Source organism: Streptomyces sp. NPDC058279 (assembly GCF_042881255.1).
GTDB lineage: Bacteria > Actinomycetota > Actinomycetes > Streptomycetales > Streptomycetaceae > Streptomyces.
In genome coordinates, this window is sequence record NZ_JBHVYA010000008.1 from 1 (window position 1) to 224,094 (window position 224,094).

The 224,094-nt window shown below is 72.4% G+C and carries 197 protein-coding genes, 6 tRNA genes, 1 other RNA gene, 3 pseudogenes and 1 riboswitch (1 of these 208 only partly in view); of the genes and pseudogenes, 120 read left to right on the forward strand and 87 right to left on the reverse strand.

The window, feature by feature from the left end; genetic code table 11:
* Positions 1-314: 314 nt before the first annotated feature.
* The 5 genes from ACFVXJ_RS17105 to ACFVXJ_RS17125 are packed head-to-tail and all read right to left on the reverse strand — an operon-like array spanning position 315 to position 5,814.
* Entirely contained in the window at positions 315-1,625 is a 1,311-nt protein-coding gene (locus tag ACFVXJ_RS17105; RefSeq protein WP_389662471.1) for a DUF58 domain-containing protein, read from the reverse strand.
* On the reverse strand, positions 1,625-2,587 hold the full coding sequence (locus tag ACFVXJ_RS17110) for a MoxR family ATPase (RefSeq protein WP_361315502.1): 963 nt from the start codon (positions 2,585-2,587) through the stop codon (positions 1,625-1,627). The genes ACFVXJ_RS17105 and ACFVXJ_RS17110 overlap by 1 nt, the downstream gene beginning before the upstream one ends.
* Complete coding sequence (locus ACFVXJ_RS17115; RefSeq protein ID WP_389662472.1) at positions 2,584-3,831, reverse strand: DUF4350 domain-containing protein; 1,248 nt, start codon at positions 3,829-3,831, stop codon at positions 2,584-2,586. Before ACFVXJ_RS17115 ends, ACFVXJ_RS17110 begins: the two co-directional genes overlap by 4 nt.
* Positions 3,828-4,484 carry a DUF4129 domain-containing protein gene (locus ACFVXJ_RS17120; RefSeq protein WP_389662473.1) on the reverse strand — a complete coding sequence of 219 codons (657 nt, stop codon included), beginning with the start codon at positions 4,482-4,484 and terminating at the stop codon, positions 3,828-3,830. The genes ACFVXJ_RS17115 and ACFVXJ_RS17120 overlap by 4 nt, the downstream gene beginning before the upstream one ends.
* Positions 4,485-4,491: 7 nt before the next feature.
* Positions 4,492-5,814 (reverse strand): glycerophosphoryl diester phosphodiesterase membrane domain-containing protein, encoded by a 1,323-nt coding sequence (locus ACFVXJ_RS17125; protein ID WP_389662474.1) that lies wholly within the window; start codon positions 5,812-5,814, stop codon positions 4,492-4,494.
* Between the two features lie 232 nt (positions 5,815-6,046).
* Between ACFVXJ_RS17125 and mtrA the strand changes: the two genes are divergently transcribed.
* The 6 genes from mtrA to ACFVXJ_RS17155 all read left to right on the forward strand — a co-directional run bounded on the left by mtrA (position 6,047) and on the right by ACFVXJ_RS17155 (position 13,548).
* A complete protein-coding gene (mtrA, locus tag ACFVXJ_RS17130) occupies positions 6,047-6,736 on the forward strand; it encodes a two-component system response regulator MtrA (protein ID WP_189747360.1) in 690 nt (229 codons plus the stop codon).
* Between the two features lies 1 nt (position 6,737).
* Positions 6,738-8,774, forward strand: a complete 2,037-nt coding sequence (mtrB, locus tag ACFVXJ_RS17135) for an MtrAB system histidine kinase MtrB (RefSeq protein WP_389662475.1) — start codon at positions 6,738-6,740, stop codon at positions 8,772-8,774.
* Positions 8,764-10,626, forward strand: a complete 1,863-nt coding sequence (locus ACFVXJ_RS17140) for an LpqB family beta-propeller domain-containing protein (RefSeq protein WP_389662476.1) — start codon at positions 8,764-8,766, stop codon at positions 10,624-10,626. Before mtrB ends, ACFVXJ_RS17140 begins: the two co-directional genes overlap by 11 nt.
* A gap of 89 nt (positions 10,627-10,715) precedes the next feature.
* The gene (locus ACFVXJ_RS17145; protein ID WP_389662477.1) at positions 10,716-11,474 is read left to right on the forward strand and encodes a ComF family protein; all 759 of its coding nucleotides are present in this window, start codon (positions 10,716-10,718) and stop codon (positions 11,472-11,474) included.
* Between the two features lie 384 nt (positions 11,475-11,858).
* Entirely contained in the window at positions 11,859-12,554 is a 696-nt protein-coding gene (gene hpf, locus ACFVXJ_RS17150) for a ribosome hibernation-promoting factor, HPF/YfiA family (RefSeq protein WP_389662846.1), read from the forward strand.
* A gap of 226 nt (positions 12,555-12,780) precedes the next feature.
* Complete coding sequence (locus tag ACFVXJ_RS17155) at positions 12,781-13,548, forward strand: response regulator (RefSeq protein ID WP_389662847.1); 768 nt, start codon at positions 12,781-12,783, stop codon at positions 13,546-13,548.
* A gap of 13 nt (positions 13,549-13,561) precedes the next feature.
* Here the strand turns inward: ACFVXJ_RS17155 and ACFVXJ_RS17160 are convergent, their stop codons facing one another.
* Both ACFVXJ_RS17160 and ACFVXJ_RS17165 read right to left on the reverse strand, forming a co-directional pair.
* The gene (locus ACFVXJ_RS17160; protein WP_389662478.1) at positions 13,562-14,755 is read right to left on the reverse strand and encodes a winged helix-turn-helix domain-containing protein; all 1,194 of its coding nucleotides are present in this window, start codon (positions 14,753-14,755) and stop codon (positions 13,562-13,564) included.
* Between the two features lie 9 nt (positions 14,756-14,764).
* Positions 14,765-15,346: a GNAT family N-acetyltransferase gene (locus tag ACFVXJ_RS17165; protein WP_389662479.1), complete on the reverse strand. Its 582-nt coding sequence runs from the start codon at positions 15,344-15,346 to the stop codon at positions 14,765-14,767.
* A gap of 226 nt (positions 15,347-15,572) precedes the next feature.
* On the opposite strand from ACFVXJ_RS17165, the gene secA reads away from it, so the two are divergent.
* Positions 15,573-18,362 (forward strand): preprotein translocase subunit SecA, encoded by a 2,790-nt coding sequence (secA, locus tag ACFVXJ_RS17170; protein WP_389662480.1) that lies wholly within the window; start codon positions 15,573-15,575, stop codon positions 18,360-18,362.
* A 336-nt stretch (positions 18,363-18,698) separates the two neighbouring features.
* Here secA and ACFVXJ_RS17175 read toward each other — a convergent pair whose 3' ends face one another.
* A complete protein-coding gene (locus ACFVXJ_RS17175) occupies positions 18,699-19,094 on the reverse strand; it encodes an Rv3235 family protein (RefSeq protein ID WP_389662481.1) in 396 nt (131 codons plus the stop codon).
* 316 nt (positions 19,095-19,410) lie between these two features.
* Here ACFVXJ_RS17175 and ACFVXJ_RS17180 point away from each other — a divergent pair, with 316 nt between their 5' ends.
* The 3 genes from ACFVXJ_RS17180 (at position 19,411) to ACFVXJ_RS17190 (ending at position 25,939) form a co-directional block, all read left to right on the forward strand.
* Positions 19,411-19,911: a DUF6912 family protein gene (locus ACFVXJ_RS17180; protein WP_389662482.1), complete on the forward strand. Its 501-nt coding sequence runs from the start codon at positions 19,411-19,413 to the stop codon at positions 19,909-19,911.
* Entirely contained in the window at positions 19,908-20,591 is a 684-nt protein-coding gene (locus tag ACFVXJ_RS17185; protein WP_389662483.1) for an HAD family hydrolase, read from the forward strand. Before ACFVXJ_RS17180 ends, ACFVXJ_RS17185 begins: the two co-directional genes overlap by 4 nt.
* A gap of 380 nt (positions 20,592-20,971) precedes the next feature.
* Positions 20,972-25,939 (forward strand): NAD-glutamate dehydrogenase, encoded by a 4,968-nt coding sequence (locus tag ACFVXJ_RS17190; RefSeq protein WP_389662484.1) that lies wholly within the window; start codon positions 20,972-20,974, stop codon positions 25,937-25,939.
* 79 nt (positions 25,940-26,018) lie between these two features.
* On the opposite strand, the gene ACFVXJ_RS17195 is transcribed toward ACFVXJ_RS17190, so the two are convergent.
* Both ACFVXJ_RS17195 and ACFVXJ_RS17200 read right to left on the reverse strand, forming a co-directional pair.
* Complete coding sequence (locus ACFVXJ_RS17195) at positions 26,019-26,801, reverse strand: ABC transporter ATP-binding protein (RefSeq protein ID WP_389662485.1); 783 nt, start codon at positions 26,799-26,801, stop codon at positions 26,019-26,021.
* Complete coding sequence (locus tag ACFVXJ_RS17200; RefSeq protein ID WP_361315546.1) at positions 26,794-27,660, reverse strand: ABC transporter permease; 867 nt, start codon at positions 27,658-27,660, stop codon at positions 26,794-26,796. The genes ACFVXJ_RS17195 and ACFVXJ_RS17200 overlap by 8 nt, the downstream gene beginning before the upstream one ends.
* Before the next feature lie 200 nt (positions 27,661-27,860).
* Here ACFVXJ_RS17200 and ACFVXJ_RS17205 point away from each other — a divergent pair, with 200 nt between their 5' ends.
* Entirely contained in the window at positions 27,861-28,496 is a 636-nt protein-coding gene (locus ACFVXJ_RS17205) for a TetR/AcrR family transcriptional regulator (protein ID WP_389662486.1), read from the forward strand.
* Between the two features lie 80 nt (positions 28,497-28,576).
* Here the strand turns inward: ACFVXJ_RS17205 and ACFVXJ_RS17210 are convergent, their stop codons facing one another.
* The 4 genes from ACFVXJ_RS17210 to ACFVXJ_RS17225 form a co-directional block, all read right to left on the reverse strand.
* On the reverse strand, positions 28,577-29,443 hold the full coding sequence (locus tag ACFVXJ_RS17210; RefSeq protein WP_389662487.1) for a carbohydrate ABC transporter permease: 867 nt from the start codon (positions 29,441-29,443) through the stop codon (positions 28,577-28,579).
* Positions 29,440-30,753, reverse strand: a complete 1,314-nt coding sequence (locus tag ACFVXJ_RS17215; protein ID WP_389662488.1) for a carbohydrate ABC transporter permease — start codon at positions 30,751-30,753, stop codon at positions 29,440-29,442. Before ACFVXJ_RS17215 ends, ACFVXJ_RS17210 begins: the two co-directional genes overlap by 4 nt.
* A 4-nt stretch (positions 30,754-30,757) precedes the next feature.
* On the reverse strand, positions 30,758-32,164 hold the full coding sequence (locus tag ACFVXJ_RS17220) for an ABC transporter substrate-binding protein (RefSeq protein ID WP_389662489.1): 1,407 nt from the start codon (positions 32,162-32,164) through the stop codon (positions 30,758-30,760).
* Positions 32,165-32,301: 137 nt separating this feature from the next.
* Complete coding sequence (locus ACFVXJ_RS17225) at positions 32,302-36,204, reverse strand: FHA domain-containing protein (protein WP_389662490.1); 3,903 nt, start codon at positions 36,202-36,204, stop codon at positions 32,302-32,304.
* A gap of 445 nt (positions 36,205-36,649) precedes the next feature.
* On the opposite strand from ACFVXJ_RS17225, the gene ACFVXJ_RS17230 reads away from it, so the two are divergent.
* Together ACFVXJ_RS17230 and ACFVXJ_RS17235 are read left to right on the forward strand one after the other, a co-directional pair.
* Positions 36,650-38,383 carry a protein kinase gene (locus ACFVXJ_RS17230; RefSeq protein WP_389662491.1) on the forward strand — a complete coding sequence of 578 codons (1,734 nt, stop codon included), beginning with the start codon at positions 36,650-36,652 and terminating at the stop codon, positions 38,381-38,383.
* A 178-nt stretch (positions 38,384-38,561) separates the two neighbouring features.
* A complete protein-coding gene (locus ACFVXJ_RS17235) occupies positions 38,562-39,818 on the forward strand; it encodes a serine/threonine-protein kinase (protein ID WP_389662492.1) in 1,257 nt (418 codons plus the stop codon).
* 57 nt (positions 39,819-39,875) lie between these two features.
* Here the strand turns inward: ACFVXJ_RS17235 and ACFVXJ_RS17240 are convergent, their stop codons facing one another.
* The gene (locus ACFVXJ_RS17240; protein ID WP_389662493.1) at positions 39,876-40,922 is read right to left on the reverse strand and encodes an isopenicillin N synthase family dioxygenase; all 1,047 of its coding nucleotides are present in this window, start codon (positions 40,920-40,922) and stop codon (positions 39,876-39,878) included.
* 317 nt (positions 40,923-41,239) lie between these two features.
* Here ACFVXJ_RS17240 and prfB point away from each other — a divergent pair, with 317 nt between their 5' ends.
* Complete coding sequence (gene prfB, locus ACFVXJ_RS17245; RefSeq protein ID WP_389662494.1) at positions 41,240-42,349, forward strand: peptide chain release factor 2; 1,110 nt, start codon at positions 41,240-41,242, stop codon at positions 42,347-42,349.
* A 131-nt stretch (positions 42,350-42,480) separates the two neighbouring features.
* On the opposite strand, the gene ACFVXJ_RS17250 is transcribed toward prfB, so the two are convergent.
* Positions 42,481-42,669, reverse strand: coding sequence for a hypothetical protein (locus tag ACFVXJ_RS17250; RefSeq protein WP_389662495.1), 189 nt, complete (start codon positions 42,667-42,669; stop codon positions 42,481-42,483).
* A gap of 274 nt (positions 42,670-42,943) precedes the next feature.
* On the opposite strand from ACFVXJ_RS17250, the gene ftsE reads away from it, so the two are divergent.
* The 5 genes from ftsE (at position 42,944) to ssrA (ending at position 46,955) form a co-directional block, all read left to right on the forward strand.
* Entirely contained in the window at positions 42,944-43,633 is a 690-nt protein-coding gene (gene ftsE / locus ACFVXJ_RS17255) for a cell division ATP-binding protein FtsE (protein WP_136214444.1), read from the forward strand.
* 9 nt (positions 43,634-43,642) lie between these two features.
* Positions 43,643-44,638 (forward strand): permease-like cell division protein FtsX, encoded by a 996-nt coding sequence (ftsX, locus tag ACFVXJ_RS17260; protein WP_389662496.1) that lies wholly within the window; start codon positions 43,643-43,645, stop codon positions 44,636-44,638.
* Positions 44,639-44,739: 101 nt separating this feature from the next.
* On the forward strand, positions 44,740-45,930 hold the full coding sequence (locus ACFVXJ_RS17265) for a S41 family peptidase (protein WP_389662498.1): 1,191 nt from the start codon (positions 44,740-44,742) through the stop codon (positions 45,928-45,930).
* A gap of 18 nt (positions 45,931-45,948) precedes the next feature.
* A complete protein-coding gene (gene smpB / locus ACFVXJ_RS17270; protein ID WP_136214441.1) occupies positions 45,949-46,434 on the forward strand; it encodes an SsrA-binding protein SmpB in 486 nt (161 codons plus the stop codon).
* Positions 46,435-46,566: 132 nt separating this feature from the next.
* Positions 46,567-46,955: a transfer-messenger RNA gene (gene ssrA, locus ACFVXJ_RS17275) on the forward strand.
* Between the two features lie 71 nt (positions 46,956-47,026).
* Here ssrA and ACFVXJ_RS17280 read toward each other — a convergent pair.
* The 3 genes from ACFVXJ_RS17280 to ACFVXJ_RS17290 all read right to left on the reverse strand — a co-directional run bounded on the left by ACFVXJ_RS17280 (position 47,027) and on the right by ACFVXJ_RS17290 (position 48,881).
* Positions 47,027-47,284, reverse strand: a complete 258-nt coding sequence (locus ACFVXJ_RS17280; RefSeq protein ID WP_389662499.1) for a Txe/YoeB family addiction module toxin — start codon at positions 47,282-47,284, stop codon at positions 47,027-47,029.
* Positions 47,281-47,556, reverse strand: a complete 276-nt coding sequence (locus ACFVXJ_RS17285; protein ID WP_389662502.1) for a type II toxin-antitoxin system Phd/YefM family antitoxin — start codon at positions 47,554-47,556, stop codon at positions 47,281-47,283. Before ACFVXJ_RS17285 ends, ACFVXJ_RS17280 begins: the two co-directional genes overlap by 4 nt.
* 65 nt (positions 47,557-47,621) lie before the next feature.
* A complete protein-coding gene (locus ACFVXJ_RS17290) occupies positions 47,622-48,881 on the reverse strand; it encodes an MFS transporter (protein WP_389662504.1) in 1,260 nt (419 codons plus the stop codon).
* An 84-nt stretch (positions 48,882-48,965) separates the two neighbouring features.
* Here ACFVXJ_RS17290 and ACFVXJ_RS17295 point away from each other — a divergent pair, with 84 nt between their 5' ends.
* From ACFVXJ_RS17295 to ACFVXJ_RS17330, 8 genes are all read left to right on the forward strand, one after another.
* Positions 48,966-49,931 carry a LysR family transcriptional regulator gene (locus tag ACFVXJ_RS17295; protein WP_389662505.1) on the forward strand — a complete coding sequence of 322 codons (966 nt, stop codon included), beginning with the start codon at positions 48,966-48,968 and terminating at the stop codon, positions 49,929-49,931.
* A gap of 97 nt (positions 49,932-50,028) precedes the next feature.
* On the forward strand, positions 50,029-51,402 hold the full coding sequence (locus tag ACFVXJ_RS17300; RefSeq protein ID WP_389662507.1) for an MFS transporter: 1,374 nt from the start codon (positions 50,029-50,031) through the stop codon (positions 51,400-51,402).
* Positions 51,403-51,517: 115 nt separating this feature from the next.
* Entirely contained in the window at positions 51,518-52,678 is a 1,161-nt protein-coding gene (locus ACFVXJ_RS17305; RefSeq protein ID WP_389662508.1) for a uroporphyrinogen-III synthase, read from the forward strand.
* An 81-nt stretch (positions 52,679-52,759) separates the two neighbouring features.
* A complete protein-coding gene (locus tag ACFVXJ_RS17310; protein ID WP_389662848.1) occupies positions 52,760-53,314 on the forward strand; it encodes a GNAT family N-acetyltransferase in 555 nt (184 codons plus the stop codon).
* Positions 53,315-53,377: 63 nt separating this feature from the next.
* Positions 53,378-53,947, forward strand: coding sequence for a CGNR zinc finger domain-containing protein (locus ACFVXJ_RS17315; protein WP_389662510.1), 570 nt, complete (start codon positions 53,378-53,380; stop codon positions 53,945-53,947).
* A gap of 135 nt (positions 53,948-54,082) precedes the next feature.
* Complete coding sequence (locus tag ACFVXJ_RS17320) at positions 54,083-56,410, forward strand: HelD family protein (protein ID WP_389662512.1); 2,328 nt, start codon at positions 54,083-54,085, stop codon at positions 56,408-56,410.
* 485 nt (positions 56,411-56,895) lie between these two features.
* On the forward strand, positions 56,896-58,320 hold the full coding sequence (locus tag ACFVXJ_RS17325; RefSeq protein ID WP_389662514.1) for an NAD-dependent malic enzyme: 1,425 nt from the start codon (positions 56,896-56,898) through the stop codon (positions 58,318-58,320).
* A 307-nt stretch (positions 58,321-58,627) separates the two neighbouring features.
* Positions 58,628-58,909 (forward strand): HU family DNA-binding protein, encoded by a 282-nt coding sequence (locus ACFVXJ_RS17330; protein ID WP_007264399.1) that lies wholly within the window; start codon positions 58,628-58,630, stop codon positions 58,907-58,909.
* Between the two features lie 139 nt (positions 58,910-59,048).
* Here the strand turns inward: ACFVXJ_RS17330 and murA are convergent, their stop codons facing one another.
* The gene (murA, locus tag ACFVXJ_RS17335; protein WP_389662515.1) at positions 59,049-60,389 is read right to left on the reverse strand and encodes a UDP-N-acetylglucosamine 1-carboxyvinyltransferase; all 1,341 of its coding nucleotides are present in this window, start codon (positions 60,387-60,389) and stop codon (positions 59,049-59,051) included.
* A 391-nt stretch (positions 60,390-60,780) separates the two neighbouring features.
* On the opposite strand from murA, the gene ACFVXJ_RS17340 reads away from it, so the two are divergent.
* The 12 genes from ACFVXJ_RS17340 to ACFVXJ_RS17395 all read left to right on the forward strand — a co-directional run bounded on the left by ACFVXJ_RS17340 (position 60,781) and on the right by ACFVXJ_RS17395 (position 75,727).
* Positions 60,781-61,341, forward strand: a complete 561-nt coding sequence (locus ACFVXJ_RS17340; protein ID WP_136214432.1) for a YqgE/AlgH family protein — start codon at positions 60,781-60,783, stop codon at positions 61,339-61,341.
* A 29-nt stretch (positions 61,342-61,370) separates the two neighbouring features.
* Positions 61,371-61,655, forward strand: a complete 285-nt coding sequence (locus ACFVXJ_RS17345; protein ID WP_361315410.1) for a DUF3039 domain-containing protein — start codon at positions 61,371-61,373, stop codon at positions 61,653-61,655.
* A 197-nt stretch (positions 61,656-61,852) separates the two neighbouring features.
* Positions 61,853-63,478 (forward strand): beta-N-acetylhexosaminidase, encoded by a 1,626-nt coding sequence (locus tag ACFVXJ_RS17350; protein ID WP_389662517.1) that lies wholly within the window; start codon positions 61,853-61,855, stop codon positions 63,476-63,478.
* Positions 63,479-63,783: 305 nt separating this feature from the next.
* Positions 63,784-64,722 (forward strand): FAD binding domain-containing protein, encoded by a 939-nt coding sequence (locus ACFVXJ_RS17355; protein WP_389662519.1) that lies wholly within the window; start codon positions 63,784-63,786, stop codon positions 64,720-64,722.
* Entirely contained in the window at positions 64,719-66,536 is a 1,818-nt protein-coding gene (locus ACFVXJ_RS17360) for a 2Fe-2S iron-sulfur cluster-binding protein (protein WP_389662520.1), read from the forward strand. The genes ACFVXJ_RS17355 and ACFVXJ_RS17360 overlap by 4 nt, the downstream gene beginning before the upstream one ends.
* A gap of 41 nt (positions 66,537-66,577) precedes the next feature.
* A complete protein-coding gene (locus ACFVXJ_RS17365; RefSeq protein ID WP_389662850.1) occupies positions 66,578-68,869 on the forward strand; it encodes a xanthine dehydrogenase family protein molybdopterin-binding subunit in 2,292 nt (763 codons plus the stop codon).
* 185 nt (positions 68,870-69,054) lie between these two features.
* Positions 69,055-69,573 (forward strand): DUF2563 family protein, encoded by a 519-nt coding sequence (locus ACFVXJ_RS17370; RefSeq protein ID WP_389662522.1) that lies wholly within the window; start codon positions 69,055-69,057, stop codon positions 69,571-69,573.
* A complete protein-coding gene (locus tag ACFVXJ_RS17375) occupies positions 69,573-70,994 on the forward strand; it encodes a hypothetical protein (RefSeq protein ID WP_389662524.1) in 1,422 nt (473 codons plus the stop codon). The genes ACFVXJ_RS17370 and ACFVXJ_RS17375 overlap by 1 nt, the downstream gene beginning before the upstream one ends.
* 21 nt (positions 70,995-71,015) lie before the next feature.
* Positions 71,016-72,182, forward strand: coding sequence for a type VII secretion-associated serine protease mycosin (mycP, locus tag ACFVXJ_RS17380; RefSeq protein WP_389662526.1), 1,167 nt, complete (start codon positions 71,016-71,018; stop codon positions 72,180-72,182).
* A gap of 33 nt (positions 72,183-72,215) precedes the next feature.
* Positions 72,216-72,662 carry a hypothetical protein gene (locus tag ACFVXJ_RS17385; protein WP_389662528.1) on the forward strand — a complete coding sequence of 149 codons (447 nt, stop codon included), beginning with the start codon at positions 72,216-72,218 and terminating at the stop codon, positions 72,660-72,662.
* 33 nt (positions 72,663-72,695) lie between these two features.
* Entirely contained in the window at positions 72,696-75,038 is a 2,343-nt protein-coding gene (locus tag ACFVXJ_RS17390) for a hypothetical protein (protein ID WP_389662530.1), read from the forward strand.
* On the forward strand, positions 75,035-75,727 hold the full coding sequence (locus tag ACFVXJ_RS17395) for a hypothetical protein (RefSeq protein ID WP_389662532.1): 693 nt from the start codon (positions 75,035-75,037) through the stop codon (positions 75,725-75,727). The genes ACFVXJ_RS17390 and ACFVXJ_RS17395 overlap by 4 nt, the downstream gene beginning before the upstream one ends.
* A 59-nt stretch (positions 75,728-75,786) precedes the next feature.
* Here the strand turns inward: ACFVXJ_RS17395 and ACFVXJ_RS17400 are convergent.
* A tRNA-Cys gene (locus ACFVXJ_RS17400) sits at positions 75,787-75,858 on the reverse strand.
* Positions 75,859-76,037: 179 nt separating this feature from the next.
* Here ACFVXJ_RS17400 and ACFVXJ_RS17405 point away from each other — a divergent pair.
* The 4 genes from ACFVXJ_RS17405 (at position 76,038) to ACFVXJ_RS17420 (ending at position 81,492) form a co-directional block, all read left to right on the forward strand.
* Complete coding sequence (locus tag ACFVXJ_RS17405; protein ID WP_389662533.1) at positions 76,038-77,570, forward strand: MFS transporter; 1,533 nt, start codon at positions 76,038-76,040, stop codon at positions 77,568-77,570.
* A gap of 188 nt (positions 77,571-77,758) precedes the next feature.
* Entirely contained in the window at positions 77,759-79,543 is a 1,785-nt protein-coding gene (locus ACFVXJ_RS17410; RefSeq protein ID WP_389662535.1) for a DEAD/DEAH box helicase, read from the forward strand.
* A 400-nt stretch (positions 79,544-79,943) separates the two neighbouring features.
* Positions 79,944-80,585, forward strand: a complete 642-nt coding sequence (locus ACFVXJ_RS17415) for an IclR family transcriptional regulator (RefSeq protein ID WP_136214423.1) — start codon at positions 79,944-79,946, stop codon at positions 80,583-80,585.
* 109 nt (positions 80,586-80,694) lie between these two features.
* Positions 80,695-81,492, forward strand: coding sequence for a S16 family serine protease (locus ACFVXJ_RS17420; RefSeq protein ID WP_389662537.1), 798 nt, complete (start codon positions 80,695-80,697; stop codon positions 81,490-81,492).
* Here ACFVXJ_RS17420 and ACFVXJ_RS17425 read toward each other — a convergent pair.
* The 3 genes from ACFVXJ_RS17425 to ACFVXJ_RS17435 all read right to left on the reverse strand — a co-directional run bounded on the left by ACFVXJ_RS17425 (position 81,422) and on the right by ACFVXJ_RS17435 (position 83,993).
* Positions 81,422-82,792, reverse strand: a complete 1,371-nt coding sequence (locus ACFVXJ_RS17425) for an MFS transporter (RefSeq protein WP_389662539.1) — start codon at positions 82,790-82,792, stop codon at positions 81,422-81,424. The genes ACFVXJ_RS17420 and ACFVXJ_RS17425 overlap by 71 nt on opposite strands.
* The gene (locus ACFVXJ_RS17430; RefSeq protein WP_389662541.1) at positions 82,789-83,442 is read right to left on the reverse strand and encodes an ArsR/SmtB family transcription factor; all 654 of its coding nucleotides are present in this window, start codon (positions 83,440-83,442) and stop codon (positions 82,789-82,791) included. The genes ACFVXJ_RS17425 and ACFVXJ_RS17430 overlap by 4 nt, the downstream gene beginning before the upstream one ends.
* Before the next feature lie 80 nt (positions 83,443-83,522).
* Positions 83,523-83,993: an Lrp/AsnC family transcriptional regulator gene (locus tag ACFVXJ_RS17435; protein WP_389662543.1), complete on the reverse strand. Its 471-nt coding sequence runs from the start codon at positions 83,991-83,993 to the stop codon at positions 83,523-83,525.
* Positions 83,994-84,126: 133 nt separating this feature from the next.
* Here ACFVXJ_RS17435 and hppD point away from each other — a divergent pair, with 133 nt between their 5' ends.
* Positions 84,127-85,281 carry a 4-hydroxyphenylpyruvate dioxygenase gene (gene hppD, locus ACFVXJ_RS17440; protein WP_389662544.1) on the forward strand — a complete coding sequence of 385 codons (1,155 nt, stop codon included), beginning with the start codon at positions 84,127-84,129 and terminating at the stop codon, positions 85,279-85,281.
* A gap of 306 nt (positions 85,282-85,587) precedes the next feature.
* Here the strand turns inward: hppD and ACFVXJ_RS17445 are convergent, their stop codons facing one another.
* Complete coding sequence (locus ACFVXJ_RS17445) at positions 85,588-87,111, reverse strand: tetratricopeptide repeat protein (protein WP_389662546.1); 1,524 nt, start codon at positions 87,109-87,111, stop codon at positions 85,588-85,590.
* 96 nt (positions 87,112-87,207) lie between these two features.
* Here ACFVXJ_RS17445 and ACFVXJ_RS17450 point away from each other — a divergent pair, with 96 nt between their 5' ends.
* The gene (locus ACFVXJ_RS17450) at positions 87,208-88,677 is read left to right on the forward strand and encodes an FAD-binding oxidoreductase (protein ID WP_389662548.1); all 1,470 of its coding nucleotides are present in this window, start codon (positions 87,208-87,210) and stop codon (positions 88,675-88,677) included.
* Positions 88,678-88,770: 93 nt separating this feature from the next.
* On the opposite strand, the gene ACFVXJ_RS17455 is transcribed toward ACFVXJ_RS17450, so the two are convergent.
* The gene (locus ACFVXJ_RS17455) at positions 88,771-89,250 is read right to left on the reverse strand and encodes an SsgA family sporulation/cell division regulator (RefSeq protein ID WP_389662550.1); all 480 of its coding nucleotides are present in this window, start codon (positions 89,248-89,250) and stop codon (positions 88,771-88,773) included.
* 272 nt (positions 89,251-89,522) lie between these two features.
* Between ACFVXJ_RS17455 and ACFVXJ_RS17460 the strand changes: the two genes are divergently transcribed.
* Positions 89,523-90,902, forward strand: a complete 1,380-nt coding sequence (locus ACFVXJ_RS17460) for an RDD family protein (RefSeq protein ID WP_389662552.1) — start codon at positions 89,523-89,525, stop codon at positions 90,900-90,902.
* Between the two features lie 78 nt (positions 90,903-90,980).
* Positions 90,981-91,709 (forward strand): RDD family protein, encoded by a 729-nt coding sequence (locus ACFVXJ_RS17465; RefSeq protein ID WP_389662553.1) that lies wholly within the window; start codon positions 90,981-90,983, stop codon positions 91,707-91,709.
* Positions 91,710-91,857: 148 nt separating this feature from the next.
* Here ACFVXJ_RS17465 and ACFVXJ_RS17470 read toward each other — a convergent pair whose 3' ends face one another.
* Positions 91,858-92,160 carry a hypothetical protein gene (locus ACFVXJ_RS17470; RefSeq protein ID WP_389662555.1) on the reverse strand — a complete coding sequence of 101 codons (303 nt, stop codon included), beginning with the start codon at positions 92,158-92,160 and terminating at the stop codon, positions 91,858-91,860.
* Positions 92,161-92,631: 471 nt separating this feature from the next.
* On the opposite strand from ACFVXJ_RS17470, the gene ACFVXJ_RS17475 reads away from it, so the two are divergent.
* Together ACFVXJ_RS17475 and ACFVXJ_RS17480 are read left to right on the forward strand one after the other, a co-directional pair.
* Positions 92,632-95,043, forward strand: coding sequence for an immune inhibitor A domain-containing protein (locus ACFVXJ_RS17475; protein ID WP_389662557.1), 2,412 nt, complete (start codon positions 92,632-92,634; stop codon positions 95,041-95,043).
* Positions 95,044-95,156: 113 nt separating this feature from the next.
* A complete protein-coding gene (locus ACFVXJ_RS17480; protein ID WP_389662559.1) occupies positions 95,157-95,471 on the forward strand; it encodes a hypothetical protein in 315 nt (104 codons plus the stop codon).
* A 48-nt stretch (positions 95,472-95,519) separates the two neighbouring features.
* Here ACFVXJ_RS17480 and ACFVXJ_RS17485 read toward each other — a convergent pair whose 3' ends face one another.
* The gene (locus tag ACFVXJ_RS17485; RefSeq protein WP_389662561.1) at positions 95,520-96,122 is read right to left on the reverse strand and encodes an isochorismatase family protein; all 603 of its coding nucleotides are present in this window, start codon (positions 96,120-96,122) and stop codon (positions 95,520-95,522) included.
* Between the two features lie 162 nt (positions 96,123-96,284).
* A complete protein-coding gene (locus tag ACFVXJ_RS17490) occupies positions 96,285-97,613 on the reverse strand; it encodes a nicotinate phosphoribosyltransferase (protein WP_389662563.1) in 1,329 nt (442 codons plus the stop codon).
* 80 nt (positions 97,614-97,693) lie between these two features.
* Between ACFVXJ_RS17490 and clpS the strand changes: the two genes are divergently transcribed.
* From clpS to ACFVXJ_RS17525, 7 genes are all read left to right on the forward strand, one after another.
* Complete coding sequence (gene clpS / locus ACFVXJ_RS17495; RefSeq protein ID WP_329195563.1) at positions 97,694-98,008, forward strand: ATP-dependent Clp protease adapter ClpS; 315 nt, start codon at positions 97,694-97,696, stop codon at positions 98,006-98,008.
* A complete protein-coding gene (locus tag ACFVXJ_RS17500) occupies positions 98,005-98,616 on the forward strand; it encodes a DUF2017 domain-containing protein (RefSeq protein WP_389662852.1) in 612 nt (203 codons plus the stop codon). The genes clpS and ACFVXJ_RS17500 overlap by 4 nt, the downstream gene beginning before the upstream one ends.
* Before the next feature lie 325 nt (positions 98,617-98,941).
* Entirely contained in the window at positions 98,942-100,384 is a 1,443-nt protein-coding gene (locus ACFVXJ_RS17505) for an amino acid permease (protein ID WP_389662565.1), read from the forward strand.
* A 122-nt stretch (positions 100,385-100,506) separates the two neighbouring features.
* Positions 100,507-100,929, forward strand: coding sequence for a Mov34/MPN/PAD-1 family protein (locus ACFVXJ_RS17510; protein ID WP_389662566.1), 423 nt, complete (start codon positions 100,507-100,509; stop codon positions 100,927-100,929).
* Positions 100,930-101,006: 77 nt separating this feature from the next.
* Complete coding sequence (locus ACFVXJ_RS17515) at positions 101,007-101,117, forward strand: putative leader peptide (protein WP_329195557.1); 111 nt, start codon at positions 101,007-101,009, stop codon at positions 101,115-101,117.
* 100 nt (positions 101,118-101,217) lie between these two features.
* Positions 101,218-101,496 carry a MoaD/ThiS family protein gene (locus ACFVXJ_RS17520; protein ID WP_389662568.1) on the forward strand — a complete coding sequence of 93 codons (279 nt, stop codon included), beginning with the start codon at positions 101,218-101,220 and terminating at the stop codon, positions 101,494-101,496.
* A complete protein-coding gene (locus ACFVXJ_RS17525; protein ID WP_389662570.1) occupies positions 101,496-102,446 on the forward strand; it encodes a PLP-dependent cysteine synthase family protein in 951 nt (316 codons plus the stop codon). Before ACFVXJ_RS17520 ends, ACFVXJ_RS17525 begins: the two co-directional genes overlap by 1 nt.
* A gap of 163 nt (positions 102,447-102,609) precedes the next feature.
* Here ACFVXJ_RS17525 and ACFVXJ_RS17530 read toward each other — a convergent pair.
* Together ACFVXJ_RS17530 and ACFVXJ_RS17535 are read right to left on the reverse strand one after the other, a co-directional pair.
* Positions 102,610-102,994: pseudogene (locus tag ACFVXJ_RS17530) on the reverse strand (DUF488 domain-containing protein).
* 7 nt (positions 102,995-103,001) lie between these two features.
* Positions 103,002-103,409, reverse strand: coding sequence for a hypothetical protein (locus ACFVXJ_RS17535; RefSeq protein WP_389662571.1), 408 nt, complete (start codon positions 103,407-103,409; stop codon positions 103,002-103,004).
* A gap of 195 nt (positions 103,410-103,604) precedes the next feature.
* Between ACFVXJ_RS17535 and ACFVXJ_RS17540 the strand changes: the two genes are divergently transcribed.
* Complete coding sequence (locus tag ACFVXJ_RS17540; RefSeq protein ID WP_389662573.1) at positions 103,605-104,357, forward strand: MBL fold metallo-hydrolase; 753 nt, start codon at positions 103,605-103,607, stop codon at positions 104,355-104,357.
* 124 nt (positions 104,358-104,481) lie between these two features.
* On the opposite strand, the gene ACFVXJ_RS17545 is transcribed toward ACFVXJ_RS17540, so the two are convergent.
* Together ACFVXJ_RS17545 and ACFVXJ_RS17550 are read right to left on the reverse strand one after the other, a co-directional pair.
* The gene (locus ACFVXJ_RS17545) at positions 104,482-105,738 is read right to left on the reverse strand and encodes a PTS transporter subunit EIIC (RefSeq protein WP_389662575.1); all 1,257 of its coding nucleotides are present in this window, start codon (positions 105,736-105,738) and stop codon (positions 104,482-104,484) included.
* Between the two features lie 277 nt (positions 105,739-106,015).
* A complete protein-coding gene (locus ACFVXJ_RS17550; protein ID WP_389662577.1) occupies positions 106,016-107,317 on the reverse strand; it encodes a PTS transporter subunit EIIC in 1,302 nt (433 codons plus the stop codon).
* Between the two features lie 255 nt (positions 107,318-107,572).
* On the opposite strand from ACFVXJ_RS17550, the gene ACFVXJ_RS17555 reads away from it, so the two are divergent.
* The 4 genes from ACFVXJ_RS17555 to rdgB all read left to right on the forward strand — a co-directional run bounded on the left by ACFVXJ_RS17555 (position 107,573) and on the right by rdgB (position 109,880).
* Positions 107,573-107,806, forward strand: a complete 234-nt coding sequence (locus tag ACFVXJ_RS17555; protein WP_361315307.1) for a PTS glucose/sucrose transporter subunit IIB — start codon at positions 107,573-107,575, stop codon at positions 107,804-107,806.
* A gap of 122 nt (positions 107,807-107,928) precedes the next feature.
* Complete coding sequence (gene rph / locus ACFVXJ_RS17560) at positions 107,929-108,666, forward strand: ribonuclease PH (protein ID WP_389662580.1); 738 nt, start codon at positions 107,929-107,931, stop codon at positions 108,664-108,666.
* Between the two features lie 148 nt (positions 108,667-108,814).
* Positions 108,815-109,207 (forward strand): hypothetical protein, encoded by a 393-nt coding sequence (locus ACFVXJ_RS17565; RefSeq protein ID WP_389662582.1) that lies wholly within the window; start codon positions 108,815-108,817, stop codon positions 109,205-109,207.
* Positions 109,208-109,277: 70 nt separating this feature from the next.
* On the forward strand, positions 109,278-109,880 hold the full coding sequence (rdgB, locus tag ACFVXJ_RS17570) for an RdgB/HAM1 family non-canonical purine NTP pyrophosphatase (protein ID WP_389662584.1): 603 nt from the start codon (positions 109,278-109,280) through the stop codon (positions 109,878-109,880).
* A 68-nt stretch (positions 109,881-109,948) separates the two neighbouring features.
* Here the strand turns inward: rdgB and ACFVXJ_RS17575 are convergent.
* The 4 genes from ACFVXJ_RS17575 to bcp form a co-directional block, all read right to left on the reverse strand.
* A tRNA-Leu gene (locus tag ACFVXJ_RS17575) sits at positions 109,949-110,023 on the reverse strand.
* Positions 110,024-110,036: 13 nt separating this feature from the next.
* Positions 110,037-110,627, reverse strand: a complete 591-nt coding sequence (locus ACFVXJ_RS17580) for an HNH endonuclease (RefSeq protein WP_389662586.1) — start codon at positions 110,625-110,627, stop codon at positions 110,037-110,039.
* Between the two features lie 262 nt (positions 110,628-110,889).
* Positions 110,890-111,390: an HNH endonuclease gene (locus tag ACFVXJ_RS17585; RefSeq protein ID WP_389662588.1), complete on the reverse strand. Its 501-nt coding sequence runs from the start codon at positions 111,388-111,390 to the stop codon at positions 110,890-110,892.
* 271 nt (positions 111,391-111,661) lie between these two features.
* On the reverse strand, positions 111,662-112,129 hold the full coding sequence (bcp, locus tag ACFVXJ_RS17590) for a thioredoxin-dependent thiol peroxidase (protein ID WP_136214397.1): 468 nt from the start codon (positions 112,127-112,129) through the stop codon (positions 111,662-111,664).
* 136 nt (positions 112,130-112,265) lie between these two features.
* On the opposite strand from bcp, the gene ACFVXJ_RS17595 reads away from it, so the two are divergent.
* The 3 genes from ACFVXJ_RS17595 (at position 112,266) to ACFVXJ_RS17605 (ending at position 113,472) form a co-directional block, all read left to right on the forward strand.
* On the forward strand, positions 112,266-112,586 hold the full coding sequence (locus tag ACFVXJ_RS17595) for a DUF3618 domain-containing protein (RefSeq protein ID WP_389662853.1): 321 nt from the start codon (positions 112,266-112,268) through the stop codon (positions 112,584-112,586).
* A gap of 65 nt (positions 112,587-112,651) precedes the next feature.
* Positions 112,652-112,996, forward strand: coding sequence for a co-chaperone GroES (locus ACFVXJ_RS17600; RefSeq protein ID WP_361315292.1), 345 nt, complete (start codon positions 112,652-112,654; stop codon positions 112,994-112,996).
* Positions 112,997-113,045: 49 nt separating this feature from the next.
* A riboswitch (guanidine-III (ykkC-III) riboswitch) is annotated at positions 113,046-113,118 on the forward strand.
* A 33-nt stretch (positions 113,119-113,151) separates the two neighbouring features.
* Positions 113,152-113,472 (forward strand): multidrug efflux SMR transporter, encoded by a 321-nt coding sequence (locus ACFVXJ_RS17605; RefSeq protein ID WP_030158619.1) that lies wholly within the window; start codon positions 113,152-113,154, stop codon positions 113,470-113,472.
* Positions 113,473-113,508: 36 nt separating this feature from the next.
* Here the strand turns inward: ACFVXJ_RS17605 and ACFVXJ_RS17610 are convergent, their stop codons facing one another.
* Positions 113,509-116,007, reverse strand: a complete 2,499-nt coding sequence (locus ACFVXJ_RS17610; RefSeq protein ID WP_389662590.1) for a transglycosylase domain-containing protein — start codon at positions 116,005-116,007, stop codon at positions 113,509-113,511.
* Positions 116,008-116,303: 296 nt separating this feature from the next.
* Between ACFVXJ_RS17610 and ACFVXJ_RS17615 the strand changes: the two genes are divergently transcribed.
* From ACFVXJ_RS17615 to ACFVXJ_RS17635, 5 genes are all read left to right on the forward strand, one after another.
* Complete coding sequence (locus tag ACFVXJ_RS17615) at positions 116,304-117,119, forward strand: ABC transporter permease (protein WP_389662854.1); 816 nt, start codon at positions 116,304-116,306, stop codon at positions 117,117-117,119.
* Complete coding sequence (locus tag ACFVXJ_RS17620) at positions 117,112-117,987, forward strand: ABC transporter permease (protein WP_389662592.1); 876 nt, start codon at positions 117,112-117,114, stop codon at positions 117,985-117,987. The genes ACFVXJ_RS17615 and ACFVXJ_RS17620 overlap by 8 nt, the downstream gene beginning before the upstream one ends.
* Positions 117,988-117,996: 9 nt before the next feature.
* Entirely contained in the window at positions 117,997-118,980 is a 984-nt protein-coding gene (locus ACFVXJ_RS17625; protein WP_389662594.1) for an ATP-binding cassette domain-containing protein, read from the forward strand.
* A 116-nt stretch (positions 118,981-119,096) separates the two neighbouring features.
* Positions 119,097-119,912 (forward strand): DUF1707 domain-containing protein, encoded by an 816-nt coding sequence (locus ACFVXJ_RS17630; protein ID WP_389662595.1) that lies wholly within the window; start codon positions 119,097-119,099, stop codon positions 119,910-119,912.
* Positions 119,913-120,130: 218 nt separating this feature from the next.
* A complete protein-coding gene (locus ACFVXJ_RS17635; RefSeq protein WP_389662856.1) occupies positions 120,131-121,405 on the forward strand; it encodes a DUF445 domain-containing protein in 1,275 nt (424 codons plus the stop codon).
* 41 nt (positions 121,406-121,446) lie between these two features.
* On the opposite strand, the gene ACFVXJ_RS17640 is transcribed toward ACFVXJ_RS17635, so the two are convergent.
* A complete protein-coding gene (locus tag ACFVXJ_RS17640; protein WP_389662597.1) occupies positions 121,447-121,749 on the reverse strand; it encodes a hypothetical protein in 303 nt (100 codons plus the stop codon).
* A 48-nt stretch (positions 121,750-121,797) separates the two neighbouring features.
* Positions 121,798-121,974, reverse strand: a complete 177-nt coding sequence (locus ACFVXJ_RS17645; protein ID WP_361315278.1) for a hypothetical protein — start codon at positions 121,972-121,974, stop codon at positions 121,798-121,800.
* A 171-nt stretch (positions 121,975-122,145) separates the two neighbouring features.
* Between ACFVXJ_RS17645 and ACFVXJ_RS17650 the strand changes: the two genes are divergently transcribed.
* Both ACFVXJ_RS17650 and ACFVXJ_RS17655 read left to right on the forward strand, forming a co-directional pair.
* Positions 122,146-122,682: a GNAT family N-acetyltransferase gene (locus tag ACFVXJ_RS17650; protein WP_389662599.1), complete on the forward strand. Its 537-nt coding sequence runs from the start codon at positions 122,146-122,148 to the stop codon at positions 122,680-122,682.
* A gap of 50 nt (positions 122,683-122,732) precedes the next feature.
* Complete coding sequence (locus ACFVXJ_RS17655; RefSeq protein ID WP_389662601.1) at positions 122,733-123,596, forward strand: very short patch repair endonuclease; 864 nt, start codon at positions 122,733-122,735, stop codon at positions 123,594-123,596.
* Here ACFVXJ_RS17655 and ACFVXJ_RS17660 read toward each other — a convergent pair.
* Complete coding sequence (locus ACFVXJ_RS17660; RefSeq protein ID WP_389662603.1) at positions 123,569-124,579, reverse strand: hypothetical protein; 1,011 nt, start codon at positions 124,577-124,579, stop codon at positions 123,569-123,571. The genes ACFVXJ_RS17655 and ACFVXJ_RS17660 overlap by 28 nt on opposite strands.
* A 56-nt stretch (positions 124,580-124,635) precedes the next feature.
* On the opposite strand from ACFVXJ_RS17660, the gene ACFVXJ_RS17665 reads away from it, so the two are divergent.
* The 4 genes from ACFVXJ_RS17665 to ACFVXJ_RS17680 all read left to right on the forward strand — a co-directional run bounded on the left by ACFVXJ_RS17665 (position 124,636) and on the right by ACFVXJ_RS17680 (position 127,816).
* Complete coding sequence (locus tag ACFVXJ_RS17665; protein ID WP_389662604.1) at positions 124,636-125,466, forward strand: class E sortase; 831 nt, start codon at positions 124,636-124,638, stop codon at positions 125,464-125,466.
* A gap of 125 nt (positions 125,467-125,591) precedes the next feature.
* Positions 125,592-125,885, forward strand: a complete 294-nt coding sequence (locus tag ACFVXJ_RS17670; RefSeq protein ID WP_389662605.1) for a DUF6412 domain-containing protein — start codon at positions 125,592-125,594, stop codon at positions 125,883-125,885.
* Positions 125,886-126,030: 145 nt separating this feature from the next.
* Positions 126,031-126,729: a YidC/Oxa1 family membrane protein insertase gene (locus tag ACFVXJ_RS17675; protein WP_389662607.1), complete on the forward strand. Its 699-nt coding sequence runs from the start codon at positions 126,031-126,033 to the stop codon at positions 126,727-126,729.
* A gap of 226 nt (positions 126,730-126,955) precedes the next feature.
* Complete coding sequence (locus tag ACFVXJ_RS17680) at positions 126,956-127,816, forward strand: fumarylacetoacetate hydrolase family protein (protein ID WP_389662609.1); 861 nt, start codon at positions 126,956-126,958, stop codon at positions 127,814-127,816.
* Positions 127,817-128,011: 195 nt separating this feature from the next.
* Here ACFVXJ_RS17680 and ACFVXJ_RS17685 read toward each other — a convergent pair whose 3' ends face one another.
* The gene (locus ACFVXJ_RS17685) at positions 128,012-129,127 is read right to left on the reverse strand and encodes a Gfo/Idh/MocA family oxidoreductase (protein WP_389662610.1); all 1,116 of its coding nucleotides are present in this window, start codon (positions 129,125-129,127) and stop codon (positions 128,012-128,014) included.
* A 50-nt stretch (positions 129,128-129,177) separates the two neighbouring features.
* On the opposite strand from ACFVXJ_RS17685, the gene ACFVXJ_RS17690 reads away from it, so the two are divergent.
* The 10 genes and pseudogenes from ACFVXJ_RS17690 (at position 129,178) to ACFVXJ_RS17735 (ending at position 138,473) form a co-directional block, all read left to right on the forward strand.
* Positions 129,178-130,335, forward strand: a complete 1,158-nt coding sequence (locus ACFVXJ_RS17690; RefSeq protein WP_389662612.1) for an ROK family protein — start codon at positions 129,178-129,180, stop codon at positions 130,333-130,335.
* Positions 130,336-130,622: 287 nt separating this feature from the next.
* Positions 130,623-131,399 (forward strand): hypothetical protein, encoded by a 777-nt coding sequence (locus ACFVXJ_RS17695; RefSeq protein WP_389662614.1) that lies wholly within the window; start codon positions 130,623-130,625, stop codon positions 131,397-131,399.
* Between the two features lie 29 nt (positions 131,400-131,428).
* Positions 131,429-132,199: a GntR family transcriptional regulator gene (locus ACFVXJ_RS17700; protein ID WP_389662616.1), complete on the forward strand. Its 771-nt coding sequence runs from the start codon at positions 131,429-131,431 to the stop codon at positions 132,197-132,199.
* Positions 132,200-132,347: 148 nt separating this feature from the next.
* The gene (locus ACFVXJ_RS17705; RefSeq protein ID WP_389662617.1) at positions 132,348-133,469 is read left to right on the forward strand and encodes a TIGR03364 family FAD-dependent oxidoreductase; all 1,122 of its coding nucleotides are present in this window, start codon (positions 132,348-132,350) and stop codon (positions 133,467-133,469) included.
* A gap of 5 nt (positions 133,470-133,474) precedes the next feature.
* Entirely contained in the window at positions 133,475-134,200 is a 726-nt protein-coding gene (locus ACFVXJ_RS17710; RefSeq protein ID WP_389662618.1) for a phosphonatase-like hydrolase, read from the forward strand.
* A pseudogene (locus ACFVXJ_RS17715) lies at positions 134,197-134,667 on the forward strand (ABC transporter ATP-binding protein); the annotation flags it as partial. The gene ACFVXJ_RS17710 and the pseudogene ACFVXJ_RS17715, both read left to right, overlap by 4 nt.
* Before the next feature lie 361 nt (positions 134,668-135,028).
* Positions 135,029-135,997 (forward strand): annotated as a pseudogene (locus ACFVXJ_RS17720) (2-aminoethylphosphonate ABC transporter substrate-binding protein); the annotation flags it as partial.
* A 287-nt stretch (positions 135,998-136,284) separates the two neighbouring features.
* Positions 136,285-137,064, forward strand: a complete 780-nt coding sequence (locus ACFVXJ_RS17725) for an HAD-IIA family hydrolase (RefSeq protein WP_389662857.1) — start codon at positions 136,285-136,287, stop codon at positions 137,062-137,064.
* A 127-nt stretch (positions 137,065-137,191) separates the two neighbouring features.
* Entirely contained in the window at positions 137,192-137,794 is a 603-nt protein-coding gene (locus ACFVXJ_RS17730; RefSeq protein ID WP_389662620.1) for a hypothetical protein, read from the forward strand.
* A 10-nt stretch (positions 137,795-137,804) separates the two neighbouring features.
* Positions 137,805-138,473, forward strand: a complete 669-nt coding sequence (locus tag ACFVXJ_RS17735) for a class F sortase (RefSeq protein ID WP_389662621.1) — start codon at positions 137,805-137,807, stop codon at positions 138,471-138,473.
* A 55-nt stretch (positions 138,474-138,528) separates the two neighbouring features.
* Here ACFVXJ_RS17735 and ACFVXJ_RS17740 read toward each other — a convergent pair.
* Positions 138,529-138,602 (reverse strand) — tRNA-Lys (locus ACFVXJ_RS17740).
* A 188-nt stretch (positions 138,603-138,790) separates the two neighbouring features.
* Here ACFVXJ_RS17740 and ACFVXJ_RS17745 point away from each other — a divergent pair.
* A complete protein-coding gene (locus tag ACFVXJ_RS17745) occupies positions 138,791-140,365 on the forward strand; it encodes a peptidoglycan-binding protein (RefSeq protein WP_389662623.1) in 1,575 nt (524 codons plus the stop codon).
* 400 nt (positions 140,366-140,765) lie between these two features.
* Here ACFVXJ_RS17745 and ACFVXJ_RS17750 read toward each other — a convergent pair whose 3' ends face one another.
* A complete protein-coding gene (locus ACFVXJ_RS17750; protein WP_389662624.1) occupies positions 140,766-141,086 on the reverse strand; it encodes a hypothetical protein in 321 nt (106 codons plus the stop codon).
* 583 nt (positions 141,087-141,669) lie between these two features.
* Between ACFVXJ_RS17750 and ACFVXJ_RS17755 the strand changes: the two genes are divergently transcribed.
* The 5 genes from ACFVXJ_RS17755 (at position 141,670) to ACFVXJ_RS17775 (ending at position 146,421) form a co-directional block, all read left to right on the forward strand.
* Positions 141,670-143,019 carry an SPFH domain-containing protein gene (locus ACFVXJ_RS17755; RefSeq protein WP_389662625.1) on the forward strand — a complete coding sequence of 450 codons (1,350 nt, stop codon included), beginning with the start codon at positions 141,670-141,672 and terminating at the stop codon, positions 143,017-143,019.
* Between the two features lie 242 nt (positions 143,020-143,261).
* Entirely contained in the window at positions 143,262-143,867 is a 606-nt protein-coding gene (locus ACFVXJ_RS17760; protein WP_389662627.1) for a lytic polysaccharide monooxygenase, read from the forward strand.
* A gap of 26 nt (positions 143,868-143,893) precedes the next feature.
* Complete coding sequence (locus tag ACFVXJ_RS17765; RefSeq protein ID WP_389662628.1) at positions 143,894-145,564, forward strand: AMP-binding protein; 1,671 nt, start codon at positions 143,894-143,896, stop codon at positions 145,562-145,564.
* Positions 145,565-145,610: 46 nt separating this feature from the next.
* Positions 145,611-146,273, forward strand: coding sequence for a hypothetical protein (locus ACFVXJ_RS17770; RefSeq protein ID WP_389662629.1), 663 nt, complete (start codon positions 145,611-145,613; stop codon positions 146,271-146,273).
* A gap of 74 nt (positions 146,274-146,347) precedes the next feature.
* A tRNA-Lys gene (locus ACFVXJ_RS17775) sits at positions 146,348-146,421 on the forward strand.
* A gap of 87 nt (positions 146,422-146,508) precedes the next feature.
* Here the strand turns inward: ACFVXJ_RS17775 and ACFVXJ_RS17780 are convergent.
* On the reverse strand, positions 146,509-147,267 hold the full coding sequence (locus tag ACFVXJ_RS17780) for an IclR family transcriptional regulator (RefSeq protein ID WP_389662630.1): 759 nt from the start codon (positions 147,265-147,267) through the stop codon (positions 146,509-146,511).
* Between the two features lie 238 nt (positions 147,268-147,505).
* Between ACFVXJ_RS17780 and ACFVXJ_RS17785 the strand changes: the two genes are divergently transcribed.
* The gene (locus tag ACFVXJ_RS17785; RefSeq protein ID WP_389662632.1) at positions 147,506-148,708 is read left to right on the forward strand and encodes an LLM class flavin-dependent oxidoreductase; all 1,203 of its coding nucleotides are present in this window, start codon (positions 147,506-147,508) and stop codon (positions 148,706-148,708) included.
* Positions 148,709-148,962: 254 nt separating this feature from the next.
* The gene (locus tag ACFVXJ_RS17790) at positions 148,963-150,690 is read left to right on the forward strand and encodes a glycosyl hydrolase family 18 protein (protein WP_389662634.1); all 1,728 of its coding nucleotides are present in this window, start codon (positions 148,963-148,965) and stop codon (positions 150,688-150,690) included.
* Positions 150,691-150,764: 74 nt separating this feature from the next.
* On the opposite strand, the gene ACFVXJ_RS17795 is transcribed toward ACFVXJ_RS17790, so the two are convergent.
* Positions 150,765-152,546, reverse strand: a complete 1,782-nt coding sequence (locus ACFVXJ_RS17795; protein WP_389662636.1) for a putative bifunctional diguanylate cyclase/phosphodiesterase — start codon at positions 152,544-152,546, stop codon at positions 150,765-150,767.
* A 450-nt stretch (positions 152,547-152,996) separates the two neighbouring features.
* Between ACFVXJ_RS17795 and ACFVXJ_RS17800 the strand changes: the two genes are divergently transcribed.
* On the forward strand, positions 152,997-154,235 hold the full coding sequence (locus tag ACFVXJ_RS17800; protein WP_389662637.1) for a M6 family metalloprotease domain-containing protein: 1,239 nt from the start codon (positions 152,997-152,999) through the stop codon (positions 154,233-154,235).
* Between the two features lie 68 nt (positions 154,236-154,303).
* Here ACFVXJ_RS17800 and ACFVXJ_RS17805 read toward each other — a convergent pair.
* The 4 genes from ACFVXJ_RS17805 to ACFVXJ_RS17820 form a co-directional block, all read right to left on the reverse strand.
* A tRNA-Lys gene (locus ACFVXJ_RS17805) sits at positions 154,304-154,377 on the reverse strand.
* Positions 154,368-154,943: a bifunctional DNA primase/polymerase gene (locus ACFVXJ_RS17810; RefSeq protein ID WP_389662638.1), complete on the reverse strand. Its 576-nt coding sequence runs from the start codon at positions 154,941-154,943 to the stop codon at positions 154,368-154,370. Before ACFVXJ_RS17810 ends, ACFVXJ_RS17805 begins: the two co-directional genes overlap by 10 nt.
* A 142-nt stretch (positions 154,944-155,085) precedes the next feature.
* Positions 155,086-155,433 carry a hypothetical protein gene (locus ACFVXJ_RS17815; RefSeq protein ID WP_361311316.1) on the reverse strand — a complete coding sequence of 116 codons (348 nt, stop codon included), beginning with the start codon at positions 155,431-155,433 and terminating at the stop codon, positions 155,086-155,088.
* A 101-nt stretch (positions 155,434-155,534) separates the two neighbouring features.
* The gene (locus tag ACFVXJ_RS17820; RefSeq protein ID WP_389662639.1) at positions 155,535-156,104 is read right to left on the reverse strand and encodes an NADPH-dependent FMN reductase; all 570 of its coding nucleotides are present in this window, start codon (positions 156,102-156,104) and stop codon (positions 155,535-155,537) included.
* A 138-nt stretch (positions 156,105-156,242) separates the two neighbouring features.
* Here ACFVXJ_RS17820 and ACFVXJ_RS17825 point away from each other — a divergent pair, with 138 nt between their 5' ends.
* On the forward strand, positions 156,243-156,743 hold the full coding sequence (locus ACFVXJ_RS17825) for a MarR family winged helix-turn-helix transcriptional regulator (RefSeq protein WP_389662641.1): 501 nt from the start codon (positions 156,243-156,245) through the stop codon (positions 156,741-156,743).
* Positions 156,744-156,766: 23 nt separating this feature from the next.
* Here the strand turns inward: ACFVXJ_RS17825 and ACFVXJ_RS17830 are convergent, their stop codons facing one another.
* From ACFVXJ_RS17830 to ACFVXJ_RS17840, 3 genes are read right to left on the reverse strand one after another with little or no spacing between them, the layout of a single operon-like run.
* The gene (locus ACFVXJ_RS17830) at positions 156,767-158,098 is read right to left on the reverse strand and encodes an AAA domain-containing protein (protein ID WP_389662642.1); all 1,332 of its coding nucleotides are present in this window, start codon (positions 158,096-158,098) and stop codon (positions 156,767-156,769) included.
* A complete protein-coding gene (locus ACFVXJ_RS17835; RefSeq protein ID WP_389662643.1) occupies positions 158,095-159,690 on the reverse strand; it encodes a hypothetical protein in 1,596 nt (531 codons plus the stop codon). The genes ACFVXJ_RS17830 and ACFVXJ_RS17835 overlap by 4 nt, the downstream gene beginning before the upstream one ends.
* A complete protein-coding gene (locus tag ACFVXJ_RS17840; RefSeq protein WP_389662645.1) occupies positions 159,678-160,868 on the reverse strand; it encodes a hypothetical protein in 1,191 nt (396 codons plus the stop codon). Before ACFVXJ_RS17840 ends, ACFVXJ_RS17835 begins: the two co-directional genes overlap by 13 nt.
* A 204-nt stretch (positions 160,869-161,072) precedes the next feature.
* Here ACFVXJ_RS17840 and ACFVXJ_RS17845 point away from each other — a divergent pair, with 204 nt between their 5' ends.
* Together ACFVXJ_RS17845 and ACFVXJ_RS17850 are read left to right on the forward strand one after the other, a co-directional pair.
* Positions 161,073-161,669, forward strand: a complete 597-nt coding sequence (locus ACFVXJ_RS17845; RefSeq protein ID WP_361311306.1) for a histidine phosphatase family protein — start codon at positions 161,073-161,075, stop codon at positions 161,667-161,669.
* A gap of 60 nt (positions 161,670-161,729) precedes the next feature.
* A complete protein-coding gene (locus ACFVXJ_RS17850) occupies positions 161,730-162,071 on the forward strand; it encodes a VOC family protein (RefSeq protein ID WP_389662647.1) in 342 nt (113 codons plus the stop codon).
* Between the two features lie 22 nt (positions 162,072-162,093).
* On the opposite strand, the gene ACFVXJ_RS17855 is transcribed toward ACFVXJ_RS17850, so the two are convergent.
* Positions 162,094-163,422 carry a tetratricopeptide repeat protein gene (locus ACFVXJ_RS17855; protein ID WP_389662649.1) on the reverse strand — a complete coding sequence of 443 codons (1,329 nt, stop codon included), beginning with the start codon at positions 163,420-163,422 and terminating at the stop codon, positions 162,094-162,096.
* 244 nt (positions 163,423-163,666) lie between these two features.
* Between ACFVXJ_RS17855 and ACFVXJ_RS17860 the strand changes: the two genes are divergently transcribed.
* Together ACFVXJ_RS17860 and ACFVXJ_RS17865 are read left to right on the forward strand one after the other, a co-directional pair.
* The gene (locus ACFVXJ_RS17860) at positions 163,667-164,110 is read left to right on the forward strand and encodes a hypothetical protein (protein ID WP_389662650.1); all 444 of its coding nucleotides are present in this window, start codon (positions 163,667-163,669) and stop codon (positions 164,108-164,110) included.
* Between the two features lie 58 nt (positions 164,111-164,168).
* Positions 164,169-165,035: a spermidine synthase gene (locus ACFVXJ_RS17865; RefSeq protein ID WP_389662652.1), complete on the forward strand. Its 867-nt coding sequence runs from the start codon at positions 164,169-164,171 to the stop codon at positions 165,033-165,035.
* Here ACFVXJ_RS17865 and ACFVXJ_RS17870 read toward each other — a convergent pair.
* Both ACFVXJ_RS17870 and ACFVXJ_RS17875 read right to left on the reverse strand, forming a co-directional pair.
* The gene (locus ACFVXJ_RS17870) at positions 165,032-166,567 is read right to left on the reverse strand and encodes a class I adenylate-forming enzyme family protein (protein ID WP_389662654.1); all 1,536 of its coding nucleotides are present in this window, start codon (positions 166,565-166,567) and stop codon (positions 165,032-165,034) included. The two genes, ACFVXJ_RS17865 and ACFVXJ_RS17870, sit on opposite strands and share 4 nt — an antisense overlap.
* A 76-nt stretch (positions 166,568-166,643) precedes the next feature.
* On the reverse strand, positions 166,644-167,207 hold the full coding sequence (locus ACFVXJ_RS17875; RefSeq protein ID WP_389662656.1) for a hypothetical protein: 564 nt from the start codon (positions 167,205-167,207) through the stop codon (positions 166,644-166,646).
* A gap of 78 nt (positions 167,208-167,285) precedes the next feature.
* On the opposite strand from ACFVXJ_RS17875, the gene ACFVXJ_RS17880 reads away from it, so the two are divergent.
* The 3 genes from ACFVXJ_RS17880 to ACFVXJ_RS17890 all read left to right on the forward strand — a co-directional run bounded on the left by ACFVXJ_RS17880 (position 167,286) and on the right by ACFVXJ_RS17890 (position 169,757).
* A complete protein-coding gene (locus ACFVXJ_RS17880; RefSeq protein ID WP_389662658.1) occupies positions 167,286-167,972 on the forward strand; it encodes a response regulator transcription factor in 687 nt (228 codons plus the stop codon).
* 10 nt (positions 167,973-167,982) lie between these two features.
* Complete coding sequence (locus tag ACFVXJ_RS17885) at positions 167,983-169,359, forward strand: sensor histidine kinase (protein ID WP_389662659.1); 1,377 nt, start codon at positions 167,983-167,985, stop codon at positions 169,357-169,359.
* A gap of 65 nt (positions 169,360-169,424) precedes the next feature.
* Complete coding sequence (locus ACFVXJ_RS17890; RefSeq protein WP_389662661.1) at positions 169,425-169,757, forward strand: hypothetical protein; 333 nt, start codon at positions 169,425-169,427, stop codon at positions 169,755-169,757.
* An 85-nt stretch (positions 169,758-169,842) separates the two neighbouring features.
* Here the strand turns inward: ACFVXJ_RS17890 and ACFVXJ_RS17895 are convergent, their stop codons facing one another.
* Genes ACFVXJ_RS17895 through ACFVXJ_RS17910 form a run of 4 tightly spaced genes read right to left on the reverse strand, consistent with a single transcriptional unit; the run spans position 169,843 to position 174,311 of the window.
* Positions 169,843-171,171 carry a GH1 family beta-glucosidase gene (locus tag ACFVXJ_RS17895; RefSeq protein WP_389662663.1) on the reverse strand — a complete coding sequence of 443 codons (1,329 nt, stop codon included), beginning with the start codon at positions 171,169-171,171 and terminating at the stop codon, positions 169,843-169,845.
* A gap of 5 nt (positions 171,172-171,176) precedes the next feature.
* A complete protein-coding gene (locus ACFVXJ_RS17900; RefSeq protein ID WP_389662859.1) occupies positions 171,177-171,992 on the reverse strand; it encodes a carbohydrate ABC transporter permease in 816 nt (271 codons plus the stop codon).
* A gap of 5 nt (positions 171,993-171,997) precedes the next feature.
* Positions 171,998-172,951 (reverse strand): carbohydrate ABC transporter permease, encoded by a 954-nt coding sequence (locus ACFVXJ_RS17905; RefSeq protein ID WP_389662861.1) that lies wholly within the window; start codon positions 172,949-172,951, stop codon positions 171,998-172,000.
* 28 nt (positions 172,952-172,979) lie between these two features.
* On the reverse strand, positions 172,980-174,311 hold the full coding sequence (locus tag ACFVXJ_RS17910; RefSeq protein ID WP_389662665.1) for an ABC transporter substrate-binding protein: 1,332 nt from the start codon (positions 174,309-174,311) through the stop codon (positions 172,980-172,982).
* 114 nt (positions 174,312-174,425) lie between these two features.
* Between ACFVXJ_RS17910 and ACFVXJ_RS17915 the strand changes: the two genes are divergently transcribed.
* The gene (locus ACFVXJ_RS17915) at positions 174,426-175,451 is read left to right on the forward strand and encodes a LacI family DNA-binding transcriptional regulator (RefSeq protein WP_389662667.1); all 1,026 of its coding nucleotides are present in this window, start codon (positions 174,426-174,428) and stop codon (positions 175,449-175,451) included.
* A 147-nt stretch (positions 175,452-175,598) separates the two neighbouring features.
* Here ACFVXJ_RS17915 and ACFVXJ_RS17920 read toward each other — a convergent pair.
* From ACFVXJ_RS17920 to ACFVXJ_RS17935, 4 genes are all read right to left on the reverse strand, one after another.
* Positions 175,599-175,671, reverse strand: a tRNA-His gene (locus ACFVXJ_RS17920).
* A gap of 96 nt (positions 175,672-175,767) precedes the next feature.
* On the reverse strand, positions 175,768-176,370 hold the full coding sequence (gene orn / locus ACFVXJ_RS17925; RefSeq protein WP_190182571.1) for an oligoribonuclease: 603 nt from the start codon (positions 176,368-176,370) through the stop codon (positions 175,768-175,770).
* Between the two features lie 138 nt (positions 176,371-176,508).
* Positions 176,509-177,675, reverse strand: coding sequence for a helix-turn-helix domain-containing protein (locus tag ACFVXJ_RS17930; RefSeq protein ID WP_136214349.1), 1,167 nt, complete (start codon positions 177,673-177,675; stop codon positions 176,509-176,511).
* Positions 177,676-178,051: 376 nt separating this feature from the next.
* Positions 178,052-178,372, reverse strand: a complete 321-nt coding sequence (locus ACFVXJ_RS17935; RefSeq protein ID WP_389662669.1) for a hypothetical protein — start codon at positions 178,370-178,372, stop codon at positions 178,052-178,054.
* Between the two features lie 425 nt (positions 178,373-178,797).
* Here ACFVXJ_RS17935 and ACFVXJ_RS17940 point away from each other — a divergent pair, with 425 nt between their 5' ends.
* Positions 178,798-179,328 carry a universal stress protein gene (locus ACFVXJ_RS17940; protein ID WP_361311267.1) on the forward strand — a complete coding sequence of 177 codons (531 nt, stop codon included), beginning with the start codon at positions 178,798-178,800 and terminating at the stop codon, positions 179,326-179,328.
* A gap of 99 nt (positions 179,329-179,427) precedes the next feature.
* A complete protein-coding gene (locus ACFVXJ_RS17945; RefSeq protein WP_389662671.1) occupies positions 179,428-179,994 on the forward strand; it encodes a GPR1/FUN34/YaaH family transporter in 567 nt (188 codons plus the stop codon).
* Between the two features lie 103 nt (positions 179,995-180,097).
* Here ACFVXJ_RS17945 and glmS read toward each other — a convergent pair whose 3' ends face one another.
* The 3 genes from glmS to ACFVXJ_RS17960 form a co-directional block, all read right to left on the reverse strand.
* Complete coding sequence (gene glmS, locus ACFVXJ_RS17950; protein ID WP_361311262.1) at positions 180,098-181,915, reverse strand: glutamine--fructose-6-phosphate transaminase (isomerizing); 1,818 nt, start codon at positions 181,913-181,915, stop codon at positions 180,098-180,100.
* Between the two features lie 85 nt (positions 181,916-182,000).
* A complete protein-coding gene (locus tag ACFVXJ_RS17955; RefSeq protein WP_389662673.1) occupies positions 182,001-182,276 on the reverse strand; it encodes a hypothetical protein in 276 nt (91 codons plus the stop codon).
* Positions 182,277-182,383: 107 nt separating this feature from the next.
* On the reverse strand, positions 182,384-183,298 hold the full coding sequence (locus ACFVXJ_RS17960; RefSeq protein ID WP_389662675.1) for a DUF4429 domain-containing protein: 915 nt from the start codon (positions 183,296-183,298) through the stop codon (positions 182,384-182,386).
* A 53-nt stretch (positions 183,299-183,351) separates the two neighbouring features.
* Between ACFVXJ_RS17960 and ACFVXJ_RS17965 the strand changes: the two genes are divergently transcribed.
* The 5 genes from ACFVXJ_RS17965 (at position 183,352) to ACFVXJ_RS17985 (ending at position 189,451) form a co-directional block, all read left to right on the forward strand.
* A complete protein-coding gene (locus ACFVXJ_RS17965) occupies positions 183,352-184,947 on the forward strand; it encodes a beta-N-acetylhexosaminidase (RefSeq protein WP_389662677.1) in 1,596 nt (531 codons plus the stop codon).
* Between the two features lie 121 nt (positions 184,948-185,068).
* Positions 185,069-185,551 carry a hypothetical protein gene (locus tag ACFVXJ_RS17970; RefSeq protein WP_389662678.1) on the forward strand — a complete coding sequence of 161 codons (483 nt, stop codon included), beginning with the start codon at positions 185,069-185,071 and terminating at the stop codon, positions 185,549-185,551.
* Complete coding sequence (locus ACFVXJ_RS17975; RefSeq protein WP_389662680.1) at positions 185,548-186,183, forward strand: hypothetical protein; 636 nt, start codon at positions 185,548-185,550, stop codon at positions 186,181-186,183. The genes ACFVXJ_RS17970 and ACFVXJ_RS17975 overlap by 4 nt, the downstream gene beginning before the upstream one ends.
* Positions 186,180-187,877 carry a putative T7SS-secreted protein gene (locus ACFVXJ_RS17980; protein ID WP_389662682.1) on the forward strand — a complete coding sequence of 566 codons (1,698 nt, stop codon included), beginning with the start codon at positions 186,180-186,182 and terminating at the stop codon, positions 187,875-187,877. The genes ACFVXJ_RS17975 and ACFVXJ_RS17980 overlap by 4 nt, the downstream gene beginning before the upstream one ends.
* Positions 187,878-188,341: 464 nt before the next feature.
* The gene (locus ACFVXJ_RS17985) at positions 188,342-189,451 is read left to right on the forward strand and encodes a YrhB domain-containing protein (protein WP_389662683.1); all 1,110 of its coding nucleotides are present in this window, start codon (positions 188,342-188,344) and stop codon (positions 189,449-189,451) included.
* Positions 189,452-189,585: 134 nt separating this feature from the next.
* Here the strand turns inward: ACFVXJ_RS17985 and ACFVXJ_RS17990 are convergent, their stop codons facing one another.
* Positions 189,586-190,200 (reverse strand): DUF2867 domain-containing protein, encoded by a 615-nt coding sequence (locus ACFVXJ_RS17990; protein ID WP_389662684.1) that lies wholly within the window; start codon positions 190,198-190,200, stop codon positions 189,586-189,588.
* A 403-nt stretch (positions 190,201-190,603) separates the two neighbouring features.
* Here ACFVXJ_RS17990 and ACFVXJ_RS17995 point away from each other — a divergent pair, with 403 nt between their 5' ends.
* Entirely contained in the window at positions 190,604-191,338 is a 735-nt protein-coding gene (locus ACFVXJ_RS17995) for a hypothetical protein (protein ID WP_389662686.1), read from the forward strand.
* A 14-nt stretch (positions 191,339-191,352) separates the two neighbouring features.
* On the opposite strand, the gene ACFVXJ_RS18000 is transcribed toward ACFVXJ_RS17995, so the two are convergent.
* From ACFVXJ_RS18000 to ACFVXJ_RS18050, 11 genes are all read right to left on the reverse strand, one after another.
* Positions 191,353-191,982 carry a class I SAM-dependent methyltransferase gene (locus tag ACFVXJ_RS18000; protein ID WP_389662688.1) on the reverse strand — a complete coding sequence of 210 codons (630 nt, stop codon included), beginning with the start codon at positions 191,980-191,982 and terminating at the stop codon, positions 191,353-191,355.
* A gap of 88 nt (positions 191,983-192,070) precedes the next feature.
* Complete coding sequence (locus ACFVXJ_RS18005) at positions 192,071-193,852, reverse strand: IucA/IucC family protein (protein ID WP_389662690.1); 1,782 nt, start codon at positions 193,850-193,852, stop codon at positions 192,071-192,073.
* Positions 193,849-194,427, reverse strand: a complete 579-nt coding sequence (locus tag ACFVXJ_RS18010) for a GNAT family N-acetyltransferase (protein ID WP_389662691.1) — start codon at positions 194,425-194,427, stop codon at positions 193,849-193,851. Before ACFVXJ_RS18010 ends, ACFVXJ_RS18005 begins: the two co-directional genes overlap by 4 nt.
* The gene (locus ACFVXJ_RS18015) at positions 194,424-195,725 is read right to left on the reverse strand and encodes a lysine N(6)-hydroxylase/L-ornithine N(5)-oxygenase family protein (RefSeq protein ID WP_389662693.1); all 1,302 of its coding nucleotides are present in this window, start codon (positions 195,723-195,725) and stop codon (positions 194,424-194,426) included. The genes ACFVXJ_RS18010 and ACFVXJ_RS18015 overlap by 4 nt, the downstream gene beginning before the upstream one ends.
* Entirely contained in the window at positions 195,709-197,235 is a 1,527-nt protein-coding gene (locus tag ACFVXJ_RS18020) for a pyridoxal phosphate-dependent decarboxylase family protein (RefSeq protein ID WP_389662695.1), read from the reverse strand. Before ACFVXJ_RS18020 ends, ACFVXJ_RS18015 begins: the two co-directional genes overlap by 17 nt.
* A 143-nt stretch (positions 197,236-197,378) precedes the next feature.
* The gene (locus ACFVXJ_RS18025) at positions 197,379-198,284 is read right to left on the reverse strand and encodes a siderophore-interacting protein (RefSeq protein ID WP_389662697.1); all 906 of its coding nucleotides are present in this window, start codon (positions 198,282-198,284) and stop codon (positions 197,379-197,381) included.
* 48 nt (positions 198,285-198,332) lie between these two features.
* Positions 198,333-199,373, reverse strand: coding sequence for an ABC transporter substrate-binding protein (locus ACFVXJ_RS18030; protein WP_389662699.1), 1,041 nt, complete (start codon positions 199,371-199,373; stop codon positions 198,333-198,335).
* 150 nt (positions 199,374-199,523) lie between these two features.
* Entirely contained in the window at positions 199,524-200,684 is a 1,161-nt protein-coding gene (locus ACFVXJ_RS18035) for an acyl-CoA dehydrogenase family protein (protein WP_361311211.1), read from the reverse strand.
* Positions 200,685-200,692: 8 nt separating this feature from the next.
* On the reverse strand, positions 200,693-201,610 hold the full coding sequence (locus ACFVXJ_RS18040) for a hydroxymethylglutaryl-CoA lyase (RefSeq protein ID WP_389662862.1): 918 nt from the start codon (positions 201,608-201,610) through the stop codon (positions 200,693-200,695).
* Positions 201,611-201,621: 11 nt separating this feature from the next.
* Positions 201,622-203,667, reverse strand: coding sequence for a biotin carboxylase N-terminal domain-containing protein (locus tag ACFVXJ_RS18045; protein WP_389662700.1), 2,046 nt, complete (start codon positions 203,665-203,667; stop codon positions 201,622-201,624).
* A 16-nt stretch (positions 203,668-203,683) separates the two neighbouring features.
* On the reverse strand, positions 203,684-205,300 hold the full coding sequence (locus tag ACFVXJ_RS18050) for a carboxyl transferase domain-containing protein (RefSeq protein WP_389662702.1): 1,617 nt from the start codon (positions 205,298-205,300) through the stop codon (positions 203,684-203,686).
* A gap of 112 nt (positions 205,301-205,412) precedes the next feature.
* On the opposite strand from ACFVXJ_RS18050, the gene ACFVXJ_RS18055 reads away from it, so the two are divergent.
* Together ACFVXJ_RS18055 and ACFVXJ_RS18060 are read left to right on the forward strand one after the other, a co-directional pair.
* Positions 205,413-205,991 (forward strand): TetR/AcrR family transcriptional regulator, encoded by a 579-nt coding sequence (locus ACFVXJ_RS18055; protein ID WP_361311203.1) that lies wholly within the window; start codon positions 205,413-205,415, stop codon positions 205,989-205,991.
* A 56-nt stretch (positions 205,992-206,047) separates the two neighbouring features.
* On the forward strand, positions 206,048-206,869 hold the full coding sequence (locus ACFVXJ_RS18060) for a phosphatase (protein WP_389662704.1): 822 nt from the start codon (positions 206,048-206,050) through the stop codon (positions 206,867-206,869).
* Between the two features lie 39 nt (positions 206,870-206,908).
* On the opposite strand, the gene ACFVXJ_RS18065 is transcribed toward ACFVXJ_RS18060, so the two are convergent.
* Complete coding sequence (locus ACFVXJ_RS18065) at positions 206,909-207,757, reverse strand: SDR family NAD(P)-dependent oxidoreductase (protein WP_389662706.1); 849 nt, start codon at positions 207,755-207,757, stop codon at positions 206,909-206,911.
* Between the two features lie 92 nt (positions 207,758-207,849).
* Between ACFVXJ_RS18065 and ACFVXJ_RS18070 the strand changes: the two genes are divergently transcribed.
* Positions 207,850-208,320, forward strand: a complete 471-nt coding sequence (locus ACFVXJ_RS18070; protein WP_389662707.1) for a MarR family winged helix-turn-helix transcriptional regulator — start codon at positions 207,850-207,852, stop codon at positions 208,318-208,320.
* On the opposite strand, the gene ACFVXJ_RS18075 is transcribed toward ACFVXJ_RS18070, so the two are convergent.
* The 4 genes from ACFVXJ_RS18075 to ACFVXJ_RS18090 are packed head-to-tail and all read right to left on the reverse strand — an operon-like array spanning position 208,289 to position 212,975.
* On the reverse strand, positions 208,289-209,308 hold the full coding sequence (locus ACFVXJ_RS18075) for a cation diffusion facilitator family transporter (protein WP_389662709.1): 1,020 nt from the start codon (positions 209,306-209,308) through the stop codon (positions 208,289-208,291). The genes ACFVXJ_RS18070 and ACFVXJ_RS18075 overlap by 32 nt on opposite strands.
* Before the next feature lie 19 nt (positions 209,309-209,327).
* Positions 209,328-210,206, reverse strand: a complete 879-nt coding sequence (locus ACFVXJ_RS18080; RefSeq protein WP_389662711.1) for an acyl-CoA thioesterase — start codon at positions 210,204-210,206, stop codon at positions 209,328-209,330.
* Between the two features lie 19 nt (positions 210,207-210,225).
* Positions 210,226-211,383: an acyl-CoA dehydrogenase family protein gene (locus ACFVXJ_RS18085; protein ID WP_389662712.1), complete on the reverse strand. Its 1,158-nt coding sequence runs from the start codon at positions 211,381-211,383 to the stop codon at positions 210,226-210,228.
* Between the two features lie 56 nt (positions 211,384-211,439).
* Positions 211,440-212,975 carry a helix-turn-helix domain-containing protein gene (locus ACFVXJ_RS18090; RefSeq protein ID WP_389662714.1) on the reverse strand — a complete coding sequence of 512 codons (1,536 nt, stop codon included), beginning with the start codon at positions 212,973-212,975 and terminating at the stop codon, positions 211,440-211,442.
* A gap of 111 nt (positions 212,976-213,086) precedes the next feature.
* Here ACFVXJ_RS18090 and speB point away from each other — a divergent pair, with 111 nt between their 5' ends.
* A complete protein-coding gene (speB, locus tag ACFVXJ_RS18095) occupies positions 213,087-214,049 on the forward strand; it encodes an agmatinase (RefSeq protein ID WP_136216469.1) in 963 nt (320 codons plus the stop codon).
* A gap of 26 nt (positions 214,050-214,075) precedes the next feature.
* Positions 214,076-215,743 (forward strand): thiamine pyrophosphate-binding protein, encoded by a 1,668-nt coding sequence (locus tag ACFVXJ_RS18100; protein WP_389662716.1) that lies wholly within the window; start codon positions 214,076-214,078, stop codon positions 215,741-215,743.
* Positions 215,744-215,746: 3 nt separating this feature from the next.
* On the opposite strand, the gene ACFVXJ_RS18105 is transcribed toward ACFVXJ_RS18100, so the two are convergent.
* Positions 215,747-216,091: a helix-turn-helix domain-containing protein gene (locus tag ACFVXJ_RS18105; protein ID WP_389662718.1), complete on the reverse strand. Its 345-nt coding sequence runs from the start codon at positions 216,089-216,091 to the stop codon at positions 215,747-215,749.
* A gap of 133 nt (positions 216,092-216,224) precedes the next feature.
* Positions 216,225-216,383, reverse strand: a complete 159-nt coding sequence (locus ACFVXJ_RS18110; protein ID WP_389662719.1) for a hypothetical protein — start codon at positions 216,381-216,383, stop codon at positions 216,225-216,227.
* A 59-nt stretch (positions 216,384-216,442) separates the two neighbouring features.
* On the opposite strand from ACFVXJ_RS18110, the gene ACFVXJ_RS18115 reads away from it, so the two are divergent.
* The 4 genes from ACFVXJ_RS18115 (at position 216,443) to ACFVXJ_RS18130 (ending at position 223,296) form a co-directional block, all read left to right on the forward strand.
* Positions 216,443-217,225: a GntR family transcriptional regulator gene (locus ACFVXJ_RS18115; RefSeq protein ID WP_389662721.1), complete on the forward strand. Its 783-nt coding sequence runs from the start codon at positions 216,443-216,445 to the stop codon at positions 217,223-217,225.
* 123 nt (positions 217,226-217,348) lie between these two features.
* Entirely contained in the window at positions 217,349-221,230 is a 3,882-nt protein-coding gene (locus ACFVXJ_RS18120) for an ABC transporter ATP-binding protein (RefSeq protein ID WP_389662723.1), read from the forward strand.
* A 101-nt stretch (positions 221,231-221,331) separates the two neighbouring features.
* Complete coding sequence (locus tag ACFVXJ_RS18125) at positions 221,332-221,772, forward strand: hypothetical protein (protein WP_389662725.1); 441 nt, start codon at positions 221,332-221,334, stop codon at positions 221,770-221,772.
* Between the two features lie 90 nt (positions 221,773-221,862).
* A complete protein-coding gene (locus ACFVXJ_RS18130; RefSeq protein ID WP_389662727.1) occupies positions 221,863-223,296 on the forward strand; it encodes a S28 family serine protease in 1,434 nt (477 codons plus the stop codon).
* 67 nt (positions 223,297-223,363) lie between these two features.
* Here the strand turns inward: ACFVXJ_RS18130 and ACFVXJ_RS18135 are convergent, their stop codons facing one another.
* On the reverse strand, positions 223,364-224,094 hold the end of the coding sequence (locus ACFVXJ_RS18135; protein ID WP_389662729.1) for a glycoside hydrolase family 3 protein. It continues 1,129 nt past the right edge of the window; only the last 731 of its 1,860 coding nucleotides appear in the window; the start codon falls outside the window, past its right edge; its stop codon occupies positions 223,364-223,366.

Below are 224,094 nucleotides of genomic sequence, written 5' to 3' on the forward strand. Positions count from 1 at the left end.
GGACCCTGTGGGAGAGTAGGACGCCGCCGAACAATCATTGTGGGAAAGCCCCGCACCAGCCCGTTATCGGGTTCGGTGCGGGGCTTTTCTGCGTTTACCGGCCGGATATGGGGAGCAAGCCGCTATGCCGGGTGGCGGGGTAGCTCTTGAGGCTGCGCGTGTCGAGCGGCCGGCGAGGACGGTGTCGCCGAAGGCGTAGGGAACCTATTCACCGGTCATGCTGCTGCTCGGCCAGCTCCGCGAGCTACTCGGCGAAAGCGCTCATGCGGCGCACCTGTTCGTGGGGTGAACTCGGCCATGGTGTCCCCGGGAGGTCAGAGGCGGCCGGCCGCCTTGAGGGTGAGGTAGGCGTCGGCCAGGGCGGGGGCCAGGGTGTCCGGGGTGGCGTCGACCACGTGGACGCCGAGGCGGGTGAGGTGGTCCGCGGTGCGGCGGCGTTGGGACTGGGACTGGGTGGCGGCAGCGGCGTCGTAGACGGAGTCGAGCGTGCCGCGGGACCGGGCCATGTCGGCGATGTGCGGGTCCGCGACGGAGGCGAGGACGACCGTGTGGCGCTGGGTGAGGCGCGGCAGGACCGGGAGGAGGCCCTCCTCGACGGGGGCGGCGTCCAGACTCGTCACGAGGACGACCAGGGAACGGCGCGGGGCGCTGCGCAGGATGGTGGAGACGAGGGCGCGGGAGTCGGTTTCGACGAGCTCGGGTTCCAGGGTGGCCATGGCGTTGACGAAGGCCGGCAGGGTGTCGGCGGCGGAGCGGCCTTGGACCTGGGTGCGGGCGCGGCGGTCGTGGGCCAAGAGGTCCACGCGGTCGCCGGCGCGGGTGGCCAGGGCGGTCAGGAGCAGGGCCGCGTCCATGGCGGAGTCCAGGCGGGGTGCGTCACCGACGCGGCCGGCCGAGGTGCGGCCGGTGTCGAGGCAGATGAGGATGTGGCGGTCGCGTTCGGGACGCCAGGTGCGGACGGCGACCCGCCGGCCGCGGGCGGTGGCGCGCCAGTCGATGGAGCGGGTGTCGTCGCCGGGGAGGTAGTCGCGGAGGCTGTCGAACTCGGTGCCCTCACCGCGCGTCAGGAGGCTGGTGCGGCCGTCGAGTTCGCGGAGGCGGGCCAGGCGTGACGGGAGGTGCTTGCGGCTGGTGAACGGGGGCAGGACCCGGACCGTCCACGGCACGGTGTGGGTGCCCTGGCGGGAGAGGAGCCCGAGGGGGCCGTAGGAGCGGATCGTGACGCGGTCGGCCCGGCGGTCGCCGCGGCGGGTGGGCCGCAGGCGGGTGGTGAGGCGGCGGCGTTCACCGGCCGGGACGACCAGGTCGTGGCGCGACGCGGCGGGTTCGGTGCCGGGGAGCCAGCTGCTCGGGGGCCAGGCGTCGCGGACGCGGGCCCGCAGGGTCCGGCCGGCGGGGTTGGTGACGGTGAGGTGGACCTCGGCCGGCTCGCCCAGGCGGACCGACGTGTCCCCGGAACGGGCCAGGCGCAGCGTGCGGACGGGCGCCGCCAGGGCGTAGTCGACGGCGCAGGCCAGGCCGAGGGCGCCGTTGACCGCGAGGAGGCCCGTCCAGCTCGGTTCGAGGAGGCCGACGGGGAGGCTGCCGAGGGCCGCCAGCAGGGCGGCGCGTCCGGTGAGGGCCATCAGCGGGGGACGTGGACGTGAGACAGGATCGCGGAGATGACCGCGTCGGCGGAGACGCCTTCCATCTCGGCTTCCGGGCGCAGTTGGACGCGGTGGCGCAGCGTCGGCAGGGCGAGGGCCTTCACGTCGTCGGGGGTGACGTAGTCGCGGCCGGTGAGCCAGGCCCAGGCGCGGGCGGTGGCGAGCAGGGCGGTCGCGCCGCGCGGGGAGACGCCGAGGGTCAGGGACGGCGATTCGCGGGTGGCGCGGCAGATGTCGACGACATACGCGGCGATCTCGGGGGAGACGGTGGTGCTCTCGACGGCCTTGCGGGCGGCTTCGAGTTCGGCGGGCCCGGCCACCGGGCGGATGCCGGCGGCGTGCAGGTCGCGCGGGTTGAAGCCGGCGGCGTGCCGGGTCAGGACGCCGATCTCGTCCTCGCGGGACGGCAGCGGGACCGTCAGTTTGAGGAGGAAACGGTCCAGTTGGGCTTCGGGGAGGGGGTAGGTGCCCTCGTACTCGACCGGGTTCATGGTGGCGGCGACGAGGAACGGCTCGGGGAGCTTGCGGGGGACGCCGTCGACGGTGACCTGGCGTTCCTCCATGGCCTCCAGGAGGGAGGACTGGGTCTTGGGCGGCGTGCGGTTGATCTCGTCGGCGAGCAGGAGGTTGGTGAAGACCGGACCGTTCTGGAAGGAGAACTCGGCGGTGCGGGCGTCGTAGACCAGGGAGCCGGTGACGTCACCGGGCATCAGGTCGGGGGTGAACTGGACGCGCTTGGTGTCGAGTTCGAGGGACGCGGCGAGGGCCCGGACGAGGAGGGTCTTGGCGACGCCGGGGACGCCTTCGAGGAGGACGTGGCCCCGGCACAGGAGGGCGACGACGAGACCGGTGACGGCGGAGTCCTGGCCGACCACGGCCTTCGCGATCTCGGTGCGGAGCGCTTCCAGGGAGGAACGGGCGCTGTCCGTGGTGGCCGTCATGAGGTGCGGACCTCTCTTTCGAGGGCGTCGAGGTGGTCGGCGAGCGCGACGAGTGCCGCGTCGTCGGAGGGGGTGGGGCCGAAGAGCAGGGTGGTGAGGTCCGTGGCGCGGTCGGCGGTGAGCCGGGCGGACACGGCGGGGAGCAGGGCGGCCGGTTCGTGGGCCTGGATGGCGGGGACGCCGACGAGCGCGGCGAGGCGTTCGCGGGTGGCGGTGCGCAGTACGGTCGCCGCCCGGTCGCGGGCTCCGGCCTTGCGGTAGAGGCGGGCGCGGCCTTCGGTGGCCTCGGAGGCGCGGACGGCGACGGGGAGGTTCTCGGTGACGAGCGGGCCGAGGCGGCGGCCGCGCCAGAGGGCGGCGAGGGCGGCGGCCACGAAGAGTTGGAGCAGGGCCCAGGTCCAGCCGGACGGTACGAGGTCGAGGAGGCTCTTCTCCTCGGGGGCGTCCCGGCCGGTCTGTTCGGCCGGTTCGGGCAGGTACCAGACGAGTTCGGGGCGGGTGCCGAGGAGTTGGAGGGCGAGGGAGGCGTTGCCCTCCTTGGCCAGGCTCCGGTTGTGCAGGATGCTCGCGGAGCCGAGGACGACGGTGTCGCCGCCCTTGGCGATGGCGGGCAGGACGAGCAGGGTGGGGTGGCCGCCGTCGGGGTAGCAGGCGGTGGCTCCGGGGAGGTCGGTGGTGTAGCGGGGGCCGTCTCCGGTGGTGGCGCGGCCGGCGGCGCGGGCGGCGGGCAGCGCGCAGTCGGGGGTGAGGGCGCTGCGGTCGGCGTAGCCGGGGGCGGTCGAGGCGGGGGCCAGGTCGGTGAGGCCGGTGCCGGTCGGCGCGAGGAGCACGGTCCGGCCGCCGGAGGTGTTGGCGGCGGCGCGCAGGGTGTGCCGCCGGGACGAGTCGAGCGCGTCGGGGTCGGTGACCAGCACGGTGGTGCGGGGGCCGGCGGCGGCGGCCGCCTCGTCGGCGGTGGTGACGACGCGGCTGGTGACGCCGCGGGCCTTGAGGAGCTCGGCGACGGCGCGGCTGCCGTATGGATCGGCGGAGCGGGGGTCGAGGTCGCCGTGGTGTGCGTCGGAGTGGAGGGCGGCCACGGTGACACCGCCCACCAGGAGGACGCCCAGGGCGGCCAGGAAGCCCCGGGAGCGGGCCCAGAGGGTGGTGGCCCGGGGCGCGGCCGGGGGCGCGGGAGGCGCCGTCGTGGCGGGGTCCTGGGGGGTCGCGGCGGTGGGCGCGGCGATGTGCGTGGGGCCGGTCATGCCGTGGGTCCCGTCAGGAGCGGCGTGGCGCGTTCCAGGGTCAGGTCGAGGGTGCGCAGGCGGCCGTAGATGTCGGGGTCGCCGGTGCGACCGCCGTAGGTGACGTCGTCGAAGGCGTGGGCCGCGGCGCGCAGCTCGTCGGCGTGGTGCGGGAGGCTGTGGGCCGCTTCGGCCGCCGCCTCGTCGGCGGTGCGGCCGGGGCGGGGGTCGAGGAGCGTGCGCTCCTCCAGGGAACGGACGACGGCGCGCATGCGTTCCTGGACGGCTTCGGTCCAGCGGCCGGCGGCGGCGTGCGCGTCGGCGGCGGCCCGGTGGTCGGCGGCGGTGCGCGCGCCCGCCTCGAAGAGGGTCCCGGCGCCGGTGACGGCGCGGCGGGGGGTGCCGAGCCGCCACCACAGGGCGCCGATGGCCGCGATGGCCAGCAGCACGACGGCGACCAGGCCGACCGTGCCGCCCGGGGTCGACCCGGCGGCACGGTCGAAGAAGTCGCCCAACCAGTCCCAGAGCCGGTCCAGGACGCGCTGGAGCGGGCTCGGATCGTTCTGGTGGTACAGCGGCTTGGACAGTTCCCGTTCGGCCGCCTCGCGGGCGGCGTCGCGCGGAGTCGTCACCGGCGGTGTGGCGGCGGTGATGATGAGTCCCCCCGTGCTCATCGGTGTGTCAGCCTCCGTACCCTGCGCCGGCGGGGCTTCCGTAGTCCTGCAGGCCGGCGGCCCGGGCGAGTTCCAGGTCGAGGGCCTCGCGGCGGATGCGCTGGTCGATGTAGAGCAGGACGGTGATGCCCGCCGAGATCGGCAGGACGACCGTGAGGCTGATGATCGAGCCGATGCCGCTGATCAGCAGGAACGACCACGACATGGCGAAGGAGCCGTCGGTGAGGCCGCTGAGATCGCCCACGCCGCTGAGCACCGCGAGGAGGGTGAACGGCACGGCGATCACCATGGACACGAGGCCGGTGATGAGCCCCGTCAGCAGGGTGATGCCGAAGACGCGCCACCAGGAGCCCTTGACGAGCTTGTCGGACCGCTTGAGCGCCGTGAAGATCCCGGCCCGCTCCAGCATCAGGGCCGGTGAGGCCAGCAGGAAGCGGAACCAGAGCCAGATGAAGAGCGGCACGGACACGAGGAAACCGAGGAGGGCGACGCCGATGCTCTTCATGAGCACCCCCGGCAGGATCAGCGCGACGAAGAGGACGACCGCGCCGGCCGCCAGGAGCACGGTCAGTCCGGCCAGCGGGAGCAGGCGGGGGCGCGCTTCGCGCCATGCCTCGCCGAGCGTGATCCGCCGGCCGATCACGGCGCGGCTGTAGATGACGGTGAGCAGCGCGCTGGCGAGGATGCCGAGGACGAGCTGGAGGAATCCGTTGGCGAGGACGGGGACGACGGCGTCGCGGATGCCGCGCAGTATCTGCTCGGGGTCCTCGCCGGTGGCGGAGGCGGTGCTGAGGTCCGCCAACGCGAACTTGTTGATGAGTACGTTGCCGACCTCGATGAGGACGCCGACGACGAGGCTGACGGAGAGCACCGAGCGCCAGTGGGTGCGCATGGTGGAGACCGCGCCGTCGAGCAGTTCGCCCAGGCCGAGGGGGCGCAGCGGGATCACGCCGGGCTTGGCGGCCGGGGGCGGGCCCCAGGGGCCGGCGGGGCCGCCGGGGTAGCCGTACTGGCCGCCGTAGGGCGATCCGTACTGTGGTGCCTGGCCGGGCTGCCCGGGCTGACCCGGCTGGGGGCCGTACGATCCCCAGCCGCCCTGCGGCTGCTGCTGCGGGGCCGCGTCGGCCGGAGCGGGGGCCTGGGCGCCGGGGCTGGACCACTGGCCGGGCGGCGGCTGGGCGTCGGACCACTTGGAGTCCGCGGCGGGCTGCGCGGGGGGCTGTATGCCCTCCGGCGTGCCCTGGCCGCCCGTGCCGCCCTGACCGGTGTGGCCGCCCGCGCCTTCCGACGGGGAGGACCCGGGCGAAGCCCAGCCCGGAGAGTCGTTCATCTCGCTCCTTGACGTGCGTCTACTGCGGCGGGGCGCTGGTCGGCTGCCATCGTGCCACGTGGGACCGCGGAGCGGGCGGGGTGCTCCCCGAGATCCGGTGCCTTCGCGCCTTCAATTGTCGCCCGGATACGGGGCAGACTGGTCGGCCTGATCGCCACGCAGGTCCGGGGGGCGATTTCCAGCCCTTTTGGCTGTGGGACAGCTCACCGCCAGGTAACGATTAGCTAATGGGATGATGTCAACCATGAAGGGACGAGTCCTTGTCGTCGACGACGACACCGCGCTGGCCGAGATGCTCGGCATTGTGCTGCGTGGAGAAGGTTTTGAGCCGTCGTTCGTAGCGGACGGTGACAAGGCGCTGGCTGCCTTTCGGGAGGCGAAGCCGGATCTGGTACTGCTCGACCTCATGCTGCCCGGACGGGACGGCATAGAGGTCTGCAGGCTGATCCGGGCCGAGTCGGGGGTGCCGATCGTCATGCTCACGGCGAAGAGCGACACGGTCGACGTCGTCGTGGGCCTGGAGTCCGGGGCCGACGACTACATCGTCAAGCCGTTCAAGCCGAAGGAGCTGGTGGCCCGCATCCGGGCCCGCCTGCGCCGCTCGGAGGAGCCGGCACCCGAGCAGCTGGCCATCGGTGACCTGGTCATCGACGTGGCCGGGCACTCCGTCAAGCGCGACGGTGCCTCCATCGCCCTGACCCCGCTCGAGTTCGACCTGCTGGTCGCCCTCGCGCGCAAGCCCTGGCAGGTGTTCACCCGCGAGGTGCTGCTGGAGCAGGTCTGGGGATACCGGCACGCGGCGGACACCCGCCTGGTCAACGTGCACGTGCAGCGGTTGCGCTCCAAGGTCGAGAAGGACCCCGAGCGCCCCGAGATCGTCGTGACGGTCCGCGGTGTCGGCTACAAGGCCGGACCGAGCTGACGTGCCGCCCGGCACGTCCCGGGGCGGCTCCCGTCGGGGAGTGCTGCGGGGCGGCCGGCTGCTCAAGGACCGAGTGGCCGGCAGCCCCGTGCTGCGGCTGTGCGTACGCCTCGTACGCCGGCCGCTGCTTCCGGCTGTCCGGCTCTGGCGGCGCAACATCCAGCTCCGGGTCGTCGCGGCGACCCTGCTGCTCTCGCTCACCGTCGTCCTCGCCCTGGGCTTCGTCGTCATCGCCCAGGTCAGCAAGGGCCTCCTCGACGCCAAGGAGGAGGCCGCCCAGAGCCAGGCCGCGGGCGGGTTCGCCGTCGCGCAGGAGAAGGCCAACACCCCCCTCGCCGCCGATGGCTCCGACGCCACCGACAACAAGATCGGCCGCGACGCCAGCACCTGGATGAACTCCCTCGTCAAGCAGCTCGCCAGCGGCGGCCAGACCGCCTTCGAGGTCGCCGCGCTCGGCGCGGGGGCCGGCGAACCGGCCGCGCCCGGCGCCCAAGGCGTCAAGGGCGCCCGCGCCTCCGGCAACGTCGATCCGACCGCCAGCGTCCCCATCACCCTGCGCCGGGCGGTCAACCACGCCACCGGCACCTTCAAGACCTTCTCGGAGATCCGCTACACGGCCGGCTCCGGGGAGAAGGCCCCCGCGCCCGCGCTGGTCATCGGCAAACGGCTCGCCGACATCAACGGCGACCCCTACGACCTGTACTACCTCTTCCCGCTGACCCAGGAAGAGGAGTCCCTCAACCTCATCAAGGCCACCATCGCCACCGCCGGCCTGTTCGTCGTCGTCCTGCTCGGCGCGATCGCCTGGCTCGTCGTACGCCAGGTCGTCACCCCCGTCCGGATGGCCGCCGGGATCGCCGAACGGCTCTCCGCCGGACGGCTCCAGGAGCGGATGAAGGTCACCGGCGAGGACGACATCGCCCGGCTGGGCGAAGCCTTCAACAAGATGGCCCAGAACCTCCAGCACAAGATCCAGCAGTTGGAGGACCTGTCGCGGATGCAGCGCCGGTTCGTCTCCGACGTCTCCCACGAGCTGCGGACCCCGCTGACCACCGTCCGCATGGCCGCCGACGTCATCCACGACGCCCGCGTCGACTTCGATCCCGTCACCGCCCGCTCCGCCGAACTCCTCGCCGGACAGCTCGACCGCTTCGAGTCGCTGCTGTCCGACCTGCTGGAGATCAGCCGCTTCGACGCGGGCGCCGCCGCCCTGGAGGCCGAACCCATCGACCTGCGGGACGTCGTACGCCGCGTCATCGACGGCGCCGAACCGCTGGCCGAACACAAGGGCACCCGCATCCGGGTCCTCGGCGACACCCAGCCCGTCATCGCCGAAGCCGACTCGCGGCGCGTCGAGCGGGTGCTGCGCAACCTCGTCGTCAACGCCGTCGAACACGGGGAGGGCCGCGACGTGGTGGTCCGGCTCGCGTCCGCGGGCGGCGCCGTGGCCGTGGCCGTACGGGACTACGGGGTCGGCCTCAAGCCCGGCGAGGCCACCCGCGTCTTCAACCGGTTCTGGCGCGCCGACCCCGCCCGCGCCCGCACCACCGGCGGGACCGGCCTCGGCCTGTCCATCGCCGTCGAGGACGCGCGGCTGCACGGAGGCTGGCTCCAGGCGTGGGGCGAGCCCGGCGGCGGCTCCCAGTTCCGGCTCACCCTGCCGCGCACCGCCGACGAACCGCTGCGCGGCTCCCCGATCCCGCTGGAACCCGAGGACTCCCGCGCCAACCGGGCCAGGGCCGCCGCCGAGGCGGCGGCGCGCGCCGGCTCCGGCAACGGCGCGGGCGGACCCGGCGGTGACCGGCCCCGACCGGCCGACCGTTCCCCGATACCGCCGCGCCCGGCGGTGACCACCGCGATGCCGGTTCCCGCCGATCCGACGGCGCTGCCCGGGAACGGGTCCCGGGTCGTGGCGCGCCCCGCGGACCAGTCGGCGGCCGACCAGTCGGCGGCCGACCAGCCGGTGGCCGGTCAGTCCGGGGCCGACCGGGCAGCGGCCGATCAGTCAGCACAGGAGGATGGACCCGGTGGACGCTGAGCGCGGGCCGGCACACGTACAGGCCCGGCGGACGGGTGGCCGGCGGTCGGCGACCCTGCGGGCGCACGCCGTGCTCGGCGCGCTCGCACTGCTGCTCGCCGGCTGCGCCTCGATGCCCGACAGCGGCGAGATCCGGCAGGTCCAGGCATCACAGGGCGTCGACTCGCAGGTACGGGTGTTCGGCGTGCCGCCCGCGGACAAGGCCAGCGCCGCCGACATCGTCGACGGCTTCCTGGAGGCCATGACCAGCGACGACCCCCAGCTGGAGACGGCCCGCAAGTACCTCACCGAGGACGCCGCGAAGAACTGGAAGCCCGGCTCGGCCGTCACCGTGCTCTCCGGGGGCCTCGACCGCTTCCCCGTCCAGGGTTCCAAGGAGCCCGACGACACGCGGTGGAAGGTCACCGGCAAGAAGCTGGCGACGGTGGACGAACGCAGCGCCTACCAGCCGGAGACCGGCGGGGTGCGCTACGAGGAGTACCTGCAACTGGTGCGGGAGAAGGACCAGTGGCGGATCGCGACGCCGCCGAGCAGCCTCGTCCTCAGCGAGTCCGACTTCCAGCGCATCTACAAGCCCGTCAACAAGTACTACTTCGCGGGCGGCACGCTCGTCGCCGATCCGGTGTACGTGCGCCAGCGCAGCGACCCCGACTCGCGGATGGACCCCACCACCCAGACCGTGCAGTCGCTGCTCGCCGGACCCTCCAAATGGCTGGCCCCGGTCGTCACTTCCAGTTTCCCCACCGGGACGGAACTGCGCGCGGGCACCAAGTCCCTCTCGTACGACGGTCAGAACACGCTGCGCGTGCCGCTGAACGACAAGGCGAAGAACGTCGCGCAGCCGCAGTGCCAGAAGATGGCGACCCAACTCCTCTACACGATCAGGGACCTGACGGCCTCCCGGCTGGAGCGCGTGGAACTGCTGCGCCCCGACGGGAAGACGTCGCTGTGCTGGGTCACGCGCAATGCCGCCGTGGCGATCGCCAACCCGGCGCAGAGTCCCGAGCACCAGTACTACGTCGACAAGGACTTCCGGCTGGTGCGGATGTCCCTCAACGTCAACGCCGAGGACCAGCAGCAGGACAAGCCGGAACTCGCGCCCGGGCCGTTGTCCGGCGCCACCGGGTTCCGGGTGGGGTCCGCGGCCGTCACCTACGACGAGAAGCGGGCCGCGGTCGTCTCCGAGGACGGGCACGGGCTGTACGTGGTGACGCTGACGACGGCCGGGCCCATGCCGCAGCCGCTGCCGCTGCCGGCGGGCAGGACCGGCAAGCTGACCGCGCCGAGCTGGGACACCCGCGGCGACCTGTGGGTCGCGGACCTCGACCCGCAGAACCCGGGGCTGTGGCGGGTGCCGGGCGGCACCGGGACACCGCAGAAGGTGGACGTGGCCGGGCTGGACGGCGGTCGCGTCACCGCCCTCAAGGCCTCCCCCGACGGGGTGCGGATCGCGCTGCTCGTCGAGAAGGACGGCCGCAAGAACCTCTACACCGGGCGGATCGAGCGGCCCGACGGCAAGGCGGACACCTCGCCGGTGTCGGTGCGCGAGCTGCGCCCGGCGGCCCCGCAGATGGCGGACGTGATGGCGATGAGCTGGGGGCCGCGGGGCCGGCTGCTCGTGGTGGGCCGGGAGAGCGGCGGGATCCAGCAGGCCCGCTACATGCTGTCCGACGGGTCCACGGCGGCCGCGAGCCTGCCCGGTGCGTCCGGGCTGGCCGGGGTCGCGACGACCGAGGACGAGGAGAAGCCGGTGGTGGCGTTCTCCGACGAGGACGGCATCGTGTGGCTGCCGCCGGGGGCGCAGTGGCGCACGGTGGCGGCGGGTGGCCGGGCCCCGGTCTATCCGGGCTAACGGACGCCGCGCGTTCCCCGGCGGGGGGCCGTCGCGGCGGGTTTTCCACAGGGGTGGCGGGCGCGTTCCGGCCGGGGCAGAGTCCTTCCATGCGGGGGTGGTGGCAGGAACTGACCGGGCTGGTGCTGCCGGTCGACTGCGCCGGGTGCGGGGCGCCGCGGGTGGTGCTGTGCGCGCGGTGCCGGGCCGCCCTGGCCGGCGGCGGTGCCGGACGGGCCCGGCCCGCGGCGGCGCCGGCCGGCCTGCCGGTGGTGCACGCGGGCGCCGCGTACGGGGACGCGGTACGGGCCGTGGTGCTGGCCCACAAGGAGCGCGGCGCGCTTCCCCTGGCGGGCCCCCTCGGCGCCGCCCTGGCGGCGGCCGTGCTGGCGGGCGGTGCGGGTGGGCGGGGCGGGGTGGGGGAGGCGGGGGGACTGGTCCTCGTACCGGTGCCTTCGACCCGTCGCCAGACCCGCGCGCGGGGCCATGACCCGGCGCGCAGGATCGCGCTGGCCGCGTCGGCGCGGCTGCGCCGGGCGGGTGTGCCCGCGCGGGTGGTTCCCGTGCTGCGGTTGCGTCGGCGGGTCGCGGACCAGGCGGGTCTGGGGGCCCGGGAGCGGTGGGAGAACCTGGCCGGGGCCTTGGCGGCGCGGGCCGCCGGGGTGCGGTCGGCGGGTGGGGCGCGGATCGTGGTGGTGGACGACGTGATGACGACCGGGGCCACGCTCGCGGAGGCGGCGCGGGCGCTGCGGGCGGGCGGGCTGCGCGTGACGGGGGCTGCGGTGGTGGCGGCGCCCGCGGACTCCTTCGGGGCCGGTCCGGGCGACGGATTCCCGCGTGGGCGGGGAAAACGGCGACGGATCGCATAGATGTGGAACCCGGGGGGAAGGCGCATCGTTACTGGTGACAAGAGATGCCCACGAGGCGCACAAGAGGAAGAATTCGGCTGAACGGAAACGAACGGAGGTATGTTCCGGTAGCGGGTGCCGGCAACCGGCATTGAGAGATATGTTCGGTTGTGAGGACTGGCGATCCTTGGGCCCCACGTCATCGGAGCACCGACCCGCCCGTTTTTGGAATCTTCGTGTCAGAGGGTGTCTCTCTGCTCCGAAGTCGGTGGGATGTGGATCTTGCCGATGGGGGAGGAGGAGGTGAAAGTCGCCAAGTCCGAGGCTCTGGTGCTCACCGGAGCCTGGTGCGAAAGGGAGACGCTTCGCCCCAAGAGGCGGAGCTATCCGGGAACGGAGTTCTGCGTGGACATCGTCGTCAAGGGCCGCAAGACCGAAGTGCCCGAGCGGTTCCGCAAGCACGTGGCAGCGAAGCTGAATCCCGAGCGGATCCAGAAGCTCGACGCCAAGGTGATCAGCTTGGACGTCGAGGTGTCCAAGGAGCACAACCCGCGCCAGGCCGACCGTTCCGACCGCGTGGAGATCACCCTGCACTCGCGGGGCCCGGTGATCCGGGCCGAGGCCGCGGCAGCAGACCCGTACGCGGCGCTGGACCTGGCTCAGGACAAGCTGGAGGCCCGGCTGCGCAAGCAGCACGACAAGCGTTACACCCGCCGCGGCAACGGAAGGCTCTCGGCGGCCGAGGTCGCCGACGTCGTGCCGGGCGTCGCGCAGCTCAACAGCAACGGGGAGCCGGTCTCCGAGGAGAAGACGGACGGGGTCCCGACCACCCGGATCGGGTCCCTTGAGGTGCAGGGCGAAGGCCCCCTCATCGTCCGCGAGAAGACCCACTCCGCCGCACCCATGTCGCTCGACCAGGCTCTGTACGAGATGGAGCTGGTCGGCCACGACTTCTACCTGTTCGTCGACGCCGACACCAAGCTGCCGAGCGTCGTCTACCGCCGGCACGCTTACGACTACGGCGTCATCCACGTCAACCCCGACGGTGCCTCCAGCACGGAGGAACCGCGCGGCGGCGCGGGCGGCTCGCTCGGCGGCTGAGTGTTCGAACCCTGCCCCCGCGGAGCGCCGTCCGGCCTCCGCGGGGGCACTCGTATGACACGTATGAGCCAGTCGGCCCCCCGATGGGGCCCCTCCCCGAGCCCCGGGCATGGAATCATGGCGGGCAGTCAAGCGGCGGCCCAGGCCGTCCGGTTGACCCGACAGGCAGCACGAGCGGTCGGCAGATGAGCAGGTCAGCAGCTCGGCACATGCAGGGGGAGGAATGATGGCGGACAGCTTCGGGCCGGTACGCGGTGACGACGGCGCGGGCTGTCGTGAGGCGGGGCGCGTGGCGGCCGGCCACGCGGACGCCCCGCAGGACGGATCGGCCGGGGAGCCGATCCGGGTGCTCGTGGTCGACGACCACGCCCTCTTCCGGCGCGGGCTGGAGATCGTCCTCGCCCAGGAGGAGGACATCCAGGTCGTCGGCGAGGCGGGGGACGGGGCGGAAGCGGTGGACAAGGCCGCCGATCTGCTGCCGGACATCATCCTCATGGACGTGCGGATGCCCCGGCGCGGCGGTATCGAGGCATGCACCTCGATCAAGGAGGTGGCACCCTCCGCGAAGATCATCATGCTGACGATCAGCGACGAGGAGGCGGACCTCTACGACGCGATCAAGGCGGGCGCGACGGGATACCTGTTGAAGGAGATCTCGACGGACGAGGTCGCGACGGCCATCCGGGCGGTGGCGGACGGCCAGTCGCAGATCAGCCCTTCGATGGCGTCCAAGCTGCTGACCGAGTTCAAGTCGATGATCCAGCGGACGGACGAGCGCCGGCTGGTGCCGGCGCCCCGGCTCACCGACCGCGAGCTGGAGGTCCTCAAACTGGTGGCCACGGGGATGAACAACCGTGACATCGCCAAGGAGTTGTTCATCTCCGAGAACACCGTGAAGAACCACGTGCGCAACATCCTGGAGAAGCTGCAACTGCACTCCAGGATGGAGGCCGTGGTGTACGCGATGCGCGAGAAGATCCTCGAAATCAGGTAGCCGGGGGGCGGTGTCAGGTCAACGCGGCCAGTTCCGCCGTGACCGCCGCCGCCTCCGCCGGGGCGCCCGCGCGTTCCACGCGGACCCCGTCGCAGCCGACCCACGACGCCGCCTCCAGCAGGGCCTCGGCCATGGGGCGGGCGGCCTTGGGCGTGGTCAGGGAGAGCTGTCGGGCCACCAGGGTGGAGCCCTCGCGGGCCGGGTCGACCCGGCCCTGGAGCCGGCCGCCGGCCAGCAGGGGCATGGCGAAGTAGCCGTGTATCCGCTTCGGCTTGGGAACGTACGCCTCCAGCCGGTGTGTGAAGTCGAAGATCCGCTCGGTACGGGGCCGGTCCCACACCAGGGAGTCGAACGGGGACAGCAGCGTCGTGCGGTGCCGGCCGCGCGGGGTGCTCGCGAGCGCCGCCGGGTCGGCCCAGGCGGCCCCCGCCCCACGGTCGCGGCCCCACCCCTCGACGGTGACCGGAACCAGGCCCGAGTCCGCGATCACCGCGTCGACCTGGTCACCCTTGAGGCGGTGGTAGTCGGCGATGTCCGCGCGGGTGCCGACGCCCAGGCTGTGTCCGGCGAGGGCGACGAGACGGCGCAGGCACTCGTGGTCGTCCAGGTCGTCGTGGAGCAGCGCGTCGGGGACCGCCCGCCCGGGGAGGTCGTAGACCCGCTTCCAGCCGCGCCGCTCGGAGCAGACCACCTCGCCGGTGTCCAACAGCCACTCCACCGCGATCTTGGTCTCGGACCACTCGAACCACTCGCCGCCGTTCTTGGCGCCGCCGAGTTGGGTCGAGGTCAGCGGGCCGTCGGCCTTGAGGCGGTCCAGGACGGCCCGCGTCGAGCGTTCCTTGTCCCGCAGGACGTGCCAGCGGTGGCCGCGCGCCCGGCGGGCCCGGCGGCGGAAGGCGAAGTGCGGCCACTCCTCGATGGGCAGGACGCAGGCCGCGTGGGACCAGTACTCGAAGGCGTGGCGGTCGGACCAGTAGGCCCGCTCGACGGTGTCGCGGCCCACCGCGCCCAGGCGCGCGTACGGGATCAGCTCGTGCGAGCGGGCCAGCACCGAGATCGTGTCCAGTTGTACGGCACCCAGGTGGCGCAGCACCCCGCGGACACCGCCCCGGCGGTCGGGCGCCCCCAGGAAGCCCTGCGCGCGCAGGGCGATCCGGCGCGCCTCGTCGGCGGACAGGGACACGGTCGGCCGCGGTGTGCTCGTCATGGCCGCACCCTAGGGCGTGCCACTGACAGCGGGCAGGTAGGGGAGCGCGGAAGGCAGGCCCAGGTCCGAGGGGAGCAGCGCGCCGACCCAGCAGTCGCGGGCGGTGCCGCGGTGCAGGTGGGCGGCGCGCAGGAGTCCCTCGACGCGGAAGCCGGCCTTTTCCGCGACGGCCCGGGAGCCGTGGTTGCCGACCTCGGCGCGCCATTCGAGCCGGACCGCGCCGACCTCCGTGAAGGCCCAGTGGGCGACGGCGCGCACGGCCTCCGTCATGTAGCCGTGGCCGCGGTGCTCCTTGGTGGCCCAGTAGCCGATCTCGTACGCGTCCGGGCCGCGTACGTGGACACCGACGGCCGCGACCAGCGGTCCCTCGGCGCCCAGCCGCACGGCGAAGCTGTAGCCGGTGTCCTCGCGCCAGCCGGCCGGGACGATCTCGCCGACGAAGCTGCGGGCGTGGTCGCGCTCGTACGGGGAGGGGACCATGGTCCAGCGCTGGATGTCCGGGTCCTGCGCGGCGGCGTGGACCTCGTCCTCGTCGGCCGGGACGAAGGGCCGCAGGCTCAGGCGCTCCGTGCTCAAGGTGGTGGGGTCCATGAACGGATTCTGCCGCCGGCGCGGGGCACGGGCGAACAGTTTTCGCTCACACCGGCACCTTCCGTGCCCCCCGTACGTTCTCATTCCGGGCACCCGTGCCCTGCGGATAGTGCGGACCTCCCGACGCGACCGCGTCCTCGCTTACGATGGCCGTTGCGGTGGGGCCCACCCTCCGTGCCCGTGTACGAACCAGTGCCAGGCCCGACCGGCAAGGAGACAAACCTCGGTGTCCGTCTTCAACAAGCTCATGCGTGCAGGCGAAGGCAAGATCCTGCGCAAACTGCACCGCATCGCGGACCAGGTCAACTCCATCGAAGAGGACTTCGTCAACCTCTCCGACGCCGAGTTGCGGGCGCTCACGGACGAGTACAAGCAGCGGTACCAGGACGGCGAGAGCCTGGACGACCTGCTGCCCGAGGCGTTCGCGACCGTTCGCGAGGCCGCGAAGCGCGTCCTGGGCCAGCGGCACTACGACGTACAGATCATGGGCGGCGCGGCGCTGCACCTCGGCTACGTCGCCGAGATGAAGACCGGTGAGGGCAAGACCCTCGTCGGCACGCTGCCCGCGTACCTGAACGCGCTGTCCGGCAAGGGCGTCCACCTGATCACGGTGAACGACTACCTCGCCGAGCGCGACTCCGAGCTGATGGGCCGGGTGCACAAGTTCCTCGGCCTCGAAGTCGGCTGCATCCTGGCGAACATGTCGCCGGCCCAGCGCCGCGAGCAGTACAACTGCGACATCACGTACGGCACGAACAACGAGTTCGGCTTCGACTACCTGCGCGACAACATGGCGTGGTCGAAGGACGAGCTGGTGCAGCGCGGCCACAACTTCGCCGTGGTCGACGAGGTCGACTCGATCCTGGTCGACGAGGCCCGTACGCCGCTGATCATCTCCGGCCCGGCCGACCAGGCGACGAAGTGGTACGCCGACTTCGCCAAGCTCGTCACCCGCCTGACCAAGGGCGAGCCGGGCAACCCGCTCAAGGGCATCGAGGAGACCGGCGACTACGAGGTCGACGAGAAGAAGCGCACCGTCGCCATCCACGAGACGGGCGTGGCGAAGGTCGAGGACTGGCTGGGCATCGACAACCTGTACGAGTCGGTGAACACCCCGCTCGTCGGTTACCTGAACAACGCCATCAAGGCCAAGGAACTGTTCAAGATCGACAAGGACTACGTCGTCATCGACGGCGAAGTCATGATCGTCGACGAGCACACCGGCCGTATCCTCGCCGGCCGCCGCTACAACGAGGGCATGCACCAGGCGATCGAGGCGAAGGAAGGGGTGGACATCAAGGACGAGAACCAGACCCTCGCCACGATCACCCTCCAGAACTTCTTCCGCCTCTACACCAAGCTGTCGGGCATGACCGGTACGGCCATGACCGAGGCCGCCGAGTTCCACCAGATCTACAAGCTCGGTGTCGTCCCGATCCCGACCAACCGCGCGATGGTCCGCAAGGACCAGCCCGACCTCATCTACCGGACCGAGGTCGCCAAGTTCGCCGCCGTCGTCGACGACATTGCGGAGAAGCACGAGAAGGGCCAGCCGATCCTCGTCGGTACGACGTCGGTCGAGAAGTCCGAGTACCTCTCCCAGCAGCTGTCCAAGCGCGGCGTCCCGCACGAGGTGCTGAACGCGAAGCAGCACGAGCGCGAGGCGTCGATCGTCGCCCAGGCCGGTCGCCGCGGCGCGGTCACGGTCGCCACGAACATGGCCGGTCGTGGTACCGACATCAAGCTCGGCGGCAACCCCGACGACCTCGCCGAGGCGGAGCTGCGCCAGCGCGGCCTGGACCCGGAGGAGCACATCGAGGAGTGGGCGCACGCCCTTCCCGAGGCGCTCAAGCGGGCCGAGGCGGCGGTGAAGGCGGAGTTCGAGGAGGTCAAGGAGCTCGGCGGGCTGTACGTGCTGGGCACCGAGCGGCACGAGTCGCGCCGTATCGACAACCAGCTGCGCGGTCGCTCCGGCCGCCAGGGCGACCCGGGCGAGTCCCGGTTCTACCTCTCGCTGGGCGACGACCTGATGCGCCTGTTCAAGGCGCAGATGGTCGAACGGGTCATGGCGATGGCGAACGTGCCGGACGACGTCCCGATCGAGAACAAGATGGTGACGCGCGCGATCGCGTCGGCCCAGTCGCAGGTCGAGACGCAGAACTTCGAGACGCGCAAGAACGTCCTCAAGTACGACGAGGTCCTCAACAACCAGCGCGAGGTCATCTACCGCGAGCGCCGGCGCGTCCTGGAGGGCGAGGACCTCCAGGAGCAGGTCCGCCACATGATGGACGACACCATCGACGCCTACATCGCGGCGGAGACGGTGGAGGGCTTCGCCGAGGAGTGGGACCTGGACCGGCTGTGGGGCGCCTTCCGGCAGCTGTACCCGGTGAAGGTCACCGTGGAGGAGCTGGAGGAGGCCGCGGGCGACCGGGCGGGCATCACCGCCGAGTTCATCGCGGAGTCCGTCAAGGACGACATCCACGAGCAGTACGCGGAGCGCGAGAAGGCGCTCGGCTCCGACATCATGCGCGAGCTGGAGCGGCGCGTGGTGCTGTCGGTGCTGGACCGCAAGTGGCGTGAGCACCTGTACGAGATGGACTACCTCCAGGAGGGCATCGGCCTGCGGGCGATGGCCCAGAAGGACCCGCTGGTCGAGTACCAGCGCGAGGGCTTCGACATGTTCAACGCCATGCAGGAGGGCATCAAGGAGGAGTCCGTCGGCTACCTGTTCAACCTGGAGGTCCAGGTGGAGCAGCACGTCGAGGAGCTTCCGGTGCAGGACACCGTGCCGGCGCCGGCCAAGCCGGAGATCCGGGCGAAGGGGCTGGACGCCCCGCAGCGGCCGGACCGGCTGCACTTCTCGGCTCCGACGGTGGACGGGGAGGGCGGGGTCGTCGAGGGCGACTTCGACGCCGACGCCGACGGGGACGGCGAGGAGGCCGGGGTCGGGATGACGCGGGCGGAGCGGCGCAAGGCGCAGAAGGCGTCGGGTGGGCGGCGTCGGAAGAAGTAGCCGCCGCCGTTGATGTTGCTTGCCGCCGGGGTCGGACACCGTTGAACGGGTGTCCGGCCCCGGCGGCGTTTGCGTGGGGCGGGTGCGGGGGCCGGGGGCGCGGTGGCCGGGCTTCGCGGGGCTCGGCCCCCCGGCCCCCGCGCCTCAAACGCCGGCGGGGCTGAATGTGGCGTGGGGTGTCGGCCGGGTGCGGCGCCGCTGGGGGCCCCGGCTGCGCCGGGCTTTCCGGGGCTCCGCCCCAGGCCCCCGCGCCTCAAACGCCGGCGAGGCTGATTTTGCCCCGCGCCTCAAACGCCGGCGGGGCTATTTTGCTGCGTGCCTCAAACGCCGGCGGGGTCAGAGGCGCGGGCCGTGGATTTCGATGGCGGCGCAGCGCCAGCGGAGGTCGGGGCCCTGTTCGAGGCGGAAGGCCATCGCCGAGACGCGGTCGCCCGTGGCGATGCGGGCGAAGGCTTCGATGACGCCCGGGCCCGGGTAGAAGCGGCCGCAGTGGCGCAGGACCGGGGTGAGGCGGTCGCGACGGGGGTCCGCGGGGGCCAGGGTGATCAGCTGGTCGTACGCGGGGCCGACCGTGTGGCCCAGGAGCGAGTGGACCGGGCGGCGGCCGCTGAGGACGGCCAGGAGGCGTTCCGCGAACCAGTCGTGCGGGCCGCGCGGGCGGCGCCCTGCGCCGGGGGCCCGTTGGTCGCGGCGGCCCGGAGGGCGGGTGGTGGTCCTGGTCCTGGTGGTCATGGCGGTCGTCCCCGAGAAGGCCGGGCCCGGTCCGTGCGGATGCCGGGCGGTCACTAGGTACGGGGAACTTGTACGGGCACCTCGTCACGCTCCGCAATCGCCCCGGCGCGCGTCGGCGTCGACCGGGGCGTTCACCTATCAGGGGGGCGACCCGCGCCGGCCGGGGTGGCGCGGTCGGTGTGCGCGGGTCCGGGGTGGACGCGGCGCCGCCGGCGGATCGTGCCCGAAGGGGGACAGGAGCCTCCCCCGGTCGGACGCGCAGGGCGACGGTCGCCGTATCCTGAGGGGGTTTTCCGACTAACGAAAGCGGCCGGCCATGCGCGTGTACGTCCCCCTGACCCTCTCCGGGCTCGCCGAGGTGCACAAGGCCGGCGAGCTGGGCCCCGCGCCGCTGCGCGCGTACGCCGTCACGCCCGGACTGCGGGAATGGTACGTCTCGGACGACATCGAGGAGTTGGAGTACGCGGCCCTCAGCCGGGCCGCCGAAGCCTCGCTGCGGCTGCTCGCCGCCGACCCGGCCGCCCCGCGCAAGCGCGTCGTCGTGGCCGTCGACGTCGACGACAAGGCCGCCGCCGCCGTTCCGGGTGTGGACGAGGCCACCCTCGGGCAGGTCAGCCTGGCCCGGACCGTACGGCTGACCGTCGCCGCGGCCGTGCACGTCGACGCCGATGACGCGTCGGCCGACGTGGAGGCCGCCGCCGGAGCCGTCGAGGCCGCCGACGGAGGGGACGACGACGCCCGCTTCGTCGTGGACGGCGCCGAGGACCACGAGCTCCTGTGGTTCGGCGTCCAGGAGATCCCGGGGCTGCTCCCGTGAGCCCGCGACCGCCGCACGCCCCCCACCCCCACCTGGTCTGGGACTGGAACGGGACCCTGCTCCACGACGTCGACGCCGTCCTGGCCGCCACCAACGCCTCCTTCGCCGAGTTCGGGTTCGACCCGATCACCCTGGAGACGTACCGCGAGCTGTACGTCGTACCGGTGCCGAAGTTCTACGAGCGGCTGATGGGCCGGATGCCCACGGACGCGGAGTGGCTCGTCATGGACGAGACCTTCCACCGGCACTACTGGTCCGCGGCGGACGCCGTCGGGCTCGCCGCGGGCGCCCTGGAGTTGCTGCGGGACTGGGAGGGCGCCGGGGCCACCCAGTCCCTGCTGTCGCTGGCGCCGCACGAGAGGCTGATGCCGCTGGTGCGCACCCTCGGCATAGAGCGGCACTTCCTGCGCGTCGACGGGCGCACCGGGCCCTCGCACACCACCAAGGCGGGGCACCTCGTACGCCACCTGACCGCCCTGGAATCCGCCGGGGTGACCGCGGACCGGTGCGTGTTGATCGGCGACGCCCTGGACGACGCGCTCGCGGCCGCCCACGTGGGCGCGCGGGCGGTCCTTTACACCGGTGGATCGCACAGTCGCCGCAGTCTGGAATCGGCCGGTGTGCCCGTGGTCGACACGCTCGCCGAGGCCGTGGCCATAGCCCGGGAGATGGCCGGATAACGCCTTGATCCGGACGGTGGTCGTGGGCCTGCACGTACGGGGCCGTCCGTCGCTGTCCGGAGCGGCAAAATTCGACCCCCCGATTTGTACAGAAGCCGCTCGTGACGAGTCGGGGGTCAAGGGGGATAGCCTGGTACCCGTGATCAGCGCGATAACCATCGGGGGTACTGACGCCCCCGGCACGCGCCCGGCGCACGACCGTGCCCGGGCCTTCGCTGATCCCCGCTGCCGGGACGTGCCGCCGATCATGGCCGATTCCCTCCCGGTCGCCTCTCTCGACGACATAGCGTCGATCCCGAACGGACACCCCGCCTCGCGGCGCTATGTCATTCCTTCCTTCACCTACGTCACGCAATGGCGCGCGACAGGAGCCAGAGGACATGCAGACCAAGCTGGACGAAGCAAAGGCCGAGCTGCTCGCGCGGGCGGCACGGGTAGCTGAGAACAGCCCGGCCGGGGGGCTACTTCCGACTGGGTCCGAACGAGGGGAGCGTCCCGACCCGGGCACGACGCTCGCCTACCTCCAGCGGTACTACCTGCACACCGCCCCCGAGGACCTGCTGGACCGGGATCCGGTCGACGTGTTCGGGGCCGCACTCTCCCACTACCGGCTCGCCGAGCAGCGCCCGCAGGGCAAGGCGATGGTGCGCGTGCACACCCCCACGGTCGAGGAGAACGGCTGGACCTCCAGCCACTCGGTCGTCGAGGTCGTGACCGACGACATGCCCTTCCTCGTGGACAGCGTCACCAACGAGCTGTCGCGCCAGGGCCGCGGGATCCACGTCGTGATCCACCCCCAGGTCGTCGTCCGCCGTGACCTGACCGGCAAGCTCATCGAGATCCTCGGCCCGGACTGCGACGCCCACGGCCCCCGCACCGCGCGCCCCCACGACTCCCTCGTCGAGTCCTGGATCCACGTCGAGATCGACCGCGAGACCGACCGCGCCGACCTCAAGCAGATCACCGCCGACCTCCAGCGCGTCCTGTCCGACGTGCGCGAGGCCGTCGAGGACTGGGAGAAGATGCGCGACGCGGCGCTGCGCCTCGCCGACGAACTGCCGAACGAGCCGACCGCGCCCGACCTGCGCGAGTACGAGTCGGAAGAGGCCCGTGAGCTGCTGCGCTGGCTCGCCGACGACCACTTCACCTTCCTCGGCTTCCGCGAGTACAACCTCGTCGACGGCGACGCGCTGACCGCCGTGCCCGGCACCGGTCTCGGCATCCTGCGCTCCGACCCGCTGCACCACGGCCAGGAGGACGCGCACCCCGTCTCGCCGTCCTTCAACCGGCTGCCGGCCGACGCCCGCGCCAAGGCCCGCGAGCACCGGCTGCTGGTGCTGACCAAGGCCAACAGCCGCGCCACCGTGCACCGTCCCTCGTACCTGGACTACGTCGGCGTCAAGAAGTTCGACGCCGAGGGCAACGTCGTCGGCGAGCGCCGCTTCCTCGGGCTGTTCTCCTCCGCCGCGTACACCGAGTCGGTGCGCCGCGTGCCCGTGATCCGCCGCAAGGTCGCCGAGGTCCTCGAAGGCGCCGGGTTCTCGCCCAACAGCCACGACGGCCGCGACCTGCTCCAGATCCTGGAGACCTACCCGCGCGACGAGCTGTTCCAGACCCCGGTCGACAAGCTCCGCGAGATCGTCACCTCCGTCCTGTACCTCCAGGAGCGCCGCCGGCTGCGGCTGTACCTGCGCCAGGACGAGTACGGGCGCTACTACTCCGCGCTGGTCTACCTGCCGCGCGACCGGTACACCACCGGCGTCCGGCTGCGCCTGATCTCCATCCTCCAGGAGGAGCTGAACGGCACCAGCGTCGACTTCACCGCCTGGAACACCGAGTCGATCCTCTCCCGCATCCACTTCGTCGTCCGCGTCCCGCAGGGCACCGAGCTGCCCGCGCTGACCGACGCCGACGTGGAGCGCATCGAGGCCCGGCTGGTGGAGGCCGCCCGCTCCTGGGCCGACGGCTTCGGCGAGGCGCTGATCGCGGAGACCGGTGAGGAGCGCGCCGCCGAGCTGCTGCGCCGCTACGGGAACTCCTTCCCCGAGGGTTACAAGGCCGACCACTCCCCGCGCGCCGCCGTCGCCGACCTGGTCCGCCTGGAGCGGCTGTCCGAGAGCGACCGGGAGTTCGACCTCTCGCTGTACGAGCCGGTCGGCGCAGGCCCCGGCGAGCGCCGCTTCAAGATCTACCGGCAGGGCGAGCAGGTCTCCCTGTCCGCCGTGCTGCCGGTGCTCCAGCGGCTGGGCGTCGAGGTCACCGACGAGCGGCCGTACGAGCTGCGGTGCAGCGACCGCACCCACGCGTGGATCTACGACTTCGGTCTGCGGATGCCGGTGTCCTCGGGCAGTGGCGACGGCCACCTCGGCGACGACGCCCGCGAGCGCTTCCAGGACGCCTTCTCGGCGGTCTGGCAGGGGCAGGCGGAGAACGACAACTTCAACACCCTGGTGCTGAGCGCCGGGCTCACCTGGCGACAGGCCGTGGTGCTGCGCGCGTACGCCAAGTACCTGCGTCAGGCCGGGTCCACCTTCAGCCAGGACTACATGGAGGACACCCTCCGCAACAACGTCCACACCACCCGGCTGCTGGTCTCGCTCTTCGAGGCGCGGATGTCCCCGGCCCGGCAGACCGCCGGCACCGAGCTGGTCGACGCGATGCTGGAGGAGCTGGACGGGGCCCTGGACCAGGTCGCCTCGCTGGACGAGGACCGCATCCTGCGCTCCTTCCTGACGCTCATCAAGGCGACGCTGCGCACCAACTTCTTCCAGATGAACGACGCGGGCGAGCCGCACGCGTACGTGTCGATGAAGTTCGACCCGCAGGCCATCCCGGACCTGCCGGCCCCGCGCCCCGCCTTCGAGATCTGGGTGTACTCGCCGCGCGTCGAGGGCGTCCACCTGCGCTTCGGCAAGGTCGCCCGAGGCGGCCTGCGCTGGTCCGACCGGCGTGAGGACTTCCGAACGGAGGTCCTCGGCCTGGTCAAGGCGCAGATGGTCAAGAACACCGTGATCGTGCCGGTCGGCGCGAAGGGCGGCTTCGTCGCGAAGAACCTGCCGGACCCGTCGGTGGACCGCGACGCCTGGCTCGCCGAGGGCATCGCCTCGTACAAGATCTTCATCTCGGCGCTGCTCGACATCACCGACAACATGGTCGCCGGTGAGGTCGTGCCGCCGAAGGGCGTCGTCCGGCACGACGAGGACGACACGTACCTCGTCGTCGCCGCCGACAAGGGCACCGCGACCTTCTCCGACATCGCCAACGGGGTCGCGGAGGCGTACGGCTTCTGGCTGGGCGACGCCTTCGCCTCCGGCGGCAGCGCGGGCTACGACCACAAGGGCATGGGCATCACCGCCCGCGGCGCCTGGGAGTCCGTGAAGCGGCACTTCCGCGAGCTGGGCCACGACACGCAGACCGAGGACTTCACGGTCGTCGGCGTCGGCGACATGTCGGGTGACGTGTTCGGCAACGGCATGCTGCTCTCCGAGCACATCCGCCTGGTGGCGGCCTTCGACCACCGGCACATCTTCATCGACCCGCACCCGGACGCGGCGACCTCCTACGCCGAACGCCGGCGCCTGTTCGACCTGCCGCGTTCCTCGTGGGCCGACTACGACACCGCGCTGCTCTCGGCGGGCGGCGGCGTCCACCCGCGTACGGCGAAGGCCATCCCGGTCAACGCGCACATGCGGGAGGCCCTCGGCATCGAGGCGGGCGTCTCGAAGCTGACGCCGGCCGAGCTGATGCAGGCCATCCTCAAGGCCCCCGTGGACCTGCTGTGGAACGGCGGCATCGGTACGTACGTCAAGGCGACGGCCGAGACGCACGCCGACGTCGGCGACAAGGCCAACGACGCGATCCGCGTCAACGGTGCCGACGTGCGCGCCCAGGTCATCGGCGAGGGCGGCAACCTGGGTCTGACCCAGCTCGGCCGCATCGAGTTCGCCCGGGTCGGGGCCGGCGGCGAGGGCGGCAAGGTCAACACCGACGCCATCGACAACAGCGCCGGCGTGGACACCTCCGACCACGAGGTGAACATCAAGATCCTGCTCAACTCGGTGGTCGCGGACGGCGACATGACCGTCAAGCAGCGCAACGCGCTGCTCGCCGAGATGACCGACGAGGTCGGCACCCTGGTGCTGCGCAACAACTACGCGCAGAACGTGGCCCTGGCCAACGGCTCGGCGCAGGCCCCCAGCCTGCTCCACGCCCAGCAGCGCTTCATGCGCCGGCTGGGTCGTGAGGGCCGGCTGGACCGGGCGCTGGAGTTCCTGCCCACCGACCGGCAGATCCGCGAGCTGCTCAACAACGGCAAGGGTCTGACCCAGCCGGAACTGGCCGTCCTGTTCGCCTACACCAAGATCACGGTGGCGGACGAGCTGATCCACACGGTGCTGCCGGACGACCCGTACCTGCGCCGCCTGCTGCACGCCTACTTCCCGGCCCCGCTGCGGGAGAAGTTCGGCGAGCAGATCGACGCGCACGCGCTGCGCCGGGAGATCATCACCACCCTGCTGGTCAACGACACCGTCAACACGGGTGGTTCGACGTTCCTGCACCGCCTGCGCGAGGAGACCGGAGCGGCCACGGAGGAGATCGTCCGGGCGCAGCTCGCGGCCCGCGAGATCTTCGGCCTGGCCGAGGTCTGGGACGCGGTCGAGGCGCTGGACAACCAGGTCGCGGCCAGTGTCCAGACCCGGGTGCGGCTGCACTCGCGGCGCCTGGTCGAGCGCGGCACCCGCTGGCTGCTCAACAACCGGCCGCAGCCGTTGGAGATCACCGAGACCATCGAGCTCTTCGGTGACCGGGTGAGCCAGGTCTGGGCGGAACTGCCCAAGCTGGTGCGCGGCGCGGACCTGGAGTGGTACCAGTCGATCATGGACGAGCTGACCGGCGAGGGCGTGCCGCAGGAGCTGGCGGCCAAGGTGGCCGGCTTCTCGTCCGCGTTCCCGACGCTCGACATCGTCGCGATCGCCGACCGCACGGGTGTCGACCCGCTGGACGTCGCGGAGGTCTACTACGACCTGGCCGACCGCCTGGACATCACCCAGCTGATGGACCGGATCATCGAGCTGCCGCGGGCCGACCGCTGGCAGTCCATGGCCCGCGCCTCCATCCGCGAGGACCTGTTCGCGGCGCACGCGGCGCTGACCGCCGACGTGCTGGCGGCCGGCAACGGCGACGCGACTCCCGAGGAGCGCTTCAAGGCGTGGGAGGAGCGCAACGCGGCGATCATCGGCCGGGCGCGGACGACCCTGGACGAGATCCGCGGGTCGGACGACTTCGACCTGGCGAACCTGTCCGTCGCGATGCGGACGATGCGGTCGCTGCTGCGCTCGCACGGCTGAGCGGTGCGCTTCGCCGAACGGTGAAGCGGGCGGCCCCGGGACCGAAAGGTCCCGGGGCCGCCCGCTTTTTGCGTGGGTCTCAGCCGGATCGGGTGAAGGCCTCGTAGGCGTCGCAGACCTCGTCGGCGGGGCCGTCCATGCGCAGGACCCCCGATTCCAGCCAGATCGCCCGGTCGCAGGTCTCGCGGACGGTGCCGATGGAATGGCTGACGAGGAAGACGGTGCCGGCGCTCTTGCGCAGCTCCGCGATGCGGTCCTGGCTGCGGCGCTGGAAGGCGGCGTCGCCGGTGGCCAACGCCTCGTCGATCATCAGGACGTCGTGGTCCTTGGCCGCGGCGATGGAGAAGCGCAGCCGGGCGCCCATGCCGGAGGAGTAGGTGCGCATGGGCAGGGAGATGAAGTCGCCCTTCTCGTTGATGCCGGAGAAGTCGACGATGTCCTGGTAGCGCTCGTGGATCTGCTGCTTGGACATGCCCATCGCGAGGCCGCCGAGTATGACGTTGCGCTCGCCCGTCAGGTCGTTCATCAGGGCGGCGTTCACCCCGAGGAGCGAGGGCTGGCCGTGGGAGTAGACCCGGCCGCGGGCCACGGGCTGGAGGCCGGCGATCGCCGCGAGCAGGGTGGACTTGCCCGAGCCGTTGGAGCCGATGAGGCCGATGGCCTCGCCCTTGTAGGCGGTGAAGCTGACGCCCTTGACGGCGTGGACCTCGCGGACGCCCGGGGCGGGCTTGCGGGAGATGATCCGGCTCAGGGCGGCGGTCGCGCCGCCCTTGCGGGTGCCGGTGCCGTACACCTTGTAGACGACGTGGACCTCGTCCGCGATGACGGTGGGGATGGCGCCGGGGATGGTGGTGTCAGCCACGTCCGTACTCCTCTTCTGCCTTCCAGAAGAAGACGAAACCGCCGAGACCCGCGATCAGGGCCCAGCCGATGGCGATCGGCCACACGTGGTGCGGGAGCGATCCCGCCTTGAAGCTGTCGATCAGCGCGAAGCGCATCAGGTCGATGTAGACGGCCGCCGGGTTGATCTGGAGGGCCGTGGTCACCCAGTGCGGCAGGTGGTCCGACTTGAGCGTCTGCTCGATGGACCACATCACGCCCGAGGAGTACATCCAGGTGCGCAGGATGAACGGCATCAACTGGCTGACGTCGGGGTTCTTGCTGCCGATGCGCGCCATGGCCAGGGCGCAGCCGGCGCAGAAGACGGCGCACAGCAGCAGGGCCGGCGCCGCGAGGAGCCAGGACGGGCCGGGTGTCTGGCCGAGCGCGAGCAGCAGGATGACCAGGGCGCCCACGGTGACGAGCAGCTGCTGGAAGAGCTGGATGACCGTGGAGAGGGGCAGGGCCGCGCGGGGGAAGTGCAGGGCGCGGACCAGGCCGAGGTTGCTGTGGACGGCGCGGGTGCCGGCGTTGACGGAGCTTCCGATGAAGTCCCACACGAACACGCCGGTGATCAGGAAGGGGATGTAGTCCGCCACCTGGTGCCCGGCGTTCATGATCACGCCGAAGATGAAGTAGTAGACGGCCGCGTTGAGCAGCGGGGTGGCCAGGTGCCAGACCTGGCCGAGGCGGGCCGCGCTGTACGTGGCGTGCATGCGGGCGGTGGCGTACGCCGTCACGAAGTGGCGGCGCTCCCACAGTTGCGCGACGTAGCGGGGGAGGGAGGGGCGGGCGCCGCTGAGGGTCAGGCCGTGGGCGGCGGCCAGCTCTGCCGGTGTCATCGGCTTCGCCGTCAGCGGCGGCGGTGCGGTCACGGGGGGCACGGTCACGGTCACGGGGTCGCTTTCGACGGGAGACACGTCGGACGTCCGACGGAACGGTTACGTATCGTCGTGACGCCGAGAGTAGGTGTCTACGCGTCGAGACGCAACCGTATCGTCGCGACGGGGTGGGAGCGGCCCGCGCCGTTATGCTCTGTTCCATGACCTCCGACCCCGCCGCCACCGTCTCCGAGCCCGCCGCCCCCCGCCGCGCACCGGCGGGGGCCGCCGTCCTGCGCGAGGACGTGACCCGGGCGATCCGGGCGGCGGTCCTGGAGGAACTGGCGACGGTCGGCTTCGCCCGGATGTCGATCGAGGGCATCGCGCGCCGCGCGGGCGTCGGCAAGACGGCCGTCTACCGGCGCTGGAAGTCCAAGCTGCACCTTGTGCTGGACCTGGTCGGAGCCTTCGCGACCGACGGGCTCCCGGTACCGGCGACGGGCTCGCTGTACGGGGACGTACGGGCCCTGCTGGAGGTCATGTCCCATGTCCTGCGCCACCCCGTGGCGTCGGCGGTCATCCCCGACCTGCTGGTGGAGGCGGCCCGCCAGCCCGAGATCGCCGACGCGGTGCGCGGTGCGCTGCTGGCCGGCGAGCGGGGCATGGCGGAGGGGATCGTCTCCGAGGCCGTCGCCCGCGGCGAGCTGGCGCCGGGCACGGACCCGGGCCGGGCGCTGGACCTGGCGATCGGCCCGCTGTACTGGCGGCAGGTCGTGGTCCGCGACGAGGTCCCCGCCTCGTACCTCGACGAACTGGCGCGGTCGGTGGTCGCGGGCCTGAAGGCCGCCGCCGGGTAAGGCGCTACGCCCGGAGGGCCGAACTCGGCGTGAGCTCCGGCGACGGCGACGGCGACGGGGCCGGGGCCGGGGCCGGTGGTTCATTTGATCGCCCCGGCCGTCACCCCCGACACGAACTGCCGCTGGAACGCGAAGAAGACGACCAGCGGCACCACCATCGACACGAACGCGCCCGGCGCCAGCACGTCGATGTTGTTGCCGAACTGCCGTACCTGCTGCTGGAGCGCCACCGTGATCGGCGGGTGCGTGGAATCCGCGAAGACGAGCGCCACCAGCATGTCGTTCCACACCCACAGGAACTGGAAGATGCCGAGCGAGGCGATCGCCGGACCGCCCAGCGGCAGCACCACCTGCGTGAACAGCCGCAGTTCGCCCGCGCCGTCCAGCCGCGCCGCCTCCAGCAACTCGCGCGGGATCTCCGCGAAGAAGTTCCGCAGCAGGAACACCGCGAACGGCAGCCCGAAGGCCGTGTGGAACAGCACCACCCCGGCCGTCGTCTCGAACAGTCCGATCGCGCCGAACAGTTTCGACACCGGGATCAACGCCACCTGCACGGGAACCACCAGCAGCCCGACGACGATCAGGAACAGCCAGTCGCGGCCCGGGAACTCCAGCCACGCGAACGCGTACCCGGCGAACGCGCCCAGGGTGACCACGAGCAGGGTCGCCGGAACGGTGATCGCGACGGTGCTCAGCAACGAGCCGGTGATCGTCTCGTTGGACAGCAGGTGCGCGTAGTTGTCCGCCGTCAACCGCGCGGGCGCGCTCAGCGCCTGCCACCAGCCGCCCTTGTTCAGGTCGGTGGGCGAGAGGAACGACGAGATCAGCAGGCCCAGCGTGGGCAGCAGCCAGAACAGGCCCGCGAGGACCAGGAAGACACGCAGTGCTCCGCCGGCCAGCCGGGCGGCCAAGCCCTGCGGGGACCAGGACCACGGTGCGGCGCTCATCGGCGGGCCTCCCGGCGCATCCGGCGGATGTTGTAGAGCATGACCGGCACCACCAGCACCAGCAGCAGCACGGCGATCGCGCTGCCCAGCCCCTGATCGGCGTCCGTCCCGAAGGAGGTGCGGTACAACTGCAGCGCCAGCACGTTCGCGTCGTCCTGCACCGCGCCCGGCGCGATCACGAACACCAGGTCGAAGATCTTCATCACGTTGATGACGAGGGTGACGAGGACGACCGCGAGTACGGGCGCCAGCAGCGGCACGGTGATCCGCCGGAACACCTGCCACTCGTTCGCCCCGTCCACCCGCGCCGCCTCCAGCAGCTCCCGCGGTACGGAGGCCAGCCCGGCCCCGATCAGCACCATCGCGAACCCGGCCCACATCCACACGTACGCCCCGATCACCGCCGGGGTCACCAGCGTCGGACCGAGCCACGCCACCCCCGCGTACGCCTCGCGGAAGTTCGACGCGGGCAGCCGCAGCCGCGCCCCGTCGGCCTTCCCGGACAGGGTGAAGGTGCCGTCGGAGCGGGCGGTGGTCCGCTCCACCACCCGGCCGTCCTTGACCGCCTCGATCCGCATCCCCGCGAGCGCCGACTCCGTGGGGTCGACCGTGTTCGTCCGGCCGCCGCCGCCCCGGGTGAAGTCCTGCCAGACCGTGCCGGTCACCTTGCCGGGCTCGGCGGCCGGGGCCCTGGCCGTACGGGTCTTCTTGGGCAGGGCGTCGGGGGCCACACCGACCAGCGGGACGGGTACCGGCGTGCCCGCGCGCACCGGGTCACGGGTCTCGAACGCCCCGCCCGCGACCGCCACCAGCGGGGAGTCCCGGCCCGGACGGGCCTTCGGGAAGGCCGAGGACTCGGCGAAGGTGTCGTGCACCCCGACCCACACGGCGTTCGCCACACCGCGGTGCGGGTCCTGGTCGTAGACCAGCCGGAAGATGATGCCCGCCGCCAGCATCGAGATCGCCATCGGCATGAACACCAGCAGCTTGAACGCCGTGCCCCAGCGCACCCGTTCGGTGAGCACCGCGAAGATCAGCCCGAGGGCCGTGGCGGTGGTCGGGGCCAGCACCACCCACAGCGCGGTGTTCCGCAGCGCCGTGCGGATCGTGTCGTCCCGCAGGATCTCCACGTAGTTGTCGCCGCCGACGAAGGTGTCGCCCGAACGGTCGAAGAAGCTGCGGTAGAGCGAGTAGCCGATGGGGTGCACGACGAGCGCACCCAGCAGGACCAGCGCGGGGAGCAGGAACGCCGCCGCTATGAGCCGGCGGCGCCTGACCTCCCCCGCCCGTGAGACGTCGGGGGGCGCCACCGGGTCAGTTCCCGAACGCCTTGGCCGCGTCCGCCTCCAGCTTCGCCTGCGCGCCCGCCACGTCCGACGGGTTCGCCAGGAAGTCCTGGAGGTCCTTCCACTCACCCGCGCCCGGCGTCCCGCCGAAGGCCGCCGGAGCCTGGTCCGACATGTCGAAGCGGAAGTCGTCGCCCGCCGCGATCAGCGCCTTCGCGATGCCCCGCTGGATGTCGTTCGGGTACGCGGCGGGATCGACCGACTTGTTCGGCGAGATGAAACCGCCCTCGCGGGCCTGGATCTCCGCCGCGTCCGGCGAGGCCAGGAACGTCAGCAGTGCCTGCGCGCCCTTGGACGGCTTGAGCGCGACCGCCACGTCACCGCCGGAGACGACCGGCGCCTTGCCGCCGCCGACCGCGGGGAACGGGAAGACGAGCGCCTCCTTGCCGACCTTCGCCTCCGTCTGCGCGATGTTCACCGCCACGAAGTCGCCCTCGAAGACCATCGCGGCCGCCGGCCGGTCACCGCCGGTGAAGGTCTGCGTCACGGACTTCGGGAACTCGGTCGCCAGGGCGCCGCTCTGCCCGCCCGCCAGGTAGTCCTTGCGGCCGAACAGCTCGCCGAGCGTCGTCAGCGCCTGCTTGACGCTGTCGTCCGTCCACTTGATCTCGTGCTTCGCCAGCTTGTCGTACTTCTCCGGGCCGGCCTGGGAGAGGTAGACGTTCTCGAACCAGTCCGTCAGGGTCCAGCCGTCCGCACCGGCCACCGACACCGCCGGGGTGCCGGACGCGGAGAGCGTGTCCGCCGCCGTGATCAGGTCCTTCCACGTCTTCGGCGGCTGCACGCCCGCCGCCTCGAACGCCTTCGCGTTGTACCAGACCAGCGACTTGTTGGCCGCCTTGTAGTACACGCCGTACTGGGTGCCGTCGACCGCGCCCAGCGTCTTCCAACCCTGCGAGTAGTTCTTCTCCAGCTCGGCCTTGGCCTCCGGACCCACCGGCTGCACCCACTTGTTCCGCACCGCCGAGACCAGCGCCCCGACCTGCGGCAGCAGCGCCACGTCCGGCGGCTGCCCGCCCGCGATCTTCGAACCGAGGAAGGTGACGATCGGGTCCTGGGCCGGGACGAAGGTGACGGTGGCGCCCGTGCGCTTCTCGAACTCCTTCAACACCTTCGTGAAGTTGGCCTGCTCCGGGCCCGTCCAGACCGCCGCGACCTCCAGCTTCTCGCCGGTCAGCTGCGGCAGCGCCACCCGCGGACCGGCCGAGGGCCCGGAGCCCGCCGGCGGGTCCGCCTTGTCGCCGCCCCCGCCGCACGCGGTGAGCGCCAGCGCGCCCGTCGCCACCAGGGCCGCCCAGGCGTGTGCCCTCGTACGGCGGCTGCCCCGACGCCCCCCGCTGGCTTCCGTGTGGCCGGTTCCGTGCTCCCTGCGCATGGCTCTGCCCCCGATGCCGGTGTGCTCGTGGTGTGTTCCGTGCCACAAGGTCTACGCCGAGCGGCGCACCCCCGCAATAGCGCCTCGCGGGGCGGCGGGGACCGGTTCGGGGCGCTCCCGGCGGGGCGCGCCCGGTCTCAGGGGGCCGCCGGGAACAGCACGGGTATCGCGGAGACCAGGTGCGAGGCCCGGTCCAGGGCACTGGCCAGCAGCGCCAGGTCGGTCGGACCGTTGCCCAACTCGCGGACCGGCCGGCGGGCCGGTGGATCACCCATCCGCCGCCACTCCAGCGGGACCACGGTCGGCCTCGACGTGGCGGTCCGGGGAATGCGCCCGGTGACCCGGCCGCCCTGGAAGGGGACCGTTCGGCCGTCGGCGTAGTGGAGCAGGCCCCGGCCGGGGCCGGGCTGGTCGGGGGCGTCCAGTTCGACCCGCAGCGTGGCGAGGCGGGCCGGTTCCGTGCCGGCCGTCCGGTCCGGGCGGGCGCTGGTGGCCACCAGGTGCACCCCGAGCCGGGCGCCCTCGCGGGCCAGGCCCTCCAGGATGCGGACCACCGAACCGGCCGCGGGCCGGCCCGTACTGCCCAGGCCGGGCGCGACCAGCGCGTCGAAGTCGTCCACGAGGACCACCAGGCGCGGCAGCGGACCGGGCCCGGCGGCCGCTCCGGTCCGGGGGGCGGAGGCGCGCAGTCGCAGGGTGCCGGTGCGCTGGGAGTCCTCGTCGCCGATGGCGCCCGAGGACCGGGCCGCGCTCCGGCCCTCCTCCGGGGCGGGCCTGCGGGGCGAGACCATCCGGTCCGAGACCTCGCGCCGGGCGTGCCACTCGGTGAACGTCACGCCGTCCAGCAGCTCGTGCCGGCGCTTGAGCTCGGCGCCCAGCGCCTGCGCGAACTCGCGCATGCGCAGCGGGTCGGAGGCGACCAGGTGCGCCGAGACGTGCGGCAGCTCGGTGCAGGGCAGCAACCCCTCACCGCGCTCGCCGCCGGCCCCGTCGATCAGCAGCAGGCCGAGCCGGTCGGGACGGGCCCCGGCGGACAGGGAGGCGGCGATCGAGCGGAGCAACTCCGTACGCCCGCTCCCCGGCGGTCCCTCGATGAGCAGGTGCGGGCCGTCGTGGACCAGCTCCACCCCGACGGGGCCGCGCCGGCCGGCGCCTAGCACGGCCTCCGCGAGCCCGCCGACGGTCTGGCCCTGCCCGGTGGCGGCGGCCCAGCGGGCCATCAGCGACGCCGGGGTGGCCCGGGCCAGGCCGAGTTCGTCGAGCAGCCGGGAGGTCTGGGGCAGGCTGACGGCGGCCGGCCGGTAGCCGCCGGCGGCGACCGGCTCGGCGCGCAGCGGCGCCAGGGCGCGGGCGAACCGCTCCGCCCAGGCGGCGGAGACGGCGTCGGCGACGGCCGTCGTGCCGGGGCGGACGGGCGCGCCGCCGCTGACCGGGAAGGTCCGTACGGCGGTGGCGACCTCGCCGCTGAGCACGGCGACCGCCCCGCAGGCCCGGAAGGCGGGGGTGCTCGCGCAGGCCGCCTCGTACGTCTCGGCGAGCGGGCTCGCGGGGGTGGCGGCCGGGGCCTCGGCGAGTGCCAGGAGGTGGACGCCGGCGGCCGGGCCGTGCGAGGCGAGCCGCGCGGTCACCTCGCGGAGGGCGCCGGTGCCGGGGTCGCCGTCGAGGACGACGAGGGTGTACGGGCCCTCGTACGCGGACGCGGCCCGGCGGACCGCCTCGGGGCCGGCCGTGGCCCAGCCGGTGCCGAGGGGGCTGTCGTCGAGGCGCCGGGTCAGCTCGCCGGTGCGGGCAGCGGCCTGCTCGCGGTCGTGGGCGAGCAGCAGACGGCAGTGCTGGCCGTGGGCGGGGCGGACGTGCGGGAGCCAGCCGACCCAGTTCCAGTCGGTGGCCGGGTCCATCGCGAGCAGCACGATCTCCAACTGCGCGGGGGAGTGGAGGGCGGCGAGCTGGGCGATCACGGAGCGGGCCACCCCGGTGAGGCGGGGGCGCGGCCCCGCGATGCCGAGGGCGCCGGCCTCGCGCAGGTCGACGCGGCTGCCGGCGCCGAGGCCGACATCGAGGGCGCCGGGCGGGCGCGACCAGAGCCGGCCGGTGGGCCCGAGCGCGGCGAGCAGCAGCGCGGCGGGGTCGTCGGCGGCGGGCGGGGCGACGGGCGGCGCCTCGGCCTCGACGGCCGGCTCGGCGATGTCCTCCCCGCGCACCCACTTGCGCGCCCAGGCCCCGATCCCGCGCCGCCGACCGGCTCCGGCGGGCACGGCCGACCCGCCGGGCGTGGGCCAGACCGCGGCGGGAGCGCCCACCCGAGGCGTCCCGCCGCCGACGGACAGGGGGTCGGGCCGTCCACCGGCGCCCGGGGCCCCCGGCCGTGGCCCTTGCGGGGCGGGGGAACCGTGAGCGGGAGTGGGCCACGCCGTACGGGCGGCCTCGCCGTGAGGGACGTGCGCGGCGCCGGACCGGGCCTCGGGCCCGGCCGGGGCGGATCGGACAGCCCCACCGTCCGGGCGGCGCCCGGGGTCCGGCGCGGGGACGCCGTGGGCGTCATGGCGCGGGGTGCCGGCGGGCTGCGCTCCCGGCCCGTCCGCGGAGCTCGGCGCCGCGGGGCCGTGGGGCCCCGGGTAGGAGGTCCCACCGGGCCGGCCGGGCCCGGGGTCCGACGCCGGGCCGCCGTGGGCGCCGGGGTAAGGGGTCCCGCCGGGCCGGGCTTCCGGGCCGGCGGCGGCAACGGCCGACCAACCCGCGCGGGGGGCGCCGGGGTGGTGCGCGGCGGAGGGGTGCGGTGCGCGGGAGGCATCCGGCCGGTCCGGCTCGGGCCGGCCCGTACCGGGCCCGCCGGGGTGGCTCGCGCCGGAAGCGGCAGGGGCGGGGGCGGGCCGGCCCGAACCGGAGGCTCCGGGGTACCCGCCGACGGGAGGGCGCGGTGCTCCGCCGGACCCCGGCCCGTCGGGGGCGTCGGCCGCCCAGCCCGTAGCGGGCTGCGCCGGAGCGGCGCGGTACGGGGTCGCGGTGTCCGGCCCGGCGGTGGGCCACGCCGTGCCGGCGGCGCCGGGGCGAACGCCACCGTCTTGGCCGCTCCCGGCGTGCGGAACCTCGGGGTCGGGGGCGGAGCCCCCGTTCCGGGAAGGGGCGGGGTGGGGGATCAGCCCCGCGGGGCCACCCCGCCCCGCGCTCACGTCCGCCTCGCCATGGGCGCCCGCGCCCGGCCCGTCGTGCCGGCCGGCGCCGCTCGTGGACCCCGTCCCGGAGTCGCCGTGACCCGAGTATCCGGCGTGTCCGGTCGTCCCGGCGGCGGACGCCTCGTACCGCCCGTCCGCCTCCGCGCCCGGGGCGGCGTGACCGCCCGCGGCCGGCCGCCCCGCGTCCGGCTCCCGCACACCGTCGGAGACCCCGGGCAGGGCCAGGTGTCCCTCCGTGTCCGGCGTCAACGGCAGGACGGGCTCCGTGTTCCCCGCGGCCAGTCGGAGGGTCGATTCGCCGACGCGCAGCAGCGAGCCGGGCGCCAGCGACACCGCCCGCGCGCCCACCGAGGCCCCGTCCAGCGTCGTGCCGTTCGTCGAGCCGAGGTCCGCCACCGTCACCCGCCCGTCCGGCAGGACCGTCACCGTGCAGTGCAGCCGGGACACGTCCGGGTCGTCGAGCGGTACGTCCGCGTCCGAGGACCGTCCGATCCGGACCGCCCCCGGGTGCAGCAGGTGCACCCCGCCCGCGTCCGGTCCGGCCACGACCCGTAGTTGCGGGGCGTCCAGACCCTCCTCGGGCAGCGCCGGCACGACGTCCGGCACCGGCATGTGCAGCGCCAGCACGGCCCCGTCCACCAGCGGCGGCTCGCCCAGCATCCGGCGCTGGGGGTCGAGCCGTTCGGCGCCCGCGTACAGGACCACGGTGCCGCCCGTGTCGGGACCGCCCACGGTCGCCGCGAGCGCCGAGGCGACCGCGGCCAGCGCGGTACCCGCGGGCGCGGTGACGAGCACGTCACAGCCGGCGGGCGCGGTCGCGGTCTGGTGGCCGCTGCGCGACCCGAGGACGGTCAGCCGGATCTGCATCGCCGTCAGCGGTCCCTTCTGCGCGGAGCGCAGTGCACGGTGCGCGCGCCCGGGAAAGGGGACGGCCGGGCGAGCCCGCCCGATCACCCCCCGCCCGGCACGGACGCGTCGTCCGGTCAGGTCTGCCGGAAGGCAGGGCTCCCGTCCCGGCCGTTCCGTACGGGTGCATCCTCGCACCTGTCACGGACAACACGCCCGGACCCCGGCAATAAATGATCTTGATTGATCATCGCCCCGCGCGCTCATCGCACACATACGGTCAACGGCCTGCCGAAAATCGCCTCCGGCATACCCCGCAAACCTCACCCTTCGCACATATGTGCGGCAACCAACCTCCGCCGCTCGGCGTCTTCCCTCGGTACACCCCCTAGAGTGGGCCGGAAAACACAGCTCGGAATCATCCGAAACCAGACGACAGAAACACGACAGCAGGGGAGCGCGAGACGTGCGGCCAGTGGGCAGCAAGTACCTGCTTGAGGAGCCCCTCGGGCGCGGCGCCACCGGTACCGTCTGGCGGGCCCGCCAGCGGGAGGCCGCCGGCGCCGAGGCAGCCGTCGCCGGACAGCCCGGCGAGACCGTGGCCATCAAGGTCCTCAAGGAGGAGCTGGCCCAGGACCCGGACATCGTCATGCGCTTCCTGCGCGAGCGTTCGGTCCTGCTGCGCCTGACGCACCCCAACATCGTCCGCACGCGCGACCTCGTCGTCGAGGGCGACCTGCTGGCCCTGGTCATGGACCTGATCGACGGTCCCGACCTGCACCGCTACCTCCGCGAGAACGGCCCGTTCAGCCCCGTCGCCGCGAGCCTGCTGACCGCCCAGATCGCGGACGCGCTCGCCGCCAGCCACGCCGACGGCGTCGTGCACCGGGACCTGAAGCCCGCCAACGTCCTCCTCGACGAGCGCCACGGCCAGATGAAGCCGATGCTCACGGACTTCGGCATCGCCCGCCTCGCCGACTCCCCGGGCCTGACGCGCACGCACGAGTTCGTCGGCACCCCCGCCTACGTCGCGCCCGAGTCCGCCGAGGGCCGCCCGCAGACCTCCGCGGTCGACATCTACGGCGCCGGCATCCTGCTCTACGAACTGGTCACCGGCCGCCCGCCGTTCGCCGGCGGCACCGCGCTCGAAGTGCTCCACCGCCACCTCAGCGAGGAGCCGCAGCGCCCGCCGAGCCTTCCCGAGCCGGTCTGGACGGTGATCCGGCACTGCCTGAGCAAGGAGCCGGACGAGCGGCCCAGCGCCGAAAGCCTGGCCCGCGGCCTGCGCGTGGTCGCCTCGGGCATCGGCGTGCACTCCTCGCCCGCCGAGGTGGAGGCCGCGCTGGGCGTGGGCGCGCTGCTGGCGCCCGACCCCTCGCCCGCGCCGGTACCGACGGCGCCGGGCGCCGCCGACCCGACCCAGGTGCTGCCCGCGGGCGCGTCGTCCCCGATGGGCGGCGCCTACGACCCCAACGCCATGACCAGCGTGATGCCCCCCGTCGGCGGGGCCGACGCGACGACCGTGCTGCCGAGCACCGGGGCGCCGGCCGCCGACGCGACGTCCGTCATGCCGCCGGTGGAGCGGCCGGACCAACCGCACCCGTGGCAGTCGCAGATGCGCGCGGCCCGCGACCGCAACGAGCAGACGCAGATGCAGTACCTCAGCCCCGACGACGACCCGCTGCGCCGCCGCCCGCAGCGGCAGGCTCCCCCGCCGCCCCAGCAGCCCCCGTACCGGCAGCCGCAGCAGTACCAGCAGCCACAGCAGTACCAGTCCCAGCCGCCGCAGTACCAGCAGCCTCCCCAATACCAGCAGCAACCCCAGTACCAGCCCCAGCAGCAGCAACCCCAGTACCGGCAGCCGCAGCAGCAGCCCCAGGCTCCGCAGCAGCCCCAGTACCGGCAGCAGCCGACCCGGCCGCAGGCCCCGCCGCCGCAGCAGCCGGCCCCCCGGGAGCCGCGCGAGCCGCGCCGGCGCAGCGCCAACCCGGTCCGCATCCCCGGGCTCGGCTGCCTCAAGGGCTGCCTGGTGATGATCCTGCTGTTCTTCGTCGCCGGCTGGTTGGTGTGGGAGCTGACCCCGCTCCAGGAGTGGATCGGCACCGGCAAGGGGTGGTGGGACCAACTGTGGACCTGGGGCCGGGACGCCGCCGACTGGGTCTCCACCCTCGGCGACTCCGCCGGTGGCCAAGGCTCCTGATCCACCGTCACGACGCCGTCCCGACCGACTCGGCGCCGACTTCGTGGATTTGTCGACTTCCGGGACGTGATTTCGCCCGCAGAAGTGAAGGTCGCCGCGAATCGGACCCCCTACTGGCCTAAAACCCGCACCCGGCCGCGTAGCTTTGGTGCGTACGCCAGCCGCTGAGGGAGCAGTCGTGGCACGGAAGATCGGCAGCCGGTACACCGCGCACCAGATCCTTGGGCGCGGCAGCGCGGGCACGGTGTGGCTGGGCGAGGGGCCGGACGGGCCCGTCGCCGTCAAACTGCTGCGCGAGGACCTCGCGTCCGACCAGGAGCTGGTCGGACGCTTCGTCCAGGAGCGCAGTGCGCTGCTCGGCCTGGACCACCCGCACGTCGTCTCCGTCCGCGACCTCGTCGTGGACGGAGACGACCTCGCCCTCGTCATGGACCTGGTCCGGGGTACGGACCTGCGCACGCGCCTCGACCGGGAGCGGCGGCTGGCCCCCGAGGCGGCCGTGGCCATCGTCGCGGACGTCGCCGACGCGCTGGCCGCCGCCCACGCGGCGGGCGTCGTGCACCGCGACGTCAAGCCGGAGAACGTCCTGCTGGACATGCAGGGCCCGCTCGGCCCCGGTGGCGCCCACCCCGCGCTGCTGACCGACTTCGGCGTCGCCAAGCTGATCGACTCGCCGCGCCGGACCGCGGCGGGCCGGGCGTCGGCGCCCAGCACCCGGATCATCGGCACACCGGACTACCTGGCCCCGGAGATCGTCGAGGGGCTGCCCCCGCGCGCGGCGGTCGACATATACGCCCTGGCCACGGTGCTCTACGAGCTGCTCGCCGGGTTCACCCCCTTCGGCGGCGGTCACCCCGGCGCGGTGTTGCGCCGGCACGTCACCGAGACCGTCGTCCCGCTGCCCGGCATCCCGGACGAGCTGTGGCAGCTGATGGTGCAGTGCCTGGCCAAGGCGCCGGCGTCACGGCTGCGGGCGTCCGAGCTGTCGGCCCGGCTACGGGACCTGCTGCCGCTGCTGGCGGGGATGCCCCCGCTGGACGTGGACGAGCCGGACGACGCGGAGCAGGAGCCCGCGGAGGCCGAGGAGACCGTCCCCGCCGACCTGACGCGGCGGCGGGGCGTGGTGCCGCTCGTCCCCGGCTCGGCCACCGACTCCAACCGGGACACGCACACCTCGATGCGGGTGCCGGGCCCGGACGAGCTGGCGGGCGGCGCGCTGGGCACGGCCCGGGTGCCGCGCCCGGCCGGCGGTCACCGGCCGGGCTCCGCGCGGCACCGGGCCGAGGCGGTGCGCAGGCGCCGGCTGGTGCTGTCGGTGTCGGCGGTGACGCTGGCCGCGGCGGTCGGCGTCGGCACCTGGCTCGCGGTGTCGGGCGACTCCGACGGCGCCCCCGCCCCCCGGGACGCCAAGCACTCCGCCCCGGCCCGCCCGTAGCTTCGGGCCGGGGCCCCGGCCCGGCCGCAGGTCCCGGCCGTGGCCGTGGGATCGGCCCTACGCCGAGACCAGCTCCGGGTGCCAGCGACGCGCCACCCCGGGGTGGGCGCGGACCCAGCCCTTCAGCTCGTTGCGGCCGTACTCCGCGTGCAGCGGGTTCGACGCGTCGTGCGCCACGCCCGGCGCCGCCCGCAGGTAGTCGCCCGGCACCGTCTCCACCACCGCGTCCAACCGCGGGTTGTAGAAGAACGGCACCGAGAACCGCTCCACCGCCCCCGGCGGGCTCACCACCCGGTGGTCGGTGGCCGTGAAGTAGCCCTCCGTCGCGATCTCCAGCAGCTCGCCGAGGTTGACGACGAACGCCCCCGGCCGCGGCGGGATGTCGACGTAGCCGCCGTCCCGCACCACCTGGAGTCCGCCCACCGAGTCCTGGAGCAGCAGCGTCAGGAACCCGTAGTCCTTGTGCGCGCCGACGCCCTGGTCCGCGCCGGAAGGGTCCGAACCCGGGTAGCGGATCAGCTTCGTGTGCAGGTGCGGCCGGTCGGCGAAGGCCGTGTCGAAGAAGTCCGGCGGGGCGCCGATCGAGGCCAGCAGCTCCCGGAGCAGTCGGTGGGCGACGGAGGCGAGCCGCGCCTGCCAGTCCAGCACCACCTCGCGCAGCTCCGGCAGCGCCTCGGGCCACTGGTTGGGCCCCTCCAGCCACAGGTACGCCGGGTCGTCCGGCCCCAGCTCCGGCGCGGGCCGCTCCGCGCCGACGTCCAGTTGGTCCCGCCAGTCCGAGGCCCCGCCGGTCAGTTCGTGCCCGATCCGGGTGTAGCCGCGGAAGTGGGGCGAGTTCAGGTTGCTGACGGCCAGCCGGTCCGCCTCGGGAAGCTCGAAGAAGGCCCTGGTCAGCTCCAGGATGCGGGCTGTTTCGGCCTCGGTTATGCCGTGCCCGGTCAGGTACAGGAACCCGGTGTCGCGGGCGGCGGCGTGCAACTGCTTGAGGAAGTCGGCGCGCTCGGCGGGATCGTCCGCCCGGGACAGGTCGATGACCGCGAGCGAGGGGACGGCGGAGGCCGGGGAAGCGGAGGAGGACGAAGGAGAGGGGTGCGCGGACGGCATGACGGCTCCGTTTCGGATGTCACGGGGTCCTGTTCCCCGGAGGTGGCGGGGGCAGCGGGTGGGGAAGGCCGTCGGCAAGGGTGGCGCCGGGGGGCCGCGTAGCCGCGTACAGGACCGAAGTCGGATCGGGTTTGATCAGGCTTGTGCGAGGTCCGGCGGCAGACAGCTCGTGGTGGTGACACGCATGTGATCCACATGGCGGCGCTTCACGAGTAGAACGGTCATACGGTGAGCGTACGCCCGTACCCACCGTGATCTGTACGGGCCGATCCGGCCTGGCCGGAGAGTGCCGCCGGCGGACCGGCTACGCTGGACCCGTGGCAGTCGTCGATGTTTCCGAAGAGCTGAAGTCCCTCTCCTCGACCATGGGGTCGATCGAGGCCGTCCTGGACCTCGACAAGCTGAGGGCAGATATCGCCGTGCTCGAGGAGCAGGCGGCCGCGCCGTCCCTGTGGGACGACCCGGAGGCCGCCCAGAAGATCACGAGCAAGCTTTCGCACCTCCAGGCCGAGGTGCGCAAGACCGAGACACTGCGCGGGCGCATCGACGACCTCGCCGTGCTGTTCGAGCTCGCCCAGGAGATGGACGACGCGGACACCCTCGCGGAGGCGGAGGCCGAGCTGGTCTCCGTGCGCAAGGCGCTGGACGAGATGGAGGTCCGGACCCTGCTCTCCGGCGAGTACGCCGAGCGCGAGGCCCTGGTCAACATCCGCGCCGAGGCCGGCGGCGTCGACGCCTCCGACTTCGCCGAGCGCCTCCAGCGCATGTACCTGCGCTGGGCGGAGCGGCACGGCTACGCCACCGAGGTGTACGAGACCTCGTACGCCGAAGAGGCCGGCATCAAGTCGACCACCTTCGTGGTCAAGGCCCCGTACGCCTACGGCACCCTCTCCGTCGAGCAGGGCACGCACCGCCTCGTGCGGATCTCGCCCTTCGACAACCAGGGCCGCCGCCAGACGTCCTTCGCGGGCGTCGAGGTGCTGCCGGTCGTCGAGTCCAGCGACCACGTCGAGATCGACGAGGGCGAGCTGCGCATCGACGTGTACCGCGCCTCCGGCCCCGGCGGCCAGGGCGTCAACACCACGGACTCGGCGGTGCGCATCACGCACCTGCCGACCGGCATCGTCGTCTCCTGCCAGAACGAGCGCTCGCAGATCCAGAACAAGGCCAGCGCGATGAACGTGCTCCAGGCCAAGCTGCTGGAGCGGCGCCGCCAGGAGGAGCAGGCCAGGATGGACGCCCTCAAGGACGGCGGCAGCTCCTGGGGCAACCAGATGCGGTCCTACGTGCTGCACCCGTACCAGATGGTCAAGGACCTGCGGACGGAGTTCGAGGTCGGCAACCCGCAGGCGGTCCTCGACGGCGAGATCGACGGCTTCCTGGAGGCCGGCATCCGCTGGCGCAAGCAGCAGGAGCAGACCGCGTAACCCACCGGGACGCGATACCCACCGGGACGCGATACCCACCCGGACGTGGCGAGGGCCCGGACACCCCACGGTGTCCGGGCCCTCGCCGTTCGTACGGTGCGGTGACGTCCGATCGGGACGCGGGCGCGGTACTACGCGGCCCTGGCCACCACCGCGAGGGCGGCGACCAGCACCACCAGCAGCGCGATGAGCGCCATCGGGTTCATGCCTGCGAAGGGGCTCTCCTGCTGGAGGCGCTCCCGGTTCGCCCGGCACACAGGGCAGCGGCCCTGGCTCACGGGTGCGGCGCAGTTCGCGCACACGAGCCGGTCATATGTCATGCGCTCCTCCTCTCGTCCCCTGGTACAGCCGGTACGACCACCGGTACGACGCTCACCGGTGTGACGGCTACCGGTACAACGGCGCGGGGAACGAGTCCGTTCCCCCTACCACTGTGCCGGCTCCGGCGACATTCGGCGCGGCCCGTCCGGGCAATCACCGTCCCGCCCGCCCGCGACCCGTGGACATATCGGGCAACTGTGGTGGCCGGGCCCACACCCCGCGCCCGTTCGCGTATGGTCACGCACACCTACTCCCGGCGACCGTGGTGCACCCGTGATCCGATTCGACAACGTCTCCAAGTCCTACCCGAAGCAGAGCCGCCCCGCACTCAGAGATGTCTCGCTGGAGATCGCGAAGGGTGAGTTCGTCTTCCTCGTCGGCTCCTCCGGCTCCGGCAAGTCCACGTTCCTGCGGCTGGTGCTGCGCGAGGAGCGGGCCAGCCACGGACAGGTCCACGTGCTGGGCAAGGACCTCGCGAAGCTCTCCAACTGGAAGGTCCCGCACATGCGGCGCCAGCTGGGGACCGTGTTCCAGGACTTCCGCCTCCTGCCCAACAAGACGGTGGCCGAGAACGTCGCCTTCGCGCAGGAGGTCATCGGCAAGCCGCGCGGCGAGATCCGCAAGGCCGTCCCCCAGGTCCTGGAGCTGGTGGGCCTGGGCGGCAAGGAGGGCCGGATGCCCGGCGAGCTGTCCGGCGGTGAACAGCAGCGCGTCGCCATCGCCCGGGCCTTCGTCAACCGCCCGGCCCTGCTGATCGCGGACGAGCCGACCGGCAACCTCGACCCGCAGACCTCCGTCGGCATCATGAAGCTGCTCGACCGGATCAACCGGACCGGCACCACGGTGATCATGGCGACGCACGACCAGCAGATCGTGGACCAGATGCGCAAGCGCGTCATCGAACTCGAACAGGGCCGTCTCGTGCGCGACCAGTCGCGCGGCGTCTACGGCTACCAGCACTGAAAGGACGCCATGCGCGCCCAGTTCGTCATGTCGGAGATCGGCGTCGGTCTCCGTCGCAATCTCACCATGACCTTCGCGGTCATCATCTCCGTGGCCCTGTCGCTGGCCCTGTTCGGTGGCTCCCTGCTCATGCGCGACCAGGTCAGCGCGATGAAGGGGTACTGGTACGACAAGGTCAACGTCACCGTCTACCTCTGCAACAAGAGCGACGCGGAGAACGCCGCCGAAGCGCAGAAGGACGCGGAGGCGCAGAAGAACGACCCGGGGAAGTCGGGGAGCGGCGGGACCGCCGGTGGGAGCACCACGTGCGCCAAGGGGGCGGTGACCCCCGAGCAGCGGCAGCAGATCGGGGCCGACCTCAAGAAGCTGGACGTCGTGCAGAGCGTCACGTACGAGTCCTCGGACGAGGCGTACAAGCATTACAAGGAGCGGTACGGGCAGACCGCGCTGGCCTCGGTCGTCACCCCCGACCAGATGCCGGACTCCTTTCGGGTCAAGCTGAAGAACCCGGAGAAGTACCAGGTCATCACCTCCGCGTTCGCCGGCCGGGACGGCGTCCAGTCGGTGGCCGACCAGAGCTCCGAGGTGGACAACCTGTTCAGCCTCCTCGGCACCCTCAACATCGCGGCGCTCGGCATCATGCTGATCATGCTGATCGTGGCGTTGCTGCTGATCGTCAACACGGTGCGCGTCTCGGCGTTCAGTCGTCGGCGGGAGACCGGGATCATGCGGCTCGTGGGCGCCTCCGGCTTCTACATCCAGGTTCCCTTCATCATGGAGGCGGCCGTCGCCGGCGTGATCGGCGCGGGTCTCGCGTGCGTGATGCTGGGCCTGGTGCAGTACTTCGTGATCGACCACGGGGTGGACCTGCGGCACAAGCTGGAACTGATCAACTTCATCGGCTGGGACTCCGTCCTGACGAAGCTGCCGCTGGTGCTGGTCGTGGGCCTGCTCATGCCGTCGCTGGCGGCCTTCGTCGCGCTGCGCAAATATCTCAAGGTGTGACGAGCCCCAAGGTGTGACGAGCCCCGACGTGTGACGAGCGCCGCGTGTGAGGTGCGCCCAACGCGGCGTGCGCGCCCGGGCCTTGTCCTAGACTCGGCGCCATGCCGGGTCCCCCCGTCCACTGTCTCCGGCCCCGCGACCTGCGTCGCGGGGCCGCTTTGACGTTGGCCTTCCTCGCGGCGGTCACCGTGGGCGCCGGCACCGGGTGTTGGGGCGCGGACGAGGCCGCCCCGCGGTTGCCGGCCGACACCCGCCCCGCGGCCGCCGCCGCCGAAGTCCCCCGGGACGGGCCACCGACCGCCGACCGGGACGCGGTGGCCCGGGCCGTCGCCGAGGCGGTGGCCGAGGGCAGGTCGGGCAAGCGGGCCGCCGAGGAGGAGGTCAGCCGTAGCGGTGACCGCTGGGCCGCCGTCTACGACCCGAAGGAGTACGCCGCCTTCACCGAGGACCTCGACGGCCACTGGACCGGCGTCGGGGTGTGGGCCGGGCGCCGCCGCGACGGCCGCGTCGAGGTCGACAGGATCCAGCCCGGCAGCCCCGCCGCCCGGGCCGGCCTGCGCGCCGGGGACCTGCTGCTCGACGTGGACGGCCGGGCCGTCACCGGGTGCTCCGTCGCCGAGGTGGTGGCGATGCTGCGCGGCGCGGCCGGGACCCCGGTCGTGCTGCGCCTGGGCCGGGACGGCGTCGAGCGCACCGAGACGGTCCGCCGCGAGCGACTGAGCGCCGACCCCGTGACCGTACGGCGTCTCACCGACGGCACCACCGTCATCAAGGTCGCCTCCTTCACCCGGGGCTCGGGGGAGCGCGTCCGGGACGCCGTCCGCGCGGCCCCGCCCGGCGCGGGCGTCCTGCTGGACCTGCGCGGCAACCCGGGCGGCCTGGTCGCCGAGGCCGTCACGGCCGCCTCCGCCTTCCTGGACGGGGGGCTCGTGGCGACGTACGACGTACGGGGCTCCGAGCGCGCGCTGTACGCCGAGCCGGGCGGCGACACCGCGCGGCCCTTGGTGGCGCTGGTCGACGGGGGCACGATGAGCGCGGCCGAGCTCGTCACCGGCGCCCTCCAGGACCGCGGCCGGGCGGTCACGGTCGGCACCCACACCTTCGGCAAGGGCGCGGTGCAGATGCCGACGCGGCTGCCGGACGGCTCGGTCGCCGAGCTGACCGTGGGCACGTACCGCACCCCGCAGGGCCGCGGCATCGACGGGACCGGCATCGCGCCCGACCTGACGGCGGGCGACGGCGTCGAAGACCGGGCCCGGCGGGTATTGGGTGGCCTCGGGGTGGGTCGGTAGTGCGAAAATGACCGCACTATGGCAAAGGAAAAAGGGCGGAAGCTGATCGCCCAGAACAAGAAGGCGCGGCACGACTACACGATCATCGACACCTACGAGTGCGGTCTCGTGCTCACGGGCACCGAGGTCAAGTCCCTGCGCCAGGGCCGGGCCTCGCTCGTGGACGGCTTCGTGTCGGTGGAGGGCAACGAGGCGTGGCTCTACAACGTGCACGTGCCGGAGTACAGCCAGGGGACGTGGACCAACCACAGCGCCCGGCGCAAGCGCAAGCTCCTGATGCACCGGGAGGAGATCGACAAGCTGGAGCGCAAGGCGGACGAGTCCGGCCACACGATCGTGCCGCTGACGCTGTACTTCAAGGACGGCCGGGCGAAGATCGAGATCGCGCTGGCGAAGGGCAAGAAGGAGTACGACAAGCGTCAGACGCTGCGCGAGAAGCAGGACACCCGCGAGACGAACCGCGCGATCTCGGCGATCCGCCGCAAGCAGCGCGGCACGGTGTAGGCCGCCCGGCGGTCGGGTGGTCGGGCGCGCGGCGGCGCGGGTTTAATCACCTGGCATCCCGTGGTCCACTTCGCGTACCATGGGGTTCAGCACCGCACCGCCCCCGGGTGGCGCGGTTTGTCAAAAAAACATGGGGATGATCGGTTTCGACAGCGGATGTCGATGCAGGGGAAGCGAGCCGAGGAAGCGGCAATGATCTCGTTAACCCTATGTCGCAAAAAATAATCGCCAACACCAAGAGCGATAACTCCCGCTTCACCCTCGCTGCCTAATAACAGTGAGCTGAAGCCTCTGTGAGGAGCGTCAGCCCGGAAGTGGTCCCGGTCCGGATCCTGGCGTCAACTAGGGATCTAAACCTCTAGCCCCGGTCACGGGGGCCTGAGGGAAACCAAACAGTGACTGAGCCCGTCGGAGACTTGTCCGTGTGATCTCCGGGGCCGAGAAAAGCGCAGCGGACTGCGCTCGGAGAAGCCCTGCTTCTGCACCGTTGGACGCGGGTTCGATTCCCGCCATCTCCACTCATCCCATGTGGGCGAAGGCCCCGCAGTCATCGGACTGCGGGGCCTTCGTCATGCCCGGCCCGGCCGAAGCGTCAGTAGTGATAGCGGGCCTTGAGGATCTTCACTTCCTTGTCGTCGGCGCGGTACACCAGCCGGTGTTCGTCGTCGATCCGGCGGGACCAGTAGCCCGACAGCTCGCCCTTCAGCGGTTCGGGTTTGCCGATGCCGGTGAACGGATCACGCTGGATCTCCCCGATCAGGCGGGTGATCCGGCGGGCCATCTTCCGGTCGGCGGCCGGCCGGAAGAGGAAATCCTCCCAGGCGTCGGCGTCGAAGTGGACGCTCCTCACTCCTCGCCCCCGGCCAGCTCGCGCAATTCGTCCATCGTCTTGGCGACGACGGGGGTCGCTGCCCGGTCGCGTGCGACGGCTTCCATCAGGCGCTGGGCGTTGGCCGGCGAGCGCAGGAGGTAGACGGTCTCCTGCCAGGAGTCGTAGTCGTCGGCGGACATGAGGACGGCGTCCCCGTGACGAGAGGTGATGCGCACCGGATCGTGATCGGTGTTCACCCGCTCGATGAGCGGGAAGAGGCTCGCGCGGGCTTCGCTGGCGCTTATCGACATGGTCCACGCTCCCAGTTCACTCGTACCGGATTACGGTACAGGGTACGTACCGAAAAGCCGTACCGCTAGCGCGACCGCCGGCGATGGGCCGAGATGAAGAAGGCCAAGAGTGCGGCGGCCGGGGGGAGGGCATAGGCCGCCGGGGTGCCGAGCTGGTCGATCAGCCGGCCGGCGGCGGCAGAGCCGAGGGCGATGCCCCCGAGGATCGCGGTGACGGCGACCGTCATGCCTTCGTTGAGGCGGCCGGGCGGGGTGACGGCCTGGACGCGGGACATCGCCGTCACCATCGTCGGGGCCGTCGCCACGCCGGCCAGCAGCAGGGCCGTCGCCAGCAGCGGCAGCGAGCCCGTCGTGGCCGCCGCCCACGGCAGGGTCATCGCCGCGACCAGCGCCGGGAGGCAGGCGGTCAGGGAGCGCGGGCGCACGGCCCCGTAGCGGAGACCGGCCACGCAGGAGCCCAGGGCCTGGAGGGCCAGGACCGGACCGGAGACGGCGCCGAGGCCCAGGGCGCCGAGATGCGCGATCGAGGTGACCTCCAGCGCGCCGAACATCGTGCCGAGCGCGAGGAACAGCGGCAACAGCGGAGCCACCGCGCGCAGCGCCGAGCCGGGCGGGCGCAGGGCGGACACCGGTGGCTCGGTGGCCCGCCGGGACGTGAAGAGCAGCATCCCCGTGAGCAGCAGGGCGGCCCCCGTGAGGGTGCCGGCCTCGGGGAAGACGGCCGAGCAGAGGAACGCCGCGACGACCGGCCCCAGCATGTAGCACAGTTCGTCGGCGGCCTGTTCGAAGGACATCGCCGCATGGTGTTCGGCGGGGCGCTCGCGCAGCAGGTGGGTCCAGCGGGCGCGGGACATGCCGCCGATGTTGGGGGTGGTGGCGGTCGCCGCGTACGAGGCGAACAGGGTCCAGGCCGGTGCGTGGGCGCGGACGCTCAGCACCAGGGCCAGCGAGCCCAGCACCGCGATCAGCGTGGCCGGGACGGCGATCCGGGCCTGGCCGTGGCGGTCGACCAGCCGGGCCGTCCAGGGCGCGACCAGCGCGGTGGCCGCCATCCCGGTCGCGGTGACGGCCCCGGCCAGCGCGTACGAACCCCGCTGGCCGGCGATCATCATCACCGCGCTGATCCCGAACATGCCCATGGGCAGCCGGGCGAGCAGGTTCCCGGCGGTGAAGGCGCGCGCCCCGGGCACGGCGAACAGCCGCCGGTACGGGCCGGGCCGGCGGGCCGGGGCCGAGCGGTGCGAGGGGCGCGGGACGGGGGCGTGCACGAGGGTGGAACCGGAGACGGTCATGAGGGGGCTGCGGGTCGGGGTCGCGTACGGCATGGGAACAGCCTCCGGCCGCCCGGCCCACGGGGTCCAACACCTGTTCCGGGGCCATTCACCGCTTCCTGTTGTTAGTCTCCCGGGGTGATCCCCCGTGATGTGGAACCCCGGCTGCTGCGCGGGTTCGTCGCCGTCGCCGAAGAGCGCCACTTCACCCGCGCCGCGGCCCGCCTGTACGTGGCGCAGCAGGCGCTGAGCCGGGACGTACGACGGCTCGAACAGCTCCTCGGCGCCCCGCTGTTCCTGCGTACCACCCGCGCCGTGGAACTCACCGCGGACGGGGAGCGGCTGCTGGCGCCCGCCCGCAAGGTGCTCGCCGCACACGAGGAACTCGCCGCCGCCTTCGCCGGACCCCGGGCCCTGCTCGTCGACCTGAACACCGACGGCCCCAGCACCGCCCGCACCGTCCTGGAACACGCCCGCGAACTCGCCCCCGCCTGCGAGCTGATGGCCCGCTTCGAGAGCGGGCTCACGCACGCCGCCGCCGAGATCGCCGCCGGGCGCCTGGACGTGTCCTTCGGGTACGCCGACGGCCTGGCCCCCGCGCTGCGGGCCCGTCTCGCGCACCGGCCCGTCCGGTACGAGCCGCTCGCCGTGCTGCTGCCCGAGGGGCACCCCCTGGCCGCGCGCGACGACGTACCGCTCGCGGCGCTGGCCGGGGAGACCGTGTACGCCGGGGCCGGGAACCCGCGCACCCTGGAGTGGACCGGGCTCGCCCGGGAACTCTTCGCCGGGCGGGGCATCGCACTGGCGCCGCCCGCGCCCGTGGCCGTCGGGAAGGACGAGTTCCGCCGGGTCATGGCCAAGACCCGCAACCCCGTCCTGGTCACCGTCGACTTCCCCGACCTGCCCGGCTGCGCGAAACGGCCGCTGGTCGACCCCGTGCCGCTGTCCCCGCTGTCGATGGTGTGGCGCAAGGGCTTCGCCCACCCCGGCCTCGACGCCCTGCGCACGGCCGCGTCCGCCGGCGCCGCCGCCCGCGGCTGGCTGGACCTGCCCCCGGGCGCTTGGCGCCCCGCCGCGCTCACAGACGCCCCCGGCGGCGGGTGAGAGCAAGGTTTCCCGGCGGTCATCAGCCGGGGACCGGGGCCGAAACGCGCCGTTCCTACGGTCGTCACCACGGACGCGACAGCTGTGGAGGCGTGTGATGAGCACCGGTACGACCGCACCGCGCGAAAGGGGCCGCTGGATCGAGCGGTGGGACCCCGAGGACGAGACGTTCTGGAAGGAGACCGGAGAGAAGATCGCCAACCGGAACCTGCTCTACTCGGTGTTCTCCGAGCACATCGGGTTCTCCATCTGGTCCCTCTGGTCCGTGATGGTGCTCTTCATGGGACCCGGGTACGGGATCGACCCCGCCGGGAAGTTCTTCCTCATCGCGACCGCCACCGCCGTCGGCGCGCTGGTACGCATCCCGTACACCTTCGCCGTCGCCCGCTTCGGCGGCCGGAACTGGACCGTCGTCAGCGCCCTGCTGCTCCTCGCGCCGACCGTGGCCGCGCTCGTGGTGATGGAACCCGGCACCCCCTACGGGGTCTTCGTCGCGGTCGCCGCCCTGACCGGCGTGGGCGGCGGCAACTTCGCCTCGTCCATGACCAACATCAACGCCTTCTTCCCGCTGCGCAAGAAGGGGTGGGCGCTCGGTCTGAACGCGGGCGGCGGCAACATCGGCGTACCGGTGGTGCAGCTCGTCGCCCTGCTGGTCATCGGGACCGCCGGGGCCAGGCACCCGCGGCTGCTGCTCGCCGCGTACGTGCCGCTGATCCTCGCCGCCGCGGCGCTGGCCCTCGTCCGCATGGACAACCTGGCACCGGTGCGCGGCGACGGCGGCGCCGTACGGGACGCGGCGCGCGACCCGCACACCTGGATCATGGCGTTCCTCTACGTGGGCACCTTCGGCTCCTTCATCGGCTACAGCTTCGCCTTCGGGCTGGTCCTGCAGACCCAGTTCGGCCGGACCCCCCTCCAGGCCGCCTCCCTCACCTTCATCGGACCGCTCCTCGGTTCGCTCGTCCGCCCGGTGGGCGGGGCGCTCGCCGACCGGCTGGGCGGGGCGCGGATCACCCTGGCGACGTTCGTCGCGATGGCGGCGGCGACGGGGGTGGTCGTACTGGCCTCGGTCCGCGAGTCGCTGCCCGTGTTCCTCGTCGGCTTCGTGGCCCTGTTCGCGCTGAGCGGGCTCGGCAACGGCTCCACGTACAAGATGATCCCCGGGATCTTCCAGGCGAAGGCGCTGGCCCGCGGGATGACGGGCGAGGACGCCGCCGCCTGGGGACGCCGGCTCTCCGGGGCGTCCATGGGACTGATCGGCGCCGTGGGAGCCCTCGGCGGGCTCGGCATCAACCTGGTGTTCCGGCAGGCGTTCACGGACGGCGGATCGGGCACCGCCGCCTTCGTCACCTTCCTCGGCTTCTACGCCGTGTGCTGCGCCGTGACCTGGGCGGTATACCTTCGCCGACCGGCCGCCGCGGACCAGCCGGTGACCGGGACGGCGACGAAGCAGCAGCTCACCCCGGTGTAACGGCGGTTAACGGCCGCGAAATACGGCGGAACCGAGTCCGTCACGGCGATTTGGCAGGCTCGGTTCCCGTTGAGCGACACACGTGACGACCCCATGCGCGAGGCAGGACACCACTATGGACGACGACGCCGCCACGGAAACGGCCACCGGCCCTCTCTCCGGGTTCACGGTCGGGGTCACCGCCGCCCGCCGCGCCGACGAGCTGATCGCCCTGCTGCGCCGGCGCGGCGCGACCGTGTTGCACGCGCCGGCCCTGCGGATCGTGCCGCTTGCCGACGACGGTGAACTCATGGAGGCCACGAAGGAGTTGATCCGACGCACCCCGGACGTGGTGGTCGCCACCACCGCGATCGGGTTCCGCGGGTGGATCGAGGCCGCCGACGGCTGGGGGATCGGCGAGGAACTGCTCGATCGGCTGCGGGCCACGGAGCTGCTGGCGCGCGGGCCGAAGGTCAAGGGCGCCGTACGGGCCGCCGGGCTGGTGGAGGCATGGTCGCCGGGGTCCGAGTCCCTCGCCGAAGTGCTGGACCGGCTGCTCGCCGGGGGAGTGGCCGGGCGGCGCGTCGCGCTCCAGTTGCACGGCGAGCCGCTGCCGGGGTTCGTCGAGACGCTGCGGGCGGCCGGGGCGGAGGTGGTGGTCGTACCGGTGTACCGGTGGATGCCGCCGGAGGACCCGGCCCCGCTGGACCGGCTCCTGGACGCCGTCGCCACCGGCGGGGTCGACGCCCTCGCCTTCACCTCCGCCCCGGCGGCGGCCTCGCTGCTGTCCCGGGCGGAGGGGCGGGGAATGCGGGAGGCCGTACTGGAGGGGCTGCGCGGGGACGTGCTGTCGGCGTGCGTGGGGCCGGTGACGGCGCTGCCGCTCCAGGCGGAGGGGGTGGCGACGGTGCAGCCGGAGCGGTTCCGGATCGGGCCGCTGGTGCAGGTGCTGTGCCAGGAGCTGCCGGGGCGGGCCAGGGTCCTGCCGGTGGCGGGGCACCGGCTGGAGATCCGGGGCCACGGGGTGCTCGTCGACGCGGAGCTGCGACCGGTGCCGCCGGCGGGGATGGCGCTGCTGGGGGCGCTGGCGCGGCGGCCGGGGTGGGTCGTGGGGCGGGCGGAACTGCTGCGGGTGCTGCCGGGGGCGGGGCGCGACGAGCACGCCGTGGAGACGGCGATGGCGCGGCTGCGGGCGGCGCTGGGGGTGCCGAGGCTGATCCAGACGGTGGTGAAGCGGGGGTACCGGCTGTCGCTGGACGCGGGCGGGGACGGGTACGGGGTCCCGCCGGGGGTGTAGCGGGTTCCGCGGGGCCGGGGCGCCCGGGTCGGCCGCCGGGTCTGGTGTGGGGACGGGGGCGCGGGTTAGCGTGCCGGCGTGATGATCAACGGGGTGGAGATGAGGGGCGTCACCATCGATGACGCCGCGGGGTTGGCCGGGGCGCTCGCGCGGAACCGGGAGTACATGGCGCCGTTCGAGCCGCGACGGCCCGAGGGGTACTACACCGAGGCCGGCCAGCGGGAGCGGATCACGGCGCTGCTGGCCGACCGGGACGGTGGCCGGCTGCTGCCGTTCGTCCTCGTCGCGGGCGACACGCCCGTCGGCGCCATCAACCTCGGGAGCATCGCGCTCGGCCCCTTCCGCAGCGGCGGCGTCGGCTACTGGGTGGACCGGGAGTGGGCCGGCAAGGGGCTGGCCACCGCCGCCCTGGAGGAGGTCTGCCGGATCGCCCGCGACGAGGTCGGGCTGCACCGGATCGAGGCGGGCACCCTCGTCGACAACGTGGCCTCCCAACGGGTCCTCGCCAAAGCCGGCTTCGAGCAGTTCGGGCTCGCGCCGCGCTACCTGCACATCGACGGCGCCTGGCGCGACCACCGCCTCTTCCAGCGGCTGCTCCACGACAACCCGCCGGACAACCCCTACGACAGGGCCTAGCCGAACCGGCACCTGACGGGCACTCTGGGGAGGCGACCCACGGCAACCGAGGCGGTGACCGGTATGTGGTTCGACTCCGGGCGGGTCTGCCTGGACCTGCTGGCCACCTTCGCGCCCCGGCGGGGCGCCGAGGGCATCCGGGACGGCGACGAGCTGCGGTTGTGGCTCGTCGGGGCCGGACTGGTCCCCGACCGGACCCCGCTCGGGCTGGTCGGGCCCGACTGGGTGGTGGCCTTCCGGGAGCTGCGGGCCGATGTGGAGAGCCTCGTACGGGCCGAGCTGCGCGGGGCCGGGCCCGCCGAGGACGCCCTGGCCCGGGTCAACGCGGCGGCCGCCGGTCCACCCCCGGGGCTGTGTGCGGTGCGCGACCAAGAAGGGAACCTTGTACGGGAGTTGTGCGGCGGGGTCGAGTGCTCCGGGCTGCTCGCCGCGGTCGCCCGGGACGCCGTCGAGCTGCTCACCGACCCCGGCGACCGGGCGCTGTTGCGCGCCTGCGAGGGCGAGGGCTGCGCGCGCGTCTACCTCGACACCTCGCGCGGCCACCGCCGCCGCTGGTGCTCCAGCGAGGTGTGCGGCAACCGCGAGCGGGTCGCCCGCCACCGCCGGCGCGTCCTGGCGGCCGAATCCGCGTAGCGCGGGGGCCCGCCCGGGACGCCGTTCGCGGTGATCTTCCCGGCGATCCGCGAACGGTCCCGGAACGGGCGTGCGGACCCGGCCCCGCTTCGCGTACGGTTGACGGTCGCCCATGCACGTCAGAAGGGGGCCTTGGTGGCCGCGCAGAATGCCGCTGTCGACAGCACGGCGGATTCCGTCCGCGATCGGGAGATCGCGGTCGAGCAGACGCATCTCGACCGGGTGTACCGACGCCTAGAGGAGAAGATCCACGAGGCCGAGTTCCTGATGAACGACGCCGCCCAGCGCGGTCAGGTCGGCACGCCCGGCGCGCTCGCCGAGCGCGACGCGCAGGTCTTCCGCGCCGGGATCCACCTCAACCGGCTGAACAACGAGTTCGAGGACTTCCTGTTCGGCCGCGTCGACCTGGTCCTCGGCAAGGACGGCGAACGCGGCCCCGACGGGGCGTACACCTCCGTCGAGCCCGCCGACGACGCCATCCGCGCCGATCTCACCGCCGACATCGCCGAGACCCTGCACATCGGGCGCATCGGCGTACTCGACTCCGACTACGCGCCGCTGGTGATCGACTGGCGGGCCCCGGCGGCCGCGCCGTTCTACCGGTCGACGCCGAAGGACCCCGGCCGGGTCGTGCGCCGCCGGGTGATCCGCTCCAAGGGGCGCAAGGTGCTCGGCGTCGAGGACGACCTGATGCGCCCCGAGGTCACCGCGTTCCTCGACGGGGAGGAGCTGCCCGTCATCGGCGACGGCGCGCTGATGGCCGCGCTCGGGCGGGCCCGTACGCACTCCATGCGGGACATCGTCTCCTCCATCCAGGCCGAGCAGGACCTGGTGATCCGGGCCCCCGCCGCGTCCGTCGCGGAGGTGGCCGGCGGCCCCGGCACCGGGAAGACCGCGGTGGCCCTGCACCGCGCCGCCTACCTCCTGTACCAGGACCGGCGGCGCTACTCGGGCGGCATCCTCATCGTCTCGCCGACGCCGCTGCTCGTCGCCTACACCGAGGGCGTGCTGCCCTCCCTCGGCGAGGAGGGGCAGGTCGCCATCCGGGCGCTGGGCTCGCTCGTCGACGGGGCCGAGGCGACCACGTACGACGAGCCGGCCGTGGCCCGCGTCAAGGGCTCCTCCCGGATGCCGAGGGTGCTGCGCAAGGCGGTACGGGGCGCCCTGGAGCTCGGCGGTGCCACCGGCCGCGCCCCCGACCGGCTGCGCGTCGTGGCCTTCGGGCGGCGCCAGGAGCTGGAGGCCGGCGAACTGAACCGCATCCGGCAGAACGTGCTGGGCGGCACCGCGCCGGTCAACCTGCTGCGTCCGCGCGCCCGCAAGCTGCTGCTGGACGCCCTGTACGCCAAGTCCGGCGCCAACGGGCGGCACAGCGACCCGGAGCTGGCCGCCGAGCTGCGCTCCGCGTTCGACGAGGACATCTCCTCGGAAGACGCCTTCATCGACTTCCTGAACGCCTGGTGGCCCGAGCTGACCCCGCGCGCGGTGCTGGCCGCGATGGCGGACGAACGCAAGCTCGGCCGCTGGTCGCGCCGGGAGCTGAACCCGCGCGAGGCCCGCTTGCTGGCGCGTTCGCTGCGCCGGATCGGCCCGGACGGCAAGGGGCCGCTCTCGGTGCACGACGTGGCGCTGCTGGATGAGCTCCAGCAGCTGCTGGGCGCGCCCGCGCGGCCCCGCCGCAAGCGGGACCTGGACCCGTTGGACCAGCTCAGCGGGTTGGAGGAGCTGATGCCGACCCGCGAGGAGACCCAGTGGGAGCGGGCGGAGCGGATCGCGGCGGAGCGCACCGAGTACGCGCACGTCATCGTGGACGAGGCGCAGGACCTGACGCCGATGCAGTGGCGGATGGTGGGCCGCCGGGGCCGGCACGGCACCTGGACGGTGGTCGGTGACCCGGCCCAGTCGTCCTGGACGGATCCGCAGGAGGCCGCCGCGGCGCGGGACGAGGCGCTGGGCACCCGGCCGCGGCGGAAGTTCACGCTGACCGTGAACTACCGCAACCCGGCGGAGGTCGCGGAGGTCGCCTCCCGCGTGCTGCGGTGGGCGATGCCGGGGATGGAGCCGCCCCGGGCGGTGCGTTCGACGGGCCTGGAGCCCCGTTTCACGGCCGCCGAGGGCGACCTCGGCCGGGCGGTGCGGGAGGAGACGCGGCGGCTGCTGGAGCAGGTGGACGGCACGGTCGGCGTGGTCGTGGCCATGGACCGGCGCGCGGAGGCCGCGGGATGGCTGGCGGAGCTGGGCGGCAGGGCGGTGGCGCTGGGCAGCCTGGAGGCCAAGGGGCTGGAGTACGACGCCACGGTGGTGGTCTCCCCGGCGGAGATCGCCGAGGAGTCGCCGGCCGGGCTGCGGGTGCTGTACGTGGCCCTGACGCGGGCGACGCAGCAGCTGACGGTGGTCTCCACCGCCCGTGACACCCCCGACGCCTCGGGCGTGCCCGCGCTGCTGACGCCGGACGGGGGCTGATCGAGGGCCCCGGCGGCCCCCGGCGGTACCCGACCGGCGGCCGGTCCCGGGCCACTGGGCCGGATGGCCCGCGGCCGGGGGTGTGGTGGCGGGGACAACCCCCGACAGGGGGACCGCTTTCGGCGATCCTTTGTTAGCCTGGTTACGACACCGGCTCGATCCAAGCCCCCGGGCCCAACCTTCGTCGCCTAGAGCGACCACTTGCCGCGAGGCGAGCATGGCGGGTCGGTGTTTCAACGTGAGAAAACAGGTCTGCCCCTCCGCGGTCGCGGAGGGGCAGACCTGTTTTGCGTGGCTCCCGGGGTTTCGCACTACCTCGAAATCTCGTATGGTGGAAGAGTTCTTCCGAAATTTGTAGCTGGTTACCTTGTACCGGCTGGTAGGTGGGACGATCGGACAACAGGTCCTGCCGCACCTGCCATCGTTGGGTGGGCCGCGCGGGACCCTGTGTACAGAAAAACCAGGGACAGAAGAGGAACACGGCCATGGCAACGGCGCCCAGCGTCTCGTACTCGATGACGGTCCGCCTGGAAGTGCCCGCGAGCGGAACCGCGGTCTCCCAGCTCACCACCGCCGTGGAGTCGTCCGGAGGATCCGTCACCGGCCTCGACGTCACCGCGTCCGGCCACGAGAAGCTCCGTATCGACGTCACCATCGCCGCGACCTCCACCGCGCACGCCGACGAGATCGTCGAGAAGCTGCGCGGCATCGAGGGCGTCAGCCTGGGCAAGGTCTCCGACCGCACCTTCCTGATGCACCTCGGCGGCAAGATCGAGATGTCGTCCAAGCACCCCATCCGCAACCGCGACGACCTGTCGATGATCTACACCCCGGGCGTCGCCCGCGTCTGCACGGCCATCGCCGAGAACCCCGAGGACGCGCGCCGCCTGACCATCAAGCGCAACTCCGTCGCAGTCGTGACGGACGGCTCCGCCGTGCTGGGCCTGGGCAACATCGGCCCGATGGCCGCGCTGCCCGTCATGGAGGGCAAGGCGGCCCTCTTCAAGCGCTTCGCCGGGATCGACGCCTGGCCGATCTGCCTCGACACGCAGGACGCCGACGAGATCGTCGCCGTCGTCAAGGCCATCGCGCCCGGCTTCGCCGGCATCAACCTGGAGGACATCTCCGCGCCGCGCTGCTTCGAGATCGAGGCCCGGCTGCGCGAGGCCCTCGACATCCCCGTCTTCCACGACGACCAGCACGGCACCGCCATCGTCGTCCTCGCCGCGCTGACCAACGCACTTCGCGTAGTGGGCAAGGCAGTTGGCGACATCAAGGTCGTCATGTCCGGCGCCGGCGCGGCCGGCACCGCCATCCTCAAGCTGCTCCTCGCGGCGGGCGTGAAGAACGCGGTGAGCGCCGACATCAACGGCGTCGTGCACGCGGACCGCCCCGACCTCGTCGACGCGGCGCCCGACTCCCCGCTGCGCTGGATCGCCGACAACACCAACCCCGAGGGCTACACGGGCACCCTCAAGGAGGCCGTGGTCGGCGCCGACGTGTTCATCGGCGTCTCGGCCCCGAACGTCCTGAGCGGCGACGACGTGGCCGCCATGGCGGAGGGCGCGATCGTGTTCGCGCTCGCGAACCCCGACCCGGAGGTGGACCCGGCCGTCGCCCGGCAGACCGCCGCCGTCGTGGCCACCGGCCGCTCCGACTTCCCCAACCAGATCAACAACGTGCTGGTCTTCCCGGGCGTCTTCCGCGGTCTGCTGGACGCCCAGTCCCGCACCGTGGACACGGGCATGATGCTGGCCGCCGCCACCGCGCTGGCCGACGTCGTCGGCGAGGACGAGCTCAACGCGAACTACATCATCCCGTCGGTGTTCAACGACAAGGTCGCGGGCGCGGTCGCCGGCGCCGTCCGCAAGGCGGCCTCCGCCCCTGTGACGGCAACCACCTCCGCCTGATCCCGGCGCGTCGCGGGATGCGGGCCCGGTCGGGCGCCTCTAGGGTTGCGGGGATGCCCGCGGGGCCCGCGGTCCGCATCCACCGGAACGACGGGTGCGGACGGAGCGTCACCGCGGCGTGACTGTGGAGCTTTTCGTGTGACCCTGGCGGGTGCCGGATTGGCTTTCCCGCCGCTGGTGGGGGCAGGATGCGTAACCGGGCGAGAGGGTCTGACGTTCAGACCCGGGTCCGGGGACTGTCCGAGGGCCCTGGCAGCATCGGCTTCGATCTCACGCCTCTAAGGCAAGTTGAACACGGGAGTACAACATGAACCGCAGTGAGCTGGTGGCCGCTCTGTCCGAGCGCGCCGAGGTGACCCGCAAGGACGCCGACGCCGTTCTGGCCGCGCTCGCCGAGACCGTCGGCGAGATCGTCGCCAAGGGCGACGAGAAGGTCACCATCCCCGGCTTCCTGACCTTCGAGCGCACCCACCGTGCCGCTCGCACCGCGCGCAACCCGCAGACCGGCGACCCCATCCAGATCCCGGCCGGCTACAGCGTGAAGGTCTCCGCGGGCTCCAAGCTCAAGGAAGCCGCCAAGGGCAAGTAGTACCGCCCTTGTGCCGAGGGCCGCGCAGGCCCTCGGGACGGCAGTGGTACGTAGAACGACCAAGGGCGGCCACCCCCGTGCGGGGTGGCCGCCCTTCGGCCTTCCCGGGGCCCCTCGCGGGCCCCGGGACCGGTCGGTGCTAGACCAGGTCGCCGTTCGGCAGTTCGACCTTCGCGCCCAGCTCCACGAGCTTCTCCATGAAGTTCTCGTAGCCGCGGTTGATGAGGTCGATGCCGTGCACCCGCGAGGTGCCCTCGGCCGCCAGCGCCGCGATCAGGTACGAGAACCCGCCGCGCAGGTCGGGGATGACCAGATCGGCGCCCTGGAGCTTGGTGGGGCCGGAGACGACCGCCGAGTGCAGGAAGTTGCGCTGCCCGAAGCGGCACGCCGAGCCGCCCAGGCACTCCCGGTAGAGCTGGATGTGAGCACCCATCTGGTTGAGCGCGGAGGTGAAACCGAGCCGCGACTCGTACACCGTCTCGTGCACGATGGACAGGCCGGACGCCTGGGTCAGCGCGACGACCAGCGGCTGCTGCCAGTCGGTCTGGAAGCCGGGGTGCACGTCCGTCTCCAGCGCGATCGCCTTGAGCGGGCCGCCCGGGTGCCAGAAGCGGATGCCCTCGTCGTCGATCTCGAACGCGCCGCCGACCCGCCGGAAGGTGTTCAGGAAGGTCATCATCGAGCGCTGCTGCGCGCCGCGGACGTAGATGTTGCCGCCGGTGGCCAGCGCCGCGGAAGCCCAGGAGGCGGCCTCCAGGCGGTCCGGGAGCGCCTTGTGGTTGTAGCCGGTGAGTTCGTCCACACCGGTGATCCGGATGGTCCGGTCGGTGTCGAGGGAGATGATCGCGCCCATCTTCTGCAGGACGCAGATGAGGTCTTCGATCTCCGGTTCGACGGCGGCGTTGCTCAGCTCGGTCACGCCCTCGGCCAGGACGGCCGTCAGGAGGACCTGTTCGGTCGAACCGACCGACGGGTAGGGCAGCCGGATCTTGCAGCCGCGCAGGCGCTGCGGCGCCTCCAGGTACTGGCCGCCCTCGCGCTTCTCGATGGTCGCGCCGAACTGGCGGAGCACGTCGAAGTGGAAGTCGATGGGACGGCCGCCGATGTCGCATCCGCCGAGACCGGGGATGAAGGCGTGGCCGAGGCGGTGCAGCAGCGGGCCGCAGAACAGGATCGGGATCCGGGAGGAACCCGCGTGGGCGTCGATGTCGGCGACGTTCGCGGCCTCGACGTACGTGGGGTCGAGGATCAGCTCGCCCGGCTCCTCGCCGGGGCGCACGGTGACGCCGTGGAGCTGGAGCAGACCGCGGACGACCCGTACGTCACGGATGTCGGGCACGTTGCGCAGCCGGCTGGGCGAGCTGCCGAGCAGAGCGGCCACCATGGCCTTCGGCACGAGGTTCTTCGCGCCGCGGACACGGATCTCGCCCTCGAGCGGGGTACCGCCGTGGACAAGCAGGACATCGTCAGTGCCGGTCATGGATCTCGCGTTCCGAAGAGGGACTCCCCGGCGAACAGGGGAGTGTGGGCAGGGGCCAGTGAAAAGGGTAAGGGGCAGTACCCCCTTATTCGTATGGCTGACGCGGCCGTAGGACTGTCATCCATTAGGCACGGCACCCGCTTGGCACCCACCGTGCGCGCGGCGTTGCGGAGTGTCGCCTTCCGGGCGGTTCGGAGCCGTTCCGGAGCGTTCCCGGGCTTTCAGGAGCGTCCGCGACCGGTCCGCGACCGGGCCGCGACCGTCCGCCGCGGTTCCGGTCCGCCCGCGGGGGAGCCGTCCGAGGGGCTTTCGGCGGGCGTTCCCGATCCCGCCGCGATCCGATGCCCTCCTCCGCTCCCCCTCGGGGGCCGATATGCGGGATCATGTCCGCATGACCGAGGTGTCCTCCCTCACAGGGCGGCTGCTCGTGGCCACCCCCGCCCTCGCGGACCCGAACTTCGACCGCGCGGTCGTGCTGCTGCTCGACCACGACGAGCAGGGCTCGCTCGGCGTCGTCCTCAACCGGCCCACTCCGGTGGGCGTCGTCGACATCCTGCTGCCCTGGGCGCCGCTGGCCGGCGACCCCGGGGTGGTGTTCCAGGGCGGCCCGGTGGGGCTGGACTCGGCGCTCGGCATCGCCGTGATCCCGGGCGAGGAGGGGCCACTGGGGTGGCGCCGGGTGCACGGCGCGATCGGCCTCGTCGACCTGGAGACGCCGCCGGAGCTGCTGGCGGCCGCCCTGGGCTCGCTGCGGATCTTCGCCGGTTACTCCGGATGGGGCCCCGGCCAGCTGGAGGCCGAGCTGGGCGAAGGCGCCTGGTACGTGGTGGACTCCGAACCCGGCGACGTGTCCTTCCCGGACCCCGAACGGCTCTGGCGGGCGGTGCTGCGCCGCCAGCGCAGCGACCTCGCCATGGTCGCCACCTATCCGGACGACCCGTCGCTCAACTGACCCGCGCGCGGGTCGGTACCCTGGATTTCATGAGCACTCTTGAGCCCGATCGCGGGACTGGTACGGGGACCCTCGTAGAGCCGACGCCGCAGGTGTCCCACGGCGACGGCGACCACGAGCGCTTCGCCCACTACGTCCAGAAGGACAAGATCATGGCGAGCGCGCTCGACGGGACCCCCGTCGTCGCGCTGTGCGGCAAGGTCTGGGTCCCGGGTCGCGACCCGAAGAAGTACCCGGTCTGCCCGATGTGCAAGGAGATCTACGAGTCCATGGGCGCCGGCGGCGACAAGGACAAGGGCGGCAACGACAAGTAGGCCCCACCGCGCCGTACGGGAGCGCCGCCGCCGCGTGCGGGGCGGCTCCCGGGAGCGTGCGACCACGTAGGCCCCCGGCGGCGCCCCGGCGCTTCCGGGGGCCCGTCGCATCCCGGCATCCCGGTAGGGTCGGCCCGACGGGCGCTCGGCGCGGCGGTGTCGCGCGGGGCGCGACGCGCCGGCGCGAAGGGCCGAGCATGGACCTGATCCCCCTACCCCGGCATGCCGAGTTCCGCGAGGACGGGCCGCGGCTGAGGCTGGGGCCCGGTACGGCGTTGGCCGCCGGGCCCGGCACCGAGGAGGTGGCGGGCTGGCTGCGGCGGGAGCTGGGGGCCGCCACCGGATTCGCCTTCCCGGACGCGGCGCCAAGCGCGCCCGGCGCCGTACGGCTCGCGCTGGACGGGAGCCTGGCCGGCGAGGAGTACCGGCTCGCGGTCGACCCGGACGGGGTGCGGTTGGCGGGCGGGTCGGCGGCCGGCGTGTTCTGGGCCGCCCAGACGCTGCGCCAACTCCTCGGCCCCGACGCCTACCGCCGGGCCCCGCTGCCCGGACGGGTGTGGGAACTCCCGTACGGGGCGGTCGAGGACGGCCCCCGGTTCGGCTGGCGCGGGATGATGCTCGACGTCGCCCGGCACTTCATGCCCAAGGACGGCGTGCTGCGCTACATCGACCTGCTCGCCGCGCACAAGCTGAACGTCCTGCACCTGCACCTGACCGACGACCAGGGATGGCGGGTGGAGATCAAGCGCCACCCGCGGCTCACCGAGGTCGGCGGGTGGCGGCCGCGCAGCCGGCGGGGTCACCGCGCCTCGCCGCTGTGGAACGAGACGCCGCACGGCGGTCACTACACCCAGGACGACATCCGCGAGATCGTCGCGTACGCGGCGCGGCGGCACGTACGGGTGGTCCCCGAGATCGACGTACCGGGGCATTCGCAGGCGGCGATCGCCGCCTACCCCGAGTTGGGGAACACCGACGTGGTGGACACGGCCGCGCTGGGCGTGTGGGACGACTGGGGCGTCAACGAGAACGTCCTGGCGCCCTCCGAGGAGGTACTGCGCTTCTACGAAGGGGTCTTCGAGGAGCTGTTGGAGCTGTTCCCGGCGGAGGTCTCGCCGTTCGTGCACGTCGGCGGCGACGAATGCCCCAAGGACCAGTGGCGGGCCTCCCCGGCGGCGCAGGCGCGGATCCGGGAGCTGGGGGTGGACGGGGAGGACGGCCTCCAGTCCTGGTTCATCCGGCACTTCGACCGCTGGCTCGCCGAGCGCGGCCGGCGCCTGATCGGGTGGGACGAGATCCTGGAGGGCGGCCTCGCACCCGGCGCGGCCGTGTCCTCCTGGCGCGGCTACGCGGGCGGCGTCGCCGCGGCCGAGGCGGGCCACGACGTGGTGATGTGCCCCCAGGAACATGTGTACTTGGACCACCGCCAGGCGGGTGGTCCCGAGGAGCCGGTGCCGATCGGATACGTACGCACCCTGGCGGATGTGTACCGCTTCGAGCCGGTTCCGCCGAAGCTGTCGCCGGAGGCGGCGGCGCACGTGCTGGGCGCGCAGGCCAACGTGTGGACCGAGGTGATGGAGGACCAGGGCCGCGTCGACTACCAGGTGTTCCCCCGCCTGGCGGCCTTCGCGGAGGTGGTGTGGTCGCCGCTGCCGGAGCCGGCGGAGCGGGACCCGGCGGCCTTCGAAGCGCGGATGACCGGTCACTACGCGCGGCTGGACGCGCTCGGGGTGGACTACCGGCCGCCCGGCGGGCCGTTGCCCAGACAGCGGCGCCCCGGTGTGCGGGGGCGGCCGATCGAGGGAGAGCCCCCGATCGTGTGACTCGGGCAACCGGTTGATCCCGGGGGTGGACAGGGTGCTTCGCGGCGGTTCGCAATCGTTGCGACGTGTTCGGAAACCTTGCGGTGATTGTCGGAATTCTTTCCCGATTCGGTCGAAACCCGGTGAAAGCGGGGGACTTGGCCGGGCGGGACGCGGGTGGCGGGGGCACGGGGGTGACGAGGGCGACCCTCGCGCCGGGAGACCCGGAAGATGTGCCAGAGTTGCCACGTCCCGGCGGTGAGCACGTACCGTACGGCGGACAGGCGTGAGCGCCGGGACCGGGACATCGGGAAGGGGCAGCTGGGTTGACCACGCACGCACCGCATGCACTGCACACACCGCATACACCTCAGGCGCCTCACGGGCCCCAGGCGGTGCAGTCCGTCACGCTGCCGACCTCGCTCGACGAGGCGGTCGCGGCACTCACCGCCATGCCCGCCGCCGTGCCCGTGGCCGGCGGCACCGACCTGATGGCCGCCGTCAACGCGGGACTGCTGCGCCCCGCCGCGCTCGTCGGGCTCGGCCGGATCAACGAGATCCGCGGCTGGCAGTACCAGGACGGCCACGCGCTGCTCGGCGCGGGCCTCACCCACGCCCGGATGGGCCGACCGGACTTCGCCGCGCTGATCCCGGCCCTGGCGGCGGCCGCGCGGGCCGCCGGACCGCCGCAGATCCGCAACGCCGGCACCCTCGGCGGCAACATCGCCTCGGCCGCGCCGACCGGTGACGCGCTGCCGGTGCTGGCGGCGCTGGAGGCGGTCCTGGTCATCGTCGGGCCCGGCGGGCTCGGCGACTCGGGCGTGGCCCGGCGGGAGATCCCGGTCTCCCACCTGCTGGCCGGGCGCGAGATGCTGCGGCCGGGCGAGCTGATCGGCTTCGTACGGGTGCCGCTGCTGCACGCGCCGCAGGTGTTCTTGAAGGCGACGGGGCGGACGGGCCCGGGGCGCGCGGTGGCGTCCGTGGGGCTCGTACTGGACCCCGCCCGCCGGGGTGTGCGCTGCGCGATCGGCGCGGTCGCGCCGATGCCGCTGCGGCCGCTGGAGGCCGAGCAGTGGGTGGCCTCGCTGATCGACTGGGACGGCGAACGCGGTCTGGCCCCCGAGGCGCTGGAGGCGTTCGGCGAGTACGTCGCCGCCGCCTGCGTGCCCGACCAGGGGGAACCGGTGGCCGCCGGGGTACTGCATCTGCGGCGGACGGTGGCCGTACTGGCACGGAGGGCCCTGGGGAGGGCGCTGACCTCATGAGTGAGAACGAGAACGTGAGCGGAACGACCGGTGCCGCCTGGGGCTGGGAGCCGGTGCCGCAGGGCGGCGAGTACGACTCCGAGGCCACGGCCTTCGTGAAACTGCCGCAGGACATGCTGGACGCGCTCGACGGCGGGGAACCGCTGGCGGCGCCCGGGCACGGGTACGTGCCGCCGCCGATGATCGTGCCGCTGGGCTCGGCCGGTACGGATCCCTCCGCCACCGGTACGTGGACCATGCCGGCGCCGTGGCCCGAGGCGGGCGACACCGGCGCGCCGGCGCGCGGGCCGATCCCGGCGTCGATCCCGCTCCCGGCGTCGGTCGCGGCGGCGTTCGCCGACGCAGGCCAGGGCGGCGAGGCCGGCCCCGGGCAGGAACCCGCGCACCAGCCGGACCCGGGACACCGGCCGGACCCGGGCGCCACGGCCGAGTGGCAGTTCCCGGAGGCCGGACGGGCCGAGGAGCCGCAGGCCACCGGTCAGTGGGCGTTCGGGGCCGGAACGGCGGGCGCCGACTGGAGCCAGGCCCCCGCGACCCTGCCGGGCGGTGCGGCGGCGCCTTGGGCGACGCCGGCCTACGACACGTCGATGAGCTCGGGCGTGCTGCCGGGCGCGGAACACCCGGGCGCGGCCCCGGGCGTGCCGGGGCGCGGTCCCCGGGTGCTGGGCGGGCCCGGCGTGGGTACCCCGCTGCCGGAGCCGGTGCTGCCGGAGCCGGTGCCGGCGGAGTCCGTGCCGCCGGGGTCGGCGCCGGGGGCGGTCCCCGGGACGGAGTCGATGGGCGGCCCCGAGCCGGAGCCGGCCGGGTACGCCGCCCCGGACATCGAGGCGGCCCACGGGGCGGCCCGGATGCCGGTCGAGGAGGAACGGCCGCGTCCTGTGGGCGTGGAGGCCGACGCGGGGGACGGGCACGGTTTCGCCGAGGTGACGGCCGGGGCGGAGGCCGCCTCGGAGCCGCAGCCGGGGCCCGGGTCGGAGCCTGGGTCGGAGCCGGAGCCCGGGCACGGGTTCAGCGCGCCGGGGCCCGGGTCGGAGCCCGGGCACGATTTCGGCGGGGCCGGGCGGGAGCCGCTCGGCGAAGCCGCCGGGTCGTTCGCGCCGGGTGCGGGAAGCGCCGACAGCGGCGAGGCACTTCCGGGTGCGGACAACACCGCGGGTTTCCCGGCCGGAGATGCGACGTACGACGAAACGCTCCTCGACGCCCCCGCCCCGTATCACGAGCACCCGCTCGCCTCGTACGTGCTGCGCGTCAACGGGGCCGACCGGCCCGTCACCGGTGCGTGGATCGGCGAATCCCTCCTCTACGTGCTGCGCGAACGCCTCGGGCTGGCCGGCGCCAAGGACGGCTGCTCGCAGGGCGAGTGCGGGGCCTGCGCCGTGCAGGTCGACGGACGCCTCGTCGCGTCCTGCCTGGTCCCGGCCGCGACGGCCGCGTCCAGTGAGGTGCGGACCGTCGAAGGACTCGCGACGGACGGGGAACTCTCGGACGTCCAGCAGGCGTTGTGCGGGTCGGGCGCGGTGCAGTGCGGATTCTGCGTCCCCGGCATGGCCATGACCATCCACGACCTGCTGGAAGGCAACCACGCCCCCAGCGAGTTGGAGACCCGGCAGGCGCTCTGCGGCAACCTCTGCCGCTGCTCCGGCTACAAGGGCGTCATCGAAGCGGTCCGCGAGGTCGTCGGCCGGCGCGAGGCCGCCACCGCGGACGGCTCGGTGGCCGGCTCGGCGGTTGGCTCGGCGGCCGGCGAGCCGCGCATCCCGCACCAGGCAGCCCCGGGCGAGGGCGGCATCCACCACAACGGAGGCATGGCGTGAGCGGGCACGACGCGGCCACGACCACCCTGATCACGACGACGGTGACGACCGGCGCCGGCAGCGGGGAAGAGGCACCGGAAGTCCTGCGCGGCATCGGGGTCTCCGTGCCCTCCGCGCACGCCCGCGCCAAGACCGAGGGCACCTTCCCCTACGCCGCCGACCTGTGGGCCGAGGGCCTGCTCTGGGCCGCCGTGCTCCGCTCCCCGCACGCCCACGCCCGCATCCTCTCCATCGACACCGCGGCCGCCGTCGCGATGCCCGGCGTGCGCGCCGTCGTCACCCATGCCGACGTGCCCGGCGCCACCACCCACGGCCGCCGGATCGCCGACCGGCCCGTCTTCGCCCACGACGTGGTCCGCCACCACGGCGAGCCCATCGCCGCCGTCGCCGCCGACCACCCCGACACCGCCCGCCTCGCCGCGGCCGCCATCACGGTCGAGTACGAGCTGCTGGACGCGGTCACCGACCCCGAGCAGTCGTTCGGCGCGCCCGCCCTGCACCCCGACGGGAACCTGATCCGGCACATCCCGCTGCGCTACGGCGACCCGGAGGCGACCGGCGAGGTCGTCGTCGAGGGCCTCTACCGGATCGGCCGCCAGGACCCCGCGCCCATCGGCGCCGAGGCCGGGCTCGCCGTGCCGCGACCCGACGGGGGCGTGGAGATCTACACCGCCTCCACCGACCCGCACACCGACCGCGACCTCGCCGCCGCCTGCTTCGGGCTGGAACCGGACCGGGTACGGATCGTCGTCACCGGCGTCCCGGGCGCGACGGCCGACCGCGAAGACCCCGCCTTCCAACTCCCGCTGGGGCTCCTGGCGTTGCGTACGGGCTGCCCGGTGAAGCTGGCCGCCACCCGCGAGGAGTCCTTCCTCGGCCACGCCCACCGCCACCCGACGCTGCTGCGCTACCGCCACCACGCGGACGCGGAGGGCCGGCTGGTCAAGGTCGAAGCCCAGATCCTGATGGACGCGGGCGCCTACGCCGACGCTTCCGCGGAGTCCCTCGCCGCGGCGGTGGCCTTCGCGTGCGGCCCGTACGTGGTGCCGCACGCCTTCGTCGAGGGCTGGGCGGTGCGCACCAACAACCCGCCGTCGGGACACGTGCGGGGCGAGGGCGCGATGCAGGTGTGCGCCGCGTACGAGGGCCAGATGGACAAGCTGGCCGCCGCGCTCGGCATCGACGGCGCGGAACTGCGGATGCGCAACGTGCTCGCCACGGGCGACCTGCTGCCGACCGGCCAGACGGTGACCTGCCCGGCGCCGGTCGCCGAACTTCTGCGCTCCGTACGTGACTTCCCGCTTCCCCCGCTGCCCAAGGACACTCCCGAGGAGGAGTGGCTGCTGCCGGGCGGCCCGGAGGGCGCGGGCGAGCCGGGCGCGGTGCGGCGCGGGGTCGGGTACGGCGTGGGCATGGTGCACATGCTCGGCGCCGAGGGGACCGACGAGGTCTCCACCGCCACCGTGAAGGTCGTCGACGGCGTGGCGACCGTCATCTGCGCGGCCGTCGACACCGGCCAGGGCTTCTCGACGCTGGCCCGCCAGATCGTCCAGGAGGTCCTGGGCGTGGCGGAGGTCGTCACGGCCCCGGTCGACACCGACCAGCCGCCGGCGGGCCCCGCGGCGCACGGCCGGCACACGTGGGTCTCCGGCGGCGCGGTCGAACGGGCCGCGAAGATGGTCCGTACGCAACTCCTCCAGCCGATGGCCCACAAGCTCGGCATGTCGACGGAGCTCCTCCAGATCCAGGACGGCCGGATCACGTCGTACGACGGCGCGTTCTCCACCACGGTGGCGGAGGCGATGGCCGGCAAGGAACTCTGGGCGACGGCCCAGTGCCGCCCCCACCCGACCGAACCCCTGGACGAACACGGCCAGGGCGACGCCTTCGTCGGCCTCGCGTTCTGCGCGATCCGCGCGGTGGTGGACGTCGACGTGGAACTCGGCTCGGTGCGCGTGGTCGAACTGGCCGTCGCGCAGGACGTGGGTCGCATCCTCAACCCCGCCCAGCTGGAGGCCCGAATCGAAGCGGGCGTCACGCAGGGCGTGGGCGCGGCGCTGACCGAAAACCTCCGCTCGGTGGCGGGGGTGATCCGACACCCCGACCTGACGGGCTACGCCCTGCCGACGTCGCTGGACGCCCCGGCCGTGCGGATCGTCAAGCTGGTCGAAGAGCGCGACGTGGTGGCCCCGTTCGGCGCGAAGGCGGCGAGCGCGGTCCCGGTGGTGACGACCCCGGCGGCCATCGCCTCGGCGGTGCGCTCGGCGACGGGGCGCCCGGTGAACAGGCTCCCGATCCGGCCATCGGCGGCGGTGGCGGCGCCGAACTCGTGACACCCTTACCGGGGTTGGGGTCGCGGTCGACCCCTGCTTGCGGCTGCAACCCGGCGCTTGGGGGTGTCGGTGGCGGTCGCTAGAGTGATCGGAGCGGGGGCGCACGGGGGCGTGCACGCGACGCGGCGTCGCTCCCGAGCGGTTTCACGGGGTAACGGGGATGACGGGGAGTCGGGGAGGCCATCGTGGCGGAGGAGAACGGCGGGCTGGCAGGCATCGTCGGCGCGGGCAACGGCCTGGCGGACGCGATCATGCGCCAGGCGAAGGCGCTGGAGGTCGAGTACGAGACGCTGAACGGCTTCAAGAAGCTGGTCGACGCCCAGCTCAAGAAGCTCGGCGGCTCCCAGGCGGACCCGGACAAGCTGCAGGACGGCACGCTGCCGTCGGGCACGCTGGGGACGGGCTTCGCGGAGGCGGACGCGCTGTTCAAGTCGTACGGGACGGTACACACGCAGCTCACGGCCCTGTCGAAGGGCCTGGCGGACCAGATCGAGGGCCTCGGGATCGCGATCCTCACGGGCGGCAAGGGGTTCGCGGACGTGGACGAGGAGACGCGGCAGCGGATGCTGGCGATCGCCAAGCGGGCGAACAAGGAATACGACCCGACCCGAGACCCTTCGGCGAAGCACGAACAGCCGCAACAGCCGCAGGGTGCGGGTGGCACTCCCGCCCCCGCGCCGAGCACGTCTAGGGGCAACGTCTGATGGTGACGAACTTTGACGGCTACAGCCATGAGCAATTGATGGCGATGATCGCCTCGATCAAGCCGGATGTGGTCCGGGCCCGGGCGACGCAGCTTGAGGAAGCCGCCGTCGCCATCAAGGAGATCGGCGAGGACCTCAAGAACCACAAGGTGTCGGGCTGGGAGGGCGAGGCCGCGCAAGCCTTCCAGATCTGGGTCAACTCGGCGGGCAACGCGACGCTGCGGCTGGCGGACTACAGCAAAGACGCCTCGAAGTGGATGACGCTCGCGGCGCAGCACATGTACGAGGCCCAGACCACCCCGGGCGTCGACGCGTCCGCCAAGGAGAATCTGGCCGCCGCGCGCCAGTTCCACAACGACCCGGACTCGGCGAAGATCGGGATGCTGGCGACGCAGAAGCTGGAGTCGGACCGGCTGCAGGCGGTTCAGCAGCTGAAAAAGCTGGCGGAGTCCTACGACGACTCATCACGCAACATGAACGCGGCGCAGGCCCCGACATTCCCGCCGCCGCCCGCGGCTTTTGTGCCTCGTGACCGCGATGACATCGCTGACAGGGCACGTTCCAGCGGCGGGAATACACCCGCAAATGGCACGGCCTCCGCGTACACGGCTCAGAGCTCTGTCGGTCCTTCACCAAGCGCCCCCAATTCGGTACCGGACGGTCGTTCGGCGTCCGATCCTCCGGTAACTGGCGGTTCGGGGACCATGACTGCAGGGCCCCTTCCGGCCCCCCCGGACCGCAACGTCGGTGTGGACCTGAACACGGTCGGGACACTGCCCGACAGGACGTTGCCCACTCCTTCCGGTATCCCGGGTACCGGGCCGGTCGGTCCGATTACCGGCGGTCCCACCCCCATTCAGGTGGTTCCTCCGCTGACGCTCCCTCCAGCTGCTGGGTCCGTCAAGACGGGCGGTGGCGGCACATTCCCCCGCCCCACCACGCCTTCTGGCAAGGTCGGCGGCGTCACCGGGCTGCCCTCGCGCGAGACCGGCATCGTCGGCGGACGTCCGGTGACTCCACGTGGACCCAGTGCAGGTATCCCGCGCGGTACGGTCATCGGTGCGGAAGGTTCCCCGACGGGACGCGGGATGATGGGCGGTGGCACGGGGAGTGGCCTGGGCGGTGGTTCCCATGGCGGTCCTGGCTCGGCTGCGGGCCGTCGACTGGCCATGGAGCCGGGCGGTGTGGTCGGTGGCCGGCCCGGAGTCGGCGGTCAGTCGGCGACAGGCGGTCGGCCGTTCACCCAGGGCGGTTCTGGCCTGGTACGTAATGGGACGTCTGCCGGTCCGGTAGGTGGCGCGGGATCCCACGCCCCAGGTAAGCGGCGCGATGGCCGTGGAGGCGAACGCCCTGACTACCTGGCTGAGGAAGAAGAGACCTGGCAGGCAGATCGTCCTGTTGTGCCGCCAGTGATCGACTGAGCAGAACGGACGTTGCACGGGATGCGCATGCGGAAGGCGACCTCAGCCCTGGTGGGTCTGCTGCTGGCCGGGGTCGCCGCGACCCCGGCCCAGGCGCAGACCATTCGAGAGCAACAGTGGCATCTCAACGCCATGAAGGCTGATGACATCTGGAAGATCAGCACCGGTAAAGGTGTGACAGTCGCAATCATTGACACTGGAGTCGGCAGCCTCCCGGAGTTGGAAGGGCAGGTCGTTTCCGGGAAGAACTTCGCCACATCAGATTCCGGGGATGAGCGCACCCCGCTTGGTAATCACGGAACGACAATGGCTGCCTTGATTGCTGGAACTGGTAAGCATCCGAGTGGTGATGGCGCCTTCGGTCTTGCGCCCGGTGCAAAAATTCTGCCGATCCGGGTCCCGCACGAGTTCAATTCGACGAGTCCGCTGTGGACGGAGGCTATCCGCTACGCAGCTGACTCGGATGCAAAGATCATCAATATCTCCATGGGGGCAGAAAAGGATGATCCTGCGCGGGCGGATGCGGTGAAATATGCCCTGTCTAAGGGAAAGTTGATCTTCGCGGCAGTCGGGAATTCCGGAGATTCGACTAACGAGGTCGAGTACCCATCCGCAACGCCGGGCGTGGTGGGCGTTGGGGCAGTCGACGCCACAGGCGCTGCGACCGGCGAGTCGGAGCACAACGCCTTCGTGGATCTATCTGCCCCTGGTACAGACATGGTTACGGCTTGCCTAGGTAAAACAGGACTGTGCACCAGCCACGGCACAAGCGACGCCACCGCCCTCGCCTCCGCCTCCGCCGCCCTGCTCTGGTCCATCCACCCCGACTGGACCAACAACCAGATCCTCCGGGTCCTCCTGAACACCGCCGGAAAACCCACGGACGGCGTTCAGCGCAACGACTACGTCGGCTACGGAGTCGTCCGCCCCCGTATCGCGGTGCCCACGCCCGGTGATCCTGGGCCGCCCGACGTGTACCCGCTGCCCGACCTCGCGGCAGCCGCCTCGCCCGCTCCCGCGCCCGGCGGCAAGGCTTCCCCCGCGCCCGGAAAATCCGCGCCGCAGGCTCAAGCCGCCAAGGACGACACCGGCAGCGCCCTGCCCTGGATCGCCCTCGGGCTCGGCGCCTGCCTGATCATCGGCGGTGCCGTCACCGCGGTCGTCATCCAGCAGCGCTCGCGGCGCTGAGGGTCCCGACACCCCACCCAAGGAGAGCACGGCATGTCCTTCGACGAAGAGTGGGCCACCGCGCGCGCCACGGCCGCCGCCAACGTCTCCATGCGGCTCAACCACGTCCCCACCGAACCCGGCAGCGGCGGCGCAGGAGCCGGTGCCGGGGCCGGTGGCGGGGACCTGGAACTCAACCAGGACCACATCGGCGCCATCGGCACCGAAGCCTTCACACTCCACGGGCGGCTGTCCACCGACGGCAAGCACGCCGACACCTCCACCGCCACGGCCGCCGGCGCGTTGTCGAAGGAGGGGTTCGCCAGCGGGGCGGCCCTGCTCAAAGCCGGCCACCGGTGGGAGAGCCAGGTGAAGACCCTCGTCGCCGCCTGCGCCACCATCTCCAACGGCCTCAACTACTCCCTCTCCTCGCACAACAAGGACGAGAAGCAGCTCTACGCCGAGTTCACCAGCTCCAAGATCGACGAGTACCTCAACTAACGCATCCCGCACGTTGGAAGGCGACGTAGACACGTGTTGTCGTACGAGAACGTCCTGAACGCCCCGGTCGACCAGCTCGCGACCGCGATCGCCGACTGGGCGGCGATGGCAACCAAGCTGGAGGAACTCGCCGAGGCGGCCCGCAACGGCATGAAGGCCAAGGCCGACAAGGCCGAGTGGCGCGGGGTCACCGCGAGCGTGGGACGGTCGTTCGTCGACAAGACGGCCAAGGAGTTCGAGGACGCCGCCAAGGAGGCCAAGGGCATCCACCAAGCCCTTTCCCAGGGCCACTCCACCTTCAAGAGCTGCCGCGAGCAGCTCAGGAAGATCGCCGACCAGGACGCACCCGCCGCCGGCTTCCAGGTGGACGGCAAGGGCAAGGTCACGGCGGCACCGCTTCCCGAAGCCGAGCGCGGCGCGGCGCTGCACGACCCCGACTACCGACAGTCCGTCCGCCAGAACCAGCCGCTCTGGCAGGCGAAGATCGACGCGATCATCGACACCTGCGACGACGCAGACCAGTCACTGTCCCGCCTCCTCGGCGCGAACGTGGCGGAGGACCACAACTTCAGCGCCCCCAAGTACGCGAGCCTCGTCGCCGAGCAGGCCGGACACGCCATCGACCTGGCACGCAAGGGCCGGGGCCTCAGCCACGCCGAGCTCACCGAGCTGAACGAACTGCTGGCGGACAACGCGAAGGACGCGACGTTCTCCACCGCCTTCTACGGGGCGCTCGGTCCCAAGGGGGCGCTGGAGTTCTACGGGCAGTTATCCACGGACACCTTCGACTACGCGAAGCAGGACCCGCAGCGCCTCAAGGACGTCCAGCAGCTCCAACAGAACCTGGGCCTGAACCTCGCGACCGCCACCCGCTCCACGTCCGAACCGCACCTGCCGCCGAACTTCGCACAGGAGTTGCGCAAGCTCGGCACGGAGCGCATTCCGCTGGGCAGGTACGAGCAGAACCCGCCCTTCGGTTACCAACTGCTCGGCGGCATCATGCGGTACGGGAACTACGACCCCAAGTTCCTGCTGCCGATCACCGAGCACGCGACCCAGATCCACGCCAAGGATCCCGACTTCTTCAACCAGTCGCGGCAGCTCAACGGCTACGGCAAGAACCTGCTCAACCCCTCCGGCAGCAACGGCGCCGGCTACGACCCGGTGGTCAGCTTCCTGGAGGCGCTGGGCCACAGCCCGGACGCGGCCTCACAGTTCTTCGACCCGGAGCGCCCTCCGCACGCCTACAACCAGGACGGTACGGAAAAGCCGGGCCTCCCGGACCTGGGCACGGGTGCGGACAAGAAGCCGATCAAGAGCTACCTCGACTTCTTCGGCCACGCGAAGTACGACCCCACCATCGACGTGGAGGGGTTCAACCCCGACGACCTCCCCAAGATCCAGAAGTACATGCCGGACGCCCTGGGCCACGCCCTCGAAGCCGCCACCCTCGGCCACGCCTGGGACGACCCCCAAGCACACCTCGAACGCAGCGATGCGGGCTCGCGCATCATGCAGCAGGTGGTGCTCAAGTACGGAGGCGACGCCGAACTGCTCAAGGAGCAGGAGACGCTCGCGGACAGCCTCGGACGCATGGGGGCGGGGTACATCGACGACCTCAACCACTCGCTGCGCGACAACCTGCCAGACAGTGTCTTCGCGCCGGGCGCGGACGGCCATGCGAAGTTCGAACAGGACGACGCCCGCAAGTTCCTCAGCAGCCTGGGCCAGTACCCCGACTCCTATCTCACGATGTCACGGGCCGAGTCGGTCTTCTCGTCCTCGATGCTGGAGGCCCAAGTCGGGGCGGATGGCGAGATCAACAAGAGCAGTCTGGAAGAGATCGCACGGACGGGCGGCGAGTTCCAGGGGGTCCTGGACGAGTCTCGCGCCAAGCAGATCCAGCAGAATGCCGACAAGTGGAACGACGACTACGAACGGGCCTTGGAGAAGAGGAGTGGTTGGGTGGAGTTCGCGGCGGTCGGAGGGATCGCGGCCGGCGTCGCGTTTCTTCCCGAAATCGCCGTCGCCGGAGCCGCGGCCGTCGCTCTGGTGCCACTCGGAGTCGACTTGAGCACCGGGGCGCTGGAGCAGGTGGCCGGTAACGTCGTTGGTGACTGGTCTCATGCCGAGGCCGAGAGGCAGAAGGACCTCGCTGACGGCAAGACCCATGACGCGAAGGCGGCCGTGTACCGGCAGGGCGGGATGATGGCGTCCGCGCCGGTCGAAAACTTCCTGACGCGACACCCGGTGGATGCAAAGGACACCTTCGACGAGGACCTTCGGCAGGCGCTCATCGTCGGTTACGGCTACGGCTGGGGCAATGAGCAGCACATGGGCAATGATCCTGTGAAACCGAAGAAGGCAGGTGAATGACTACCGCCCGCCCGGCGATCCGGACGCTGTCGGGCTTGCTTGTGGCGGGGGCTCTGGCTACCGGGTGCAGTGGTGGCGAGGAGCCTGACCGCGGGCCGAGTGCGGTATTCGCCGCTGATGTCTGTTCCGAGGGACTGCTCAACCAGGATGCCGTGCACGCGCTGGCGCTGCTCACCGGCGGTGCCACGGCGTTCAAGCCGCCCAAGAACGTCGGAGACGTCGCTTGGGCGGCGGGTGTGCTGGAGCGCGGGTACGCGAAAAACGGCGGGTCGCTCGGCGGTGTGGTGTGCAGGGCCACTCCGGTTGACGTCAAAAGCCGTCACGATCTTTCGGTGCATTTCGAGATCGAGAGCGAGCTTCAGCGCACCGGTGAGCGGAGCGAGAGCGGCAAGGGCTACTACTGGGAGTACGACCTGGGCCGCAACGCCCTCGTACTACCCGACAGTGGGCGGCTCTACTTCGACTGCGCGAGCGCCCGACTCGCAGGGTCCGACAAGGCCGTTCCGATCATGGCGGCCGTGAGCGTCAGAGAGGCGCCGGCCAACGTCGATCCCCGCGCGCTGCGCGAGGCCAACCTCACCATCGTGCATTCCGCCGCGCGGGCCCTCGCCAAGGAGCTCGGCTGCAAGGACGGTGGGGGTCTGCCGGAACGGTTGGTGGTGAAGGAGAAGGCCGCCCCCACGCGGTAGCGGTGCGGGCATGACCGCGGCCCGCTCGGGGATGGGATTCCCCGGGCGGGCCGCTTCGGAAGCCGTGACCGGAATCGAACCGGCGTAACTCGCTTTGCAGGCGAGTCCCTCAACCACTCGGGCACACGGCTGGGTGGTGGTGCTGAGACGACCGTACGGGGGGTGGCGGGGGTCGGGAAGGGGGCGGGCGGGGGTGCAATGTGACTGCCATGCTCCGTTCACAACCGGCAGGGCGTAGGTCCGGAGGCGGATCCGGGGATCCGTCGAAATGACAGGGTCGAGACGCGGCTACGGACCTTACTCTGGGGCGATGAGCGTCCTGAAACCCCGTGTCCCGCAGACAGCCGACGCGTCCGTTCCGCCCCCGCCGCGGGGTGGGGTCCTCGCGCCGCCGTACCGGACGCTGAGCATCGGGATGGTCTCCGTCATCTTCCTGATCGCGTTCGAGGCCACCGCCGTCGGCACGGCGATGCCCGTCGCGGCCCGCGAGTTGGACGGGATCGGGCTCTACGCCTTCGCCTTCTCCGCCTACTTCACCACCAGCCTCTTCGGCATGGTGCTCGCCGGTCAGTGGGCCGACCTGCAAGGCCCGCTGCGGCCGCTCGCCGTCGGGATCGGGGGCTTCGCCGCCGGGCTGGTGGTGTCGGGGACCGCCGGCGTGATGTGGGTGTTCCTGATCGGGCGGGCGGTGCAGGGGTTCGGGGGCGGGCTGGTGATCGTCGCCCTGTACGTCGTCGTCAGCCGCGCCTACGAGGAGCGGCTGCGGCCCGCCATCATGGCGGCCTTCGCCGCCAGTTGGGTCGTGCCGTCCATCGTGGGGCCGCTGGCCGCCGGGACGGTGACCGAGCGGCTCGGGTGGCGCTGGGTGTTCCTCGCCATCCCCGTGCTGGTCGTCGTGCCGCTGGTCGTGGCCCTGCCGGCGATCCGGAGGACCGCGGGCGGCCCCGTACGGACGGCGGACGGGCCCGAGGGGGCGGCGGACGGCCCCGAGTCGTTCGACCGCCGCAGGATCCGGCTCGCGCTCGGGATCTCGGCGGGCGCGGGGCTGCTCCAGTACGCGGCCCAGGACCTGCGGTGGCTGTCGCTGCTGCCGGGCGTCGCGGGCGCGGTCCTGCTGGTGCCGGCGGTACGGGGGCTGCTCCCGCGCGGGACGTACCGGGCGCGGCGCGGGCTGCCGTCGGTGGTGTTGCTGCGCGGGGTCGCGGCGGGGGCGTTCATCGCGGCGGAGAGCTTCGTACCGCTGATGCTGGTCACCCAGCGGGGGCTCAGCCCGACCATGGCGGGGTTCTCGCTGGCGCTGGGCGGGCTGACCTGGGCGATCGGCTCGTGGGTGCAGTCCAAGGGGCGGGTGGAGCCGTACCGGCAGCGGCTGATGGTGGCCGGGATGGTGATGGTGGCGGTGGCCATCGCGACGGCCCCGGCCGTGCTCGTCCCGTGGGTGCCGGTGTGGACGCCGGCGCTCGCCTGGGGGCTCGGCTGCTTCGGCATGGGCCTGGTCATCGGGCCGACCGGCGTGCTGTTGATGAAGCTGTCGCCACCGCGGGAGGCCGGGGCCAACTCCGCCGCCCTGCAGATCTCGGACGCGCTGGCGAACGTGGTGCTGCTGGCGGCCGGCGGGGCGGCGTTCGCCGCGCTGGGCGGCGGAGCGGTCGGGGCCGGGCACGGCCTCGCCGAGGGGGCGACCGCCTCGCGTCCCGCCGCCTTCGTGGCAGTCTTCCTGCCGATGGCCGTCGTGGCGCTGGTGGGCGCGTGGGTCGCGACCCGGCTGGACCCGGCCCCGGCCCGGGACGGGAATCGGGGCCCGGACCGGGAGTCGGACCCGGCCGCCTCCTCGGCCACCTGACACTCCGGCCACCTGACGCTCCGGCCGCCTGACGCTCCGGCCGCCTGACGCTCCGGCCACCGGGCGCATGTGACGCTCGCCGCACCCGCCGAGGTCGCGGGCCTGTCCCTCCCCGGGGGGCGGGCCGGCACCGGTAGGGTGGCCCGGTTGTCCTACGTACGACTGCCGAGAGCGACGAACCGGAGACCGTGACTACTACCGCCTCCCACCACCTCTCACCCGCCTTCCCCGGCCGCGCGCCGTGGGGTACCGCCAGCAAGCTGCGTGCCTGGCAGGAGAGTGCGCTGGGCCGATACCTGGAGACCCAGCCGCGCGACTTCCTCGCCGTCGCGACCCCCGGCGCCGGCAAGACGACCTTCGCGCTGACGCTCGCCTCCTGGCTGCTGCACCACCACGTCGTCCAGCAGGTGACCGTCGTCGCGCCGACCGAGCACCTCAAGAAGCAGTGGGCGGAGGCCGCCGCGCGGATAGGGATCCGGCTCGACCCGGAGTACTCCGCCGGGCCGCTCAGCAGGGACTACCACGGCGTCGCCGTCACCTACGCGGGCGTCGGCGTACGCCCGATGCTGCACCGCAACCGGTGCGAGCAGCGCAAGACCCTCGTGATCCTCGACGAGATCCACCACGCGGGCGACTCCAAGTCCTGGGGCGAGGCGTGCCTGGAGGCGTTCGACCCGGCCACCCGCCGGCTCGCGCTGACCGGCACGCCCTTCCGCTCGGACACCAACCCGATCCCGTTCGTGACGTACGAGGAGGGCAACGACGGCATCCGGCGGTCGTCGGCCGACTACACCTACGGCTACGGCAACGCCCTCGGTGACGGCGTCGTCCGGCCGGTCATCTTCCTCTCCTACAGCGGCAACATGCGCTGGCGCACCAAGGCGGGCGACGAGATCGCCGCCCGCCTCGGCGAGCCGATGACCAAGGACGCCATCTCGCAGGCCTGGCGCACCGCGCTGGACCCGCGCGGCGACTGGATGCCCAACGTGCTGCGCGCCGCCGACCAGCGGCTGACGGAAGTACGCAAGGGCATCCCGGACGCGGGTGGTCTCGTCATCGCCTCCGACCAGGACTCGGCGCGCGCGTACGCCAAGCTGCTCCGGGAGATCACCGGGACCAAGGCGACCGTCGTGCTGTCCGACGACACCGGCGCCTCGAAGCGGATCGACGACTTCAGCGCGGGCGACGACCGCTGGATGGTCGCGGTCCGGATGGTGTCGGAAGGCGTCGACGTACCGCGCCTGGCGGTGGGGGTTTATGCCACCACCATTTCGACGCCGCTGTTCTTCGCGCAGGCCGTCGGGCGTTTCGTACGTTCGCGCAGGCGCGGCGAGACCGCTTCCGTGTTCCTTCCGACGATTCCCTACCTGCTCGGTTTCGCCAATGAGATGGAAGTCGAACGGGATCACGTTCTCGACAAACCGAAGAAAAAGGGTGAGGAAGACCCTTATGCCGAGTCCGAGAAGGAAATGGACGAGGCCAACAAACTGGAGGACGAGGACACCGGCGAGGACGAGCAGATGTCCTTCGAGGCGCTGGAGTCCGACGCCGTCTTCGACCGGGTGCTCTACGACGGCGCCGAATTCGGCATGCAGGCGCACCCCGGCAGCGAGGAGGAGCAGGACTACCTCGGCATCCCCGGACTGCTGGAGCCCGACCAGGTGCAGATGCTGCTCCAGAAGCGGCAGTCGCGGCAGATCGCGCACAGCCGGCGCAAGCCGGACGCGGAGGCGGACCTGCTGGAGCTGCCCGCCGACCGGCGTCCCGTCGTTTCGCACAAGGAGCTGCTGGAGCTGCGCAAGTCGCTCAACACGATGGTCGGCGCGTACGTCCACCAGAGCGGCAAGCCGCACGGGGTGATCCACACGGAGCTGCGCCGCGTGTGCGGCGGGCCGCCGAGCGCGGAGGCGACGGCGGGACAGCTGCGGGAGCGGATCAAGAAGGTCCAGGAGTGGGCCACCCGCATGCGGTGACCGCGCCGCGGTGACCGCGCCGCGATGACCCGCATGTGGTGACCCGGGCGCGAGGACCCGGCAGTGGTGACCGGTCGTGAAAGTGCTCCGGGTGCGGATGCCCGGCCGTGGTCGTCACTCGAAAGAAATTCGGGCGCAAGAACATCACGAATTGACACACGGGCAAGAAAAAAACGGAACAAACCGGCGCTAGGCGCCCGGATTGTGGACGAGGTCTTCCGCTGAGCGGACCTGCTCGCTACTGTCCCCGCATCGAACGCCCCGTGGCAGCGCCGCCGCGGGAGCGCAGCCGGAGCCATGCCATGGCCGCAACCGGCGGCCTCTCCGTGCGTCGCCGAGGGACCGGCAGCGCTCCACCCCGCGAGAGTCACCGCCGCCCAGTGAAAGAGGGAGAGGCGTCGTGACTGCGGAAACCTCCCAGACCCTCGACCGAGGGCTCAGGGTTCTCAAGCTGCTCGCGGACACCGACCACGGTCTGACCGTCACCGAGCTCTCCAACCGTCTCGGTGTCAACCGCACCGTCGTCTACCGTCTGCTCGCCACGCTCGAACAGCACGCCCTGGTCCGCCGTGACCTCGGCGGTCGGGCCCGGGTCGGGCTCGGCGTGCTCCGGCTGGGACGTCAGGTCCACCCGCTGGTACGCGAGGCGGCCCTGCCCGCGCTGCGCTCCCTCGCCGAGGACATCGGGGCCACCGCGCACCTGACCCTCGTCGACGGCACCGAGGCGCTCGCGGTTGCCGTCGTGGAACCGACCTGGACCGACTACCACGTGGCCTACCGGGCCGGCTTCCGCCACCCGCTGGACCGCGGGGCCGCCGGCCGGGCCATCCTGGCCGCCCGTCAGGGGGCGCTCACCGAGCCCGGGTACACCCTGACCCACGGGGAGCTCGAAGCGGGCGCCAGCGGTGCCGCCGCGCCCCTCGTCGGCATCACCGGGCTGGAGGGCAGCGTCGGCGTCGTCATGCTGGCCGACGCCGTGCCCGAGCGGGTCGGCCCGCGCGTGGTCGACGCGGCCCGCGAGGTCGCCGACGCCCTGCGCTGACGTCGGCGCCCTGCGCTGACGCCACCGGCCCGCCGCGTCCCGGTCCGCCGGGGCGCGGGCCCTGGCGTGCGCACGATGCCGCTCCGCACCGGCCCGATAGATTGACCGCGTGCTCTCTCGCCTCACACGTCTGCCGCGCCCCGCCGCCCTGGCCGTCTGCGCCGTGCCCGTCCTCGGGCTGTTCGTCGCGGCGGCCTTCGCGCCGCTGCCCTTCGTGATCGCCCAGCCGGGGCTCACCGCCGACGTGCTCGGCGCCCGCGACGGCAAGCCCGTCATCGTCGTCAGCGGCGCCCCCACCCGTGAGACCAAGGGCCAGCTGCGGATGACGACCATCCAGGCCACCGGGCCCTCCTCGACGGTGCGCCTGCCCGAACTCCTCTCCCGCTGGTTCGACACCACCCGGGCCGTCATGCCCCGGGGCTCCGTCTACCCGTCGGGCGGAAGCGACAAGGAGATCGAGCGGCACAACCTGGAGGAAATGGCCACCTCCCAGTCGGCCGCCTCCGAGGCCGCGCTCGGTTACCTCCACAAGGACCCCAAGACGGTGAAGACCGAGCTCCACCTCGCCGACGTCGGCGGTCCCAGCGCCGGCCTGCTCTTCTCCCTCGGCATCGTCGACAAGCTCGACGGCGACGGCAGCGGCGGCGACCTCACCGGAGGCCGCGTCGTCGCCGGTACGGGAACCATCACCGCCGGGGGCGAGGTCGGCGCGGTCGGCGGGGTCGCGCTCAAGACGCAGGCCGCCAAGCGGGACGGGGCGAGCGTGTTCCTCGTCCCGAAGGCGGAGTGCTCCGACGCCCGCTCCGAACTCCCCGAGGGGCTCCGGCTGATCCCCGTCACCTCGCTGACGGGTGCGGTGAACGCCCTTCGCGCGCTGAACCGGGGGGATCAGGTTCCGTCCTGCTGACCGGTACGGACGCACCTGCCGCTACGGGCGCACCTGCCGGTACCGGCGCGTCAGCCGGTACGGGCCCGCCCGCCGCCACCGTCGCGCGGTCCAGGCCGCGCCAGGCCGGGAACACCAGGGGGCTCAGCGTCGCCAGCAGGTAGACGCCGCCGAAGGCGAGGAGCGCCGGGGCGGCGCCGAAACCGTCGACGAGCATGCCCGCCGCGAGGCCGCCCAGCGGCATCGTCAACTCACAGCCCGCCGTGGTCACCCCGGTGACCCGGCTGCGCAGCGCGTCCGGCACCTGCTCGTAGACCACGGTGGACAGGATCGGGTTGAGCACGCCCGCCCCCAGCCCCGAGAGCGCCATCGTCACCGCGAGCGGCAACGGGGTGCCGGTGACGGCCGCCACCACGTACCGGGGCGCCCCGCACAGCAGGAACGCCACCGCGAACACCGTCCGGCGCCCCACCCGCTCGCCCCACATCCCGTAGAGCAGGGCGCCGAGCAGCGCGGAGCCGCCGAAGAGGGAGACGACCAGGCCGATCGCGGTGGGACCGCCGAGGGCCTCCCGGCCGTGCACGGGCAGCAGCACCGAAGACCAGCCCTGGTCCAGGCCGTTGGTCGTCATCACCATCACGGTGATGCCCAGCAGCAGCCGCGACCGGGTCACGAAGGCCCAGCCTTCCGCGAGTTCGGCCCGGTAGCCGGCGAACGAGATCTTCCCGGCGGCCCGCTGCGGTTCGGCCGCCGGTACGCCCCTCAGGAAGGCGGCGACCAGCAGCGCCGACGCGGCGAAGGTGGCGGCGTCCACGAGCAGGATCGACTCGGTACCGAACGCGGCGATCAGCACCCCGGCCAGCGCGGCGCCGACCATGCGGGCGCCGCGCGAGACGGCGTCGTAGAAACCGGCCGCGCGCGGGAGGCCGGTACCGGCGTGCTCGGCGAGGTCCGGGAGCAGGACGCCGCGGGCGGTCAGGCCCGGGGTGTGCACGAGGCCGCTCAGCGCCATCAGGGCGCACAGCATCCAGAACTCCAGCAGCCCCGCGTGGTGCAGGAGCGGGATCGCGCCGACGGACAGCGCGCAGATCAGGTCGGAGGCGGCGGAGACCCGTCGGCGCCCGATCCGGTCGATGACGGGACCGCCGACGAGGGCCGCCAGGATGACGGGCAGCGTGGCGCAGAAGGCGACGACCCCGGCCCGGCCGGCGCTGCCCGTGGTCTGGAGCACGAACCACGGAACGCCGATGATCGTGAGCGAACTGCCTGCTATCGAAATGGCGTTGGCGGCCAGGACCGCGGTTAAGGGGCGTCTGCTCATGACGCGTGCCGGGGGGTGTCGGCGCCGTTCCGCGGGAAGGCGTGCGTGTGGACGCGGACCGGAATCCGACCTTCCGTGGGCGGCAGGTCTCGGAAGCCGTTGACCAGGTCGTGCATCTTGTGGATCAGGTCGAGGCTCTCCTCGGCCGTGAGGTGGAGCGTGAAGTCGCTGAGGTCGGAGGCGTGTCGCCATTCGGCGGGCAGGGTGTCGGCGTTGCCGAGCCAGGTGCCCACCTCCTGGGCGTGGATCGTCGCGACCTCGTGCAGGAAGAGGCCGGCCGCGCCCCGGGTGGCCGAGTCGTCGTCGTAGAGGAGGGACTCGTCGAACCGCAGGCCGTCGTGGACGGCCCTCCACCAGCGTTCGCGGCCCTTGCCCTGTTCGGGCGCGTCCTCGACGAAGCCGTGGGCGGCGAGTTGGCGCAGGTGGTAACTGGTGGCCCCGCTTGACTCCCCGAGACGCTGGGCGAGTCGAGAGGCCGTGGCCGGCCCCTCGTGGCGCAACTCGGCCAGCATGCGCATGCGCAGGGGGTGGGCGAGTCCGCGCAGTGAGCGGGCGTCAAGGGCGTGGAGTCGGGGCTCGGTTCGGGGCTCCGGCCGGGGCTCGGGCTGCTGCCGAGGCGGGGGCTGCGGCACTTCCGGGGTCTCGGGCATGGGCCCACCGTAGAGTTGCAAAGGTTTCTCTGCAAGGGTTTCTTTGCAACTCTACGGTGGGCCCGTCCGGAAGTCGTGGATCAGTCGTCCCCGGCCGCCTGTTCGACCAGTGGGATGATCCGCAGCGGCACCGGGTTCTCCATGACGATCGCCGTAGAGGCCCGCACGATCCCCTCGAAGCCGACCACCCGGTCGATCACCCGTTGCAGGTCGGCGTTGGAGCGGGCCACCAGCCGACACAGCATGTCCCCGTGGCCGGTCGTCGTGTGCAGTTCCAGCACCTCCGGCACCCCGTCCAGGTGGGCCCGTACGTCGGCCCCCTGGCCCTGCTTGATCTCCAGCGTGGCGAACGCGGTCACCGGGTACCCGAGCGCCGCCGGATCGACCTGCGGACCGAACCCCCGGATCACCCCGTTCGACTGGAGCCGGTCCAGCCGCGCCTGCACCGTGCCGCGCGCCACGCCGAGCCGTCGGGACGCCTCCAGCACCCCGATCCGGGGCTCGCGCGCCAGCAGCACGATCAGCCGCCCGTCCAGTTCGTCGATTCCCATGGATGCCTCCGGACCGCTCGCGAGGTGGTCATACTGCACAGATCTTTCAGTCATCCTCGGGCTTTGCTGGTCATCCTGTATAGCCGAAACGGAAACTATTGCGCAGCTTGTGGATCGGCGGGAATCTGCGCTCATGACTGAGTCTTTGGCGAACCTCGAAACCACCCCGGCCACCGCGCGTGAGGCAGACCCCTTCCCGGTGAAGGGCATGGACGCCGTCGTCTTCGCCGTGGGCAACGCCAAGCAGGCCGCGCACTACTACTCCACCGCGTTCGGCATGAAGCTCGTCGCCTACTCCGGACCGGAGAACGGCGTCCGCGAGACGGCCAGCTACGTCCTGACCAACGGCTCCGCCCGCTTCGTGCTGACCTCCGTCATCAAGGCGGCCACCGACCACGGCCGGTTCCTCGCCGAGCACGTCGCCGAGCACGGCGACGGCGTGATCGACCTCGCGATCGAGGTCCCGGACGCCCGGGCGGCGTACGCGTACGCCGTCGAGCACGGCGCGCGCGGGCTGGACGAGCCGTACGAGGTCAAGGACGAGCACGGCACGGTCGTGCTCGCCGCGATCGCCACGTACGGCCAGACCCGCCACACGCTGGTCGAGCGCAAGGGGTACTCCGGCCCCTACCTGCCGGGCTTCGTCGCCGTCGACCCGATGGTCGAGCCGCCGGCCAAGCGGACCTTCCAGGCGATCGACCACTGCGTGGGCAACGTCGAGCTGGGCCGGATGAACGAGTGGGTGGCGTTCTACAACAAGGTCATGGGCTTCACGAACATGAAGGAGTTCGTGGGCGACGACATCGCTACCGAGTACTCGGCGCTGATGTCGAAGGTGGTCGCGGACGGCACCCTGAAGGTGAAGTTCCCGATCAACGAGCCGGCGATCGCGAAGAAGAAGTCGCAGATCGACGAGTACCTGGAGTTCTACGGCGGCGCGGGCGTCCAGCACATCGCGCTGGCCTCGAACGACATCGTGGCGACGGTGCGGTCCATGCGGGCGGCGGGCGTGCAGTTCCTGGACACCCCGGACTCGTACTACGACACGCTGGGCGAGTGGGCCGGCGAGACGCGGGTGCCGGTGGAGACGCTGCGCGAGCTCAAGATCCTCGTGGACCGTGACGAGGACGGGTACCTGCTGCAGATCTTCACGAAGCCGGTGCAGGACCGGCCGACGGTGTTCTTCGAGATCATCGAGCGGCACGGGTCGATGGGGTTCGGCAAGGGCAACTTCAAGGCGCTGTTCGAGGCGATCGAGCGGGAGCAGGAGAAGCGGGGCAACCTGTAGGTTGCGCTGACGCTGACCCTTGGCGCCACGGCCCCGCCGGGCCCCTGCGGGGGACGGCGGGGCCGTGGCGTGCGCGGTGGGGCCGGGTCGGTGTTGGTCGGCCGGTGCGGCGCCGTTGCGCGGGGCGGCCCCGGCTGCGCCGGGCATTCGGGGCTCCGCCCCGGACCCCGCGCCTCAAACGCCGGCGGGCTGGATTACCCCGCACCTCAAACGCCGGCGGGGCTGGATTACCCCCGCGTCAGGCACCGGCGGGGCTGGGTTTGCCCGTGCCGCCATCGCCGGCGGGGCTGGATTCGGCTCGGCGCGTCAGGTGCCGGCGGGGGAGGGCGTGGGAGGCGGGGGAGTCGGGTTGGGTGGTTGGGGGGTTTTGGGTTTGGGGGCGGCCTTGGGGAGGTCCGGGGCGACCCACGGGGTGGCCGGTTGGATGTTCTCCGGGCCGCCCGGTGGGGGTTGGGCCAAGGCGGCGAGGGCTTCCTTGGCCAGCGGGCCCCGCAGCGGCGAGAAGCCCGGGTTCGTCCGCAGGGCCTCCTGCAAGTGCCGCCGCGCCGCCGCCTCGTCGCCCAGACCGCGTTCGATCATCGCCCGGTGGTAGGAGAACTCCGCGCTGCGCAACCCCGGTTCCGTCGCCTTCTTCGCGTACTCCAACGCCATCGCGTCATCACCCGTACGGTGCAACGCCCAGCCCAGCGCGTCGGCGACCTCCATGCTCTTGTGCCGCCCCCACTCCTGCGTCAGCCTGCGCACCGCCGCCTCCGGGTCGCGGTGGTCGGCCTCGTACAGCCCGAGCACCACGTTCTCGTCCACCGGCTGCGCCCTCTCCGCCGCCGCCGTCGCCCCGAGCGCCTCGTACGCCACCCGGGCCTCCTCCGCCCGCCCCAGCGACTCAAGCAGCTCACCCAGCTCCAGCTGCAACCGCGGTACCGCCGCCCGCCCCAGCGCCATCCGGTAGTCCCGTACCGCCTCCCCGCCCCGCCCCAGCGAGGCCAGCGCCCGGGCCCGGCCGCCCAGCGCCTCCGCCTGCGCCGGGTCCGTCCGCAGCGCCGCCTCGTACTGGCCCAGCGCCTCCTCCGCGTCGCCCCGCTCCCAGGACAGCTCGCCGAGCCGGAACAGCGTGTACGCCTTCTCCGCCGGTGCCTTCGCCGCGCCCGCCGCGTGTTCCATCGCCATCACCGCGTCCTCGCGCCAGCCGCGGTCCCGGTACACCTGTGATGCCTTGACGTACGCCGCCAGCCCCGAGTGCAGCTCGTCCAGCCGCTCCAGCGCCTTCTGCGCGGCCTTGTAGGCGCCGAGCCCGGAGTACGCGTCCACGAGCACCGGGTACGCCGTCCAGCGCCGCGGCGCCTGCGCCCGTACCAGCTCGCCCCACTTCTTCGCCGTCCCGAAGTCGCGCCGGGCGTTGGCCAGCGCGCCCATGCCCGTCATCGCGTCGAAGTTGCCCTTCTCGGCGGGCCGCAGCTCCAGCGAGCGTTTCAGCGCCCCCTCCGCCTTCGGGAACCAGTCGGCGGCGGCCGTGCGCCGCGCCTGCTCCAGGTAGGCCGAGCCGAGCACCGCCCACGAGGCGTCGTCGTCGGGGTGCTTCGCGAGCCACTTCTCCCGGTCCGTGACCAGCGCCGTCAGGTCCACGGCCGCCGCCGGGGCGCCCAGGCCCATCGCCGAGGCCGCCCGTTGACTCGGCCCGGGCGGCCGCGCGTCGTCCCCGGTGCGGGCGGGCCTGATCACCAGGGCTCCGACGATCAGGACCACCGCGACCGCGGCCGCCACGAGCGTCTTGCGGCCGGTGAACGTCACGGCCGGCTCGGCCTGCTCCGATGCGTAGTCGATACGGTCCATGCGTTCACTGTGCGTCAATATGAAGAGTGCGCCGGGGTGTCCGAAGAGGGTCGCGTCCGTGTTCACACCTATGGCCCCAGGTGCCACGCTGACCTCATGGATGATGACCTCTCCACCTCACCCCGAGCGAACCTCCCCCAAGCAGCACCCCAAGCAGCGCCCCACGAGGCACCCCACGAGGCACCCCGAGCCACACCCCACGACACGCTCCTCAAGGCGCTCCTGGACGGGTTGCCCGCCGAAGCGGTCCTGACCGACCCCCAGGTGACCGCCTCCTACGCCACCGACATGGCGAGTTTCTGCGCCGCCGGCACACCGGCCGCCGTCGTCCTGCCCCGGACCGTGGAACAGGTGCAGCACGTGCTGCGCACCGCGACCGCCCTGCGCGTCCCCGTGGTCCCGCAGGGCGCCCGTACGGGCCTGTCCGGGGCCGCCAACGCCTCCGACGGCTGCATCGTGCTCTCCCTGGTGAAGATGGACCGCATCCTGGAGATCTCCGCCGTCGACCGGATCGCGGTCGTCGAGCCGGGCGTGGTCAACGCCGTCCTCTCCCGCGCCGTCGCCGCACAGGGCCTGTACTACCCGCCGGACCCCTCCAGTTGGGAGCAGTGCACCATCGGCGGCAACATCGGCACCGCCTCCGGCGGCCTGTGCTGCGTCAAGTACGGCGTCACCGCAGAGTACGTCCTCGGTCTCGACGTGGTCCTAGCCGACGGGCGGCTGCTGCACACCGGCCGGCGCACCGCCAAGGGCGTCGCCGGCTACGACATCACCCGCCTGTTCGTCGGCTCCGAGGGCAGCCTCGGCGTCGTCGTGCGGGCCGTGCTCGCACTGCGCCCGGCGCCGCCCCGGCAGCTCGCGCTCGCCGCCGAGTTCCCCTCGGCGGCGGCGGCCTGCGCGGCCGTCTGCGCCGTCATGGAGGCCGGCCTGACGCCCTCGCTGCTGGAACTGATGGACCGTACGACGATCAGGGCCGTCAACGCCCTCGGCAAGATGGGCCTGCCCGAGAGCACCGAGGCGCTGCTGCTGGCCGCCTTCGACACCCCGCACGCGCCCGACGACCTCGCCGCCGTCGCGGACCTGTGCACGGCCGCCGGGGCCACCGCCGTCGTGCCGGCCGAGGACGAGGCGGAGTCGGAACTGCTGCTCCAGGCGCGGCGGATGTCGCTGACCGCGCTGGAGGCCCTGCGGCCGGCGACGATGATCGACGACGTGTGCGTCCCGCGCTCGCGGCTCGCCGAGATGCTGGACGGGACCGCCGAGATCGCCCGTACGCACGACCTGCTCATCGGGATCTGCGCGCACGCGGGCGACGGCAACACCCACCCGGTGGTCTGCTTCGACCCGGCCGACGAGGACGAGACCCGTCGGGCCCGCGCGTCCTTCGACGCGATCATGGCGCTCGGGCTGTCGCTGGGCGGCACGATCACCGGTGAGCACGGGGTCGGCGTCCTGAAGAAGGACTGGCTCGCCCGCGAGCTGGGACCGGTGGGGCTGGAGGTGCAGCGCAATGTGAAGCGCGCCTTCGACCCGCTGGGCCTGCTGAACCCCGGCAAGCTGTTCTGACCCCGCTCGCCAGGACCCCGGCGGCCCCGCACCCCGCGGCCCCGCACCCCGCGGCCCCGCACCACGGGTCCCCGCACCCGGCTGCTCCGGCCCTCACGAGTCCCCGTCCGGGGACTCGTCCGAGGGCCACGGGTCCCGCAGCCACAGGTCGTCCGCCGGGGTCGGGGTGAGCAGCTCCGCCAGCGCGGCGTCCAGGCCGAGCCGCTCCGCCTCCGTCCCCGGCGGCACCGCGCGCAGGGTCCGCTCCAGCCACGCCGACACACAGGCGGACGGGGCCTCCAGCAGGGCGTCCCCGTCGGGGGAGCTGAGCGCCATGGACAGTACCGACCTGCCGTCGATCTTCGTGGGCCAGATCCGGACGTCTCCGTGACCGCACGGGCGGAACACCCCCTCGACCAGCAGCTCGCGCGCGAAGGTCCAGTGCACGGGGGCGCTGGAACCGGTGTGGAAGGTGATGTGCACGGCGTACGGGTCGTCCGTCAGGTAGAGCAGCCTGGCGGGTACGGGGATGCTGCGCTCGGGGGACATGACCAGCTTGAGTTCCAGCTCGCGCTCGATGACGGGGTGGTGCATGACGGCCTCGCTTCGTTGCGGATCTCGCGTCCGGTGCGCGGGGCCGGGATCGAGCCCCACGCCCGGAGAGAGCGCCGATGTGCCGGGGTATGACGCGACTTCGCGCGGCGAGAGGGAGATTGGCCGAAATCTGTCGGATGACCGGAACCGGGCGGCTGCGGAAAGGGTTCGCTCAAAGGCTTGGATTCTCCCGTTACCGGACCTGCCGGAGGGAGGTTCTTCGCTATGGTCCTGCCCTTCACAGCCTCAAGCCACGATCGGAGTTGGGGACATTGACGGCCTCCCCTGGTGACGGCGAGCACGCGGCCCGCGAGGGCTACTACCCCGATCCCTCCATCCCCGGGTACGTCCGGTACTGGAACGGCTCGGCCTGGGTCCCGGGTACGAGCCGACCCGCCACGCCCGCGGACGAGACGGGCCCGGTCTTCCTGGACGAGACGTCGATGACCGAGGCGTTGCCCGACCCCGACCCCGACCCCGACCCCGACCCCGACCCCGACCCCGACCCCGACCCGGACCCCGCCCCCGACCCCCACTCTGACCGGGAGCCCGACCCCGACCCGGAGCCGCCGTCGGACGCCCGGCCGGCACCCGGGCGCGACCGCGAACCGGTGGTGGTCGCCGCCGTGGCCGAGCCGGTCGGCTGGCAGGCGGACCCGGCGCACCAGGCGGGGTTCGGCGGCCCGCGCGACGTCCGGGTGTCCTGGGGGCACCCCGAGGAGCCCGCCGGGCCGCGGCCGGCCCGCACGGCCCTCGCCACGCCGCCGGGGGACCGGTACCCCGCGCAGGCGCCGGCGGAGGCCGTGGGCATCCTGTCGGCCCGATCACCGGTGGCCGCCGCGGCCCCGGCCGCCGCCGCACCCGCCCTCCCGGCCCCCGTCCCGGCCCACGTCCCCGCCCCGGCTCCCGCGTGGCCCGCGGCTCCCGGTGGCGGGGAGGACGGCGCGCCGTCCGGGGTCACCTCCTCCTGGCCCGAGGCGGTTTCCCCCCGGCCCGCCCCGGCCCGGCCCCGCCCGGCGGTGTCGGCGCCCCGCCAGGCCCCCGATCCGGTGCGGGCCGCGCCCGCCGTCGAGCGCACCCCGCCGTCCCCTCCGAAGGCCCCCGCCCGCGAGGCCGCCCCCGCCGCCCAGCCCCCCGCCCCCGTCCCCGCAGCGCACGCCGTCTTCGAGCGCATGGCCGAGCGCGCCGTCCGCCCGGCCGGTCTGTTCCGGCGCGGGGTGGCCCGTCTCCTGGACTCCCTCGTCCTGGCGGCCGTCGCGACCGCGGTTGCCCGGCCCCTCGTCCCCCGGGTGACGGCACACGTCCAGGCGAAGGTGGAAGCCGCCCGGCAGATCGGCCGGCACACCACCGTCTGGCTGCTCGACGCCACCGTCGCCGGCTACCTGGGCCTGGTACTCGCCGCCGTCCTGCTCTTCGGAGTCCTCTACGAGGTGCTGCCCACCGCCCGCTGGGGCCGCACCCCGGGGAAGAAGCTGCTCGACGTCCGCGTCCTGGCCGTCGCCACCCACCGGCCGCCCACCTTCGGCGCGGCCCTGCGCCGTTGGCTGGTCTGCGCGACCCTGGGCCTCCCGGGCAGCCTCTGGTGCCTCGTCGACCGCCCCCGCCGCCAGGGCTGGCACGACAAGGCGGCGAAGACCTACGTGGCCCGCTGACGCCTCTTCAGGGACGGCCACCCCCCGGACGGACCCCGTCCCGTTGCGGGGTCCGCGCGCGCGGGGTCGACTCGGGCCATGAGTACCGATCAGCCGCCGCCGGACCAGCCCCCCGAGGACGACCCGTTCCGCAAGAGGCCCCAGGAGCCGACGCCCCCGTCGGGCGGTTCGCCGTACGGTTCACCGCCGCCCGGCGGCGGCGGGTACCCCCCGCCCGGGTCCCCCGGGGGGCCCGGGGGACCCGGGGGCGGGGGCTATCCGCCCCCGCCGCCCCCGTACAACGGCAGCGGCGGCGGACACCCGTACGGGATGCCGGACCCCCTCGCGGGCATGCCCCCGCTCGCGGAGTTCGGCAAGCGGCTCGGCGCGCGGATCATCGACCTGATCATCGTCGCGGTGCCGCTGTTCCTCATCCAGTTGCCGTTCGGCAACCGGCGGTACGTCGTCGACACGAACAAGGGCGAGGACGTCACCGAGGTCATCACCAAGTCGTACAACGGCACCGGTCTGCTCTGGACCCTGATCTCGATCGTCGCGTACGTCGGCTACGACTGGTGGTTCACCAAGAAGAACGGCCAGACCGTCGGCAAGCGACTGCTGGGCCTGCGCGTCGCGATGCTCAACGACGGCAGCGTGCCGCCCTCGGGTCCCGCGCTCAGCCGTGGCGCGGTGCTGTGGGTGCCGACCCTGATCTGTTGCTTCTGCCTGTGGCCGCTCGCGCTGATCGTGTCGATCCTGGTCGACAAGCCGTACAAGCAGGGGCTGCACGACAAGGTCGCCAAGACCGTGGTGGTCCGCTCGACCTGAGCCCGTCCGACTCGGCCCGTCCGACCCGAGCCCACCTGTTCTGAGCCCACCCGTCCTGGGCGTGCGGCTCGTGGCGGCGTCCGGTGCGGGCGGTCGTCCCGCCGGGGACCGGCCGCCCGCACCGCCGTGTGTGCCCCGTGCCCTCGGCTCAGTGGTGCACGGGGTGTTCGGAGGCGGCCCTCGGCTCGGGCACCCGCACGTCCGCCGGCACATCGACGGGGAACCCGGTCGCCGCCGACGGCGCCGCGGCGGACCGACCGGCGGCGTGCCGGCCGCGCCGGCGCGGGATCGGCACGGTGAGCGCGACGAGGAGCCCGAGGGCCAGCGCGGCGGCGGAGATGACCGCGATGCCGATCCCCGTGCTCGTCTGCGACAGCAGCAGCATGGCGATCGTCGACACGATGACGGTGGCGGAGCCGTAGGCGAGCTGTGCGGCAGTCGGACGCGGCATGGCGGTATCCGTCCTCAAGGAGGTGAGGGAGAGTCGGCTCGACTCGTCGCGCGTCGAGAGACTCTACGACGGGGCATGCCCGAGAGGAACCGTCAGTAAGCGTGCCCTTACCGCAGGGCGGGTCCGCGCGGGAGCACAGGGGGCGCACGGCGTCATTCCCCGTGCATTCCCCGGTCGTTCGCCGGCTCCCCTCCGGTGGTTCTCCAGCCGTCCTCCGGTATGACTACAGGGTGGGCGACGGGGTCGACGACAAGGTCGGGAAGCGCCCCTTCGCCCCGACTGGCGACGGAACGTCCGAATAGCGGAACTCGTTGCCCGCATAGTGCAGTTGTAAGGAACAAGTCAAGGTCTGTCTTTTCTTGCATCTCTCCGGTCAAATGTCGTCACTTGAGACGCGCGCCGCGCGGAACCCCCCACTCCTTTGGAGACGTTCCGACCAACGCTGCGGCCGCGGGAGGGGAACGACATCAAGTGACCGGCAACTCCAAGAGAAGGCGTACGCTGCGCGGCGCGGCCATCGCCGTGACGGTGGCCGCGACCGCGGCCGCAGGCGCCTTCTTCACCACGGCACAGGCCGACACGAGCTGGGGTGGCGCGCCCGCATCGGACCGCCAAGACCCGACCGCTGCGGCGAAGGAGCAGGTCAAGCACGACCTGCCCGGCCCGTTCAGCAAGCAGCAGGCGCAGGCCCGCGAGGCTGCCCTCGACCAGGTGCTGAGCGGCAAGAAGACGGTCGAACAGCGCGGCGCCTCCAAGGTCGTCAAGCTGGACGACAAGAAGTACGTCGAGCTGGGCCGCGAGAAGACCGACAAGATCTTCACGATCCTCGTCGAGTTCGGCGACCAGGTCGACAACACGACCATGTTCGACCCGGACGGCCCGAACGGCCCGAAGCCCCCGGTCCAGAAGTACGGCGGCACCCCGGGCCCGGCGCACAACACGATCGCGCAGCCCGACCGCGCGACGAACAACAGCACGGCCTGGCGCAAGGACTTCAGCCGGGACTACTTCCAGGACCTGTACTTCGGTACCGGTCAGGGCAAGAACTCGCTGAAGACGTACTACGAGAAGACCTCCTCGGGTCGCTACTCGGTCGACGGCCAGGTCGCCGACTGGGTCAAGATCCCGTACAACGAGGCCCGTTACGGCTCGAACTACTGCGGCCAGACGAACTGCTCCAACGTCTGGGACACCGTCAAGGACGGCGTCAACGCGTGGGTCGACGCGCAGAAGAAGGCCGGCAAGAGCGACGCCGACATCAAGTCGACCCTGGCGCAGTACGACCAGTGGGACCGCAACGACTACGACGGCGACGGCAACTTCAACGAGCCCGACGGCTACATCGACCACTTCCAGATCGTCCACGCGGGCGAGGACGAGTCGGCCGGCGGTGGCGTGCAGGGCACCAACGCCCTGTGGGCGCACCGCTGGTACGCCTACGGCACCGACGTCGGCAAGACCGGCCCGGCGAACAACAAGGCCGGCGGCACGCAGATCGGCGACACCGGCATCTGGGTCGGCGACTACACGATGCAGCCGGAGAACGGCGGCCTCGGCGTCTTCGCGCACGAGTACGGCCACGACCTGGGCCTGCCCGACCTGTACGACACCTCCGGAGGCGGCGACAACAGCGTCGGCTTCTGGTCCCTGATGTCGGCGGGCTCCTGGCTCGGTGACGGCAAGGACTCCATAGGCAACCTCCCGGGCGACATGGACGCCTGGAGCAAGCTGCAGCTCGGCTGGCTGAACTACGACAAGGCCACGGCCGCGACGAAGTCCACCCACAAGCTGGGGGTCTCCGCGTACAACACCAAGGACAAGCAGGGTCTGCTCGTCGAGCTGCCGAAGAAGCAGGTCAAGACGGACATCGTCGCTCCCGCCGAGGGCTCCTCGCAGTGGTGGAGCAACATGGGTGACGACCTCAAGAACACCCTGACCCGCTCGGTCGACCTGACCGGGAAGTCCTCCGCCGCCCTGTCCCTCAAGGGGTGGTGGGACATCGAGCAGGACTACGACTTCCTCTACACCGAGGCGTCCACGGACGGCGGCGCCACCTGGACCGCCCTCGCCGGCACCGCCGACGGCACGGCCCTGCCGGCCGACTCCTCCGGCGCCCCCTCGCTGACCGGTACCTCCGGCGCCTGGAAGCAGCTGAACTTCCCGCTCGACGCCTACGCGGGCAAGAAGGTCGACCTCCGCTTCCGCTACCAGACGGACGGCGGCGCGGGCGGCAAGGGCTTCACCGCCGACGCCATCAACATCACCGCGGACGGCTCCACCCTGTTCACCGACGGCGCCGAGAACGGCGACAACGGCTGGACCGGCAAGGGCTTCTCGCGGGTCGGCGCCGGCTTCACCAAGGAGTACCCGCAGTACTACCTGGCGGAGAACCGTCGCTACGTCTCGTACGACTCGACCCTCAAGGTCGGCCCGTACAACTTCGGCTGGACCGACACCAAGCCGAACTGGGTGGAGCACTACCCGTACCAGGACGGTCTGCTGATCTGGCTCTGGGACACCTCCCAGAAGGACAACAACACGAGCCAGCACCCGGGCTCGGGTCTGATCCTGCCGATCGACGCCAACGCCAAGCCGATGAAGTGGGCGGACGGCACCCTGCTGCGGAACAAGATCCAGCCGTACGACGCGACCTTCAGCGCGTACTCGACGGACGCCTTCACCCTGCACAAGAACGGCGAGGCGCTGTTCCTCAAGCCGAAGCCCGCGAACCTCGTCTTCGACGACCACAAGGGCAAGTACTTCTACGACGAGAACCCGACCGGTTCGGTGAAGACCACTGACACCAACACCAAGATCAAGATCGTCAAGGAGCCGTACGACGGTCTCCAGATGACGGTCGAGGTCGGTCCCGCCGCCAAGTAGTCCGGCAAAACCGCAGGTCAAAGCATGATCGGCCGTCGCCCTCTAGCGGGCGGCGGCCGATCGCGTTTAGATGCGGGTCGGAAGTCGTCTTATTGACGGGGGAGCTGAAGATCATGCCCGGTGGAGGATTCGTCAGACTGCCAGGCGGCAGCGTGGTGGTCGCGCTGATGCTGCCGAGGCCGTCCGGCGAGGGCGGGAACGTCCGGGTGCTGGTCCACGCCGCGAACCGGGCCCGCGCCCTGACCAGGCTGCGGAACCTCGGCATGCGCGCCGTCTACCTGCGCGGCAACGCCCACCCGCCGACCCCCGACGAGGTCACCGCCGTCCTGCACCACCCGGACGGCCTCCTGTGGCGCTGCACCCCCGACCGCGCCCAGGAACTGTGGCACCCCATCCGCGCCCTGCTCCGGGGCGTCCAGGGCGCCTGACGGCCCTGGGATGCCCCTGGGATGCCCTGGGGCGGCCCCGGAGCCCGGCTACGCGCCGCCGAGCACCGGGGCGCCGGTGAGGTGCACGCCGGCCGCCTTGAGCTCCTCCAGGGCGCGCGCGGTGGTGTGCGGGGCCACGCCAGCTGTGAGGTCGAGCAGGACGTGCGTGCGGAACCCCTCGCGGGCCGCGTCCAGGGCGGTGGCCCGTACGCAGTGGTCGGTGGCGATCCCCACCACGTCGACCTCGGTCACGTCGCGCTCCCGGAGCCAGTCGGCGAGGCCCGAGCCGTTCTCGTCCCGGCCCTCGAACCCGCTGTACGCGGCCTCGTACGCGCCCTTGTCGAAGACGGCGGCGACGGCGCCCGAGGCCACCGCCGGGGCGAAGTTCGGGTGGAACCCGACCCCCTCGGTCCCGGCGACGCAGTGCACCGGCCAGGACGTCTCGTAGTCCGGCTCGGCCGGTGGGTGCGCGAAGTGCGCACCGGGGTCGACGTGGTGGTCACGGGTGGCGACGACGTGCCGGTAGCCCGCCGTGGCCTGCCCGATCAGCTCCGTGACGGCGGCGGCGACGTCCGCCCCGCCGGGGACCGCGAGGCTGCCGCCTTCGCAGAAGTCGTTCTGTACGTCGACGACGATCAGTGCGCGGTGCATGTCGCGTGCCCTTCGCTGTGATGTGTGGTGGGGCGGGACCCCGCGGGGCGCTTCCCCACCGTGCCGGTGCCCTGCCCGCGGACCCCCGCGCCCCAAACTCCGCCGAGGTCGCGGTCGCCCGCCGCGTCCCGGCGGGACCGGGCCGCGGGTACTCCGTCGGGCCTATACGTATTCGGTGGGGATCACGGCCTCGCCGCGCGAGAGCTGCGTCGCGGACAGCGGCAGGCCGGCGCGCGCCGCGAGGTGGCGGTCGCGGGCCGCCTCCAAGGGCTCGCGGGCCACGACCTCGCCGCCCTTGACCAGCTGGACCAGGAGCTGCCGGTCCGCGAGGGCGGTCGGCACCGGGCCCACGCCCACGACCTCCGCCTCCGCCACGCCCTCGGCGTCCGGTCGGCGGGCCGCCCACTTGCGGCCGCCCAGCGAGGTCTTGCCGCCCGAGGACTTCTTCGCCACCGGCAGCAGAGGTGCCTTCGGGTCCGCCGACGCGGCCCGCGCCACCAGCTTGTAGACCATCGAGCACGTCGGGTGCCCGCTGCCGGTCACGAGCTGGGTGCCGACCCCGTACGCGTCCACGGGCGCCGCCGCCAGGGAGGCGATCGCGTACTCGTCGAGGTCGGAGGTGACCACGATCCGCGTGCCCGTCGCGCCCAGCTCGTCCAGCTGCTGACGCACCCGGTGCGCGACCAGCAGCAGGTCCCCGGAGTCGATGCGCACGGCGCCCAGCCCCGTCCCGGCGACCTCCACGGCCGTGCGCACCGCCTCGGCGACGTCGTAGGTGTCCACCAGCAGGGTGGTGCCGCTGCCCAGTGAGGCCACCTGCGCCGTGAAGGCGTCGCGCTCGCTGTCGTGCACCAGGGTGAAGGCGTGCGCGCTCGTGCCGACCGTGGGGATGCCGTAGCGGAACCCGGCCGCCAGGTCCGAGGTGGAGGTGAAGCCGCCGACGTACGCGGCCCGCGAGGCGGCCACCGCCGCCAGCTCGTGCGTGCGCCGGGCGCCCATCTCGATCAGCGGCCGGCCGCCGGCCGCCGAGGCCATCCGGGAGGCGGCCGCGGCGATGGCCGAGTCGTGGTTGAGGATCGACAGGACGACGGTCTCCAGCAGCACGCACTCGGCGAAGCTGCCCTCGACGCGCAGGACGGGCGAGCCGGGGAAGTAGACCTCGCCCTCCGGGTAACCCCAGATGTCGCCCGAGAAGCGGTACGTGGACAGCCAGTCCAGGGTCCGCGCGTCGATGACGGCCCGCTCCCGCAGGAACTCCAGGACCGCGCCGTCGAAGCGGAAGTTCTCGACCGCGTCCAGCACCCGCCCGGTGCCCGCCACCACGCCGTAGCGCCGGCCCTCGGGCAGCCGTCGGGTGAAGACCTCGAAGACCGAGCGCCGGTCGGCGGTGCCGTTGGCCAGCGCGGCTTGGAGCATCGTGAGCTCGTAATGGTCCGTGAAGAGCGCTGTCGACGGCACGTCCACCGGCAGGCCCAGGTCCGCAGGGTTCATGTCCCGGATGCTAGCGCACATCTCGTCAAAGTGACGAGATGTAGGGCCGGTTTGTGCGACGGGCCCGTCACAGTGGCAGCATGGGACGAGTGAGTGTTGCTCCCATTGAGATCGAACGCACCGAATCGGCCGAAGAGACCTCCGCGGTCCCCGAACCCGACGTCCCGTGGGTGACCCTGGTGCACAACGACCCGGTCAACCTCATGAGCTACGTGACGTACGTGTTCCAGGCGTACTTCGGCTACCCCAAGGACAAGGCGAACCGGCTGATGCTCGACGTCCACCACAAGGGCCGGGCGGTCGTGTCCAGCGGCACCCGCGAGGAGATGGAACGGGACGTGCAGGCCATGCACGGCTACGGGCTCTGGGCGACGCTGTCGCAGGACCGCGGCTGATGGGCACCTTCGAGTCCCGCGAGCGCGGCGGCGCGGCGATCGCGCTCGACGACATCGAGATCTCCATCCTGCGCTCCCTGGCCGTGCAACTGCTGGAGCTCATCGGCCCGGGGGAGCCGGAACCCGCGGCGGACGCCGACCCGCTCGCCGTGCTCTTCGCCTCGGACGGCCCGACCGAGCCCCCCTCCGACCCGGCGCTCGCCCGCCTCTTCCCCGACGCGTACGGGGCCGGCCCCGACGCCCGGGAGGGCGTGCCGGGCGCGGAGGAGCGGGAGCTGCGGGCCCGCTCGGCCGAGTTCCGCCGCTTCACCGAGAACGACCTGCGCACCCGCAAGCGCGAGGACGCCCTGGCGGTCGTCCACAGCCTGAACGGGCTCACCCCGGACGGTGCCGGGGCGGCCGTCCTGGAGCTCACCGGGGAGCAGCCGCTGCGCTGGCTCGGCGCGCTCAACGACCTGCGCCTGACCATCGCGGCGCGGCTGGAGATCACCGAGGACGACGAGAGCGCCGCGCTGTTCCGGCTGCCCGACGACGATCCGCGCAAGCCGATGGTGATGGCGTACCTGTGGCTCGGCGGTCTCCAGGAGAGCCTCATCGAGACCCTCTGAGCCGGCCGCCCGGCGGCCCTCGCGGGTTGTTCGCTCAGCGAACGCTCAAATCCGGATAACGATCAGATCACCGCGATGCGGTGATCTGATCGGCTTCGAGCCGGATGTCCCGATTTATCTGTGTCGTGTGCCACATTCCGGCCTCTCGATCACCCGTAAGCACGTGATAAATCTTCACGACTGCCGCCGGGACGCCACCCATGTCCCCCGGCTCGCTTGAACCGGCTGATCGCCGGCGTGCAACTCCATCCGTATCCGGGGGGATCGAGGACCCGATCCGCAGCCATCGAAGGCGCGGGTCGGCGTGGAGAAAGGCGCACCAGACATGACCTCTGTGCAGGTCGAGCAGCACGACAAGAAGCCCGGCGAGGCCGCCGGGCCCGAGGGCGGCGGCGAGGGGTACCACCGCGCACTCGGAGCCCGCCAGATCCAGATGATCGCGATCGGCGGCGCCATCGGCACCGGCCTGTTCCTCGGCGCGGGCAAGGCCATCTCCAAGGCCGGCCCCAGCCTGATCCTGGCCTACGCCATCGCGGGCCTGGTCATCTTCTTCATCATGCGGGCCCTGGGCGAGCTGCTCATGTACCGCCCGGTCTCCGGCTCCTTCTCGGACTACGCCCGCGAGTTCCTGGGTCCCTTCTGGGGATACGTGACCGGCTGGACGTACTGGCTGTTCTGGGTGGTCACCGGCATCACCGAGGTCACCGCCGCCGCGCAGTACATGTCGTACTGGACCCACGACAGCTTCCCGCAGTGGGCGTACGCGCTGATCTTCACCGTCGTCCTCTACGCCGCCAACCTGATCTCCGTGAAGCTCTTCGGCGAGCTGGAGTTCTGGTTCTCCATGGTCAAGGTCACCGCCATCGTCGGCATGATCCTGATCTGCGCCGGCATCCTCACCATCGGCTTCTCCGACGCCGCCGACACCGCGACCGTCGCCAACCTGTGGAACGACGGCGGCTTCTTCCCCAAGGGCATCGGCGGCACGCTGATGACCCTCCAGATCGTCATGTTCGCCTTCCTCGCGGTCGAGCTGGTCGGCGTCACCGCCGGCGAGTCCAAGGACCCCGAGAAGACCCTCCCCAAGGCCATCAACACCGTGCCGTGGCGGATCGCCGTCTTCTACGTCGGCGCGCTCATCATGATCCTGTCGGTCGTCCCCTGGCACGAGTTCCAGCCCGGCGTCAGCCCCTTCGTCGCCGCCTTCGAGAAGATGGGCCTCGGCGTCGGCGCCGCCATCGTCAACTTCGTGGTGCTCACCGCCGCCCTGTCCTCCTGCAACTCCGGCATGTACTCCACCGGCCGCATGCTGCGCGACCTGGCGCTCAACGGCCAGGGCCCCAAGGTCTTCACCAAGCTGACCAGGAGCGGCACCCCGCTCGTCGGCACGACCTTCTCCGCCGCGCTGATGCTGGTGGGCGTCTGGATCAACTACGTCGCCCCGGGCAAGGCGTTCGACTACGTCGTCTCCTTCGCCACCATCTCCGGCATGTGGGCCTGGATCATGATCCTGGTCTGCCAGATCCGCTACCGGGCCGCCGCCGACCGGGGCGACCTGCCGAAGTCCGCGTTCCGGGCGCCCGGAGCCCCGTACACCAGCTGGTTCGCGCTCCTGTTCATCGGCATGGTCATCGTGATGATGGGCATCGACAAGGACGCCCGCGTCTCGCTGTACTGCGCCCCGCTGTGGGGCGTCATCCTGGGCGTCTCCTACCTGGTCATGAAGAACCGCAACCCCCGCGGCGCGGCCTTCAGCAAGGTCCAGTAGCACCCCGCGGACCGCGCTTCCCGGCCGTCAGGCACGGCCGGGAAGCGCCCGTCCGTCCAGCATGCGGGCCCTCCCGTACCACTCCTCGGTACGGAAGGGCCCGTCTGTTTATTCTGTCGCTCATGCTGACCCTCACCCAGGCCCTGTACGACCGGATCGTGGAACACGCCCGCAAGGACCACCCCGACGAGGCGTGCGGAGTGGTCGCCGGACCGGCCGGCACCGACCGCCCCGAGCGCTTCGTCCCGATGCTGAACGCGGCCCGCTCGCCCACGTTCTACGAATTCGACTCCAAGGACCTGCTCAAGCTCTACCGCGAGCTCGACGACCGGGACGAGGAACCCGTGATCGTCTACCACTCGCACACCGCGACCGAGGCGTACCCCTCGCGCACCGACGTGACCTACGCGAACGAGCCCGGAGCGCACTACGTACTCGTCTCCACGGCCGACCACGACGGCCTCGGCGAGTTCCAGTTCCGCTCCTACCGCATCGTCGACGGAGTGATCACGGAGGAAGAAGTGCAGGTCGTCGAGGCCTACTGACCAGTATGTGAGCGACAGGGGTCCACGATGCGGGATCACACTCCAAACAGGGGGCCGGGAATCGTTAACATGACCGCATGGTTTCCCACGACGTGAGCAACGAGACGCCCGGCAGGCCGCTGCTGCTGGTGGCGCGGCTGCACGTCGACCTGTGCCGCCTCGCAAGCGCCATCTGTCCCGCTGCCTGAGCACTGCCCGAGCACCACAGCCCTGCCGCGCGGGGGCAGCACTAGCGTTCCCGCCCCCCCTCGCACGCCCCTTCACGCTTTGACGACACTGGAGCCCGCCATGGCCATCGAGGTCCGCATCCCCACCATCCTCCGCACCTACACCGACGGCGAGAAGGCCGTCACGGGCGAAGGCAGCACCCTGGCCGACCTGTTCGCGGACCTGGAAACCCGGCACAAGGGCATCGAGGAGCGCATCGTCGACGGCGGTCAGCTGCGCCGCTTCGTCAACGTCTACCTCAACGACGAGGACGTCCGCTTCCTGGACGGCATCTCCACCGCGCTCAAGGACGGCGACAACGTCACCATCCTCCCGGCCGTGGCCGGCGGATCGAAGTAATGCGCTACGACTCCCCCCTCGCGGCGGTCGGCAACACGCCGCTCGTCAGGCTGCCCCGCCTCTCGCCCTCCGACGACGTACGGATCTGGGCGAAGCTGGAGGACCGCAACCCCACCGGCTCGATCAAGGACCGCCCCGCGCTCCACATGGTCGAGCAGGCGGAGAAGGACGGCCGCCTGTTCCCCGGCTGCACCATCCTGGAGCCCACCTCCGGCAACACGGGCATCTCGCTCGCGATGGCCGCGAAGCTCAAGGGCTACCGGATCGTGTGCGTCATGCCGGAGAACACCAGTCAGGAGCGCCGCGACCTCCTGACGATGTGGGGAGCCGAGATCATCCCGTCCCCGGCGGCGGGCGGCTCGAACACCGCCGTCCGGGTGGCCAAGGAACTCGCGGCCGAACACCCCGACTGGGTCATGCTCTACCAGTACGGCAACCCCGACAACGCGGGCGCGCACTACGCCACGACCGGCCCCGAGATCCTGCGCGACCTGCCGTCCGTCACCCACTTCGTGGCCGGCCTGGGCACCACGGGCACGCTGATGGGCGTCGGCCGCTACCTGCGCGAGCACGTACCCGGCGTCAAGATCGTCGCGGCCGAACCGCGCTACGACGACCTCGTCTACGGCCTGCGCAACCTGGACGAGGGCTTCGTCCCGGAGCTGTACGACGCCTCGGTGCTCACCACCCGCTTCTCGGTGGGCTCGGCGGACGCGGTCACCCGCACCCGGGAACTGCTGCGCGAGGAGGGCATCTTCGCGGGCGTCTCCACGGGCGCGGCCCTGCACGCGGCGATCGGCGTCGGCCGCAAGGCGGTGACGGCGGGCGAACCGGCCGACATCGTGTTCGTCGTGGCCGACGGCGGCTGGAAGTACCTCTCGACGGGCGTCTACACGGCGGCGACGACGGAAGAGGCCATCGAGGTCCTCCAGGGCCAACTCTGGGCATAGGCCCCCCTGCCACTCCAGCCTCGTGGGGGCACCTCTGGGGGTCCCCCCGGACGGAGTCCCGGGGGAGGGTCCGGGCGGAGCCCGGTTTCGGGAAGGGGCGGGGTGGGGGAGAGGCCCCGCGCAGCGGCCCCCCGCCCCGCCCCGGCACGGCCGCCGCCCCGGCTCACCGGGACAAGACGTCCGCCAGCACCGCCGCGTGGCTGCCCGCCGGGTCCTTGACCGCCGTCAGCAGCGTCACCGCTCCCGCCGCGGCCAACCCCCGCAGCCGCTCCAACTCCGCCACCGCCTCCGGCGCCGCCAGCTCCGCCTCGTACCGCGCCCGGAACTCCTCCGCCGTACCCCCACCCCCGTGGAACCACCGCCGTACCCCCACCCCCGTGGAACCACCGCCGCAGTTCCGCCGACGGGGTCACCGCCTTCGGCCACTCGTCCACCGCCGCCCGCTCCCTCGCCAGCCCGCGCGGCCAGAGCCGGTCCACGAGGACCCGTACGCCGTCGCCGTCGGCCCCCGGCTCCGGGGGATCGTAGACCCGCCGCACCCTGATCACCGCTCGCTCACCCCAAGCCTCCGCCCAGCCCTCTGACCTCGTCCCACACGGTCGGGTCCAGCATCCCCAGCCGCCTGTCGAACTCGGCCGATGACACCTCCGCGGGCCGGTCCGCCTCCAGATAGCCGGTCCGCCCCGGCCGCCCCCCGACCCCCGGCGGCAACGGGATCACCCCCGCGCGCCGGTCGTCGTACTTCCCCGTGACCCACGCGACCCGCGCCCGCCCCCGTGTCCCCACCGCCAGCACCAGACACGACCGCCCGTCCACCAGGCACCACAGCTCACCCGGCCGCACCCGCGTCGGCGCCCCCGGCCCGCGCGGTCGCACCGCACCCCGCCCCGCCGGCCGGGGCAGCAGCACCAGCACCACGACGGCGACCACCGCCACCGCGGCGGGCCACCAGGACGTGTCCATAACCCGACGTTAGTCGCGGCCCCCGCCCCCGGCACGGCAACGCCCGTACCCCCTGTCGCTCCCCCGGGTGACAGCACAGGTGATTCCCCCCACAACGGCCCGCCGCGGAGGAGCGACCGGAGGTTTCGCGCCTTACGCTCGACGCACGCTCGGCCCGCATTCCGTCCACGGACCGTCCACGGAGGTTCACGCTCCATGAAGCTCACCGTCGTCGGCTGCTCGGGGTCGTTCCCGTCCGCGGAATCGGCATGTTCGAGCTACCTCGTCGAGGCCGACGGCTTCCGGCTGCTCCTCGACATGGGCAACGGCGCCCTCGGCGCCCTCCAGCGCCACATCGGTCTCTACGACCTCGACGCGATCTTCCTGAGCCATCTGCACGCCGACCACTGCATCGACATGTGCGCGTACTTCGTGGCCCGCTACTACCGGCACGAGGGCGGTCGCTGCGGCACCATCCCCGTCTACGGCCCCGAGGGCGCCGAGCAGCGGCTGACGACGGCCTACGACGACGTCCCGGACGCACGCTCGATGAGCGAGGTCTTCGACTTCCGCACCCTCAAGTCCGGCGCCTTCGAGATCGGCCCGTTCCAGGTCCGCACCGAGCGGATGTGCCACCCCGTCGAGTCGTACGCCATCCGTGTCGAGCACGGCGGCCGCTCGCTCACCTACTCCGGGGACACCGGCCTCTGCCCGGAGCTGGCCGCGCTGGCCGAGGACGTCGACCTGTTCCTGTGCGAGGCGTCGTTCACGCACGGCAAGGAGGACATCCCGGACCTCCACCTCAACGGCCGGGAAGCGGGCCGGTACGCGGCCGACGGCGGAGCGGGCCGGCTGGTCCTGACCCACGTACCGCCGTGGACGGACGCCGCCCGCAACCTCGCCGACGCCCGCGCCGTCTACGACGGCCGGGTCGACCTGGCCCGACCGGGCGCGGTCTACGAGGTCTGACGGCCCGGCGGCCCCGCCCGGCCGCCCAACGGCCCGGCCGCCGACGGCCGGACGGCACGCGAAGGAGCCCCCGCCCTCCCTTCCGGGAGAGCGGGGGCTCCTTCGTGCGTGAGGGGCGCCCGGCCTACTTGGCCTCGGCCTTCTCCAGCTCGGCGATCTCCTCGTCGGACTCGCGGCCCGGGGTGGGGAGGTTGAACTTCGTGATCGCGAACCGGAAGATCACGTAGTAGACGACCGCGAAGCACAGGCCGACCACGGCCAGCCCGAAGGGGTTGGTGGCCTTGCCCAGGTTCAGCAGGTAGTCGATGGCGCCGGCGGAGAAACCGAAGCCGTCCTTCATACCGAGCGACCAGGTCAGCGCCATCGAGACACCGGTGAGCACCGCGTGGACCGCGTACAGCACCGGGGCGATGAACATGAACGTGAACTCGATCGGCTCGGTGACGCCCGTGACGAAGGAGGTCAGCGCGAGCGAGACCATCATGCCGCCGACGACCTTGCGACGCTCGGGGCGGGCACAGTGGACGATCGCGAGGCAGGCCGCCGGGAGCGCGAACATCATGATCGGGAAGAAGCCGGTCATGAACTGGCCGGCGCTCGGGTCACCGGCGAGGAAGCGGGCGATGTCACCGCTGTTGCCCTTGTAGTCGCCCGCCTGGAACCACGGGAAGGAGTTCAGCAGGTGGTGCATGCCGACGGGGATCAGCGCGCGGTTGAAGACACCGAAGATGCCCGCGCCGACGGCGCCCGAACCGACCAGCCATTCGCCGAAGTTGTGCAGACCCGTACCGAGGACCGGCCAGATCAGGCCGAAGACGATGCCGATCAGCAGACCCGCGAAGGCGGAGAGGATCGGGACGAGGCGGCGACCGCCGAAGAAGCCCGCCCACTCGGGCAGCTTGGTCCGGTAGAACTTCTGGTAGATCAGGGCCACGACGATGCCCATGACGACACCGCCGAGCACCTTGGCGTCGACGGGGGCGTCCACGAGCGCGACCTTGTGGTCGACGACCGTCTCGACCTTCGGCAGGTTCGGGTCGGTGAAGGTCGCGAGGACCTTCGCGAAGACCAGGTAGCCGGTGACCGCGGCGAGAGCGGTCGAGCCGTCGGACTTCTTGGCGTAGCCGATCGCGATGCCGACGGCGAACAGCAGCGCCATGTTCGTCAGGATCGCGCCGCCGCCGGCGGCCATGTACCCGGCGATCTTGGTGAGGAAGCCCGGCAGCGACGGATCGCCGAGCATGTCCTTGTCGCCGAGGCGGACGAGCAGTGCGGCGGCCGGCAGTACGGCGACGGGGAGCATGAGGCTCCGGCCGATGCGCTGCATGACCGCCATCACGCCCGCGCCCTTCTTCTTTTCCGCAGCGGTGGCTGTGGACATGAGCTTCCTCCAGAAGGCAAGGCGCCGCCAGGGGTGGGACCAAGGGGGACGGCGGCGTCTCGAAAAGGGGGCACACGCCGCCGGGGGGAAGCGGTCGTGGTCTACACCATTGCGTGGTGTAGACCAGTTGTAACACGGTCGGGGTTAGATAAGGAACCTTCAATTTTTTGTTGTAGGACCCACCCTCCCCGCGGGCAGCACGAAGCCCTCGGATCCGGGGAATCCGAGGGCCTTTCCCGCGCCGAAGCGGAAGGAAGCGGAGCCGGCGTCGGCGGCCTCAGGCTTTGGTGTTCTCCGCCTGCATCGCCGCGATCTCCTCGTCCGACTCCCGCCCCGGCGTCGCAAGCCGGAACTTCGTGATCGCGAAACGGAAGACCGCGTAGTAGACGACCGCGAAACACAGGCCGATCGGGATGATCAGCCACGGCTTGGTCGCCAACCCCCAGTTGATGACGTAGTCGATCAGACCCGCCGAGAAGCTGAACCCGTCATGGACCCCCAGTGCCCACGTCACCGCCATCGACACGCCCGTCAGCAACGCGTGGATCACGTACAACGCCGGCGCGACGAACAGGAACGAATACTCCAGCGGCTCCGTGATCCCGGTGACGAACGACGTCAGCGCCACCGACAGCATCAGGCCCCCCACCTCCTTGCGGCGCTGCGGCTTCGCGGTGTGCGTGATCGCCAGCGCCGCCGCCGGCAGGGCGAACATCATGATGGGGAAGAAGCCCGAGAGGAACTGCCCGGCCTGCGGGTCACCCGCCAGGAACATGTTGATGTCACCGTGCACGACCACCCCGTCCGGCTTGGTGTAACTGCCGAACTGGAACCACACCGGCACGTTCAGGAACTGGTGCAGGCCGATCACCAGCAGCGCGCGGTTCGCGACGCCGAAGATGCCCGCACCCCACGACCCCAGGCCCACCAGCCAGTCCGAGAAGCTCTCCAGCGCGTCCCCGATGGGCGGCCAGATCCACAGGCACAGCCCCGCGAACGCGATCGCCACGAACGACATGACGATCGGGACGAGGCGGCGGCCGTTGAAGAAACCGAGCCAGTCCACCAGCTTCACCCGGTGGAAGCGCTGCCAGAACCAGGCCGCCAGCAGCCCCATGACGATGCCGCCGAACACCCCCGGATTCTGGTACGTGTACCCGGCGAACGTGTCCGTCGGCGTCAGACAACCGCCCCCGATGTCCCTCGTCCCCGGCGGACACGGCTTCGGAAAGGCGTGCATCACCCCCCGGTAGACGAGGAAGCCCGCCACCGCCGCCAGCGCGGTCGACCCGTCCGCCTTCTTGGCCATGCCGATCGCCACGCCCACGCAGAACAGCAGCGGCAGACCCAGGTCCGGATCCAGCAGCGCGCCGCCCGCGCCCGCCATGACCTTGGCGACGTCCGCCCAGTCCAGGCCCTCCGTACCGAAGACGTCGGGCTGGCCGAGCCGGGTGAGGATGCCGGCGGCGGGCAGGACGGCGATCGGCAGCTGGAGGCTGCGCCCCATCTTCTGGAGCCCCTGGAGCAAGCCGTTCCACCACTTCGGCCGCGGCCTGGCTGCGGCGCTGTTCGCGCTCATCGGCGTCCTCCCTGACCGGCCCGTTTTTGGCAGGTGCGACACGTACGGCACACTGGTGTAGACCATTTGTCACGCGGTCACATGCACCGGCCCACAGGGCGGGTGGGTGCTGATCGTTATCATTCGGCAGGTGCCGGGCCCACGCTCGCATAGATGGGCCAACCGTGAGTTACCGTGACAAAGCGGAACTCCGGGTGGGCCGACCAGGCATCCGGCCGCCGAGACTCGTTCTTCGTCATACGCAGGGAGACACACATGGCCACCAAGGCTGAGAAGATCGTCGCCGGGCTCGGCGGTATCGAAAACATCGAAGAGATCGAGGGCTGCATCACCCGCCTGCGCACCGAGGTCACCAACCCCGACCTGGTCGACGAAGCAGCCCTCAAGGCCGCCGGCGCCCACGGCGTCGTCAAGATGGGCACCGCGATCCAGGTCGTCATCGGCACCGACGCCGACCCCATCGCCGCCGACATCGAAGACATGATGTGAGCTGAGCCCACCCGCTCACCCACGCGCCCACCCGCGCGCTCCCACGGCAGCACCACAGACCCCGTACCGGAACCACCCGGACGGGGTCTTCCCGTACCCCCGCACCGACTAGGCTCGACACCATGTCTCGCATCGACGGCCGCACGCCCGAACAGCTCCGCCCGGTCACCATCGAACGCGGATGGAGCAAGCACGCCGAGGGCTCCGTCCTCATCTCCTTCGGAGACACCAAGGTCTTCTGCACCGCCTCCTTCAGCGAAGGCGTCCCCCGCTGGCGCAAGGGCAGCGGCGAAGGCTGGGTCACCTCCGAATACTCGATGCTGCCCCGCTCCACCAACACCCGCGGCGACCGCGAATCCGTCCGCGGCAAGATCGGCGGCCGCACCCACGAGATCTCCCGCCTCATCGGCCGCTCCCTGCGCGCCGTCATCGACTACAAGGCCCTCGGCGAGAACACCATCGTCCTGGACTGCGACGTCCTCCAAGCCGACGGCGGCACCCGCACCGCCGCCATCACCGGCGCCTACGTCGCCCTCGCCGACGCCGTCGCATGGGGACAGCGCAAGAAGCTGATCAAGGCCGGCCGCAAGCCCCTCACCGGCACCGTCGCCGCCGTCAGCGTCGGCATCGTCGACGGCGAACCCCTCCTCGACCTCTGCTACGAGGAAGACGTCCGCGCCGAGACCGACATGAACGTCGTCTGCACCGGCGACGGCCGCTTCGTCGAAGTCCAGGGCACCGCCGAAGGCGAACCCTTCGACCGCAAGGAACTCAACGCCCTCCTCGACCTCGCCGCCGGCGGCTGCGCCGACCTCCAGGCCCTCCAACTGGGCGCCCTGGACCTCGCCGCACCCCAGTAGGCCCCGCCCAGGGCGATCGCCGCGGCAACCGCCGGGGCCGGCCCGGCGTCTACGCCGTTACGGGCGCACGGTGTCAAAGCCGTGCGCCCGTCCACGTACCCGGGTCCTGACACCCGAGCCCACGCACCGAGCCCTTGGGGGGACCCGAATGAAGCCCTACCGCAACCACCGCGTCGCGGCCGTCGCCCTGGCAGCCGCGCTGGCCGTCCCGGCCCTCTCCTCCTGCGACACGCTCTCCACCGCCATGGACTGCGCCAACACCGCCGTCGCCATAACCAACGGGGCCAACGACCTCCGGCAAGCCGTCTCCCAGGCCGGCAACAGCCCCCAGGACGCCCAGAACGCCCTCAACCAGATCGACACGAGCCTCAAGAAGATCGGCGACCAGACCGACAACGCCGACCTCGCCAAGGCCATCGACTCCATGAAGACGGCCGTCACCAACGTCCGCACCTCGATCGACAACGGCAACACCACCCCGGACATCACCCCCGTCGGCAACGCCGCGAAGGAGATCTCCAAGGTCTGCACCCCCGGCTGACGCCCCGCCCGGCACCCACCGGCCCACACCGACGCACGCCCGGCCGGCACCCTGCCCGATACTGGTCGCCATGACCCGCCTGATCCTCGCCACCCGCAACGCGGGCAAAGTCACCGAACTCCGCGCCATCCTGTCCGACGCCGGCCTGCCGCACGAACTGGTCGGCGCGGACGCGTACCCCGAGATCCCGGACGTCAAGGAAACCGGCGTCACCTTCGCCGAGAACGCCCTCCTCAAGGCCCACGCCCTGGCCCGCGCCACCGGCCTGCCCGCCATCGCCGACGACTCCGGCCTCTGCGTCGACGTCCTGAACGGCGCCCCCGGCATCTTCTCCGCCCGCTGGGCCGGCGCCCACGGCGACGACAAGGCCAACCTGGCCCTCCTGCTGGCCCAGCTCTCCGACATCGACGACCCCCACCGCGGCGCCCACTTCGCCTGCGCCGCCGCCCTCGCCCTCCCCGACGGCACCGAACGCGTCGTCGAAGGCCGCCTCCGCGGCACCCTGCGCCACACCCCGTCCGGCACCGGCGGCTTCGGCTACGACCCGATCCTCCAGCCGGACGGCGAAACCCGCACCTGCGCGGAACTCACCCCAGCGGAGAAGAACGCCATCTCCCACCGCGGCCAAGCCTTCCGCGCCCTGGTCCCGTTCATCCGCGCCCTGACGGCCTGACGGCCTGACGGCCGGGCTCACGGAGAAGGCCCCGTGCGCGGCGTGCGCGTACGGGGCCTTCGTACAGGTGGGCCCGGTGGGACTCGAACCCACGACACACCGGACCTAAACCGGCGCCCTCTGGCCAGCTGGGGTACGGGCCCATCTGCGGCTACTCTACTGTGCCTTCCTTCGTGTCGTGTGGGGAGATCGGGTCGCGAAGGTCGCCGTCTGGCTGTGGCAGGACGGGCAGAGGTACCGGAGGTTCTCGCGCCGGTTGTCTAGTCGGTCGCCACTGATGTGGTCGATCTCCAGCACCAGGCGCTTGCCACGCCAGGTGTCCCCGATTCCGCACTCGTCGCACGCATGCGGTACGCCGACTTCATCAAGGGCGCGGCGTAATACGGCCGTCTTCTCCCGGCCTGAACCGTCTTCACGCTGCCTGAGGATGTCCTCGGCCGGTTTGCGGGTTGGCGATGACCTCCCGGCCATGTGACCCTGGCCGGTGAAATGGTCGGTGGATATCCCGTATTCCTCGATGCTCCGTCTCACCTTCGTGCGGGCCGCTCCGCTCAACTCGTGGTGCCCGAGCGCCCGCATCACCCCGGCCATGCTCAGGGACTCGGTGACGGCCCGCGTGATCTGCTCGCGCGGGAAGAGACGCTCCTGGCCTCTTGGCCGCTCGGTGAAGTGCGACGTATCGATACCGTACTGATCGAGTTTCGTTCGGAGGTACCCGAAAGCGCCGCCATAAGGCACGACTCCCATATGGGCGAGCATGTCGGCGATGCAGTGGGACCGGCTCGCGGCCTCCGCGAGCCGGTCCTTCGTGTACGACTGCGGGGGATTCGTACGGGCAATGGCTCGTCGACGAAGTGCGATACATCGATTCCGTAGTGAGCCAGCCGTTTGCGCAGGTAACCGCCGGTCCCGCTGTCCATCGGCATGTCGAGCCGGCGCATCAGATCGACGAGGCTGGTTGCCCACGGGGTCGTGTCGGTCAGCAGCTCGCGGGTGTACCGCGGCCGACTCACGCGGCCCACCTCTGCTTCCGGCCGCGGTAGGTGTCCGTCGTGGCATGGCAATTGGGGCAGAGAAGACGCAGGTTCTCCGGCCGGTTGTCCCACCAATTGCCGTTGACGTGATCGACCTCGTGACGGAGCGGCTTGCCGTTCCACGACGTTCCCACACCGCAGTCCGCGCATTCCTCGGGCAGACCGGAACTGACGAGAGCCTTCCGGAGGCGTTCTCCCGGGGCCCGGCCCGCCTCGGGTGCCCGGAGTACCAGGACGGACTGTGAGGGCCCCTTCGCGTGCTGCCTCCGTACGGTCGTGAAGTGCGAGGTGTCAATGCCCAGCGCCGCTATTCGGCGACTGATGTGCGTTTGGTTGCCGCCCACTTGGCTGATGCCGAGCCGGGAAACCACCTCCCTGACGGAGGTCGAGGCCGCGACCAGCTCCCGCAGGCGTTGCTCCGTATGCCGCACCCACCGCGTCGGGAAATGGGAGAAGTCGACGCCCGCCTCGTGCATCTTCGTCCGTAGGTAACGCCGCGAGCTCGGCGTAGGGGTGCCTCCGCACCAGGTCACCGCATCGTCGAAGTTCGTTGTCTCCCGGGCTGCCTGTTCAAGCAGTTCCCGGGTGTACCGCACCGCCGTCGAATGCCTCCGTTCCGGCCGCGTGTGCGGCCCTCGTACGGAGTGACGGGGATGGCGGTCGGGCGGTTACAGGTGGTTTCGTCCGATAAGCGGAGCGGCCCGCATCGGTTGGGTGCGGGCCGCCTGGCGGGGGACGGGCGCGGGGTCAGATGCCGAGGTCCTTGATGATCTTGGCCACGTGGCCCGTCGCCTTGACGTTGTAGAGGGCCCGTTCGACCTTGCCCTCCTCGTCCACGATCACCGTCGAGCGGATGACGCCGGTGACCGTCTTGCCGTACAGCTTCTTCTCGCCGAAGGCGCCGTAGGCGGTCAGGACCTCCTTGGAGGGGTCGCCGACCAGGGTCACCTTCAAGTGCTCCTGCTCGCGGAACTTCGCGAGCTTCTCCGGCTTGTCCGGCGACACGCCGATCACGTCGTAGCCCGCTTGGGCCAACACGGCCAGGTTGTCCGTGAAGTCGCAGGCCTGCTTGGTGCAACCCGGCGTCAGGGCGGCCGGGTAGAAGTACACGATCACCTTGCGGCCCTTGTGGGCGGCGAGCGAGACCTCGTTGCCGTCCGCGTCGGGCAGGGTGAAGGCGGGGGCGATGTCGCCCGGCTCAAGTCGCTCGCTCATGTCAGCAGTCTCCTCGGGAGGGGATCGGTACGGTTCGAGACTAAGCTGACAGACTGTCCATGGTGGTCCGCGTCCCGAGGGCCAGCCACGACCGACCAGGATGATCACGACCGACCACGACGACGGAGGCAGCGCGGTGCCGGAAGCCAGGACCCCCGCACAGATCGAGGCGGACATCGTCCGCCGCCGTGAGCAGCTCGCCGAGACGCTCGACGAGATCGGTGTGCGCATGCACCCGAAGACGATCGTCGGGGATGCGAAGGCCAAGGTCGCCTCGAAGGTCGACCAGACCGCCGGGCGGGCCGTCGTGGCCGTGAACCGGCTGGTCACCGATCTGAAGAGCGGGCTGCGTCATGAGGACGGGACGCCGCGCGTCGAGCGGATCGTGCCGGCCGTGTTGGTCGCGGCGGGGTTGGTCGGGGTGCTCGTGCTGGCGGCGCGCCGCAAGCGCGGATGACGTCGCCGGCCGATGTCGGTGACCCTGTGGGGTGCCGGCCGGGTGCGGGCGGGTAGGTTCGGGTCGTGAGCGAGAACACCACCACCCACGACAAGCTGCCCATCCGGATGTTGCACGACCGTGTGCTCGTACGGTCCGACGTGCCGGAGGGGGAACGCCGCTCGGGCGGCGGCATCCTGATTCCGGCGACGGCCGCCGTCGGCAAGAGGTTGGCCTGGGCCGAGGTGGTCGCGGTCGGCCAGAACGTGCGGAGCGTCGAGCCGGGGGACCGGGTGCTGTACGACCCGGAGGACCGGGCCGAGGTCGAGGTGCGCGGGGCGACGTACGTGCTGATGCGTGAGCGGGACCTGCACGCGGTGGCCGCGGAGCGGCTGGAGGGGTCGAAGGATTCGACCGGGTTGTATCTCTGATTCGTTGCGGAAGGGGCCGGTGACCGAGGTCACCGGCCCCTTTGCATGCCTTTTGCTACGGTGGTGGCGAACCCCCGACGAGACGCGCCGTACCGGGTGGCTGGACGCAAAGACGACGCACCCCCGTTTCCGTTCTCGTCCCGGAGGTGCCTGTCATGGCCTGGGTTCTGCTTCTCGTCGCCGGTCTGCTCGAAGTGGGCTGGTCGATCGGTATGAAGTTCACCGAAGGCTTCACCCGGTTGTGGCCCAGTGTGTTCACGGGCGCCGGCATCGTCGCGAGCATGGTGTTGCTGTCGTATGCGGCGAAGACGTTGCCCATCGGTACGGCGTACGGGGTGTGGGTGGGTATCGGCGCGGCCGGTGCGGCGGTGCTGGGTATGGCGGTGTTGGGGGAGCCGGTGACGGCCGCCCGGATCTTCTTCATCTGTTTGCTGCTGGTCGCGGTGGTGGGGTTGAAGGCCACCTCCGGTCACTGACCTGACCTGACCTGACCTGAACTGACCTGGCCGGGGTCATTCGAGGTAGCGCGACGGCGGGCGGGGGCGGCTGCCGTCGGGGCCGCCGAGGGCGCCGGCGGTGATGCCCGCGGGTGTTCCGCCCGTGGTGGCGGCGGTGGTGCTTCCGGTGGTGCCGGTGGTGCCGGCGCCGGTGGTGGTTCCCGTGGTGGTGCCGTTGTCGGTGCCCGCGTCGCTCTGGCCGCCGGTGGTTTGGCCGCCGGTGGTCCGGCCGCCGCCCGTGTTCCGTCCCCCCGTGGTGTCGCCGCCGTTGGTCTGTCCGTCCTGGTTCTGGCCGCCGGTCGGTGCGTTGGGGCGGTGCGGGCGGCCCGGTCGGCTGGGCGGGACGGGCGGGAGCGGGGTGGTGCCCGGGGGTTGGTCCGGGTTGTTCGGGGTGAAGGGCGGTGGGGAGGGGGCGGCGCCCGGCTGGAGTTCGAGGTCGAAGTCGAGGGGGTCGCTGCCGGCCAGTGCGGCCTTCGTGTACTGGGCCCAGATCCGGGCGGGGTATCCACCGCCGCCGAGGCGGTCCTCGCCGAGGGCCCCGTACAGGGATTCCAGGGTGCCGGTGTCGGGGTCCTGGCCCATCACGGCGATCACCGTGACCAGGTCGGGGGTGTACGCGGCGAACCAGGCGGAGCGGTCGAGTTCAGCGGTACCGGTCTTGCCGGCGGCGGGGCGGCCGGCTGCCAGGGCGGCGGTGCCGGTGCCGTTGTCGACGACGCCGACCAGCATGGACGTGGTGGTGTCGGCGGCCTCGCGGCTGACGGCCTGGCGCGGGGCGCGGTCGGGCAGGGGGACGTTCTCGTCGCCCTTGGTGATGTTCTCGACGAGGGTGTAGGGGGTGTGGCGGCCGTGGTCGGCGAGGGTCGCGTACGCCTGGGTCATGTCGAGCACGCCGGCCTGGAGGGTGCCGAGTGCCATGGCGGGGCCGGGGTCGAAGTTGGGGGTGTCCTCGGGGATGCCGAGTGCGACCGCGGTCTTCTTGACCTTGTCGGTGCCGACGTCGACGACCATCTGGGCGAAGACGGTGTTGACGGAGAGGTCGGTGGCGGTGTTGACGGTGATGTCCCCGTACGACTGCTGTCCCTCGTTCTCGGGGGCGTAGGGGATGCGGGTGCCGACGACGCGGCGCTTGTTGTCGCCGTTGTAGAGGGTGTTGGGGGTGATGCGGCGGCCGTCCTGGGTGCGGGAGTCGTTGTCGACGGCGGAGGCGAAGACGAACGGTTTGAAGGTGGAGGCCACTTGGTAGTCGTGCCGGGTGGCGTTGTTGACGTACTGCTTGGTGTAGTCGAGGCCGCCGTACATCGCGACGACCTTGCCGGTGGCGGGGTCGATGGAGACGCCGCCGGCCCGGACGAGGCGGTCGGCCTTGTGGGTCTGCGGGTCGAGTTGGTCGATCAGTTGTTTGTCGGTGGCGGCGACGAGGGCGTTCTGTCGGCGTTTGTCGATGGTGGTGGTGATGCGGTAGCCGCCTTCGGAGAGGGTCTTGTCGTCGACGATCTTGCGGTCGACGATGTACTCCTTGACGGCTTCGACGAGGTAGCCGCGTTGTCCGGAGAGACCGGCGGCGGGGCGGATCTTGCCGGGTTCGGGGAAGCGGGCGGCCGCGCGTTCGGCGGCGGTCATCCAGTTCTTCTTGACCATGCCGTCGAGGACGTAGTTCCAGCGGGCGAGCGCGCGGGCGCGGCTCTGGGGGTGGGCGACGACGTCGAAGGTGCTGGGGGAGTTGAGGAGGGTGGCGAGGTAGGCGCCCTCGGTGGTGGTGAGGGCGCCGACGTCTTTGCCGTAGTAGGCGAGGGCGGCGGCCTGGATGCCGTAGGCGTTGCGGCCGAAGTAGCTCGTGTTGAGGTACCCCTCCAGGATGTAGTCCTTCGACTTCTCCCGGCCGAGTTTGATCGAGATGAAGAACTCCTTGGCCTTGCGTTCGACCGTCTGTTCCTGGCCGAGGTAGTAGTTCTTGACGTACTGCTGGGTGATGGTCGAGCCCGATTGGGTGCCCTTGCCGGCGAGCGTGTTCCACGCGGCGCGCAGCATCGCCTTCGGGTCCACCGCCCGTTCGGAGTAGAAGTCCCGGTCTTCCGCGGCCAGTACCGTCTCCTGGACCGTTCGGGGGATTTGGGAGAGGGACACGTTGACCCGGTTGACCTCGCCGTCCCGGGCGAGCTGGCTGCCGTCGGCGTAGAGGTAGAGGTTGGACTGGGCGGTGGCGGTGGCGTTGGCGGGCGGGATGTCGACCAGGAGGTAGCCGGCGATGAGGCCGCCGGCGATCAGGAGGGCGATGAGGAGCAGGCCGCCGAGGAGCATGCGCCAGGTGGGGAAGGCCCTGCGCCAACCGGTGCGCTTCCGGTCGCGGGTGGCGGGTTCCCCCGCCTGTTCCCCCGCCTGTGCCTGCTCTCGTGCCTGTGCCTGCTCTGGTGGCGGTGCCTGGTCCTGCGCCGGCGGGTGGGCGCGCGGGTCCGGTCGGGGGGTGTCGGGGTCGCGAGGGGTCCAGCCCGGGGGTGGTGACTGGTCGTTCATCTCCGGGGCTCCTCGACGGTGTGCGACATATCCGCATCTGCACCAATGGTGTCTACCTGATAGCGAATGGGCAGGCCCCGGACGGGCGTAAATCCGTCGCGTGGCTCGCCCCTCCGCACTAAGCTCGCGCGCTTTGGCCGACGTAGGAACGACCTGGGAAGGGGAGGGATACGGTGCGCCGACAAGTGGGCCCGCGAGCGGCGGCGGGCGAGAACAAGGGCGCGGACGAGAGCGCGGGCGAGGACGGGAGCGGGGGCGCGGAGCGGGGTGACCGTCGGAGGGCGGCCGGCCGGGAGGTGACGTACCGCGTACGGCTCTACGCGGCCGTCGCGGCAGGCGGCTTCCGGCGCTACGCCACCTACGGGACGGCGACGGCGGCCGGGGTGTTCACCAACACCGTGTTCGGCTTCGTCCTCGCCTACACCTTCATCGCGCTGTGGGACGAGCGGCCCCATCTCGGCGGCTACGACCAGGGGCAGGCCTTGGCGTTCATCTGGGTCAGCCAGTCGCTGCTCGCGGCCGGCGCGCTGCTGGGCGGCGGGTTCCAGGAGGAGCTCCACGAGCGCATCCGTACGGGGGACATCGCCGTCGACCTGTACCGTCCGGCCGACCTCCAGCTGTGGTGGCTGGCGGCCGACCTGGGGCGGGCGGGCTTCCAACTGCTGGGGCGCGGGCTGGTGCCGGTGCTGGCCGGGGCGCTCGCCTTCCCGGTGGCGCTGCCCGTGGACCCGGTGCGCTGGCTGCTGTTCCTGCCGGCCGTGCTGCTCGGCCTGGTGGTGGGGTTCGCGGTGCGTTTCCTGGTGGGGCTGGCGGCGTTCTGGCTGATGGACGGCGCCGGGATCAACATGGTGGCCGGCCTGGTGTCGGTCTTCTTCTCCGGGATGCTGCTGCCGTTGACCGTCTTCCCCGGTGGCTTCGGCGAGGTGGTCCGCTTGCTGCCGTGGGCGGCGATGCTCCAGGTGCCGCTGGACGTCCTGTTGGGCAAGGGCGCGGGGGCCGGCGGTGCGGTACGGGCGTTCGCGTTCCAGGCCGGGTGGGCGCTGGTGCTGCTGGGGGCCGGTCGGTTGATGCAGTCGGCCGCGACGCGGAAGGTGGTGGTCCAGGGTGGCTGAGGTGACGTGGGGGCGGGAGCGGCCGCCGGTCGTGGTGGCGGAGCGGGAGCCGGGGCGCGGTCCGGTGCTGGAGGGGTTGCGCGGCTACCGGTTGATCGTCGCCATGTGGGTCCGCTCGACCATGACGTACCGGGCGTCCTTCCTGCTGGCCGTGTTCGGGAACGCGGCGATCACGATCCTGGACTTCGCCGCGATCTTCATCATGTTCACGCACGTGGACGCCCTCGGCGGGTTCTCCCTGCCGGAGATCGGCCTGCTGTACGGGTCCGCCTCGACCTCGCTGGGGCTGGCCAATCTGCTGCTCGGCACCACCGACCGGATCGGCACGCGCATCCGCGACGGCTCGCTCGACACGATGCTGGTGCGCCCGGTGCCGGTGCTCGCGCAGGTCGCGGCGGACCGGTTCGCGTTGCGCCGGTGCGGGCGGATCGGGCAGGGGCTCGGGGTGCTGGTGTGGGCGGTGGTGGCGCTCGACGTGGATTGGACGGTGGGGAAGGCGCTGTGGGTGCCGGTGATGGTGCTGGGAGGTGCGGTGATCTTCGGGGCGGTGATGGTGGCCGGGGCGGCCTTCCAGTTCGCGGCCGGTGACGCGGCGGAGGTGGTCAACTCCTTCACGTACGGCGGCTGCACGATGTTGGAGTACCCGCCCACGGTGTTCGCGAAGGAGCTGTTGCGCGGGGTGACCTTCGTCGTCCCGCTGGCATTCGTCAACTGGTTGCCGGCCCTGCACGTGTTGGGGCGGCCGGATCCGTTGGGGCTGCCGGGCTGGGTCGCGTACCTGAGTCCGCTCGTGGCCTTGGCGGTGTGCGTTCCGGCGTCGCTGGCGTGGCGCGCGGGACTTCGTTCGTACCGGAGCACGGGGAGCTGAGGAGAGGGTATGGGAGACGTACGGGACGACGACGTGCTGATCGAGTTGGACGGGGTCGAGAAGGTGTTCGCCGTCCGGCGCCGCGTGGGTCTGGTGCGCCGGGAGAAACGGCAGGTCAGTGCCGTGGACGGGATCAGTTTCACGGTCGGCCGGGGCGAGATGGTCGGATACATCGGGCCCAACGGGGCGGGGAAGTCCACCACGATCAAGATGCTGACCGGGATCCTCACCCCGAGCGGCGGCCGGTTGCGCGTGGCGGGCATCGACCCGGCGCGGGAGCGGATGCGGCTGGCGCATCGGATGGGTGTGGTGTTCGGGCAGCGCACGACGTTGTGGTGGGACTTGCCGCTGAAGGACTCCTACGGGTTGATGCGGCGGATGTACCGGATCCCGGAGGCGAGGTACCGGGCGAACCTGGAGCGCTGCGTGGACCGGCTGGACCTGGCGGAGCTGCTGGACGTACCGGTGCGGCAGTTGTCGTTGGGGCAGCGGATGCGCGGGGACATCGCGGCGGCGTTGCTGCACGATCCGGAGGTGTTGTACCTGGACGAGCCGACGATCGGGCTCGACGTGGTGAGCAAGGCGAAGGTACGGGGCTTCCTGCGGCAGTTGAACGCGGAACGCGGGACGACGGTGCTGCTGACGACGCACGACCTCCAGGACATCGAGCAGTTGTGCGAGCGAGTGATGGTCATCGACCACGGGCGCCTGATGTACGACGGGCCGCTGGGCGGGCTGCACGCCTCCGGGGCGGCGGGGGAGAGCGAGCGGACGCTGGTGGTGGACCTGGAGCGGGAGCTTCCGCCGCTGGAGGTGCCGGGGGCGCGGGTGGTCCGGGTGGAGGGCGTCCGGCAGTGGCTGGCGTTCCCGGCGCAGGCGTCGGCGGCGCCGCTGGTGGCGGCCCTGGCGGCGGGGTATCCGCTGTCGGACCTCTCGGTGCGGGAGCCGGACATCGAGGAGGTCATCGCGCGGATGTACGCGGGGCGGGGGTGAGACGCCGGGGGGTAGGGCGGTGGGGGGTAGGGGTAGGGGGAAATCAGGGTCGGTCCCGGGGTCCGGTGCGGGGGCGATCCCTACAACCGGGCGGACTCGGTACATAGTCTGGTCCCATGAATGACGAGCGGCCGGAGAAGCCGTTGACGGAGGGGTCGTTGCCGGAGGAGTCGTCGCCCGGGAGGCCGGTGTTCGAGAAGCCGGTGTTCGAGAAGGCGGCGCCCGAGAAGCCGGCGTCCGAGGATCGGCTGCCGCAGCTGAGGGCCTCGGACGCCGACCGGGAGCGGGTGGTGGAGCGTCTGCGGGACGCCGTCGCCGAGGGCCGGCTCGACATGGAGGAGTTCGGGGAGCGGCTGGACGCGGCCTACAGATCCCGGACCTACGCGGAGCTGGAGCCGCTGACCCGCGACCTGCCCGCGGTGGGGGCGGCGGCGCCCCTGGCCTCGGCGCCCTCGCAGGGCCCGGTGGCGCGGGCGGGTTCCGGCGCGGCGTGGGCGGACCGGATCGGCGGCGAGGGCACCTGGTCGACGGGGATCGCCGTCATGTCCGGGTTCCAGCGCAAGGGCCGCTGGACGGTACCGGCGCGGTTCGACGCGTTCGCGTTCATGGGCGGTGGGGAGCTCGACCTGCGGGAGGCGCACTTCGCCCAGCGCGAGGTGGTGATCAACTGTGTGGCCGTGATGGGCGGCATCGAGATCACCGTGCCGCCGGGCGTGGAGGTCGATGTGCGGGGCATCGGGTTCATGGGGGCGTTCGACCAGCGCGAGAGCCCCGAACCGCCGGAGCCGGGCGCACCGCGCGTGGTGGTGACGGGCCTGGCCCTGATGGGCGGGGTGGAGGTGCGGGTCAAGGAGCCGAAGGGGGCCAAGGGACTCAAGGGGTCCAAGGGGTCGAAGCCGGTGGACGGGCCGTCGCTGCGCAAGGAGCTGTAAGGGGCTCCCGGGGCCCCGCCGGCGCGCCGGGAACTCCTCGGACCGTTCGGGGGTCGGATGCTATGCAGACATAGCCGGCCACCGGGGGAAGGCAGGAGTACGTGGAAGACGTGGACCATCGCGAGGGTGCGGAGAGCGGAGCCGGGACCGAGACCACAGCCGGGACCGGAGCCGAGGCCACAGCCGGGACCGGGCGAGGGCCCGGTACGAAGGCCGCCGTGGCGCGGGGTGCCTTCGTGTTCAGCGCGGCGGACGAGGAACGGCGCCGCGGCGTTCGTCGGATGAAGACCACCGCGACCGGCCTGCTGACGCTGGTCGCGCTGGTCTACGTGCTCGCCAAGTGGGCGCAGCACACCGGCGCCGGCGGCTGGGCCGGTTACGTCGCGGCCGCCGCCGAGGCGGGCATGGTCGGTGCGCTCGCGGACTGGTTCGCGGTCACGGCCCTGTTCCGGCGGCCCCTGGGGTTGCCCATCCCGCACACCGCGATCATCCCGACGAAGAAGGACCAGCTCGGGGTGTCGCTGGGGGAGTTCGTCGGGGAGAACTTCCTCTCCCCGGAGGTGGTCAGGGCCCGGCTGCACGCCCTCGGCATCGGCGGCCGGCTCGGTGCCTGGCTGGCCCAACCCGGGCACGCCGAGCGGGTCACGGCGGAACTGGCGACGGCCCTGCGCGGCGCCCTCACCGTGCTGCGCGACTCCGACGTCCAAGCCGTCGTGGGCGAGGCGATCACGAGACGGGCCGAGGGCGCCGAGATCGCCCCCGGGATCGGCAAGACCCTGGAGAAGGTCGTCGCCGACGGCGGTCACCACCGCGCCGTCGACCTGGTCTGCGCGAAGGCCCACGACTGGCTCGTCACGCACGGCGACTCGGTCATGGACGCGGTCCAGGGCGGCGCCCCCGGCTGGACCCCGCGCTTCGTGGACCGCAAGGTGGGCGAGCGGGTCTACAAGGAGCTGCTGCGCTTCGTCACGGAGATGCGGGACATGCCGGAGCATCCGGCGCGGGGCGCGGTGGACCGGTTCCTCACGGACTTCGCCGCCGATCTGCAGTCGGACACGCGGACCCGCGAGCGGGTGGAGCGGCTCAAGTCGGAGATCCTGGCACGGGGCGAGGTGCAGGACGTCATCGCCTCGGCGTGGGCGGCGGTCCGGTCGATGATCATCGCGGCGGCGGAGGACGAGCGGAGCGAGCTGCGGCTGCGCGTGCGGTCCTCGCTGATGTCCCTGGGCGCGCGGCTGGCGACCGACGGGCGGCTGCAGGACAAGGTGGAGGGCTGGATCGAGGGGGCGCTGGTGTACGTCGTCACCACCTACCGGACGGAGATCACCTCGCTGATCACCGACACGGTGGCGGCCTGGGACGCCGAGCACACCTCCCGCAAGATCGAGGCCCACATCGGCCGCGACCTCCAGTTCATCCGCATCAACGGCACGGTGGTGGGCGCGCTGGCGGGCCTCCTGATCTACACGATCTCGAAGGCCCTCGGGGCGTGACCGGCCCCGCGCGCCGACCACCCGGGATCGCGGGACAGCCCTCAGCCGCGCCGGTCGGACACGACCCAGGCCGCACCGGCCACGACCCCGGCCGCGCCGAGGACGGCCGGCCACGCGCCGACCTTCTTGGCCAGCGGGTGCGCTCCCGCGAAACCGGCCAGGTACAGCGCGCCGAGCCCGGCCGCCGCCGGGGCGCCGCCGCGTCGGTGCCATTCCCGCCCCGCCGCGATCCCGGCGGCGCCCAGCACGACCCCGCCCAGCGGGCGCTTCTTGCTCCAGCGGGCCACCGCGTACCCGCCCACCAGTCCGGCCGCCGCCACCAACGAGGTCGGTACCCGCTCCATGTCCACTCCGTCCACTCCCTGCGCGCGTCGTATCGGTCCGCTACGAGGCTAACGCGGCCCTCTGACCGCCCGACGGGCGCCCAACCCGCCCAGCACCAGTACCGTCCCGCCGATCAGGCCGTCCGGCACCGCGTCCCGCACGGCGGCCGGCAGCAGCGCCACCACCCCGAGGACGAGGAGGAAGGCGAGGGCGGCCCGTCCGGCCGCCCGAAGCATTCTGTCCACGGCTGCTCAACGCGACCGCCGCGCCCCGCGACACGGACCGCGCGGAGGCGATTTGTCGCACACTCGCCGGATCCGCCTGATACGCCGCGCGGGGAACCCGGACCGCATAAATTCACTCTCCTTAGACAAACGGGAAAATCCCCGCCAACGCGTCCCAGGAGCCCGGACATCGTGATCTGCTACGGACAGGCCGTCCTCGACCTCGTGGACGAACTGGTCGACGCCTACGCCGACGTCTTCTCCGCCCCGCCGTGGAACGAAGACGAAGAAACCATTCGCCAGTTCGCGTCCCGCCTCCCCGCCGACGCCCGGCGCCGTGGTTTCCGTACCGCCCTCGCCCAATCCCCGACCGGCATCGACGGGTTCGCCACCGGCTGGCTCACCCCGGCCGCCTTCCCGAAGAACCGCGCCTACGGCCAGGTCGCGGCGCAGCTCGGGTCCGAGCGGGTGAGGGAACTCCTCATCGGCGCGCTGGAGATAGACGAACTCGCCGTACGTCCCTACGCGCGCGGTCGCGGCACCGGACGCGCCCTGCTCACCGAGATCACGGCCGACGCCCCCGACCGGCGCGCCTGGTTGCTGACCTCACGGCTGGCCCGGGACACGGTGGCGACGTACCGCCGCCTGGGCTGGCACGAGGTCGCCGCGCTTCCCGGCACCGAGACGGGCGTGATCGTCTTCCTGGCCCCGGAGCACCCGAGCCGCTGACTGGGGGCATACCGGGGGTATCCCGTCCCGGCTCCGGGCATATCCGCGCCATGATCACCACGACGCACCGGAGGCTGGCCCGGCGCCGGCTCAACCTGGCCACCCGGCACCAGCTCACCACGGCCGCCGGAGTACCCGACGCCACCATCACCTCCCGCTCCCGCCCGGGCGGCCCCTGGCAGCGCTTACTGCCCCGGGTCTACCTGCTCCGGACGGGGCCCCCGGACCACCGGCAACGCGCCCTCGCCGCCGTCCTGTACGCCGCCGAGCCGACCGCCGATCCGCTCTCGGGGGAGACGGCCGCCCTGACCGGCGGCGCCGTGCTCGCCCTGCTCGGCATCCGCGAGGCCCCGTACGCGCGCTCCTCGCCCTCGCCGCGCGCCGCCCGTTGCCCCCGACCGTCCACGCCCGCGGCCACGTCCAGTTGGAGCTGCCCGTTCCGGGAGAATGGCGGGGTGGAACCCCTTGAGAGCACTCCGGCCGTCCGGGCCCGGATGAGTCGGCAGAAGAGCAAGGACACCGGGATCGAACTCGCCCTGCGGCGGTCGCTGCACGCGGCGGGACTGCGGTACCGGGTGCACCGGCGCCCGGTGAAGGGGGTGCGCAGGGAGGCCGACATCGTGTTCGGGCCGGCGCGGGTCGCGGTGTTCGTGGACGGCTGCTTCTGGCACGGCTGTCCCCTCCACGCGACGTGGCCGCGCAGCAACCCCGAGTTCTGGCGCGCGAAGATCGAGGGGAACCGGGCCCGCGACCGCGACACCGATGCCCGCCTCGCGGAGGCCGGTTGGTTGGCGGTACGGGTGTGGGAGCACGAGTCGGTGGCGGAAGCGGCAAGGCGCGTGGGGGCGGCCGTCCGGGCCCGCCGCCCCCGTAGGCCGGGTCCCGGTCAGACGATCGGTGTGTCGCCGCCGTGACACTCGGGGTAGGGCTTGCCCGAGCCGCACCAGCAGGGGGAGGCGGCGGACGGGGGCCACGGGGTGGCCTTGCCGCGGGCGGCCAGGGTGGTGGCGTACTCCGCCAGCAGGCTCGGGGAGGCGGGGGAGGTCTTCTCCGAGGCGGCGAACGCCTCGTAGGAAGGGACGCTGGCCGTGACGATGCCCAGGTTGGTGGTGCCGGAGCCGGCCAGGGCACGCAGGGACGCCTCGATGCTCTCCAGGTGCTGGGCGTGCGAGGGGTACTCGGCGGCGAGGGTCGGGTAGCTCGTCAGGAGCTCGGCCAGTTCCCGCTGCGGCCAGTGGAGGATCGCGACCGGGAAGGGGCGGGAGAGCGCGGCGCGGCGGTCGCCGAGTTCGGCGCGCAGCCGGGCGATCTCGGCGCGTAGTTCGGCCGGGTCGTCGGAGCCCAGGGCCCAGATGCGCTTGGGGTCGTGGAGCTCGTCCAGCGGGATCGGGCCGATGTGGCGGGTGTCCGCGACCATGTCCCATTCGTCGTGCGGGCGTCCGAGGAGGCGGCGGACGCGGTGCCGGCCCGTGAGGAGGGCGGTGGTCGCCCGGGTGAGGGGGGTGTTCTCCGGGATCAGGAGGGTCGCCGCCTGGGTGAAGCACTCCTCCGAGGCGGTCAACTCGTCGTGGTTCTCCAGGGTTTCCGCGATGACCTCCCAGGGGGCCGGGTCGGCGGGGGCCGCCGCGCGGATGCCCTGGATCAGGGCGCGGGCCTCGGCCTCGTGGCCGTACTCCCACAGGTTCGAGGCCTGGAGCGCCTTGATCAGGTGCGGGTCGTCGGGGTCGGAGGCGAGGAGTCGGTCGTAGAGCGCGCTTGCCCGTTCCCGTTCGTCGGCCAGTTCGAGGTGGGCCGCGGCCTGGAGGAGCAAGGGCTCCTGGTCCTCGGGGTAGCGGGTCGCCGTGCGGATGAGGCGCTCGGCTTCGGCGATGTGCTCGGCAGGCGTGTCGGGGCGCATGGTTCACACCGTACTGCCGCTGGTCAGTTGACGGGGGAGGTCTTAAGGTGCCGCCCGTGCGGGATCACATACCTGTGGTGGTGCGGGGACGCGGTCGGCGGGGGCGCCGGGCCGGTCTCGCGGGGGTGCTGTGGGCGGCCGCCGAACTGACCGTCACGGTGGGGATGGTGGTGTTGTTGCTGGTGGTACACCAGGTGTGGTGGACCAACCGGCAGGCACTGGCGGGCGCGCGGGACGAGGTGCGGGCGCTGGAGCGGGCATGGGTGGCCCCCGGGGCGACGCCCGGGCCGGAGTCCGAGGGGGATGCGCGGGAGGAGCCCGGGGCGCAGGGGGCGGTGGTGCCGTCCGCTCCGGCCGGGGCGCGGCCGTCGTCGTCCGCCTCGGCGGGCGCCGGGGCCTCCGCCGGCTCGCCGACCCGGGCGGCCGGGCCGGTCGCGGAGCCCGGCCGGGACCGGTCGTACGCCGTGCTGCGCATCCCGCGCCTCGGGCTGGAGGTACCCGTCGCGCAAGGGGTCGACAAGAAGGCCGTACTGGACAAGGGGTACGTCGGGCACTACCCCGGGACCGCCCAGCCGGGCGCGGAGGGCAACTTCGCACTGGCCGGGCACCGCAACACGCACGGGGAGCCGTTCCGGTACCTGAACCGGCTCAGGGTGGGGGACGAGGTGACGGTCGACGTGCGGGGGCAGAGGTACACCTACGTGGTGGGGCGCGTCCTGCCCGAGACGACGGCGCGGGACACGGGCGTGATCGCTCCGGTGCCGCGCAGCGTGGTGAAGCCGGAGTACGGATACAGCGCGCCCGGCGCGTACCTCACGCTGACCACCTGCACGCCGGAGTACACGTCCACCTACCGGCTGGTGGTGTGGGGGACGTTGAAACGGTGACGGGCGGTCGGGAATCCGGCAACCCGGGAACCCGGGAACCACGGCGTGAGCCGGTGCGTTGTGAGTGGTACGGGAGTTCGTACGGGATTCTCACGGGTGGGTCGGCAGCGGAAGGGGTGGGCGGCATGGTCGGGCGTTTCGTCGAGCTGTGCGTCACCCTGCTGCTGCTCGGCGGCCTCCTGGGGCTGCTGCTCGGCGAGAGCGGGCCGGCCGCCGTGGTGGTGGTCCTCGCGGCGGTCGTCGCGGTCGGCGCGGCCGCCCTGGCGGCGGGCCGTGTCCGGCTCGTGCCGCCGCACCGAATACGGACCGCGATCCGTGATCGCGAACAGCGCACGGCGTTCCTGCCGCAGCGTGACCCCGACGCCTCCGGCCGGTCGCGGCCCAGGGCCCCCGGCCGCCTCGTCCCGACGGCCGCGTAGGGGCGCGCAGAACAGGACCGGGCCGGTCGGCCCGTGCCGGTGGCGCTTGCTTTCCGCTCACTGATCATCTGTCGTCGCCCCTCGCGGGTCGTCACGCCGAAACGCATCACTTTCGACGTTCGACGAGACCCCTCGGAGGGCCCGCGTGTCCGTTTTCATCCATCTTGTTGCCCAGCTGGGCCGGCTGTTGGAGCCGGTGCTGGCCGAGTCCGCGACCGCTGTGGCGATCGTGCTGTTCACCGTGCTCGTACGGCTCGCGCTGCACCCGCTGAGTCGGGCGGCCGTGCGCGGCGCGACACCGATGGCCGGCTGCCTGCCCGCGCTGTTGCAACTGCCGGTCTTCTACGTCATGTACCGCGCCTTCTCCTCCGCGGACATCGGCGGCGCGGCCAACGAACTGCTGGGGCACCGGCTGCTCGCCGCACCCCTGGGGAGCCGGTGGGTCGACGCGCTGGGCGAGGGCGGGGCGTTCGGGGCGCCGGGGTTGGTGTTCCTCGGCCTGTTCGCGGCGATCGCGGCCGTGGCCGCCTGGAGCGCGGTCCGCGGGCGTCGGGCGGCACTGGCCTCCGACGCCGGGGCCGGGACCGGTGGTGGGGGCGCGGCCGGCGCGAAGGTCGCGGTCGCGGGCCGGGGGCTGCCGGGCGCCGGCGCGGCGGCGCTGACCACCGAGCAACAGGCGGCGATGCGGAAGCTGGGCGGCGCACTGCCCCTGTTGTCGTTCGGGACGCTGATCACCGCCGCCGTGGTGCCGCTCGCCGCCGGGCTCTACCTGCTGACCACCACCGCCTGGTCGGTCGCCGAGCGGGCCTGGCTGCAACGGCGCCCGGCGCCGGAGCGCGGCTGAGGGAGCGGGCGGCGGGGTCGGCGGGTGCCGCGGCGGCTGACCCGGGGCGGGTGCGGGCGGGCGGTGACGGCGAGGCGCACGGAGGGCGGCGTTCCAGTCCGTGAACAGGGTCTTGCGGATTGGCCGGACATCTTGGAGGATCGGCCAATCCTCCGATGGCCGCAACCCATCGTCCGGCCCGGGGCATGCCCATGGGCCGACCACCCTCGACCACGGGAGAATGCCCATGAAGCTGCTGCGTGTAGGACCCGTCGGGTCGGAGCGCCCCGCGCTGCTCGACCAGGACGGAACCCTTCGGGACCTGTCCGGGCTGATCACGGATGTGGACGGCGCGCTCCTCGCCGACGACTCCGCGCTGTCCCGGGTGCGGGACGCGGCGGCGGCGCCCGGGGGACTCCCCGCGCTCGACGCGGAAGGGCTGCGCGTGGGGTCGCCGATCGGCCGCATCGGCAAGGTCGTGGGCATCGGACTGAACTACTTCGGGCACGCCGCCGAGGTCGGCGCGGAGCCGCCGGCGGAACCGATCCTGTTCCTCAAGGCGCCGGACACGGTCGTCGGCCCGGACGACACCGTCCTGATCCCGCGCGGCAGCGTGAAGACGGACTGGGAGGCCGAGCTGGGCGTCGTCATCGGCGCCACCGCCCGCTACCTCGCCTCCGCCGAGGAGGGCCTGGCGCACGTGGGCGGGTACACGCTCGTCAACGACGTGTCGGAGCGCGAGTTCCAGACGGAGCGCGGCGGTACCTGGGACAAGGGGAAGAACTGCGAGACGTTCACCCCGCTCGGCCCCTGGCTGGTGACCGCCGACGAGATCCCCGACCCGCAGGACCTCGGTGTCCGGCTCTGGGTCAACGGCGAACTCAAGCAGGACGGCAACACCTCGGACCAGATCTTCCCGGTCGGCGAGGTCGTCCGGTACCTGAGCCAGTTCATGACCCTCTACCCCGGTGACGTCATCGTCACCGGCACCCCGGCGGGCGTGGCCATGGGTCAGCCGGAACCCAAGCCGTACCTCCGCGCCGGTGACGTCGTCGAGGTCGAGATCGACGGCCTCGGGCGGCAGCGCCAGGAGTTCAAGGGCGCGTGACCGATACCGGCGGCCGGGTCGGCGGCGTGGGAGGGGCGGACCCCCGGGGGGCGGCCCGCCCCTCCCGCCTGCCGGCCCTGGCCGGCAGGCGGGAGGCCACCCGGCCCACGCCGACGGCTCGCGTCCCGGCAGTCCTGCGCCGGCGGTTCCCGCGCCCGCCGCTCAGCCGCTGCTGCGCCGGCCGCGCGACCGTTCCTACGCCGGGTCGGCGGGCGCGAGCGTGACCGTGACGCCCTCGCGCGAGGACCGGCGGGCCGCCTCCAATACGGCCAGGCAGTGCGCCGCCTCACGCGCCGTCACCGGGGCCGGTCCGCCCTCGCGCAGGGCGGCGGCCACCGCCGCGTAGTACGCCGGATAGTCGCCCGGCGCGGTCGGCACCGGGGCTCCGCCGCCGGTCAGCGGCGATTCCCCGGCTCCCAGTCGGCCCCACAGGTGCTCGGGCTCCACGCCCCACGCCTGGCCGTCGCCCGCACCCGGCCGCAGTCCCTCGCGCAGCGCGGCCTCCTGCGGGTCCAGGCCGTACTTCACGTAGCCGGCGCGCGAGCCGAGCACACGAAAGCGCGGACCGAGCTGGGCGGTGGTCGCGCTGACGTACAGGTGCGAGCGCACGCCGCCCACGTGGGTGATCGCGATGAAGGTGTCGTCGTCCGCCTCCGCGCCCGCACGGCGCACGTCGGTCTCCGCGTAGACCCGTACGGCCGGACCGAAGAGCACCAGCGCCTGGTCGACCACGTGGCTGCCGAGGTCGTAGAGCAGGCCGCCGATCTCCTGCGGCGCCCCCGATTCCCGCCAGCCGCCCTTGAGCTGCGGCCGCCAGCGCTCGAAGCGGGACTCGAAGCGCTGGACGTCGCCGAGTTCGCCGTCGGCGAGGAGCCGGCGCAGGGTGAGGAAGTCGTTGTCCCAGCGGCGGTTCTGGAAGACGGACAGGAAGGTGCCGGTCCGCTCGGCGAGCGCGGCGAGTTCCTCCGCCTCGGCGGCGGTGGCGGCCAGCGGCTTGTCGACGACGACGGGGACCCCGGCGGTGAGGGCGGCCCGGGCCAGCGGGACGTGCGTCTTGTTGGGGGAGGCGATGACGACGAGGTCGACGGACTCGGCTCCGTCCCCGCCTTCCCAGAGTTCGGCCGCGGAGTCGGCGATCCGGATGTCGGGGTACGCCGCGCGCGCTTGGGCCCGACGGTCGGGGTCGGAGGTGACGACCGCGTCGAGGACCAGCCCTTCGGTGGCGGTGACGAGGGGGGCGTGGAAGACGGAACCGGCCAGTCCGTAGCCGACGAGTCCGACACGGAGGGGGGAGGTGGCGTTGAGGGGCATGGGTCATACTTTGGCAACAGTGTTGCGTAAGTGCAAGGAGAGGCGGCGGGGTGAACCGGGGCAATCGGGACGGCGGGGGCCGGGGCGCAGGCCAGGGCGACAGCCAGGACGGGAGCCGGGGCGGGGTGAACCTGCCGGCGGTGCGCGGGCACAACGAGGCGCTGCTCCTCGGCCTGCTGCGCGGTGCGGGACCCGGCGGACTGGGCCGCGCGGACCTCGCCGACCGTACGGGACTCACCCCGCAAGCGGTCAGCAAGATCACGGCGCGGCTCGCGGCGGAGGGGCTGGTGGCCGAGGCCGGCCGGAGCGCGTCCACGGGAGGCAAGCCGCGGACCCTGCTGCGGCTGGTGCCGGACGCCCGGCACGCGGTCGGCGTGCACCTCGACCGTGATGAGCTGACCGCCGTACGGGTCGACCTGACGGGAGGCGTCGTCGCACGCCGGCGCGGCCCGCTGGACTTCGCGGCGGGGCCGGACGCGGCGGTGGCGGCGGTGCTACGGGCGGTCGTACGGGTTTGCGACCCGGGCGGGGCCGGGGCGCCGCTGCTCGGGGTGGGCGTGGCGGCGCCCGGTCCGCTGGACTGGCGGGACGGGGTGCCGGGGAGGGTGACCGGGTTCCCGGAGTGGGAGGGGTTCCCGCTGCGGGAGGCGCTGGCGGCGGCCCTGTCGGGGGCGCCGGCGGGGGCGGGGCCCTCGGCGGGGGCCTTGGCGGTGGTGGTGGACAAGGACACGAACGCGGGGGTGGCGGCGGCGGCCGGGCACGAGGCGGGCAACTGTGTGTACCTGCACCTCGGGACCGGTCTGGGGGCGGGGCTGCGGCTGGACGGCTCGGTGTTCCGGGGGCCCCGCTCGCTGGCGGGGGAGTTCGGGCACCAGGTGCTGGAGCTGGACGGACCGCCGTGCCGGTGCGGGGGGCGGGGCTGCGCCGAGGCGCTGTGCCTGGCGGCGCTGGAGCGGGGAGACCTGGCGGGAGCCGCGCGGGTACTGGGGGAGGGGGCGGCGAACGTGGTCGCGCTGCTGGACGTGGACCGGGTGCTGCTGGGCGGGCGGGTGGTGGAGGCGGAGCCGGAGGTGTTCGTGGAAGGGGTCCGGGCGGTGCTGGCCCGGCGGCGGATCGGGGGCGCACCGTTGGTGGCCGTGGCCCGGGCCGGGGTGGCGGAGGGGGCGGCGGAGCTGGTGCTGGGCCCGCTGTTCGGACGGGGGGTGTGAGGCGCGGCCCCGGGATTCGGGCGCGGCGCCGTTGCGCCGCGCGGCCCCGGCCCCGCCGGGATTCCTGGGGCTCCGCCCCAGACCCCGCGCTTCAATCGCCGGCGGGGCCGGATCGGCCCGGCCGGCGTCCGATCAGGCGTAAAGGGGAGGCTGCGCGCGTGCCCCCGGCAGGGTCGGGGCGGGGGCGTGGGAGAGTGCCGGGCGGGGCGGGGTGATTGTCGCCTCGTCCGATCATCAACGTTTCCGTCTCATCAACGTTTCCGTCCGGCGAGCTGCGAAGGTCCTCCATGCGACTGCGCGAAGCCCTTGCCCCTCCCGCCCTGCTGGCCGCCGTGGTCCTCTGCCTGCTCGCACCCGGGCCGGCGGCCGCCGACATCGGCAACGGCGGCGGCGCCCGCCCGGTCCCCGCTCCCGCGCTGCCCTCGCGCGCGAAGGCCAGCTGCGGGGACGCCAAGAGCAGCGCCTTCCCCATCGGTGCCCGCATCCGCGGCGGCCCGGCCGTGTACCGCACCGGCGGCGGACCCCAGACCTGGTTCCTGGACCTGACCAACACCACCGCCGGCGCGTGCACCGCCATCCACCCCGTCGTCGTCTTCACCGACAAGGCCCGCGCCCTGCGCCCCGCCCACCTCCGGATGGACTTCGAGACCCCCGACGGCCCCCACGCCGTCACCTTGGAGCGCAGCGACCGCGACGAGATCATCGCCGTGTTCGACGGCGGCGCGGCGTTCCCCGGGTTCACCATCGGCGCCGGCGGCTCCCGTACCGTCCGGGTCTCGCTCGCCTTCGCCCCCGACGCCCCCCAGGGCGAGGTCCTCGCCGACGCCGCCGTCGTCCGGCGCAAGGGCGACGACGGGGAGTGGGTCGGCGAGGCGGGCGGCTACCGGTTCTCCGTCGAGGGTCCGGAGGACGAGGCCGTCGGGGAGGCGGGCGCGCTCGCCCACACCGGCCCCCGCCCCTGGGTTTCCGCCGCGGCGGCCGTCGCCACCCTCGCCACCGGTGGCACGCTGCTGTTCGGCGCCCGCAGGCTCCGGTCCCGCGCCGAGGCCCGCGCCGAAGGCTGACGTACAGGCGGCCCACGTACAGTCCCAGGGTGGAACATCAGAGTCAGCGCCTGCCGCACCACCCCGGGCAGGCCGTGCGGTCCGGCATCCCCGAGCACGGCCGCATCCCCAAGTACTACGCGGTCAAGGCCCGTATCTCCGTCCTGGTCGAGGAGCTCGGCGAAGGCGGCCTCCTGCCCACCGAGCGCGATCTCGCCGAGCGGTACGAGGTCTCCCGCGAGACCGTCCGCCAAGCCCTGCGCGAGCTGCTGCTGGAGGGCCGGCTGCGCCGCTCGGGGCGGGGGACCGTGGTCGCCGGGCCCAAGCTGGAGCAGCCGCTGTCGCTGGCGAGCTACACCGAGGGCGTGCGCCGCCAGGGCCGCCGCCCGGGCCGTCACCTCATCGGCCTGGAGCGTTTCCCCTGCCCGCCCGAGCTGGCCCGCGGCATCGGCGCCGACACCGGTGAGCCCGTCTGGCACCTGGAGCGCGTCCTGCTGGCCGATGACGAGCGGGTCGGCCTGGAGAGCACGTACCTGCGCGTCGCCCGCGCGCCCCGCCTCGACAGCGATTTCCAGCCGGATTCCTCCTTCTACGGATACCTTCGCGACCGCCTCGGCATCTCGTTCGGCGACGCCGACGAGAAGCTGGAGACGGTCCTCGCGACGCCCCGCGAAGCCCTGCTGATCGGCACCCCGCCCGCTCTTCCCATGCTGCTCATCCACCGTTTCTCGCGGGACCAGGACGGGCGTCCGCTGGAGCGGGTGCGTTCGCTCTACCGTGGCGACCGGTTCAGCTTCACGACCCGCCTGCGCCCGGAGTAGCCTCGGCCATTCCGTCACCAGAGCGAGCGAAAAGGACGCACCCTTGTCACAGGAAGATAACGGGTCTAGGCCAAGCGTCGGAGCCTGTTCACCCGCCCGCCATCACCCCGCCCCTCCCGGTCCACGGCCCGCCCGCACCGTGGACGGGGTGAGAGTCATAGTCGTCGGAGGCGGCGTGGTCGGCACCATGCACGCCTGGCAAGCAGTCGAACGCGGCCACGAGGTCGTCCAGATCGAACGGGAAGCGGAGGCGCGCGGGGCGTCCCTGCGCAATTTCGGCCAGATCTGGGTCAGTGGACGGGCCGGCGGCGAGGAGCTCGACACCGCCCTGCGCGCCCGCGAACTCTGGGAGCGGATCGGCGCGCGGGTGCCCGGCCTGGGCTTCCGCGCCATCGGCTCCCTCACCCCCGTCCGCACCTCCCGTGAACTCGCCGTCGCGGAGGCGGCCGTGGGCCGCCCGGACGCCGCCGCCCGCGGTTACGCGCTGGTCACCGCCGAGCAGGCGCGGGCGATCAACCCGGCCCTGCGCGGCGCCTTCGAGGCCGCCCTGTGGTGCGAGCGCGACGCCGCCGTGGAGCCCCGCACCGCCCAACTCCACCTGCGCGACGCCCTGCGCGCCACCGGCCGGTACACCTTCCTCCCCGGCCGCGAGGTGCGCGAGGTCGTCGGGGTCGGCGCCGTCCGCGACGACCACGGTGACGTCCACCGCGGTGACGCCGTCGTCCTCGCCACCGGAGCCTGGCTGTCGGGCCTGGTCCGCGAGCTCGATCCGGACCTCCCCGTCCGCCGGGTCCGGCTCCAGATGATGCAGACCGCCCCGCTGGGCGAGCCGCTGACCACCTCCGTCGCGGACGCCGACAGCTTCCGCTACTACCCGGCGTACCGGTCGCAGGCGCTCGACGCCCTCGACGCCGGGCAGCAGCGGGCGCCGGTCGCCGCCGCGCACAAGATGCAACTGCTGATGGTCCAGCGCCGGGACGGCGGACTGACCATCGGCGACACCCACGAGTACGAGCACCCCTTCGCGTTCGACACCGTCGAAGATCCCTACGAGCACCTCACCGAGGTGGTCGAGTCCTTCCTGGGCCGCCCGCTGCCCGCGATCCGCCGCCGCTGGGCGGGCGTGTACGCGCAGTGCACCGACACCACCCGCGTCGTCCACCGCCGGCAGGTCGCCGACGGCGTGTGGCTGGTGACCGGACCCGGCGGGCGCGGCATGACCTGCTCGCCCGCCATAGCCGAGACCACCGCGAACGAACTGGGCTGGTAGTCGACATGACAGACAAGAACACGATCGCCGCACCCCTGAACCTGATCGTCCTCGACATGGCCGGCACCACCGTCGCCGACGGCGGCCTCGTCGAACGCGCCTTCGAACGCGCCGCCGAGCACCTCGGGGTCGAGCCGGGCAGCGCGGACCACGCCGCCAAGCTCCAGTACGTCCGCGACACCATGGGCGAGTCGAAGATCTCCGTCTTCCGCGACCTCTTCGGCACGGAGGACCGTGCCCGGCGCGCCAACTCCGCCTTCGAGAGGGCCTACGGGGAACTCGTCGACGGCGGACTGATCGCCCCCGTCCCCGGCGCCCGCGAGGCCGTCGAGAAGCTCCGCGCCGACGGCCGCACCGTCGTCCTGACCACCGGCTTCGCCCGTGTCACCCAGGACGCCATCCTCGACGCCCTCGGCTGGCGGGACCTGGCCGACCTCACCCTCTGCCCGGCCGACGCGGGCGGCCGGGGCCGGCCCTACCCCGACATGGTGCTGGCCGCGTTCCTGCGCACGGGCGCGGTGGCCGACGTACGGCAGGTCGTGGTCGTGGGCGACACGGCGTACGACATGCTCAGCGGTGTCCGTTCGGGTGCCGGCATCGTGGCCGGCGTCCGCACCGGCGCCCACGGCCGCGAGGCCCTGATCGACAACGGCGCGACCCACGTCCTCGCCTCCGTCGCCGAACTCCCCGCCCTGCTCGCGGGGTCGCGCCGGCCGGCGGAGTCGGCGTGAGCGGCATCCGCTTCGACTCGGTCTCGGTCGCCTACCACGGCACCACCGTCCTGGACCGGCTCGACCTCACCGTCGAGCCGGGCGAGGTGATGGCGCTGCTCGGCCCTTCCGGCTCCGGCAAGACCACCGCCCTGCGCGCCGTCGCCGGGTTCGTGCGGCCCGTCGCCGGCCGGGTGCTCATCGGCGGCCGGGACGTCACCGGCCTGCCGCCGCACCGGCGCGGCATCGGCATGGTCGTCCAGCAGTACGCGCTGTTCCCGCACATGCGGGTCGCCGAGAACGTGGCCTTCGGCCTCAAGGCGCGGAAGGAACCCAAGGCGGGCATACCCGGGAGGGTCGCCGAGGCCCTGGAGATGACGGGGATGGCCGGCTACGCCCAGCGGTACCCGCGCGAGCTCTCCGGCGGGCAGCAGCAGCGCGTCGCCATCGCCCGCGCCCTCGCCATCCGCCCCGGCGTCCTGCTGCTGGACGAGCCGCTGTCCGCGCTCGACGCGCACATGCGGTCCGGGATGCTCACCGAACTGGCCCGACTGGACCGCGAGTTGCCCGAGGTGTCCATCCTGTACGTCACCCACGACCAGGTCGAGGCGCTGACCCTCGCCGACCGGATCGCGGTCATGGACCGGGCCCGGCTCCAGGACTGCGGCACCCCGCGGCAGCTCTACCGGTCGCCGGGCACGGAGTTCACCGCCGCGTTCGTCGGCAACGCCAACCTGCTCCCGGTGACCGTGGCCGACGGCGGCGCGGTCTTCGAGGGGCGCCCGCTGGAACTGGACCGGGGTCTCGCCGCACCCGGCGCGGGCGCCACCCTCCACCGCCGGTTCCGAGGGCGGCGAGAAGATCGTCACCGTCTACAGCGCCGACGGCCTCAAGAGCGACAAGGGCGACGGCTGGTACGACAAGGTCTTCGCCGACTTCACCAAGAAGACCGGCATCGAGGTCAAGTACGTCGAAGGCGGCTCGGGCGAGATGGTGCAGCGCGCCCTGCGCGAGAAGACCAACACCCAGGCGGACGTCCTCGTCACCCTGCCGCCCTTCATCCAACAGGCCGACGGCAAGGGCCTGCTCCAGGCGTACCAGCCGCAGGGCTCCGACAAGGTCAACGGCGGCGACAAGGCCACCGACGGCGCGTGGACCTCGGTGGTGAACAACTACTTCGGCTTCGTCTACAACAAGAAGGAGCTGACCGGCGCCCCCAAGACCTGGGAGGAACTGCTCGACGCCGGGTACAAGGGCAAGCTCCAGTACTCCACCCCGGGCGTCACGGGCGACGGCACCGCGGTGCTCGTCAAGGCGATGCACGACTTCGGCGGCAAGGAGCCGGCGATGGAGTACCTGAAGAAGCTCCAGGCCAACAACGTCGGCCCGTCGTCCTCGACCAGCAAGCTCGCGCCCAAGACCGACAAGGGCGAGCTGCTCGTCGCCAACGGCGACGTGCAGATGGACTTCGCCCAGTCCAAGTCCATGCCGAACCTGGGCATCTGGTTCCCCGCCAAGGACGGCGGCAAGCCGACCACCTTCGCCCTCCCGTACGCGGCCGGTCTGGTCGACCAGGCCCCGCACACCGAGAACGGCAAGAAGCTCCTCGACTACCTGCTGAGCGAGGACGCCCAGAAGCTGGTCAGCGAGGTCGGCGGCGGCTTCCCCGCCCGCACCGACGTCAAGCCCACCGACGCCAACGCCGTCGACCTCGCCGCGCTCATGACCGGTGTCGAGGTCTTCGAGCCGGACTGGGCGGACATCGACAAGAACCTCGCCGGTTACGTCGACGCGTGGAAGTCGGCCACCGGAGGCTGAGCGATCGCCTCCCGGTCACCCGTGACCCGCACGGTGACAGGTCCCGGCCGGAGCCACCGACGTACAGGTCCGGTTCCGCTCAGCGGCACCAACAACTGGTACTGGACGGTCGACAACCTGAAGCTCGGCTGAGCCCGGTCTCCCGCCGATCTCCCGCCCCCACCCGCCGATCTCCCCGTCCCCGTCCGGGCCGTGGACGCGCCCCGCGCCCACGGCCCGTCCCCGTTAGGGTGGTACAGACCGGAGGCCCCCGAGGTCAGAGGCACCGCAGAGCGGAGAACAGTCCCGTGGCAGAGCGCAAGCCGATCGAATCCTGGCTCACCGACATGGACGGAGTCCTCATCCACGAGGGCACCCCGATCCCCGGCGCCGATGCCTTCATCAAGCGGCTGCGCGAGTCCGGCAAGCCCTTCCTGGTGCTGACCAACAACTCCATCTACACCCCGCGCGACCTGCACGCCCGGCTCAACCGGATGGGCCTGCACGTCCCCGTCGAGAACATCTGGACCTCGGCGCTCGCCACCGCCAAGTTCCTCGACGACCAGCGCCCGGGCGGCACGGCCTACGTCATCGGGGAGGCCGGCCTCACCACCGCCCTGCACGACATCGGCTACATCCTGACCGACCACGAGCCCGACTACGTGGTCCTCGGCGAGACTCGCACCTACAGCTTCGAGGCGATGACCAAGGCCGTCCGCCTCATCAACGGCGGCGCCCGCTTCATCTGCACCAACCCGGACGAGACCGGCCCCTCCATCGAGGGCCCGCTGCCCGCCACCGGCGCCGTCGCCGCGCTGATCACCAAGGCGACCGGCAAGCAGCCGTACTTCGCGGGCAAGCCCAACCCGCTGATGATGCGGACCGGTCTGAACGCCATCGGCGCGCACTCCGAGACCAGCGCCATGATCGGTGACCGGATGGACACCGACGTGCTCGCCGGGCTGGAGGCGGGCATGCAGACCTTCCTCGTCCTGACCGGCCTGACCACGGTCGAGGACACCGAGAAGTTCCCCTACCGCCCCACCAAGACGGTCGACTCCATCGCCGACCTCGTCGATCTCGTCTAGCCCGCCCGGAGGGCGCCGCTCGGGGCGTACGGCTGACTCGTACGGCTACACGTACGGTCCAAGGGCGCGCCGCTCCGGATGCGGAGCGGCGCGCCGCGCGTGAATCTCCTTGTTGAGGAGGTTCACCATGCGCAGTGCTCTGATCGCTCTCCGTACCACCGGGGTGGCCGTCGCCCTGACGGCCCTCACCACGGTGACCACGCCCGCGGCCGTCGCCGAGGACTGGGGCCGCGGCGGCGTCTCGGTCCGGCCCGACCCCGCCGAGCCCGGCGACCTGGTCAAGCTGGAGGTGCGGGGCTGCGACGGCGGCTGGGCGTCGGCCAGAGCCTCCGTCTTCGTCTCCGAGGTCCACCTGTCCGCCGGACACGAAGACCGCCACGCCCTGTGGGGCGAGGCGCTCATCGCCTCGCACGCCCGGCCCGGCTCGCACGAGATCCGCGTCAAGTGCGACGGCCGCGACGACCGGGTCAGCGGCACCCTCCGCATCCGCGAGCGGCACCACCCGGACCCGCACCAATCGCCGGTCTGGCCGGTCCACGCGGGCGGCGGCGCGATGGCCGCGGAGGTCGCCAAGACGACCGAGCTGGCCGCCGCGCCGGCGAAGAAGAACCACGGCGGTGACGGCCCGGGGCTGCCCCAGACGGTGATCGGCGCCGTCCTCGCCGCCGTCGCCACCCTCGCCGTCGCGGGCAGGGCGCTGGCGCTGCGCCGCCGTCGCAGCGGCGAGTGAGGGTCCGCCGGTGAGCGAGGAGCCCCGGGGCTCCGGCGGCCCCCGCCTGCTGACGTTCGCCGCGTGGACGGTGCTGGTGCTCGGCCTGTGGCTGTGGGGACGGGAGATCACCGGGGTTCCCGTACCGCCCGCGGGGCAGGCCGGGGGCGGCGGGGCGGCGGCCCCGGGCCTGCCCGTGGCGCACACCCCGCTGGCGGCGGCCCCGCCCGCGCGGCTCGACGTACCGTCCCTGGGCATCCAGGCGCCGGTGATCACGCGCGGCCTCGACCGCGAGGGGGCGATCGAGCCGCCCCCGTACGAGAACCCGGGCACGGTCGGCTGGTGGAGCGGCGGCCCCCAGCCCGGCAAGGCCGGGACCGCCCTGCTGGTGGGCCACGTGGACACGCGGGCCAAACCGGCGGTGTTCTACGGATTGAGCACGGTGCGGCGGGGGGACAAGGTCGGCGTGGTCCGGGCGGACGGCTCGGTGGCCGAGTTCACGGTCGAGGACGTACGGGTCCACGAGCGGGCGGGCTTCGACCCGCAGAAGGCGTACGGCCCCAAGGTGCCGGGCCGCGCCGAGCTGCGGCTGGTGACCTGCGGCGGGACGTACGACAAGACGGCCAAGGAATACTCGGCGAACGTGGTGGTCTCCGCCTATCTGACGGGCGTGCGGACCAGACCCGGTACGGCGGTGTGAGGGACGCGAACGAAGAAACCCCCGCAGCTTTCGCTGCGGGGGTTTCTCCCGTCTGTGCGCCGCCAGGGACTCGAACCCCGGACCCGCTGATTAAGAGTCAGCTGCTCTAACCAACTGAGCTAGCGGCGCTTGCTGACAGGGAAAACTCTACCCCACCTGTGGGAGTGCTCAGGACCAGCCGCGCCCGCGTTGTCCGATTAACCCATGTTTGAGGGGTTTGTCGTGCACGATATGTCTGGGCCGAGCCGAATCTGATGCCCCGCCAGACGCGTGCCCGGCCGGACGAGGTGGACGAGCAAGGGGAGTGGACGGAACGCATGACGACGCAGCCTCCGGTGCATGTGCAGATGGCGCCATCGATGCCGATGCCGGTCTTCGAGGAGTACGAGCCCGCGGGCGACTGTGTCTGCCTGGGCTGCGCGCAGCGCCGGCGCGCCCTCGCCCGCGGGCGGGCCATACCGCTCCGGGACGGCGGACACCCCGCCGTGCGCGGCGCCCGCCGCGCGCTGGTCCTGGCCACGGCGGCCGGTGTGGTGCTGAGCGGTGGCGGCGCGACCGCCCTGGCGACGGCGCGCCCGGTGCCCGGGCCGGGGCCGTTGAAGCCGACGGTGCCGGACCCGGTGAAGCCGACGCCGCCGCCGGGGCACGCGAAGCCGGGTGGTCCGGGTCGCGGGAAGCCCGACGGTGCGGGGCAGGTGAAGCCCGACCGTCCGGGGCACGGGAAGCCGGGCGGGTCCGGGGTCGGGACGGCGGACGGCCCCGGCTCCCCGCAGGGCGGACGGGCCCCGCTGCACGGGCCGAAGGGGTCCCCCGCCAGGCCGCCGGGCCTGCCGGGCGCGCCCACGGCGGTGCGGCGGATCGACCGGGCGACGATCATCAACCGGGCGAAGGTGTGGGTCGAGGAGCAGGTCCCGTACAGCATGTCCGACTACTGGTCGGACGGGTACCGACAGGACTGCTCGGGCTTCGTCTCGATGGCCTGGAACCTCGGCTCGAACGAATGGACCGGCAGCCTCGACAAGTTCGCCAAGAAGATCACCAAGGACGAGTTGCTGCCCGGCGACATGCTCCTCTTCCACAACCCCTCCGACCCCAACAACGGCTCGCACGTCACCCTCTTCGGCGGCTGGGTCGACGAGACGCGCACGCACTACATCGCCTACGAGCAGACGCGCCCGACGACCCGCACGCTGGCCACCCCGTACGGGTACTGGAACAACGCGACGAAGTACCTGCCGTACCGCTTCACCGGGGTGACCGGCGGGCTCCTGCCGGACGGGCCGGGCACCGACCCCAAGCCGACGGCTCCCGCCACCTTCCCCGGAGCGGGGATGTTCGGGCCGGGGGCGAACAACGAGTACGTGGCCCGCCTGGGCCGGATGCTGATCGACCGGGGCGGGCGCCGTTTCTACCCCAAGGGCCCGAGCACGAAGTGGAGCGAGTCCGACCGGCTGGCGACCCGGGCGTTCCAGACGGCCCAGGGCTGGACGGGCGCCGAAGCCGACGGCATTCCGGGCGCGCACACCTGGCGGCTGCTGGTGGAGGGGCAGGGCAACGACATCGTGCCCCTGCCCGACGCCGCGCCGGGCCCGGGCGGGCACCCCGCCCATCCGGGCCCCGGCGGGCACCCCGCCCATCCGGGACCTGGCGGGTACCCCGCCTACCCGGGGCCGGCGGCCTTCCGGCCGGGGCAGTCCGGCCCGGCCGTCGCGGCCCTCGGCCGCCGGTTGGTGGAGAAGGGGTTCGGCAAGCACTACACGTCCGGCCCGGGCCTCGCCTGGAGCGAGGCCGACCGCCGCAACGTCGAGGCGTTCCAGCGCGCGCAGGGCTGGCGCGGTGCCTTGGCCAACGGCTATCCGGGCCCGGAAACCTGGCGCCGGTTGTTCGCATGACGGAGGCAACGATGTACCCCACGCGCACCACGACCACGACGGGCACCTTCCCCGTCCCCCCGTTGCCGACGGCGACCGCGACGCCGCCGCCGGCCGACCCCCGCCGGAGCCCGCGCCCGGGGCGCTGGACCACCCGACACCGCCCGGCCCCGGCCGCCCCTGCCCGGACGGCGCCACCGCCCGCCGCCGCCCCGGCCTGGTCCCCGGCCTGGCCCTCACCCCCGGCGGAGCCTCCGACGGTGGTGCCGCCGGCGGCTTCGACGTCGGAACCGGCGGGGGCGCCACCCCCGGCCCCGAGCCCCGGCCCGATCCCGGCGGCGGCTTCGGCGTCCGAGCCGGGCCGGGCGGTGGTGCCGCAGGCGGCTTCGGCGCCCGAGCGGGTCGCGCCTCTTTGTTCCGCTCAGTCGGGCGTCTCGGCGGTGCTTCGGCCGTCGGTGTCGTTTGGTAACCCGGTGTCGGTCGGAGTGCCGCAGGCGGCTTCGGCGCCCGAGCGGGTCGTGCCCACGTCCCAGGCCCCGAGCCCGGGCCTGGCTCCGGCGGGTGCGTTCCCGAGCCGAAGCCACGTCCCGGCTCCGGAGCCGGCCCGGGCGGTGGCGCCGCAAGCGGCCTCGGTGTCGGGCGTTTCGGCGGTGGTTCGGCCGCCGGTGTCGGTGGGAGTACCGCAAGCGGCTTCGGCGTCCGAGCCGGTCGCGCCCCTTTCCGCCGCGCGGTCGGCAGCCACCGCCCCGGCCTACTCCCCGGCCCCGGCCCGGAGCCAAAGTCCGGCTCCGGCCCCGACGCCGGCGGTGGTGCCCGGTCCGGCCGCGCCTCCGGCGACGACGCCGCCTTCCGGCCCGACTGCCGAGGCGGCCGCACCCCCGGCGGCCTCGGCCCCGCCCCCGACTCCCGGGGGCACCGTCTCGCCGTCGGCCCGGGTGGTGCCGCCGGCCCCGACTGCGGCCACCGACCCGGCTGCGCAGCCGAGCCGGCCCTCCTTCCGGACCCCGGACCTCCACCGGACCTCCGACGCGACCCCGGCCCACGCCGGGGCGGCAACCCTGGCGCCCGCCCCGACCCCGGCGGCGGCCCTCGCCGCGCACCGGCAGCCGACTGTTCCCGAGTCCCCGGACGCCCACCCAGCTCCGGCCCCCGCCCGGGCGGCGGCCCCGACCACAGCTCCGGCCCCGCAGCCGACTCCCGCGGCGGCCCTCGCCCCGCACCGGCAGCCGGCTGGCGCTGCCTCCCCGGACGCCCACCCAGCTCCGGCCCCCGCCCGGGCGGCGGCCCCGACCACAGCTCCGGCCCCGCACCCTGCCCCCGCCCCGGTGGCCTCGGGGTCGGCGCCGGGTACGGCGGCGGAGCCGAGCCCGGGGGCCGAGGCCGGTGGGGGTGTCGAGCGGCACGACCGGTCGGAGCGCGACGGGGTGCTCGCCGCGGTCCGCGAAGCCGAGTGCCCGCACCCGCACCCGCACCCGCACCCCGACGGCATCCCCGCCGCCCGCGCCCAGGGCGAGTCCGGCTCGTACATCCCCCACCCCCAGGCCCCGCACAAGCCCGGCATCGTCGCCGATCTCGTCGGCCGGGCCGTCGCCCGCGTACTGGACCCCAAAACCGAGGAGGACCGCGTCGAACCCGTGCGCGGGACCGCCGTCACCGAGGTACCCGTACACCTTCCGTTCCTCGGCCGGGTCCGCCCGCCCGCCCCGGCCCCCACCCACCGGCCACAACCCCCCGCGCCCCGCGCCACGCCGCAACCCGCCGGCCGCCGCGTGCCCCGGGGCGACGACGGCCTCCGCGAGCACCGCGGGCCCGTCCTGCCCGGGTGGTTCGCCGTCGGCATCGGCGGACTCGCCCTCACCGGCTGTACGGCGGTGCTCTGGCGGGCCGGCGCGGTACCCGACGTCCTCGCCGTCGCCTTCGGGGCGACCCCCCGCGCCTATCACGGGCTGCCCGCCACCTCCTGGCCGCCGCTCGCCTTCCTCGGCGTCGTCACCCTGCTCGCCCTCGGCGGACTCGGCCGCGCCAAGACCGGCCACGCCTGGGTGCTCACCCTCTTCGGCCGTTACCGCGGCACCGTCCGGCGGACCGGGCTCACCTGGGTCAGCCCGCTCCTGCTGCGCCGTCGGGTCGACGTACGGCTGCGCCACTGGCGCAGCGAACCGATGCCCGCCGTCGACGCCGGAGGTCTCGCCCTCCAGGTCGTCGTCCAAGTGGTCTGGCAGGTCAAGGACACCGCCCGGGTCACCTTCGCGGTGGCCGACCACACCGAGTACCTCGCCGAACAGGTGGAATCGGCCATGGCCCGGGTCCTGTCCCGGCTGCCCGCCGACGCGTTCCACGAGGACGCCCCCACGCTGCGCGACGCCGAGGCCGTCGGCGACGCGCTGACCCGGATGGTGGCGGCCGAGACGGAGGCCGTCGGGATCGAGGTGTTCTCCGCCCAGCCCACCCGCATCGAGTACGCCCCCGAGGTCGCCGAGGCGATGCGCCGCCGCCGGGTCGCGGCCATCGACGCGAAGCACCGGGACACCGTCCTGACCTCGGTCATCGACGCCGTCGACGACACCGTGCACCGGCTCACCGCACGCGGGATCGTCGAGCTGGACGACTACGAGCGCAAGGCCCTGGTGAAGGACCTGACCGTCGCCTTCTACACCGGACGCGCGGACCAGTAGCCGTCGGGCGAGGGCGCGAGGAATGAGGAACGGGTGGCCGGTCACGACCGGACCACCCGTTTCCCCGTTGGTATGGACATGGCCAACTCCCGTCAATAACCTGGAACTTGGTCTAGACCTGAATGCCATCCCCACCGCACCGCTTCTCGCCGCACAACCGCACAACCGCACAACCGCACCGCGCCCCACCCACCGCGTGCGCACGCTTTCCCGCCTGACTCCCCCCACGTTCAAGGAGCATCATGCGTCTCCTCCGCATGCCCAAACGGTCCGCCGTCGCGCTCAGCCTCGGCATCCTGGCCACCGTCACCTTCGCCGGCGCCCCCACCGCCAGCGGCCACGGCTACACCGACACCCCGATCAGCCGCCAGAAGCTCTGCGCCGACAAGGCCGTTCCCGACTGCGGTCCCATCCAGTGGGAGCCGCAGAGCGTCGAGGGCTACAAGGGCTTCCCGGCCGCCGGCCCCGCCGACGGCCAGATCTGCTCCGGCGGCCACAGTGAGTTCGCCCAGCTCGACGACCCGCGCGGCGGCACCTGGCCCGCCACCAACGTGACCGCCGGCCAGAGCTACTCCTTCCGGTGGCAGTTCACCGCCAACCACTCCACCACCGACTTCAAGTACTACGTCACGAAGAACGGCTGGGACCCGAAGAAGCCCCTCACCCGGGCCTCCCTCGACCCCCAGCCCTTCCTCACGGTCGCCTACAACGGCGCCCGCCCCGCCATGACCACCGTCCACCAGGGCACCATGCCCAGCGGGAAGACCGGCCGTCACATGATCCTCGCGGTCTGGACCGTGAACGACACCGCGATGGCCTTCTACGCCTGCTCCGACGTTCAATTCTGACGCTACGTCAGCTAACCTCCGGCGGCATGCGGACGACACCCGAAACCGTCGCGGAGCTCATAGCGCGCCAATGGGGCGACCACCGGCCCGGGCTGAAGTACGAGCACACCGTCCTCACCCACCACCAGTGCGCCCAGCAGGCCGCCGCGCGCGCCGCGCTGCTCGTCGACCTCCTGCCGCCGGGGGCCGAACCGCACATCGGGGTGCTGCTCGACAACACCCCCGAGTTCCCCTTCTGGCTCGGCGCGGCGGCCCTCGCGGGGGCCGCCGTCGCCGGGATCAACCCCACCCGGCGCGGCCCCGAGCTGGCCCGCGACATCCTGCACACCGACTGCCGCCTCCTGATCACCGAACCCGCGCACCTGCCGCTGCTGCGCGGCCTCGACCTGCCCGGCGTGCGCGTCCTGGTGACCGGCGGCGAGGAGTACGCCGACCTGCTCGCCCCCTATGCCGCCGCCACCCCGGGCGCAGCGCGTCTCGGCGGCGGCCCGGGCGCAGACTCCCGCCTCCTCCTCTACTTCACCTCGGGCTCCACCGGCGCCCCGAAGGCGGCCGTGTGCGGCCAGGGCCGGCTGGCCGCCGCGGGCGCCTCGCTGGCCCGCACCTTCCACGTCACCCCGGACGACGTCCACTACGTCTGCATGCCCCTCTTCCACGGCAACGCCGTCATCGCCGACTGGCTGCCCGCCCTCGCGGGAGGCGCCTCGGTCGCGCTGCGCCGTCGCTTTTCGGCCACCGCGTTCCTGGACGACGTACGGGCCTACGGGGCGACGTACTTCACCTACGTCGGCCGGGCCGTCCAGTACCTCCTGGCCACCGAGCCGCGCCCCGACGACCGTGACCACACCCTGCGCCTGGGCTTCGGCACCGAGGCCGGCGCGGTCGACGCCGCCCGTTTCGCCGAGCGGTTCGGGGTCCGCCTCGTGGAGGGCTACGGGGCGACGGAGGGCGGCGCCTCCGTCCAGCGGACCCCCGACACCCCGACGGCCGCCCTGGGCCGGGCCGCACCCGGGGACGACCTCGCCGTCGTGGACCCGGAGACGGGCGAGGAGTGCCCGCCGGCCCGACTGGACGGCCGGGGCCGCCTGCTCAACGGGGAGGAGGCCATAGGCGAACTCGTCAACCGGGGCCGCAGCCTCTTCGAGGGGTACTGGCGCAACCCCGAGGCGGAGGCGGCCCGCACCCGTGAGGGCTGGTACTGGACCGGGGACCTCTTCTTCCGCGATCCCGAGGGCTTCCTCTACTTCGCCGGCCGCACCGACGACCGGCTGCGGGTCGACAGCGAGAACCTGGCGGCGGCGGTGATCGAGAACATCCTGTCCCGCTGGTCCGACGCCTCGGCGGTCGCCGTGTACGCGGTCCCGGACGAGGTCGCGGGGGACCAGGTGATGGCCGCCCTCGCGCTGCGCCGGGGTGCGGCCTTCGACCCGGACGCCTTCACGGCGTTCCTCGCGGCCCAGCCCGACCTCGGTACGAAGATGGCCCCCCGCTACGTCCGTGTCCTCGACGCACTGCCCGTCACGGCCACCAACAAGATCCACCGGGTCGCCCTGCGCCGGGCCGGCTTCCTCGTCCCCGAACCGGTCTGGTGGCGCGCGCCGGGCTCCGCCGGCTACCGACCTCTGGACGGCGGCGCCCTGCACGGGCTGCTGGCGACGTACGAGGCCCAGGGCCGCCGGCACCTCCTGGCCGGCTGAGGCAACCGGCCGGGGCGGTCGCCCGTCTCACAACGGGGGGTGTGCCATGAACGGGAAGACGACGGCGGCCGTCGGCCGGTCGGTGGCGGTCGGGGCGCTGTGCGCGCTGCTGGCCGCCTGCGGGACGCACGTCGCGGGCCGGTCGGCCGCCCCACCCCCCGGCGTACCGGCCCCGCCGACCTGCGCGCCCAACCTCCCGACCGAGGAGGAGACGGGCGGTGTCCCGAACCTCCCGACCGAGGAGGAGACCGGCGGCGCCCCGAACCTCCCCACGGAAGAGGAGACGGGCGGTGCGCCGAACCTCCCCACCGAGGAGGACACGGGTCCGCCGAACCCGCCGACCGACCAGGACGACGGGGTCCCCGGGCCGCCCACCGACGGCGAGCCCACCGACAGCGAGCGGCCCTGCCAGGTGGTCGACGGCTGGTACGACATGACCCGCGACTTCAACGACTACTACGCGCGCCACCGCACGGACGAGGACACCTTCATGCCGGCGGGCAGCGTCACGCGGGTGCGCATCCGCAAGGCGGCCGGCACCAATGAGGCGTGGATCACGTTCTCCACCGGGGCGGTCGGCAAGGGCGAGGGGGAGGACGCCCGCCGGGTGGCCAGGGTCTTCGGCGCCTGGCGGCAGGAGGTCTTCGGCGACCGGGGCACGGTCGGGGTGCGCACGGAGCAGGACGTGAAGGTGACCACGTCCTGGTGATTCCCGGCCGTTGCCGGCGGTCCCGGTATTGGTTTTGAGCACCCTCGGGGACCAGGTAGTATTTTCTCTGTCAGGCGCCGCTAGCTCAGTTGGTTAGAGCAGCTGACTCTTAATCAGCGGGTCCGGGGTTCGAGTCCCTGGCGGCGCACCTGTACTTCGGGCGGTCACCGGTTCACCGGTGACCGCCCGAAGTGTTTTCCGGCCTCGATCTCACATCCCCCTGGCCCATCCGTTCTCACAGCGTGAGCGACAGCAGCAGCGGCGCGGCCTTCCGGTTCAGCGCGTCCGCCGCGGCCCGCAGTCGGTGGGCGTGCTCGACCGGCATCGACAGGGCCAGGCAGCCGACGGAGGCCCCGGCGGTGATCGGGACGGCCGCGCAGACCGTGCCGACGGCGTACTCCTGGAGGTCGAGCACCGGGACGGTGGCCGGCTGGCTGTCGAGCTTCGAGAACAGGATCCGCTCGTTCACGATGGTCTTCGAGGTGAGCCGGGCGATCTTGTGCCGGGCCAGGTGGTCCCGACGCCCGTTCTGGTCGAGCTGGGTGAGCAGGCACTTGCCGACGGCGCTGGCGTGCGCGGCGGAGCGGAAGTCGACCCACTCGTGCACCTTCGGGGTGCGCGGGCTGTCCGCGAACTGGGTGATGCGGACCTCGCCGTCCACGTACCGGCTGATGTAGACGGCCGCGCCGACCGAGTCGCGCAGCCGGTCCAGGGTCTCCTGGAGCTTCTCCTGCAGCGCCTGCTTCCGGTCCGTCCCCGAGCCGAGCAGGACCAGTGAGTCCCCTATGGCGTAGGCGCCGTCGGACACCTGTAGGACGTAGCCCTCCCGGCGCAGCATGAGGAGCATCGGCGCGAGATGGGCCGCGGGCAGGCCGGTCTCACGCGCGATCTGTGCGTCCGTCACGCCACCGGTGTGGCGCGCGATCGTTTCGAGTACGCGAAGGGCGTACTGCACCGAATGGAACGGCGCGGTCGGCTCGGGCTTCAGCGCCACGGTTTCCCCCTACCAGGTTGTTACCGCTTGCCCTACCACGATAGCCATCAAGAGGCCCATCCGGAGCGCCTGTTGATGAGATTGATGGCTCAATCAAGTCGCTTCTTCAGCAGGTATCCGGCTGGCATATGCCAAAGGCAAGATCATCATGACGGTCTGCCGGGAATGCCCGGCCTTCACCCACGGTTCGACTTCTTCGTATGGACGTGAAGGAGAGCGGCATGGGACGGGAGCGACGATGAGTGACGCCGGGGACGCCAGGGACAGCCGGGCGGGCACGGACGCGACAGCGGACCCGAACACGAGTACGGGGGTGGTGTCGGGCGCACGCGCGGGCGCGGGCGGCGAAACCGGCGCGCTCGCGGCGGACCCGATCCGGGGCGTCGCACGGGGCCGGGCGCCGATCCCGCTCTCGGTGCTGGACCTCGTCACGGTCGGGGCGGGCAGCACCGCCCACGAGTCGCTGCGCACCAGCGTGGCGATCTCCCGGCTGGCGGAGTCGCGCGGCTACCACCGCCACTGGGTCGCCGAGCACCACTCCATGCCCGGCGTGGCCAGCTCCTCCCCGGCGGTGATCCTGGCCCACCTCGCCGCGCACACCTCCCGCATCCGGCTCGGCTCGGGCGGTGTGATGCTGCCCAACCACGCCCCACTGGCCGTGGCCGAGCAGTTCGGCACCCTGGAGGCGTTCGCCCCGGGCCGGATCGACCTCGGCCTCGGCCGCGCCCCCGGGACCGACCCCGGCACGGCGGCCGCGCTGCGCGGGCCCGGGCGGGCGGAAGAGGCGCACGACGAGTTCCCGCGCCGCCTCGGCGAACTCGTCCGCTTCCTCGACGACAGCTTCCCCGACGGGCACCCGTACGCCCGGGTGCACGCCGTGCCCGGGCCGGTGCAGGGTCCGACCGGGCGCCCCCCGGTGTGGCTGCTCGGTTCCTCCGGGTTCAGCGCCCGCCTCGCCGGCGAACTGGGCCTGCCCTTCGCGTACGCCCACCACTTCTCGGCGGCCGGCACCCTGCCCGCACTCGACCTGTACCGCCAGAGCTTCCGCCCCTCGGCGGTGCTGGACGCCCCGTACGCCGTCATCGGGGTCTCGGCGCTGGCCGCCGACACCGAGGAGGAGGCGCGGGCCCAGGTGCGCACGGGCGCGCTCTCGATGCTCCGACTGCGCTCCGGCCAGCCCGGGCTCGTCCCGACGCCCGAGGAGGCGGCCGCGTACCCCTTTTCGCCGGCGGAGCGGGAGTTCGTCGACGGCTGGACGGCGAACATCGTCCACGGCACGGCCGAGGAGGTCCGTTCCGGGCTCGACGCGCTGGTCGCGCGGACCGGGGCGGACGAGCTGATGCTGACGGCCAACGCCCATGGCGGGGCGGCCCGATTGCGTTCCTACGCGCTCGTAGCAGATGCGTACGGGATGCCGGTGGAGGGCTCGCTTCCGGCTTGAGCGAAGGAGAACGGGGTTCGGCTGGTTCGTTGCGGAAACCTTGCCGGAGTGTGGCTTAGGGGAGGCTTAAACCGCTCGTCACCAGGTGTGGCGGGCGGTTTCTGATGTGCGCTCAGGCCTCTGACGAGCGGATTTGATCGCCGAGTGGTCTAGTCCTTCTTTGGTCCAAACCATTGACGGCGGCGCGGAGTGATCGCTATCACTTCTCTCACCCGAAGCTGACGAATCCCCTCCCACCCCCACGGAGTCAGTTCATGCACATCCGTAAACCCCTCCTCGCGGCCGCCGCCACGGCCGCGCTGGCAGCCGGAGCGCTGGCCACCTTCGCGGGACTCGGCACCGCACAGGCCGCGGGCACCACCGGCGGCGCCCCCGCGGCGGCCGCGGCGGCCGCGGGCAACGTCAAGATCGCCTACTACGACCAGTGGAGCGTGTACGGGAACGCGTTCTACCCCAAGCAGCTCGACACCCGCGGCATAGCGGGGAAGCTGGACGTCATCAACTACTCGTTCGGCAACATCCACCCCACCGACCTCACCTGTTTCGAGGCCAACAAGGCCGCGGGCGACGACAACAACGCCAGTGCCGGTGATGGGGCGGGCGACTCCTACGCCGATTACCAGAAGTCGTTCGGCGCGGCGGACAGCGTCAGCGGGGTCGCCGACAAGTGGGACCAGCCGATCGTGGGTGTCTTCAACCAGTTCAAGCAGCTCAAGGCGAAGTACCCGAACCTCAAGATCAACATCTCGATCGGCGGGTGGACGTACTCGAAGTACTTCAGCGACGCGGCCAAGACCGACGCCTCCCGCAAGAAGCTCGTCTCCTCCTGCATCGACCAGTACATCAAGGGCAACCTGCCCGTCGAGGGCGGCTACGGCGGCCCGGGCAGCGCGGCCGGGATCTTCGACGGCATCGACATCGACTGGGAGTACCCCGGCTCGGCGGGCGGCCACCTCGGCAATCACTACGCCCCCGAGGACAAGCAGAACTTCACCCTGCTGCTCAAGGAGTTCCGCACCCAGCTCGACGCCTACGGAGCGGCCAACGGCGGCAAGAAGTACCTGCTCACCTCGGCGCTCCCGGCCGGCCAGGACAAGATCAAGTACATCGAGACGGACAAGATCGGCGCGTACCTCGACTACGCGAACATCATGACCTACGACATGCACGGCGCCTGGGACGGCGACGGGCCGACGTACCACCAGTCGCCGCTCTACCCCTCGGCGGCCGACCCGACCGACCCGATCGCGCCCGGCACCGAGAAGTACAGCATCAAGAACGCCATCGACTCCTGGCTCGACGGCAACCCGGCCTACGGCATCACGGGCGGCTTCCCGGCCGCCAAGCTGACCTTGGGCTACGAGTTCTACTACCGCGGCTGGAAGGGCGTCCCCGCCGGGACCACCAACGGCCTCGCCCAGCCGGCGACCGGCCCGTCCGCCGCCCGGCCCACCAGCCAGCAGGCCGGCATCGCCGACTACAAGGAACTCGGCGGCATCGTCGACAACCCGGCGACCACCTTCTGGGACGACCAGGCGAAGGCGTCGTACTTCTACAAGGACGGCGAGTTCTTCACCGGCCTGAACCAGAAGTCCGTGCAGGCCCGGGTCGACTACGGCAAGCAGCGCGGGCTGGCCGGCGCGATGATGTACTCCCTGCTCGGCCTGGACGACAAGGCCACGCTGCTGAACCAGATCTCCACCGCCCTCGGCGGCCCCACCCAGCCCCCGGCCACCCCGACCCCGACCCCGACCGCGACCCCCACGCCGACCTCCACGCCCGGTCCCACGGCGACCCCGACCCCCACCGCCACGCCCACCACGGGCTGCGCCGCCCCCGCCTACGTCGCGGGCACGGTCTACACCGGCGGCAGCGAGGTCTCCCACAAGGGCCACAAGTGGAAGGCCCAGTGGTGGACGCAGAACGAGGAGCCCGGCACCACCGGTGAATGGGGTGTCTGGAAGGACCTCGGCGCCTGCTGATCGCCCCCCACCCCGCGCCGAGCGACCCTCCGCCCCGCACCCCGTCCAGGGGTGCGGGGCGGAGGTGTGCGCGCTCAGCCGTCCTGCGCCGGCGGGCGGGTACCGATCATCTCCGCGATGCGCTCGGGGGCCACCGCGCGGGAGTAGAGCCAGCCCTGGCCCGTGTCACAGCCGACGCGGCGCAGCCGGGCCGCCTGACCGGCCGTCTCCACGCACTCCGCCGTCACCGTCAGGCCGAGCCGGTGGGCCAGCTGGACCAGGGCCTCCACGATGGTCTCGTCGGCCGGGTTGGGGTGGGCGCCCTCGTCGTAGCGGAAGCCGCGCACGAACGAGCCGTCCAGCTTGAGCACCGACACCGGCAGCCGGCTGAGGTAGGCGAGGTTGGAGTACCCGGTGCCGAAGTCGTCGATGGCGATCCGCACGCCCATGTCGCTCAGTGCCTGGAGCGCCTGCAGCGGCCGGCCCGCCGAACCCATGACCGCCGACTCCGTCAGCTCCAGTTGGAGCAACTGCGGCGCGAGCCCGGTCTCGGCGAGGATCTCCGCGACGTCCCCCACCAGGTCCGAGTCCCAGACCTGCCGCACGGCCACGTTCACCGACACGAACACCGGCGAGTCGCTGGGCTGCTCGATCTGCCAGCGCCGGGCCTGCCGGCAGGCTGTCCGCAGTACCCACTGACCCAACTGGACGATCGAACCGTCCTCTTCCGCAATTCCGATGAACCGATTCGGCGTCAACGTCCCGAACTGCGGGTGGTTCCAGCGCACCAGCGCCTCCACCCCGCGCACCGCGCCGCTCTCCAGGTCCACCAGCGGCTGGTACTCCAGCTCGAACTCGCCCCGCTCCACGGCCGGCCGCAGCGTGGACGAGAGCGCCTGCCGGGTCATCCGGTGCGCGTTGCGCTCGGGGTCGAACAGGGTCCAGCGGGCCTTGCCGTCGGCCTTCGCCCAGTACAGGGTCGTGTCCGCGGCCTGCATCAGACCGGTCGCCGAGGTCCCGGCGGCGGCGCGTTCCACCACGCCGATGGACGCCGACACCGACAGCCGCTGCCCGGCCAGGTCGAACGGCTCCTGGACGGCGGCCAGGACGCCGCGCGCCAGCTCCGCGAGCTGCTCGGTGCCGGTGGAGTCCTCCACCAGCAGGGCGAACTCGTCCCCGCCGAGCCGCGCCACGAGGTGGCCGCTGGTGCGCCCGTAGCCGGCCTGGTCGGCGCACTGGGTCAGCCGGGCCGCCACGGCGGTCAGCAGCCGGTCGCCGACCCGGTGGCCGAGGGTGTCGTTGACCGCCTTGAAGCCGTCGAGGTCCAGGTAGCACAGGCCGATCCGGCCCGTTCCGCCGTCCTCGTACGAGGCGGCCTCCAGGGCGGCGGAGAGCCGCTCGAAGAACAGCGCCCGGTTGGGCAGGCGGGTCACGGGGTCGTGCATCTGGAGGTGGCGCAGCCGGGCCTGGAGGTCGCGCCGGTCGCTGATGTCGGCAACGGACAGCAGGACGTCCCGGGTTCCGGGTACGGGCCCCAGCGTCACCTCCGTCCACAACGAGTGGCCGTCGGGGTGTTTGAGTCGGCGGGTGCAGCGCAGCCGCGCCTGACGGCCGCGCAGCACCTCCTGGTAGGCCTGCCAGGTACGGGCCTCCGCGGCCAGGTCGACCAGGTCCGCCGCGGCCCGCTCGACGAGTTCGTGCGGGGCGGAGCCCAGCAGTGCGGCCAGGGCCCGGTTGGCCGCGACGACGTAGCCCTCGCGGTCGACGACGGCCATCGCGAGGTGGGCCGCGTCGAAGGCGGCCCGGAAGTCGCGCGAGCCCGGCGCGGGCCGGGAGGGCGAGGTCAGCATCGACGGATCCTCCGGCTCGCTCGACATGCCCGGCAAGGCCGGCACTGCTGGGTGACGCTCCGTGACGGCCGATCGGATGCGGTCGGCCGCCGAACCGGGTCCCTCTGAGGTTCCGCTCACCGTTGGCTCCCGCAGTGCTCGTGAGTGTCCGTGCAGGAAAGTGTGCCGATCATAGAGGCTGCCGGACGGCCCTATCCAGCGGCGTCGCCGGTCGGAGGGGCGTACTTCGGTGGGATGACGGTGTGATGACGGTCCGTCTGCCCGATCACGGGCGATCGTTTCTGCGCGGCGGTGAGCGTGCGGAGTCCGCCGCTGATCTCCGGTGATCGGTCGTGACGTTCTGTAGACAGGGTCGTGAACTGTGGGGGTCACCGACTTGCCCCACCGCTCACTCATGTGGGGCACCGGAACAGGGCATAAGTAAGACAATCGCCTCAAGGTGGACGGAAGGGTACGAATCCACCACCGGAGGTCGATGTGCCGCCCCATCAGACACCCGGGGGAGTGGACCATCCCGGCATCCGAAGTGCCGCGGCGGTCCTCACCTCCATGGCGGCGGTCGCCGCCATGTCGCTCGTCGCCACCCCCACCGCCGCCGCCGCGTCCGGCGCCGGCCCCTGCGCCCTGACCCGCACGGCCGCGCACCACTCCCTCGGCCTGGACACCTGGAACCGTGCCTACCCCAAGCCGGTCCGCACCCTGAACGCGGTCATGGTCTTCCTCTCCTTCCCCGACCACCGCGCCACCGTCACCCCCGACGAGCTGACCGACGACTACTTCCCCGCCACCAGCAACTTCTTCGAGCGCGCCTCGTACGGACGGTTCCGCCTGGTCCCGCACCCGCAGAAGCGGTGGATCGCGATGCCCAAGCCGTCCACGGCGTACGGGATGCAGCGCGACTGGGCGCCGGAGGCCCGGGCCGCCTACCTGCGGGACGCGGTCGCGGCGGCCGACCCCGCGGTGGACTTCAGCCGGTACGACATCGTGTACTTCGTCGCCGACCCCAACGCGCCCGGAGTGGACTCGGACGCCACCAAGGTCGTCAACTTCGATCGGCCCCTCATCGCCGACGGTACCGAGCTGAGGCGGATCGTGACCGTCTTCGAGCGGCATCCGCCGGACCGCAACGTCCTGGCGCACGAGACGGGGCACGTCTTCGACCTGCCCGACCTCTACCACCGGCCCACGGACGGCAAGGGCGACTGGGACACCTACGTCGGGGACTGGGACGTCATGGGCAGCCAGTTCGGCATGGCCCCGGACCTGTTCGCCTGGCACAAGTGGAAGCTGGGCTGGCTCGACGCCTCCCAGGTGGACTGCGTACCGTCCGGCACCTCCCTGCACACCCTCCAACCGATCGCCGAGGGCGTCCCGAGGGGCGGCTCCGGCGGCACCCGGCTCGCGGTGGTCCGCACCGGACCGGGCAGCGCCATCGCCATCGAGGCCCGCGGGTCGGCCGGCAACGACGGGGACACCTGCACCGAGGGAGTCCTCGTCTACCGCGTCCGCAACGAGGCGGCCTCCGGCGGCGGCCCGATCGAGGTGCTGGACGGCCACCCGCGCACGGAGGCGTGCTGGGACCGCTCGGTCTACCCGCCGCTGGCGGACGCCCCGCTGGAGGTCGGGGAGGCGTTCACGGTGCCCGGGGAGCGCATCCGGATCGAGGTGGCGGACCGCACCCCCTCGGGCGCGTACACGGTCAAGATCACGACGTAGCGGTCCGGGCGCCGGAACCCGGGCACACGAAAGAGGCCCCCACTCGCGTGGGGGCCTCTTTCCGTCTGTGCGCCGCCAGGGACTCGAACCCCGGACCCGCTGATTAAGAGTCAGCTGCTCTAACCAACTGAGCTAGCGGCGCCTGCTGACGTCGTAGACATTAGCATCCCGATCGGCGGAACGAAAAATCGATACCTGCAGGCGGGCGGCGTGCAGGAACGCCCAGAGCAGGGCGTCCGGCCCGGGCAGCCAAGGCCGCCGGGAGTCCGGGGCCACCAGCCAGCGCGAGGGTCCGGGCGTCGCGACGAGGGGCGGCACGGTGACGGCATCGCCGGGGCCGTGGCAGATCGGGGCCGCCGCGTTCGGGCTCCATTCCTCCCACGCGAGCAGGGCGGGCAGCCGCTGCGCGGTGCCCGGCGCGGTGAAGAGCAGGATCCGGCCGCGGTGCACGGCGGCCGGCCCGCAGCCGGGGCCCTCGGCCCAGAGCAGGTCGAGCATCCGCCGGCCGAGCACGAGCGGAACGTTGACGACGTCGAACGCGGTCCCGCAGGGCAGCACCGCCGGAGCGGTGGGCCGCTCCTCCCAGGCCGCGAGGGCGCCGCGCGGGTGGGTGCACGCGGAGGCGAGCCAGGAGGCGCCCTCGTGGGTGACCTGGGTGGCGGGGGCGGGGCGGACGTCGAGGGCGGGGCAGCCGGTCAAGGTCGTCATGCCCCAGGTCTACCGCCCGTAGTGAGGCAACTCCCCGGAGTTACCGAATTCCGGGACAACGCGGGGGGACCGGGAGTATGGTGCGCCCCGCATATGCCACGGGCCCGCGTGCGCGGCCCGCACACGGCCGCCCCGCCCCGGGCTACGCGTCCTCCGCCCCGCCGCCGCGCAGCAGGCTCTCGCCGAACTCGATCATCTTGACCGCGTAGTCCTCGGTCCACTCCGCCTGTTCGGCGATCGCGGAGGCGGGCAGCCGGTCGAACCGGCGGCGGTCCGCGAGCTGCGCCGCCGCCAGCGCCTGGAACTCGACGGCCCGGTCCTGCGCCGCCCGGAAGGCCAGGGTCAGCTCGGTGGCGCGGGCCAGCAGCTCCCGCGGGTCCTCTATCGACTCCAGGTCGAAGAAGTGCTCGGGGTCCGAGGCCGCCTCCGAGGGCTCGAAGAGCAGCGGCGCGGGCCGCAGCCTCCGCTCGGTCCGCTCGGGCTCTGCCATGCCTGTCCTCCTGGGTGCTGCGCGCGAATGCTCCGGGCCACCCTCCATTGTCCAACGCCCCGCAAGGGCGCACGCCCGCTCGCGCGCGCCCGGGGGAAGGGTTAGGCGGACACGCCCTCGGCCGCGCGCTCGGACGCCAGCGCCGCGACCTCGTCCAACTGGGCCGCCAGCTCGTCGGCCAGGCCCTCGGGGGCCTGGAAGCCGTCCGGGCCGACCAGCGCGTTGATGCCGGCGACGGCGACCCGGCGCTCGGTGGGGAGCATGCCGAGGCGGGTCAGGACCGGCAGCAGCATCTCGGCGGCCGGGGCGCCGCCGGTGGGGCCCGCGCTGTAGCTGAGCAGGGCGACCGGCTTGCCGGCCCACTCCTTGTAGAGGAAGTCGATGGCGTTCTTGAAGGGCGCGGTGAAGGCGCCGTTGTACATGGGCAGGACGAAGACGAACGCGTCGGCGGAGTCGACCAGGGCGCTCCACTCCAGGGTGTGCGGGTTGGCGTAGACGCCGCTGGAGGCGTACTCGGGCTCGTCGAGGAAGGGCAGGGCGATCTCGGCGAGGTCGACGGAGGTGACGTCGAAGCCGCCGTGGGCGCGGGCTTGCTCGCTGACCCAGGCGGCGAGCGGGCGGCCCGAGGAGGTGGGACGGGTGGCGGCGGAGATGACGTGCAGGCGGGTCATGGGTATGAACTCCCGTGAGGCGTCGGTGAACTGATGAGGCAACAGTCTGTTGATTGATGTGTCACCAAGGAAAGTCACCGTTGCGTGATATGTCAACTAGGTAGGTGACGTATCACCAACCTGTTTAGAGTGGACCCCATGGCCGAACCCCCGGAGCCCGCGCCGCGTTGGCTCACCGAGTCCGAGCAGCAGGCGTGGTACGCGTGGCGGCGGATGTTCCCCCTCGTCGACGCGGACATCGCGCGCGACCTGACGCGGGACAGCGGGCTCTCGGAGGCGGACTACGACGTGCTGTCGGTGCTCGGCTCGACCGAGGGCCACCGCATGCGGATCAGTGTGCTCGCGCACCTGATGCAGTGGTCCCGCAGCCGGCTCTCCCACCAGCTCACCCGCATGGAACAGCGCGGCCTGGTCCGCCGCGAGGACGTGGCGACGGACGCCCGCGGCGCGGAGGTCGTCCTGACCGCCTCCGGCACCGGGGCGATCCACACGGCCGCCCCCCTGCACGTGGAGTCGGTCCGCCGCCACCTGATCGACCTCCTCACCCCGGAGCAGCTACGCGTCCTGGCGGAGGTCGGCGAGGTGTTCCGCACCCGCAGGGGCATCACCCGCAAGGGGTCGCCGCCGCGCGCGGAGTGACGCGCGACGGCGAGGGCGAGGCGTTACGGGCGCCAGGGGATGCGGTGGTCGGACCAGAAGTCCCAGGTGGCCATCATCGCCTCCCACCCGTCCGGGAACTTCACCGTGACGCCCAGCTGGACCGGTTCCGTCGACGGGTGGTCGTCCAGGAGGGACGCGACGCCCGCGCGGGCCACGATCACGCAGGCGTGCCGGTGGCGGGAGGCCAGCACGCACAGCCGGCCCGTCTCCAGGTGGAAGGCCGTGGCGTCGGGGCGGCCCGAGAGGGGGTGGAGGACGACCGTGAGGTCGTACTCGCGGCCCTGGAGCCGGTTCGCGGTGTCCACGGTGACGCCGTTGACGCCCAGGCCGGCCAGCGCCGCGCGGACCGCGGCCGCCTGGTCGCGGTGCGCGGTGCCCACGGCGATCCGGTCCGGGGTGAGCGGGGTCGGACCGCCGGGGTGCTCGTCCTGCGTCACCGCCCCCCGGTCCAACGCCCGACGGACCACCAGCGCCACCGCCGCGACCGCCTCCGGATCGGTGCGCGGGGTATGCCGCTCGGGCAGCTCCAGCAGGCCCCACCCCGACGCGGCGGCCTCGTCCAGCACCCGGTCCGGGCCCGACCCGTCGGATGCGACCCCGTACGACAGCCGCCGCTCGCCCGGACCCGTACCGCTGCGGAACCGGCTGTACGGGTAGAAGGCCCGCGAGACCAGCGGCGCCGCCGACGCCGGGAGCCGCCACGACACCGGCAGCCGGTGCTGCGGCAGGTGCGGGTTGTGCGCCAGCAGGGTGGACACCGCCGAGGCCGAAGGATCGTAGGACAGCCCCGCCCACTGTTCGGCGCCGACCACGCTGAACGGGTCCAACTGCCCCGGGTCGCCCACGAACAACGCCCGCTCGAACAGCCCCGCCACGGCCAACAGCGCGTCCGAGCGCATCTGGTACGCCTCGTCCACGATGGCGTGCTCCCACGGCTCGGCGTCCTTCACGTACGCCCACTTCGCCGCCGTCGACACGGTGATCGGCAGCTCCGCGAGGTCACCGGGCTTCGCCGAGAGGGTGACCGACGGCAGTTCGCGCAGCGCCGGGTCGTAGGCGTCGCCCTCGCTGCTGTGCAGCCGGCCGACCTTGAGCTCGGGGTCCTTGTCGTGCAGCCGCAACACCAGGTCGTCCACCTGGGCGTTGGTCTGCGCGACCACCATCAGCCGGCGCCCGGCGGCGGCCAGTTCGCGCGCGGCCCGCACCACCAGCGTGGACTTCCCGGCCCCGGGCGGGGAGTCGACGACCACACCCCGCTCGGTGCCGTGGAGGGTGTCGTGCAGGATGGCGGCGGTCGCCCGGGCGGCCGCCGCCCCCGGGTCGAAGGCGGTCAAAGGATGTCTCCGTCGGTGACGGGGTCGGGGAGGGGGAGCGTGGCGGTCGCCGACCCGGGCGGGCCGCCGTGGGTCCACGGGGTCCGCTCCGGATCGGGCAGCTTCGGGCCGCCGCGCGCATCGTGCTCGAACAGCGTCCAGCAGAGTCGGTCGCCCTTCTCCGGCACCGTGCCCGGTGCCGGTTCCCGGCCCGAGCCCATCTTGTCGAGCAGGCGCAGCACGATCCCCCCGGTCTCGTCGAAGCGGACGAACTCGGCGGCCTGCGGGCGCCCGTCCAGCGAACGGAACACCTTCACACCGCTCCCGTCGGTCAGTTGCGGCCGGTCCTCGGTGACCACGGTGACCAGCGGTCTCGGGCGCGGGCGCGCCGACTGCGTCCACTCCATGGTCACTTCGGTCACCTCGCCGGCGAACGCCTCGCCCGCGAGGCGGCGGCCGGCCATCACCAGGGGGTCGTCCAGCGCCTCCTGGGCGTCGAGCCGCACCTGCTCCGTCTCCCGCGTGGCCAGCTTCTGCGCCGCCGTCACCGCGTCGTCGCGGCGCGGCTGCGGCGGCTCGCCGGCCCGTACGCGGTCGCGGTGGCCGGTGTACGACCAGCGGTCGCGGGTCCACCGCTCCTCGGTCCGCTCCCCGGCGGGCAGGGCGCGCAGCAGGTCCAGGGAGCGCCACACGGCGTCCCAGGTGGGGCGCAACTGCGCGCCGACCAGCTCGCGCACCGCCCGCTCGGCCCGTTCGACGGCGCCCCGATCGGCCGCGGTCGCCTCGGCGCCCTCGGTACCCGCGGCGCGCGCCGCGTCGTAGCGGGCCATCGCCGGGGCCAGCAGCCTGTTGTCGAAGGCGGGGTCGGTGGCGGGCCCGGCGGGCGGGACCAGCAACTGCCCGTCCCGGTCGCGGGCCAGTTCCGCGCGCAGCGCGGCCTCCGCCCCGCTCTCCCCCTCGGGCGGGGCGATCCAGGCCAGCAGCGCCCCCAGGTGCTGGTCCTCGACGCTGCTCTGCCCGGTCGCCCAGTGCCGGGACAGCAGCTCGGTCGCGGACAGCAGCAGGGCGGAGCCGGGCACCCGCGAGCGTTCGGCGAGGTGGGTGAACCAGCGCCCCAGCAGCGGGACTTGGGTCGGTACCGGGTAGGGGTTCTCGGGGTCCTCCTCCGCGGTGCGCCGGAACCGCATCGACCGCCCGAGCAGCCGGACGTATTCCACGCCCGCCCGGCTCGGCACGATCAGCTGCGGCGCGTCCACGCACAGCTCGGTCTCCACCTTGACCCGCTTGCCGGTCTCCGGGTCGGTCTCGGTGCGCTCGGCCGGCTCGACGACGTCCGCGTACCCGTCGATGTACGGCATCACCTGCCGGGCCAGCTCCGCCAGGAACTCCCAGCGCAGGTCCCGGTCCCGCGGCTGCGGTATGACCAACAGGCACGGGTCGTCCCGGTCGGTGCCGACCAGCGCGCCGAGCGGCGCACCGGCCTCGCCGGAGGTGGTCAGCGGTACGAGGACCAGCGGGCGCTCGCTCAGGTGCCGGTGCCGTACGGTCGCCAGGGCCTCGGCCCGGCCCGAGCGGACCGCCTCCAGTCGCGCGAGGGTGTTCAGCAGGGGCATGCGGAGTCCTCCGGGTCCGGCGACGGGGTGCGGCCGGCCGCGAGTGCCAACGCCTCGGCGCGCAGCCGGGCGGCTCGGTGCAGCGCGGACGCGGTCGGGTCCTCGGCGGGCCCGGCACCTCCGGCGGCCGCCAGGGCCCCCTCGACGGTGGTCAGCCCGCCCAGCTCGGCGCGCAGGGACCGGCCGAGCGCGCCCACCTCGTCGGCGGCGCGGGCCCGCTGCCGGCAGTGGAAGGCCAGCTCGCAGGCGGCCAGGCATTCGGGGGCGTAGGAGGCGGGGACCGCCGAGACGGCCTCGGTGAGCTCCTCGACCGACCGGGCGGGATCGAAGCACAGGTGCTCGGGCAGCAGGGCGGCCAACTCCTCGACCCGGGTCAGCCGCTCCAACTGGCGCCGGGTGACGGCGCGCTCCCGGCGGACGTCGACCAGCGCGGCGGTCGGCAGGTTGGAGAAGTCCTTCGGGCACACCAGCACCACCTCGTGGCCCACGGTGGCCCCGGGCAGCTTCTCGGCGGTGCCCTCCAGGGCCAGGACGTACACGGCGGCCTGCCGGGCGGCGGCGCCGACCTTCGCCGGGTCGGCGCTCCCGTCGATCATCGGGAACGACTTGATCTCCACGACCGTCCAGCGGCCGTCGGGGTGCACCACGACGGCGTCCGGCTCCAGGTACGCGGGGGAGCCCGCCACCTCCAGGGCCAGCATCGGGTGGTCCAGCAGCGTCCAGGCGCCGGCGGCGGTCGCCTCGCGCAGCGCGAGCGCGGTGCGGGCGGCCCGGCCCTGGGGTCCGGCGGCGGTGAGGTCGGGGACGAGGGCGGCCGGGCCGGGCGGGCCGGGCGGCTCGGTTCCGGCGCCGAGGCGTTCGTACACCAGGCGCAGCAGCTCCGCCCCGCCGTCGCCCTTCACCTTGGCCTCGAAGGAGTTGCCCCGGATGATCGCGAACTGTGACTGGCCGAAGGCGGAGGGCGAGCCGAGGGCCGAGGCGAGGGCCGTCTTGTCCACGCCGGCGCCGTCGAGCAGGGCCCGTCTGCCGCAGCCCGGGTTGGCGGCGAGCGCGGCGAGCGCGCGGGCGTCGAGCGGGCGGGGCGGCACGGCCGGGCCGCGCAGGTCGGCGAGCCGCTGCCGCAGGGGGGTCTGCTGCGGTGTCGTCTGCGAAGGGACGCGGGGCGGGTAGGAGCTCACGGGCGGAAGTGTCCCATCCGCCACTGACAATCGTGGCCCTCCGGCCGAAATCCGGCTGCGTCGCTCGGGGAGGCGTGGCCGGTGGGGCGGACGCGGCGCGGTGCTCCGTCGTCGCGTCGTGGATGATGGACGGACGCATCCGTACCGATACGGGAGCTTTCCGTACATCGGTCAATCCATCCACCCGGACCGGGAGAAAAGCACATGGCCCCCCGCATCCTGCTGGCCCGCCACGGCCAGACGGCGTGGTCCCAGCTCGGCAAGCACACCGGACGCACGGACGTGCCGCTGCTGGAGGAGGGTCGGCGGGGCGCGAAGCTGCTCGGCGAGCGACTGGCCCGGGACCCCTGGGCGGGCCTGCGCGGCCTGGAGGTGCGCACCAGCCCGCTGGTCCGGGCCGCCGAGAGCTGCGACCTGGCGGGCTTCGGGGCGCAGGCCGAGCCGTGGGACACGCTGATGGAGTGGGACTACGGCGACTACGAGGGCATGACCCCGGCCGAGATCCAGGCGGTCCGGCCGGGCTGGCTCATCTGGCGCGACGGGGCGGCCGGCGGCGAATCCGTCGCCGATGTCGCGGCCCGCGCGGACGAGGTCGTCGCCTGGGCCCGCTCGGCCGAACGGGACGTCCTCGTCTTCGCCCACGGCCACATCCTGCGCACGCTCGCCGCCCGCTGGCTCGGCTTCGAGGCGTCCTTCGGCGCCCGTATCCGCCTGGACCCCACCTCCCTGTCGGTCCTGGGCTGGGCGTACGGCGCCCCCGCGCTGGAACGCTGGAACGACACGGGACACCTGGACGGTTAGCGGGCGCGTCAAGTGGCTCGCGTCATACCGCCGTTGTGGGTCGGCTGAGAGGATCGACCCATGACGATCACTTCCGTGGTGCTGCGGCGCCGAGTGGACGACCTCGAACGGGCCCTGCCCTTCTACGAGAAGCTGACGGGCGAGACGCCGGCCCGGTTCGCCTTCGCGGGGCTGGAGCTGGCGAGCGTGGGACCGTTCCTGCTGTTCACGGGACCGCCGGAGGTCGCGGCCCGGTTCGCCGGGGTCTCGGCCACCCTCGGCGTCGCCGACCTCGACGCGGTGGTGGCGACCGGGGTGGAGGCCGGGGCGGAGTTGGTCGGGGCGCCGACGGACACGCCCAACGGGCGGCGGGCCGTCCTGCGCCATCCGGACGGCGCGGTGTACGAGTACGTCGGCACCTGATCCGCGCGCCGCGCGCCGCGCGTCAGAGTGCCGCCTGGCGGGAGAGGAACGCGGCCACGCGCGGGGAGCGTTGGTGGGGGAGCAGGGTGCGGGCCGTCGTCGCCAGCATCGAGCGGATACGCGTCGACTGGACCTCGGCGAGCAGGTCCAGCACCCGCCCGCCCGCCCAGGCCGCCTCGTCGGGCGCCCCCGCGTGAGCCAGGTCGCCGGCGAGTTCGGCGGTGTAGAAGGCCACGTTCCGCGCGAAGTGCGGGTCCTGGAGGTCCGCCGCGCGCCGGGCGTGCCGGGCCGCACGCGCGTGCTCCCCCAGCGCCGCCCAGCAGCGGGACTCCAGGGACTCCAGTTCGGCCTCGCCGAAGAAGCTCATCCACTCCGGGTCGGCGCTCGCCTCGCCCCGCGCGAACTCCGCGTGCGCCCGCGTCAGGGCCTCCTCGCAGGACTTCCGCTCGCCCAGCCCCGCCCAGCCGCCCGCCTCCCGCAGCGCCAGCAGCGACAGCAGCCGCGGGGAACCCAGCGAGCGCGCGGCGCGGCGGCCCGCCTGGGCGGCGCGCACCGACTCGCGCGCCCGCCCGCAGTCGCGGGCCAGGAACGCCATGTTGCTGAAGGCGTGCGCCTCCAGGGCCGCGTTCCCCGCCACCCGGGCCGTCGCCAACGCCTCCGCGTAGTGCGAGCGGGCGTCCTCGAAACGGCCCGAGTCGTGGGCCAGCCAGCCCACCGAGACGGCCAGTTCCCCGGCGCCCGCGTGCAGCCGGTCCTCGGTCGACTGGCGGGTCGCCCCCGCGTCCAGCAACGCGTAGGCGGCGCGCAGCGGTTCGGCCGCTCGCCGGTACAGTGCGTCGGCCCCGTGCCGGTCGTCGAGCAGTCGGATCTGGCGCACGGCGTCCTCGACGGCCGCGGCCTCCGCCGCGCCGGCCCGGGACGACGGCCGGCGCGAGTCGCCGGGCACCGTGAGGCCGAGCGTCGCGGCCGCCACGGTCGCGGAGCCGCCGGCCATGAACGCGCGACGCAGCACGTCACTCTCCTTGGAACGGGGGACGAAGGGGGTGGGGGTGGGGGCGACCGGCGCAGGCGCGGTGCGCCGGCCCGAGCGGCCGCGCACCGACTCGCGCGGGAAGAACCCGAGATCGGCCGTCGTACGACCCGGGAACATGTGCAGGAACACCCGCTCGTAGGCGTAATTGGGGCAGCGGATCTCGCCGGACTCGACCCGGCCGATGTAACGGGCGTCGCAGGAAACCGTTTCGCCGATCTCGCGTGCCGCGCGGCGCACCATGGCCGCGAACTCCGCGGGGGAGTGGGCGCCGCGCAGCCGCCGGAAGGCGGTGTTGGGTGAGTGGGGGGACGCCGCCATGGACGTGACCTCTCTGGACTTCGGGCTGTGTAGACGCTGGTGCCCGGCGGGCACGAACGTACCGCCGCCGGCGGACCGTTCATGCGATGTTTGCCTACAAAACGGATATCTCACCCGTGATCCGCCATGAACTGCCATCCTTTGCGGCAACGTTGCGCCGCACCCGTTGACGTTCCGCCGCGTTGAACCCATGCGGAGTGGCTCGTACGCGGATCGAGGAGGGGTTCCCTTGATGGAGGGCGGCATGGAGAGCACTGGAACGAACACCGCGCCCCGGCCGGGCGCAGCCCTGACGGCGGGAGGACCGGCCGACGCGCCCGATCTGGTGACCGTACCCACCCGCCAGGGCCTGGAGGCGGTCGACATCATCCGCCGGGCGACCGGCCGCACCGCTCCGGGCGTCGGCCCCGTCCTGCACGACGGGTCCGGCGACACCCTGGGCTTTCTCGTCCCGCCCGGTACCGCCGACGCCTGGGACCTGCCGGGCAGCGCCTGTACGCAGACCAACGGGCGGGGCATGCGCTTCGGCGACCTGACCGGCGGCGCCGCGGGCGCCCCGCCCGCGGCCGGGGACCCCGCCTGGCTGCTCCCGCCGGAGGCCGTGGGACCGGTCACCGACCCCGACGTGCTGCGCGCCGCGCTCGGCGAGGCCGCCCGGCTGATCGAGGCGGCGGACAACTGCCGCTGAGGCGCTGACCGGCCAAGACGCCGACAGGCCGGGCGGGCGCACCGGTCATAATGGGGCAATGGCCGGTAAGAGCAGGGGCAAGCGGCGCGGGGCCGAGGAGGCGCTCGTCGGGCAGGTGGACGGTGGTCTGGCGGAGCTGGTGCCCGACCGCGAGCGCGCCCGGGCCTGGACCCTGCTGATCGACGGGGCCCCGCAGTCACACGTCGACCTGGCCGACCCGCTCCACCTGGACTTCGCCTACCAGCGGCGGATCGGCCACCTCATCGACCTCGTCGCGCCCGCGCGCCGTCCGCTGAACGTGGTGCACCTGGGCGGCGGGGCCCTGACCCTGGCCCGCTACACCGCCGCGAGCCGTCCCCGCTCCACGCAGCAGGTGGTGGAGATCGACGCGGCCCTGGTGGCCTTCGTACGGGAACACCTGCCGCTGGACCCGCAGACGCGCGTCCGCGTCCGGGCGGTGGACGCGCGGGCCGGGCTGGCCAAGGTGCCGGACGGCTGGGCGGACCTGGTCATCGCGGACGTGTTCAGCGGCTCCCGCACCCCCGCCCACCTGACCAGCACCGAGTTCCTGGACGACGTGCGCCGGGCGCTGGCGCCCACCGGGTGGTACGTGGCGAACCTGACGGACGGGCCGCCGCTCGCCCATCTGCGGGGCCAGATCGCCACCGCCGCCTCCCGCTTCGGCGAACTGGCGCTGGCGGCCGACCCGGTGGTGTGGCGGGGGAAACGTTTCGGCAACGCGGTGCTCGTCGCCGCCGACCGGGAGCTGCCCGTCGCGGAGTTCACCCGGCGGGTGGCGAGCGACCCGCATCCCGGCCGGGTGGAGCACGGCCGGGCCCTGGCCGACTTCGCGGGCGGGGCCACACCCGTCGCCGATGCCTCGGCGGTGCCCTCGCCGGAGCCCCCGCCGTCGGTGTTCCGCTAGCCGGCCCCGGTCCCGGTCTCGCCTGCGGCCCCGGTCTCGCCCGCGGCGGCGGCCGTGGCGCGCAGCCGGCGTTTGTCCGGCTTGCCGCGGTCCGTCAGCGGCAGGGCCGGCACCCAGAACACCGCCGTCGGCCGGTGGTCGGGGGCCAGTTCGGCGACCACCCGCGCGCACGCCCCGGCGGCGGCCTCGTCGGTCGGGGCGTGCCCGGCGGCCGGGACCAGGAAGGCGCACACCTGCTCGCCGGTGACGGCGTCCGGCCGGCCGACCACCGCGGCCTCGGCCACGGCGGGGTGCCGGGTCAGTGCCGCCTCGACCGGGCCGCAGTAGATGTTCTCGCCGTCCACCATCACCACGTCCTTGACCCGGTCGTCCAGGTACAGGTAGCCGTCCGCGTCGAGGTGCCCGAGGTCGCCCGTGCGCAGCCGGCCGTCGCGCAGCACCCCGGCCGTCAGGTCGGGCCGCCTCCAGTAGCCGGCCATCACCGTCCCGGAGCGCACCCACACCTCACCGGTGGTCCCGGGCGGGAGCGCCGCCGTCCCGTCCGCGCCCCGCACCTCCACCTCGACCCCGGGCGCGGGCCGCCCGACCGACGCGAGCAACTCGGGGCGGGTGGTTCGGGCCGCGTCGTGGTCCGCCTCCGAGAGCCGGCAGATCACCCCGGCCTCGTTCATCCCGTACCCCTGGCGCCAGCGCACCCCGGGGCCCCAGCGGGTCAGCGCCTGCCGCAGCCGTTCGGGGGCGATGGGGGAGTCCCCGTACGAGACGCGCTCCAGGCCGGGCACGCCCCGGGCGGTCAGCGGGTGGTCCAGCAGCCGGTACACCATCGAGGTCGTCAGGTAGGTGGAGACGGGCCCGAGCCGCCGGCAGGCGGCGGCGAACCCGCCCGGGTCGAACGGGCCGCCGAGGATCTCCGAACGGCCGCCCGCCCGCAGTTGTTCGAGGCAGCGGCCCCCCGAGCGCTGGGCCAGGGAGGTCACCGACAGGTAAGCGGTCTCCGCGCCGCGGGCGCCGTCACGGGCCGCCAGCGCGGCGAAGGTGGACGCCACCCCCTTGGGCCGCCCGGTCGTGCCGCCCGTGTAGGTCACCCGGGCCACGTCCTGCTCGCGCGCCCGCACCGGCACCGGCCGCGCTTCCCGGCCGGCGGCCCGCTCCAGCAGCCCCGCCAGGGTGATCCGCGCGGCGCCGGTGTCCGGGACGGGGGTGTCGTGGACCACCAGGACCGGTTCGCAGTCCCGCAGGAGGAAGTCCAGGCCGTGGGTGGCCGGCCCCACGCTCACCTGGGTCAGCCGCGCCCCCAGCACGTGCGCGGCCAGCCGCACCGGCAGCGCCTCGTACGGGTTCCCGGCCGTCACACAGGCCAGCCCGGTCCCGCGCCGCACGCCGAGCTCCTCCAGGGCGCCGGCCAGCCGGTAGGTCAGGGTCAGCACGTCGGCGTACGACAGCAGGACCGCACCGGCGCCGATCGCGGGCCGCTCGGCGTACCGCTCGCACGCCCCGACCAGCTCCGCGACGTACCGCGCCGCACCGCCCATGACCACCGCTCCCCTCGTTCGCCGCGCCCGGGGCGACCGTATCCCTACCGTTCGTCGTCCCTGCCGTTCGTCATCCTCACCGTTCGTCGACCTGCACGCGCGGCGCCTCGTTGAACCAGGTGCAGAACACCGATGCCTCGCGGCCGTCCCGGGTGAAGGTGACGCGGATCCAGTAGTCCTGCTTCCACACCTGCATCCGCCAGCCCCCCGCCGGCGTGGCGGAGACCAGTTCGGCGGCGGTCGCGCCGAGGTCGAAGACGACCCGGCCGCCCGAGACGGTGTACCCCTTCACGTCCTCGGACTCCCCCGCCGCCGCCCGGCGGGACGGCGACGAGGACTTCGACCCGGCGGCGGAGGGCGGGAGCGTCACGGAGGCGGAAGCGGACGCGGAGTCGGAGGCACCGGCGGACGGCGAAGGAGACCCGGGCGACGGCGCCGGCGTACCCGAGGGCGACGCCGGGGCCGCGGGCGTCTGCGAACCCCACGTGGAGGACGACAGCGGCAGCGCGGCCAGCGGAACGGCGCGCGGGGGATCGTAGGCCGTTCCGGACATGACGGTGTGGACGCCCCACCACGACAGCGTCACCGCCGCCCCCGTGGCGAGCGTCCAGGCGAACGCGTGCAGAAGACCCCGGTGCATGAGGGCACATACTGCACCACGCGACCCAAAGGTCGACCGACACCCCGCCCGGTAGCCCGAATGGACTACGGTGCCGCCATGGCAAGTGTGCTCGTGGTCGAGGACGACCAGTTCGTACGTTCCGCCCTCATCCGGCACCTGACCGACGCCTCCCACGCCGTGCGCAGCGTCGGGACGGCCCTGGAGGCCCTGCGGGAAGTCGCCCACCACCGCTTCGACGTGGTCATCCTGGACCTGGGCCTGCCCGACCTCGACGGGTCCGAGGCGCTCAAGATGCTGCGCGGCATCACCGACGTACCGGTCATCATCGCGACCGCCCGGGACGACGAGGCGGAGATCGTCCGGCTGCTCAACGACGGCGCCGACGACTACCTCGTCAAACCGTTCTCGGTGGAGCACCTGTCCGCCCGGATGGCCGCCGTGCTGCGCCGCTCCCGCGCCGCCGGCGCCGAACCGCCCCCGCGCGTCCTGCGGGTCGGCGGGCTCGCCATCGACCCGCTGCGCCGCCAGGCGGAACTCGACGGGGCGGTACTGGACCTGACCCGCCGGGAGTTCGACCTGCTGGCCTTCCTCGCCGGGCGACCAGGCGTCGTCGTGGCCCGGCGCGAGCTGCTCGCCGAGGTGTGGCAGCAGGCGTACGGGGACGACCAGACCATCGACGTCCACCTGTCCTGGCTGCGCCGCAAGCTCGGCGAGACCGCCGCCAACCCCCGCTACCTGCACACCCTGCGCGGGGTCGGCGTCAAGCTGGAGCCACCGCGGTGAGGCGGCGGCCGTGAGGTGGGCGCTGGTCAAGGTGTGCCTCGCCGTCACCGCCATGGTGGTCATCGCGTTCGCCGTCCCGCTCGGGCTGGTGGTGCGGGAGATGGCCAGCGACCGGGCGTTCTCCAACGCGGAGCGGCAGGCCGCGAGCATGGCGCCGACCCTGTCCATCACCACCGACCCCGGCCAACTGCGCAAGGCGGTCGAGTCCACGCAGATGGGCGCCGCCCAGCGGATGGCGGTCCACGTCCCGCCGATCGGCGACCGGGTGGCGGTGGACATCGGCGCGGGCTGGGCGGGCCCGCGCGCCGTGGCGGAGACCCGGCGGATGGGCCGGGCCACGACCGCCTCGGTGGCGGGCGGCGGATCGGCGCTCCTCCAACCGACCGCGCTCGGCTCCGGTGACATCGCGGTCATCGAGATCTACGTACCGGAGAGCGAGGTCAGCAACGGGGTCACCACCGCCTGGCTGGTGCTGGCCGGGGTCGGGCTCGCGCTGATCGTCGGCTCGGTGGCGGTCGCGGACCGGCTCGGCGCCCGGCTGGTGCGCCCGGCGGAACGGCTCGCGGACGCCGCGCACCGGCTGGGGCAGGGGCGGCTCGGGGTGCGCGTGCCGGAGCAGGGGCCCAAGGAATTGCGCTCGGCGGCCGTCGCGTTCAACGCGATGGCCGACCGGGTGGTGGAGCTCCTCGCCAACGAACGCGAGTTGGCCGCCGACCTCTCGCACCGGCTGCGGACGCCGCTGACGGTGTTGCGGCTCAACGCGGCCTCCCTCGGGGACGGGCCGGCCGCCGAGCAGACGCGGGAGGCGGTGGAGCAACTGGAGCGGGAGGTCGACACGATCATCCGCACCGCCCGGGAACAGCGCTCCCCGGCCGGCGTGGGCGGTCCCGGGGCGGGGGCGGGCTGCGACGCCTCGGAGGTGATCCGCGATCGGATGGCGTTCTGGTCGGCGCTCGCGGAGGACGAGGGGCGCGAGGTCCGCCTCGCCGGTGTGGACCGTCCCGTACGGATCCCGGTGGCCCGGCCCGAGCTGGCGGCCGCCCTGGACGCGCTGCTCGGCAACGTCTTCCGGCACACCCCCGAGGGGACGCCGTTCGCGGTCGACGTGCACGACGCGGGGGACGCCGTCATCGTCCTCGTGTCGGACGCCGGTTTCGGCATCGACGACCCGGACGCGGCGCTGCGGCGCGGCAACGACGGCGGCCGGGACGGCTCCACGGGGCTCGGCCTGGACATCGTGCGCCGGGTCGCGGAGTCGACGGGCGGGGACGTCCGACTGGGCCGTTCGGTGCTCGGCGGCACCGAGGTCCGGATGTGGATCGCGCTGGATGGGCGGGCGCGGGCGGAGGACCGGCGCAGCCGCCGCAAAGGACGCGGGGCCAAGTAGCCGGCCCGCGCGCCCGGACGGCGGCCCACCGCTTGCCGCCCCCGGGGGCGGCCCCGAGGGTGGCCGTGAAGGACCGACCCGTCACCACCACCGAAGGGGCTCCGATGCGCGTCATGCTCCGCGCCCACATGGACACCGCCGCCACCAACGAATCGATCAAGAGCGGCGCACTTCCCCAGGCCGTGCGCAAACTGCTGGAGGAACTCAAGCCCGAGTCCGCGTACTTCGGCCTCTCCGAGGGCGTCCGCTCGTGCTGGATCGTGTTCGACATGCAGGACAGCTCGCAGCTTCCGGCGATCGGTGACGAGCTGTTCGGCCGGCTCGGGGCCGAGCTGGAGATCTGTCCCGTCATGACCCCCGAGGACCTGACCAAGGGCCTCCAGGCCATCGGGCGCTGACCCCCCGGGCCCGCGGGCGCCCGGGACGTCCGCGCGGGGGGCGTCCGCCCGGGGCCCGTCCGAGCGGGTCCGGGCGGAGGCCCGGTCAGTCGAGCCGGCCGCTGCGGGCCAGGGCGGCGTACCAGCGGGCGCTGGAGCGCGGGGTGCGGACCTGGGTGTCGTAGTCGACGTGGACGATGCCGAACCGCTTGGCGTACCCGTAGGCCCACTCGAAGTTGTCCATCAGCGACCACAGGAAGTAGCCCTCCACCGGGGCCCCGTCCCCGATCGCGCGGTGCACCGCCGCGAGGTGCTCGCGCAGGTACCCGATGCGCCGGGGGTCGTGCAGGTCGGGGGCGTACGCGGCGCCGTTCTCGGTGACCAGCAGCGGCAGGCCCGGCGCCTCGCGGGCGAAGCGCACCAGCAGGTCGTGGAGGCCCGTGGGGTCGACGGCCCAGCCCATGTCGGTCACCTCGCCCGGCGGCTGGTGGAAGGCCACCGTGTCCGCCCCCGGCCAGGGCGAGTGGTCGGTGGAGCCGTGGCCGTCCGCGCGGGGGCCGCCCGGGGCGGCGCCCCCCGACACCACCGCCGGCGTGTAGTAGTTCACCCCGAGGAAGCCCAGCGGCCGTCGGATCAGCGCCTCGTCCCCGGGCCGCAGGAACGCCCAGTCCGTGACCTTCGCGGTGTCCTCCAACAGGTCCTGCGGATAGGCGCCGTGCAACAGCGGCCCGGTGAAGATCCGGGTCGCCAGCGCGTCGACCCGGCGCGCGGCGTCCGCGTCGGCCCGGGAGCCCGTCATCGGCCGTACCGCGCTCGGGTTGAGCGTGATGCCGACCCGCGCCGTCGAGGGCAGGACGCTCGCCGCCAGGCCGTGCGCGAGGTTCAGGTGGTGCGCCGCGCGCAGCGAGTCGGCGGGGGAGGTGCGACCGGGCGCGTGGACCCCGGCGGCGTAGCCCAGGAAGGCGCTGCACCAGGGCTCGTTGAGCGTCGTCCACATCCCGACCCGGTCCCCCAGCGCCCGCCCGACCTGCTCGGCGTAAGCGGCGAAGGCGTAGGCGCTCTCGCGCTGCGGCCAGCCGCCCGCGTCCTCCAGTTCCTGCGGCAGATCCCAGTGGTAGAGCGTCGGGCAGGGCCGGATCCCGTACGACAGCAGCTCGTCCACGAGCGCGTCGTAGAAGCCGATGCCGCCCGCGCGCACCCGTGGCCAGGACACCGAGAACCGGTAGGCGGTGAGCCCAAGTTCGGCCATCAGCGCCACGTCCTCGCGCCACAACCGCAGGTGGTCCGCCGCCACGTCCCCGGTGTCACCGTCGTGCACCTTGCCCGGGGTGCGGCAGAAGGTGTCCCAGATGCAGGGGCCGCGCGACTCGGCGCCGCCCTCGATCTGGTACGCCGCCGTGGCCGCGCCCCACAGGAACCCCTCGGGGAACTCCATCGCGTTCAACCCTTCACCGCCCCCTGCATGATGCCGCCGACGATCTGGCGGCCGAAGATGAGGAACACCAGCAGCAGCGGGAGCGTGCCCAGCAGCGCACCCGCCATGATCACGGACTGGTCCGGGATGTAACCGCGGCCCAGACCCGTCAGGGCCACCTGCACCGTCGGGCTGCCGTTCTGCGTCAGCGCGATGATCGGCCAGAAGAAGTCGTTCCAGGTCATCACGAAGGTGAGCATCCCCAGTACCGCCATCGCCGGGCGGGCGGCGGGGAAGACCACGTGCCAGACGATCCGCAGCGAACTCGCCCCGTCGGTCCGGGCCGCCTCCACCAGCTCCACCGGCAGCGCCTGCGCCAGGTACTGCCGCATGAAGAACACCCCGAAGGCGGACACCAGTGCCGGCAGGACCACCGCCTGGAGCCGGTCCGTCCAGGACAACTCGGCGATCAGCATGTACAGCGGTACGACGCTCAACTGCGGCGGGATCAGCATCGTCGCCACCACCAGCGCCAACAGCCCGCGGCTGCCCCGGAACCGCAGCCGGGCGAACGCGAAGCCCGCCAGGGTGGACAGCAGCACCGTCCCCGCCGCGACCGTGCCCGCGACCACCAGCGTGTTCAGCAGGGCGGTGCCCATGCGGGCGTCGGTCCAGGCGATCGACAGGTTGCGGCCCAGGTTCCCGCCGAACCAGAACGGCGGCGGCGTCTGCGCGAGCCGGGTGTTGCTGCGGGAGGCCGCGATCGCCGTCCACACCAGCGGGAAGAGGGAGCCGGCGGTGAACAGTCCCAGGACGACGTAGGTGGGCTTGCCCGCCCGCATGACCTTCACCGGGACCCTCCCCGCACCAGCCGGGCCGCGCCCGCGACCAGTAGCAGCATCAGGAACATCGCCCACGCGATCGCCGACGCCCGCCCCAGGTGCAGGTTCACCCAGCCCTGCTCGTACAGGTACAGGCCCAGCGTCTGGAACTGGTGGTCGGAGCCGCCCGTGGCGCCCGAACCGCCGTTGAACAGCAGCGGCTCGCCGAACAACTGGGTGGCCCCGATCGTGGACACCACACAGGTGAAGAAGATCGTCGGCCGTAGCGAGGGCACCGTCACGTGCCGGAACTGCTGCCACCGCGAGGCGCCGTCCAGCGCGGCGGACTCGTACAGGTCGCCGGGGATGGCCTGCATGGCCGCCAGGTAGATCAGCGCGTTGTAGCCGGTCCACCGCCACACCACGATCGTGGACACCGCCACCTGGGAGGCCAGGGTGCCGTTCTGCCAGTCGACGGGCCCGATCCCGACCGCCGACAGCGCCCAGTTGACCATGCCGTAGTCCCGGCCGAAGAGCAGTACGAAGACCAGCGTGGCGGCGGCCACGGACGTCGCGTACGGGGTCAGCACCGCGACCCGGAAGAACGCCGAGCCCCGCAGCCGGTAGTTGAGCAGGTGCGCCAGGCCCAGCGCGATCGACAACTGCGGCACCGTCGACAGCAGCCCGATGGTGACCGTGTTGCGCAGCGCGTTCCAGAAGAACGCGTCGTCCCACAGCCGGGTGAAGTTCCGCAGCCCCACCCACGTCATCGAGTCCGGGTCGGTCAACTCCACCTGGTGCAGCGCCGCCCACCCCGTGTAGAGCAGCGGGAAGAGCCCGAAGGCGGTGAAGAAGAGGAAGAAGGGCGCCACGAAGGCGTACGGGCTCAGCCGCAGGTCCCACCGGTAGCGGCGGGAGCGCCACACCTGGCCCCGGCCGCCCGCGCCCGCCCCCGCCGAGGGGGAGGACGCGGGCGACAGGAGGACGGTCTCGTCGGTCACCGCCGCCTCACTGGTCCAGGGCGTTGTCGATCGCCGCCACCGCGGCGTCCCAGCCCTCCTGCGCCGACCGGCCCTTCTGGTCGACCTGGAGCATTCCGATGTCCGCCAGGTTCTGCGCGATGACCAGGTCCTTGGGGCCCAGCACCGTCACCGGCACGCCCTCGGCGGCCCGGGCGAAGATCTCCCCGATCGGCGCGTCGCCGAAGTACGCGTGGTGCGCCCCCGCCACCGTCGGCAGCTTGTACGCGGCGCTCGCGCTCGGGAAGCTCCCGCGCTTCTCGAACAGCCTCGCCTGCTGCGCCGGCGCCGTCAGCCAGGCGGCCAGCTTCGCCGCCTCCTGGGCGTGCTTGCCCGCCTTGGGCACCACCAGGAACGAGCCGCCCCAGTTGCTCGGCTTCGGGGCCGCCGCCACGTCCCACTTGTCCTTGCCCGCCGGACCCGCCTTGTCCTGGATGTAGCCGAGCATCCAGGCCGGGCAGGAGACCGTCGCGAAGTTGCCGTTGGAGAAGCCCTGGTCCCAGGCCGGGGTGAACTGCTGGAGCTTCGCGCTCAGCCCCTCGGAGGCGAACCGGGCCGCCAGGTCGAAGGCCCCGCGCACCGCCGGGTTCGTCTTGTAGACGACCTTGCCCTGCTCGTCGTAGAACCGCTGGGCGTTGCCGCCGGTGACCGCGGCCATCACCCCGGAGGCCGAGTCCACGAACGCCTGGCCGTCGCCCGCCTTCGCCTTGTACGCCTTGCCCGTCTCCAGGTACTTGTTCCAGTCGCCCGCCCAGAGCGCGCCCACCGCCGCCCGGTCGGTGGGCAGCCCGGCCGCCGCGAAGAGGTCCTTGCGGTAGCAGATGCCCTCCGGGCCGATGTCCGTGCCGAGGGCGACGGTCGCACCGCTCTTGGCGGTGCCCTGCGCCCACTTCCACGGCAGGTACGCCGCCTTGTCCACCCCCGGTGCCTTGCCGAGGTCGACCAGCTTGTCGGCCTGTGTCGCGGTGATCTCCGCGATGTTGTTGACCTCGACGGCCTGGATGTCGGCGAGGCCGCTGCCCGTGCCGAGGTGGGTGAGGAGCTGCGGGTAGTAGTTCTCGTTGCGCTCGATGGAGGTCTGCTCGATCCGCACGCCCGGGTGCTGCGCCATGTACTCGTCGTACAGGCCGGCCTCCTTGAGCCCGAAGGCGCCGAACACCCCGACGGTGAGGGTGGTCGCCGCCTTGTCGCCGGCGGCCGAGCCCCGCTCCGGGGGCGCGGCGGGGTCCTGGGAACAGCCGGCGAGGAGCAGGGCCGCGACGGCGGCGACGGCCAGGGCTCTGAGGGACGTGGGGGTGTGGGGCCGGGATCGGGCTCGCATCGGAATCCTCCTGGGAAGGACAGGACGTGCCGGGTGTCGTGTGCCACAGTGTGGGAGCGCTCCCAACGCCGTCAAGAGGCGGTCAAGAGGTAGATTCACAGCCGGGAGGAAGCCATGAGCGGGCAAGGGCGCAGCGGGGGACGGCCGACCCTGGAGGAAGTCGCGGTGCGGGCCGGCGTGGGGCGCGGCACGGTCTCCCGGGTGATCAACGGATCGTCCAAGGTCAGCGAGCACACCAGGGCCGTCGTGGAGGCCGCCGTCGCCGAACTCGGGTACGTGCCCAACCGCGCGGCCCGCGCCCTCGCCGCCAACCGTACGGACGCCATCGCCCTCGTCATACCCGAGCCGGAGGCCCGTTTCTTCGCCGAGCCCTACTTCTCCGACGTCGTGCGCGGCGTCGGCGCCACCCTCGCCGAGACCGACGTCCAACTGGTGCTCACCCTCGCGGGCGGCGAACGGCAGCGCCGGAGGCTGGCCCAGTACCTGTCCGGGCATCGCGTCGACGGGGTGCTGCTGGTCTCCGTACACGCCGGGGACCCGCTGCCGGAGCTGCTGACCGAACTGGGCATCCCGGCGGTGATCAGCGGTCGCCGCTCGGCCGACGAGACGTTGCCCTGCGTGGACTCCGACAACCTGGCGGGCGCCGCCGGAGCCGTGCGCCACCTCCTGGGGCGGGGCCGGCGGTCGATCGCCACCATCACCGGGCCGCCGGACGTGTACGGGGCCCAGTGCCGCCTCGACGGCTACCGGCAGGCCCTCGCCGCCGCCGGACACCCCGCGGACGAGGCGCTGATCGCGACCGGGGACTTCACCGAGGAGGGCGGCCGCCGGGCCATGCGGGAGCTGCTGGAGCGCCGCCCGGCCCTGGACGCCGTCTTCGCCGCCTCGGACGTCATGGCGGCGGGCGCCCGCCTGGAGCTGCGGGCGGCGGGCCGCCGGATACCGCGGGACGTGGCGCTGGTGGGCTTCGACGACTCGGTGGTGGCCCGGCACATGGACCCCCCGTTGACCAGCGTCCGCCAGCCGATCGAGGAGATGGGCCGGACGATGGCACGGCTGCTGCTGGAACGGATCGCGGGCGGCCCGGGCGACACCGCCGTGGTCCTGCCGACCGAACTGGTGGTCCGGGAGTCGTCCTGAGGCGCCGGACGGAAGCCGGACGGAAGGCGGACGGAAGGCGGGAAGACGTGAAGGCGGGGAGGCGGACGGAAGACGGGCGCGGTACCCGGGGCGGCCCGGACATGCGGAAGGCCCCGGCCGCTTCCGCGTACCGGGGCCTTCCCACAGGGTGAGTGACGGGACTTGAACCCGCGGCCACCTGGACCACAACCAGGTGCTCTACCAACTGAGCTACACCCACCATGCCCGGTCGCGTGAGCGACCGGCCGAAGAAAAGGGTACAGGGTCCGGGAGGGTGCTCGCTCCCCCCTTTCCCCGCCACCGTCCCCGGGTGGTGCTACTCGCCGGCCACGACGTACTTCGCGGCGATCGTGCGCGCCGTGTCCGAGTCGGGCCCGGGCTGCGGGACGAAGACCGCCTCGCGGTAGTAGCGCAGCTCGGCGATGGACTCCTTGATGTCCGCGAGCGCCCGGTGGTTGCCGTTCTTCGGCGGACTGTTGAAGTAGGCCCGCGGGTACCAGCGGCGCGCCAGCTCCTTGACCGAGGACACGTCCACGATCCGGTAGTGCAGGTACGACTCCAGCGCGGCCATGTCCCGCAGCAGGAAACCGCGGTCGGTACCGACCGAGTTCCCGCACAGCGGCGCCTTGCCGGGCTCCTTGACGTGCTCCCGCACGTACGCCAGGACCTGCGCCTCGGCGTCCGCCAGGGTGGTTCCGCCGGCCAGCTCGTCGAGCAGGCCGGAGGCCGTGTGCATCTGGCGCACCACGTCGGGCATGGTCTCCAGGGCCGCGTCCGGCGGGCGGATCACGATGTCCACGCCTTCGCCGAGCACGTTGAGCTCCGAGTCGGTGACCAGTGCGGCCACCTCGATAAGTGCGTCGTCCGTCAACGAGAGCCCGGTCATCTCGCAGTCGATCCACACCATGCGATCGTTCATGGCCCCAGCTTAGGGGGTCTCCGCCGGATCACGGCCGGGTCCGGCGCACCCGGCACTCCGTAAGCCGCGCGACGCGAAGGTCCCCCACATCGGGGACGGCCGATGTGAGGGACCTTCGTCACGCGTTCGCGGTACGGGCTACGCGTGCTCGCGCAGGACCCGGCCGGGCGAGTACAGCTCGGTGACCGTCGGACCGGCCGCGGCCAGGGCCGCCGCCGCCCGCTGCGGGGTGCGCTGGTGCGGCACCGGACCACCCGACAGCTCGGCCACGTGCGGTACGTCGGCCTGCGGCCGGCGCGCCCGGTAGGCGGAGCGGTAGGCGGCCGGGGACGACCCCAGCTGACGCCGGAAGTGACCGCGCAGCGCGACGGGCGAACGGAACCCGCAGCGCCCGGCGACCTCGTCGACCGAGTAGTCGGAGGTCTCCAGCAGCCGCTGTGCCTGGAGCACCCGCTGGGTGATCAGCCACTGGAGCGGCGCGCTGCCGGTGAGCGAACGGAACCGGCGGTCGAAGGTGCGCCGGCTCATGTAGGCGCGGGCGGCCAACGTCTCCACGTCGAACTGCTCGTGGAGGTGTTCCAGCGCCCAGGCGACGACCTCGGCCAGCGGGTCGGCGCCGATCTCCTCCGGCAGCGACCGGTCGAGGTAGCGCTCTTGGCCGCCGGTGCGGCGCGGCGGGACGACGAGCCGGCGGGCCAGTGCCCCGGCCGCCTCGCTGCCGTGGTCCGTGCGCACGATGTGCAGGCACAGGTCGATTCCGGCCGCGGTGCCCGCGGAGGTCAGTACGTCGCCGTCGTCGACGAACAGCTCGCGCGGGTCGACGTGGACGGACGGGTACCGCTTGGCCAGCGTCGGCGCGTACATCCAGTGCGTCGTCGCGGGCCGCCCGTCGAGCAGACCGGCGGCGGCGAGCACGAAGGCCCCCGTGCACAGTCCGACGATCCGGGCCCCCTCCTCGTGCGCCAGACGCAGTGCGTCGAGCGCCTCCGGAGGCGGCGGTGAGGTGATGGAGCGCCAGGCCGGAACGACGACCGTGCCTGCCCGGGCGATCGCCTCCAACCCGTACGGCGCGGTCAGTTCGAGTCCGCCGGTGGTCCGCAGCGGACCGTCCTCACCTGCGCACACGAGTAGTCGGTAGCGTGGAACTCCCGCGTCCTGCCGGTCGATGCCGAACACGGAAAGTGGAATGGAACTCTCGAAGATCGGTCCGCCGCTGAACAGCAGCACCGCGACGATCTCCCTGCGGCGACGCCCCGCGAGCTTCCGGCCCGCGTCCGCGACGACTGCGGTGGAATCCTGGCTCATGGCGCTAAGCCCCCCTTGGGTGTCGCGACTCCTTGGTCTGGTCGCACCTGCACGTTTCCCCTCGGCCTTGCACGTGGATCCCCCGCCGTAAATACATGATCGAATCTACTGCGTCCCGTGGTGTCGGCGTGACAAGTTCAGCACGCAGCGCTATGTCGACTTGGCAACTTGGCGAAAAGCATTCGATCAGTAAGCGTTCCACTCCGCTACCCGTTCAGGAAGCGCTCGGTCCGGCCATGGCCAGTACTCATGGGGTCGAGAGCCCGCCGACGCTCCGTCGTCGCTGGTGGTAGGGGGGTTGGGAGGACATTCCGGCAAGGAACGGACCGTGCCGGGAAGTTGGCCGAAAACAGGTGGGTGTGTACGTGCGAACCGGTCAGTCGTGCGGGGACATCACACCGGAACCGTGACAGCCGCGGTGCGAACCGGACCCGCCGCGCGAGTGCCGGCCGCGGTGACCGGACTTGGACGCCTCCTCGCTGCGGATTCGGGCCGCGGCCCGCTCCGCCCGCTCCGATTGCCGCAACAGGGCCCGGCAGGCGGCGGTGACGGCCGCCAGGCCGAGCGTCGCGACGACGGCCCCGCCGAAGGAGGTCCCGTAGACGACCAGGACCACGGGGACGAGCAGACAACTGAACGCGGCCCAGCGCACCACCTCACCCGCCGGGTCGTCATGGGAGTGCCGCGCGGAACGCACGGAAGGGTGAACGGGAGAAGGGACGAAACGGGCTCCCGGCCCGGCGGACCGGGTGGGCTGCGTCGACGGAGCGGGCTGGACGGGGCGATCCGATGGGCCGGGCACGTCGTACTCCCTGCGGGCTCTTCCTGGACGGTCGGACCCTTGTCCAACGGCGGGCGGCGCGGCTCGGTCACTGCGCGCACGGGTGGCGCGCCGTGCTTCCGTCACTGGCTGTAGGGGACAGTCGCCATTGCCAACGCGCCGCCCCTCGGGCATGCTCCCTGGGACGCTCCTCAAGGGCGGCAAGCCCTGTGCAGGACAAGGGTGTCGCCGTACTCTGAGAGGTAAGGGCACGGGAAGATGCTTCCCGGACAGGGCCCCGTCACAGTGCGTCGCCGAAATTCCCCCGTCGCTTCCCCCGAGGACCCTTCGCCGAGACACCCATGGCCGGTCACGAATACTCCGAACCCGCGGACCGCAAGCGCAAGCGCCTCGCCGACCCCGTGTCGGCCGACCTGCGCGCGGTGGAACAGACGCGCCTGCCCTGCGACCCGGCCTTCCGGCACGGCGTCGTGGTCGGCTTCGACGGCTCCACCTCCAGCGAGCGCGCCCTCGCGTACGCCATCGGGATGGCCCGGCGCTCCGGCTCCGGTCTGATCATCGTCCATGTGGCCAATCGATTGCCCACCACCGTGTGGGCGGGCTGCGAGCCGCCCGTCTTCGTGGACGTCCCCGACCATCGCACCGAAGTGCTGGGGCTGGAGCTCGCCTGCGCGGACTACCTGGCCGAGGTGCCGTGGATCCTGGTCGAGCGGGGCGGGGACATCTGCCACGAGCTGGAGGAGGTCGGCCGTGAGTACTCGGCGGACGCCATCGTGGTCGGCTCCACGCACGGCATCGTCGGCCGGATCTTCGGCTCGGTGGCGGGGCGCCTGGCCAAACGGGCGCAGCGACCCGTTGTTGTGATTCCGTAACACTCCGTTCTCCGGTTGTGCGGTTGTGAACCCCCTTGTAAGGGGTAGATAAATGCTGCTGGGACGCAGCAAACAACTGCAGATCGAAGGGAGCCCGCCGTGGACAATGGTGTCTCTGCGGGAAGCACGGCCTCGACTTCGACCCTCGGGCACATAGCCCTGGGTCTCACCCTTCTCGCATTCGGTATCGGCCACACCGGCATCATCAGCGGCGTGAGCGCGGCCGACTCCGTATCCCTCGCGATGTACGTGGGCGGTCTCGCCCTCTTCGTCCTGGGACTCCTCGAATTCCGCGGCGGCAACGGCTTCAACGGCACCGCGTTCGCGGGCCTCGGAGCTTTCTGGTTCACCTGGGCCGGCGGAGCCGACGCCAAGGTCTCGGCCCACGCGGCGGGCCTGTTCCTGGTCCTCTTCGCCCTCCTCGCCGTCACCCTGACGGCGGGCGCGGCCGGCGGGCTCTTCGGGCAGGGCGTCTACGGCCTGCTCACCCTCTCCCTGGTGCTCCTCGCGGTGGGCACCTTCGCCGGCAGCGGCGGACTGGGCAAGGTCGCCGGCTGGGTGGCGGCGGTCGCCGGCCTGCTGGCCTGGTACGGGGCGACGGCCGCCCTGGCCCACTGGCCGATGGCGGTCGGCCGGGGCTCCCGGCGCGGAGCCGTCGCCGCCTGACGAGGGCGTACGCGACCGGACGCGGGCGCGCACGTGAGAACGGGCCCCGGGGGAAAACCCCCCGGGGCCCGTTCCGTTTTTCGTCCGCCCGCGGGCCGGGCGCCTACTCGACCGTGACCGACTTCGCCAGGTTGCGCGGCTTGTCGATGTCCCGGCCGAGGGCCAGGGCGGTGTGGTACGCCAGCAGCTGGAGCGGGATGCCCATCAGGATCGGGTCCAGCTCGTCCTCGTTCTTCGGGACGACGATCGTGTGGTCCGCCTTCTCCTGCTCGCGGTGGGCGACGGCCAGGATCCGGCCGCTGCGGGCCTTGATCTCCTCCAGCGCCGCGCGGTTCTTGTCCAGCAGGTCGTCGTCCGGGACGATCGCGACCGTCGGCATCGCCGGCTCGATCAGCGCGAGCGGACCGTGCTTGAGCTCGGACGCCGGGTACGCCTCCGCGTGGATGTAGGAGATCTCCTTCAGCTTGAGGGAGGCCTCCAGCGCCACCGGGTAACCGCGCACCCGGCCGATGAACATCATCGACTTGGCCTCGGCGTACTCCGCCGCCAGCTTCTTGATGTCCTCCTCGCCCTCCAGGATCTCCTGGATCTGGGCGGGCAGCTTGCGCAGACCCTCGATGATCCGCTTGCCGTCGGTCACCGACAGGTCCCGGATGCGGCCGAGGTGCACGGCGAGCAGCGCGAACGCCACGACCGTGTTGGTGAAGCACTTGGTGGACACGACGCAGACCTCGGGGCCGGCGTGCACGTACACGCCGCCGTCCGCCTCGCGGGCGATGGCGGAGCCGACCACGTTGACCACGCCGAGGACGCGGGCGCCCTTGCGCTTGAGCTCCTGGACGGCCGCGAGGACGTCGTAGGTCTCACCCGACTGGGAAACCGCGATGTAGAGGGTGTCCGGGTCCACGACCGGGTTGCGGTAGCGGAACTCCGAGGCCGGCTCGGCGTCGGCGGGGATGCGCGCCATGCCCTCGATGAGGCCGGCGCCGATCAGACCCGCGTGGTACGAGGTGCCGCAGCCCAGGATCTTGACCCGGCGGATGCCGCGCGCCTCGCGCGGGTCCAGGTTCAGGCCGCCCAGGTGGACGGTGGAGAAGCGGTCGTCGATCCGGCCGCGCAGGACGCGGTCGACGGCCTCCGCCTGCTCGGAGATCTCCTTGTGCATGTACGTGTCGTGGCCGCCCATGTCGTAGGAGGCGGCCTCCCACTCCACGGTCTCCGGCGTGGCGGTGGTCGTCGTGCCGGAGGTGGTGTACGTACGGAAGTCGTCGGCCTTCAGGGTGGCCATCTCGCCGTCGTTCAGGGTGACGATCTGGCGGGTGTGGGCGACCAGCGCGGCGACGTCCGAGGCGACGAACATCTCCTTCTCGCCGATGCCGAGGACGACGGGGGAGCCGTTGCGGGCGACCACGATGCGCTCGGGGAAGTCGGCGTGCATGACGGCGATGCCGTAGGTGCCCTCGACGACCTTGAGCGCCTCGCGGACCTTCTCCTCCAGGGAGTCGGCCTGGGAGCGGGCGATCAGGTGGACGAGCACCTCGGTGTCGGTCTCGGAGACGAAGACGACGCCGTCCGCCTCCAGCTTGGCGCGCAGTTCGGAGGCGTTGTCCACGATGCCGTTGTGGACGACCGCGACCTTGTTCTCGGCGTCGAGGTGCGGGTGGGAGTTGATGTCGCTCGGTGCGCCGTGGGTGGCCCAGCGGGTGTGGGCGATGCCGGTGGTGCCGGCGAAGCGCTTGGGCACGCGGGATTCGAGCTCGCGGACCCGGCCCTTGGCCTTGACGACCTTCAGGGCCGCGGCCTTCGGGCTGTTGACGACGATGCCCGCAGAGTCGTAACCCCGGTACTCCAGGCGCTGGAGACCCTCCAGCAGCAGCGGTGCGACGTCACGCTTGCCGATGTAACCCACAATTCCGCACATACGGTCTTGCCCCTCCTGAAGTCCGGTGGATCGTGCTCGTTGCCCGGCCCCGGGGGCCGGCCCTGATCGCCCTCGTCGGGCCCGCTCAGCCGTAGACGATGCGGCGCAGCTGCCGGAGCGAGAGCTCCGGGGGCGCCACGGCGCGGTGCGGCAGTTCGGCCGCGATGCGTTCGAAGATCTCCGCGTTGACGGAGCCGCCGGACTGCAGTTCGCGGTGACGGCGGCGGACGAACGTCTCGGTCGACTCGTCGAAGTAGGCGAGTACGTCGAGCACCACCCGAGCGGCTTCGCCTCGCTGGAGCGAGGTGCTGCGCATCAGGTGGTCGACGAGGTCGTCATGCGACGGGCGGCGGTCGAGCACTCGTAGATACTGACGGTCCGGGCGGCGGAACGCAAAGATCCTGCCCGAAACCGGGCAGGATCGGGCTGGTCTGGACCACAGGAATGTGTTGTTCCGGTCAGGCTCGGTCAGAATTGCCCCAAAATGGCAGCTTTTGCGGTGATGAACTCATCGACGGTGAGGATGCCGTCCTTGTGCAGCTCGCCGAGCTCGCGCAGCCGGCGCAGGAGCACGTCGTGGTCGGAGGCGGTGGGAACGGGGGCCGAGAGGGGAGCGGTCGAGGCGACCGCGGGGGTCGGGGCCGCGCTCGGGGTGGTCGGGACGGCGCTCGGGGCCGGGCCGGCCGGGTGGGGGAGGCGTACGGTCACGGCCGCCGCGACCAGCGCGGTCAGCAGCTCCCTCTTGCCGAAGCCGAAGAGTTCCGCCGCGTACGGGTCGTACTTGGGCGCGGGCGCCGCCTGCGCACCCGTCAGAGTGAACCGGAGCCAGCCATTCGACAGGCCCTTCGCCGGCACCCAGTCCACCGCCCGTACGTCCGCCACCCGGAACCGGCTCGGGCCGGCCGAGTGCTTGGCCTCCTCCGCGGTCCAGTTCCAGTCCAGCGTGATCGTGTCGCCGTCGAAGGACACCGCCGCGTCGCCCGCCTCGGCCGTCACCGGCACCGGCGGCCCGGGCAGCAGGTACGCGTCCGTCGGGCCGGGGTCGACCTGGTCGAGCAGCAGCGCGTTGCGCACCTCGTCCACGAAGTATTCGGCGACCGCGGCCCGCGCCGACTCCACGGACAACTTGTACGGGTCGGCGGCGTCGGGGAGCCGGCCGGCCGTGCCCTGGGTCAGCGGGTCGGCGCCGTCACGGAGCCGCAGCCGCAGCCGGCCCGACTTGCGGCCCGGTTCGTAGGAGATCCCGGCGATCGCCCGCAGCGGTACCGACAGTTCCCCGAGGGCCTGGCGCAGCGGGCCGACGTCCTTGTCCCGGCCCGGCACGATCCGTACCGTGTCGCCGTCGAAGGTCCATGTGCCGTCCTTCTGGATGATTTCCGCCATCTTGTCATTCTGTCACCGGCGTTGACGCCCCCGATGGGCCTATACCTGGGCGCATGAGAGTCCTGCGACGCACGCTCGGCACCCTCCTCGTCCTCGGCGGCGCCGCGCTGTCCTGCGCCGCCGGCCAGGGCGTCGACGCGAAACCCGGGGACGCCCGTCTCGCCGCCCGGCCCGCCGCGGCCCCGGCCCCCTACGAACGGCTGCTGCCCGCGCCGGCCTCGGTGCGGGTCGCGGGCGCCGGGTACCGCTTCGGGGCGGGCACGGTGATCCGTACCTCCGGGTCGACCGAGGAGGTCCGACGGGTCGGGGAACTCCTGGCGGAGCAGTTGCGCGGGCCGAGCGGACTACCGCTGCCGGTGGTCGACGGGGAAGGCGGGGACGGGGTCCGGTTGCGGTTGGACGGGTCGGCGCGGGGGCTCGGCACGGAGGGCTACCGGCTGGAGACCCGGGCGGACGGGATCACCCTCACCGCCCGCACCCCGGCCGGGCTCTTCCACGCCGGCCAGACGCTGCGGCAACTGCTGCCGGTGAGCGGCGCGGGGACGGTGCCGGGCGGGAGGGTCACGGACGCGCCGCGGTTCGCGTACCGCGGGGCGATGGTCGACATCGCGCGCCACCACTTCACCGTCGAGCAGGTCAAGCGGTACGTGGACCAGCTCGCCCAGTACAAGGTGAACACGCTGCACGTCCACCTCACCGACGACCAGGGTTGGCGGCTGGAATCCGCGTCCTGGCCGAGGCTCGCGCGCTACGGCGGCGGCAGCGAGGTGGGCGGCGGCCCCGGCGGCCACTGGACGAAGGACGAGTACCGGGACCTGGTGGCGTACGCGGGCGAGCGGTACGTGGACGTGGTCCCGGAGATCGACATGCCCGGCCATGTGAACGCGGCGCTGGCCTCGTACGCGGAACTGAACTGCGACGGCAAGGCGCCGGAGCGGTACACGGGGACGAAGGTGGGCTTCAGCTCGCTCTGCGTCGGCAAGGAGCGGACGTACGAGTTCATCGACGACGTGCTCGGGGAACTCGCGGAGCTGACCCCGGGCAAGTACCTGCACATCGGGGGCGACGAGGCGCACGCGACGCCGGCGGCGGACTACGCGGCCTTCATGGACCGGGCCCAGGCGGTGGTCGGCAAGTACGGCAAGACGGTGGTGGCCTGGCACCAGCTGGCGGCGGCCCGCCCGGCGCCGGGGGCGGTGCTCCAGTACTGGGGCCACGGCGGGACCCCGGCGAAGGAGAAGGAGCGGCTCGCGGAGGTGGCGAAGGCGGGCCACCCGCTGATCCTGTCCCCGGCGGACCGGCTGTACCTCGACATGAAGTACGACGCCACGACGAAGCCGGGTCTGAAGTGGGCGGGCTACGTCCCGGTGCGGCGGTCCTACGACTGGGACCCGGGGACGTTCCTCCCGGGGGTTCCGCAGTCGGCGGTGCTGGGCGTCGAGGCCGCGCTGTGGACGGAGACCATCGGGACCAGGGCCGACTGGGAGTTCATGGCCTTCCCCCGGATGCTGGGCCTCGCGGAACTCGGCTGGTCCCCGGCGGCGTCCCGGGACTGGCCGTCGTACAGCCGCCGCCTCGCCGCCCAGGCCCCCCGCCTGGACGCCCAGGGTGTCACGTACTACCGCGCGCCGGACGTGCCGTGGGGATAGCCCCTTTGGCTTGAACGCGGTGGACGAATGGCTTCCACCTCCTGGGGTCCGTTGCGTGTTCCATGCGACGATTTGTGCTGCCGGGGGGCCGGCCGGTACACAGCAACAGGGGGGATTCCGGGTGGGGTTCGACGAGGAATGGGCGCAACTGCGGGCGGCGGCGGCCGAACGACGGGCTTCGGCGCCCGCCGTCACGCCGGTGGCCGCGACGGCGACGGCGACTGCCACAGTCGAGACGGATCCCCTCGACGCGGCACATGAGGCGGAGGAAGCGCGGCTGGCCGAGTTCCGTAGCGGCGTGGTGCTGGTGCCGCTGGACGCCCAGGGCGGGTTGTGGGCCGCCGAACTCGGCGGTCTGGACTGGATCTGCGCGTTCTCGGATGAGGAGGCATTGGCCCGGTTCGCCGAGGCGCGAGGTGAGGCCGGGCGGGAATGGCCGTACCGGCGGGTGATCGGGGCACGGCTGTTGGACGAGGTGATGCCGGCGCTGGACTTCCCTTGCGGCGTCGCGTTGAACGCCGCCGGACCTGACGGGGCGGTGTTCCCGCCGCTGCGCGGCATCGTGCCGGACTCGGCGGCGCTGGACGGGGAGATGGCGGCGTGAGCGGGGACGGCGCTGACCTGGATGTGTCGAAACAGGCGCTGGGTCAGATAGCCGAGGGGATCACGCAGGCACTGGCCGAGTTGAAGGAGCTCGGGATGGTGGGCACGGCCAGTATGGGTCGCGGCTTCTCGGATCTGTCGCTGTCGGGAATGGAGACCGGTCACGACGGTCTGACGTCCTCGTTCGGGTCGTTCTGCGAGCGCTGGGAGTGGGGCGTGCGCTCCCTGGTGCAGCAGGGCAACGACTTCGCGGCGAAGGTCGGGCTGTCGGCCGGTGTGGTGCACGAGCAGGACCAGTACATCCAGGGCAGCTTCAAGGTGCTCGTCAACTCGGCGACGGGCAACCCGTACGCCTCCGAAGACGACGTCACCAAGAAGGGCTGGGGCGAAGTCCTCGCCGACAACCCGTACACGCAGATCAGGGACGCGGACTACAGCCCGGAGTCCTTCGAACAGGCCAACGAGAACAACAAGGAAGCCTGGAAGGGCGCCGTCCGGGACCTCAACAGCTCTGAAACCCTCCTGCCCAACCAGATCATCGATGCCGCCGGCCTGCGGGATGAAATGGACAAAAAGGTCAACGACATGGTCGGTCCGGCGCCTGAGCCCCAGGCGGGCGGTGAACGCGGATGACCGACTGGGGCAAGTTGGTCGACAGTGGACTGGGAAAGCTGGAGAACGGCTGGGACGCCACCAAGAAGGTTGTCGGCGAGGGCGTGGACATGGCCGCTCACGGGGTCGGCGCTGTCCTGGACCAGGTGGGCGCGCACGGCTGGGCGGACAAGGTCGACGACTGGGGCGACGACATCGCTTCGGACCTCGGCGCCTCCATAGGCGAGCAGCAGCTCGGCCAGTCGCAGCAGGCGAACGAACTGGTCCATGGCAAGCCGTCGGCGATCCGGGAGTCGGCGGGACACCTCACCGACTTCCAAGCCGCGTTCGACCGGGTCGGCCAAGGTATGAAGGCCCTGGACTCCGGCCACTGGAAGGGGGCCGCGGCCGACGCGTTCCGCGAGAAGTTCGCGATGCACCCCGCCGACTGGCTTCACGCCTCCGATGCGTGCCAGGCCGCAGCTGACGCCCTCAAGCACTACGCGGACACCGTGACATGGGCGCAGCAGCAGGCCCAGCAGGCCATCGACCTCTACCAGCAGGGCGTGAAGGAGACGAAGGAGGCGGCACAGGCGTACAAAGCCAAGGCCGACGCCTACGAAGCCGCCGCCCGGGCCGGCCGCGACCCCGGCCCCTGCCCGGCACCTGGCGCCGACCCGGGCGAGGCGGCCCGCCACCGGGCTCAGGAGATCCTTGACGAGGCGCGCCGCCAGCGGAACGACGCCGCCGGTACGGCTCAACGGGCCATCGACGCAGCCACCGCGAAGGCCCCTGCCATGCCCTCGGCATCCGACCGGGCGTGGAACAGCTTCCTCGACTATGAGGCCGGCCAGGCGGTGGAACTGAACCATTTCGTAGGCGGCGTGGTCAAGGGCACGGCCGGCACCCTCAACTTCGCCCGCGGCCTGAACCCCTACGACCCCTACAACCTCACGCACCCGGCCGAGTACTCACAGCACGTCAACATGACCTTGGCGGGCCTCGTCTCCACCGCGTCCCACCCCGAACGCATCCCGGGCGCGTTGCTGGACTCCTTCAAGGACGACTTCAGCGAGGGCCTCGGCCGGCTGGTCCCGGAGCTCATCGGCACCAAGGGCATGGGCGAAGCCCGCGCAGGTGTACGCGTGGCCGAAGAAGGCGGGGCACGCTCGGTAAAATCTGCAGGGAAGAACGTTGTAAGACCGGGCGACACCCCGGTTGAGCCTCACGACTGGAAGGACTTGGCGAAGTCGACCGAAAAGGTCTCCGAGAAGTCGATTCATGATGGCTCGGTTTCGGTGGAAGACGCCGAGAAATTCAGGGACGACCTGTTTCCGTGGCTCGAAAAGCTGAACCCGACTGGCAGTCCAGGCTATACGATGAACTGTTCGCATAATGTGGTGGCTGTGGAGCAGAGGATGCAGGGCATTGAGGTGTCGGCTGCTCCGAGATCGGAAGGCGCGCACGTTCCTCCGGAGGCGCTCGGCCTGAAAGACAGGGCGCTCGGTGAATACGATTGGGTACATGGCTATGATGACATAATCCGCGACATCAAGGCTCGTGGGCCAGACGCTCGAAGTGTCGTATACATCGAGCGGTCTGACGGCAGTGCTCACGTTTTCAACGCCGTGAACACAAAATATGGAGTCGCTTTCCTCGATGGGCAGAGTGGGAAGTTGGCAACTTTGGAAGATGTGCCCTATATTGGCCATATTCCCTATGGTGGAGGGAAATGATGTCGGTGTCGCGGACGGAAGCGCATGTTATTGCCCGCAAGTTCTTGGCGGGGGCCTTTTCTGAGGCGCAATTCACGATCGTCTTGCAGCCTGACCTGTCGTTCGAGCATAGTTTTGCGTGGTGTGTTCGGTTCGATTCGCAGGAACATCTTGATACGGGAAACCGGGCGCTGGCGCCATTCACTCGCGTTGTGGTTGTTCCGAAGAATGGAGAGGCGCCTCATTTTCCGCCGACCCACCTCCCCGTGGCCGTGTACCTTGACCGGCTGGCAGCGGGAGACTGGCCCCCTACTTAGGATTGAACTCGACTGATGATCGAACCTCAGCGCATGGCAGTGCAGTGGCTCAATGCCACCTACCGAGGGCTCGTCGAGCTGGCAGAGTCGAATCCCGTGGCCGAGGACGCGGGCACTTGGTTGTTTGCATGTCGGACCACTGAGCAGCCGGGGTATCCCCGGACGCCGATGCTTGCAGCGTCCGTGGTGGTGCCGAAGGACGGGGGGTCCCCGTTTCACCCGGCGGCGGACGACCCATGGGGCGATGCAGCGGCCTACACCCGTGCTCCGTCACCCCGTGATTTGCCGGTGCAGGCACGGAGGTTGAACGCACGTGGGTGTGTTGTGGCGGTGGCATCCGCTATAGCCGGGGCGCCGTCGTCGCCGTTGCCCTGGCAGCCGACGCACGAGGCGCCGGGGTGGTGGGAGCTGCTGCTCAAGCGGTACTTCCCCGCCGCAGAGCAGCTGCCGTGCGCGAGCTGGGACGAGGTGATCCGGCGAGTCCGGGAGACCGGCCTGGGCACCCAGGGTGTGGTGTGGGTCCGGAGGGCGATCGGTGGAGTCGAAGTCAGCGGGCATCTGATCTACGCGCACAACCACAACGGCGATGCGGTGTTCCTGGACGGCATGACCGGCGGCTTGGCGAGGCTGGACACCGACGGGGTGCTGGGCCTGGTGTTTGCGCGGATGACGCTGGAAGCCCCTGCGAAGGTCGACAAGTTCGGGGCGGCCCGGCTCAAGGCCGAGGATTGGTTGCGGCGGACCTACGAGGAGCCGGTCGAGCTGGTGGCGCCGGACCCGGCGGACGAGACCGCCCGGGGCTGGCTGTTCGCCTGCCAGACCACGGCCGCGCTGAGGGGTGGGGACTGGCGACACTCGATGCTCGACGCCGCGGTGGTCGTGCCGAAGGGGCCGGGGGAGCCGTTCCTGCTGCCCAACTCCGATCCGTGGGGATTCTTCTCCCGTTGGGACCGGGGTGAGGAGGCGGGCCCCACCCCCGCACCAGGCAAGGCCGACTGGTTCGCCCCCACGATGAGCCAGTTGGGACCGATCATGGAGGTGTCCGAGTTCCCGACCGTCGTGGACTCGATCCAGGCGATCGCGGCGCTGCCGCCAGGTGGGCGCGCCCTGGTATGGGTACGCCGCCTGGACGGCCGGGGTCGGGAGTCCACGGGCCTGCTGCTCACCGGGCTGCGCTCCGAGGCCGGTTTCGTGGGACTGGTCGATGGGGCAGCGGCGGAGTTCAAGGATCTGAACGGGCTGCGGGAGTCCGGCGTCCGGGTCATCCGGTACCGCTGACGTCGAGGGCGCCAGGGCTGCCGGCCCGGCTCAGGGGCGGGTGGTGGCGTTCACGGCGTGGGTGAAGGCCGCCCACGTGGGCGCGGCGCAGCGCACGCCCGGCCGGGCGGTGTCCTTGCTGTCCCGCCGCATTGTCACGGACGTGCGCCGGGCGATCCCGGCGCGGCCGGGCGTTCCCGCCAGGCGCGCTCCCACTGGCGGGTCAGTCCCGGGTAGATGATCAGGTGGCGGAACGGTGCGATGAGGGCCATGTAGAGGCGGCCGAACCGGCCGTTGGGCTTCACCAGGACCGCCATCCGCAGTTCGTATCCGCCGGCACCGGCCGGTACCCAGCCCAGGTGCATGAGGGTGTGGACGGTCTTGTTCGCCAGTTCTCGGACCGACTCGTCATGCGTCTCGTACACGGTGGTGAACGGGCCGCCCGCACCCGCACCCGAGCCGTCCGCCGTTTCGCGCAGTTCGGGCGGAAGGCGGTCGCGCAGGGACTCGACCCGCGCGCCCACACCCGTACCGGGCCGGTCCCAACCGAAGAGGGCGCCGAGCTTCCTGCGCACCGCGAACAGGGCGCGGGCCGGCGGGCCCTGCCGGTCGAGGCGGCCGGCCGTCGAGATCGCGGCGAGCATCACGGAGAAGTCGTCCGGTCCGGCGCCGGGCGTGCGGTACGACCACACGTCCTCGACGTCGAAGTCGCGGGCGAACCCATGGATCCGCCAGGGCAGTTCGCCGTGGGCCGTACGGGGAAGTCTCATGGCTGCCGCCACCTCTCCTGCGGCGGGACGTCGTCGCCCCGCCACCCCGTTATACGCGCGAGACCATCGGCCAGGTCCGGCGGGTTCGATCCCGCTCAGGACCGTCCGGTCGACCGGAAGCGGGCGCCTCGGCGAAGGGCGGGGCGGCGCGGGCGGCGCGGGCGGCGCGAACTCCCTTGGGCCACAAGTCGGTTCATGGCGCCCTGTCGCCCGGCCGCAGACCATGACCTCAAGATCACACCGGCGGCGCACGGTAACAGGGCCCGGGCTCGGACGGGAGCGTTCCGGTAAACGTTTCATATCCTCTGGCAAAAGGTTTGCCGGGCTCTTGCCTTGCCGGGGGCGAGCCGATGGGATGCGCGAGTCCCTTTACCGAGTGCGAACATCGAGGTCGAGTCACATCGTGCGTCAGATATCCTCCGCCGCCAGGCTTCTTGCCGTCGCGGCCCTTCCGCTGGCGCTGACCGCCTGCTCCTTCATCACCCCGAAGGCCGCCCCGAAGCCCGCCGGCGCCGCTGCGGACGCGTCGAAGCCCGCCGCGGCGCCGGTCGCCGATCCCAACAAGGGCCTGCTGACGGGCAAGCAGCTCAAGGCGGCGCTCGCGCCCGCCTCGTTCTTCCCGGCCGGCTTCATCGTCGAACCGGAGGGCGCGCGCGACACCGGTAACGGCTACCGGCTGCCGGTCACCGCCGACGTGCCCACCCCCGACTGCACCAGGCTCGACGGAACCTCATGGACGGGAATCACCGGGATCGACGGCGTCTCGTTCGCGCAGAACGATTACGTGAACAAGAACTCCTCCGAGGAGTTCGCCCAGGAGATCGACGTCTACCGGGACACGACTGCCACGACCGTGCTCGACGCGCTGGGCAAGATCTCCAAGGCGTGCCCCAGCTACACCGACAGCAGCACCCAGGCGAAGGTGACGGTCACCGAGAAGCCCCTGGCGGGGGTCGGTGACGGCGCCTGGACCATCACCCTGACCAGCAAGGCGTGGCAGGGCGGCACCACGCTGATGGCCGCGCGGGTCGGCACCTCGGTGGTGTCCGTGCTCGTCAGCAGCGGCACCGACAACGGCATGACGGGCGCCACCAAGCTGACGAAGCAGCTGGTGGCGTCCCTCACCGGCAAGGCGTGACGGCAGCCGCCCCCTTAAGGGCGGCGCGCCAGCAGGTGCGCGTCGAGGAAGCCCCGCTCGGAGGCCGGGTCGTGGAGCAGCCGGGCGAACGGGACGAGCCCGACCCCCGTCAGCAGCTCCGCGAACCGGTCCACCGGCCAGCTGTAGGCGGGCGTCACCTTGTGGTCGAAGCGGACCGGCTCCGCTCCGTCCGTCGCGAAGAACGAGACCAGGAGCAGGCCCCCCGGTGCCAGGACCCGCACCTGCTCGGCGAGCAGCGCGGGCAGTTCGCCGGGCGGGGTGTGGATCACCGAGTAGTGGGCCAGCACGCCGCCCAGCGCGCCGTCCTCGACCGGCAGGGCCTCCATCCGCGCTTCCTCGAACCGCAGCGCCGGATGGGCCCGTCGGGCGTGCTCGACCATCGCCGGGGAGAGGTCGAGCCCGAAGGCGTCCAGCCCCAGGTCGTGCAGCATCGCCGTCAGATGTCCCGGCCCGCACCCGACGTCGGCCGTCCGCCGGTTCCCCGTCCCGCGCACCAGTTCGGCGAAGGTGGCGATCATGTTCCGCGAGAACGGGTGCGTCTCCAGCCGGTCGGCGAACATCGACGCGTACAACTCGACGACCCCGTCGTAGGCCGCCCTGGTCTCGTCCTGGTGCTCCATCACGGGAACGAAGCTAACAAGCCCACACCCGTGCGCGTTCGGCAGCCGGGCCGGCGTCGAGGGACCGTATCGACGCCCGCCCGGCCGCCGGTCACCGACGCGCGAAGGGCGCGACGGGGTTCTTGAGGGTGCCGATCAGTTGGAGGGCCGCCGAGGGGTCGGCGAGGTCGACCATCTGTCGGTTGTTTCGGAGCTGGAGGCGGTTCAGGCAGGACAACTGGAACTCCGGGGCGAAGAGGTCGTAGCGGGCGAAACGGTCCGCCAGCTCCGGCACCGAGTCCTGGTAGGCGTGGGCGCAGTCGGCCACCGCCCGCCAGAAGGTCTCCTCCTCACAGATGCCCTCCGCCGCCAGGATCGGGCCCAGGAAGCGGAAGAAGCAGTCGAAGACGTCCGTGAAGACCGACAGCAGCTTCATGTCCTCCGGGACGTCCACCCGGATCCGCTCGACCGCCGGCGGCAGGACCGCGTCCGGGTCCATGACCACGATCTCCTCGGCGATGTCCTTGAAGATCGCCCGCTTCACCACACCGTTCTCGATGACGAGGATCGTGTTCTCGCCGTGCGGCATGTACGCGAGGTCGTACGCGTAGAAGCAGTGCAGGAGCGGGACGAGGTAGGCGCGCAAGTACACGGCCAGCCACTCCTCGACCGGCAGCTCCGACTCCTCGATCAGGGCGCCGACGAAGGACTTGCCCTCCTCGTCCACGTGCAGCAGGGACGCCATCGTGGCGAGCCGCTCGCCCTCCCGTAGCGAGGCGACCGGGGATTCGCGCCAGAGCGCCGCCAGCATCTTGCGGTACGGCGAGTAGCGGTCCGTCGCGCGCTCGTACTGCCGGTGGTGGTAGCCGATCGCCGCCCGCTCGCGGATGATCGAGAAGTCCACGGACCGCAGGACGGCATCGGACCCGATCAACCGGTGCAGCCAGTCGTTGATCGCCGGGGTGACCTCCATGTACGCCGCCGACAGGCCCCGCATGAAGCCCATGTTGAGCACCGAGAGGGCGGTCTTGACGTAGTGCTTCCCGGGGGCGCTCGCGTTGAAGAACGTACGGATCGACTGCTGGGCCAGGTAGGCGTCCGCGCCCTCGCCGAGCAGGACGAGCCGGCGGTTGGCGAGCTCCGCCGCGAAGGTGACCGTCGTCTTGTTCCACCACTGCCAGGGGTGGACGGGGAAGAGGTGGTAGTCCGCCGGGTCGAGGTCCAGCGAGGTGAGGCGGGCGGTGAAGGCCGCGACGGTCTCCTCGCCCAGCTCCTCGCGCATGAAGGAGTCGTGGTCCAGGCCCGCGCCCGCCGTGAAGGTGGAGACGTCCTTGTGGGCCGCCACCCACACCAGGTGGACCGGGCTCGCCGCCTCCGGGGCGTACGAGAGGTAGTCGTGCACCCCGAAACCGAGCCGGCCGTTGTTGGCGACGAAGCAGGGGTGGCCCTCGGTCATACCGGTCTCGATGTCCTGGAACGAGGACTTGGCGAGGACGGCGGAGGAGACCCGCGGCTTGGTGTACTTGAATCCGGCGCCCGCCAGGGTGGAGGAGATCTCCTCCAGGTACACCGGCAGGACCTCCGCACTCAGACCGAGGGCCTCGCGCAGCTCGATGTGGAAGTCCAGCGCGTCGAGCGGCAGCTCGGCCCCGTCGCGGTGCCGGGTGATCGAGGACTCGTCCACCGCCCAGTGGTCCAGCGCGTACCGGGCGGCGCGGAAACGGTACTCCACGCTGCCGTCGTCGCTGGTGACCGCGTACCGCCCGTCGCCCACCGGCTTCGGGGTCAACAGCCGCTCGTGGGAGAACTCCGCGAGCGCCTTGCGGACCAGGGCGCGATTGGCCCGCGCCCACAGCTCGGGGGAGAGGTGGGAGACGGCGTCGGCGGGGCTCATATGGATCCCTCCCGGGTGGCCGCTTCGAACTGCTCGCGGGTGCAGAAACTCAGCAGGGCTTCCTTCTCGGGCTTGCGCACCGGGCCGACCGCCACGAAGCCCACGGCCGCGTTGAGGGCGTGGACGGCGGTGTTGCGGACGTCCGGCTCGACCACCACCCGACGGGTGGCCGGGTCGGCGAACAGGGCCGCCATGACGGTGGTGATCACCGCGCGGGTGAAGCCGTGGACGGGCGTGTCGCCGGGGGCGACCAGGAAGTGCATGCCCACGTCCCCCGGCCGGGCGTCGTACAGTCCGACCAGCTCCAGCCGGCTCGGATCGTACGTCTCCATCAGGAAGGCGGGCCGGCCGTCGTGCAGGCCGATGAACGCCTCATGGTGCTCGGCCGCGGCGATCCGCATGTACTCGCGCTCCACGTCCGGCAGGGACGCGTCCCCCATCAGCCAGAACGCCGCCTTGGGGTGGGTGACCCAGCCGTGCAGCAGTTCGGCGTCCGAGAACGGGTCCAGGGGACGCAGCGCGAAGTCGCCGAGGGCCGGATCGGTACGGGTGAAGAGGAGTTCGGTGGTGCTCATACGAGGGTGCCTTCCGGGGCGGCGAACTGCTGGAACGCGATGGACTTCTCGACCTTGTAGTGCTCGCGGCCGAGGAGCTCGCCGATGATGTACGCGTTGCGGTACGCGGCCATGCCCAGGTCGGGCGAGGTGACGGAGTGGTTGTGGACGGTGCCGTTCTGTAGGAAGATCCCGCGGCCGGTGACGTCGACGCTGTAGTTGCGGGCCGCGTCGGGCCGGCCGTGCCCGTCGAAGCGCAGTCGCCCGCGCACGGGCGCCAGGAAGTCGGGCAGCGTGTAGCGGTAGCCGGTGGCGAGGACCAGGCCCTCGGTGGTGAGGGAGAAGTCCCGCTCCTGTTCCTCCTGGCGCAGGCCGAGCGTGTACCTGCCCGAGGTGGTGTCGTACGCGGCGGAGTTCAGGGAGGTGTTGGTCAGCAGGGTGGTCGGGACCGGGCCGGGGCTGCTGATCCGCTTCTGGTAGAGCAGGTCGAAGATGGCGTTGATCAGCTCGCCGTCGATGCCCTTGAACAGGTTCTTCTGCTGCGTCTCCAGCCGGTAGCGGGTCTCCTCGGGCAGCGCGTGGAAGTAGTCCACGTACTCCGGGGAGGTCATCTCCAGCGTCAGCTTCGTGTACTCCAGCGGGAAGAACCGCGGGGAGCGGGTGACCCAGTTGAGCCGGTAGCCGTGGACGTCGATCTCGGAGAGGAGGTCGTAGTAGATCTCGGCGGCGCTCTGGCCCGATCCGACGAGGGTGATCGACTCCTTCTGCTGGAGCCGCGCCTTGTGGTCCATGTAGGCGCTGTTGTGGGTGAAGTCGCCGCCGAGGCCCGCGCAGGCGGGCGGGACGTACGGCGGGGTGCCGGTGCCCAGGACCAGCCGGCGGGCGCGGTGGGTCTCGCCGCGGTCGGTGTGGACCTCGTACAGCCCGGCCCGTTCGTCGTAGGTGACCTCGGTGACGGAGGTCGAGTACAGGACGTTGTCGAGGCGGTCGGCGGCCCAGCGGCAGTAGTCGTTGTACTCCGCGCGCAGCGGGTAGAAGTTCTCCCGGATGTAGAACGAGTACAGCCGGTCCTGGTCCTTCAGGTAGTTCAGGAAGGAGAAGGGCGACGTCGGGTCGGCGAGGGTGACGAGGTCCGACATGAACGGCGTCTGGAGGTGGGCGCCGTCCAGGAACATCCCGGCGTGCCACTCGAAGTGCGGCTTCGATTCGATGAAGAGGCCGTCGAGTTCGTCGATCGGCGCGGTCAGGCAGGCGAGTCCGAGGTTGAAGGGGCCGAGGCCGATCCCGATGAAGTCACGGGGTTCACGAGTGGACGGCAAGGGAGGCTCCCAGGTACTGCTCGGCGTGTGCGGCGAGAAGGTCGAGGACGGCCGCGATGTCGGCCGTCGTGGTCTGCGGGTTGAGGAGGGTGAACTTGAGGTACTGCCTGCCGTCGACCTTGGTGCCGGCGACGACGGCCTCGCCGGAGGCGAACAGGGCCTTGCGGGCGTGCAGGTTGGCCTCGTCCACCAGGTCGGGCCGCAGGCCCTCGCCCACGGGGACGTAGCGGAAGACGAGGGTGGAGAGCCGCGGGCGTACGACGACCTCGAAGCGGGGGTCGGCGTCGAGCAGCTCCCAGCCGGTCGCGGCCAGGTCGACGACCTCGTCGAAGAGCGAGCCGATGCCGTCGGCGCCCATCACCCGCAGGGTCATCCACAGCTTGAGGGCGTCGAAGCGGCGCGTCGTCTGGAGGGACTTGTCGACCTGGTTCGGGATCTCCCCCCGTAGCCCTCCGGGCGCGGGAGGGGCCCCCACCTGCGCGGTGGGGAGCGGGTTGAGGTAGTCCGCGTGGTAGGTGGCGTGCCGCATGGTGTCGCGTTCGCGGACCAGCACGGCGCTCGAACTGACGGGCTGGAAGAACGACTTGTGGTAGTCGACGGTGACGGAGTCGGCGTGCTCGATGCCGTCGAGGAGGTGCCGGCGGGTGGGGGAGACCAGCAGTCCGCAGCCGTAGGCGGCGTCCACGTGCATCCAGGTGGAGTGCTCGGCGGCCAGGCGGGCGATCTCGGGGAGCGGGTCGATGGACCCGAAGTCGGTGGTGCCGGCGGTGGCGACGACGGCCATCGGGATCAGGCCGTCGCGGGCGCAGCTCTCCAGTTCCAGGGCCAGGGCGGAGGTGTCCATCCGGCGGCCCCGGTCGACGGGGACGGAGATGACGGCCTCGTAGCCGAGCCCGAGCATGGCGGCGGACTTGCGGACGCTGAAGTGGCTCGCCTCGGAGGCCAGGATGCGCAGCCGGGGCAGGAGCGCGGCCTTGGTGAGGTCGCGACCCTCGGCGCCGGCCCGCCGGGCGGCGATGCGGCACGCCTCGTCGCGGGCCAGCAGCAGGGCGTGGAAGTTGGACTGGCTGCCGCCGGAGGTGAAGACGCCGTCGGCGCGGGGTCCGAGGCCGATGCGGCCGGCCGTCCAGTCGATCAGTCGGCGCTCGATGAGCGTGCCGCCGATGGACTGGTCCCAGGTGTCCAGCGAGGAGTTGACCGCGGAGAGGATCGCCTCGCCGAGCACGGCGGGGATGACGACGGGGCAGTTGAGGTGCCCGAGGTAGCGGGGGTGGTGGAAGTAGACCGCGTCCCGCAGATAGACCTCTTCGAGCTCGTCGAGGGCGGCGGCCGGGTCTTCGAGGGGCCGGTCGAGGTCGATCCCGTTGATGACCGGGGCGAGTTCGTCGACGGAGATACCGGTGTGGGGTCGTTCCGTGGTGGCCAGTTTGGCGGCGACGCGGTCGACGCCCTCGGTCACGGAACGCCGGTAGAGGTCCGCGGTCGTCTCGTTGAGCAGATGCGAACGCATCAACTTTCCTCCGGGCAAGGGCAGGTGGGGGTGGGCTGTGCTGCTTAGGTTAGCCTAACCTAACCTCGTCACAAAACAGAGAGGGCCCCGGCCGCCCGGCCGGGGCCCTCTCTGAAATAGGGGGTATGTAACGCTAGTTGGGGCTACAGTTCGGCGCTCGGGTCCTCGCTGGGGGCCCGGCCCGCGTACGCCTCCGCGAGGAGTTCCTCCTCGCTCGCGCCGAGCCGCCAGTAGCCCGTGAAACGCACCCGACGCCGGTCGACCCCGCGTTCTCCCACCAGGTGGCGGCGTACGGCTCGGATCGTCCCGGACTCGCCGGCGATCCAGGCGTACGGGGCCGCGCAGGCGGGCGGTTCGGCCGACCGGACGACCTCCGGCAGCCGCGCGGTCCGCTCCCGGCCGGCGCCCGCGCCGCGCACCACCCAGGTGATGTGCGCGTCCGCGCGGGTGTCCAGGGGGAGGCGGTCGTCCTCGTGCGGGACCTCGAACCAGGCTGTGACGCGGGCGGCGGAGGGGAGCCGGTCCAGGATCGCGGCGGCGGCGGGCAGGGCGGTCTCGTCCGCGTACATCAGGATCAGGTCGGTGTCGGCCGGCGGCAGGAACCGTACGGACTTGTTCCTCGCGACCGCCGGTCCGATCGCGAGGATGCGGCGACCGGTGACCGCCCGTCCGGCCCACGCGGAGGCCGGGCTCGCGTCCCCGTGGAGCACGAAGTCGATGTCGACCTCGTCCACGCCCTCGCTCGTACGCCGCTGCTCGCGCACGGTGTACGAGCGCATCACCGGGCGCTCCGCCTCGGGCATGGCGCGCCACGCGCCGAACCAGGTGTCCTCGTCGGTGGACGGGAGCGCGGTGTGTTCCCGGTGCGGGGGCGGGAGGAAGAGGGAGAGGCTCTGGTCGTAGCCGCCCGAGCGGAACCCGGCGAGGGACTCGCCGCCGAAGGTGACCCGGAGGAACGAGTGGCCGAGCCGGCGGGTGCGGAGCACTTCCAGCGCGAAGAAGCGGAAGTGGGCGACGGCGGTGTCGGTGTCGGTGTGGGTGGCGGTCATGCGGCGGGTCCCCCTGGGAGTTGATCGGCGCGCCGGAAGGCGGGCGGGTCAGCTGACCTTCTTGGCATCCTGGATCGACTTCGCGAGGTCTTCGAGGATCTTGGCGCACTTGTCGTACGAGTAGATCGGCTCGGTGACGCGCGGGGTGACCTGACCGGCCTTGACCGCGGGCAGTTCGGCCCAGGTCGGCTTGGCCTTCAGCTCTTCCGGCTGGAGGGTGCCGGTGCGGTTGTCGAGGAGGATCACGTCGGCCTTGTACTTGCCGGCGTTCTCCCAGCTCAGGCTCTCGAAGAAGCCGCCCTGGTCGAGCTTTTCGGGGATGACGAACTCGACGCCGAGCGACTCGAAGTACTTGAGGTCGGCGGAGGTCTTCGGGGTCGAGACGTAGAACAGGTCGGCGGCGCCGGAGCCGACCAGCACCTTGATGCCCGGGTTGGCCTTGGTGGCCTCGCGGACCTTGGCGGAGGCGGCCTCGAAACGGGCCTTGGCGTCGACGGTGGCCTTGGAGTTCAGATCGGCGCCGAGGGACTTGGCGAGGGCGGCCGTCCGCTCCAGGGACTTGTCGAGGGTGGCGTCGCCGCCGACCGAGATCGCGGCGGCCGGGGCCAGCTTCAGGATCTTGTCCTTCGACGCCTCGGGGAGGTACCAGTAGCTGCCGTCCCAGGTATTGGTGACGAGCAGGTCGGGCCGCAGGGCCGCGTACTTCTCGACGTTGAACTCGTCGTAGACGTTGCCCAGGATCTCGACCTTGGAGATGTCCATGGTGCCGGCCTGCACGTCGGGCTTGCCGTCGGCGGTCTTGGTCGGGCCGAACACACCCTTCACCTTGACGCCGTAGTCCGAGAGCGCGGCCGCCGTGCCGGTGAAGGCGACGATGTTCTTCGGCGTCGACTTGGCGGTGACCTGCTTGCCGAGGTCGTCCTTGAAGCTCCAGGAGCCGGAGGCCGCGGCGCCCTTGTCCGATTCGCCCGCTCCGCCCTTGGCCTGGTCGGTGCCCCCGCAGGCGGAGAGCGCCGCGACGAGACCGAGGGCGCCGCCCGCGGCGATGAGACCGCGGCGGGTGAAGGGGGAGGTCCGGGACTTGGGCATGTCGATGTCCGCTTTCGTGCGTGGTGCGTGCCGGGCGGCCACGAAGGCCGTTCGAGGGAAGGTTAGCCTAACCTTGCTCGATGTGAGTAAGGGGGCCCTAACTTCCACCGGGCCCCCTCGCCCGTCACGCGTCCGCGAGCGGACCGACCGTCAGCCCGCGAAGCCCAGTTCGCGGGCGATGAGCATGCGCTGCACCTCGCTCGTGCCCTCGCCGATCTCCAGGATCTTGGAGTCCCGCCACATCCGCGCCACCGGGTACTCGTTCATGAACCCGTACCCGCCGTGGATCTGCGTCGCCTCACGGGCGTTGTCGACGGCGACGGTGGAGGAGTACAGCTTCGCGATCGCCGCCTCCTTCTTGAACGGCTCGCCCGCCACCAGCCGCGAAGCCGCGTCGCGCCAGCCGACCCGGGCCATGTGGGCGCGCATCTCCATGTCGGCCAGCTTGAACTGGATGGCCTGGTTGTCCCCGATCGGCCGGCCGAAGGCCTGCCGCTCCTTCGCGTACTTCACCGACTCGTCCACGCACCCCTGCGCCAACCCGGTGGCCAGCGCCGAGATCGCGACGCGCCCCTCGTCCAGGATGCGCAGGAACTGGGCGTAGCCACGGCCCTCCTCGCCCACCAGATTGGCGAGCGGGACGCGCACGTTGTCGAAGGCCAGCTCCCGGGTGTCCGAGGAGTTCCAGCCGACCTTGGAGTACGGGGCCGCGACCGTGAAACCGGGGGTGCCGGACGGGACGATGATCGAGGAGATCCGCGGCCGGCCGTCCTCGGTGCGCCCGGTGACGGCGGTGACGGTGACCAGGCCGGTGATGTCCGTACCGGAGTTGGTGATGAAGCACTTCGAGCCGTTGATCACCCACTCGTCGCCGTCCTTGACGGCGGTGGTGCGGCTGCCGCCCGCGTCCGAGCCGGCGCCCGGCTCCGTCAGCCCGAACGCCCCGAGGATCTCGCCGGAGCACATCCGCGGCAGCCACTCCCGCTTCTGCTCCTCGGTACCGAACCGGAAGATCGGCATGGCGCCGAGCGAGACGCCGGCCTCCAGGGTGATGGCGACCGAGGAGTCGACGCGGGCCAGCTCCTCCAGGGCGATGCCGAGGGCGAGGTAGTCACCGCCCATGCCGCCGTACTCCTCGGGGAAGGGCAGGCCGAACAGGCCCATCCGGCCCATCTCGCGGACGATCTCGTACGGGAACTCGTGCCGCTCGTACAGGTCGCCGATCTTGGGCGCGATGACGTCGTGGGCGAACTCCTCCACGGTACGGCGGAGTTCCTCGTGCTCGGGGGTGAGCCGGTGGTCGAGGGACATGGTTCTCGTTACTCCTTGTGGGAGAGGGCGCGGACGGTACGGGAGGGGCTCGGTCGGCCCAACCGCTCGGCCATCCACACGCTCGTGGCGGTGAGGGCGGCCAGATCGACCCCGGTCTCGATGCCGAGGCCGTCGAGCATCCACACCAGGTCCTCGGTGGCGAGGTTGCCGGTGGCGCTCTTCGCGTACGGGCAGCCGCCGAGGCCGCCGGCGGAGGCGTCGACTGTGGTCACGCCATGCTGAAGCGCGGCGTGGGTATTGGACAGGGCCTGCCCGTACGTGTCGTGGAAGTGCACGCCGATCCGCTCGGTCGCGACGCCTTCCTCGTTGAGGGCGGACAGCAGCGCCCGGACGTGGCCGGGGGTGGCGACGCCGATGGTGTCGCCCAGACTCAGCTCGTCGCAGCCGAGGTCGAGCAGCGCCTTGGCGGTACGAACCACCTGGGGGACCGGGACCGCGCCCTCCCAGGGATCGCCGAAGCACATGGACAGGTAGCCGCGGACGTGGGCCCGCTGCTCCTTGGCGCGGGCGACGACCGGCTCGAACATGGCGAGGGACTCGGCGACGGTGCGGTTCAGATTGCGGGCGGCGAACGTCTCGGTGGCGGAGCCGAACACCGCGATGCGGGTCGCCCCGAGGGTGAGCGCGCGATCGAGCCCGCGCTCGTTGGGGACGAGGACGGGCAGGGCCGCGTCGACGTCCGCGAGGAGCGGGAAGAGCTCCTCGGCGTCCGCCAGTTGGGGCACCCACTTGGGGTGGACGAAGCTGGTCGCCTCGATGGTGGTCAGCCCGGCCGCGGCGAGGCGGTGGACGAACTCGGCCTTCACCTCGGTCGGGACGGCGGTCTGCTCGTTCTGCAGGCCGTCGCGGGCGCCGACCTCGTGGATACGGACGCGGGCGGGGAGCCCGGGGTCCGGGACGGTCATGGGGAGGCCGTTCACGCGTGCTCTCCCTCCGCTTCGGGGGTGACGACGGCCAGGACCTGGTCCATGGCGACGGTGGTGCCGGGGAAGACGTCGAGTTCGGTGACGGTCCCGGCGTGCGGGGCGGAGATGACGTGCTCCATCTTCATCGCCTCGACGACGAGGAGGCTCTGGCCGGCGGTGACGTGATCGCCGACGGCGACCTTGACGACGGTGACGGTGCCGGGCATGGGGGCGGCTAGGGTGTCGGCCCCCGCGCGGCCGGCTCCGCTGAGGTTCGCGGTGACGGGGTCGTGGGTCTGGAAGTGCCAGGTGTCGCCGTCGCGGCCGAGCCAGACCCCCTCCGGGGAGGTGGCGTGGGCCAAGCGGTGGGTGACGCCGTCGAGTTCGATGGTGACGGTGTCTTCGGTGCGGTCCACGATCCGGCCGCGGGCCGGCGCCGCCGGACTCGGCCCGGCGCCGTCGTCGGCCGAGAGGAGCAGTTCCGTTTCGGCGCCCGAGGAGCGGGTGCGGAGCTGCACCGGGTCCTGGCCCGGGAGGCGGAAGTGGTGGACCGTCCAGGCCGGGGTGCCGCCCAGGCGCCAGCCGGTGGGGGCGTCGAAGGGGTCGGCCCAGCCACTGCCCCCGGCGGGGTTCCGGGAAGCGGCGGGGTGGGGGAGACGCAGCAGTGCGGCCGCCGCGTACACCTCCGGCGGGACGCCGTCCGGCAGAAGCCGGTCCAGGTCGCGCTCGACCAGGCCCGTGTCCAGGTCGCCGGACACCACCTCCGGGTGGGCCAGCAGGCGCCGCAGGAAGCCGGTGTTGGTCTGGACGCCCAGGATGACGGTGTCGGCCAAGGCGCCCCGCAGCACCCGCAGAGCCGTCGCCCGGTCCGGGCCGTAGGCGATGACCTTCGACAGCATCGGGTCGTACGTCGACCCCGTGTCCACCCCGGCCACCAGGCCCGAGTCGGTACGGACCGCCCCGTCCGACGGCTCCGACAACGCCAGCACCGTGCCGCCCGAGGGCAGGAACCCGCGCGCCGGGTCCTCGGCGCAGATCCGGGCCTCGATCGCGTGACCGGTCAGCGTGACCTCGTCCTGGGTGAGGCCCAGCTCGGCCCCGGCCGCCACCCGGAGCTGCTGCTCCACCAGGTCCAGCCCGGTGATCAGCTCCGTCACGGGGTGCTCCACCTGGAGCCGGGTGTTCATCTCCATGAAGTAGTACGAGGACGGGTCGCCGCCCGGCACGATGAACTCCACCGTGCCCGCGCCGACGTACCCGCAGGAGCGGGCCGCCTCCACCGCCGCCGCGCCCATCGACGCCCGCAGCTCCGGTGTGAGCAGGACGGACGGGGCCTCCTCGATCACCTTCTGGTGGCGCCGCTGGAGCGAGCACTCGCGCTCGCCCAGGTGCACCACGTTGCCGTGCGCGTCGGCCAGCACCTGGATCTCGATGTGCCGCGGCCGGTCCACCCAGCGCTCCACGAGCAGCGTGTCGTCCCCGAAGGAGGAACGGGCCTCGCGGCGGGCCGCCGCGATCTCCTCGCCGAGCAGGTCCGCGTCCCGTACCAGGCGCATGCCCTTGCCGCCGCCGCCCGCCGAGGGCTTGAGCAGCACCGGCATGCCGATCTTCTCGGCGGCGGAGGCCAGTTCGGCGTCGGTCAGGCCGCTGCCGGAGGAGCCGGGGACGACCGGGACGCCGGCCGCCTTCACGGTCTCCTTCGCCCGGATCTTGTCGCCCATCAGCGAGATCGCCGAAGCCGGCGGTCCGATGAACGCGAGCCCGGCCTCCGCGCAGGCCGCCGCGAAGGCCGTGTTCTCGGCGAGGAAGCCGTAGCCGGGATGGACCGCCTCGGCGCCGGTACGACGGGCGGCGTCCAGGAGCCGGTCCACGGACAGGTAGCTCTCGGCGGCTGCCGCCGGGCCGATCCGGACGGCCGTGTCGGCCTCCCGTACGTGGCGGGCGTCCGCGTCCGCGTCGCTGAAGACGGCCACGGAGCGGATCCCGAGCTGCCGCAGCGTCCGGATGACGCGTACCGCGATCTCGCCGCGGTTGGCGACCAGAACAGTGCTGAACATCGAAGAGGTCCTCACGTCACATACGGAAGATGCCGAAAGCCGAATCGCCCAACGGGGCGTTGGCGCACGCGGTCAGGGCCAGTCCCAGCACCTGCCGGGTCTCCAGCGGGTCGATGACCCCGTCGTCCCACAGCCGCGCGGTGGCGTAGTAGGCGTTGCCCTGCTCCTCGTACTGCGCGCGGACCGGGGCCTTGAAGGCTTCCTCGTCCTCCGCCGGCCATTCCCGGCCCGCGCCCTCGATCTGGTCGCGCTTGACGGTCGCGAGGACGGAGGCGGCCTGCTCGCCGCCCATCACCGAGATCTTGGCGTTGGGCCACATCCACAGGAACCGGGGCGAGTAGGCGCGGCCGCACATCGAGTAGTTGCCCGCGCCGTACGAGCCGCCGACGACCACGGTCAGCTTCGGCACCCGGGTACAGGCCACCGCCGTGACCATCTTCGCGCCGTGCTTGGCGATGCCGCCGGCCTCGTAGTCGCGGCCGACCATGAACCCCGAGATGTTCTGGAGGAAGAGGAGCGGGATGCCGCGCTGGTCGCACAGCTCGATGAAGTGGGCGCCCTTCTGGGCCGACTCCGAGAAGAGGATGCCGTTGTTGGCGACGATGCCGACGGGGTGGCCGTGGATCCGGGCGAAGCCGGTGACGAGCGTCTGCCCGAACTCGGCCTTGAACTCCTGGAAGCGGGAGCCGTCCACGATCCGGGCGATGATCTCGCGGGCGTCGTAGGGCGTGCGGGAGTCGACGGGGACCGCGCCGTACAGCCCGTACGGGTCGACCTTCGGCTCCTCGGGCGCCTCGACCGACCAGGGCAGGGCCCCGCGCTCGGGGAGGGTCGCCACGATGTTGCGCACGATCCGCAGCGCGTGCGCGTCGTCCTCCGCGAGGTGGTCGGTGACGCCGGAGGTCCGGGAGTGGACCTCGCCGCCGCCGAGCTCCTCCGCCGTGACGACCTCGCCGGTGGCGGCCTTCACCAGCGGCGGGCCGCCCAGGAAGATCGTGCCCTGACCGCGGACGATGACGGCCTCGTCGCTCATCGCCGGTACGTAGGCGCCACCCGCGGTGCAGGAGCCGAGGACGGCCGCGATCTGCGGGATGCCGGCGCCCGACATGCGGGCCTGGTTGTAGAAGATGCGGCCGAAGTGGTCCCGGTCGGGGAAGACCTCGTCCTGCATGGGGAGGAAGGCGCCTCCCGAGTCGACCAGGTAGAGGCAGGGGAGACGGTTCTCCAGTGCCACCTCCTGGGCCCGCAGGTGCTTCTTGACGGTCATCGGGTAGTACGTGCCGCCCTTGACGGTGGCGTCGTTCGCGACGATCACGCACTCGCGGCCGCTGACCCGGCCGATGCCCGCGATCACCCCGGCGGCCGGGGCCGCGCCCCCGTACATCCCCTCGGCGGCCAGCGGGGCCAGCTCCAGGAAGGGGGAGCCGGGGTCCAGGAGGGTGTCCACGCGCTCGCGCGGGAGCAGCTTGCCCCGGGCGGTGTGGCGGGCGCGGGCCTTCTCACCACCGCCGAGGCGGGCCGCTTCCAGCCGGGCGCGCAGGCCCTCGGCGAGTTCCCGGTGGGCGGCCTCGTTGGTCCGCCAGGCCTCGGACGCCGGGTCCGCGGCGCTCGTCAGCACTGGTGCCTGCTGCATCGGTCGAGCTCCCTTGCTCGGTCCACGTAAACCGGTCACGCTGTTAATGAACGTTAACGCTTGTGGGGCTTAGGTTAACGAGCGCTAACGGCCCTGTCTAGAATGGATTCCCATGAGCACCAGAGCGGCCGCCCCGACCCGTCGCGAGCAGATCCTCAGTGAGGCCGCTCGACTCTTCGCCGAGCGCGGCTTCCACGGCGTGGGCGTGGATGAGATAGGGGCCGCGGTGGGCATCAGCGGACCCGGGCTGTACCGCCATTTCGCGGGCAAGGACGCGATGCTCGCCGAGCTGCTCGTCGGGATCAGCGAGCGCCTGCTGACCGGGGGCCGGCGCCGGGTGGAGGAGGCGGCCGGAGACCCGGCGGCGGTCCTGGCTTCCCTCGTCGAGGGTCACATCGACTTCGCGCTCGACGACCGCGCGCTGATCACCCTCCACGACCGGGAGCTGGACCGGCTGCGCGAGGCCGACCGCAAGCTGGTGCGCCAGCTCCAGCGGCAGTACGTCGAGCTGTGGGTGGAGGTCGTCCGGCAGCTCCACCCGGAGGTGGGCGAGTCGGAGGTGCGGGTCTCCGTGCACGCGGTGTTCGGCCTGCTGAACTCCACCCCGCACCTGGCGGCGCTCGGCCGGGAGGCGACCGAGTCCCTGCTGCGACGGCTGGCCAACGGCGCTTTCGGAGCGCTGTCGGGGTGACGCCGGGTGTCCGCTGGTCGGGATGGAACAGACGGCTCCGCCCGGGCGGCGGCAGAATGAACCGTATGCCGAAGCCGATAGAGACGCCCGCCCCGCCCGTGGGAACGCCCAGCCGCGCCGAACTCGTCGACCACCTGGTCCGCACCCGGATCGCGGGCGACGTGGCGACGGCGCGCGAGAACAACCTCTCCCACTACCGCAAGCTCGCCAACGGCGACCGGCACTACTGGCTCGGCCTGGAACTCGGCGACCGCTGGACGGACGAACAGGACGTCCTGGCCGTGATGGCCGAGCGGTGCGGGGTCGTGGACGACGCGGAACACCGGTACGGGCAGGACACCATCGACCCGGAACTGACCGTCGCCGCCCTGGACCGGATGGCGGCGCGGCTGCGCAAGGCGGCGCTCGACCGCCAGCGCGTCCTGCTCGCCACCGGCCACCCGGGCGGCCTCCTGGACGTCCACCGGGCGACGGCGGCGGCGCTGCGGGACGCGGGCTGCGAGATCGTGGTGATCCCGCAGGGCCTGACGGCCGACGAGGGCTCGGTGTGGCAGTTCGCCGACGTGGCCGTACTGGAGCGCGGGGCCACCCTGTGGCACACCCACTCCCCGGCCCCGATGGCGGCGATCCTGGACGGCCTGGCCGCGGCCGGACGCCCGCAGCCGGACCTGGTCGTCGCCGACCACGGCTGGGCGGGCTGTGCGGCCCAGCGGGGGCTGGACGCGGTGGGCTACGCGGACTGTAACGACCCCGCGCTGTTCCTCGGCGAGGCGGAGGGCACCCTCCAGGTGGCGGTCCCGTTGGACGACCACGTGCGCGACCCGCGCTACTACGACCCGATGGTGGCCTACCTGCTCTCGGCGGCGGGCCTGCGCTGACGGCTCCCGGGCGCCCCCAAGGGGCCCGGCCGTGATCCGTCAGACACCCAGCCAGTCGGTCATCTCGGTCTGGACGGCCGAGCCGTCGAGGTCCGCGAGCTTGGCGGCGACGAAGTCACGGGCCCAGTCGGAGGTCTGGATCCGGAACGGCATCCGCTCGGCGGTCAGGGCGTCGATGACCGGTGCGGCCGCCTGCTCCGAGGTCTGGGTGGTGCCGCTGCCGTAGGTCTTGAGGGCGTGGTCGACGTAGCCCTGGAGCGCCGGGGCGTACGGCCCTGCCTGTGCCAGCATGGCCGGTACGTCGAGCCGTACGTTGTTGACGAACTCGCTGGCGACGGCGCCCGGTTCGACCACGGCCACCTGGACGCCCGTGCTCGCGGCGACCGGGGCGAGGGACTCCATGAAGCCCTCGACGGCGAACTTGGCCGCGCAGTACGACTCGTTGAAGGGCTGGCCGACCACGCCGCCGACGCTCGTCACCGTGATGACCCGGCCGCCCGACGCGCGCAGGTGGGGCAGTGCGGTGCGGGTGAGCTCGACCACGCCGAAGAAGTTGACCTCCATGACCGACCGGACCTGCTCCATGTCGTGCTGCTCGATGGTGCCGACGAAGCCGGCGCCGGCGTTGTTCACGACCGCGTCGAGGTGCCCGTGTTCGGCGACGACCTCCGCCACGCAGCCGGCCACCGACTCGGCGTCGGTCACGTCCAGGCGCTTGACCTGGACCCGGTCGGCGACACCGGCCTCGCGGGCTGCCTCCAGCAGCGCGTCCGCCCGGCCCGTGTCGCGCATCGTCGCGACGGCGTGCCAGCCGGCCTGGGCGGCGCCGACCGCGGCGGCCAGGCCGATGCCGGAGGACGTGCCGGTGATGAGAACGGTCTTGGTCATGGGGAACTCCTCGTAGAACCGTAAGTGCGTGTGCACACACATTATCGTTGTGTGCGTGTGCACGCAACCTCCTTCCCGGTAGGCTGGCCCCCATGGCGCAGAACAACCTCACCCCGGGCGAATTCACCCCCCGCGACCACGCCTTCTACGGCCTCGTCTGGGCGGGTTCCACGCTCAGTGCCCGCGTGGACCAGGCCCTGGCGCGCCGCCACGACCTGCCGCTGTCGTGGTTCGAGGTCATGCTGTGGCTGCGCGCGCAGAAGGAACCGGTCGCCGCCTCCGAACTCGGCGCCGTGACCCTGCTCAGCCGCAGCCAGGTCTCCCGGGTCGCCGACTCCCTCCAGGCGCGCGGCCTGGTCGAGCGGATACCGTCGCCGACCGACGCCCGCTCGGTCCGGATCGCCCTCACCCCGGCGGGCCACCGCGCCTTCGAAGAGGCCGACGCCACCCGCCGCGAGGTCCTCGCCGAGGTCTTCGACGACCTCCTCGACGACGCGGACATCGCCGCCCTGCAGGGCATCTGGACCAAACTCAAGTCCCGTCCGGCGCCGCGCGCGCAGTAGGCGTCGGGTCCAGGTACACGCGCCGGATCGCGGGCCAGCGCTCGCGCAGTTGGGACTCCGCGTCCTCGCACGCCGCCTCCACCTGCCGGGCCGACGCCAGGTCGTGGAAGTCGATCTTCGCCGCGATCAGCACCTCGTCCGGCCCCTGCACCAGCGTGGTCAGCTCCAGCACGCCCTCGATGTGCGGCACCGAGAGGAGTTCCTCGCGCACCTCCGCGCGCGTCGCCGCCGGCAGCGACCGTCCGATCAGGTACTGCGCGTTCGAGCGGCCCAGTTCCCACGCCACCCACACCAGCAACACCCCGATCAGCAGCGACGCGACGCCGTCGTAGGCCCCCGAGCCCGTCAGCTGCGCCCCCAGCAGGCCGCCGGCCGCCAGGACCAGGCCGATCAGCGCGGCCACGTTCTCCAGCAGGACGGCCTTCACCGCCGTGTCCGGGGTGTGCTTCACGTACATGCCCAGCGGGGCGCGCAGCCGCGCCGCCTCGCCCCGTACCTGCCGCCAGGCCACGAGCAGCGAGTAGCCCTCCAGCAGGAAGGCGACCGCGAGGATGATGTACGAGACCGTCGGATCGCCCGGTTCCTCGCCGTGCAGCAGCGTGTGGACACCGTCGTACACGGCGAAGACGGCGCCGCCGACGAAGGTGGCGATCGAGGCGAGCAGCGCCCAGATGTAGCGCTCCGGCCCGTACCCCAGGGGATGGGCCTCGTCCGCCGGGCGGGCGCTGCGTTTCAGCGCCGTCAGCAGCAGCACCTCGGTGACGGTGTCGGCCACCGAGTGCGCGGCCTCGGACAGCATCGCGCTCGATCCGCTGACGATCCCGCCGACCGCCTTGGCGGCGGCGATGCCGAGGTTGGTGACGGCCGCGACGACGACCGTCCCGACGCTCTCGCCCCCGTCCGGGCTCTCGCGGCCGCCGGGGGTCGCGGACTGCGCCGGATCGGTCGCTTCCGGCGCTCCGGGCGGCCCTGGTGCTTCTGAGGTCATGCGGCGACGGTAGGCGCGACTATCCGCGCGGGACGCGTACGACACCCTCCTGGATGACCGTCACGGCCAGCCGGCCGTCCTGCGTCCAGATGCGGGCCTGACCCAGGCCCCGGCCGGCCGCCGCCGACGGGGACTCCTGGTCGTACAGCAGCCATTCGTCGGCGCGGAAGGGCCGGTGGAACCACATCGCGTGGTCCAGGGAGGCGCCGACCACGTCGCCGACGGCCCAGCCGCCCCGGCCGTGCGCGAGCAGCACCGAGTCGAGGAGCGTCATGTCGGAGACGTAGGTGGCCAGACAGGTGTGCAGGAGCGCGTCGTCCGAGTCGAGCTTGTCGGCGGTACGGAACCACACCTGCGAGTGCGGCTCGCGCGGCCGCCCGACCGACCCCCAGGGGGGAGTCGTCGCGTACCGCAGGTCCACCGCGCCGCGCGCGTCGATCAGCCGCTCCACCGTGCCCGGGTCGCGGAAGACCTCCCGGTAGAGCGGCAGCGACTCGGCGGCCGTCGGCAGGGTCTCCGGGTCGGGCGCGTCCGGCATCGCGCTCTGGTGGTCGAGCCCCTCCTCGTACGTCTGGAAGGACGCGGAGAGGTGGAAGATCGGCTGCCCGTGCTGGACGGCGACGACCCGGCGCGTGGTGAAGGAGCGCCCGTCGCGGATGCGGTCGACCGAGTAGACGATCGGCGCGCCGGGATCGCCGGCGCGCAGGAAGTAGGAGTGCAGCGAGTGCGCGCCCCGGTCCTCGGGCACGGTGCGGCCGGCCGCGACCAGCGCCTGGGCCGCGACCTGACCGCCGAAGACCCGCGGTACCAGCGACGGACGGCTGGTACCGCGGAAGATGTTCTCCTCGATCTGCTCCAGGTCGAGCAGGTCGAGGAGCGTCGTCAGTGCCTCGTTCATGGGACGGGGACGGGGTTCCCTACAGGCCCATGGACTTGGCGATGATGGACTTCATGACCTCGCTGGTGCCGCCGTAGATGCGGTTCACGCGGTTGTCGGCGTACAGGCGGGCGATCGGGTACTCGTTCATGTAGCCGTACCCGCCGTGCAGCTGGAGGCACTTGTCGATGACGCGGTGCGCGACCTCGGTGCAGAACAGCTTCGCGGACGCGGCCTCCGCGGCCGTCAGCTCGCCGGCGTCCAGGGCCTCCAGCGCGCGGTCGGCGACGGCCTCGGCCGCGTCCACCTCGGCCTGGCAGGCGGCCAGTTCGAACTTGGTGTTCTGGAAGTGCGCCACCGGCTTGCCGAAGACGGTGCGCTCGGTCACGTACTGCTGGGCGAACCGTATGGCGGCCTTGGCCTGCGCGTACGCGCCGAAGGCGATGCCCCAGCGCTCGGAGGGCAGGTTCGCGCCGAGGTAGTAGAAGCCCTTGTTCTCCTCGCCGAGCAGGTCCTCGACCGGCACCTGGACGTCGACGAACGCGAGCTCGGCGGTGTCGGAGGTGCGCAGGCCCAGCTTGTCGAGCTTGCGGCCGATGGAGTAGCCCTCGGACTTGGTGTCCACGGCGAAGAGGGAGATGCCGAAGCGGCGGTCGTCCTCGCGCGGGGCCGAGGTGCGGGCGCAGACGATCACGCGGTCGGCGTGGACGCCACCGGTGATGAAGGTCTTGGCGCCGTTGAGGACGTAGTGGCTGCCGTCCTCGGAGAGCTTGGCGGTGGTCTTCATGCCCGCGACGTCGGAGCCGGTGCCGGGCTCGGTCATCGCGAGGGCCCACATCTCCTCGCCGCTGACGAACTTCGGCAGGTATCGCTTCTTCTGCTCGTCGCCGGCCAGCATCTTGATGTAGGGGAGGGCGAGCAGCACGTGCACGCCGGAACCGCCGAAGTTGACGCCCGCGCGCGAGGTCTCCTCGTAGAGGACGGCCTCGAACTTGTGGGTGTCCAGGCCCGCGCCGCCGAACTCCTCCGGCACGTTGATGCCGAAGACGCCCAGCTCGCCGAGCTTGTAGTAGAAGTCGCGGGGCGCCTGGCCGGCCTGGAACCACTCGTCGTAGACGGGGACGACCTCGGCCTCGATGAAGGCGCGGATGGTCTCGCGGAATGCCTCGTGGTCCTCGTTGAAAACGGTACGGCGCACGGCCGGACTCCCTTCGTCGCGGCGGTCCGCCGCCCTTGGCTAAGCGCTTGCTCAGATTAAGTTACCGGCGAGTCGCCACCGCTGTCCAGGGTACGTAGCGCGAACCACAGTTCCATCCTGGTGTCGGGGTCGTCGAGGTCGCGGCCGAGGAGCGTGGCGGCGCGGGCGATGCGCTGGCGGACCGTGTTGCGGTGGACGCCGAGGGCGGCGGCGCTGCGGTCCCAGCTTCCGTGGTGCGCCAGCCAACCGCGCAGGGTCGCCGTCTGGGCCGGGGTGAGCGGCGCGAGCAGCGCCTCGGCGTGCGCGCGGGCCTCCGCCGGGTCCAACAGACCGGGCAGACCCGCCTCGGAGTGCCGGGCCAGCGCGGTCCTGGCCGCCTCGGCGCGTTCCAGGGCGCGGCGGGCCTGGGCGTCGGCGGTCGCCAGCGCCCCGGGCGCGGCGGGTGCGCTGACCCCGAGGCGCCAGCCGGGCTGCGGGGCGGGGTCCCGGTCGGTGAGCAGGCGGAGCCCCGGGCCGTGCGCGTCCAGCAGTACGGTGCCCAGCGCGCCCGCCAGGGCCTGCGGATCTCCCGCACCCCGGGCGTGCACCACCCGCCAGGGCCCGGCGCCGGCCAGCGCCTCGGCCGGGTCGCCGCCCAGCAGCAGCCGGGTCAGCGCGGCGGCCTCGGTACCGGCCGGGCGGCGCGTGGTGAGCAGGCCCAGCAGGACGGCGGCGATGGCGGTGATGGCGTGGTCCCCGGCGGTCCGCTCCGGCACGGCGACACCCAGCACCGGGCCGGGGCCGGGGGTGGGGGCGACGTCCGGGGCCGGGGCGGTGTCCTGGGCGGGGCCGCCGGGGTGCGGGCCCGGGACGGGGTGCGGGCCCGGCCCGCCGCCCAGGGCGTACGCCGCGAGGTGCCAGCCCGCGGCGGAGTCCGTCGCGGTGGCCGGCCCGCCCGGGGCGGCCACCCGCGCGAGCAGCGCCTCCTGCGCGGCGGCGGCCTCGGCCGGCACCGCGCGACCCGCCTCCCGGACCGCGCCCGCCCCACCCGACCCAGCCGAGCCGGTGCCACCCGGCACCAGGACGACCCGGCCGCCCAGGCTCGCCGCCAGCCGCCGCAGCACCGCCGGCACCGGCTCCGGCCGGGCGGCGGCCGCCGCCAGCGCCTGCTGCGCCTCGGTGACCCGGCGCAGCTCGCGCGTCCGGGCCTCCGCCATCAGCCGCCACACGGTACGGGCGACGGCGGTGAACGGGGTCCCGGGCGGCACTTCCAGCAGGGGCAGCCCGTGCCGGGCGCAGGCCGCCACCAGCTCCGGCGGCACCGCCTCGTGCACCGGCGCCAGCCCGAACCCGAGCGCCGCCGCGCCCGCCGCGACGAGCCGGGCCGCGTACCCGTCGGCGTCCGGCCCGAGCTGCGCCCCGGCGGTGAGCAGCAGCTCCCCGCCCAGCAGGTACGGCGACGGGTCGGCCATCTCGGATGCGTGGACGGCGTGCACGACGACCCCCTCCGCCCCCTCGACCTCCTGGGCCGCCTGCCACCCGCGCAGGCCCAGCTCCCGGTCGGCGAGCAGGGCGGAGAGGGCGACGCCTGGGGTCGGCGGCTGGTCCGGCATGGATACTCCGTATAGATCTCGGCTGCCTGATGGAGGAAACGTACACTTCGCGCGCCCGTACTGTCCCCTTACGCTCGAAGGACCGCACACCCCTTCCGGAAGGCACCCCCCATGAGCACGCAGCCGCGCGGACCCGTCGACTCCTCCCGCATCCCGCGCTACGCGGGCCCGGCGACCTTCGCCCGGCTGCCGCGCCTGGACGAGGTCGGCTCGGCCGACGTGGCCGTCGTCGGCGTCCCGTTCGACTCCGGTGTCTCCTACCGGCCGGGTGCCCGCTTCGGCGGCAACGCCATCCGCGAGGCCTCGCGCCTGCTGCGCCCGTACAACCCGGCGCAGGACGCCTCCCCGTTCGCGCTCGCCCAGGTCGCCGACGCCGGTGACATCGCCGTGAACCCCTTCAACATCAACGAGGCCGTCGAGACGGTCGAGGCCGCCGCCGACGAGCTGCTCGGCGCCGGCTCCCGCCTGATGACCCTCGGCGGCGACCACACCATCGCGCTGCCGCTGCTGCGCTCGGTCGCCAAGAAGCACGGCCCGGTCGCGCTGCTGCACTTCGACGCCCACCTGGACACCTGGGACACCTACTTCGGCGCCGAGTACACGCACGGCACCCCGTTCCGCCGCGCCGTCGAGGAGGGCATCCTCGACACCGAGGCGCTCTCGCACGTCGGCACGCGCGGCCCGCTCTACGGCAAGCAGGACCTGGACGACGACGCCAAGATGGGCTTCGGCATCGTCACCTCGGCCGACGTCTACCGGCGCGGCGCCGACGAGGTCGCGGACCAGCTGCGCCAGCGCATCGGCGACCGCCCGCTCTACATCTCCATCGACATCGACGTGCTGGACCCGGCGCACGCGCCCGGCACCGGCACGCCGGAGGCGGGCGGCATGACCTCCCGCGAGCTGCTGGAGATCATCCGCGGCCTGTCCTCCTGCAACCTGGTCTCCGCGGACGTGGTCGAGGTCGCCCCGGCGTACGATCACGCCGAGATCACCTCGGTCGCGGCCTCGCACACCGCGTACGAGCTGACCACGATCATGAGCCGGCAGATCGCGGCGTCGAAGACCAAGTAGGACCCGAGAAGGGCGAGTAAGCGCACGTGACGCACGACCACGACCTGGTACTCCGTCCCACCGAAGCCCAGACGGCCGCGGCGCTCGCGCCGCCGCCCGGGCGGACGGGCGGGGACCTGGTCGTGGAAACGCTGCGCTCGCTCGGCGCCACCACCGTGTTCGGGTTGCCCGGACAGCACGCGCTGGCCGTCTTCGACGCGGTGGGTCGCTCCGACCTGCGGCTGGTCGCCCTGCGTACGGAGAACAACGCCGGCTTCGCGGCCGACGCGTACGGCCGGCTCACCGGCGAGGCCGTCCCGCTGCTGCTGTCCACCGGCCCCGGTGCGCTGATGGCCCTGCCGGCCCTGGCCGAGGCGGCGGCGGCCTCCGCCCCGGTGCTCGCCATCTCCTCGCAGGTGCCGAGCGCGGGGCTGGGCGGCGGGCGGCGCGGGCACCTGCACGAGCTGCGGGACCAGTCGGCGTCGTTCCGGGACGTGGTGAAGTCCGTCCACACCGCCCGCACCCCGTCCCAGATCCCGTCGGTCGTCGCGGAGGCGTGGGAGTCGGCGCTGAGCGCCCCGCACGGGCCCGTCTGGATCGAGATCCCGGAGGACGTCCTCCGCGCGGAGACGATGATCCCCCAGGTCACGGGCGTGGACGCGACCCCGCACGAGCTCGTCCCGCGCCCGGAGCTGACGGCGCTCGCCGCGCACTGGCTGTCCGAGGCGGCCCGGCCTGTGATCATCGCGGGCGGCGGGGTGGTGCGCGCGGACGCGGCGGGGAAGCTGAAGCAGCTCGCGGAGCGCCTGAACGCGCCCGTCGTCACCACCTTCGGCGGGAAGGGCGCCTTCCCCTGGACCCACCCGCTGTCCCTCCAGTCATGGCTGGAGGACCGCCACATGACGGACTTCCTGGAGGACGCGGACGTCCTGCTGGTGGTGGGCTCGGGGCTCGGGGAACTCTCCTCGAATTACCACACGTTCTTCCCGACGGGTCGGGTCGTGCAGATCGAGGCGGACCTCGGGAAGCTGGAGTCCAACCATCCGGGCCTCGGCATCCACGCGGACGCCCGGCTCGCGCTGCAAGCCCTGCTGGAAACGGTCCCGGAACGGGAGGACCCGGCGGCGCCCGCGCGGGTGCGGATGGTCCTGGACGAGATCGCGGGCCGGCTGGCCGACCAGGACGTGGCGCTGGAGCAAGGGCTGCTGGCCTCCATCAGGTCGGCCCTGCCGCCGCGCTCGCCGTCGTTCTGGGACATGACGATCCTGTCCTACTGGGCGTGGTCCGCCTTCGACGCGAAGCACCCCAACACCATGCACTCGGCGCAGGGCGCGGGCGGGCTCGGCTACGCCTTCCCGGCGGCCCTCGGGGCGTGCGTCGCGGAACCGGGCACGCCGGTGCTGGCCGTCTCGGGCGACGGCGGCGCGATGTACTCGATCGCGGAACTGGCCACCGCGAAGCAGCACGAGCTGGACGTGACCTGGCTGATCGTGGACGACGGCGGCTACGGCATCCTGCGCGAGTACGGCTGCGCGACGGGTACGGACCTCACCGGCCCGGACTTCGTCGCCCTGGCGGCCTCCTTCGGTGTCCCGGCCGCGATCACCTCGGCGGCCACCCTCCGCGAGGACCTCACCACGGCCCTCGCCTCCCCGGGCCCCTCGGTCCTGGTCCTCCCCACCACCCTGAAGATGTTCGCCCCAACCCACCTCTGATGGTCAGGCCGCCTCGTGCTCCTGCGAGGCGAAGACGACGATTGACGTCTCACCGACCAACTTCAGGGTCAGCTCCGACTCCATCGCCCGCGCCAGCCGTGCGAGCAGCGGCACAGTCGGCACGGTCCCGCCCAGCTCCAGCTTCGACACCTGCGGCTGCGTCATCCCGGCCCGCCGCGCCAGCTCGGTCTGCGACATCCCGAGCTCGGTCCGCCGGTCGTACACGGCCTGCCCGAGCTCGAACGCCAGCCGGATCTCCTCGCGGCGCCGAGTCACCTCGGGACTCTCCGTAAGACCTTCGGCGACCTTTCGATCCCGGTTCAGCTTCCACTGCGCGTGGCTGACCATTACTGCGCTCCCTCCTTCAAGTCGCGGATGTACGTCTCAGTGGCAGGTACGTGCTCGGTAGAGCATGCAAGCTTGGCGCGTTTAGCGCGTGCCACTTGTGCATCCTCTCGTTGTTGCCTCTTGCGGAAGACAGTCAAGAGGACGATTCGGCGGCCCGGTGGCAGCCACTACGAGTCGGACTGTCCAGCAGCAGTCCGACAACGTGCTCGGTCACGAGGTAGTCCTCGTCGGAGAGGTTCATCAGCCACAGCCGGACCTCCGGTTCAATCTCGATGTCGAATGGCTCGTCCATACATCGGAACGTATAGATGCTTCAGTGTATGGAAGGCGGGAAAGTGGGGAATCCCTCGAATGGGTGAGGATCGCGTGCAGGGTGACGACGCCGCCGTATGCCAACCGAAGTACCAGCGCATCGCTGCCGCGCTGAAGGATGCCATCGCCTCGGGCGAGTACGGCCCGGGGGTCCGGCTCCCTGGCGAGAACGACCTGATGAGCCGTTACGGGGTCGCCCGGATGACCGCTCGACAAGCCCTCGGCGTGCTCCAGACGGAAGGGCTCGCGGAGGCGCGCAAGGGGGCCGGGGTCTTCGTACGCGAGTTCCGGGACGGTATCCGGCGGCGCGGTATCCAGCGGCTGGGTACCGGCGTCTGGGGTGAGGGCCGGTCCATCTGGGCGGCCGACACCGAAGACCGGGACCCGGAGGTCGAACTCCTCGGGGTCACCGAAGAGGCGCCGCCCGAGGCCGTCGCCGGGGTGCTCGGGCTCGCGGCGGGGGTCGCGGCCTGCGTGCGGCGGCGGAGGTTCCTGCTCGACGGGAAGCCCGTCATGCTGGCGACCTCGTACCTCGACGCCGACCTCGTCGCCGGCACCCCCGTCACCGAGCCCGACACCGGCCCCGGCGGGATCTACGCCCGCCTCGCCGAGCTGGGCGTCGGCCCCGCCCGGTTCCGCGAGGAGGTCCGCTCACGGATGCCGAGCCCCGGCGAGGCCGCGCGGCTCGGGCTCGGCGCCGGCACGCCCGTCGTACTGGTCTGCCGTACCGCTTTCGCCGCCGACGGCCGGGTCGTGGAGGTCAACGAGATGGTGCTCGACGCCTCCGCCTACGTCCTGGAGTACGCCTTCGACGCTCCCTGACCCGGACGGCCCGCGCGGCTCGCCCACCGGCGCGTAAACCCGTTCGATTGTTGCGGCGGGATGAAATCCGCCGGTCGGGGCGTTGGTGCTTCCGGCAGGACAGCATCGACGGGGAGGCACGACGTGGCGGCGGCGGAGACGGAAACGGGCGGGAAACCGGGCTGGGGCAGGCGGCTGACCGCGTACACCTGGCGGTACAAGGCCAACGTGCTCCTCGCGCTCGGGTCCTCGCTGGCCGGTATGGCCGTGATGGCGCTCGTGCCACTGGTCACCCGGACCATCATCGACCACGTCATCGGGGACCACAGCAAGCCCATGGGCCCCTGGGCCGGCATGCTCATAGCCGCCGCCCTCCTCGTGTACGTACTGACCTTCATACGCAGGTACTACGGCGGGCGCCTGGCCCTCGACGTCCAGCACGACCTCCGCACCGAGATGTACGCGACCATCGCCCGCCTCGACGGCCGCCGCCAGGACGAGCTGTCCACCGGCCAGGTCGTCGGCCGGGCCACCAGCGACCTCCAGCTGATCCAGGGCCTGCTCTTCATGCTCCCGATGACCATCGGGAACTTCCTGCTCTTCGGGATATCCCTCGGCATCATGCTGGCGCTGTCCCCGCTGCTGACCCTCGTCGCCCTCCTGATGGCCCCCGCCCTCTGGTACATCGCCAAGCGCAGCCGCAAGAAGCTGTTCCCCGCCACCTGGTACGCCCAGAGCCAGGCCGCCGCCGTCGCCGGCGTCGTCGACGGGGCCGTGACCGGCGTCCGCGTCGTCAAGGGCTTCGGGCAGGAGGAGCAGGAGACCGGCAAGCTCCGCGAAGCCGGCCGCCGGCTGTTCGCCGGGCGGATGCGGGCCATCCGGATGAACTCGAAGTACACCCCCGCCCTCCAGGCCGTGCCCGCGCTCGGGCAGGTCGCGATGCTGGCCCTCGGCGGTTGGATGGCCACCCGCGGCCAGGTCACCCTCGGTACCTTCGTCGCCTTCTCCACCTACCTCGCCCAGCTCGTCGGCCCCGTCCGCATGCTCGCCATGGTGCTGACCGTCGGACAGCAGGCCCGCGCCGGCGTCGAGCGCGTCTTCGAGCTGATCGACACCGAGCCGGTGATCGAGGAGGGCACGACCGAACTGCCCGCCGACGCGCCCGCCACCGTCGAGTTCGAGGACGTCCGCTTCGGCTACGACCCCCGGCGGCCCGTCCTCGACGGGTTCTCGCTGCGCATCGCGGAGGGCGAGACCGTCGCCCTCGTCGGCTCCTCCGGCAGCGGCAAGTCCACCGTCTCGCTGCTCCTGCCCCGCTTCTACGACGCCGACCGGGGCGCCGTCCGCGTCGGCGGCCACGACGTGCGCGAGCTGACGTACGCCTCGCTGCGGGGCGCCATCGGGCTCGTACCCGAGGATTCGTTCCTCTTCTCCGACTCCATCCGCGCGAACATCGCCTACGGGCGCCCCGAGGCCGACGAGGAGCAGATCCGGGCCGCCGCCCGAGCCGCCCAGGCCGAGGGCTTCATCGAGGCGCTGCCCGCCGGGTACGACACCACGGTCGGCGAACAGGGTCTGACCCTCTCCGGCGGCCAGCGCCAGCGCATCGCGCTCGCCCGCGCCCTCCTCACCGACCCCCGACTGCTGCTCCTGGACGACGCCACCTCCGCCGTCGACGCCCGCGTCGAGCACGAGATCCACGAGGCGCTGCGCGCCGTCATGGCCGGCCGCACCACCCTGCTCATCGCGCACCGCCGCTCCACGCTCGCGCTGGCCGACCGGATCGCCGTCCTCGACCACGGACGCCTCTCCGACATCGGCACCCACGAGGAGTTGGAGCGCCGCTCCCCCCTCTACCGCAGGCTGCTGACCGACCCCGACGCCCTCGGCGCCGCCTCGCCGCGCGTCCCCGAGGTCGCCGCGATGGCCGAGTTCGAGCGCGACCTCGAACAGGACATCGAGATCGAGGCGGAGATCGACTCGGAGCCGGTCAACGCCAAGCGCCGGGTCTCCGGCGGGGTCACCCCCGAGTTGTGGCGCCGCCAGGACGAAGCGAAGGCCGACGAAGCCAAGGCCGACGAAGCCAAGGGAAACACCCCTCCTGCCGCCCTCGCCGCCCCCACCGGTACGCCCGTCGCGATCGCCGTCGTCGGGCCCCCCACCGCCGCGGCCGCCGGCGGCCCGGCCACCCCCGAACTGCTCGCCCAGGTCGCCGCCCTGCCACCCGCGGACGACCTGCCCGAGGTGGACGAGGAACGCGCCGCCTCCGCCGAGGACAGCTACGGCCTGCGCCGGCTGCTCCGCGGCTTCTGGGCGCCGCTCGCCATCAGCCTCGGCCTCGTCGCCGTCGACGCGGGCTCCGGCCTGCTGCTGCCGATCCTGATCCGGCACGGCATCGACAAGGGCGTCGAACAGGCCGCGCTCGGGGCCGTCTGGGTGGCCGCCGGGCTGGCCCTGGCCGTCGTCATCGGCCAGTGGGCGGCCCAGTTCGCCGAGACCCGGATGACCGGGCGGACCGGCGAGCGCGTGCTCTACGCCCTGCGCGTCAAGATCTTCGCCCAGCTCCAGCGCCTCGGGCTCGACTACTACGAGCGCGAGCTGACCGGCAAGATCATGACCCGGATGACCACCGACGTGGACGCCCTGTCCAGCTTCCTCCAGACCGGTCTGGTCACCGCCGTCGTCTCCGTCTTCACCTTCTTCGGCATCCTGATCGCCCTGCTCGTCCTCGACGTGGAACTGGCCCTGATCGTCTTCGCCACGCTCCCGCTCCTGGTCCTCGGCACCGTCGTCTTCCGCCGCAAGTCGGTGGCCGCGTACGAGCTCGCCCGCGACCGGGTCAGCGCCGTCAACGCCGACCTCCAGGAGTCCGTGGCCGGACTGCGCATCGTCCAGGCGTTCCGGCGCGAGGGCGACGGGGCCGTCCGCTTCGCCGGCCGCAGCGACTCCTACCGCCGGGCCCGGGTTCGCGGCCAGTGGCTGATATCCGTCTACTTCCCCTTCGTGCAACTGCTGTCCTCGGCCGCCGCGGCGGCCGTGCTGATCGTCGGTGCGGGCCGGGTGGAAGCCCAGACGCTCACCACGGGCGCGCTCGTCGCCTACCTGCTCTACATCGACCTGTTCTTCGCGCCCGTCCAGCAGCTCTCCCAGGTCTTCGACGGGTACCAGCAGGCCACCGTCTCGCTCGGCCGCATCCAGGACCTGCTGCGCGAGCCGACCACCACCCCCCGGCCCGCCGACCCGCGCCCGGTGCCCGAGCTGCGCGGCGAGATCGCCTTCGAGAACGTGCGGTTCGCCTACGGGACCGCCGAGGAGCGCGGCGAGAAGGGCGAGGCGCTGGCCGGGATCAGCCTGCGGATACCGGCCGGGCAGACCGTCGCCTTCGTCGGCGAGACCGGCGCGGGGAAGTCCACGCTGGTCAAGCTGGTGGCCCGGTTCTACGATCCGACCTCCGGCCGGGTCACCGCCGACGGCGCGGACCTGCGGGAGCTGGACCTGACGGCGTACCGCCACCGGTTGGGGGTCGTCCCCCAGGAGGCGTACCTCTTCCCGGGTACGGTCCGTGACGCCATCGCCTACGGCCGGCCCGAGGCGAGCGACGCCGAAGTGGAGGCCGCCGCGCGCGCGGTCGGCGCCCACGACATGGTCGCCACCCTCGACGGCGGCTACCTGCACACCGTCGCCGAACGCGGCCGCAACCTCTCGGCGGGTCAGCGCCAGTTGATCGCGCTGGCCCGCGCCGAACTCGTCGACCCGGACGTCCTGCTGCTGGACGAGGCCACGGCCGCGCTCGACCTGGCCACCGAGGCGCAGGTCAACCTCGCCACCGACCGGCTCGCGGGCAAGCGCACCACCCTCGTCGTGGCCCACCGCCTGACCACCGCCGCCCGCGCCGACCGCGTGGTGGTCCTCGACCGCGGCGCGGTGGTGGAGGACGGCACGCACGCCGAACTCCTGGCGCGCGGCGGCCGGTACGCGGAGCTGTGGCGGACCTTCGCCGGAGAGGACGAGCGGGCCGCCGCCTGAGGCCGCCACCCCGGGCGCTGTCGCCGTCCCGGTGCAACCTTCCGCGCATCCGGGGCGTCGTACGGGCGTACGTGTTACGTACGACGGATCGGGGGGCCGGGGTGTCGACACAGGGGTGGAAGCGGCGCGAGCGCCGGTGGGCGGGGCGGGGTCGGGGGAGCGCGCGGGCCCTGGGCGTGTTCGCGGCGGCGCTGTGGCTCGGCGGGGCCGCGCCGTTCACCGCGCCCCCGGCGCGGGCCGCGGCCCGGGACGGCCTCTGCACGGGCCGGCTGGTCAAGGTACTGCCGCTCCCCGCCGGGGAGGGCGAGGTGCGCGTCTACAAGAGCCGCGCCCGGGTGTGCGTCCTGACCCGCACGTCGCGGCCGGGCGAGCGCCGCCGGATGGCGGTGAGCGTTCAGCCGCGTGGCGGTGTCCCGGTCGCCGATGCGGGGCGGTTCACCCGTTACGCGGGCCCCGTCACCGTGGGCGCGATCAGCCGGTGCGTGTATGTAAGGGGGAACGTAGCGGCCGGATCGGTCGATTCCGGCTGGTTCCTGTGCTGACGACTTCCCCGCGGCCCAACTTGGTCTGTTCAGAGGCGCGTTGGCCCCGCTAGGTTCACGGCGACCGAAGTGAACGCAAGGGGAGGGTGAATGCGCAAGACGCTCGGATGGCTGCTGTCGCTCGTGGTGCTCATCGGCACCATGGGCGCGGCCGGCGCCACGGCACAAGCGGCCACCGCCGCGGGGCCGGCCGCCGCCGCGGACATCAAGGACCAGATCCTCGGCATCCCGGGGATGAGCCTGATCGAGGAGAAGCCGTACCCCGGGTACCGCTTCTTCGTGCTCGACTACGAGCAGCCGGTCGACCACCGTCAGCCCTCGAAGGGAACCTTCAAGCAGCGCCTGACCCTGCTGCACAAGGACACCTCCCGGCCCACGGTCTTCTACACCTCGGGCTACAACGTCAACACCAGCCCGCGCCGCAGTGAGCCGACGACGATCGTCGACGGCAACCAGGTGTCCCTGGAGTATCGATTCTTCACGCCCTCCCGGCCCGACCCGGCCAACTGGGCGAACCTGGACATCTGGCAGGCCGCCAGCGACCAGCACCGCATCTTCACCGCCCTGAAGAAGATCTACAGCAAGAACTGGATCGCCACGGGCGGCAGCAAGGGCGGCATGACGGCGACGTACTACGAGCGCTACTACCCGCGGGACATGGACGGCGTCGTCGCCTACGTCGCGCCGAACGACGTCAACAACAAGGAGGACTCGGCGTACGACCGGTTCCTCGCCAAGGTCGGCACCAAGGAGTGCCGCGACAAGCTGAACGCCGTCCAGCGCGAGGCGCTCGTCCGCCGCGAGCCGCTGGAGGCCAAGTACGCGGCCGCCGCCGCCGACAACGGCTGGACCTTCACCACCGTCGGCACCCTCGACAGGGCCTACGAGGCCGTGGTGCTCGACTACACCTGGGCCTTCTGGCAGTACAGCCTGCTCACCGACTGCGCCGGCATCCCGACCGCGGCGACCGCCTCCGACCAGGAGATCTGGGACACCGTCGACACCATCTCCGGCTTCTCGGCCTACACCGACCAGGGACTGGAGACGTACACGCCGTACTACTACCAGGCGGGCACGCAGCTCGGTTCGCCCGACATCAAGCAGCCGCACCTCAAGGGGCTGACCCGCTACGGCTACCAGCCGCCGCGCGACTTCGTGCCGCGTGACATCCCGATGACCTTCCAGCCGGGGGTGATGGCGGACGTCGACGCGTGGGTGCGCACCCACGCGGACCGGATGCTGTTCGTCTACGGGCAGAACGACCCGTGGGGCGCAGAACCGTTCCACCTGGGCTACGGGGTGAAGGACAGCTACGTGATGATCGCGCCCGGCGCCAACCACGGGGCCAACGTCGCCAAGCTCCAGGACGGCGAGCGGACCCTGGCGACCGCGCGGATCCTCCAGTGGGCCGGAGTGGCCCCGGCCGCCGCCCTCGCCGACGCGGGCCGCGCGACGCCGCTGGCCAAGCCGGACCCGCAGCTCGACCAGCAGGACCTCCCGCGGCAGGCGCAACTGCGTCCTTAGCCCCCGGGTCCGTGGCTCACGGGCCCGTGGCTCTCCGGTGGCAGGGGCCGCGGGCCCGGCGTACGGCTCAGTCGTACGTCAGCCCGTGGCCCAGCGGGTAGCGGCCCGGAACCGGGACCGGGAGGCGGCCCGAGGGCCGTCGCACCCCGGTGATCACCCGGGCCGCCGCCCGCATCTCCACGTCCGTCCAGGAGTACGTGGCCAGCTCCGCGGCGCACTCCGGCAGCCGGGCGCCGTCGTACGGGTTGCGGATCGCGACCGCCACCACCGGTACCCCGGTGGCCAGCAGGGCCGCCACCAGCGTCCGCTGGGGGTCGTCGCCCTCCGGGACGTTGTACGTGCACACCAGCACCGCCGCGTGACCCGGCGCCGCCGCCACCGCCCCCTCGGGCGCCACCGCCGTGGCCCGGCAGCCCAGGGTCGTCAGCTCCCGCGCCAATACCTCCGTAGGGGGCCCGGTCGTACCGCTGGGGGAGGGCGGGGCGGCCCCCGTCACCAGCACCCGGGGCGCGGCAGGGGCGTCCAGCGGCAGCAGCCCGGCGGGGTTGGCCAGCAGGGTCGTCGTCCCGGCCGCGATCTCGTCGGCGGCCGCGAGGTGGTCGGGCGCGCCGACCACGTCCGCCAGGTCCGGCGCCGCCGTGTACGGCGCCGCGAACAGGCCGCGCCGCGCCTTGAGTTCGAGGATGCGCAGCACCGACTCCTCGATCCGGGCCGGGCTCAGCTCACCCGACTCGACGGCCGCCAGCACGCTCCGGTAGGCCAGCGCCAGGTCCGGCGGGTTCAGCAACTGGTCGCAGC

What these genes read in the sequence shown, in the direction of transcription:
- ACFVXJ_RS17445 (WP_389662546.1), bottom strand. Translation starts at nt 87,111, where the DNA reads ATGGACCGTATCGACTACGCATCGGAGCAGGCCGAGCCGGCCGTGACG.
- ACFVXJ_RS17515 (WP_329195557.1), top strand. Translation starts at nt 101,007, where the DNA reads ATGGTTTCCCACGACGTGAGCAACGAGACGCCCGGCAGGCCGCTGCTG.
- ACFVXJ_RS17425 (WP_389662539.1), bottom strand. Translation starts at nt 82,792, where the DNA reads ATGAGCAGACGCCCCTTAACCGCGGTCCTGGCCGCCAACGCCATTTCG.
- ACFVXJ_RS17985 (WP_389662683.1), top strand. Translation starts at nt 188,342, where the DNA reads ATGCTTGCAGCGTCCGTGGTGGTGCCGAAGGACGGGGGGTCCCCGTTT.
- ACFVXJ_RS18035 (WP_361311211.1), bottom strand. Translation starts at nt 200,684, where the DNA reads ATGTCCCTCGACCACCGGCTCACCCCCGAGCACGAGGAACTCCGCCGT.
- rph (WP_389662580.1), top strand. Translation starts at nt 107,929, where the DNA reads ATGTCTCGCATCGACGGCCGCACGCCCGAACAGCTCCGCCCGGTCACC.
- ACFVXJ_RS17960 (WP_389662675.1), bottom strand. Translation starts at nt 183,298, where the DNA reads ATGGCGGAAATCATCCAGAAGGACGGCACATGGACCTTCGACGGCGAC.
- ACFVXJ_RS17870 (WP_389662654.1), bottom strand. Translation starts at nt 166,567, where the DNA reads ATGGGCGGTGCGGCGCGGTACGTCGCGGAGCTGGTCGGGGCGTGCGAG.
- ACFVXJ_RS17900 (WP_389662859.1), bottom strand. Translation starts at nt 171,992, where the DNA reads ATGCGGGCGGGCAAGCCCACCTACGTCGTCCTGGGACTGTTCACCGCC.
- ACFVXJ_RS17910 (WP_389662665.1), bottom strand. Translation starts at nt 174,311, where the DNA reads ATGCGAGCCCGATCCCGGCCCCACACCCCCACGTCCCTCAGAGCCCTG.
- ACFVXJ_RS17810 (WP_389662638.1), bottom strand. Translation starts at nt 154,943, where the DNA reads ATGACGACCTTGACCGGCTGCCCCGCCCTCGACGTCCGCCCCGCCCCC.
- ACFVXJ_RS18040 (WP_389662862.1), bottom strand. Translation starts at nt 201,610, where the DNA reads ATGACCGTCCCGGACCCCGGGCTCCCCGCCCGCGTCCGTATCCACGAG.
- ACFVXJ_RS17835 (WP_389662643.1), bottom strand. Translation starts at nt 159,690, where the DNA reads ATGCCCCTGCTGAACACCCTCGCGCGACTGGAGGCGGTCCGCTCGGGC.
- ACFVXJ_RS18075 (WP_389662709.1), bottom strand. Translation starts at nt 209,308, where the DNA reads ATGACCTCAGAAGCACCAGGGCCGCCCGGAGCGCCGGAAGCGACCGAT.
- ACFVXJ_RS17930 (WP_136214349.1), bottom strand. Translation starts at nt 177,675, where the DNA reads ATGAGCCAGGATTCCACCGCAGTCGTCGCGGACGCGGGCCGGAAGCTC.
- ACFVXJ_RS17630 (WP_389662595.1), top strand. Translation starts at nt 119,097, where the DNA reads ATGAATGACGAGCGGCCGGAGAAGCCGTTGACGGAGGGGTCGTTGCCG.
- ACFVXJ_RS18005 (WP_389662690.1), bottom strand. Translation starts at nt 193,852, where the DNA reads ATGAGCCCCGCCGACGCCGTCTCCCACCTCTCCCCCGAGCTGTGGGCG.
- ACFVXJ_RS17685 (WP_389662610.1), bottom strand. Translation starts at nt 129,127, where the DNA reads ATGCCCCTCAACGCCACCTCCCCCCTCCGTGTCGGACTCGTCGGCTAC.
- ACFVXJ_RS17880 (WP_389662658.1), top strand. Translation starts at nt 167,286, where the DNA reads ATGGCAAGTGTGCTCGTGGTCGAGGACGACCAGTTCGTACGTTCCGCC.
- ACFVXJ_RS17110 (WP_361315502.1), bottom strand. Translation starts at nt 2,587, where the DNA reads ATGACGGCCACCACGGACAGCGCCCGTTCCTCCCTGGAAGCGCTCCGC.
- ACFVXJ_RS17210 (WP_389662487.1), bottom strand. Translation starts at nt 29,443, where the DNA reads ATGAGCGCCGCACCGTGGTCCTGGTCCCCGCAGGGCTTGGCCGCCCGG.
- ACFVXJ_RS17980 (WP_389662682.1), top strand. Translation starts at nt 186,180, where the DNA reads ATGACCGACTGGGGCAAGTTGGTCGACAGTGGACTGGGAAAGCTGGAG.
- orn (WP_190182571.1), bottom strand. Translation starts at nt 176,370, where the DNA reads ATGAACGATCGCATGGTGTGGATCGACTGCGAGATGACCGGGCTCTCG.
- ACFVXJ_RS17330 (WP_007264399.1), top strand. Translation starts at nt 58,628, where the DNA reads ATGAACCGCAGTGAGCTGGTGGCCGCTCTGTCCGAGCGCGCCGAGGTG.
- ACFVXJ_RS17345 (WP_361315410.1), top strand. Translation starts at nt 61,371, where the DNA reads ATGAGCACTCTTGAGCCCGATCGCGGGACTGGTACGGGGACCCTCGTA.
- ACFVXJ_RS17225 (WP_389662490.1), bottom strand. Translation starts at nt 36,204, where the DNA reads ATGCAGATCCGGCTGACCGTCCTCGGGTCGCGCAGCGGCCACCAGACC.
- ACFVXJ_RS17695 (WP_389662614.1), top strand. Translation starts at nt 130,623, where the DNA reads ATGCGACTGCGCGAAGCCCTTGCCCCTCCCGCCCTGCTGGCCGCCGTG.
- ACFVXJ_RS17160 (WP_389662478.1), bottom strand. Translation starts at nt 14,755, where the DNA reads ATGACGAGCACACCGCGGCCGACCGTGTCCCTGTCCGCCGACGAGGCG.
- ACFVXJ_RS18055 (WP_361311203.1), top strand. Translation starts at nt 205,413, where the DNA reads ATGAGCACCAGAGCGGCCGCCCCGACCCGTCGCGAGCAGATCCTCAGT.
- ACFVXJ_RS17655 (WP_389662601.1), top strand. Translation starts at nt 122,733, where the DNA reads ATGATCACCACGACGCACCGGAGGCTGGCCCGGCGCCGGCTCAACCTG.
- ACFVXJ_RS17580 (WP_389662586.1), bottom strand. Translation starts at nt 110,627, where the DNA reads ATGGGAGTCGTGCCTTATGGCGGCGCTTTCGGGTACCTCCGAACGAAA.
- ACFVXJ_RS17120 (WP_389662473.1), bottom strand. Translation starts at nt 4,484, where the DNA reads ATGAGCACGGGGGGACTCATCATCACCGCCGCCACACCGCCGGTGACG.
- ACFVXJ_RS17790 (WP_389662634.1), top strand. Translation starts at nt 148,963, where the DNA reads ATGCACATCCGTAAACCCCTCCTCGCGGCCGCCGCCACGGCCGCGCTG.
- ACFVXJ_RS17240 (WP_389662493.1), bottom strand. Translation starts at nt 40,922, where the DNA reads ATGCCGTCCGCGCACCCCTCTCCTTCGTCCTCCTCCGCTTCCCCGGCC.
- ACFVXJ_RS17710 (WP_389662618.1), top strand. Translation starts at nt 133,475, where the DNA reads ATGACAGACAAGAACACGATCGCCGCACCCCTGAACCTGATCGTCCTC.
- ACFVXJ_RS17395 (WP_389662532.1), top strand. Translation starts at nt 75,035, where the DNA reads ATGACTACCGCCCGCCCGGCGATCCGGACGCTGTCGGGCTTGCTTGTG.
- ACFVXJ_RS17305 (WP_389662508.1), top strand. Translation starts at nt 51,518, where the DNA reads ATGGACGACGACGCCGCCACGGAAACGGCCACCGGCCCTCTCTCCGGG.
- ACFVXJ_RS18070 (WP_389662707.1), top strand. Translation starts at nt 207,850, where the DNA reads ATGGCGCAGAACAACCTCACCCCGGGCGAATTCACCCCCCGCGACCAC.
- ACFVXJ_RS17360 (WP_389662520.1), top strand. Translation starts at nt 64,719, where the DNA reads ATGAGTGAGAACGAGAACGTGAGCGGAACGACCGGTGCCGCCTGGGGC.
- ACFVXJ_RS17815 (WP_361311316.1), bottom strand. Translation starts at nt 155,433, where the DNA reads ATGGCAGAGCCCGAGCGGACCGAGCGGAGGCTGCGGCCCGCGCCGCTG.
- ACFVXJ_RS18030 (WP_389662699.1), bottom strand. Translation starts at nt 199,373, where the DNA reads ATGCCCAAGTCCCGGACCTCCCCCTTCACCCGCCGCGGTCTCATCGCC.
- ACFVXJ_RS17200 (WP_361315546.1), bottom strand. Translation starts at nt 27,660, where the DNA reads ATGACACCGGCAGAGCTGGCCGCCGCCCACGGCCTGACCCTCAGCGGC.
- ACFVXJ_RS18110 (WP_389662719.1), bottom strand. Translation starts at nt 216,383, where the DNA reads ATGGACGAGCCATTCGACATCGAGATTGAACCGGAGGTCCGGCTGTGG.
- ACFVXJ_RS17430 (WP_389662541.1), bottom strand. Translation starts at nt 83,442, where the DNA reads ATGCCCGAGACCCCGGAAGTGCCGCAGCCCCCGCCTCGGCAGCAGCCC.
- ACFVXJ_RS18065 (WP_389662706.1), bottom strand. Translation starts at nt 207,757, where the DNA reads ATGACCAAGACCGTTCTCATCACCGGCACGTCCTCCGGCATCGGCCTG.
- ftsX (WP_389662496.1), top strand. Translation starts at nt 43,643, where the DNA reads ATGCGCGCCCAGTTCGTCATGTCGGAGATCGGCGTCGGTCTCCGTCGC.
- ACFVXJ_RS17670 (WP_389662605.1), top strand. Translation starts at nt 125,592, where the DNA reads ATGGTCGGGCGTTTCGTCGAGCTGTGCGTCACCCTGCTGCTGCTCGGC.
- glmS (WP_361311262.1), bottom strand. Translation starts at nt 181,915, where the DNA reads ATGTGCGGAATTGTGGGTTACATCGGCAAGCGTGACGTCGCACCGCTG.
- ACFVXJ_RS17450 (WP_389662548.1), top strand. Translation starts at nt 87,208, where the DNA reads ATGGATGATGACCTCTCCACCTCACCCCGAGCGAACCTCCCCCAAGCA.
- ACFVXJ_RS17940 (WP_361311267.1), top strand. Translation starts at nt 178,798, where the DNA reads ATGGCCGGTCACGAATACTCCGAACCCGCGGACCGCAAGCGCAAGCGC.
- ACFVXJ_RS17610 (WP_389662590.1), bottom strand. Translation starts at nt 116,007, where the DNA reads ATGAACGACCAGTCACCACCCCCGGGCTGGACCCCTCGCGACCCCGAC.
- ACFVXJ_RS17490 (WP_389662563.1), bottom strand. Translation starts at nt 97,613, where the DNA reads ATGAACCCTGCGGACCTGGGCCTGCCGGTGGACGTGCCGTCGACAGCG.
- ACFVXJ_RS17585 (WP_389662588.1), bottom strand. Translation starts at nt 111,390, where the DNA reads ATGCACGAGGCGGGCGTCGACTTCTCCCATTTCCCGACGCGGTGGGTG.
- mycP (WP_389662526.1), top strand. Translation starts at nt 71,016, where the DNA reads ATGCGCATGCGGAAGGCGACCTCAGCCCTGGTGGGTCTGCTGCTGGCC.
- ACFVXJ_RS17315 (WP_389662510.1), top strand. Translation starts at nt 53,378, where the DNA reads ATGTGGTTCGACTCCGGGCGGGTCTGCCTGGACCTGCTGGCCACCTTC.
- ACFVXJ_RS17250 (WP_389662495.1), bottom strand. Translation starts at nt 42,669, where the DNA reads ATGACATATGACCGGCTCGTGTGCGCGAACTGCGCCGCACCCGTGAGC.
- ACFVXJ_RS17265 (WP_389662498.1), top strand. Translation starts at nt 44,740, where the DNA reads ATGCCGGGTCCCCCCGTCCACTGTCTCCGGCCCCGCGACCTGCGTCGC.
- ACFVXJ_RS17555 (WP_361315307.1), top strand. Translation starts at nt 107,573, where the DNA reads ATGGCCACCAAGGCTGAGAAGATCGTCGCCGGGCTCGGCGGTATCGAA.
- ACFVXJ_RS17680 (WP_389662609.1), top strand. Translation starts at nt 126,956, where the DNA reads ATGAAGCTGCTGCGTGTAGGACCCGTCGGGTCGGAGCGCCCCGCGCTG.
- bcp (WP_136214397.1), bottom strand. Translation starts at nt 112,129, where the DNA reads ATGAGCGAGCGACTTGAGCCGGGCGACATCGCCCCCGCCTTCACCCTG.
- ACFVXJ_RS17795 (WP_389662636.1), bottom strand. Translation starts at nt 152,546, where the DNA reads ATGTCGAGCGAGCCGGAGGATCCGTCGATGCTGACCTCGCCCTCCCGG.
- ACFVXJ_RS17385 (WP_389662528.1), top strand. Translation starts at nt 72,216, where the DNA reads ATGTCCTTCGACGAAGAGTGGGCCACCGCGCGCGCCACGGCCGCCGCC.
- ACFVXJ_RS17300 (WP_389662507.1), top strand. Translation starts at nt 50,029, where the DNA reads ATGAGCACCGGTACGACCGCACCGCGCGAAAGGGGCCGCTGGATCGAG.
- ACFVXJ_RS17605 (WP_030158619.1), top strand. Translation starts at nt 113,152, where the DNA reads ATGGCCTGGGTTCTGCTTCTCGTCGCCGGTCTGCTCGAAGTGGGCTGG.
- ACFVXJ_RS17485 (WP_389662561.1), bottom strand. Translation starts at nt 96,122, where the DNA reads ATGCACCGCGCACTGATCGTCGTCGACGTACAGAACGACTTCTGCGAA.
- ACFVXJ_RS17480 (WP_389662559.1), top strand. Translation starts at nt 95,157, where the DNA reads ATGCCCGGTGGAGGATTCGTCAGACTGCCAGGCGGCAGCGTGGTGGTC.
- ACFVXJ_RS17625 (WP_389662594.1), top strand. Translation starts at nt 117,997, where the DNA reads ATGGGAGACGTACGGGACGACGACGTGCTGATCGAGTTGGACGGGGTC.
- ACFVXJ_RS17965 (WP_389662677.1), top strand. Translation starts at nt 183,352, where the DNA reads ATGAGAGTCCTGCGACGCACGCTCGGCACCCTCCTCGTCCTCGGCGGC.
- ACFVXJ_RS17115 (WP_389662472.1), bottom strand. Translation starts at nt 3,831, where the DNA reads ATGACCGGCCCCACGCACATCGCCGCGCCCACCGCCGCGACCCCCCAG.
- smpB (WP_136214441.1), top strand. Translation starts at nt 45,949, where the DNA reads ATGGCAAAGGAAAAAGGGCGGAAGCTGATCGCCCAGAACAAGAAGGCG.
- ACFVXJ_RS17375 (WP_389662524.1), top strand. Translation starts at nt 69,573, where the DNA reads ATGGTGACGAACTTTGACGGCTACAGCCATGAGCAATTGATGGCGATG.
- ACFVXJ_RS17865 (WP_389662652.1), top strand. Translation starts at nt 164,169, where the DNA reads ATGGCCGGTAAGAGCAGGGGCAAGCGGCGCGGGGCCGAGGAGGCGCTC.
- ACFVXJ_RS17525 (WP_389662570.1), top strand. Translation starts at nt 101,496, where the DNA reads ATGCGCTACGACTCCCCCCTCGCGGCGGTCGGCAACACGCCGCTCGTC.
- ACFVXJ_RS17875 (WP_389662656.1), bottom strand. Translation starts at nt 167,207, where the DNA reads ATGCACCGGGGTCTTCTGCACGCGTTCGCCTGGACGCTCGCCACGGGG.
- ACFVXJ_RS17845 (WP_361311306.1), top strand. Translation starts at nt 161,073, where the DNA reads ATGGCCCCCCGCATCCTGCTGGCCCGCCACGGCCAGACGGCGTGGTCC.
- ACFVXJ_RS17565 (WP_389662582.1), top strand. Translation starts at nt 108,815, where the DNA reads ATGAAGCCCTACCGCAACCACCGCGTCGCGGCCGTCGCCCTGGCAGCC.
- ACFVXJ_RS17455 (WP_389662550.1), bottom strand. Translation starts at nt 89,250, where the DNA reads ATGCACCACCCCGTCATCGAGCGCGAGCTGGAACTCAAGCTGGTCATG.
- ACFVXJ_RS17820 (WP_389662639.1), bottom strand. Translation starts at nt 156,104, where the DNA reads ATGACCCGCCTGCACGTCATCTCCGCCGCCACCCGTCCCACCTCCTCG.
- speB (WP_136216469.1), top strand. Translation starts at nt 213,087, where the DNA reads ATGAGCACGCAGCCGCGCGGACCCGTCGACTCCTCCCGCATCCCGCGC.
- ACFVXJ_RS18115 (WP_389662721.1), top strand. Translation starts at nt 216,443, where the DNA reads ATGGGTGAGGATCGCGTGCAGGGTGACGACGCCGCCGTATGCCAACCG.
- ACFVXJ_RS17175 (WP_389662481.1), bottom strand. Translation starts at nt 19,094, where the DNA reads ATGACCACCAGGACCAGGACCACCACCCGCCCTCCGGGCCGCCGCGAC.
- ACFVXJ_RS17325 (WP_389662514.1), top strand. Translation starts at nt 56,896, where the DNA reads ATGGCAACGGCGCCCAGCGTCTCGTACTCGATGACGGTCCGCCTGGAA.
- murA (WP_389662515.1), bottom strand. Translation starts at nt 60,389, where the DNA reads ATGACCGGCACTGACGATGTCCTGCTTGTCCACGGCGGTACCCCGCTC.
- ACFVXJ_RS18130 (WP_389662727.1), top strand. Translation starts at nt 221,863, where the DNA reads ATGCGCAAGACGCTCGGATGGCTGCTGTCGCTCGTGGTGCTCATCGGC.
- ACFVXJ_RS17550 (WP_389662577.1), bottom strand. Translation starts at nt 107,317, where the DNA reads ATGAGCGCGAACAGCGCCGCAGCCAGGCCGCGGCCGAAGTGGTGGAAC.
- ACFVXJ_RS17770 (WP_389662629.1), top strand. Translation starts at nt 145,611, where the DNA reads ATGAACGGGAAGACGACGGCGGCCGTCGGCCGGTCGGTGGCGGTCGGG.
- ACFVXJ_RS17760 (WP_389662627.1), top strand. Translation starts at nt 143,262, where the DNA reads ATGCGTCTCCTCCGCATGCCCAAACGGTCCGCCGTCGCGCTCAGCCTC.
- ACFVXJ_RS17165 (WP_389662479.1), bottom strand. Translation starts at nt 15,346, where the DNA reads ATGGACCCCACCACCTTGAGCACGGAGCGCCTGAGCCTGCGGCCCTTC.
- ACFVXJ_RS18060 (WP_389662704.1), top strand. Translation starts at nt 206,048, where the DNA reads ATGAACCGTATGCCGAAGCCGATAGAGACGCCCGCCCCGCCCGTGGGA.
- ACFVXJ_RS18020 (WP_389662695.1), bottom strand. Translation starts at nt 197,235, where the DNA reads ATGCGTTCGCATCTGCTCAACGAGACGACCGCGGACCTCTACCGGCGT.
- ACFVXJ_RS18010 (WP_389662691.1), bottom strand. Translation starts at nt 194,427, where the DNA reads ATGAGCACCACCGAACTCCTCTTCACCCGTACCGATCCGGCCCTCGGC.
- ACFVXJ_RS17435 (WP_389662543.1), bottom strand. Translation starts at nt 83,993, where the DNA reads ATGGGAATCGACGAACTGGACGGGCGGCTGATCGTGCTGCTGGCGCGC.
- ACFVXJ_RS17220 (WP_389662489.1), bottom strand. Translation starts at nt 32,164, where the DNA reads ATGCGCAGGGAGCACGGAACCGGCCACACGGAAGCCAGCGGGGGGCGT.
- ACFVXJ_RS17465 (WP_389662553.1), top strand. Translation starts at nt 90,981, where the DNA reads ATGAGTACCGATCAGCCGCCGCCGGACCAGCCCCCCGAGGACGACCCG.
- mtrA (WP_189747360.1), top strand. Translation starts at nt 6,047, where the DNA reads ATGATGTCAACCATGAAGGGACGAGTCCTTGTCGTCGACGACGACACC.
- ACFVXJ_RS17860 (WP_389662650.1), top strand. Translation starts at nt 163,667, where the DNA reads ATGGAGAGCACTGGAACGAACACCGCGCCCCGGCCGGGCGCAGCCCTG.
- ACFVXJ_RS17350 (WP_389662517.1), top strand. Translation starts at nt 61,853, where the DNA reads ATGGACCTGATCCCCCTACCCCGGCATGCCGAGTTCCGCGAGGACGGG.
- ACFVXJ_RS17660 (WP_389662603.1), bottom strand. Translation starts at nt 124,579, where the DNA reads ATGCGCCCCGACACGCCTGCCGAGCACATCGCCGAAGCCGAGCGCCTC.
- clpS (WP_329195563.1), top strand. Translation starts at nt 97,694, where the DNA reads ATGGGACGAGTGAGTGTTGCTCCCATTGAGATCGAACGCACCGAATCG.
- rdgB (WP_389662584.1), top strand. Translation starts at nt 109,278, where the DNA reads ATGACCCGCCTGATCCTCGCCACCCGCAACGCGGGCAAAGTCACCGAA.
- ACFVXJ_RS17340 (WP_136214432.1), top strand. Translation starts at nt 60,781, where the DNA reads ATGACCGAGGTGTCCTCCCTCACAGGGCGGCTGCTCGTGGCCACCCCC.
- ACFVXJ_RS17190 (WP_389662484.1), top strand. Translation starts at nt 20,972, where the DNA reads ATGCAGACCAAGCTGGACGAAGCAAAGGCCGAGCTGCTCGCGCGGGCG.
- ACFVXJ_RS17285 (WP_389662502.1), bottom strand. Translation starts at nt 47,556, where the DNA reads ATGTCGATAAGCGCCAGCGAAGCCCGCGCGAGCCTCTTCCCGCTCATC.
- ACFVXJ_RS17545 (WP_389662575.1), bottom strand. Translation starts at nt 105,738, where the DNA reads ATGTCCACAGCCACCGCTGCGGAAAAGAAGAAGGGCGCGGGCGTGATG.
- ACFVXJ_RS17785 (WP_389662632.1), top strand. Translation starts at nt 147,506, where the DNA reads ATGAGTGACGCCGGGGACGCCAGGGACAGCCGGGCGGGCACGGACGCG.
- ACFVXJ_RS17520 (WP_389662568.1), top strand. Translation starts at nt 101,218, where the DNA reads ATGGCCATCGAGGTCCGCATCCCCACCATCCTCCGCACCTACACCGAC.
- ACFVXJ_RS17505 (WP_389662565.1), top strand. Translation starts at nt 98,942, where the DNA reads ATGACCTCTGTGCAGGTCGAGCAGCACGACAAGAAGCCCGGCGAGGCC.
- ACFVXJ_RS17510 (WP_389662566.1), top strand. Translation starts at nt 100,507, where the DNA reads ATGCTGACCCTCACCCAGGCCCTGTACGACCGGATCGTGGAACACGCC.
- ACFVXJ_RS17535 (WP_389662571.1), bottom strand. Translation starts at nt 103,409, where the DNA reads ATGGACACGTCCTGGTGGCCCGCCGCGGTGGCGGTGGTCGCCGTCGTG.
- ACFVXJ_RS17155 (WP_389662847.1), top strand. Translation starts at nt 12,781, where the DNA reads ATGGCGGACAGCTTCGGGCCGGTACGCGGTGACGACGGCGCGGGCTGT.
- hppD (WP_389662544.1), top strand. Translation starts at nt 84,127, where the DNA reads ATGACTGAGTCTTTGGCGAACCTCGAAACCACCCCGGCCACCGCGCGT.
- ACFVXJ_RS17205 (WP_389662486.1), top strand. Translation starts at nt 27,861, where the DNA reads ATGACCTCCGACCCCGCCGCCACCGTCTCCGAGCCCGCCGCCCCCCGC.
- ACFVXJ_RS18090 (WP_389662714.1), bottom strand. Translation starts at nt 212,975, where the DNA reads ATGCCGGACCAGCCGCCGACCCCAGGCGTCGCCCTCTCCGCCCTGCTC.
- ACFVXJ_RS17540 (WP_389662573.1), top strand. Translation starts at nt 103,605, where the DNA reads ATGAAGCTCACCGTCGTCGGCTGCTCGGGGTCGTTCCCGTCCGCGGAA.
- ACFVXJ_RS17405 (WP_389662533.1), top strand. Translation starts at nt 76,038, where the DNA reads ATGAGCGTCCTGAAACCCCGTGTCCCGCAGACAGCCGACGCGTCCGTT.
- ACFVXJ_RS18105 (WP_389662718.1), bottom strand. Translation starts at nt 216,091, where the DNA reads ATGGTCAGCCACGCGCAGTGGAAGCTGAACCGGGATCGAAAGGTCGCC.
- ACFVXJ_RS17125 (WP_389662474.1), bottom strand. Translation starts at nt 5,814, where the DNA reads ATGAACGACTCTCCGGGCTGGGCTTCGCCCGGGTCCTCCCCGTCGGAA.
- ACFVXJ_RS17145 (WP_389662477.1), top strand. Translation starts at nt 10,716, where the DNA reads ATGCGGGGGTGGTGGCAGGAACTGACCGGGCTGGTGCTGCCGGTCGAC.
- ACFVXJ_RS17730 (WP_389662620.1), top strand. Translation starts at nt 137,192, where the DNA reads ATGCGCAGTGCTCTGATCGCTCTCCGTACCACCGGGGTGGCCGTCGCC.
- ACFVXJ_RS17640 (WP_389662597.1), bottom strand. Translation starts at nt 121,749, where the DNA reads ATGGAGCGGGTACCGACCTCGTTGGTGGCGGCGGCCGGACTGGTGGGC.
- ACFVXJ_RS17855 (WP_389662649.1), bottom strand. Translation starts at nt 163,422, where the DNA reads ATGGCGGCGTCCCCCCACTCACCCAACACCGCCTTCCGGCGGCTGCGC.
- ACFVXJ_RS18050 (WP_389662702.1), bottom strand. Translation starts at nt 205,300, where the DNA reads ATGCAGCAGGCACCAGTGCTGACGAGCGCCGCGGACCCGGCGTCCGAG.
- ACFVXJ_RS17180 (WP_389662482.1), top strand. Translation starts at nt 19,411, where the DNA reads ATGCGCGTGTACGTCCCCCTGACCCTCTCCGGGCTCGCCGAGGTGCAC.
- ACFVXJ_RS17990 (WP_389662684.1), bottom strand. Translation starts at nt 190,200, where the DNA reads ATGAGACTTCCCCGTACGGCCCACGGCGAACTGCCCTGGCGGATCCAT.
- ACFVXJ_RS18080 (WP_389662711.1), bottom strand. Translation starts at nt 210,206, where the DNA reads ATGAACGAGGCACTGACGACGCTCCTCGACCTGCTCGACCTGGAGCAG.
- ACFVXJ_RS17745 (WP_389662623.1), top strand. Translation starts at nt 138,791, where the DNA reads ATGACGACGCAGCCTCCGGTGCATGTGCAGATGGCGCCATCGATGCCG.
- ACFVXJ_RS17105 (WP_389662471.1), bottom strand. Translation starts at nt 1,625, where the DNA reads ATGGCCCTCACCGGACGCGCCGCCCTGCTGGCGGCCCTCGGCAGCCTC.
- ACFVXJ_RS17825 (WP_389662641.1), top strand. Translation starts at nt 156,243, where the DNA reads ATGGCCGAACCCCCGGAGCCCGCGCCGCGTTGGCTCACCGAGTCCGAG.
- ACFVXJ_RS18045 (WP_389662700.1), bottom strand. Translation starts at nt 203,667, where the DNA reads ATGTTCAGCACTGTTCTGGTCGCCAACCGCGGCGAGATCGCGGTACGC.
- ACFVXJ_RS18025 (WP_389662697.1), bottom strand. Translation starts at nt 198,284, where the DNA reads ATGACCGCCACCCACACCGACACCGACACCGCCGTCGCCCACTTCCGC.
- ACFVXJ_RS17895 (WP_389662663.1), bottom strand. Translation starts at nt 171,171, where the DNA reads ATGGAGTTCCCCGAGGGGTTCCTGTGGGGCGCGGCCACGGCGGCGTAC.
- ACFVXJ_RS17850 (WP_389662647.1), top strand. Translation starts at nt 161,730, where the DNA reads ATGACGATCACTTCCGTGGTGCTGCGGCGCCGAGTGGACGACCTCGAA.
- ACFVXJ_RS17765 (WP_389662628.1), top strand. Translation starts at nt 143,894, where the DNA reads ATGCGGACGACACCCGAAACCGTCGCGGAGCTCATAGCGCGCCAATGG.
- ACFVXJ_RS17290 (WP_389662504.1), bottom strand. Translation starts at nt 48,881, where the DNA reads ATGCCGTACGCGACCCCGACCCGCAGCCCCCTCATGACCGTCTCCGGT.
- ACFVXJ_RS17915 (WP_389662667.1), top strand. Translation starts at nt 174,426, where the DNA reads ATGAGCGGGCAAGGGCGCAGCGGGGGACGGCCGACCCTGGAGGAAGTC.
- ACFVXJ_RS17470 (WP_389662555.1), bottom strand. Translation starts at nt 92,160, where the DNA reads ATGCCGCGTCCGACTGCCGCACAGCTCGCCTACGGCTCCGCCACCGTC.
- ACFVXJ_RS17310 (WP_389662848.1), top strand. Translation starts at nt 52,760, where the DNA reads ATGATCAACGGGGTGGAGATGAGGGGCGTCACCATCGATGACGCCGCG.